The organism is Bacillus sp. V2I10 (assembly GCF_030817055.1).
Taxonomy (GTDB): Bacteria; Bacillota; Bacilli; order Bacillales; family Bacillaceae; genus Bacillus_P.
This window is the reverse complement of record NZ_JAUSYV010000001.1, coordinates 4,537,864-4,768,549: the sequence shown is the minus strand read 5'-3', so window position 1 is coordinate 4,768,549 and position 230,686 is coordinate 4,537,864. Positions and strand designations below refer to the sequence as shown.

Sequence of the window (230,686 nt, the reverse complement as noted above, 5' to 3'; positions counted from 1 at the left end):
ATAAGCAAAGTCTTCGCCGCCCATTTGCATTGGGCTTTCTTCGACAATTTGAACACCGGGCACTTTTGAAGCAAGATCTGCAAGCTGCTCTGTTTCCTCGCGGTGATTGACTACAGCGGGGTAGCCTCTCTCAAAATGATATTCGTAGTCAGCGTCATAAAGGGCGCAGGAAGCTTTGACCACACGTTCAATTTCTTCCTCAATCAAAGTTCGCACATCCTCCTCAAAAGTACGGACCGTTCCAATCAGCACCGCAGAATCTGCAATGACATTAAAAGGATTTTCAGCCACAAAGGATCCTACAGAGACGACCGCTGAATGAACTGGATCAACTTTTCTGCTCACAATCTGCTGCAGGTTCAGGACAAGCTGGGAGCCGATAACAACTGCATCTTTCGTTTTATGAGGCTGTGCGCCATGTCCGCCTTTTCCATTAATCGTAATCTGGAACCGATCGGCAGCAGCCATGATAGGGCCCACACGATATTGAATTTTCCCGGTTGGTTCTCCTGCCCATAAATGAGTTCCGAAGATGACATCAACCCCGTCTAAGCAGCCGTCTTCAATCATGGAAACCGCTCCGCCCGGTGCATATTCTTCAGCATGCTGATGAATAAATACTACGCTGCCTTCAAGAGTACTGCTGTGTTTATGTAATATCTTTGCTAGTATAAGTAATGCTGCAGTGTGGCCATCGTGGCCGCAGGCATGTGCTACACCCGGGACAGTCGATTTATAAGGAACATCTTTTTCATCCCCTATAGGAAGAGCGTCAAAATCGGCACGGAGAGCAATGGTCTTTCCAGGCAAATCACCTTTTATAACAGCAACGACTCCGTTTCCGCCTACACCTGTTCTGGCTTCAATGCCAAGCTTGTGATAAAACTCGGCGATGTAGGCTGCCGTTTTGAATTCCTGGAATGAAACCTCCGGATGCATATGAAGGTAGCGTCTGATCTCCACCATTTCTTCAAAACTCGCATCTAAATCTGAACATATGTCAGTGTACAAAAATCTCATCCTTTCTTTTTTAAGACTTATATTCATCAAATCCCTAATAAGATAAAATAAATACAGATATTACAATAAATTCTAGATAAATTGTTTGAAAATTACAAGAATAAAGTTCGGAAGGGGTAAAAGATGAAAAAAAGTTACTTGATTGCATATTTTCTTATTCTTACAGCCGGAATCCTTCTTTCGATGGATACTGCATTTACAAAGCAGGCAGATGCAGCTGCGCGTGAGGCCGTTTCATGGGTTCACAACTCAAATTTCCTGCTTTCTTTTTTAGATGGTATAGGATTCCTTGCTTCGAAAACAGGAATCATAAGCTTACTGGCTCTTGCCGCTATCTTACTAGCACTTTTATATAAGCATATTCTTCAGCCGCTAATGATTGTTTTGGCTGTTTATCTGGGAAACCTTCTGAACAAAGCACTAAAAAGCTTTTTTGGGCGTGAAAGGCCTCTTGAACCCCTGCATATTGAAGAAGGCTTCAGTTTTCCAAGCGGACATGCAATGGTCGGAGTTATTTTCTATGGGTTTTTAATCTATTTGCTTGCAGGGAAAATAGCGTCAGCAGCAGTAAGAAGGTGGCTTTACGCTGCTGTCGGCATTCTGATGCTGCTGATCGGCATGAGCAGAGTTGTCACGAATGCTCATTTTTTATCTGATGTGATTGGCGGATATTTCATTGGTCTGATTTGTTTAATTTTTGTGATTGCGGTCTATGACAAACTGAATGAATTTCTTTTTGCTGCAAGAAGCAAAAAGAGCGGTGTATCTGTTTGAAACAGTTCGGACGCAATTCAAAGAGGCACTCTTTCGGGAGTGCCTCTATTTATATGACGGTCTTTATCTCTGGATGCTGGTCATTTTAAGCTTTGGTGGATAAATTTCGTAAATTCGGTTGATAAAAGTCAATTATAGGTGGATAAATGAACTTGGGACGTTACTTTTTCTATTTATATAAGAAACATAGCCACAATCGTTGTCACAATCAACCCAATGGTCACAGGCAGAATATTTCGTCTTGCGAGTTCAAATGGATCGACTCCGCAAATGGCAGCAGCAGGAATCAGCGCCCATGGAATGAGTGTTCCGCCTCCCACCCAGATGGCTGTGACTTGGCCTAATGCGGTTAAAGTAGCAGCTCCCGTACCAATTGCTGAGGCAAACAAGCTGGCTATTGAGCCTGCAAGCGATATACCTGAAAACCCAGAGCCATCAAGACCTGTAAGCACGCCAACACCAGTCAGTGTAATAGCACCGATTTCTTTTGTTAATGGAACAACAGATGCGAGAGCAACCCCGAGGTCATTGACTATTCCCTGTGAAGTTTTTGGCAAAAAGTCGCCGACAATTTTTATAAATCCGGCATCTCCCAGATAAAAGAAAGCTGCAATTGGAATGACAGGACCAAACACCTTAAAGCCAAACTGAAACCCTTCAATCATGTATCCGGTTGTTTTTTCAAGACTTGCATTTTTATGGGCAAGCAAACAAACGGAAAGCAGAATCACAAGCGCTGTTCCTCCGATTAAAGCTGTTGCATCTCCGCCCTGCAAGTTAAGCTTAATCATTAGAAGAATATCAATCACAAACAATATAGGGATAAACAAGGCCATAAACAGTTTCATCCTGCCTGTCAGCAGCTGCGTTTTTTTCTCAGCAGAGATTGGCATTGTAAGAGAAGGGAAAGACTTTCCAAGCTTCATATCTCTCATTAAGAAGCAATAAGCTGTTAAGGTTGTAACTGTCCCCATCACAATAACGAGCGGAATTGACGCGCTGATTACATCAGTAATCGGAAGACCGGCTGCATCTGAAGTAAGTTTTGGAGCGGCTTGAATGACAAAGTCGCCTGAGAGAGCAATTCCATGGCCGAATAAGTTCATGGCCATTGCTGCCCCTAATGCCGGGAGCCCTGCTTTAATGGCAACAGGAAGCAGTACGGCGCCAATCAGGGCAACAGCGGGCGAAGGCCAGAAAAACCAAGAAATCGTCATCATTAATAGTCCAATTGTCCAGTAGGCAAGCGTTGGATTGCGAATGATTTTCGTAAATGGCGACACCATGGATTCATTGATTCCGGTTATTTCTAAAATCTTGCTCATTGAAACAATGATAGAGATAACAAGGATTGTAGGGAGCAGCTCAGTAATAGCATAAATGAAGCTGTTAAAGACACTTGTAATTGAATGACTCATAGAGTGGCTTGCAACAAAAGAAATGACAATGATTCCAATAATGCTGATCACTGTTGTATCTCTTCTAAAAAGCATAAAGCCTATGATGCTTATAATAAAAAACACATAAAACCAATGTATGAGCGTTAACTCAGCTCCCATAAGTAATCACTCCTGTATATGCCTAAATTCCTGTAATACAGGTTATGTCCGGCATAGCAGGGTGTGATTGTTATTTTATAAAGAATAGGGGGCAGTATTTTAGTAGAATGCTGTCATTTCCAAGGAAATATTGTCACAAGAAAAGCGGAGCCGTTATGACCAGGGAGTTAGGAGGCAGCGCTAGGACTGATGTGTTCAAAAATCTTATGTTTGAAATAAAAAACCCGCGCTAAATGCGAGGGGTTCAATTTTTTCATTTATTCAGATACAGCATGGTAGACTGTAACGTAAGAAGGTCTTGGGAAAATCGTTTTTTGGTCCACACCTTCGCTTGTCCCTCTTTTTTTATGAGCCTGTTCAAAGGATTTTGATTGCTGCCAGTTTTTGAATGAGGATTCATCTTCCCATAGAGTAAGAATGACATATGTATCATCTTTTACAGGTCTAAGGACGCGAATCGCGACGAATCCCGGCTCGCCTTCAATCATTCTGGCCCGTTCTTTGAAGCGCTGTTCAAAGAGAGGCTTTCCTTCATCAGATACAGGGATATTGTTCAGCACAGCATAGCTTCCTTTTTGGAAGTCACCCGCGCCATCAAGAACCTCGTATTTTTTAGGCTCCTTAAAAAGGGAAGGGGCATCGCTTTCATGTAATAGAATCCCTTTATCCTCATTTTGCATAAGAAGCATTTTTTCATTTTGATGTCCAGATGCCGTTTTAGCTAAATAGTCTGCAGTTCCAAATGTGACATAAAAATTCATTTTACATTCACCTCTTTTTGTTTCATTATAACAATGATTGCACAATTATTGCTATTTTCAGCCTCCGTTGTACATATTCATTCCTTTTTTTAACAATAATAAGCTTATCTAAATTAAACGAATTGTAGGTGATGGCATGCGGAAAAAAATCATCCTTTCAGCAACTGTTGCGCTTTCAACAGCTATTATTTCTTTTGCAGTCTACCTGCTTATTTTAGTGATCGGCGATTATTCAATTGATGAGAAAAAGCTAGTTATGGATTCGACAACTACTTTAGTGGATTTAAAAGGCAGCGAGGTCGCAGAGCTGTATTTGCAGAACCGCGAGCCTGTCACGATAAAAGAGATTCCGGCACATGTACGCAATGCATTTATTGCTGTAGAAGATAAACGGTTTTATGAACATAATGGAATTGATATGAAGGCTATAACGAGAGCTTTGTATAAAGATTTGATTGCAGGCCAGAAAGTAGAGGGCGGAAGCACAATTACTCAGCAGCTTGCAAAAAATACGTTTCTCTCTAATGAGAAGTCTCTTTTAAGAAAAACAAAAGAAGCTGCCATCGCCATGAGTCTTGAAAATAAATACAGTAAGAATAAACTGCTTGAAATGTATTTAAATCAGGTGTATTTCGGTCATGGTGCATACGGCATTCAAAGCGCTGCACTTTATTATTTCAATAAGGATGCAAAGGATCTGACGGTCGAAGAAGGAGCAATGCTTGCGGGTCTCCCAAAAGCACCTTCGAATTATTCCCCGATTCTTCATCCTGAAAAAAGCAAAGAGCGCCGTGATACGATTTTAAGTTTGATGGGCGATCAGAATTATCTGACACCTGAAGAAGTCGTCCGCTCACAAGGGAAGACGCTGGGTTTAAACATCTCGGAAGAATCCGAAACGCCGTGGCTTATAACATACATTGATATGGTCATGGACGAAGCAAAAGAAAGATATGCTTTATCTAATGAAGAGTTAATGCGGGGAGGCTATACGGTCACGGTTCCTATAAATACGGAAATGCAGGAAACAGCCTACGAGCTGTTCAAAAAAGAAGAATATTTTCCGGGAACAGATCAGCATGCAGAAGGAGCATTTGTCCTTCTTGATAATAAATCCGGAGGGGTTCTGGCTGCGATCGGAGGCAGAAATTATACACAAAAAGGGTTTAATCGCGTCAATACTAAAAGACAGCCGGGTTCAACTTTTAAGCCGCTTGCCGTATATGCCCCGGCAATGGAGGAAGACGAATTCGGCCCATATTCTCTTCTTGAGGACAAACCGGCTTCATATAACGGGTATCAGCCAAAAAATAATGATCAGCAATATGATGAAGAAGTAACCATGTATGACGCCATTGCTGCTTCTAAAAATGCTCCAGCTGTATGGGCATTAAATGAAATCGGCATTTCAAAAAGCAAGAAGTACCTCGAGAAGTCGGGTCTTTCAATAGAGGATAACGGTCTTTCGATTGCCCTCGGCGGATTAAAGGACGGGGTTTCACCCCTGCAGCTTGCAAATGCCTACAGATCTTTTGCTGAGTATGGAGTTTATAGTGAGCCGTTTGTTATCCAAAAGATAGAGGACCGTGAGTCAAAAAGAATTGGTGAAGTGAAACTAGAGAAAAAGCGTATCTTTTCTTCCCAGACTGCATGGAATATGACGAGGATGCTTCAAGAGGTTGTTGACGACGGAACAGGACAGACAGGTTCGTACGAAGGTGAGCTTGCCGGAAAAACAGGAACAACCTCTTATGTCGATAAAAAAGGCGCTGTGAAAGATGCATGGTTTGTAGGCTACACCCCGAAAGTCTCAGGTGCTCTCTGGATGGGCTACGATAAGACAAATCGGGAGCAGCATTTAACACATGGCAGTTCCTATCCAACGAGACTTTTTAAAGAAATCTTGATGAATACTTCGAAAGATCAGGATGTTGCGTTCAGCCTTCCAAAAGATGCAGAGGATTTGGAAGAACCAATCAGACTGAAAAACCTGGGTGCGGTTGACGCAAAATATACTTTCAAGCCGCTTGGTTTATTCACCGTCACACTGAACTGGGAAGCTCAGGAGGATGACCGTGTCGTCTACAGGATTTATGAAACAATAGGAAATGAGGACAAGCTTGTTGGTTATGTTAAAGGAAAAGATTCATATGAAATCCCTTATTCTAACCTTTTCTCAGAGGCTTCCTATAAAGTTGTTCCTTATAATGAGCAAACTGAACAAGAAGGCAAAGGCTCAAAACCTGTAAAACCAAAACTATTTACATCAGCTCCTTAATAGCAGGCAGTATTTCAGCTTTTATTAGATTTAATTTTGGCAGATGTCTGGTTTTGCGCTAAGCCCTTGAAGGATCTGGCAGTCAAGTCAAAACCGGACTTTTCTGCCGGATCCTTATCTGTCTGTCGGGTCTGACCAGCCGGCTCCGCTTTTCGGTGTTGTCTAGCTCCGCCGCCTAACTCCTCGGTCAGAACAATTCCCCGAAAAAGTCAAACCCGGACTTTTCCGGTGAATTTTTATCTGCCTGTCGGAGCTAAACAGCCGGCTCCGCTTTTCGGTGTTGTCTAGCTCCGCCGCCTAACTCCTCGGTCAGAACAATTCCCCGAAAAAGTCAAACCCGGACTTTTCCGGTGAATTTTTATCTGCCTGTCGGAGCTAAACAGCCGGCTCCGCTTTTCGGTGTTGTCTAGCTCCATCGCCCAGCTCCTCGGCCAGAACGGCTCCGCCAGTATAGGCAAAAAGCGCCTTTCCTGCCGGATCCTTATCTGTCTGCCTGCGCTAAACGGGCGATTCCGCTTTTCGGTGTTGTCTAGCTCCGCCTCCTAACTCCTCGGTCAGAACAAATTCACCGAAAAAGTCAAACCCGGACTTTTCCGGTGAATTTTTATCTGCCTGTCGGAGCTAAACAGTCGGCTCCGCTTTTCGGTTTTTACGTCAATTTTTTGACATTTAATTGTGAAATCTATACAAGCAAGATTGAAACAGTTATAGTGTAAGAAGCAAAAACTTAGGATAGCGTGTTTGTTTTACATAGAAAGGTGGATTTGAGGATTTATGACGGATACAAAGCAGTTTAATGATACATTCCTTAGGGCGTGCAGAGGTGAAAAAACAGATCATGTTCCTGTATGGTATATGAGGCAGGCAGGAAGATCGCAGCCTGAGTACCGTGCTATTAAAGAAAAATACAGTCTGTTTGAGATTACACATCAGCCCGAGCTTTGTGCATATGTCACGAGATTGCCGGTGGAGCAGTATGGTGTAGATGCGGCTATTTTATATAAGGATATCATGACACCGCTTCCATCGATTGGGGTAGATGTAGAAATCAAGTCAGGGATTGGTCCTGTAATAGATAATCCAATTAGATCACTGTCAGACGTTGAAAAGCTTGGCGAAATCGACCCTGAAAGCGACATTCCATATGTACTGGATACGATTAAATTGCTGACAACAGAGCAATTAAATGTTCCATTAATCGGGTTTGCGGGAGCTCCATTTACAATGGCAAGCTACATGATTGAAGGCGGACCGTCTAAAAGCTACAACAAAACAAAAGCATTTATGTACGCAGAGCCGAAAGCTTGGTTTGCGCTTATGGATAAGCTTGCAGACATGACCATCATTTACTTGAAGGCTCAAATTAAAGCAGGGGCAAAGGCGATTCAAATTTTTGATTCATGGGTCGGAGCATTAAATGAATCGGATTATCGTTACTTTATTAAACCTGTAATGGAACGCATTTTCACTTCAATGAAGGAGGAAAATGTTCCGATGATTATGTTTGGTGTGGGAGCAAGTCATCTTGCACATGAATGGCACGACCTGCCGCTTGATGTAGTCGGTCTTGATTGGAGACTGCAAGTAGATCAGGCCCGCTCTATTGGACTGACAAAAACGTTAATGGGAAATCTGGATCCTGCAATCCTTCTTGCGCCTTGGGAAGTGATTGAAGAACGTGCTAAAAACATTCTTGATCAGGGAATGAAGCAGGACGGTTATATTTTTAACCTTGGACATGGTGTTTTCCCTTCTGTCAGTCCGGATGTTCTCAGAAGATTAACAGGTTTTATTCATGATTATACAAAAACTGCCAAGCGCGCGGAGAGCATCTGATTTGGAATATTGCCCTGAGTAAGGCAAAATAAGACTAGATCTTATAACTAACCAAAGAGGAGTAGGAAAATGACAAAGAAAACAATGGGTCTGCTCGTTATGGCATACGGAACACCATATAAAGAGGAAGACATTGAACGCTATTACACACATATTAGACACGGCCGTCCGCCTGCTCCTGAAATGCTGCAGGATTTAAAGGACCGCTACGAGGCAATTGGCGGCATTTCTCCTCTTGCTAAAATTACATTGGATCAAGCCAAGTCCCTTGAAGAACATTTAAATGCTGTTCAGGATGAAGTGCAATTTAAAATGTACCTGGGACTTAAACATATTGAGCCTTTCGTTGAAGATGCTGTGAAGCAAATGAAAGAAGATGGCATTGAAGAAGCCGTCAGCATCGTGCTTGCGCCTCATTTCTCAACTTTCAGCATCAAATCATATAATGGGCGGGCAAAGCAGGAAGCAGAAAATCTGGGCGGACTAGAGATTACATCTGTTGAGAGCTGGTATAAAGAGCCTAAATTTATCGATTACTGGACGAAAAAAGTAAAAGAAACATATACATCAATGACCTCAAAAGAACGAGAAAAAGCTGTTTTAATTGTATCTGCACACAGCCTGCCTGAAAAGATTATTGCAGCCGGAGATCCATATCCTAATCAGCTTAAGGAAACAGCTGATCTGATTGCAGAAGCTGCAGGCATTGAAAACTATGAAGTCGGCTGGCAAAGTGCGGGAAATACACCTGAACCTTGGCTTGGACCAGATGTACAGGACTTAACAAGAGATCTATATGAACAAAAAGGATACCGCACGTTTGTCTATATACCAGTAGGTTTCGTTGCAGATCATCTAGAGGTTTTATTTGATAATGATTATGAATGTAAAGTTGTTGCAGACGAACTTGGCGCCAAGTATTACAGACCGGAAATGCCAAATGCCAAAGACGAATTCATCGACTGTCTGGCAACGGTTGTTTTAAAAGAACTATCTATGAAAAAGTAAGGCTCTTTCTGTGGAGAGTCCAAAAGTAAACAAAAAAGAAGGCGATAAACAATGACTGACAAGAAAAAGAAAGTTGTCATCATTGGCGGAGGGATAACTGGATTATCCGCGGCATTTTACTTGCAAAAAGAAATACAGGAAAACAACCTGCAGGCAGAGTCAATCATGATTGAAGCAAGTCCAAGACTTGGCGGTAAAATTCAGACAGTCCATAAAGATGGATTTATCATTGAACGCGGACCTGATTCGTTTCTAGAAAGAAAAGCAAGTGCACCGCAGTTTGTTAAAGATGTTGGACTCCAGTCAGAGCTTGTAAACAATGCAACAGGACGATCATATGTCCTTGCAGGAGATCGGCTGCATCCAATACCTGCAGGCGCCGTAATGGGAATCCCTACACAAATCCTTCCATTTGTTACGACAGGGTTATTTTCCATTCTGGGGAAAGCAAGAGCTGCCGGCGATTTTATCCTTCCTGCGAAACGGGAAACGGGTGATCAATCACTGGGTCATTTTTTTAGAAGACGTCTTGGGAATGAAGTTGTAGAAAATCTGATCGAACCTCTCCTTTCAGGGATATATGCAGGGGATATAGACAAGCTGAGTTTACTGTCAACTTTTCCGCAATTTCATAAAGTGGAGCAGGATCACCGCAGCTTGATACTTGGTATGAAAAAAGGACTGCCTGCATCGAACCAAAAACATGAACCAGCCCGAAAAAAAGGTATTTTTCAAACCGTAAAAGGCGGACTGCAGAGTTTGGTGGATGCCGCAGAAAGCAAGCTTACAGATACAAAGATTTTAAAAGGCGTTAAAGTAGAAAGCATTGCAAAAACTACCGCTGGATATATTCTCCGGTTAAGCAATGGGGAGATTATTGAAGCTGATTCCCTTATCATTACAACTCCTCATCACCAGACCGCGAACATGCTGCCTGATAAAGAAAATTATCAATATTTGCAGGAAATGCCCTCAACATCGGTCGCTACTGTTGCCATGGCTTTCCCTGAAGAAGACGTTGATATTGCAGGGAATGGCACAGGATTTGTTATTTCCAGAAATGGTGATTACACGATTACTGCATGTACATGGACTCACCGAAAATGGCCTCATACGGTACCGGAAGGCAAAGCGCTGATCCGGGCATATGTAGGAAAAGCTGGCGATCAGGCGATTGTGGAGCAGCCTGATCATGAAATTATTGCCGCTGTTTTAGAAGATTTAAACAAAATCATGAAGATTGATAAAAAACCGGATTTCACCGTCGTTTCAAGATGGAAAGAAGCGATGCCGCAATATAACGTCGGTCATCAGGAAGAAATTCTTGAGGTTTGAAAACCAAAATCATGAATTCATATCCAGGAATGTTTTTAGCCGGTGCTTCCTTTTCCGGTGTAGGAATCCCAGATTGTATTGATCAGGGAAAAATGGCTGTAGCTAATGCATTGGACTACCTTAAAAAGGCAACTCTTTAATAGAGAGTTGTTTTTTTGATGATTCATTTATTTAAATCTTGATTGTGGGGAAGTCATGTGATATATTTATTCCTGTACTAATTGACCAAAATTGTCATTTGGTCATTCTGGATGGAGGTTAGGCAGTTGAGCATTGATCGAAAACATTTGATTGTGGAGGCTGCAAAGAGGTCGTTTACACAATTTGGTTATAAGGCTACAACAATGGACTCTGTCGCAAAGCTTGCCAACGTGGGCAAAGGGACCATCTACACTTTTTTCAAAAACAAGGAAGAACTTTTTGATGAAATTGTTACTACGCTTCTTGCTGAAATGAAAATAGAAGCAGAAAAAGCAATGGATGATGATCTGCCTTTTTTCGAAAATGTACATCGTGCTCTTTACAGCCTGCTTGAATTTCGGAAAAAACATCAATTCACGATCAAGATCTTTCAAGAAAGTACAGATGTTGGTACTCCTGCCGTCCAGGAGGTTGTGCAGCGCCTTGAGAAAATGATTCTGCTATTTATTGCAACAAAGATAGAAGCTGCAATTGCAAAAGGCGAGCTCCGGGAATGCAATCCTGAAGTAACGGCATTCGTCATGGTAAAGCTTTACATTTCCCTTATATTCGATTGGGAAAAAAATCACGAACCGCTCGAAAAAGCGGAAATAGCAGATCTTTTTCAGCTTTACTTATTAAAGGGATTGTCAAAATAGATGGTCCTCATTTTTTTAAACAGAATTGACCAAATGAACAAATTGGTCAATTTGTATATTTATAGGAGGAGATTTTTGAATGAGCTTAATAGCGAAAGAATGGAAAGCCTTAGTTTCCAACAAAAAAGTTTTAATTCCTGTACTTGCTGTTTTATTTATTCCGCTGATGTACGCCGGAATGTTCCTTTGGGCTTTTTGGGATCCATATGAACAATTAGATCAGCTGCCGGTTGCAGTGGTAAATGAAGACACTGGGGCAGACTACGAAGGAACTGATTTGAAGATTGGGTCAGAGCTGGTTGATAATTTGAGGGACAATCCAAAGTTCAAATGGGATTTTGTCTCAAAGGATGAAGCAGTAAGAGGCCTTGAAAATGAACAATATTATATGATGATTGAAATTCCTGAGGACTTTTCTAAGAACGCAACAACTCTAATGGATGAAAACCCTCAGTCACTTGAATTAAAATACGTACCGAATGAAGGCTTTAACTTTTTATCAGGGCAGATTGGCGGAACAGCTGTTGCTCAAATAAAAGAAGAAGTCTCAAATACGATTACGAAAACCTATGCAGAGAGTATTTTTGAAAACATCGACAAGCTTGCAGATGGTATTGGTCAGGCTAGTGACGGTGCGAGCGAGATTAATAACGGTGTAGGCGAATTGAAAGACGGATCAGGCAAACTGAAGGAAAACCTTCAACTTTTGGCTGAGAAATCAATCAGCTTTAAAGATGGGCTGAATAGTGCATCAGCTGGATCAAAGGAATTGACAAATGGCATTAAAAGCTTGGACAGCGGACTTGGTCAGCTTCAGGACGGCGGAAAGCAGCTTCAGGGCGGCTCTGCTGAAGCTGAAGCAGGAACCGTTAAGCTGAACGAAGGATTAGGTACATCTCTCGCAGGCATGAAAAAGCTGCAGGAATCAGCTCCACAGTTAACAGACGGTTCAGCGAAGCTTAGCGCAGGTGCGGGAGAACTGTCTGGCGGTTTAAATCAGCTGGCTGACGGAGGCAAAGCATTATCAGCCGGTGCAGGAGATCTCTCAACCGGTTTAAATGAACTTTCGAGCGGAAATCAGGCTGCACATGCAGGAGCTGCTGAATTATCAGCCGGGTTATCTAGTTTGAATGATCAGTTAGCCGTTATGCTTCCTCAAATTGAAAAGCTTCCTTTGCCTGAAGCTGAAAAACAAAAATTAATTGAGGCAGCAAAGGGTGTAAATCAATTATCAGAAGGAAGCAAGCAGCTTGAGAGCAGTCTTGGACAGCTTTCAGCAGGAGCTCAAAAGGCTGAAGCAGGCGCATCAACACTTTCCGAAAAATCTATGGCTCTTTCAAAAGGTGCTTCTGATTTGAGCACCGGCGCCGCTGCCCTTTCAGAAAAATCCGGGCAGCTTGCAGCAGGGCAAAAACAGGTTGAAACTGCAATAGATAAGCTTGTTGCAGGTCAAGAAGCTTTATACGATGGTTCAGGCAAGCTTTTAACCGGCCAGCAAAAGCTTACAAACGGATTAGAAACATATAATCAGAAATTCGCCGAAGCAAAAGCAGGATCTGCCAAGCTTGCAGCAGGCAGCGGTGAACTCAACTCAGGAATTTCGAAACTTGCAGATGGATCATCCGCCCTTCAAGACGGTACGAATCAGCTTGCAGACGGTGCCGGCAAAGTAGATGAAGGTGTTGGCAAACTGTCAGAAGGAACAGGTGAGCTATCATCTAAACTTGGAGAAGCTGCAGAAGAGACAAAAGACACTGGCACTTCAGATAAGACGTACGACATGATTTCCGATCCTGTAAAAGTGAAAGATGAAAAAGTAAATGCGGTTCCTAACTATGGAACAGGCTTCGCACCTTACTTTTTGTCACTTGGTTTATTTGTTGGGGCATTGCTGCTTTCAATTGTATTCCCATTGAGACAGGCGGCTGGCGAACCTAAAAGTGCTATCGGCTGGTTTATGAGCAAGTTCGGCATTCTCGCAGTCATTGGCGTGATTCAGGCATTGCTTGCAGATGCGGTCTTATTATATGGATTAAACATTGAAGTACAAAGTGTTCCATATTTTATCCTGTTCAGTATTATTACGAGTCTGACATTTATTACACTTGTACAATTCTTAGTTACAACATTAGGTGATCCGGGAAGATTTGCTGCGATCATCATTCTGATTTTACAGCTTACAACAAGCGCAGGAACATTCCCGCTTGAACTGATTCCAAATGCGCTGCAGATTTTTAACGCATGGCTGCCGATGACCTACTCAGTCTCAGGCTTCAAAGCAGTCATCTCATCTGGTGACTTCGCCTTCATGTGGCAGCAGGCAGGAATCTTGGCTGTCTTTATCGGTGCTATGATGATAGGTACTATTGTTTATTTCTTCTTTGCTTTAAGAAAGAATAAAAGTGAAGAATTAGAAGAGGCCGCTTCCTAATGAAAAAACGTCTAAAGCGATATGCTTTAGGCGTTTTTTTCTGGAAATATTCAGAGGGATCTGCGAGCACAAATGCTTTTTGTATTGAAAAGTGCCGGTTAGAGGGCAGCATCTGTTTTTAAACAAATCATTTAAAAGGGTTAAGAAGAAGTCAATGAATAATTATTAAACGATAAGTGCAGAAACAATCAATCTTTTTATATATTGAAAGCCCTTACATTTTAAAATATAATGGGAGATGAGAACGATTTCATTTTTATAGGGACACCATTCGTTCGCGAGATGAGGGGGAAAGCAAGTGTCTACAATTGAGGATGTTGCCAGACTTGCAGGACTGTCAAGGACCACGGTATCACGAGTCATCAACAACCATCCGTATGTATCTGAATCTAAAAAAAGGGTTGTATTAGAAGCGATGGAAGAGCTTGGTTATGTGCCTAATTCTTCTGCCAGAAGTCTTCGCAATCAAAAAACTGAAATTATAGCTGTGTTTATTCCAAGAGTTCTTAATCCTTTTTTCAGCCAGTTCATTGAGTCATTGGAGATTGCTTCGTCTGAAAGAAACTATCAGCTGATTGTCTGCCAGACACAATATTCCAAAACTAAAGAACTTAAATATTTAAACCTGCTTAAAACAAAACAGGTTGATGGCGTCATCCTTGCATCCCTTGAAAATGACTGGAGTAAAATCGAACCGTATATGGAGTACGGCCCAATCGTATTATGCAATGAGTTTGAAGAGAATGCAAAAGTCCCTATGATCCGATTAGATCAGGCATTTGGAGGCTACATAGCGACAAAGCACTTGATTGATCAGGGACACAGACATATTGCTTATTGCTGCGGAGGCCACAGAAGCAATGTTGCAAAAGATCGGGAAAGAGGATTTAAACAAGCCTTAGCAGAAGCAGGACTGCCTTTTGACGAAAAAGCAGCGTTCAGGGACGCCTTTAATATTGAAGACGGGAAGAGGGTTTTCCATGAATTAAAAGAGCTGAAGGAGAAGCCTACAGCTGTTTTTACTGGTGCTGATGAAGTAGCAGCAGGAATCATTTCTGAAGCAAAGAAGAATGGATGGAACGTTCCGGAGGAGCTTGCCGTCGTAGGCTTTGATAACCAGGCGATTACTGAACTGCTTGATCCAATGATTACAACAGTTCAGCAGCCAGTTGGAGAAATGGCTAAAAAAGCAATGGATGTGATGATTGATAAAATCAACAGGAAAATCTATCATTCTCATGAAATTTATCAGTTTCCTCTGAAGCTTATCGTCAGGGATTCGACAGTGATCAAAAACTTGGCGAAAGTTTAGCTGGTAAATAACAATCTCGAATAGAGCACTTACAGGACACTGATTAAAGCAGTGTCTTTTTTGATGGATGGAGAATAACCTAAGGAGGGTTTCAATGTCGAAAATATGTGGTAATTCAATAGAGTAAATATAATAGAACGGAAGGAATGAATCCAATTGGACAAGCATTCTAAAAATAGCAAGGACGAACAGTTAGAAGCCTACCGGGTGGATGATACGGGGAAAAAGCTGACAACGAATCAGGGGCTGCGTGTTTCAGATGATGAGCATTCTTTGAAAGCGGGTGTCAGGGGCCCAACATTAATGGAAGATTTTCATTTCAGGGAAAAGATGACTCATTTCGATCATGAGCGCATTCCTGAACGAATTGTGCATGCTATGGGCTACGGGGCTCATGGTTATTTTCAGGTTTACGAGCCGATGAAAGAGTTCACAAAAGCTAAATTTCTTCAGGATCCATCTGTTAAAACCCCTGTATTTGTCCGTTTTTCAACGGTGGCGGGCTCCAGGGGTTCAGGTGATACAGTAAGGGATGTAAGGGGATTTGCAACGAAGTTTTATACGGAAGAAGGAAATTATGATCTAGTCGGAAATAACATTCCGGTTTTCTTCATTCAGGATGCGATTAAGTTTCCGGATTTGGTACACGCATTAAAACCTGAACCGCATAATGAAATGCCTCAGGCGTCTACTGCTCACGATACGTTCTGGGATTTCATTGCTAACAATCAGGAATCAGCACATATGATTATGTGGGCAATGTCAGACAGGGCAATCCCGCGAAGCTACCGGATGATGGAGGGATTTGGCGTACATACATTCAGATTTGTAAATGAGGAAGGAAAGGGACGTTTTGTTAAATTCCACTGGAAGCCGAAGCTTGGTGTTCATTCTCTTGTCTGGGATGAAGCTCAAAAGCTTGCAGGAAAAGACCCTGATTTTCATAGACGGGATCTCTATGAAGCTATCGAAAATGGTGACTATCCTGAGTACGAGCTTGGTGTTCAAATGATAGAAGAAGAGGATGAATTTAACTTCGACTTTGACATTCTCGATCCGACAAAACTATGGCCGGAGGAAATCATTCCGGTAAAATTGATTGGAAAAATGAAACTGGACCGCAATCAGGATAACGTGTTTGCCGAAACAGAGCAGGTTGCCTTCCATCCGGGCAGTGTAGTGCCGGGCATTGATTTTTCAAATGATCCTTTGCTTCAGGGGCGTTTATTTTCATATACAGATACACAGCTCTCAAGACTTGGAGGTCCAAACTTCCATGAGCTTCCGATTAATCGTCCCGTCTGTCCGTTCCATAACAACCAAAGAGACGGCATGCACCGTATGGCGATCAATCGCGGTCAGACAGCTTATCACAAAAATTCGCTTGCTCAAAATGACCCTCATCCCGCTGCAGAGGAAGAAGGCGGCTATGTCCATTATCAGGAAAAGGTAGAGGGAAGTAAAATCCGTCAGCGCAGTGAAAGCTTTAAGGATCATTTTTCACAGGCTAAGCTGTTCTGGAACAGCATGACAGAAATTGAAAAGCAGCACATGACTGCAGCCTTCCGCTTTGAGCTTGGAAAAGTGAAGAGCAAAGATGTTCAGCAGCAGGTTGTAGACATGATCAGTGCCATAGATAGGAGGCTTGCAGAAGAAGTCGCAGCCGGCATTGGGGCTGCCGTCAATAAGGATACTTCAGAGTCAGGTGTAACGAACTCATCCCCTGCACTCAGTCAGGAAAAAACAATAAAAGTTCCGGATACACGCAAAGTAGCTGTTCTAGTTGAGGACGGATACAATGCTTCTCAACTAAATCCATTCTTAAGTGCTTTGGAAGCAGCAGGTATGACGCCAGAAGTGGTCAGTCACACCCTGAGCCCGCTTAAAAGTGATGACGGTCACGAGCTTGAAGTGGATCATACTTTCCTAACCAGTGATTCCGTTTTATTTGACTCCATTTACGTTGCAGGAGGTGCTAAAAGCAGGGACCTCTTATTGCAGAAAAAAGAAGCGATTGCATTCTTGAAAGAAGGCTTCAGCCATTTCAAAGCGATTGGGGCAGCATATGAAGCTGCCGAGATTCTAGAGGCAGCAGGAATTGGCAATGGTTCAGGCGTAGTAGTAGCTGAAGATGCAGAAAAAGCTGCGACTTTCTCTGATGCATTTATTGCAGCTGCAGCCGAGCATCGCCACTGGGACAGAGAAGTTTAGAATAGCGGAGGAGACACTGAAAAATCAGTGTCTTTTTTTGCATAAAAAAAGAGAAAGAACGCAAGGTTCTTTCTATAAATATAGGTATTGTTAGGATGAACGAAGGTTAAATGTGATTAATTTTCATGCATTTATCGCATGTATTGCCATAACACTCATGCTGTTCTTCAATTTTATCCCCGCACTCCAAGCACTTCTTTGCAGGCAGGTTTTTGAAAAATTCAGTCATTTTAACTAACATTGGTATCCCCTCCAAGTTGTTGTTAATGTCATTGTATTATAACAGATGATGACATGTCAACATCTGTTTTGTAACAATATCATAAAACATGCAATTTTTTATAAAAATGGGTATATTGAGAGGTAGGAATATAAATAAAGGAGGATTGTAATGAAGGTAACAGTTGTTGGTTTTTGGGGCGGTTATCCTGCTGTTAATGAGGCGTCATCAGGATATCTTTTTGAATCTGACGGGTTTAGGCTGCTTGTAGACTGCGGAAGTGCTGTTTTATCAAAGCTGCAGAATTATGTGAAGCCTGAAGAGCTTGATGCTGTCATTCTTTCCCACTATCACCATGACCATATTTCAGATGTGGGACCTCTGCAATTTGCAAGGCTGATTGCTGCGTATTTAAAAAAGAGCAATAAAGCACTGCCGATCTATGGACATGCTGTCGATCAGAAGGAATTTGCAAGACTTACATATAAAGACGCAACAATAGGGAAGGCTTATAATCCTAATGAACAGATTCAAATCGGTCCTTTCACCATTCGTTTTTTAAAAACAAAGCATCCGGTTGACTGCTTTGCAATGAGGATTTCTGATGGTGTTTCAGAAGTCGTTTATACAGCTGATTCAAGCTTCACCCAGGAGTTTATTCCCTTTTCGGAAAATGCAGACCTGCTTCTTTGCGAGTGCAATTTTTACGGTGAGATGGATGGGTCAGGTGCAGGCCATATGAATAGCTTCGATGCAGCAAACCTGGCGAACCGTGCTTCCGTAAAGGAATTAATACTTACTCATTTGCCGCATTTCGGTAATCATTTGGACTTAGTTGCAGAAGCCAAGACCATTTATAAAGGCCCTGTCCGCCTTGCTGCTTCCGGCTTACAGTGGACTCAGGAAAATTAGGAGGAACAAAAAATGCTATTTATCGATAATCAAGGGATTACCGATCCAAGAATAAATCTGGCGATCGAAGAGTATTGCCTGAAAAATTTAGATCCTGAACAAACTTACCTGCTTTTCTATATTAATGAACCTTCGATCATCATTGGGAAGAATCAAAATACAATAGAAGAAATTAATACGAAATATGTAGAAGATCAAGGGCTGCATGTTGTCCGCAGATTATCGGGGGGCGGAGCGGTTTACCACGATCTTGGAAACTTGAATTTCAGCTTTATTACGAAAGACGATGGAGACAGCTTTCACAATTTCAAAAAATTCACTGAACCTGTGACCCGTGCATTAAAACGTCTTGGAGTAGATGCAGAGCTTAGCGGAAGGAATGATATTTTAGCTGAAGGCAGAAAAATATCCGGCAACGCTCAGTTCTTGGCGAGAGGCAGAATGTTCAGCCATGGCACACTCCTGTTAGATTCAGAGATGGAGAATGTTGTTTCCGCTTTAAAGGTGAAAAAAGACAAGATTGAATCCAAAGGCATAAAATCGATTCGCAGCAGGGTAGCAAACATCAGCGAATTTCTTGAAGAAAAAATCACGATTGAACAATTCAGAGAAATCATTCTCCGTTATATCTTTGATACAGATGGCGAAATTCCCCAGTATAAACTGACAGATTCTGATTGGGAAAAGATCAATGAACTCTCAAAAGAACGCTATCAAAACTGGAACTGGAATTACGGCAAATCGCCAGCCTTTAATCTTCAGCACTCAAACCGTTTTCCTATCGGCCAAATTGATATCCGTCTGGAAGTTCAAAAAGGCAGGATTGAAAACTGCAAAATTTTCGGGGATTTCTTTGGAGTCGGAGATATTGAAGAAATTGAAAACGGCTTAAAAGGTCTGCAATATGATCGTTCATCAATTGAAATGGCTCTCAAGGATGTTGATATCAAACACTATTTTGGAAACGTGGAAAAAGATCAATTTATCGAGCTGCTGTATTAATGCAAGTAAGGGATGTCCGAAAAATCGGGCATCTTTTTTTTGAAATAATTTAGGCGAGCAGTTTCTTGAGAATTTCTGTTCCATAAAATATAATAGACTTATAGTTTTAAATTTTTAGAAAATGAATGGTTATTCATTCATTTTTAAAGGGGTGGGAGAATGAATTTATTATCACAGTTGTCTTTATCCGCAAAAACGCATAGAGACAAGCCTGCGTTTATCTTTGAGGGGAAGGAAACATCCTATGGGGAACTGGATGTTTTAATCAGCAAATTTGCAGGTGGTCTGCAGAAGCTCGGAGTGAAAAAAGGGGATCACCTTGCTCTTGTGCTTGGAAATTCACCATATTTTGTTATATCACTATATGGAGCAATGAGGGCTGGTGCTACAGTCATTCCAATCAATCCAATCTACACACCAGATGAAATCGGGTATATTTTAAACAATGGTGATGTAAAAACAATTGTAACCCTTGATGTGCTGCTGCCTTTATTTGAAAAAATGAATGATGTTTTGCCAATGGCGGAACATATCATCTCTTGCGAAACTCCTCCATCTGATGCTAAATCAGGATTGGATGTTTCGGCTCTCTCAATCAGCACAAAATTGAAATCGTTTACAAGTTTAATTGCTTCATCTGTGTCTGAGCCGGAAGAAGTGATCCTGTCAGAAGAAGATGTTGCCGTCATCTTATATACATCAGGCACAACAGGTAAGCCTAAGGGTGCAATGCTTACACACAAGAATCTATACAGCAATGCGAAGGATGTAGGGTCTTATTTGAAAATGAATGATGGGGATAAGGTGGTAGCGACACTGCCAATGTTCCATGTTTTTTGTTTGACGGTTTCACTGAATGCGCCGCTGATCAGCGGAGCAACACTGTTAATCGTGCCGCGCTTCAGTCCTGCTGAAGTTTTTAAGCTGATTAAAACCTATGAAGCTACTGTTTTTGCGGGTGTGCCGACGATGTATAATTTCCTTTTGCAGCATGAGGCGGGAGATGCAAACGATTTACAGTCTCTTAGACTCTGCATTTCAGGGGGAGCATCCATGCCAGTTGCCCTATTAAAAGGATTTGAACAGAAGTTTAAGGTCGCGGTTTCAGAAGGCTACGGTTTATCTGAGGCTTCTCCTGTTACGTGCTTTAATCCGCTTGACCGTCCGCGCAAAGCAGGCTCAATCGGCACGAACATTCTAAATATCGAAAATAAAGTAGTAAATGAATTAGGCGAAGAAGTCCCTCCTGGACAAGTCGGCGAACTGATTGTAAAAGGGCCGAATGTCATGAAGGGGTATTATAAAATGCCTGAGGAAACAACCCATACAATCCGGGACGGCTGGCTTTATACAGGGGATCTGGCCACGATGGATGAGGAAGGCTACTTTACCATTGTTGACCGCAAAAAAGATATGGTGATTGTCGGCGGATACAATGTTTATCCGCGCGAAGTCGAGGAAGTGCTATACAATCATCCCGGAGTAGTGGAAGTGGCCGTTGTCGGCGTTCCGGATCCTAACCAGGGGGAAACTGTGAAATGCTTTGTTGTTTTAAATGATCAATCGCTGACAGAAGAAGGATTAAAAGCATATTGCCGCGAACACTTAGCTAAGTATAAAGTTCCAAGTTCCATTGAGTTTTTAGAAGAACTTCCTAAAAATACAACGGGGAAAATTTTACGCAGGGCGCTAAAAGATCAAGTCCTTCAAAAATAGTCGGGAGGAAATCTGTTTTGACCAACATTTTATACACAATAGAAAAAAACCTTGCCGTTGTGATGCTAAATCGTCCGGAGGTATTCAACTGCTTTAACTATGACACTTTGCTTGAGCTTGAGGAAGCAGTTGAAGATATTCGCACGAACTCTGATGTAAGGGCGGTCATTTTTACAGGGGCAGGGGAAAAAGCATTTTGTGCCGGCGCTGATCTGAAAGAGAGAAAGACTCTGACCGATCAGCAGGTAAAGCGGAACCTATATAAAATAGGAGAAGTATTCACTAAAATCGATGCTCTACCTCAGCCCACCATTGCAGCCATCAACGGTTATGCATTCGGCGGGGGCATGGAGCTTGCTTTGTCATGTGATTTCAGGCTGATAGCAGAAGGCACGTCTGTCGGGCTGACCGAAACAGGCCTTGGCATCATTCCTGGTGCAGGGGGAACGCAGCGTCTTCCGCGCATTATCGGTGAGGCTAAAGCGCTTGAGCTTATTTTAACTGCCCGCAAAATTACTTCCAAGCAAGCACTGGAGTATGGTCTTGTTTCAAAGACAGCTCCTGATGTCATGGCAGCTTCAGCAGAGCTTGCAGAAGAGATTCTTAGAAATGGGCCAATCGCTCTGCAGCAGGCTAAATTTGCAATCAAACAGGGGATGAATGCAGACCTTCAGACAGGCTTGCATATTGAGCGCAAGGCTTATGAAGTAACGATCCCAACCGAAGACCGTGTTGAAGCTTTAGCGGCTTTCAGCGAAAAACGAAAGCCTGTTTTTAAAGGGAAATAAAAAGGAAGCGGTCAAATGCCCGGCCGCTTTTTCTATCGTCTTTTTTCCCATGGCTCCAAGATGCCGATTACCATATCTTTAATATCCTCTTCAATACTTTTTATGACTCCTTCGCCAATTTCCTTATTTGTCAGCCATCTCGAATGATCTGCTTCTAAAACAAACCCAAGAAGGATCGAACGATATAAACAGTTTGGCATTACATCAACTGCTCTTTTCTCTAAGTGACTGCTGCTTCCTTGAATATGAAACAGCCGCCATCTAACTGCCGATTTTGAGACTTCTTCGGAAATGATGTCTAATGCTTCAGAAGCGTAAGAATGAAATTCAGCTGACAACAAGTGTGATTGGGCCATATCTTTCAATCGCTATTTAAATGTGCTGTCTTGGGTCTTCTTTGTCACCATAATCTTCATTCTTTCCTGCAGCTTTTTGTATTTATGCTGCTTTCTCCCTATAACCGATACTTTTTCTGCATACTGTTCAAGCCAGACGGATGCATCTGCAAGCATACATGTTCCGCCAACAACTAAAACATGAGAATGATTCATCTCCTTTATCCCCCCTCTTCTTAACAATAGACTGTATTCAGATTTAAAGAATCGAGAGATAGATGGAGATTTCCTTGAACTTTAGTCTTAAAAATCAGAATATTACTATTTCTATATTGTTCAAAATATAATACAAATGTATACTATATAAAACAAATTAAAAGGGAGAACTTATGAAATCACTGCAGGAACAAATTGGCATCAATTTAAAAAATGTCCGTAAAATGCGGCAGTACAGTCTTGATCAGCTTTCAGCTGTTACGGGAGTGAGCAAAGGCATGCTTGCCCAAATTGAAAAAGGCCAATCAAGTCCAACCGTTAATACGCTCTGGAAAATTGCGAACGGACTTGGCGTTTCTTTTTCGTCTCTGGTAGAAGAAAAACAGACCAGTGTTGCGGTTGTACGCAGGACAGATAAAACAGCAGTTCAGGATTTGAATGAATTATATAATGTCTTTTCCTATTTTCCTTATGATCAGCAGAAGAAATTTGAAATTTTTCTGCTTGAGCTGCTTCCGGGATGCAAGCATGTATCAGAGCAGCATCTAAGCGGAGTCGAAGAATATCTATTTGTAAGTGAAGGTAAAATGGCCGTTTCCATTGGAGAAGAGCATTATGAGCTGAAAAAAGGAGACTCCATCAAATTCACCGCTAATCGGGAGCATGTTTATGAAAACAAAGCGGATGTGGCCGCAAATTGTTTTCTGCTGATTTATTATCCGTAAAGAAGAGAGGGAGAAGGATGGCAACAACAGCATTTTTGAGAAAACAGTCACATTTTTCAGAAGGATTAACAGCCGGTCTCAGCATTGCAATTGGTTATATGCCTGTTGCTATAACATTTGGGCTTCTTGCAAGTGATACTGGACTCACTCTTTCAGAAACCGTCTTAATGAGTATTTTCGTTTTTGCAGGAGCTGCACAATACATATCGCTCAGTCTGATAGCAGCAGGAACCGGGGTCTTTGAAATTATTTTTACTACTTTTATTGTAAATATCCGGCATTTTTTGATGTCGGCCTCATTAAATGAAAAGGTCGAGGAAGACTGTTTGTGGAAAAAAGCGCTGTATTCATTTGGGATTACAGATGAAACATTTTCGGTTGCTTCTATGAAAGAGGGAAATGTATCAGCGGGTTATATGTTTGGGCTCATTTTCATTTCCTACTCGAGCTGGGCAGTGTTTTCAGGCGTTGGACATCTGATCGGCGCCAATTTGCCGGAAACACTGCAGGAAAGCATGTCTGTTGCGTTATATGCGATGTTTATCGGGCTTTTAGTTCCTTCTATGAAAAAACAGCGGAAAGTTGTATTTTTAGCATCAGCTGCTGGGGTCATTCATTCGTTTATTTACCTGACTGGCCTGCTTTCAACTGGATGGGCAATTGTTTTATCTACGCTTCTTTCAGCTATTTTAATCGAAATGATCTATCCGAAGGAGGAGAAGCGCAATGATCAGTAATGTCATGATGATGATCATCGGCATGGCAGTCGTCACTTATTTGCCAAGAATGATCCCTCTGGTGGCTCTAAGCGGTATTGAATTGCCTTCTTTTGTTCAAAATGTATTAAGAAATGTTCCGTATGCGACCCTTGGCGCATTGATTGTACCTGGTGTTTTTCTTATCCAGGAAGATATCTGGTTTGGAATCATTGGGGCCATATCGGCTTTTGCCGTTGCTTATCTGGGTGTCAATGTCATTGTCGTCGTGATGAGCTCAATCCTGACGCTGATTGTATACGGACTCTTGTTTTAACCTGAATTTTAGTTCTAACTCTCTTTGTTCTGAACTACACTTATACAAAGAGCTTGTTCGAGGGGGCATCATCATGCGCAAATGGCTGACTGTATCAGTCCTTATTTACTTCTTGTATGGCCTGTTTGTTTATTGGTATATCTATATGGGAGCAGATTCCGCCCTTCCAACTCAATTTAAGGGGGGCTCTGCTGACCCAAATACGTTTATGAACAGTCGTGAGCTGGAGCTGTCAGGCGAATATTCCAGTTTGAGGGATTTTCTCTATTTTGTCACTGCGCCATTTGAATGGTTTATCTTCTTCGTCATTCTTGTAATAGGATTTTCTAAAAAAATACAGTATTGGTCTGAAGGCATTTCACGCTTCTTTGTGATTCAGACAGCGGTATATGTGTTTTGGCTTTCTTTTATCGTGGCACTTTGTGCATTTCCAATTGAATGGCTGCGCTACAAGATCTCGCTTTCTTATCACATTACAACGCAAACCTTTACTGGGTGGATGAAAGATCAAATCATTGATTTCTGGGTCAATTATGCATTTATGATTTTAATTGTTGCTGTGCTGTATGGTCTTATCCGAAAGTTTTCCGGGAAGTGGTGGCTTTTTGCCTGGATTCTGTCGATTCCATTCAGTCTGTTCTTAATGTTTATACAGCCTGTTTTAATTGATCCGCTTTACAATGATTTTACCCCGTTAAAAAATAAAGAGCTTGAGACGAAAATCCTTGCTATAGCGGAAAAAGCGGATATCCCGGCAGAGCATGTGTTTGAAGTGAACATGTCTGAAAAAACAAATGCGCTAAACGCCTATGTGACCGGAATTGGAGACAATTCCCGAATTGTACTCTGGGATACAACGTTAAATAAGCTGAGTGAAGACGAAATCCTGTTTATCATGGCACACGAAATGGGACATTACGTCATGAAGCATATTTACGTCGGAATAGCCGGCTACCTTGTTCTAACCCTTATTGGGTTATATCTGATCAACCGGTTAATGAATTTTACGATCAGGCGGTTCGGGCATATTCTCAATATCACCGAAAAACAGCAGCTTGCTTCGTTGCCGTTATTTCTCATGCTCCTTGGGATGCTCACCTTCGCATCAGATCCATTTTCCAACATCATTTCACGCCATCAGGAAAAGGACGCGGATCTATACGCTATTGAAATGACTGAAAATCCGGAAGCAGCCGTCAATACGTTCCAGGAATTGACGAAAGCAGGCTTAAGCCAGGTGAATCCGCCTGGACTGGTGAAAATTTTCAGATACAGCCATCCAACGATTCTTGAGCGGATTACCTATCTTGAAGAGTGGGGAAGCAAAAATCCTGATAAGTAAAAATAGTAACAGCGCTGTCTCCCCGAGGAGAAGCGCTGTTTTTATTTTTCGCCGTAAAATGGGCTGTCTTTTCATCAGAAGACAACCAAAAAACTCCAAAATAGTAACCTTGGAAATCCCATTCTATTAATCATATAAACACCAAAAATAAAAAATTCAAAAAATTTAAAAGAAAATGATTCCATTTTCAATTAATCTGTTATATATTAATACTATAAAATCTTAACTGTATTATAACAAGCTAAACAAACTATTGGAGGGATCAGGAAATGACAAACGAAAGAGTGCAAAAATTAAAAGAGAATTGGGAAATGGATGCAAGATGGAACGGAGTAGAAAGACCATATACAGCGGAAGAAGTAATTCGTCTTCGCGGTTCGATTGATATTGAACATACACTTGCACGAAGAGGTGCTGAAAAGTTCTGGAACCTGCTGCAGACGGAAGATTATGTACATGCACTGGGCGCACTTACAGGAAATCAGGCAGTTCAGCAAGTAAAGGCAGGATTGAAAGCGATTTATTTAAGCGGCTGGCAGGTAGCGGCTGATGCAAACCTTTCAGGACACATGTACCCGGATCAAAGTTTATATCCGGCAAACAGTGTGCCGTCGGTTGTAAAACGAATCAATCAGGCCCTTCAGCGTGCCGATCAAATTCAGCATCTTGAGGGAAAAGGAAACATCGACTGGTTCGCTCCGATTATTGCTGATGCAGAAGCTGGTTTCGGCGGACAGCTGAATGTATTTGAATTAATGAAAGGAATGATTGAAGCTGGAGCAGCGGCGGTTCATTTCGAAGATCAACTATCATCTGAGAAAAAATGCGGTCACCTCGGCGGAAAGGTATTGCTGCCGACACAAACAGCTGTAAAGAATTTAGTTTCAGCACGTCTTGCAGCTGACGTTATGGGCGTTCCAACATTAATCATTGCAAGAACAGATGCAGATGCAGCTGACTTAATCACAAGTGATGTAGATCCTGAAGATCAGGCATTTATTACAGGTGAGCGCACACCGGAAGGCTTCTTCCGCACTGCTGCCGGCATTGATCAGGCAATTGCACGCGGACTCGCTTACGCTCCGTATGCAGACTTAGTCTGGTGCGAAACGTCAGAGCCGAACTTAGAGCAGGCGCAGAAGTTTGCTGATGCCATTCATGCGAAATTCCCAGGCAAGCTGCTTGCCTACAACTGTTCACCATCTTTCAACTGGAAGAAAAAATTAGATGAAAAGACAATTGCCCAGTACCAAAAAGAAATCGCTAAAATGGGCTACAAATTCCAGTTTGTCACTCTTGCCGGCTTCCATGCACTAAACTACGGCATGTTCGAGCTTGCCAGAAAATACCGAGATCATGGAATGGCTGCTTACTCTGAATTGCAGCAGGCAGAATTCGCAAGCGAGCAATACGGCTATACAGCAACAAGACATCAGCGTGAAGTCGGTACAGGCTACTTTGATGAAGTATCACAAACCATCACAGGCGGAACGTCTTCCACAACTGCATTAAAGGGTTCAACAGAAGAAGAGCAGTTCACGACTGCTAAATCTTAAGTAGGACAGAAAAGCTGCCGCATCATTTTGGTGCGGCAGCTTTTTTTGTCTTGATTGGGATTTTTAAGATTGAAGAACTTGTAGGATGGCTTGGAACCGAGGAAAGTAAAAATAAAGGCTCCCAAAGGAGCTGTATGATGCCCTAAAACAGAGAAAATCTGAATTAAAGGTACTCATAGGAGCTGTATGATGCCCCAAAACAGAGAAAATCTAAATTAAAGGTACTCAAAGGAGCTGTATGATGCCCCAAAACAGAGAAAATCTGAATTAAAGGTACTCATAGGAGCTGTATGATGCACCAAAACAGAGAAAATCTAAATTAAAGGTACTCATAGGAGCTGTATGATGCCCCAAAACAGAGAAAATCTAAATTAAAGGTACTCATAGGAGCTGTATGATGCCCCAAAACAGAGAAAATCTGAATTAGAGGTACTCAAAGGAGCTGTATGATGCCCCAAAACAGAGAAAATCTAAATTAGAGGCACTCATAGGAGCTGTATGCTGCCCCAAAACAGAGAAAATCTGAATTAAAGGTACTCATAGGAGCTGTATGATACCCCAAAACAGAGAAAATCTAATTTAAAGGTACTCATAGGAGCTGTATGATGCCCCAAAACCAAGAAAATTTTAAACTAAAGTACTCATAGGAGCTGTATGATGCCCCAAAACAGAGAAAATCTAAATTAAAGGTACTCAAAGGAGCTGTATGATGCCCCAAATCAGAGAAAATCTAAATTAAAGGTACTCAAAGGAGCTGTATGATGCCCCAAATCAGAGAAAATCTTAAACTAAGGTAATCAAGGAGCTTATTTAAAGGCACACCGCAAACAGCTTCTTGCAGGCCGCCTTCGCACTCTGCATGTTCTCAACAACATAAAAGCAAGCCCCGCTTCGGGGCTTGCTTTTAAATGATTAATCGCAGTTCTGCATATTCTTTGGCTAACTTTAAAAATAACGGTTTGTCATTGCGGTCCAAGGACTCATCGATCTTTTCCTGAAGGAGGGACAGCTTCCGGGTTAACACAGCTTCATCCAACACCATTTGAATGTAAATATCAAGTACGGTTTCCTGTTTCTTTTCCATCTTGAATGTGTTGCGGGACTTCATGATCTCGGTATACGTTTTCCTGTTTTTCACGAAAGATCACCCCTGATGCCTTTTTTTAATTATATGGATAAAAGGACCGGAAATCAACTAAATATTTATAATTTTTAGAAAACTTATTTTCTCCAAATTCTGCAGTCATTAAATGGAATGGAAACAGAAGCATGAATGAATATGTTTGTAATCTATAGTTGAAAAGATGATTCTCATGATGATGTTTTTGCAGAAATTTTAAGGCGAATGTATCGATTAACAATTAATTAAAAGAGTATGGACAGGTAACAGGCAGCCAAGCTTTGCTGCCTGTTTCATTTTGTTTTGATCGCTCAATAGGAGATATGGACTCTTGTGAACTTTTATTAGATATGGTGGAAAAACCTTATCATTTCTTATCGTTTCATTGACTCTACTTTTCAATCAAAATATTGTTAAGGTAATAAGTAAGAAACCGCTTACAATAATGAGGTGGAAAAAATGAAAAATAAAAGAACAGCACATATCATTTCCCACTCCCATTGGGATAGGGAATGGTATATGTCTTTTGAGAAACATCGATATTATTTAGTGAAATTAATGGACGAACTACTTGAATTGTTTCAAAAAGAACCAGATTTTAAAAGTTTCCATTTAGATGGACAAACGATTCTGTTAGAGGACTACCTTGAAATTCGCCCTGAAAAAAGGGAAGAATTAAAAAAAGCAATAAGTGAAAAAAAGCTTCACATTGGACCATGGTATGTTCTTCAAGATGCATTTTTAACAAGCTCTGAATCAAACATACGAAATCTTCTCTATGGCTTAAGGGATGCTAAAGAATTTGGATCGGTCTCAAAGCTAGGTTACTTCCCGGATACGTTCGGGATTTATGGTCAGGCTCCGCAGCTGTTAAAGCAAGCAAAAATCGAGACAGCTGCATTTGGAAGAGGTGTAAAACCTACTGGATTTAACAATACGGTGGAAGATGCAAAAAACTTCGAGTCACCTTTTTCAGAACTAAAATGGGAATCACCCGATGGTTCATCCATCCTTGGAATTCTTTTTGCGAATTGGTATTCAAATGGCAATGAAGTTCCAGAGGATGAAAAGGAGGCTCTTAGCTTTTGGAATATAAAAATTGAGCAGGCCATGAAGTATGCGGCAACTCCACACCTGCTTTTCATGAATGGGTGTGATCATCAGCCAGTTCAGCACAACCTTCCAGCAGCTATTTTAACTGCTAAAAAGCTTTTTCCTGACATCGATTTCGTTCATGCAAGCTTTGATGATTATCTAAAAAACCTTAAACCATCTTTACCTAATGAATTACAGACAATCACAGGGGAGCTGCGAAACCAGCGAACAGATGGATGGTCTACACTTGTGAATACAGCTTCCGCAAGAATCTATCTCAAGCAAATGAATCAGGAGTGTCAATCGTTACTTGAAAAAGCAGCCGAACCTCTTTCGGTAATGGCACATCTCGCTGGGTTTGAATATCCGGGTCACTTTTTAAACTATGCATGGAAAACATTAATGAAGAATCATCCGCATGATAGCATATGCGGATGCAGCGTAGATGAGGTACACCGCGAGATGGTAAGCCGGTTTGAAAAAGTTAAGCAGATAACTGAAATGATTGTACAAGAAAAAGGAAATGAAATTGCTTCACGTATTGATACAAGGATAGATAACGTTTCAAAAACATGCATACCTATTGTTGTTTTTAACGGATCTGGTTCGAAGCGTGAAGAAGTGATTACAAAAGAAGTTGAACTTGAGAAAATCTATTTTTCAGAAATGGATTTCCGGAAAATCCCAGTTTATTTTGCGGGAAAATCAATGCCAGAGCTTGAAGTGAGAGATTCAATGGGATCCGCAGTTCCAAGTGTCTATCAGAATAAAGGAATCCGTTTTGGCTATGACTTACCTTCTGACGGCTTTAGAAGACCCTATTTTGCCAGGATTGCAGAACTCACATTTTTAGCTGAGAATGTGCCCCAAATTGGTTATAAAACGTATTACGTAAACCAAAACGAAAATCCGGCTCAATTTAAAAAGAGTGACATAATGAAGCATGACCGTGAAATGGAAAATGATTTTGTTCGTATTAAAATCCATGAAGACGGCTCTTATACTCTTACAAATAAGAAAAGTGAAGAAACATATGAATGTTTAGGAGTATATGAAAATACGGGCGATATTGGCAATGAATATATGTTTAAAAATACTTTGGACTCAATCCCGCTGACTACAAAGGGCTTGAGGGCCCAAATTCAAGTGTTAGAAAACAATAGCCTAAGAGCAAGGGTTGAAATGATCCACAAATGGGTGATCCCAAAGAGCGCAGATCAAACATTTGAAAAGGAAAAAAGTATGTTAGTTTGGCACAAAAACAGAAAAGCGTTTCGTTCAACGAAGACCGCAACTATTCAGATAAGAACCATTATGACGCTAGATCAAACATCAAGAGGACCATCCTTTCAAGCTTTTATTGAAAATCAAGCAAAAGATCATCGAATAAGAGTGTTATTTCCAACAAATATTCAAACTGATTCTCACCATGCAGATAGTGTTTTTGAAATCGTTAATAGAAAAAATAGCCCTGAAATAGAATGGGAGAATCCTAGCTTTGACCATCATCAGCAAGGTTTTGTCAGTATGTCAGATGAACGGAACGGTTTGACCATTGCCAATAAAGGCTTACATGAGTATGAAATCTTAGAAGAAAACAAAACCATCGCCTTAACATTACTTCGTTCTGTCTCTGAATTAGGGGATTGGGGAGATTTCTCTACACCTGAAGCTCAATGTTTAGGGGAGAATGAAGCAGAATGGATGGTTATCCCTCATTCCGGTGATGTGATTACATCTGAATCTTATCATCTTGCCTATCAATTCCAAGCGCCGTTAACGATGATTCAAACGGATCTTCATCATGGGGACTTACCTAAGGATAACCATTTCCTCGAATGGAATGGTCCCTCGCTTGCAATGACGACTATCAAGATTGCAGAAGAGGGTGATCACGTGATCACTAGATGGTTCAATACTTCAGATGAAAAAGTTGATTTAAAAGTAAACATGCCTCTTGTTGAACAAGGATTTGCCAGCAATATCATTGAAGAGAAGCTAGAAGGTTTGCCAAGCAACAACATTGAAATAGCCTTAAAACCATTCGAGATTAAGACGGTAGCCTGGACCCGTTAAAAGGAGTAGAGAATGTGAACGCAACGATACCTGAGTCAATGAAAAAACTAATTTTAAAAGTGAACGAACATTTTCCGAATGATCAAAAACTTCAGGAGATGTTTGCACAATGTTTTATTAATACCTATACAACAACTTTAAAACCACAAAAAGATGGAACAACCTTTGTAATTACAGGTGATATACCGGCAATGTGGCTAAGAGATTCAGCAGCACAAGTGAGACCTTATCTCATCTTAGCTGAAGAAGACGCGCAAATCGCAGAAATGATTGAAGGTGTTGTTTCTAAACAATTTCAGTTCATTAACCATGATCCTTATGCAAATGCGTTTAATGAAACCCCAAGCGGTAAGGGTCACCAAGGCGATTTAACAGACATGACTCCTTATATTTGGGAAAGAAAATATGAAGTAGATTCCCTTTGCTATCCATTGCAGCTTGCCTATCTGCTTTGGAAATCAACGGGACGTACTTCTCATTTAAACGATTCTTACAAAGCGGGATTAAAAAGCATTTTGAACGTGTGGAAAGTAGAACAAAATCATGAGAATAAATCAGCATACCGTTTCGAACGTGAAAATGTTCGGCAATCAGACACACTCACGCGCAGTGGTATGGGATCAGAGGTAATAAAAACCGGCATGACTTGGAGTGCATTTCGTCCCAGTGATGATGCTTGCCACTATGGTTACCTTGTTCCAGCCAACATGTTTGCGGTTGTGGTTCTTAAATATTCTGCTGAAATTTGTCTTCAGGTCTTGCTTGATTCCGAACTTGCTAAAGAATGCATGCAATTGGCTTGTGAAATCGAGGAGGGAATAAAAAAATATAGTGTGATCAACCATCCTATCTATGAAGAAATGTACGTCTATGAGACAGATGGCAGGGGAGGTTATAACTTAATGGATGACGCGAATGTTCCTAGCCTTCTCTCGATTCCATATTTAGGTTATTGCGATTTTAACGATCAAACCTACCAAAATACGAGACATTTTTTGCTGAGCCGGGATAACCCTTATTATTATGAGGGGAAATTGGCAAGTGGAATTGGCAGTCCGCATACCCCAGATCATTATATATGGCATATCGCCTTAGCAATTCAAGGTATGACAGCACAAGAGGAATCTGAAAAACAAAGAATATTATCTGTTTTTAAAGAAACGGATGGAGATACAGGCTATATGCATGAAGGGTTTAACTCAGATGATCCAAAGGAGTACACAAGAGAGTGGTTTTCATGGGCAAACTCTATGTTCAGTGAATTTGTTTTAAGTCTTTGCGGATATACAGTCAAAGGAAGTCCGCTGAATCAATGGCTTCAAAATAAATAATGAAGAGGGGATGTAAGGCATGGTTCGGTCTAAAAAGGGGTTATGTTCCATTGTTGCTTTTCTAGCTGTTTGTTTTGTGATCTTTATGCCATCCGGCAGCTTTGCAGCACAGCCGGAATCATCTTATTGGTTTCCAGAACAACTCCTTAAATGGAGTCCTGAAAGTGATCCTGATGCTCCATTCAATCGGAGCACAATTCCTTTAGCAGATAGGGAGACGCTTTATAATGTTAACAGCAATGCTCAATCAGAAGCAAAGCTTGTTGCATTATCAGCGTTAAACAAAAACACTAGCGGTGTACCTTCTCAAGGAGGGAAAGAATTCTTTGCCAACACGTTCAGCTATTGGCAGTATGTCGATTTAATGGTGTATTGGGCAGGTTCATCCGGCGAAGGCATCATTGTTCCTCCAAGTGCAGATGTGATTGACTCTTCCCACAAAAATGGTGTTCCGATTTTAGGGAATGTTTTCTTCCCTCCTGCTGTTTATGGAGGGAAAATAGAGTGGTTGAATCAAATGCTTGAGCAACGTGCAGACGGTTCATTTCCTGCAGCAGATAAATTGCTGGAAGCAGCCGAATATTATCGATTTGATGGCTGGTTTATTAACCAGGAAACAGAAGGCGGAAGCCTAGAAACCGCTCAAAAAATGAAAGAGTTTCTCATGTACCTTCAAAAAAATAAAAAAGATGGCATGCACATTATGTGGTATGACTCGATGACAGAGGATGGCAGAATTAACTGGCAGAATGCCTTAACTGATAAAAATAACGCCTTTCTGCAAGATGGAAATAACCGGGTATCCGATAGTATGTTTTTGAACTTCTGGTGGAAAAACCAGGAAGCATCTAACTTAAAAGCTAAGGAAATCGGAAGATCCCCCTATGATTTATATACGGGCATTGACGTAGAAGCAAAAGGAACACAAACAAAAGTTCCATGGAATGGAATTTTCCCGGAAGGAAAAAGTCCAAATACTTCATTAGGAATTTATCGTCCGGATTGGACCTTTAACTCTTCTAAAACAATGAATGAATTTTATCAAAAAGAACAGGATTTCTGGTCTGGCCAAAAAGGGGATCCTTCCAGTACGGATGGAAATGGTGATTGGAAAGGAATGTCTCACTACTTTACAGATAAAACGGCAATTACTCATTTGCCATTTGTGACTAATTTCAATACTGGCAGCGGACAATTTTTTGCCGTAGAAGGAAATATGCTGAGTCATAAATCCTGGAACAACAGAAGTTTGCAGGATATCCTTCCAACTTGGAGATGGCTGATTGAAGGAACACCAATCTCTGTTCAATTTGATTGGAACCAAGCGTATACAGGTGGAAGTTCTCTAAAAGTGTCAGGTGAAATAAAGGGGAATGAATCATCCCATATTAAATTGTACAAGACAAAGCTTCCGGTTGAGAAGGATACGGAACTTTCGATTACCTATAAATCTGCAAAACCAAATATGAAGGTTGGCATTAGTTTCTTAGACAAACCGAATCACTTTGAATTTTTCGATGTGAAAAAAGAAGCCCAAGGAGAATGGGTGACTCAAAAGATTAAACTGAAAAGGTTTAAGGGAAAAGAAATCGCTGCCATCTCACTCAAATTTGACCGACAAGAAGCAATCGATATTAATATTGGTGAGATAAAAGTCACTAACAAAAAAGATGACATAAAAAAAGTTCAACCTGAAAATGTCATGATAAAAGAAACGGAATTCCAAAATGGGATTTATGCAAATGTTTCTCTGACCTGGGAACGAAACAAACAAGCAGATTACTATGAAATTTATCGGGTGTTGCCAAATGGTGATAAAGAATGGCTAGGCGGAACTCCAAACAACCACTTTTATCTCTCTGATTTAAAACGAGAGGGAAAAGAGACGAAGACCGAATTGGAAGTAAAAAGTGTTTATAAAGGAAATCAGCGCAGCAATTCTGCTGAAGATGTATTTGATTGGCCACCCTATCCAATGCCGAAAGCGAATTTCAGTTCAGATAAAACACTGGCAGCACCAGGTGAAGAGATTCAATTTATGAATCAATCATCAGAAGTGACGGAGGAGCTTGAATGGCGTTTTGAAGGAGGATCACCATCCAGCAGCACAGACGCAAAACCTGTTGTTACGTATGAAGCAGAAGGAACTTACTCTGTTACTTTAGTGGCAAAAAATAGTGAAGGGGAAGATATTGTCACTAAGGATGCCTATATTACGATCTCAAAAGAAGCAAATAATGTTACGAATGCAGCATTGAATAAGCAAGCTGCTGCTGATGGTCAATGTGCTTCATCTGAAGGTCCAGGATTTGCAATTGACGGTTCAACATCGAGTAAGTGGTGTGCTCTTGGGGATGCACCTCATTGGTTAAAGGTGGACCTTGGCAAAAATCACGTACTTTCTAAATTCGTCCTTCACCATGCTGGGGCTGGGGGAGAACCAAATGCCTTTAATACAAAAGCTTTTAGAATTGAAGGAAGTACGGATGGTGAAAATTGGTCTGAGGTTGTTAAAGCGGCAGATAACACAGCAGATGTTTCCGAACATAGTATACGATTGACTGAAGCAAGATATGTAAGGCTATGGATTGATCAGCCTACTCAAGGGGGAGACCAGGCAGCTAGAATCTATGAATTTGAAGTTTTTGGTTATCCTGCTCCATAGTCAAGAATTAAGGGGAATCCATCCAGGGTTCCCCTTAAAAGCCGAAGCACCGTGTGACATAGCGGGGGCGGCGCTTTAGATAAACATAAATGAATATCGGGAACTTATATCCTGGTATCCACCGAAAAAGGAGATGACAGTATCATGGGCAAATTTGTCCAGGAAGCAAGTGAGTGGATTTGGAGAATTCTTGTCGCAAACGTGCTATGGATAGGATTTACACTGCTGGGCATTGGAGTGTTTGGTCTTTTTCCATCCACAGTTGCCTTATTTACGGTTACAAGAAAATGGGTACAAAAGGATTTGGATTTTTCTATATGGAAAGTATTTAAAGACACATTTAAAAAAGAATTTATGCCTGCTAACAAATTGGGAATTTTCTTTTTAGGCATAGGATCGTTTTTGTATATTGATTTGAAATTTGCTTTTACCATGCAGGGAACGTGGTCTGTCATCCTCTATTTCTTTTTAATCTTTGTCTCCTTTTTATTTGTGTTAACACTTATTTACTTCTTTCCATTATATGTTCATTATCATTTATCATTTTTTCAATACATCAAACAACCGTTTATTCTCGCAATTCTGAGTCCTAAAACGACTATATTGATGGGAATCGGTCTGTTTTTTATTGGTTATTTGCTTAAGTCGATGCCAGGGCTGTTCCCTTTTATAGCAGGGGTATTTCCGGCGTATTGGATCATGCATGTTTGCTACAAAAGATTTATAGAGGTAAAAGCCGACATTGGAAAGGAGAATACCCTTGTTTTATACGGAAAATAAGCTTGAAGCTAGAATTAAGGAATTGTCAGAATATCGGTACCGGCATAAACAGGAGATATCAACATTCAGTTGTATGCAAGATACTGGGGAGATAGGAGCCTATCCGCCGGATAAAGCATCAGACAAGACAATTGGTATTGGGGACAAATGGAGAGGGCGAGATGTCTATTTATGGCTTCAGACAGATTTAGAGATTCCGGCAGAGTGGAAAGGAAAAAAGGCAGTTGGATTATTTGACTTTGGCCGGACAGGGGGAGGAAATAATTCCGGATTTGAGTCTCTCTTATTTTTAAATCAAAAGCCATTTCAGGGAGTGGATTCTAATCATAAAGAGGTCTTTTTTCCAGAAGAAGCTGCTGGTAAATCGATTCGGCTAGATTTTCGCTTATGGTCAGGACTTGAAGGAGGCGGACCGCAGAAAGAGCAGGAATATACAATTCGAACTGCTGAGATTGCATGGCTTGATGAACAAATAGATGATCTTTATTTCACCTCACAAGCTGTCTATGAAACTATCAAAGAATTAAGAGAAGAGGCGCCTGAAAAGCAGTTATTGTTAACGTCCCTGAACCAGAGCTACAAAGAAATTGATTGGACGGAACCTGGAAGCAGCTGCTTTTATAAGTCTTGTTATCAGGCTCGGGCCATACTTAATGATCGATTGGACCAAATTGAAAAACATCATTCTGTTACGATTCATGCCATCGGCCACACGCATATAGATGTCGCCTGGCTGTGGAGATTAAAGCATACACGAGAAAAGACGGCCCGATCTTTTTCTACAGTTTTAAGATTAATGGAACAATATCCTGATTATGTTTTTTTACAAACTCAGCCGCAGTTATACGAATATTTAAAAACAGATTACCCGGAGATCTATGAACAATTAAAAATGCGGATTAACGAAGGAATGTGGGAAGCTGAAGGGGCCATGTGGCTTGAGGCTGATTGCAATATTCCAAATGGAGAATCTCTAGTCAGACAAATTTTATACGGCAGTAAATTTTTGAAAGAGGAATTTGGGATCACATGTCGTTATTTATGGCTGCCAGATGTTTTCGGGTATAGCTGGGCTTTACCGCAAATCTTAAAAAAATCAGGTATATCCACGTTTATGACCACGAAAATCAGCTGGAATCAGTATAATCGGATGCCGCATGATACCTTCAGGTGGAGAGGGATAGACGGAAGTGAAATCTTGACACATTTTGTAACGACGCCAGAACCATGGAATTCAGATGACTCTTGGTTTTATACCTACAATGGTTTGATTACTGCTAAAACAGTTAACGGAGCTTGGAAATCCTATCGTGATAAAGATATAAATCAAGACTTGCTTCTATCATATGGTTATGGGGACGGCGGCGGCGGAGTCAACCGTGAAATGCTTGAATTTAGGAAAAGATATGACAAGATGCCCGGTTTGCCGCATGTAAAGCCTTCAAAAGCAGGTGATTATTTTACAAGACTTCATGAAAACATCCAAGCAGCAGAAGGCTATGTTCATGATTGGGATGGAGAGCTTTATTTAGAGTATCATCGAGGAACATATACAAGCCAAGCCTATAATAAAAAAATGAATAGAAAGCTAGAGCTTGCCTATAGAGAAACAGAGTGGCTGCAAGTATTGCATGCCCTTCAAAGTGAATGGAGCCACTATCCGAAGAAAGAACTGGACCAGGGCTGGAAGATCATCTTGAGAAATCAATTTCATGATATCATCCCAGGGTCATCTATTAAAGAAGTATATGAAGACTCGAAACTTGAGTATGATGAGGCGTGGAAAAAGCATAAAAAATTCACAGACCATGCAGCAGCTCAATTAACAAGTTCAAACACGGGGAAGCATTACACAGCCTGGAATTCCTCACATTGGCAATGTGTGGAGCTGGTATTCATACCTTTTGATGATGATAATCAAAAGGAAGGGAGCTGGCATGATGACAAGGGCAATGAATTAACGGGACAACAAACAAATGAGGGCTGGCTTGTTAAACTTACTAAAACCCCGTCATTTGGCGGAATAGCGCTAGAATTTAGTCCATCTTCCTTAAAAGAGAAAAAGATAGTAAAAGCACCATTTCAAATGAATCAGAATTCTTTAACTACACCTTTCTACGAAATTGCCTGGAATCATGCTGGCCAATTAACTCGAATATATGATGTGTCTGAAAAGAGAGAGGTGATAGCAGAAGGTTCAAAGGCGAATGTCCTGCAAATTTTTGAAGATAAGCCATTAGCACATGATGCATGGGATATTGATCTCTTTTACCAAGAAAAAATGCAGGAGGTAACAGAACTTATTTCAATAGAATTGATTGAATGTGGTTCTATTCGCACGATTGTACAGTTTATTTGGAGCTATAACCAAACAAAAATCAAACAGCAGATGATTGTTTATGGTCATTCTAAACGAATTGACTTCAAGACGCATATAAATTGGCAAGAACGCCGCAAGCTTCTAAAGGCTGCCTTTCCTGTAGATGTCAGAACGACAGAAGCGACTTATGATATTCAATATGGGAATGTATTGAGGCCGAATCATTGGAACACAAGCTGGGATATGGCCAGATTTGAAAGCGTTGGGCATCAATGGGCAGATTTATCTGAAACAGGATATGGTGTAAGCTTGCTTAATGATTGTAAGTATGGGTACGACATTAAGGGAAATGTTCTTCGTCTGTCTTTATTAAAGGGTGCAATGTACCCTGACCCAACTGCTGACTGTGGAGATCATGAATTCACTTATTCGATCCTTCCTCATAAAGGAGATTGGCGAGAAGGCGGGACAGTTCGTGAAGCTTGGTTTTTGAATAGTCCGCTCCTTGTACAGAAGGGTCAGTTATCGGATTATAGCCAATCATTTATTTCTCTGTCCTCTCAAAACTTGCATATTGATGCCATTAAAAAAGCTGAGGGAAATGACATGGTGATCGTTCGGTTACATGAATTTGAAGGAAGAAGAGGCGAGGTTACTCTTTCCTCTGATTGGAAAATAGAAGAATGGCACGAAGTGAATTTACTGGAAGAGCCCCTGTCAGAGACAAAAAGATGTTCAAGTGTCACATTTAAAATCAAGCCATATGAAATTAAAACCTTTGCTATCCGTTTCACATGCAGCCTATGAAAGCGTTTTATGTTTCTTTATAATAGACGTAGTGCCATTTACGGTACTGCGTCTGTTTTATCTTTAAGGCACTTTTCTATAACTTTGTTGCTTTTCAATCGTATTTAGTATGTTCAATCGTTATTTTAGGGAACGCTTAGAGCGATTTTATTAGAAAAAAGCACGATATCCTAATAATAGACGTGAATATGCCTAACTACGGAAAACAACAATCTTTGCGAACACAGCCATCTTTAAAGAAAGATCGATCAATGATAGAGGGTGTAACTGCTATGCTATTAAAAATAAGAGAATGGCGGAATAAGATTTTCCATCGCATTTTGTTCACATATTCTGTCATTATTTTATTGTGTATGTTTTTGCTGTTTTCGCTTTTATCTCAGTATTATACAGAAGTAGTTGTCCAAAGAGAATTGGATGCAAATACGAGAATACTAGAGAGAGTGGAAACTTATTTTAATCGCAAACATGATTATGTTGACAGTGTTTTTAAGGAACTCTATTTTAAAACAGATCTTATTGAAGATATCTCATTCGCTTTGCAGCACGATTATAATCAATATCTTTCTTATCGGCTTGACCGTTACAGTGAAAGCAGTTCTTTTGTACCGAGTGATCTCGAAACATTCATTGAGAATTACTTTAGTCAAGATTCAGATGTTAATGCGGTCAGCATCAACAGTGATGCTACCCTTAGTGAATATTTGTATATCTTTAATCACTACAGATGGTCGCAGTCAGTTAATCAAGTTAGTGAAATGAATTTAGATAAAGATTTCCTCATATCTGAAAGGAAATCCAGCGGACTTGTAAATGATATCAGTCAACGATCCATTCAAAACAGCTACCATGTCACGAAGAAATTAAATGACCCTGGCACATTAAAAAAACTTGGTGACATATCAATCTATTATAGCTTTGAAGGTTTAGAGAATCTCCTTAATTTACGTCAGCAGCAATTAAAAGGGACAGTTCTTATCTATAATAACTTAGGTGATCTTCTCTATCCCTCAAAGGGAACTTCGATACAAAAGGAAGGAAGTAAGCCTGATTTTCAAACCATTTTAAAAAAGACTAGACTTAAAGGGGAAACCTATTATGTCAACACATTAGCAGATGAACGCTCACAGCTTATGATTGTTGGTCTAATTCCTGAAAAAGAAATCCAAGGCGTTACTCTTGTTCACCGGACCATGCTGCTGATCACGATTTTGTTAACGGCTGTCGCCATTTCGCTTACCTATATTGCTATGCGAAAATACTCAAAACGCATTCAGGTCATCGAACATTCCATGTCTGAGGTACAAAAGGGAAACTTGGATGTGAGGATTCAAGATGTTCATCAAAAAGATGAATTGAGTATGATTTCAACCAGCTTTAATCAAATGGCAGAGGATTTAAATCGCTATATCGATCAAATGTTTATTTCAGAAATCAAACAAAAAGAAGCCGAAATGAAAGCCTTGCAATCTCAAATCAATCCCCATTTTTTATATAATACACTTGAAGCGATTCGTATGAAAGCAATCGCAGATGGGTCAAAAACAACAAGCACGATGATTTATTATTTAGCTCAATTATTCCGCTATTCTTTAAAAGATAGTGAAGCGGTCACCGTACAAGATGAAATAGAGCATGTGAAACAATATCTGCAATTATTTCAGGTGCGCTATCCAGAGCGTTTAAATGTACATTACGATATAGAGGAACAGGTACTAAACTATGAAATTCTTAAATTTATACTTCAGCCCATTGTCGAAAACTATGTCATTCATGGATTAAAAAAGCATGAAAGCACGAATCTTCTATACATTGGAGTTCATAGGAAGCAAACTCAATTAATCATCATGATTCGCGATAATGGGATAGGAATCGCACCTGATCGATTAGCTGACATTCAAAAGCGGTTAAAAGAAGAACATGATACATTTGAATCGATTGGATTATCCAACGTCCTGCAAAGGATAAGGCTGAGATTTGGAGATGAGTACGGATTAATCATCGACAGCGCAGTCGATGCAGGAGCAGAAGTCCAGATATCAATGCCAATAATAGGAGGAAATGAGCAGGATGTATAACGTTTTTCTTGTTGATGATGAACCATTTATTATTGAAGGAATGAAATCAATTATTAATTGGGAAGATATCGGGCTTCAAATAATCGGGCATGCCTATGACGGAGAAGAGGCTCTAAAAACACTTCAAACAAAGGAATGCAACATTCTTCTTACGGATATCATGATGCCTCAAATGAACGGTTTAGAATTGATCACAGCCTTAAAAGTCATAAAGCCTCATATGAAATATATTGTGCTGTCAGGCTACCAAGAATTTGAGTATGTTAAAAAGGGCATTTCACTTGGAATTGAAAACTATCTATTAAAACCGATTGATGAAGAAGAGCTGGCTGCAACATTACGTAATACAATCGAAAAGCTTCAGCAATTACAGCACGAGGATGAAGACTACTATGTGCTAAGAGACAATGCAATCTGGAGATGGTTAAACAGGGATATCAGCCACCAGGAATTAAAAAAACGTTTGGACATTTACGATCTTCATCTTCATGATTCAACGCTCGTATTTGCCATTGTCCAGCTGGAACTTGCAGCTCACCATAGGGGAGAACGATCAGGGATTCGTAAATGGATTGAAGAATGTTTGGGATGTCTATGTGTGCTAAATCCAGAGGAAGAGATGATATTAATTTGGTTAAGCAAACGGCCTGATGAGGTTGAAAGAGATTTACATCATTTACAAATGAATCTTGATCAAAAGCAGGAGGTTCACGATTATTTCATCGCTCTTGGAAAGGAAAATTGTTCATCAGATGATATTTTTCTAAGTTTTTATCGAACCAGGGATCTCCTGAAATATAGATTTGTCATTTCTGAGGGCACAAAGTTAATTCTTGAAAAGGACGCAGAAAAGTTCTCCGAGACCACAGAAATGATTCGGACATTTAACTTTCAGGAACTTTTGAAACAAGTGTTGACGGGGAATCACTGTGAAGTAGAGAAATGGATACATTCTGCTTTCGATCATTTTTCTGAACGGATATCTTTGGATACCTCACAATTAGCTAAAAGCTTTTCCATCGAATTAATGTCCACCATTCGCAGTTCACTCGATTTGCCAAATGATTTAATTAAGCTTGCAAAAGAGACATCAAGTGTTCTTCAAGCGGATACAATCACTGAATTACGAAATGTGGTGATCGCATTTTTAAAAAATCTTATGGAGCAAATAAAAAATCGAAATGACCAAATGAGCCCGATTATCCATAGTGTTCTTCAATATATTCAGACCTCATACCATGAAGAGCTCTCCCTGAAAACGTTAAGTCAAAAGTTTCATGTAAACACCATTTATTTAGGGCAGCTCTTTCAAAAAGAAGTCGGAAGTGTTTTCTCTGATTATATTAATCAGCTGAGAATTGAGAAAGCAAAGATGATGTTAAAGGAATCCCATTTGAAATCGGGGGAAATTGGAAAAAAGGTAGGGTATTCAGACTCCACTTACTTTTATAAGCAATTTAAAAAAAGCATGGGTGTAACTCCAACAGAATGGAGAGCACTGCATAGTTATGAGAGCCAGTCTTAAATGGGCTGGCTTTTTTTGTTTGGTTTGGACACAAACAGATTTGAATGTGACTAAATGGATACATGAAAGCTCCTCCGAGGTCACTTTAAAGACAAAACCGGACTTCTTGGCTCTATGCAGCTTGCCCTAGGGTTTAACAAGGTGTTTTCACTTTTCGAAGGAATCCTAAATTAGTCCATCAAATCTAAAAATTGTTAACTTTTATCCAGAAGCGTTCAAATTTACAATAAGAATAGGAGAAGAAAGGGAGGGCCTCTATGAAATGGATCAAGAATTTCTTTGTTAATGTGTACAAAAATCGTGTGTGGCTCCTCATGGTTTTGCCAGGGACGATTTGGTTTTTATTTTTCTCTTATTTACCGATGTTTGGAACAGTTATTGCTTTTAAGAATTTTCGCTACGATGCAGAAGGATTTTTGGCAAGTGTATTAAATAGCGAATGGGTTGGATTTCAGAACTTTGAATTTTTGTTCAGTACAAATGATGCCTTCGTAATTACTAGAAACACAATCTTATATAACGCAGTCTTCATTATTTTAGGATTAATCCTTTCTGTTTTTATTGCGATTGTGCTGAGTGAATTAGCGAATAAAAAACTTGCAAAAGTGTATCAGACCGGAATGTTATTTCCTCATTTTTTATCATGGGTTGTTATTAGTTATTTTGTTTTTACATTTTTAAGTGTAGATAGAGGATTGTTGAACAAAATTTTTGAGTGGTTTGGATTGGAAGCGGTTTCTTGGTATAGCGAAACGGAATATTGGCCTTTCATTCTTATCTTTATGTCAATGTGGAAAGGTGTAGGGTACGGAAGCATCGTCTATCTGGCAGCGATTGTTGGGATTGATCGAACATATTTTGAAGCTGCAATGATTGACGGGGCCAATAAGTGGCAGCAAATTCGCCATGTGACGATGCCGATGATTACACCGCTTATTGTCATTTTGACTATTTTAAACGTCGGGAAAATTTTCAACTCTGACTTTGGTTTGTTTTTTCAAGTGCCGAGAGATTCCGGTGCATTATATCCCGTTACAAATGTAATTGATACCTATGTCTATCGAGGATTAACGACTATGGGTGAAATAAGCATGAGCACGGCTGCAGGACTCTATCAATCGGTCGTTGGCTTTATCCTGGTTATGCTGACGAATTATCTTGTTAAGAAGATTGATAAGGAGTATGCCTTATTTTAATAAGAAAGGAGACAAAAGTGTGGGACCAGCAAATACTCAAGTAAAAGATCCGGCTGTAAAGATTGACGTACAGAAAAAAAAGAAGCGGCAAAGAAAATATAACCCGCATGAATTAAATGGCTTCCCAAATCTAATCATGAATGTGATCTTAGGCGGATTTGCCATGGTATGTGTGTTTCCTTTTATATATGTTATTATGATTTCTTTAACGGATGAAAAAACGCTTGCCGCTAATGGGTTCCAAATTATTCCGGAAAAATGGAGTCCCGCTGCCTATCAATATTTATGGGCTATGAAAGATCAATTGTTTCAATCCTATTTCATTACGATACTCGTTACAGTTTTAGGTACATTAATAAGTGTGATGACGATCTCTTTTTATGCTTACGCAATCTCAAGAAAACAGTTTTTGTATCGCAAATTTTTCACGTTTTTAGCTTTCTTTACAATGTTATTTGGCGGAGGGTTAGTTCCTTTTTATATCGTGGCCACTCAGGTTCTGCAATTGAAAAATACGATATGGGCTCTTATTCTGCCGCTTGTTGTAAACGCTTTCTACATTTTGATTATGCGAACTTTTTTCATCAGATCGGTACCTGAATCTGTATTAGAATCAGCACGCATTGACGGCGCAAGTGAATGGAGAATCTTTTTTCAAATCGTTTTGCCATTATCCTTGCCTGGTATTGCAACCATCGCATTATTCAGTACACTTGGTTACTGGAATGATTGGTTTAATGCCTTGTTATTTATTGATAATCCAACCCTGGTTCCATTGCAATCTCTTTTAATGAAGGTTGAGGGCAACTTGGAATTCATTCGCCAGAATGCATTAACAAATGGTCAGCAAGCCGGAATATTAACCACCATTCCGCAAGATGCAGCAAAAATGGCGATGGTAGTCATTTCAACCTTACCGATTGCGATTACTTATCCATTTTTCCAAAAATATTTTGTTAGCGGGCTGACAATCGGCAGTGTAAAAGAATGATTAGTTAAAAAGAAAACAAACAATAAGGGGGAAAAAGCATGCAAAAGAAATGGGTATCGATTTTTATGGCTGTGATTAGTTTAACCTTGATTTTATCAGGATGCATGGGGGGAGCTAAGGAGAGCAATTCAACTGAAAATGGGGAACTAAAACCGTATGAACTAACGTGGTATATGATCGGAACACCTCAAAAAGATGCCGATAAAGTCATGGAAAAAGTAAATGAATACACGAAAGAAAAAATAAATACTAAAATCAACCTGAAAATGATCGACTGGGGTGACTATGATAAAAAAATGCAAGTCGTGATTGCCTCGGGTGAGCCGTTTGATATTGCATTTACAAGTTCATGGGCAGCAAACTATGTGTTAAATGCCCGAAAAGGTGCTTTTGTTGAATTAGATAAATTACTGGATTCAGAAGGAAAAGAATTAAAAGAAGCATTAGACCCTGCCTTTTTAGAAGGGGCAAAAATTGACGGGAAATTGTATGCCGTTCCGGCTAATAAAGAAGTAGGACAGCAAAGTGTTTATGTTTTTAACAAGAGATTAGTTGAAAAACACAACCTGGACATTAAGAAAGTTGAGTCACTTGAAGACTTAGAGCCATTATTAAAAACCATTAAAGAAAATGAACCTGATTTCACCCCGATTTCTACGTTTAATCCATACCTGCCGTTTGATTATATTTTAGATGATAAAATGCCGTTTGCTGTTCATCTGGATACATTGGATCACAAAATTGTGAATGTGTATGAAACACCAGAGATGGAGCAAGCATTAAAAACGATGCACAGCTTCTATAAAGCCGGATATATTAAGTCAGATGCTGCAACCAGCAATGATCCTTGGCCGCTTGAAGTAGAAAACTGGTTCGTTCGTAAAGAAATGTATCAGCCATATGCTGAGCTTACATGGGCCCGTACTTCAGGATATGATTTAGCCGTTCAGCCAATTCATGAGCCGATCACTTTTAATGGTTCAGTTACGGGTTCGATGCAGGCTATCTCTGTGACATCAAAAAATCCGGAACGTGCGATGATGTTCTTAAATTTATTAAATACAGATCCATATTTACGGACTTTATTGGATAAAGGTATTGAAGATGTTCATTATGAAAAAGGAGAGAATGATAAAATTAAAGATTTACAAGCACGTATTGATAACTTTAATATGCCAAGCTTTGCCATTGGAAATCAATTTATCCTGCCTTTATATGACAATGATCCAGATGATAAGTGGGATGCCTTTGAGAAATTCAATAATGAATCTATACCTGCTCCAACGCTTGGGTTCTATTTTGATCCTAATCCAGTCCGTACGGAAATCGCTGCTATCTCTAATGTCTCAAGTGAGTTTTCAAAACCGCTCATGACAGGTTCAGTAGACCCGGAAGAGTACTTGCCAAAAGCAAACAAAAAGTTTAAAGAAGCTGGACTTGATAAAGTCATGGCTGAAATTCAAAAGCAATATGATGCTTGGAGAAAAACACAAGGTAAATAATCATACATGACACCAAGCTGGATTAAGCGGCTTGGTGTCCTTTTTAAGGAAGGGGTTTAAAAACTTGGAAAAACAAATGAATTATCTTTTTCCCAACGATTTTTGGTGGGGGTCTGCATCATCTGCAACACAAATGGAAGGACATGCAGAAGGAGACGGCAAAGGTCAAAATATTTGGGATTATTGGTTTGAGACAGAGCCGCACCGTTTTCATAATGGAGCAGGACCCAATCATACTTCAAAGTTTTATGAGAAATACAAAGAAGATATTCAATTAATGAAAGAAGCAGGACATAATAGCTTCCGATTTTCCATCTCATGGTCAAGGCTGTTTCCGGACGGAGAGGGAGAAGTAAATCAGCAAGCCATTCATTTCTATGAAGATGTCATTAATGAATTAATGATCCATAACATCGAACCTTTCATCAATCTCTATCATTTTGATATGCCGCTTGCTCTGCAAAAAAGGGGAGGATGGGAAAGCCGTGAGGTAGTTGATGCTTATGTGGAGTATGCCAGCACCTGCTTTAACCTTTTTGGTGATCGCGTGAAAAAGTGGTTTACCCATAACGAACCGATTGTGCCTGTCGAAGGCGGTTACTTATACGGATTTCATTACCCTGCTATTTGTGACTTTAAAAAAGCCGTACAAGTAGGTTTTCATACGATTTTAGCTAGTGCAAAAGCTATTGAAGCCTATCATGACAGCAGGAAAGACGGAAAGATCGGAATCATATTGAACTTGACGCCTTCCTATCCGCGCAGTCAGCATCCAGAAGATGTCAAAGCCGCTAGAATGGCGGACCTATTCTTTAACCGATCGTTTTTAGACCCTAGTGTAAAAGGAAAGTTTCCTGAAGAACTAGTTGCTCTTTTGAAAAAGGAAAACTTCCTGCCTGAAATGAAAGAGAAGGATTTAGAAACCATTCAACAAAACACTGTTGATTTATTGGGGATTAATTATTATCAGCCACGGAGAATAAAAGCAAAGGAAAACCTCCCGAACCTTCAGGCACCATTTTTACCGGAAAGATACTTTGATTATTACGAAATGCCTGGAAGGAAGATGAATCCTTATCGCGGATGGGAAATCTATGAGAAAGGCATCTATGATATTTTGATGAATGTCAAACAGGACTATGGAAACATTGAATGCTTTATTTCTGAAAATGGCATGGGTGTGGAAAATGAGGAGCGTTTCAGAGATGAAACAGGCAAGATTATTGACGATTACCGAATTGAGTTTATGCAAGCGCACCTTAAATGGATTCACCAAGCATTGAAAGAAGGCGTAAATGTCAAAGGATATCACCTCTGGACCTTTATGGATAATTGGTCTTGGCTGAATGCCTATAAAAATCGATATGGGCTTGTCTCTGTTCATTTAGATGATCATTATAAAAGATCAATAAAGAAAAGCGGTCAGTGGTTTGCTCAGCTTTCAAAAAATAATGGATTTTGAAATTTAGAAAGCGGAGGGAGATAGTTGGAACTAACAGCGGTATTTGATATTGGAGGAACATCTGTTAAATCAGCCGTCATGAATAGTGATGGGAATGTAATTGAATCAAACGTGCATCAAACACCACCACAAGGGAACAATGAAATTTTCACCATGCTTATTGATCAAACGGAAGAATATAAACAAAAATATCCTATTAAAGGGATCGCACTCAGCGTTCCTGGAGCTGTTGATGTTCACACAGGAAACGTCTTTTTTGCTGGGGCGGTAACTGATTTACAGAACAAAAGGGTTAAGGAAGAACTTAAAAGTTTGAAACTGCCTATAGAATTAGAAAATGATGCCAATTGTGCGGCGCTTGCAGAAAAATGGAAAGGTAACGCAATCGCTAACAATCATTTTGTCGTCTTAACAGTTGGAACTGGGATTGGCGGTTCTATTTTTATCAACAATGAGTTATATAGGGGAAGACAAGGTATGGCTGGAGAATTTGGTTTAATGTGTCTGCAAATAACGGAAAATCTTCCTTTACTAATGGAAACAGCTACACTTAGCAGATTAGGCTCTACCTGGAATCTGATCGACCGTGTGAATAATCGGCTTCATCAAGCTTATACAGGAGAAGAGATATTTGACCTTTATCAGAAAAAAAATCAAGTGATAACCGAAGAAGTGGAAGCATTTTTCACAGCCCTTGCAGTTGGGACTGTCAACATCATTCATTCTTTAGCTCCAGAAAAAATTCTATTTGGAGGAGGCGTAAGCTCACAGGAAGCTTTCATTTCTTTATTGAAGGATAAGATTGGACTGATACGGCCTGAAGCATTGGAACTAACGAATATCGATCATTGCCGGTACTTCAATCAATCAGGCTTGCTGGGTGCTTTATATCATTATCATAAACAAAGAAATATTGTATAGATCAAAGAGAAAAAGAGAGATATAACAATCTCTCTCTTTTTTTATGCTAGATAGTCTGTTTTATGGTGGTGGAATAGAAGCAGGTATTATTGGAAATTTGCAGAAAAAGGGGAAGAATATGCTAGATTTTGAAAATAGTAATTGAATAAAAAAAAAGAGTAAGCTAAAATGAATAGAGAAAGCGCTTACCTATTTTCTATCTTTAAATTTCTGAATATTTAGTTATTAAAATTGTCAGGAGTGATCAAAATGGCTAAAATCCGCTGGGGAATCATTAGTGCTGCAAATATTGCCTACAACGAACTAGTTCCGGCATTGCGGCGTTCAGACCGAGCAGATATAAGAGCTGTTGCATCTAAAAGCTTTGAAAAAGCGAAACGTTTTGAAACACCTATCATTTATGAACAATATGAACAGCTGCTTGATGATCCATCTATTGAAGCCGTTTACATTCCACTGCCAAATTCACTTCATGCCGAATGGGCGGTAAAGGCAATAGAAAAAGGAAAACATGTGCTTCTTGAAAAGCCAGCAGCGTTAACGGAAGCCGAAATGGAAGCTGTGAAGACAGCAGCAAAAGAAAATAACGCAGTCTTTATGGAAGCATTTATGTACCAATTTCACTGTCAGCACAAGCGAGTAAAGGAATTGCTCGGATCCGGCCTCATCGGGGAATACCGCCATGTGAAAGCCCATTTTTCCTGGATGCTTGAAGATGAAGAAGACATTCGCTTAAATCGCGAATTAGGCGGAGGCGCTATGCGTGATGTCGGATGTTACGGTTTGCATGCAGTCACACAAATTGTCGGTTTTAATCCTGTTCAACTTTCAATGAGCGGAAAAATTCACAACGGTGTAGATACAACGTCGACTTGCGTATTGATAGATAAATATAATCGGACAGCTGAAGTATCAGCTTCTATGGAACTTCCGTTTATTAATCGCTATGAAATCATTGGTCCTAAGGGCTCCATTTTAGTTGACTCCTCGTTTCGTCCAGATGTATCAGCTGATGGATACGGGAAAGTAACTGTGAGAGACGAAAATGGCAATGTGATTCTTTTTGAAAGGTTTAAAGACGATCAATATTTAAATCAGGTTGACCATTTTCATGACTGTATCCTTGAGGGGAAAAAAACGGTTTACAATGAGGAACATTCCCTTTTGATGGCCCGTTATCTTGAAAAAAGCTATCAATCACTTCACAGCAAGTCTGTGTTAACAGACGTTTAATAAAAGGAGATTAAATACTATGACAAAAAAAATTCGATCGGCTGTATTTGGATTAGGAAGGCTTGGATATTGGCATGCAGTAAACGTGGCTAAAATTCGAAACGCGGAACTTGTGGCTGTATGCGATATGAACATTGAGACGGCCAAACGGGTTGCAGAAGAACTTGAGGCGCCGGTTTTTACGGCAAATCCTGATGATATTTTTCAAGATGATACAATTGAAGCCGTAATCATTGCCTCTCCAACGAGCACTCATTTTGATTTATTGAAAAGAGCATCAGAATCAGGTAAAGCTATTTTTGTTGAAAAACCGCTGACAATTGATTTAAAAGAAGCAAATGAAATTAAAGCCATGATAGAAAAAAACAATTCAATCTGCCAGGTTGGTTTTATGCGCCGATTTGACCCTGCTTATGATGCAGCAAAAAAACGAATTGATGCAGGTGATATCGGTGAGCCGATATACTTCCGCGGAATTTCCCGTGATCCCCATGCGCCTCATGAGGCATTCATCAAGCATAGCGGCGGGATGTTTGTAGATGTGTCCATCCATGATTATGATATTGCCCGTTATTTGATGAAGTCTGAGGTCACTTCTGTTAGCGCTCAAGGCCGTGTTTTGAAATATCCTTTTTTGGAAAAGTATGGGGATGTAGATCAATCCCTTACTTATATAGATTTTGCTTCTGGTGCTGCAGGAGATGCAGAAGCAAGCCGGAACGCTTATTATGGCTACGATATACGGGCAGAGGTCATAGGGACAGAAGGCTCGATTTTTATTGGAAATCTTCGGGAGCATAACATTCAGATATTAACTAAAGCGGGTAACACGCACGATATATTACCGGATTTTCCATCTCGTTTTACGGATGCCTACAATTTGGAACTCTCAGACTTTTTCCGGGTTGTAACTGAGAACGGAACACCGCGTGTCACAGTAGACGATGGCGTAAAGGCACTCGAAATTGCTTTGGCAGCACGGGAATCCTATCAGACTGGTCAAAAGTTTGAGCTTTCGCAACTAGCAGTGAGTGTTAAGTAGAGTTGAAGAATTATATTTATTTGAAGGAGCATTGTTTTTTGAAAAAAAATAATATTCAAAAAAATGTTGAAATTAAGATATAAAGACATTATACTTCATGTTAGGAAAGCGCTTTCTTAAATTCATAAAATGATGGAATGAATAGAAAGGGGTCGTACATGGTTACTCATGCAGGAAGCCTCCTCGAAATAAAAGGAATTAAAAAGAGCTTTGGTCAAAACCATGTTTTAAAAGGGATTGATTTAGATGTAATAGCCGGTGAAGTTCATGTTTTACTTGGTGAAAACGGTGCAGGTAAATCGACTCTCATAAAAATTTTAACAGGCGCTTACGAAAAGGATGACGGAGAAATTTATTGGGAAGGTAAGCGGGTCGAACTTAATACACCTGTTGAGGCTATGAATCTAGGCATTGCTACCATTTATCAAGAATTAAATGTCATTCCCGAATTAAAGGTTTATGAAAATATTTTCCTTGGAAGAGAATTAAAGCGTGCCGGGAAGTTGTCACTTCTTAACCAAAAAGAAATGCGCAAGGAAGCAGAACGCTGTTTGGAGATGCTAGGCCAGAGCCCTGCACTAGCAGATAAGCAGCTTGGGGAGCTCGGAATTGGGCAGCAACAACTTGTTGAAATTGCGAAAGCGCTTGCCCTGGATGCTAAATTGATTATAATGGACGAGCCAACATCCAGCCTTAGTGGAACAGAAGTAGAACAGTTATATAACTGTGTTGAACAGCTTACGGAAAAAGGAATCGCGATTGTATTCATTTCCCACCGACTGGAAGAAATCAGAAGGATGGGCGATCGGTTAACCATTCTTCGAGACGGATTTAAAATAGATACACTGCAGGTTAAGACAACCGAAACGGATTACTGGATTGAGCTAATGGTTGGCCGTGCGCTTGATGAAAAGTATCCTAAGCAATCGTTTACGCTTGGAGACGAAGGATTTCGGGTGGAAAACATAATGGTAGCTGGAACTTCAGAACCAGTTGGATTTTCCATCCGTTATGGTGAAATTGTCGGCATTTCCGGACTAGTCGGCGCAGGCCGTACAGAACTGGCACGAGCCATTTTCAGCGCAGATTCACATGAAGGCGGAAAAGTCTTCATAAATGGTGAGGAAGTTCGAATTAAGTCACCTCGAGATGCAATTGATGCTGGCATTGCCTTTATTACAGAGGACAGGAAAAGTGAAGGTCTCTTGCTTGATCAGCCGCTCGATTTCAACATTGCTATGGCTAATATGAAAAAATTCACAAATAAATCCAGATTAGTTGATTTAAAAGGTATCCGTGAAGAAGCAAAAAATTATATTAAAGAATTGAAGGTGCGCCCTGATAACATTGACCTTCATGCCCGAAATTTAAGTGGAGGCAATCAGCAAAAGGTTGTTATTGCCAAATGGCTATGCACACAAGCAAAGGTATATATCTTTGATGAACCGACAAGAGGCATTGACGTTGGTGCAAAAGTTGAAGTATACCGCTTAATGAATCAGTTAGTTGAAAGCGGTGCCATTGTGTTGGTGATATCTTCAGACCTTCCAGAAATTCTTGGTATGTGCGATCGAGTCCTAGTGATGAGTGAAGGGAAAATAACCGCTGACCTGGAGATAGAAGAGGCTTCTCAAGAGAGAATTATGAAAGCGGCAACAGGAGGTTAATATAATGAGTGAAGCAGTTTTGAAAAAAACAGACAATGATACACCAAAACAAAGCAGGACGCTAAAGAGTTACTTAAGTAAATTTGGACCGCTTATCGGTCTTGTCCTTTTAACTACAGTGCTCACATTTTTATCGGACAAGTTTTTAACATTGAATAATATAATGAACATTGCCCGACAATCTTCTATCAATGCCATACTTGCAATGGGGATGCTTCTTCCAATATTAACAGCAGGTATTGACTTGTCTGTTGGATCCATTCTTGCAGTTTCCATTATGGTTATGGGAATTGTCTCAGTTAACATGGGCTTAAGTCCAATCCTGGGTATTATTGTATGTCTTGCCGTCGGTGCTGGATTTGGTTTAATAAATGGGTTGTTATTAACAAAATTACGTTTGCCGCATCCGTTTATTTCTACACTTGGTACTATGAACATCGCACGTGGGATTGCGCTAATTTTAACTGCTGCAGCTCCGATTGCTGGTTTCCCATATTTAATTCAATTTATAGGACGTGAATTTGTGGGTCCTATTCCAGTTAGTTTCCTTCTTGTTATAGTTGTATATATCATCTTTCATATTTTCCTAACGAGAACACAGACAGGGCGTTATATTTACGCCATTGGCGGCAACAAGGAAGCTGCTCGTCTGTCAGGTATTAATGTCGATCGCGTGTTAATTATTGTGTATACAATCAGTGGTTTAATGGCGGGGCTTGCAGGTCTTGTAACGGTTGGCCGAGTTAACTCTGCTTTTCCTCTTGCTGGACTTTCATACGAACTTGACGCAATTGCGGCAGTTATTATTGGCGGCGCCAGCTTCATGGGAGGTGTTGGGACTGTTTGGGGTACATTAATCGGAGCAATGATTATCGCTGTCCTGCGTAATGGCCTAAACCTTTTAAACGTTCCTGCTGATTTCCAAATGGCAGTAATCGGATTTGTTATTATCGCCGCCGTATATGTAGACGTTCTTCGTCAGCGCAATAGTAAGAAAGGGTAAACTTCTTCTTTGGTTAAGCGCTTTACTTTTAAAAAGGGGGAAATGAGATGAAAAAACTTAAATTGATTGGAACGGTATTGGCAGTATCATGTATAGCATTTGCTGCAGGCTGCAGCGGTGCAGATAAAGAAGCAAGCGGCAACGGGGAGGAAAGCGTTGCAGTCGTATTAAAAACGTTATCAAGCCCTTACTGGAAATATGTAGAGGCAGGAGCTAAAGCTGCCGGGAAAGATCTTGGCGTAGATGTAAAGGTAGTTGGGCCATCTGCTGAATCGGAAGTGATCCAGCAAGTAAATATGCTCGAAGATCAAATAAGTCAGTCACCTGGTGCTATTGTAGTCGCTCCATCTCAGCCAGAAACAGTTGTTCCAGTATTAGAAACTGCATCTCAATCGGATTTACCAGTTCTTCTAATAGATTCAGATGCCGAGTTTGCAGGAAAAACAAGCTTTATTGGTACAGAAAACCATACAGCAGGTATAGAAGGCGGAAAATTGCTCGCTTCTATGCTTCAAAAGGGAGATAAAGTGGTACTAATTTCAGGAGCGCTCGGTAATCCTGCTACAGATGCCCGAATTAAAGGTGCGAAAGAAGCACTTGAAGAAGCAGGTCTAGAAGTTGTCGCTGAACAGCCTGGAGATAGTGATAAAACAAAAGCTATGTCTGTTATGGAAAATATTCTTCAGAAAAATGGGGATGTAAAAGGTGTTTTTGCAGCAAATGATGATATGGCACTAGGTGTATTACGTGCAGTCGAAACAAAAGGAGACGATATTAAAGTAATCGGTACAGATGGAACAAAAGAAGCTGTTGAATCTATTTTAGATGGCAAGCTTGCTGGTACAATTGCACAAAGTCCTTACAACATGGGCTATCAAGGTGTCGAAAACGCATTGAAAGCAATTAATGGGGAAAAGGTCAAAGAGCGTATAGACAGCGGAATAGACATCATTACAAATGAAAACGCAGAAGAAAAATTAGAATTTTTAAAGAGTATTTCTAAATAAGGTCTAAATTTGGTACAGCAAATTTCCTTCATGCTAAACTAATGAAAAAGACAATTCGGAGGAGTTTGAAATTACATGAAGCTCACAATCTATGATGTAGCAGAAAAGGCGGGAGTCTCAATTGCCACTGTTTCCAAGGTGTTGAATAATACAGGACGGATCAGCAATAAAACAAGGAATAGAGTATTGGAAATCATGCAAGAACTTGAATACCAGCCAAGCACTGTAGCAGCAGCGCTGACAGGTAAGAAAACTTTTACAATCGGAGTGCTTGTTCCTGATATTGCCAACCCCTTTTTTGCTGAGGTAGCCCGGGCTTTGGAAAACAACGCACGGGAAACGGGCTATGCCATCATATTATGCAGCACAGATTATCAGCGAGAACGTGAACAAGATTATTTAGAGCTGCTTTTAAAAAAACAAGTTGATGGAATTATTATTGCAACAGAACCAAAGGATTGGAAGGTTTTTAAAAAACTCCAAAGCAAGAGTATCCCTCTCTTAATGTTTTCTATTGATCATCCATCTTTTGCTTCTCACGTTGTTACGACTGATGATGTTCGCGGCGGATATCTGGCAGGCCGTTACTTGCTGGATAAAGGTCACACGAATATTGCTGTGATTGCAGAATTAAACCGGGCGAGCGGACGGTTGCGTTTACAGGGCATTAAACATTCTCTTGCTGATGAGGGAATTCATTTAGATGAAAACTATGTTGTACATTCAAAATCAAAAATAGAGGAAGCGAAAGCGGCTGCCCGGCAAATATTGAAATCTGCGGTTAAACCCACTGCGGTATTTGCTTCTACGGATCTAATCGCAGCAATATTCATTAATGAAGCAAGAAAAGCGAAAGTGGCTATTCCAAATGATATATCAGTGATTGGTTTTGATAATACGATTCATGCGGAATTAGCAGATCCAGGTTTAACTACAATCGCACAGCCTATTGAGGAATTGGCACATTATGCTATTCAAAAGCTGCTGCAATCAATTAAAAATCCAGATATGCCTGGACACAGAATTATGCTTGCACCAGAACTGATTGAACGTCATTCTGTCAAAGATTTGAATTAAATTGCAGCTAAGAGATAAGGATTTAACTTGCCGGCTTGGGCCGGTATTTTTTCCAGTCAACAGGAAAGCGCTTAATCAAAAAAGCTTATAAAAATTTAAAATTAACGATTTAGGGGGAATCGGTCGATGACATTGACTGTGGGAATCATTGGAGCTGGACGTATCGGGAGATTGCATGTTGATAATTTGAGGTTAATTCCGCACATTCGGATTAAAAGTGTATCGGATGTTGCTGCCCAACATCTTGAAACATGGGCCGCCGATAAGCAGATTGAAGTATTAACAACTGATTATCATGAATTGCTGAATGATCCTGTTATACAAGCAATCTTTATTTGTTCGCCAACAAATACTCATGCAGACATTATTAAAGAAGCAGCAGCTGCCGGAAAACATATTTTCTGTGAAAAGCCAGTCAGCTTCTCGGTGGAAGAAACAGAGGAAGCACTTGCTGCTGTTGAAAAAGCCGGTGTAAAGCTGCAGGTTGGTTTTAACCGCCGCTTTGATCCGAACTTTCGAAAAATTCGTACACTTGTTCAACAGGGGGAAATCGGAACACCTCACATTTTGAGAATCACCTCACGCGATCCAGAGCCGCCAGGTGTTGATTATATTAAATCATCAGGCGGGCTGTTCATGGATATGACCATACATGACTTTGATATGGCGCGCTACGTAATGGACAGTGAAGTTGTGGAAGTTTTCGCGCAAGGTGCTGTGCTTGTAGATCCGTCGATTGGGGAGGCAGGCGATATTGATACAGCTATTATTACCTTGAAATTTGCAAATGGCGCACTTGGTGTAATCGATAATAGCCGCCGTGCAGTTTACGGTTATGACCAGCGTCTTGAAATCTTTGGTGATAAGGGAGCAGCGCAGGTAAACAACAATCAGGCAACAACAGTTGAAGTTTCAACCATTGATAATGTAACGAAAGAGAAGCCGCTTTACTTTTTCCTTGAACGTTACACTCAAGCATATATCGATGAAGTAACTGAGTTTGCTGCTGCAGTCCTTGAAAACCATGAAGTGAGCTGCAATGGCTTTGATGGGTTACAAGCTGAACGTATTGCCAGAGCAGCAAGACAATCACTTGAGACGGGGGCCCCAGTTCAATTAAAGCCGGCTGCCCAAACTGCAGCAAATTAATTGTACGGAAGGAAGGATCATATGAACCCGCTCAAATTTGTAAAGGATAGACCCCTTGATATTATTGCTGTCGGCAGGCTTTGTATTGACTTAAACTCCAATGAAACAAATCGTCCAATGGAAGAAACGAGCACATTTACCAAATATGTCGGCGGTTCCCCAGCCAATATTGCGATTGGTTCTGCTAGATTAGGTCAAAAAACGGGATTTATCGGCAAAGTTGCTGATGACCAAATGGGCCGTTTTATCACAAATTACTTAGAGAAAAACCACATCGATACAAAGGGCGTCACAGTTGATCAAACAGGTGCTGTCACAGGCCTTGCTTTTACTGAGATAAAAAGTCCGGCTGAATGCAGTATTTTGCTGTACCGTGACAATGTCGCAGACTTGAAGCTTCACCCTTCTGAAGTAGAAGAGGATTATATTAAACAATCAAAAGCTCTTTTAATTTCAGGAACAGCCCTAGCGAAAAGTCCATCTCGTGAAGCGGTATTTTTGGCGCTCGAATATGCGATTAAACATAAAGTAACGGTTTTCTTTGATCTTGATTACCGCCCGTATACATGGACGGACGAATCTGAAACAGCTGTTTATTATAACTTGGCTGCTGAAAAATGCGACGTCATTATCGGGACTCGTGAAGAGTTCGATATGATGGAAAAATTGTTGAATATCGATGAATCAGATGACCATTATACAGCGTCCCGCTGGTTCTCATACCGTGCAGATCTTGTTGTCATTAAACATGGCGGTGCAGGATCCATTGCCTATACAAAAGACAATGAATCACATAGAAGCGGAATTTTCAGGACGAATGTTCTGAAAACGTTCGGTGCAGGCGACTCTTATGCATCTGCTTTCATTTACGGCCTAATGAATGGAAAAGACGTATCGGAAGCGATGAAGATGGGCAGTGCCTCGGCATCAATTGTTATTTCCCGCCACAGCTGCTCAGATGCCATGCCGACAAAGGAAGAGCTGATCGATCAGATGGAAACAGCAGTTTACGAACCAGTTCAGGTAAAGAAAGGGAGAATATAAAATGACGCAAACAACAGTAAAAACGTTAAAAAACTATATTGGCGGAGAATGGGTAGAGTCAGCTTCTGAAAAAACAGAAATCGTCTATAACCCAGCAACAGGTGAAGAACTTGCTATAGTACCTCTTTCTACAAAAGAAGATGTGGACCGTGCTGTGCAAGCTGCAAATGAAACGTTTAAAACATGGTCCCAGACATCCGTTCCAAAACGCGCGCGTATTCTTTTTAAATATCAGCAGCTCCTTGTAGAGAAGTGGGATGAGCTTGCAAAGCTTATAACAATTGAAAACGGAAAAAGCTTTCAAGAAGCACACGGGGAGGTGCTTCGCGGCATTGAGTGTGTTGAATTTGCTGCAGGTGCACCTACATTAATGATGGGTAAACAGCTTCCTGATATTGCGACAAACATCGAATCTGGTATGTATCGCTATCCAATCGGGGTAGTCGGCGGAATCACACCATTCAACTTTCCAATGATGGTTCCTTGCTGGATGTTCCCGCTTGCAATTGCTTGCGGCAATACATTCGTTTTGAAGCCATCTGAACGAACGCCGCTTCTTGCAGTACGTCTTGCAGAATTATTTGAAGAAGCAGGCCTTCCTAAAGGTGTATTAAATATCGTGAATGGTGCACATGACGTAGTTAACGGCATTTTAGAGCACAAGCATGTAAAAGCTATTTCGTTTGTCGGTTCTCAGCCTGTTGCAGAATACGTCTATAAAACAGGTACTGCAAACTTAAAACGTGTTCAAGCATTGGCAGGAGCCAAAAACCATTCAATTGTATTAAAAGATGCAAACATTGATGCAGCAGTAACACAAATTACAAGTGCCGCTTTTGGTTCAGCAGGTGAACGCTGTATGGCAGCGGCTGTTGTAGCAGTCGAAGAGCCGATCGCTGATGAGCTGATCGAAAAGCTTAACAAAGCTGCTGATGAGATCACAATCGGAAATGGACTGGATGAAGGCGTATTCTTAGGACCGGTTATCCGTGAATCTCATAAAGAACGTACACTTGGCTATATCGAATCTGGTGTCAAGCAAGGAGCAACGCTTGTTCGTGATGGTCGAGGCGACGAAGCGGCAAACGGTAAAGGTTACTTTGTTGGACCTACAATTTTTGATCATGTCACACAAGAAATGAAAATTTGGCAGGATGAAGTATTTGCGCCGGTTCTTTCGATCGTACGCGTAAAAGATTTAACAGAAGCGATTGATGTAGCAAATGCTTCACCATTTGCAAATGGGGCATGCATTTATACAGACAGTGCATATGCCATCCGCCAGTTCCGTGAAACCATTGATGCAGGCATGCTAGGTGTGAATGTTGGTGTTCCAGCACCAATGGCATTCTTTCCATTCTCAGGCAATAAAGATTCATTCTACGGCGACCTTCATGCAAATGGTACGGATGGTGTCGAATTTTACACAAGAAAGAAAATGGTTACAGCTCGTTTCGTGAAGTAAGGATTAAAGGGAAGTGGTGGGACCGAGTGCCGCTTCCCTTTTTCATTTTGCACTAGGAAGGTTTCAGGAAATATTCTTTTTCAGACAAATCATGTGTGTTTCTTAATGAGAGAGGAGAGTTATCAGTGGATACGATACAATTGACAACTGCACAGGCACTCGTGAAATTTTTAAATGAACAGTATATAGAATTTGATGGAAAACAGGAACGTTTTATTAAAGGGATTTTTACTATTTTCGGCCACGGGAATGTGCTTGGACTTGGCCAGGCACTAGAAGAAAATCCAGGAGAATTGGAAGTATATCAGGGACGAAATGAACAGGGAATGGCTAATGCTGCGATGGCGTTTGCTAAACAGAAACATCGGAAACAGATCATGGCATGCACTTCATCTGTTGGACCTGGAGCAGCAAACATGGTCACTTCTGCCGCTGCTGCTACAGCGAATAATATTCCGGTTCTATTATTACCCGGTGATGTTTTCGCAACACGCCAGCCAGATCCAGTGCTTCAGCAGATCGAACAAACCCACGATTTATCCATTTCAACAAATGATGCATTCCGGACTGTAAGTAAATATTGGGATCGCGTCAGCCGGCCAGAACAGCTTATGTCTGCGATGCTGAATGCGATGCGTGTATTGACGAATGCAGCAGATACAGGCGCTGTCACGATTGCACTTCCGCAGGATGTACAGGGCGAGGCATGGGATTTCCCTCAAAGCTTTTTCAAAAAACGTATTCATCGGATTGACCGCAGGCTTCCATCTGCTGAAAGTGTGCAGGATGCCGTGAAACTTATTCAGTTAAAGAAAAAGCCATTGCTGATTTTGGGCGGAGGCGTCCGTTATTCTGAAGCAGCTGACACTTTAGTGAAATTTGCAGAAACGTTTCATATCCCATTTGGTGAAACCCAGGCTGGCAAAAGCGGTGTGGAAAGTAATCATCCGCTCAATTTGGGCGGACTCGGCGTAACTGGTAACTCGGCTGCTAACACACTGGCAAAAGAAGCAGACCTGATTATTGGGGTCGGTACGCGTTTTACTGATTTTACAACAGCGTCTAAGCAGTTGTTTGGAAAGGCTGACGTACTTACGATAAACGTTTCAGAATTCCATGCAGCAAAACTTGATGCAGTAAAAGTAGTCGCTGATGCAAAAGCCGGACTTGAAGCCATTGCAGCTAAACTAGGAGACTATCGTTCTGCTTATGAAAATGAAATTGAAGATGTGAAGCAAGGCTGGCAGATTGAATTGAACCGCTTATACGGTGTTGCTTATGGCGATCACTTCACACCGGAAATAGCTGGTCACCTCGATGAAAAGCTGCCTGAATATAAAGAAGCGCTTGGCACTGAATTGACACAGACAAGTGTGCTTGGAGCATTAAATGAAATGGTGGCTGATAATGCGATTGTGGTTGGGGCAGCCGGCAGTCTGCCAGGCGACATGCAGCGTATGTGGGTTTCCAGAACACGCAACACCTATCACATGGAATATGGCTACTCATGCATGGGCTACGAAATAGCTGGAGCTCTAGGAGTTAAGCTTGCCGAGCCGGACCGGGAAGTATACGCGATGACTGGTGATGGCAGCTATTTGATGCTTCATAGTGAGCTTGTCACATCCCTGCAGGAAGGGAAGAAAATAAATGTTGTCCTGTTTGATAATTCAGGTTTTGGCTGCATTAACAATTTGCAGATGGAAAACGGAATGGGCAGCTTTGGTACAGAATTTCGAAAAAGAAACCCTGAAACGGGAAAAATGGATGGTCCGGTCATGGCTATTGACTATGCAAAAGCCGCAGAAGGCTATGGTGTTAAAACATACTCCGTCAGAACTATGGATGAACTTCATGCAGCCGTCATTGACTCGAAAAAGCAAACAGTAAGTACACTGATCGACATTAAAGTGCTTCCAAAAACGATGACACACGGTTACGATTCATGGTGGCATGTTGGTTTAGCTCAAGTTTCTGAAAAAGAAAGCATCAAGACTGCATTTAAAAACAAGGAAACTAATCTTGAAAAAGCGCGTGCTTATTGACGGAGGGAACAGCAATGTTTAAAACCAATCAAGTGAAATTAGCTATTGCACCAATCGGCTGGACAAATGATGATATGCCTGAGCTTGGCAGTGAAGTGACATTCGAGCAATGTATTAGTGAAATGGCGCTATCCGGATTTACAGGAAGTGAAGTAGGAAATAAATATCCGCGTGACACAAAGGTACTAAAAAAGGCATTGTCTTTACGCGGTTTAGAAATTGCCAGCGCATGGTTCAGCTCCTTTTTAACATTAAAACCATTTGAAGAAACAGCGGATGCGTTTAAAGAACACCGTGACTTTTTATTTGAGATGGGTGCAAAAGTGATTGTGGTATCTGAACAAGGCAACAGCATCCAAGGACAAATGGATTCATCGCTGTTTGATCATAAGCCAGTCTTCACAGAAAACGAATGGACGCTGCTATTGGAAGGTTTGCATCATCTTGGAGATCTCGCAGCGGAAAAAGGAATGAAAATTGTCTACCATCATCACATGGGTACTGGTATTCAGACGACAGAAGAAATTGCCCGGTTAATGACTGGAACGGATCCTGAAAAGGTTTCGCTTCTTTATGATACAGGGCACCTTGTATTCTCAGGGGAAGACCATCTTACCGTTTTAAGCACCTATATGGATCGCATTCATCATGTTCACTTAAAAGATGTACGAGCCGATATTGTTAAAAAAGTGCGTGAAGAAAAGCTGAGCTTTTTACAGGCTGTCAAAGCAGGCGTATTTACAGTGCCGGGAGATGGTTTAATCGACTTCAAGCCAGTGTTTGAAGCGTTGAGTGCAGCTGAATATAAAGGATGGTTTGTCGTTGAGGCTGAGCAGGACCCAGCAGTTGCCAATCCTTTTGAGAATGCAGTGAAAGCACGCCAGTATATTCGTGAAATGAGCGGGATTTAAAGGAGGCCGAATATGACTTTAGTAAAGACCGTCTAGAGGAAATTAATCAGGAAGTGGATATTCCGCTAGTACTGCACGGCGGATCAGGCATTTCTGAGAAAGATTTCCGCACCTGTATTACCCGAGGAATCCGTAAAATCAATGTGGCCACATCAACGTTTAACCATGTGATTGACATGGTGAACGGGGAAGTACCCTTAGCACCTTTCCATAATTACTTTACTTATCATGAACGTATAATAGTGGCGGCTGCTGAGAATGTGAAGCGTCATATGCGCATGTTTCAAAGTGCAGGGCGTGCCCTAAATCGAAGGAGGAACTGTACATGTATGAAAAATTAGGTGAATTAACAGAAGGGTATACGGAAATGACAAAAGGCGACGGCAAACACAGCGATATGATGCAGGATATCGGTATTTATGCCATGCAGGCTGGTAAATCGAAAACGCTAAGCGACAGTATTCAAGAAACAGCGATACTGCTTCTTGAAGGTGCCGTTCAAATAGAATGGAGTGGGAAGACAAAGGAAATGAAGCGTGATAGCGTTTTTGAAGAAGATCCTTGGTGTCTTCATGTTCCTAAAGGTGTAGATGTAACGATTACGGCGCTTTCAGCAAGCGAAGTGCTAGTCCAAAAAACAGACAATGATCGTATATTTGAAGCGAAATTATACACGCCGAAGGATTGCAAGAGCGCGATCGCCGGAGAAGGCGTCTGGAACGGAACAGCAGAACGTGTCATCCGGACTATTTTTGATTATAATAGTGCTCCTTATTCGAATCTTGTTATAGGAGAAGTCATTTCCTATCCAGGCCGATGGTCTAGCTATCCGCCTCACCATCATGCTCAGCCAGAAGTGTACTATTACCGTTTTGATAAACCTCAAGGCTTTGGATGTGCAATGGTCGGACCGGAAGCATACCGCGTTGAGCACAACAGTTTTATTACGATTCCAGGTGACCTTGATCACCCTCAAGCGACTGCACCGGGATATGCTATGTATTTCTGCTGGATGATTCGCCATCTGGAAAACAGTCCATGGACAGAACGAATCATGGAAGAGGAACATAAATGGCTGCTTGCGCCCGATGCAAAAATCTGGCCGGAAAAATAAATACTCCTCGCCTGCATGCATTCGAAAAGCGTGCAGGTTTTTCTGACTTTTAACATTAAACAGATATATCAGCTTTAGCACATGGAATTTCCAAGGGATGGAATAGGGGAAGAAGGAAGGTGTTTTAGGGTGATCAAGGATAAAATGCGGCAGCCTCAGAATTTCCATATCGTTTTTCTCAGTATTGTTTTTTGCTTTTGGTTTTCGATGTATATTTATATCCCAACATTCAGTATTTATTTGGATGTATTAGATATGGGATATTATGCCTCAGGAATAATCATGGGCAGCTATGGGATCATGCAAATAATCATCAGATTCCCATTAGGCATCGCGGCGGATAAATATAAAATCAGCAGTAAGTTATTGGTGGCCTTCGGGTTTGCAGTTTCATTCATTAGCGCAATCCTGCTAGCCTTGACGAACGACTTTATGCCAATCTTTTTCGGACGGTTTCTTGCGGGTGTTACAGCTGCCATGTGGGTAGTCCTGACCATTTGGTATAGTTCTTCTTTTGATGAAAGCCGATCACTAAAAGCAATGGGCATTTTACAATCAATGACTGTAGCTTCTCAATTGATCAGCATGGCAATCAGCGGCTGGATTGCTGATGTTCTAGGCTTTACAAGCTTATTCTGGATCGGTGGGATTTTTGCTTTAATCGGACTCATCCTTGTCCTATCCCTGTCTAGTGCTGACTCGGTGGAGACAGACAATAAAACAGGGGAAGCTAAACAGGGTGACCAAATTGTCAGGCATGTGGTGAAAGAGCGGAAATTGTGGTCACTAAGTCTTTTATCCCTCTTGTCCCACGCGGTTCTCTTTACAACTATTTTTGGTTTTTCATCCGTCTATTTTAATGACCTGAATGATCACTCTGCAGCCATAATGCTGCTTGTCATCGCTTTTATGTTACCGCACGTCCTTGCTCCTGTTGTGCTTGCTTTGAAAAAAAGATCCTTCTCTAACCCCTTTTTAATAATGTTCATTTGCTTTGTTTTAGGAGCTTTATCCCTATTACTGATGGGAGGCACAAACAATTGGGCTGTTTACTGTTTTTTGCACACTTTATTAGGTTTGTCCCTTGGTTTTATCTTTCCTGTTCTCTTGGACCAAGTCAGCAAAACAAACCATAAAGCGGGATCCAAAACGGCAATGGGATTCTATCAATCCATCTATTCAATCGGAATTGTGGCAGGACCGATAGCAGCAGGCTATGTTGCCAGACAAGCGGACCTTAGGGCCGTCTTTATCATGTCGTCCATTTTGCTTTTCATTGGAGGTATGATATCTGCTGCAGAAAGCGCAGCTTACCAGAAATCAAGAAAACATAATAGGGAGCATCAAGTTTCAACATAACTTTGTTTCCCTCTATATTTATTTCCTCACCTTGTTAAAATATTGTAAAATTGTAGAAAAAAAGGGGTGAATATGCTAGATTAAAAATAGTTCTATAATCCTATATAATTGAAGAGGTGAAAACTTTTGGGAAATGAGCAAGAAGAGTATTTAGATAACTACATAGCAAACAGATTTACGATGGCGATCTTGCCTGAGGTGCACAGAGGAAGGCTGTATTCGAAAGTGATTGAGGTAGAGAAAGAGCTGTTTGTGAAGCTCAGTCCTCAGGATATTGTAAACCGCAGCTGCTCTTATTTCGGTTCCAGTTATGAAGGCCGCAAAGCCGGCACGAAAGATCTAATGGGGATTACACATAAACCTCCGATTGTCATTGATCCGGGGAATTATATGTTTTTCTTTCCAACGTCTTCTTCTTCAAGAAGACAATGCGCATGGATTTCGCATGCACACATTCTTCAATATGCAGCTGCTGATTTTGATAATACAGAAATCTTCTTTACAAATGGGAGCAGTGAGACGATTTCAGTATCTTCAACTTCTTTTGAAAATCAATTATACCGGACAGCACAGCTGCGCACGATCATTACAGCCCGTATCGAAGAAGAGCATCGTAAAATGAACCTGCTGCTGTTTCCAAAGGAAAAGCAGACAAACCTCATCTACGAACAAATCATTCGTGAGCTGAACAAGCACTAATTACTTTTTTATGACTTTAAATAAATAATCCTCCATCAGTTCGCATACTTTATTGCGTATTCGGGGATTAAAATAATTGTGCTGCTCCTCGTAGCCTTTAAAGATGAATGAATACATGGTAAATGCTTCATCTCTTTGTACCTGGCTGACTTTAATGCTGTTTTTTTTCAGTTCATGGCGTACGACTGTCAGATCCTTTTGTGCAAGCTTGAGTGATTCTTCCACGATGTTAAGATAGGGCTGTTTAAGCTTGAATGGACTTTGTTCAATGATAGATAAGTCCCGGTTGAATATGGAAATGGTCATCGGGAGGTAAATGGACATTTCAATTGCATCTCGAAGGTCTGAGGGAATTCTCGTCATCAAAAAAACCTCGCTTCAACATTATAAAAAGAACGTATGTTCGATTTTATTTTACTTTATCAGCTTATGAAATGCAAGACTGTTTTATGCATGCCTCGCACCGCAATATACCCCTCTATGTTTAAAGTCTTTACACAAACGTGTAAAATAATAGCATAGATAAAGATATAAGGAGCTTACCGCATGGAACTCGAGGCGTTTCTGGATTATTTTACAATGGAAAGAATGATGGAATTTTTCAAAGATTACCGTTCGTTTGGCCCGCTGCTCGGCATAGGCCTGCCTTTGCTTGAAGCATTTCTGCCGTTTTTGCCGTTAGTGGTTTTTGTTGTAGCCAATGCCAATTCGTTTGGTCTGTGGTTTGGTTTTATTTATTCTTGGATTGGCAGCTGTCTTGGGGCAATCATCTTGTTTTTGATCATACGTAAATACGGACAGGAGAGGTTCTTCAGGATTTTCAGCCGGAACGCGACTGTGCAGAGAATGATGGGGTGGCTTGAGAGGCACGGGTTTGGTCCTTTGTTTTTACTGCTTTGCTTCCCGTTTACGCCCTCTGCAGCAGTTAATATCGTAGCAGGACTGTCCAAGGTGAGTATTTGGCAATTCAGTTTGGCTGTGCTCTCCGGAAAGTTTGTGATGATCTTTTTGATCAGTTTCATCGGCTACGATTTGCGGGCTATGATAACGCAGCCTGAAAGAACGGTCATTGCCGTTGTTGTGATTTTTTTATTGTGGTTCATCGGCAAGCAGCTCGAAAAGCGCCTGAATGTAAAAATGCTTGAGAAGAAAAGAGATCATTAAATTTACGGGGGAGTTAAGATGAGAAAAAGATACTGGTTTTTTTCAACTGTCATCACTTTCTTGCTCATTATTACCATAAAAAATCTCGTTTTCGTTGATTACAAGGTAGAGGGTGTTTCCATGCAGCCCACTTTAACAGCCGGACATCTGCTGTCCATAAATAAGGTAAATCACCGCCTGTTTGATTTCAAGCGTTTTGATATCGTTGTGTTTAAAGCACCGGGCGGAGAAGATGCTTATATCAAAAGAGTGATCGGTTTGCCCGGGGATGAACTCGAATATAAAAACGATAAGCTGTTCGTCAATGGCAAAGCTATGGAAGAACCATATTTGAAGTCGCAGAAAAAAGGGACTCCTTTCGGCAAATTAACAGGGAACTTTACATTAAAAGAAATCACCGGAAGAAAAACAATTCCAGAAGGCTATCTTTTTGTTTTGGGGGATAATCGTCTCGTAAGCCGTGACAGCCGCCAATTCGGATTGATCAGCCAGGATGATGTGATCGGGAAAGTGAAAGAGTGAACCTATTTTCTGATTGTAAAAAGAACGGCTATGCTGTATAAGACTGAGAATATAAACAGAATTTCATGAAAAGAGAAGATGCCAGCAATTAAAGGGCCTAAGCTTGCACCGGCTAAAAGCAGAAATGAATAGAGGGATACGGCAGTTGCACTGTCACGGCCTCCGTATTCGCCGATAAGTGAAATGACCGCAGGTATACAAACAGAAAGCGATGCTGTGTATAAGACAGAAAGTCCAGCTGACATGTAAAGGTTCGTGCTTGAAAATGTAAAGATAAATGAAAGGATCATTCCAATCAATGCATACCTGACAATAGTCAGTTTCCCGTATTTTATAATCAACTTAACACTGATGAGCGAGAAGAATACCCCGGTTAATCCTGCTGCTTTGCTCCAAAACAAAGCCTCATTTGAAACAGTTCCGCCGTATTCTCTGTGAATCCCTTCATAGTAAGCGACAAAAGACATAAGCATTACGAATGTAAGGAGATAACATAACAGCAATTTTTTGTTTTGAAGAATAGAACCTAAAGAAGAGAAGAATTTTTTTTGTACAGTTCCCCTCTTTTTTTCCTCAATTAAAAATACCATCCCAACTGTAACAACAGCATACATGCCTGCAAAAAAATAAAACACCGCAGCCCAATTGAAAGCTGCTTCAAGGGCCGAACTGATCAGCTGCCCGATGATGCCAGACATCAAAAAACCCATATTGATAAGGGAAATCAGCCGGGTTCTTATCTGTCTGCCTGCGCTAAACGTGCATCAGCCCAGCGTGGTGTTCGCCTGCTGTTTCTGCAAAACTTGGCAAGTGTGCGGGAATGGTATTCCCATGTCTTTTCAAGTAAAATAGAGGGAGAGAATACGAGTGAAATAGATGAAAAAATAAAAAGGCATATTGGTATGCCTTTTTATTCTTTAAAGATAAGAAAAGAGAAAAGGATGAAGACCTGAGTAAGGTCAAAGCGCTTGCGCTTGTCATAGGAAAGGATAAAATTTTGATCATTGATGGCAAGCGGATCGCCTAACTCCCCGGCCAGATAAGGCTCCGCCAAAAAAAGTCCAACCAGGACTTTTCTGTCGGATCCTTATCTGCAAGCCGGAGCTAAACAAGGCGCTTGCGCTTTTCTAAGAGAGGGGTCCTGAATGTGGGAGTAAGATTTGTTTTAGGGAGATCTGGAAGCGGGAAATCACACCGGCTGTTAAATGAAATCCGCATGGATCTTTTTGATCAGCCGGGGGGAGACCCAATCGTTTATTTGGTGCCTGATCAAATGACGTTTGGCATTGAATATGAGCTGATCAAGACGCCTGATTTAGACGGGATGATGCGGGCTCAAACATTCAGCTTCAGCCGTCTGGCCTGGAGGATTCTGCAGGAAACCGGAGGAATCAGCCGTTATCATATTTCTGGAACAGGGATTCAAATGATGCTCCGGAAGCTTGTAGAACAGCATAAGCAGGAGTTTAAAATTTTTGCAAAAGCAAGCAGCAAAAGCGGATTTATCGAACATATTGAGTCGATGATTACAGAACTGAAGCGCTATTGCCTCACGCCGCAGGATATGGAAGAGAAGCTCGAAAGGATGTCAGTAAATGCTACCCGTCAGGAAAAGGCGCTTGCTGATAAGCTTCATGATGTTATCCTCCTTTATAAACAGCTTGAGATTGAACTCAGCGGAACATATGTTGATTCAGAGGATTATCTCAAGCTTTTGGCAGAGAAAATTGCCGAATCATCTTATATTCAAAGTGCTGATATTTATATAGATGGATTTCACAGCTTTACACCGCAGGAGTATGAAGTGATCACGGCATTTATGAATCATGCGAAAAGCGTAACCATAGCACTTACAGCGGACAAGCCGTTTCATGAGCATCTGCCGCATGAGCTGCATTTATTCAGAATGACGGGAATGACCTATCATAAGCTCTCAATGCTTGCTGAAGAATCAAAGATGGATGTGGATGAGGTGCTCGTATTAAACGAGATGCCGAGATTTATAGAACGTCCGTCTCTTGCCCATCTTGAACGATATCTTGAGTCAAGACCAGTAAAGCCGTACGAAGGGAAAACAAACGCGGTGATTGCCCAGGCCGCGTCACGCCGCTCAGAGATAGAAGGGATAGCCAGAAAAATCCGCGGTTTTGTTATGAATGAAAGTTACCGCTACAAAGATCTTGCCGTTTTAATTCGGAATATCGGAGACTATCAGGACTTAATTGAACAAGTGTTCAGAGATTATGAGATTCCATTTTTTATCGATCAAAAGCGTTCAATGCTGAATCACCCTGTCATTGAACTGATCAGATCCGCACTGGAAATCTTGAATGGCAACTGGCGCTATGAAGCGGTTTTCCGCTGCATTAAAACAGAACTCCTTCTTCCTCTTGAGGCCGACAAGCAGGAAATGCGGGAAAAAATGGATCAGTTTGAAAACTACGTGCTTTCATATGGGATTCAGGGCAGCAAATGGACGAAGGAAGAACGCTTTGTTTACCGCAGATACTATTCTCTGGACGATGAGTATGTCAGAACAGATGAAGAAAATGAAATGGAAGAAATGATCAATCAGCTAAGGGATCTGGTTGTCCGGCCGCTGCACGGACTCGCGCAAAGAATGAAAGGTGCTAAAAACGGCATCGGCATGGCTGAGGCTCTGTACCTGTTTCTTGAAGAGCTGGATATCCCGCTTAAGCTTGAGCAGCTGAGAGTGGAGGCTGAGGAAGCGGGAAGACTGATCGAGGCAAGAGAACATGCACAAGTATGGAGTGCTGTAACAGGAATGCTTGATGAGTTTGCTGAGATGATGAATGAGCATTCCCTTTCCCGCAAGCTATTTTCTGAAATGATTGAAACGGGTCTTGAAGCAATGAAGTTTGCGCTGGTTCCGCCAGCAATTGATCAGGTTGTCATCGCAAGCTTAGAACGATCAAGGCTGCTTAACGTAAAGATTTCATTTGTTGTTGGTGCGAATGATGGTGTCCTTCCTGCTAGACCGATGGAAAAAGGCGTGCTGACAGAGGAAGACCGGATGTCCCTCCATCATCAGGGGATTGAGCTTGCGCCAACTGCGCGCGAGCAGCTTTTAGATGAGAGTTTTATCATTTATTTAGCATTGGCTGGCGCATCCCATGAGCTGTATATCTCCTATCCTCTTGCAGATGAAGAGGGAAAAGCTTTGCTGCCTTCCATGATCATAAAAAGGTTAAGAGATTTATTTCCGGACATTCAAACGGAAATCTTTATAAATGAGCCTGAGGAGCTGCCTGAAGAGGAGCAGCTGTCCTTCATTGTGAATGAAGATGTTACGATATCTTATTTGACATCCCAGCTTCAAGCCTGGAAACGAAGCTATCCAATCAGCTCCATCTGGTGGGATACGTATACGTATTTTACCCAGCAGGAACAAAAAGAGACGTTATCAAAAGTCGTGGGAAGCCTGTTTTACCGAAACGAGGCAGAAACGCTGCAATCAGATATCAGCAGAGAGCTGTACGGCGAGCACATTCAAGGAAGTGTTTCGCGGATGGAAATGTTTAAGGCCTGCGCGTTTTCCCATTATGCAACGCACGGATTAAAGCTAAAGGAACGGCAATATTTCCGCTTGGAGGCACCGGATATCGGTCAGATGTTTCACTCTGCATTAAAGCTGATTTCAGATCGCATGCATCAATTAAAGCTTGATTGGAAGGATTTATCGAAAGACCAGTGTGCCCGTCTTTCCCATGATGCAGTTGAAACGCTGGCTCCAAGGCTTCAAAGGGAAATTCTATTAAGCTCAAACCGTCATCACTATTTAAAAAGAAAGCTTGTCAGCATTATAACGAGAGCATCGTCTATTTTAAGCGAGCATGCGAAGGCAAGCGGATTTGCGCCGGCCGGTCTTGAGCTCGGTTTTGGCAAAGGCGGTCCGCTGCCTCCTATCCGTTTTCAGCTTGATAATGGATGCACGATGGAATTGATCGGAAGGATTGACCGCGTGGATAAGGCGGAAAGCTCTAAAGGGGTTCTTCTCCGAATCGTTGATTTTAAATCAAGCGATAAAGCTCTGAATCTAGCAGAGGTGTATTACGGACTGGCCCTGCAAATGCTGACGTATTTAGATGTGATTATTACACATTCTAAAAGCTGGCTTGGAGTGGAAGCGACTCCTGCAGGCGTGCTTTATTTCCACGTGCATGATCCGATGATTCAGACTGCATCTCAGCTGCCTCAGGATAAAATTGAAGAGGAGATTTTCAAGAAGTTCAAAATGAAGGGGCTGCTCCTTGGAGATGAGGAAGCTGTACGGTTAATGGATCAGACATTAGACAGCGGTCTTTCGAAAATTGTATCTGCCGGCCTTAAAAAGGATGGCGGCTTCAGGTCTGACTCTGCGATTGCAAGCGAAGGCGAATTTGATTTGCTCCGCGGTCATGTGCGCTCCATTTTCCAAAGCATAGGAACCGATATTACAAACGGAGTTGTTGACATCGCTCCATACAAAATGAAGGAGAAAGTGCCATGCACGTTTTGCTCCTTTAAGTCAGTCTGTCAATTTGATCAATCATTGGCGGAAAATCAATACCGCATGCTGAAGGATGACAAAAATGATGTTATTCTCACTAGATTGCGGAACGAAGCAGGGGGGGAAGAGAATGATACCGAAACCAAGTGACAGCCAGTGGACAGATGATCAATGGAAAGCGATCGTCTCAGGCGGGCAGGATATTCTTGTGGCAGCAGCTGCAGGATCAGGAAAAACAGCGGTGCTCGTAGAGAGAATCATCCGCAAAATCATTTCAAAAGAAAATCCGGTCGATGTGGACCGGCTATTAGTCGCAACTTTCACGAATGCGTCTGCGGCAGAAATGAGAAACCGGATCGGCGAAGCGCTTGAAAAAGCATTAAAGGAAAACCCCTCTTCCCTTCATTTGAGAAGACAACTGTCCCTTTTAAATCGGGCAGCAATTTCTACGCTTCATTCCTTCTGCTTGAATGTGGTGAGGAAATACTATTACTTAATCGATTTGGATCCGGGCTTCCGGATTGCAGATGAAACAGAGGGACAGCTCCTGATTGATGAGGTGCTCGATGATATTTTTGAAGAACAATACAGCCTTGCAGATAATGAAGCTTTTTTTGATCTAGTAGACCGCTATACAACAGATAGAAGTGATTCAGACCTGCAGACGCTTATACGTGCACTCTATCAATTTTCGCGTTCACATCCGAATCCTTCAATGTGGCTTGACGAGCTTGCAAAGGTGTACGGCGAAGAAGAACGGCTTGAAAACTTGCCGTTTTTCCCATATCTTACTGCAGATATATCCATGCAGCTTACAAGCAGTCTCGAAAAACTGCAGCGGGCGCTTGCACTGACTGAAAAACCGGGCGGTCCCGCTCCGCGTGCGGAAAATCTGACCGATGATATCAGACAGGTTCAGGAACTGATTGAAGTAAAGGATTCTTGGCAGGAATTGGCGGGGAAAATGGCGCTGACGTCATTTTCACGGGCAAAGGCATGCAGGGGTTCTGAATACAGCAAGGAATTGCTGGAACAGACTACAGCGCTGCGAAATTCAGCAAAAAAACAGATTGAACAGCTGCAGGAAGAGCTGTTTGGACGTTCTTATGAAAGCCATTTGCAGGATTTACGGGAATTAAAACCTGTCATTGAAACACTTACAGGGCTTGTGAAGCTGTTTGGTGCACGTTTTGATGAAATGAAAAAGCAAAAAGGAATTGTTGATTTCTCAGATCTCGAGCACTACTGCCTTCAAATTCTTGGAACACCAGATGAGCTTGGTAATCTGCAAGCAAGTGAAGCCGCTCTTGATTATCAAAATCAGTTTGAAGAGGTTCTTGTTGATGAATATCAGGATACAAATCTTGTTCAGGAAACCATTCTCAAGCTAGTAACAAAAAGGGGTCCGGGAAACCTGTTTATGGTAGGGGATGTAAAACAATCAATCTACAGATTCCGTCTTGCTGAGCCGTTCTTATTTTTAAGCAAATATAAAACCTTCTCAAAAGAAGGACAGTACAGCGGCCTCCGCATCGATTTATCCAAAAACTTCAGAAGCCGTTCAGAAGTAATCGACGGCACAAACTTCCTTTTCAAACAGATGATGGGAGAGAAGGTTGGGGAAGTAGCCTACGACCTTGATGCTGAGCTGAAGCTTGGGGCGTCTTATCCGGATTCTGAGAAAATGCGGGCTGAACTTCTGCTTATAAACCGCGGCAAAGATGAGGAAGAGGACGATTCAGAGGATGATGCACAATTCCATCCTGAAGAACTTCAGACCGTTCAGCTTGAAGCAAGAGTCATGGCAAAGAAAATCCGCGGCATGATTCAGGATAAATTTCAGATTTATGACCGCAAAATCGGCGGAACCCGGAACATCACATACAGAGATGTTGTGATCCTGCTCCGCTCTATGCCATGGGCGCCCCAAATTATTGAGGAGTTTAAGCAGGAAGGCATTCCTGTGTATGCCAACCTCTCAGGCGGCTATTTTGAAGCAACTGAAGTCGCTATTATGATGTCACTGCTCAAAGTGATTGATAATCCATACCAGGACGTTCCGCTTGCATCCGTTTTAAGATCGCCTGTTGTTGGACTGAATACAAATGAACTGGCAATCATCCGGACGTATTCAAAAAAAGGCGCGTATTTTGAAGCATTAAAAATTTTCTTATCGGAAGCGTCCATGGAAGACGCTGCACTCAGCAGAAGACTGCAGTCATTTTATAATCAGCTGCAAACATGGAGGGAACTCGCTCGCATGGGCTCAGTTTCCGAATTAATCTGGCAGCTGTACCGGGATACGAAATTTTTTAATTATGTCGGAGGAATGCCGGGCGGTAAGCAGCGGCAGGCAAATTTGCGGGCGCTTTATGACAGAGCCCGCCAGTATGAAGCAACAACCTTCAGAGGACTTTTTCGTTTCCTTCGCTTTATCGAGCGCATGCAAGAACGCGGTGATGACCTTGGTGCTGCAAGAGCTCTTGGAGAACAGGAAGATGTGGTCAGGCTGATGACCATTCACAGCAGCAAAGGACTGGAGTTTCCGGTCGTATTCGTTGCAGGGCTTGCAAGACAGTTTAATATGATGGATATGAATAAAAAATATTTGCTCGATAAGGAACTTGGATTTGCTACGAAGCTGATTCAGCCGTCCCTTCGAATCAGCTATCCAACCTTGCCGCTCTCTGCCATGAAGAAAAAAATGAAAATTGAACTGCTGTCAGAAGAGCTCCGTGTTTTGTATGTAGCTTTAACACGTGCAAAAGAGAAACTTTTCTTAGTTGGCACTTTAAAAGATGCCGGAAAAACGCTGTCTGATTGGCAAAATTCAATGACTCAAGAAGAGTGGCTGCTCCCGGATTTTGAACGGGCACAGGCGAAATCGTATCTTGACTGGATCGGTCCTGCATTAGTCCGGCACGAGGATGCAGAAAGGCTCAGGGAGAATAGCGAAGAGACTAGTCCTTTCATTCTGGACCACCCATCAAGTTGGGAAATTACCATCATGGATGAAGAGGAACTGTATGACAGTCAAAAAGAGGAGAAAAAGTACGATCAGGAAATGCTAAGTGCTTTGAAGAACCTTGAACCTGTTGCACAGCAGTCAGATTATCAAGATCAAATAAAAGCCCGGTTATCATGGACGTATCAGCATCAGTTTGCCACCGTATTCCGTTCAAAGCAATCTGTATCGGAAGTGAAAAGGCAGCAGGAATTCAGAGATGAATACAGTGATGAAACCATTCTGCGGACTCAGAAAGACACCTTTATGTATGACCGTCCAAAATTCATGCAGAAAAAATCGCTCACGGCTGCAGAAAAAGGGACAGCTATGCATGCTGTCATGCAGCAGCTCAACCTGAGAGAACCGGTAACGTCCAAAAATACCGAACAAAAGATACAGGAGCTTATCACGAAAGAAATTCTGACGAAAGAACAGGCTGGCAGCATTGAAATTGACTCCATTGTTCATTTTTTCCAGACGGATATTGGAAAAAGACTTCAAAAAGCAGACCGAATTGAGAGGGAGGTTCCCTTCAGTTATGCATTGCCTGCGGAAGAACTATATGAAGAAGCAATGGGTGAACATGTCTTGATTCAAGGGGTAATTGACTGTTTATTTGAAGACAAAGATGGTGTTGTTTTGATCGATTACAAAACAGATGCCATTCAAGGAAAGTATCCGGGAGGATTTCAGCAGGCACGTCCTATTTTAGCGAAACGCTACAGGGTTCAGCTTGATCTTTACGGAAAAGCCATTGAAAAAATAACGAAGAAACCTCTTTCATCAAAAGTTCTTTACTTTTTTGATGGAGGACATGTACTTGAAATCTAGCAAATGAGGAAGAAAGGCTCTTCTTTTTTAGCTTGAAAAATTGATAGATTAGCAAGCGCAAGCGCCTGGCTCTCCGGTCAGAACGGCTCCTTCACAAATGGCTGAGCTGACCAGGGGCGCTTGCGCTTTTCTTAATAGATAAGAAAGTATAAATTTTTGCTGCATCGCCCAACTCACCGGCCAGAACAAATCCAGCATCTGTATGTCGGAGCTAAAAGGGCGCTTGCATTTAATAGAAAGGAAGGGAAATCTCTATGCGGATTCTGCACACAGCAGACTGGCATTTAGGCCGAACGCTTGAAGGGAGAAGCCGTCTGGGCGAGCAGGCCCAATTTTTAGACGAGCTATCGCAGATTGTCATTGATGAAAAAGCGGATGCGGTCGTTATGGCAGGAGATGCCTTTGATACCGTGAATCCTCCGGCAGCGGCGGAACAGCTCTTTTATGAAAGCATCTCGAGGCTTTCAGATAAAGGCCGCCGTCCTGTCGTTGTAATAGCGGGCAACCATGACAACCCTGAACGGCTGCAGGCAGCTTCACCGCTTGCAGACACACAGGGTATCCATCTGATTGGATACCCGGCCTCAGGCGTTATAACCGTGGATGTGCCAGCTGCCGATCAATCAATGATGATGGCGGCGCTTGCTTACCCTTCAGAAGCAAGATTAAAAGAGGTGCTCTCAGACAGTCATGATGAAATTCTTTTGCGAAATTCCTATGATGAACGAATACGGGATTTATTCGCATATATGGCAGGGCAATTCAGAAGTGATACAGTTAATCTGGCAATGAGTCATATCTATGTAGCCGGGGGAAGCTCCACTGATTCTGAACGTCCGATCGAAGTGGGAGGCGCATATACGGTAGCAGCTTCAAGCCTTCCTGAAAAAGCGCAGTATGTGGCGCTTGGGCATCTGCACCGCCCGCAGACTCTAAAGCGCGCGGGCACAATGGCAAGATACTCAGGTTCGCCTCTTGCCTACAGTTTTTCAGAATCAGGCTATGCCAAATCGGTCTCCATTATAGACATAGAGCCAGGAGGACAGGCTCAAGTTTCTGAAATCTTGCTGTCAAGCGGAAAACCATTAGTAAAATGGAGAGCTCAAGATGGCTTGCAGCAGGTGCATCAGTGGCTTGAGGACGGAAAAGATCAAAATGCCTGGATTGATTTAGAAGTCCATTTAAAAGATACGCTGTCACTTGAAGAGATTCATAGATTGCGAAATTCTCACCCCGGTTTTGTGCATATCCGTCCTGTCTTTGAAAAAAGCATAAATGAACAAAGCCGGGAAAGCAGAGCGAATCTCCCTATAGATGAGCTTTTCGCCAAGTTTTATGAGCAGCAGACAGGCGGGGCGAAGCCCGATCAGGAAACGATGAAGCTCTTTCTGGATATGATTCACGATGAGCCCGAAGAAGAGGAGGATAAGGAATGAAGCCAATATCTCTTACCATTTCAGGATTGCACAGTTTTAGAGAAAAGCAGGTTATTGACTTCAGTTCTCTTTGTGAAGGCGGCGTGTTTGGCATATTCGGCCCGACAGGAAGCGGAAAATCCTCTATTCTTGATGCGATGACACTTGCTTTGTACGGAAAAGTAGAGCGGGCAGCCAATAACACTCAGGGAATTTTAAATCATGCGGAGAATGCCCTTCACGTATCTTTTACATTTGAACTTGAGAATGCAAGCAGCTCCAGACGATATTCTGTTGAAAGAATGTTTAAGCGCACAGATGAGCAGCGCGTTAAAACTTCGCTTTGCCGCATCATGGAGCATACCGAAGAAAGCGTAGTTCTTGCTGATAAAGCGGCAGAAGTAAATGAAAAAGTGTATGATCTCCTTGGTCTGACAATTGATGATTTCACAAGAGCGGTCGTTCTTCCGCAAGGAAAATTTGCTGAATTCCTGTCCTTAAAGGGAGCGGAAAGAAGGCAGATGCTGCAGCGTTTGTTTCATTTAGAGCAGTATGGGGATGAGCTCGTTAAAAAGCTTAGAAAAAGATTGCTGCATGCCAAAGGGAAGCAAAACGAACTGACAGCTGAACAGGCGGGGCTTGGAGATGCTTCAAGTGAAGCCGTTAATCTTGCTGAACAAGAGCTGCAAGGGGCAAATATGCTTTTTGAAAAAAGACAAAAAGAATACGATCAAACAGTCAAACAATATGAAGAGTACGAAGAAGTGTGGCAGCTTCAGCTTGAAAAGGGAGAGTATGAAAGCATACAGTCAGGCCTTGAGCAGCAAAAAAATGACATTGCTGCACTTTCGGAACGTCTTGAAGCTGCGGAGAAAGCAGACTACGTCAAGCCATATGCAGAGGCGCTTCATTCAGCTGAACAAGAAAAGAACAACAGCAGCGCACAAATGAAAGAACTGCAGCAAGTCCTTTTGCAGCACAAGCACCGTTATGCTCAAATCGTGAACTCCTATGAGCAAGTACGTGAAAAGAAAGCTGCAGAAGAACCTGTTTTAGTGGCGAGAAAAGAACAGCTATTACAGCTTAGGGAATTGGAGAAAGACCTTAATAATGAGTTAACTGTCATTAAGGAATTGATGGAAAAGGCTAATGAGGCGTCGAAAGATCTAAAGCAGCGGGAAGAAGCAGTAGAGCGGGCAAATGAATTATTAAAAAAAGCGCTTGAAAAGCAAAAGACGCTAAAAGATCAAATGGATCAGAACACTGTTACTGTTCAAGAGAGAGAACAAATGCGGATGGCATCCGAGCAAAGGTTTCACCTCGCCAATATGGAGGCATCCTTAGCTGAGTGGAGGAAGAGAGCGGATAAAAAAGAGACTCTTGTAAAGCATGCAGAAGAACAGCTGAGGGACGCAAGACTGAAGCACGGGGCATACGGCAACAAAATCAAGGAATGCTACGGCGAAGTTCAGCAATTTTATCATAGAAGCTGTGAGCTTCTTAACGTGCATCAGCATCAGGCTGAAACACGCAAACGGCATCTTTTGGATGAAAAAAACAAAGCCGAAAAACAGCGTGATCAGAAAATGGCGGTACAGCTTGCAAAATATCTTTCACATGGTGATCCCTGTCCGGTATGCGGCGCGGCACATCATCCAGAGCCTGCCAAAGAGACAGATGTATTAGAGACATCAGGTTCACTAGTTGAGGAGCTTGAAAAGAAAACAGCTGAAGATGTAACAATCAGCGCTCATCTTCAGCACTTAAAAGAAAAATGGGAAGAACTCTCAAGAGAAATGATTTCTGCCTATCCCTTTTTATCGGAACTGGTTGTTTCATTAAATGATGAAGAGAACCAGGATATTGATCCCCGTACGGAGTATAAAGCACTAAACCAGGATTTTCTGCAAACGAAAGAACGGTTTCAAAAGCTTCAAAGCATCGAAAGAGAATGGCAGGAGAAAATCAATCGGTCCCTTTATACTCAAAAGAACAGTGAAGAAGAGTTAAAGGAAATGAATGAAAAGCATGGTCAAATTGACTCCGAATATCTTGCTGGACTTGAAAAATGGAACAAGCAGTTCAGCGGGATCTCCTTTGAACAGGCAGAAGAAAAGCAGAGGCAGATCAGTGAAAAGGATGCCGTTCTTGAAGACCTGAAAGCAAGAGTGAAAATAAGCGTTCAATTTATTGAAGAAAAAGAAAAGCAAATCAAACAGCTGGAGCACGAAGCCCAGCAAATCAAAAACAATCAGATTGAGCTTTCAGCTTCGATTCAAAATAAGCAGCAGGCAGCAGACGAAAAGCAGAAAAGGCTGAGTCAAGAGACAGTAAACAGTGACATTGCCTCCTTGCTGAAAGAAACGGAGCGTACATTAGAAGAGCTTGTTCAAAAGGAAAAAAATCTCTACAACGAATGGCAGACTGCTCTGCAGGATGTACAAAAGGCTGAAAGCAGCAGCCACGCTGCAGAGAAGGCATTTGAACATGCAGAGCTGCGTTCAACCCAGGCTAAAGCGAAATGGGAGCAGGTTAAGCAAGCGACTCCATTCGCAGATATTGAAGCTGCTGTGAAAGCACTGGTTTCATCTGCAGAGAAGCAGAATATGAAAGAAGAAATTGATTCCTATCAGGATAAAATGAAACAAGTGCTGGCAGACTTAAAACGTGTAGAAGCAAAATTGAATAATCGTTCTGTCAGCCTTGAAAAATGGACAGACATTAAGCAGCTCAAGTTGGAAAGCAAGGATCAGATTGATCTCGCAGCGGAAGAAAAAGGAGCTGCGGCAAAAGCATTGCAGCTGCTGAATGAAAAGCATAAACGCTTTATGGAAATTGAAGAAAAGCGCCTGGAACTTGACGGCCTGACTGCCCGGCTTGAAAAGCTTCAGACTGTCTTTAAGGGCAATGGTTTTGTGGAATTTTTAGCAGAAGAGCAGCTTCATATAGTCGCAGAGGATGCATCAGAACGTTTAGGCCAATTGACGAGGCAGCGTTATGCCATTGAAGTAGATTCAGGCGGCGGGTTTATTATGAGAGATGATGCAAATGGAGGAGTGAGACGTCCTGTCACAAGCTTATCCGGCGGAGAAACGTTCCTGACTTCCCTTGCATTAGCTTTATCATTATCCTCGCAAATTCAGCTGAGAGGGGAATATCCTCTGCAATTTTTCTTCCTTGATGAAGGGTTTGGGACGCTTGATGGAGAGCTTCTTGAAACAGTTATATCAGCTCTTGAAAAACTTCAGTCTGACAATCTTGCTGTAGGTGTGATCAGCCATGTTCAGGAGCTTCGGGCCAGACTGCCGAGAAAGCTTATTGTTGTGCCTGCTGCGCCAACTGGAAATGGGACGGTTGTTCAGCTTGAAGTGATGTAGTTTAAAGGATGGATGAATATGGCGAAAAAAGGGTTGGGCACTTGCGAGCTTTGCAGGCGCCAGGAAGCAGAAACGACGGAGCATCATTTAACTCCGAAAGAAAAAGGCGGAACCTTTTTGCCGATAGCGCAGCTCTGCATTCCTTGCCACAAGCAAATCCATGCACTGTATACAAATGATGAGCTTGCGATTCGCCTTAATACGATAACAGAACTAAGGGAATGATCCTAAACTTGCAAGCTATGTAAAATGGATCCGCAAGCAGCCTTCTTCAAGACTTGTCCGGACTAAAAAATCAAATGAACGGAAGAAAAGAAAATAAAATGAAAATGACGTGCTGTCTCACAGGCACGTCATTTTAATTATTTCCAACAATATTTTGATCATTTAAGTCAGGATCGATTGAATTCGTAGCACTTACGATATTGTTTATGATAATAAAGTCACCTGTATTTCCCCCGCCAGAACCAGATGCAGTCTTTGATGAACTCTTAGGAGAAAGATAAAACGAGTCACCGAAGTTTACAACACCGCCTCCGACAGAGTTAATGCAGATTGGACCAATAATAGCTGGCATGAACGAACATCCTTTGGCTTTCTGTCATATTCACAGTCTATGCATTAAGGCTGTTTACGTTCATTCCGGCTTAGTAATTGTCTGATGTGCTTCACACGTGTTTCTGCTGAGATCGTGTTTGTGGAACCGAATTGGACAACAGCAGATGAAGAAATAGATATTACTTTAACTGCCCCAACTTTAATGGTTGGATTTTCATGATAAAAAGAGGTCTGAATCTTTTCTGTGATCAGAGGTTTTGGCAATAGCTCTGAGTAAAAGCTGTATTGCCTTAAGTCACCCTCGTTTCCCAGTATGATTTCTGCCTCCCTTTGCACGGCGTAGACGTTAACGCGCGGAACGATATCTACACTGTCCCCGATCTGAAAAAGTGAACTGAACCCGACTGAGTTAACATACGCCTTGTTAACTATAGATAATCGATTGATCATTGCAGCTTATTGCGGTGCAAGAGGAACAAATGGACCTATAATCAATGATTCAGGCGGCGTATCAAAAACCGATGACAATGTAATACAGTTCGCATCGCCAATAAGGAAGACGCTGGAACTTGCAACAGCAGACACTTGGATTTCTCCAACTGAAAGCTCTTTATTTACAACATTAAAATTCATGAGTTGCTGTCGACTCCTTCTTTTGGCAGGCCTTGGATAAAGTACGTAATGGAGCGCTCCACATCCTGCTTTACTTGAGATGTAATATCTTCAATTAACGTGCTGACAGGCACGGATTCATCATATGTTCCCTGTTTTAAGTAGAACCTGATCCGGCTGTCAATTTGCTTGCGGATATCCTCAATGATAAATTCCTTATGCGCATGATCAAGCTCATATCTATATTGTTCAGCGAGCTGTTCAATATAGTTGACGCAGTCTTCGTTCAGAAAAGCAAGCAGCCTCGCCTGAACAGCTTCAAATATTTCTTCCTCGCGCTTCGTGTTATTTACTTGGTTAACTTGAAGTCCTTTTTGATCCACCTCAAAGTTTTCAATTTGATCAGGGACGGTTGGATTAAGTCCTATGTTTAATGTGCCTTCCAGCGTTTCTACTTTTAATTGATCAAATTTATATTCTATTTTTTCAATTGTTGTACTGGGGCGCTTTTTCAATTCTTCTATTTCGTCCATCATGGCGGAAACAGCGGATTCAAGTCTTTTGATTTTCTGATCCTGAGCCTGAACAATTCCGTATAAATGCTGTACACACTGCATCATTGATTGATCATAGTACAATTTCATTCACCCCGCTTAAAAAATCATGTACATTGTATCTAGATTTATTTATATGCACGGTACTAAAAATGGGTGAATGCCTAGATTATCTTGGGGTCAGCGGAACGAATGGGCCTTCTGTTTGAGTCGGCCCTCCCGGACCTACTGCAGGTGGAGCAGGTGCGGTAAATGCACCTGTATTATAAAGGTTTGACAGCGGTTTAATAATACCTGCGCTTCCAATTTGAAGGACAGAAGAGTTGTTCACCGCCTCCACCTTCAAGTGATTAATTTGGATCGTCTGGTTAATGTAAAAATTCATGTTTTCACCTCTTTTTATGCATTTCCCGCTATTGGCTGGTCAATGGCATCGTTGTCGTAAACATTCGTGACACTATTTTGGTTGTAAATATTCAAACCATCTCCCGTATTGAAAGATCCAGCCCCTGCAAAGGTTTTGACTTCGCTGTATGGCGAGATGGTAATGACATCCCCGATATGAACAATGCTGCTCGTACCAACGGCATTTACTTTAAATGCTCCTACAATGGCTGGCATATCCAACATCCTTTGCTTTTTGAGGTAAAGTACTGCACCTGTAAAATATCGTATGAAAGATAGGCAAACTTGTGATAAATGCGGATTCATTTAGAGGATTTTGTTTAGCAGGATAACTGCTGATATAGAAAAAAGGACCAGCACACAATAAGAATTCTTTTCATTCCCGTCTTTTGTTTGTGTTTAGTGCAAATTAGATTTTTCCTGCTGCCGGATCCAAAATCTTAGTGGGAAAATCTATTTTTAGAACCTGACTGTGCTGTGTTATGTATTTCTTTTTCACAGAAGATGTTTCATACTGGTAGATAGAATGAGAGGACAGAAGAGTCATAACTTCTCTCAATTAAATGTTTGAAAAGAGGTTCAAGAATTGTATGTCTAGAGTTTTAATACTGTTAAGTGGACAATAATGTTCAATTAACATTTAAAATAGAAAAGGAACTTTTAAAACCCTTGATTAGCAAAGGGAGGGAAACATATATATGTTCGACTTTCCAAAAGAAAAAGTCGAATAAAATAAAGGTGATCAGATGAAAAATGCTTGTCATGTTATTCCATTAAAGGGCCATTTAATGGAATATGGATTATGAACAAATAACTATATAAAGGAAAGGCAGCGTTTCGTAAACTTATAAAAGAGCCTGTGTTTGAAAATTTCGATCAAAACACGGCTCTCTTTAAGGGGAATAATCAATCTTTTGCAAAACAACTAGGCTTTACATGTTGGGATGAAGTCATAGAGAATACATTTGATATTTTTCAAACTCCTCCATGTACTTGATCTGTATCTTGGGTTTGCTGATCTTGTTTTTGTTCTTGTTGCAATTGTTGCTGTTGTTGTGCGTTAGCTTGATCCTCTACTTGGTTTTGAACTTGCTGAAGTTGTTGTTTATTCTGATTATTTTGTGTCATTTTAAAAGATCTCCTTTGCTATTTACAATTTTTGTTAAAGTATACATTTGCCTATAACCCTATTATGTATAAAACCTATGTTACAAGGGAGATCCTTTTTTCATTGCCTATAAAGGGGTAACGTCAGGGTACCGTCAGCAAAACGCGAATTTACAACGTTAAGGGGATCTGGATACAAAAATAGCCACTCCCTCCAAAAACTATTAATCTATGTCAAAAAGTATATCAACAATATGAAATGTTTCAAAATGAAAAAACACACTAAATGACACACGGAATATTACCTGTTTTCCAACATGTCATTAAGTATGCTTTTTGACAGTAGCCACAACATGAAAAATACCTTATATTACTGTTGTTTAAAATCGTTAGTGTAGGTTTTGAATAAAATTTGAGTAAAAGTATTGGACCAACCCTTATTTAGCAGCCAAAGAAAAGAAACCATTTTGAAAAAAGATTGATCAAAGTGGTTTCTTTTCTTATCAACGAGTTTGCTGTTTTGATAAAAAAGATTGGATATTTTATTTGATTTCCTCAGCCAGCTCCAAAATAATTCCTTCTGGCCCACGAACGTAGCATAATTTATAAGCGTTTTCGTAGTTTTGTATCTCACCAATAAGTCCTGCGCCTTTCTTTGTCAATTTGGTAACAAGGGCTTCAATATCTTCAACAGCAAAGGCAATATGCCGGATACCCAGAGTATTTGCTAAAGGACGCTGTATGCCATTTTCATCTGATGGCGTGTGAAATTTTACTAGTTCTATATTTGCGTCACCGTCTGGCGTTCGCAACATTACTATTTCTATATTTGCGTCACCGTCTGGCGTTCGCAACATTGCAACTTCCTCTTTAACGTCTTGAAGCCCTATTATCCGCTCCATCCGCTCCACCCACTCGCCTTCCACTTTTCCTTCCCCCAGCATTTCAAGGCCAAAGTCAAGAAAAAACGCTTTCGCGGCAGGAAGATCATTGACGATTATACCCACATGATCTATTCTATGGATTTTCATATCTCATACCTCCTTTTTCCTAATTTTATCACATATGTCTCCTAAAGATTTCTTCTCGATTGCTTAATAGCTTTTCCTCTTTATTCAACAAACTGTCCCTTTAACGGAACAATTTATTTTCAATTAACAATTCATTAATCCACCTTTTAATTCAGATGTTCTTTCCCTTTATTATAAAAATGCCCCTTTAGATAACCATATCCAAAGGGGGAAAACATCGCAACTTTTTTACAAACGTCGCGACTTTATTCAAAACATCGTATCTTTTTTATAAACATCGCGACTTTATTTCAAACCTACAGTTAGTCATTTTATTCAACAATAGGGCCATTTAATGGAATAAGACTTCCAAACAAAACAGGATATTTATGTTAATATTGGTGAGAGATTGTGAAGAAATGGTACCAAGTTGAGAAGAGAAAGGTTGAGTTGAGATGAGAATTGAAGTAGATCGATTAAAGGGTAAGGAGGCGACTTTGAGAGTTGTTCAAATGTGTATGGAAGTAAAGATTGGAGTAGGACAGGAATTGGAATCAAGTATATTAGGAATATTGGAGGGCTATTGAATGAGCAAAGTGATTTCCAGAGACGGCACGATTATCGAATATGATCGCACAGGGGACGGACCCCCGATTATTTTGGTGATGGGTGCATTTAATGATCGTTCGACCGGTGCGCCTCTCGCGGGGCAACTGGAACCGGATTTTACTGTAATCAATTATGACCGCAGGGGGAAGGGAGAGAGCGGAGATACTTTGCCTTACGCGATCGAACGGGAGATTGAAGACTTGAATGCGCTCATTGCAGAAGTTGGCGGATCGGCTTTCGTATTCGGCTACTCATCCGGCGCAGTTCTTGCACTGCATGCGGCAGTAAAAGGAGTGCCGATATCCGGACTTGTTCTATACGATCCGCCCGTTGAAGGTTACGACGGTCGTCTCGTCCATCAGCTAACCGAATTGATATCTGCCGGTCGTCGCGGCGATGCAGTCGAGTTCTTCCAATCCCAACTCGTCGGCATGCCGGAACAAGTCGTGGTTCAACTTCGAAATGCGCCCTTCAGGCCATATTTGGAAGCTATTGCGCACACGACAGTTTATGATACTAAGATTGTTTGTGAACCGCCGAAACAGGAGGAGTTGGCTGGTATTTCCGTCCCCGTCCTTGTTGTTGCCGCCGAGGAAATGCGCGATAAATTCAAGCAAGCTGCCGAGTTGTTAGTATCTGTTCTTCCCAAAGGGCAGCACCTATGTTTGGAGGGTCAAAGCCATCACATTGTAGCTCCTGTACTGGCTCCGGTTGTTAAAAAATTTCTTCTGTCCTGATTCATACAACGGAGAAGGGATCAGAAAAAACAAGCGGAATTGGGCAACAGCAAGGCAATCTCCGCTTGTTTTTTCGTCTCATCGGAAATACGATACGCTTCCCGACTCACTCCGGCTATCATTCCACCCTCCACCTTAATAGGAGTCACTGTACTTTTTGGGGTAAACTGTCATGCCCATCAAGCTAAAATTTTCGAAGACCCCCAAAACGAAAAAAAGCCATCCATTATTTACGAAAAGAATAGCTTTTTTCGTTTTGGGGGTATATTAATTTCTTAGCTTGATGGGCATGGGGTATCAGAAAAATGCGGATTTACAACGCTAAGGAAGTTTCAAGCCATTTAAAAAGCCGTTTTCCTAAATAACTAGGAAAACGGCTGTATTCTTAATGATAACAAGCTTCTGTTTTTATTTATACATCACATTTAAATTCTAAAATTAACCTTCTACTTAAAGATTTTCTTTATAGAAAGCTTCCAGTTTTTCAACAGCCTGATTAACAGGTTCTGGTTGATCGTATAAATCATAGTGACTTGCACCTTCAACAACAAGTAAATCTTTTTTCTCTGAAGCTGCTCTATTATAAAGTTCATGACCATCTTTATATGAACCGAATGCACCTTTTACGCTACCAACAATGATTTGTAAAGGTTGAGTTAGTAACTCCTCTATTAAATGAAAAGCATCAAAACCAATCACCGATCCCATGCTAGTGAAGTTTAGCTTATTTGGAGAGTTAGGGCTTTGACCTCTTGGTGTTGTGTAATAATCAACAGCTTCCGTAACGTCAATGTCAGTAATACCAGCTTGTTCTCTTTCTTCATGAGTTCTAGGAATCCAATTCGTAATCATTGGCTCAGCCCCACGAGCTTCAGCAGTACGTTGTTGACAAGCACTCCACAAAGATTTTACTTGAATCAACAGAAGCAGGAAGCTCTACCCAAATAAATAACCCGCCTTCCGGCTTGCTGTAGGAGATATTTTTAGGGGAAAATTATTATTCGGTGGATGCTTCATCAAATCATTAGATGCAAAAGATCTTGGCAATCTTTCTGATGCAAATGTAGAACAATGGGATGACTCCGTTAAAAAGGTAATCGAAAAATATCCACATGTAAAAACAGTTATACCTGGACATGGGAACTGGGGAGATAAGAGCTTACTCTTCCACACAATTGATCTGATTAAACAACATACCCATAATAAAAGCTAAACGAAAATATCTTAACTTATGTTTCAAAAGAAATTAGTGTTTCATTTGTTACTAAAATGGTAGCTAGAGACATTCAAGATCTCTCTTTAAGAAGCAAGAAGCTGCTGTGTGATGAGTAATACGGAAATCTCCTTCTTAACACAAACTTGAGAAGGAGATTTTTTTATCTAAAATAGTGTTTATGGTACCCAAATAATGCGAAGCGACGGCCGCAGGAAGAGTTCTATCTTACTTGCTCGTGGTCCGGCATGTCCACATGAAAATAGCACGCAATAGGTTTTGAAATTTACGGTATAGTAGGTGAAACAATGGGGGAATATGTATTATCAAAAACGATCGCCATTGTCTTAGGGACATTAACGATCATTGGTACGTTAGGATATGGCTTTCTTTTTTTACTTGGTACATCCTTAGGGCAAGCCCTCCAATCCGAAATTGATACATCAGCAACTGATAGGCTTACTTTATTGATTATTACTAGCCTTCTCATAGTCGGCGTAATAACCGGAGCAGGTTCTTTTGGATTAAACTGGAATGTATGGAGAATCGTTTATTTTGGATTCTGTTTGGTACTTGGAATTTGTCTTCTTGTTACCTTTTTTATTTCTATAGGAGCATTAGGAAGCACATATGAATTTATGATTTTATGTATTAGCATGATGTATTTTTTGATGGGCTATTTAGTAAAAAAGAAAAAATGAAAGTTATTATGTTGGTGATTTAGTAATGCTCTTAGGTTCTGAAAAATTAAATGCCATATTCAATAGAAACGATTTATTAAGTGTAAAAAATAAAAACTCCACCGTAATTTAATCTTTAGTGGGTTTTTATAGATTAGTTAATATAGATGTTCTTGGTGCAGTTGTGAAGAATGTACTAGATAAGTGGTAGTTGGTGGAACCCCCGCAAGAATTATTAAAAAGGTAGAAATATAACTTCATTCGAGGAGTGAAGCGAGATGAAAATAGAGCATGTGGCAATCTGGGTTAAAGATTTAGAAGCTATGAAGACGTTTTATGTAACGTACTTTAATGGGAATGCAAACTCAAAGTATCATAATAAAGATAAGGAATTTGAATCTTATTTTCTAACGTTTGACGGGGATGCACGTTTAGAGATTATGTGTAAGTCAGGCATCGATAAACCGGATCAGGACGATAGGGTTGGCTGGGCTCATATTGCAATTTCCCTGGGGAGCAGGGAGTCCGTCAATCAGATGACAGCTCGCTTACAAAATGATGGTTACCGCCTTGTTAATGGTCCTCGTGTCACTGGGGACGGCTATTATGAGAGTGTGATAGAAGATCCTGAAGGCAATCTCTTAGAATTGACTGTGTAATAAAAGTGGTTAAACACTGGCTATTAATTGAACAGCCAGATATATATTCTGGATGACCTTATAATACGAAAGGGCGCAATACACAAATAGTGGATCGTGTCCTTTATTCAACAATCGGGGGCTTTAGCTGAAGATTGGAGCTGCCTTTAAGGCAGCATTTTCTTTATGTAACTAGCTGGCAAGTTAGTTGAATAAAGATAAGTTATAATTAGGGTACGATACTTAGAGGGGATAACAGTGAACTATGTTTAGTTTTATATTTGAATTAATTGCAGGATTATTCGGCGGCATTGGATATAGTGACACTTTAAACACGAAAAAAATTGATCAGAATATTGAACGGTTAAATCAACACGATTGGTTTAAAAAGATATAAGAAGATGAAAAATATCATCGTTTGTTTTTTGTAAATAAACGCATCAGACGTTATTTGCAAAGTACAATTCGTGTTAGAAAAATTATTCGTAATAAAGAAGCACAAAGAAAGTTATTGCTCCTTATTGAGAAACAAATAAAATCGTAATTTCGATTTTGAACTACCGGGTGCGTGTGCGGCCGAGCCTAGGTCGTATCATATAGCGGGTGGGATTCCCGTCGAGTAAGAACTAGCCATTCGCTCGTAGCGAGTCTTGGAGGGCTAAAGGTAACTTTAGTCTTTAAGCGTAGACAGTTAGGTGGAGCAGCCGTCAAGGCTGAGAATCTTATGGAGTGAAAGTCTCCTGTCATCAATTGGCCGAATTCGGATGACTAGCATATCCAATGCGTGGGGAGGTAACAAACCACGTTCTGCTTGGAAGTAAAAGTCACGGCGGCCTATTCTACACTGAGAGAATAAGGTCGGAACAGTCTGTGTGGCGAGCAAACCTAGAGGCCAGAAGGATTTAACGAATACTGCAGTCCCGAAATCTACGCCCCTCTAAGAAACTGTTTCGAGGGATATATGCTTAGCGTCGACCTTTATCTAACGGGGGAAGACCGATGCCTTACGGGAAGAAACGGTCAAAAGCACCGTAAGGGCAGCCGGGGCACGGGTTCTAGCATCTAGGGAAAGATTCTCAGAGATAACGACGGGAAGGTCCTACTTCAAATTGGAATGGTTCAAACCAATAAAGACCTATCATATATGAGGCTAATAGAAGTTGATAGGAAGATTTAGGACTGGCGCATGAGGTCGTAGTAGCGATGAGAGAAGGGTAATGCCTTCTTAAGTGTAAGGAAATTACACTTCTATCAAGGTAACACCTATGATGGAGCGAAGGACCTCTGGGCACTTGGAATGTTTAAGCATAATAGACTCTGAGCTATAAAGTATGTTTAAACTAGCTTACAAGTAAACCTACAAATGATGGGGGAATATGTGTACCGACATTTAATCCTGCGGTTGTATGGGAAGGCCTGTAGGTGATTTAACCAAGGTCAGAACCGGACTCGGGAAATCCGACCGTCCGGGATCGTAGGGGGGCTACAGGAAACGTGATTTTATCATATGCGCGCGCCTGTTTTCTACCCGACGGCGGGCCGAAAGCCAAATGGTTGAAGGGATAGAGCTCCATAATGTTAGTAAATCGAGAGGGCTGATGCTTTACGCACTGCAGAAAGCTATATTTTATCCTTCGTTAAGGGCAAGATGGATAGAACCTCTCTGGAGTCAGAGACCTTGGCACGTTACACATCGATATGATACGGCAACTCGGGAGACCCTACCAGTCTTTTCTAGTTAGAAGAGTATGGTGTACAAGCGATAAAAAGCAAGGAAACCAAATGCTGGGTAGGGAGTCGGATAGCAGCGTAGTACCAATGAAGTTGGGTAATGCCAATGGAGGAAAGGCTAGCTACCAGTTATCAGCCTTACTAGGGAAACATTTACTACACTCAGAGGTAGGGATAAATGGAAACAAAACTACTAAGGATAGCAGAATTAGCAAAATCTGAATCTAAGAGATTAGCTACATTGTGTGAATGGTAACTAGGAGGAGCCGTGTGCGTAAATAGCGCAAGCACGGTTCTGTGAGGGGGGAGGAACACAATCTACCGCAAGGTAGAAAGGTTCCCTTCTACTCGACTAGTTAAAGAAAAATTGTGAGTTGAGTGAGCAATTTTAGGACCGAGGCCATATTGTAGTTATTCCATTAAAGGGGGCTTATCTGTAATAAGGTAAGTGTCCTTTTTAATGCAATAAAAGATTGAGTTAATCACCTAATTTTGAAATAATTGGTATTAAGCAATCGGGCAGGATTGTTGAAGAGTGGTTTCAAGAGTTTGATCAACAATCGGGCCAGATAATGGAATAAGCTAAAAGGACAGTTAGATATGGTTCCTTTATTACACAACCATACAGTTGCTTATATTCAAGGAGGTAAAACATGGATTACATTTCACCGAAAGAAGCGGCGTTAAAGGTGAAACGGTGGCCTAAAGATACCATAGCTGCGGGTTATCGTCATACCGTCGGGCTTAAATCGGACGGCACGGTGACAGCTGTGGGTGATAATAAATATGGCCAATGTGATGTAAGCGGCTGGCGCGATATTGTGGCGGTTGCGGCGGGTAATGCTCATACGGGTAATGCTCATACAATCGGTCTTAAACCGGACGGCACGGTGGCGGCTGTGGGTTGGAATAAGCATGACCAATGCGATGTAAGCGGCTGGCGCGATATTGTGGCGGTTGCGGCGGGTTGGCGTCGTACCGTCGGGCTTAAATCGGATGGCACGGTGGTGGCTGTGGGTCGAAATAATGAAGGCCAATGCAATGTAAGCGGCTGGCGTGATATGGTGGCGGCAGCGGCGGGTGACTGGCATACCGTCGGGCTTAAATCGGACGGCACGGTGACGATTGTGGGTAATAATCGGTATGGCCAATGCAATGTAAGCGGCTGGCGCGACATAGTGGCGGCAGCGGCGGGTTACCTTCATACCGTCGGGCTTAAATCGGACGGCACGGTGGCGGCTGTGGGTTTGAATAAGCATGACCAATGCGATGTAAGCGGCTGGCGCGGTATTGTGGCGATAGCGGCGGGTAGTAATCATACCATCGGCCTTAAATCGGACGGCACGGTGGCGGCTGTGGGTTTGAATAAGCATGGCCAATGCAATGTAAGTGGCTGGCGCGATATTGTGGCGGTTGCGGTGGGTTGCGCTCATACTCTCGGCCTTAAATCGGACGGCACGGTGGTTGCTGTGGGTGATAATGAATATGGCCAATGCGATGTAAGCGGCTGGCGCGGCATCCAACTGCCCGGCAATTAGTTTTTAATAACAACAAGCCAGAGAATCACTGAACGAGTTAATGAGCATTGCTTCAGAAATAAGGCTATTCCATTAAAGGGCGCTTTTCTTCGATAAGACAACATAAATGATCTTCAACAATCGGGGGCTTGCAGTACAGTGTGATCGCTCTTTGCTTATTGAGGACTTGGGCAGGATTGTTGAATAGTTGAAGCTGCAAATTAAGCAGCTTTATTTTTTTTATAGGGGTAGTACCAGCGAAGCTGTCACCACCCGCAATAAGGAAATGTTAAGATTACAAAAAGTATTTAATTTTAATACTTCAAACACACATACCCCCATCCTGTTTTAAATGGGGGTAAAATAAAGTTGTTATATTTTTTATAAAGGATGCTTTAACAATAAAGTCGTTTAAAAAGCTAAGTTTTATTCAACAATCGCGCCCTTTAATGGAGTTCCAATTGAGCAAGAAATGCATTTAGAGAATTCCTTAATTCGTTGGGTTTAATGAGCATAGGCAAATGACCTGTTTCAAGCATTTCGATTTTCTGTGGAGCAAGATTGCCTATCATTTTATCCTGTTGAGACAGACTCATTTCTTGATCTTTCGTTAATTTTATATAAAGCTTAGGTACATTGGTTGGAACGATTGCTTTTGTTCGATCTGTATAAATGTGAATAGACTCCGGTACAAAACCACGTACTACTTCGGTTGCCTGCTCAGGTGAAAGATCATTACATAGTCCCTTACGAATAGAAGATTCAGGTGGTTTCGTACCAAACACACGTAAAAGTACATTCATCAAAAAACGTTTTGCAAATGGAAAAGTTGAGAGGAATGATCCCCCATTTTTAGGAATAGTCGCCCCAATTGCAATAAAGCCAACCAGACTCTCCGACAGATCATTAGCAATTTTAAGTGCAAGGACACCACCCAAAGAATGTGCTACAATAATAAATTTTCTAACTTTCCAAGCTTCAATTTGTCGCTTTATATAAGCATTGTAATCTTGAAGAGTCAAACTTTGCCGCAATCCATTCTCTCCTTCTCGTTCAGGAAAATTAACTAGTAAAAAGGGACTTTTTATTTCTGATACAACTGGTTCCCAGATACGGCTTTCTAAGCCTGCACCTTGAATAAATACCAAACCTATCTGTTCATTTTCCTGCCCTTCAATCTCTATCATCTTTCTTCCTCCACATCTTTTCTATTCAGAAAAAAGAATTACTATTACATATGTAAGCAGTTACAAGTATTTATCTTTTAATTCTTGATCATTAAGGTAATATCCTTCTTCAGTAGAACCGTACGTGACAGATTCCCATCATACGGAGAGGTCATTAACAAAGAAATGCTACAAAAGAGACTTATCTTATGTTTATACGGTTTGGGAACAAATGCAGGATTAAAGCGCATACTTTGCGTAATGCCACGTTCCCTAAGGGCATTACAAACGAACCAATGTACAACACACGTTCAGGCTCCAATCCCTGTAATGAACTTATAGGTGATCCTTCATACCGAAACTATTATCTATATAAACACCATATGGAAGTGGTTCTTAAAAAGATAAATTTGTTGGTAATACGGCAGCAGACTTTCAAGGAAAAGGTTACGCAGTTTTCTCCTCAAGTAATGCGGAACAAGTCTCATATGGACATCCGGATAAACTGATTAGTATCTTTACAAGTTTTTTATGTGATGCATTTGAAAACAAATTGATTGTTAAAAAAGGTAGAGTTTCTTTAAATGATATACATAAATTGGTAAACCTTTATTTGGATGTTTGGAATAAAAGAAATCCTACATTGCAACAAAATCCAATTTTCAAAAGAAATATGGGGGGAACTATTTTCTTTAAGGTTGATGATTACAAACCTTTCCATACAGCGAAGATATATTTCGAAAGCGATCAATATATCATTTATGAAGTTGAACCAGTGCATACAGGGAATTGTAAAAGATATGGAGTAAAGGTCATTCTAAAAGAACCACTTTCCTTTGAAGAAATCTCTAAAGTATCCATTGAAATAACGGATAAAGTTAAAACGGCTGAAGTATATAAAAATCAACGAAGTTCCGGAAGGCGGAAAGGTAAATTAGCTAATATAGTGTGGATATATTTTGGCTTTGATGAAAGTGACATGAAAAGAGGTAATTTCATATGCCATACGACTTGGTGTGATGATAATCAGAACAAAGATTGGTGGTATAATGTAGATGGTTCAAACAAGTTTATGATAAAAGACACACATTTTATTGTGCATGCTTATTATGAAAGCCTCAAAACGATTAATCAGGATAACACAGGTAACAAATTAGAATTAATGTTAGCTGTAAAAGAAATAGCTAGAACAATGATAAAATCAGCTGAGGAAGTAATTAGTCTTTATAATGAATATATCAACGGATTAATTTCAGAAGCAAGTTTCGTTGAGCAAATAGAGCCTGCATTTTCTAAAATTGAAGAATCCTTCATGACAAGTACTGAATTAGAACTCGCCCCTGACGATTTATATGATTGGATGCAGGCTTACTCAAATATTTTTGCAACAATTCACGAATTCACATTTTATTACAACAAAAAATATCTAGCACAACGTACTTCTGAAAATAGAAAAGCCTGTATGGAAATAGCAATTAAAAATTACTATACGGAGTTAGAAGAAATAATAGAATTAGAAAGTTAGAAGATTTATTACATTTAAAACGAAGTAAAATTATAAAGCGTCAAATAATGTTCGCATTTCTAGGCGTGATATTATTTGACGCTTACTTGTTTGACTTATTAAAAAGGTCGAACAAGACTTATACCTTATAAAATATAGAATAAAGGAGATTGACCTATAAATGGGATGCGTATTAATCCTTGCAGAAAAACCTGATCAGGGGCGTAAACTCGCAGCTCCGTTTCCTTTTGTTAAAAGAGAAGGATATTTGGAGATTGGGTCATGCTCTGTTTTTCCAAATGGTGCGAAGGTCACGTGGGCAATCGGCCATTTAGTTGAGCTTAAAAATCCGGATGAATATAAGGATGAATGGAAAAAGTGGAGGCTTGAAACACTGCCGATTATTCCAGATCAGTTTTTGTATAAAGTAAGTAAAGGAAAAGCAAAGCAATTTAAGATTGTTAAAGACCTATTAAAAGAAGCCGACGAAATTATTATCGGAACAGATCCGGCACGTGAAGGTGAAAACATCGCACGCCTGCTGATCATGATGGCTGGAGCAAACCAAAAGCCGATAAAACGGCTCTGGACCTCTTCTTTGACGGAAAATGCGATATTAAAAGGCTTTAATGAACTGTATGACGGCAGCAAAACCATTCATTTGTTCCACGAAGCACAGGCCCGGCAAATATCGGACTGGCTTGTTGGGTTAAATGCAAGCAGGCTCTATACCCTTCATCTTCAAAAAAAGGGGGTCCGCGATGTGTTCAGTGTCGGCCGTGTGCAAACCCCTGTATTAAAATTAATTTATGACAGGCAAAAAGAAATCGAGAATTTTAAGCCAGAACCTTTCTTCGAGCTTCAGGCAGCCTTCAAGGTGGAGAACGGGGAGTACACAGGTAAGCTGAAAGGCCGTTTTAAAACATCTGAAGAGCTGTTTGCAGCAGCAGCACCCGATATTACGGAAAATCAGAAAACGTATGATGCAAAGGTTAAGAGCACCGAAGTTGCTGAAAAGCGTGTGCCTTCACCAAAGCTCCACAGTTTGTCCACCCTGCAGGCAAAGCTGAATAAACAAAGGAAAATGAGTCCGAGCCAGGTGCTGAAAACGGCTCAATCTTTGTATGAAAAAGGATATATTTCATATCCCCGGACGGATTCGCAATATATTACAGATGAAGAGTTCAGTTACATCAAGGCAAACATCAGCCAGTATCAGCAGGCACTTTCCCTGTCTTTTAACCCTGTGCGCCTTCATCCATCCAAAAGATACGTAGATTCTAAGCGTGTCAGCGATCACTATGCCATCGTGCCGACTGAAAAGAAAGTCAGTCCTGCCATTTTTAACTCTTTTAGCTATGAACAAAAATCCGTCTACGAAGAGGTAATGAAAACTGCACTTGGGATGTTCATGGATGACTATGTATTTGATGAAACAACCATTGTCACTTCTATTGGAAAAAATGATTTCATCAGTAAAGGAAAAACAATGAAAAATCCAGGATGGAAGTCGCTGTATCAAAAGGAACCCGTGGAAGCGGATGAGAAAAAAGAAGATCAAATGCTTCCGAAAGTAACCAATGGTGAAGCAGCCATTGCCTCTGTAAAAGTAAAGGATGGCATGACACAGCCGCCTAAACCATACACTCAGGGCCAGCTGATTACCCTTATGAAAACTGCAGGCAAACATGTTGAAGACAAGGAAATGAGAGAAGCGCTGAACAGCACCGAAGGCCTTGGAACAGAAGCAACACGCTCTGGAATTATTGATACCTTGCTGATGAGAAAATTTATTGAAGTCAAAAAGAACGAGGTATTTGTTACAGGCAAAGGGGAAATTCTCTGTGAAGCTGTTGAGGGGACACTGCTTTCCAAACCAGAAATGACGGCTAAATGGGAGGTTTATCTGAAAGGAATCGGCAGCGGTGAAAAGTCAAAGGATGTCTTCATTGATACAGCAAAAAAATTCTGTTTCACATTGCTGGATCAGGCAAGTGCCAGCATGGAAAAATTAGAAGTGACTGCACAGCCGGCTGCTGCAGACACAAGAGAAGCCATCTGTCTTTGTCCTGCATGTAAAACGGGCAGCATCATGGACCGCAAAACTTTTTATGGGTGCACAGATTACAAAACTGGCTGCAAACAGACGTTTCCGAAAAAGCTTTTGGGTAAAACTATTTCGGCGGCGCAAATTAAACAGCTTTGTCTTAAAGGAAAAACGAACAAGCTGAAAGGCTTTAAAGGGAAGAAACCATTTGATGCAAGCCTTGTCCTTAAGGAAGGGAAAATAGAATTTTCTTTTTCATAAAAGAGCTCTTTTGAAAAAATGCGAGTCTATGAATTGGAAAAATAGGTTAGATCGTGTCATTGCATTTAAAAACTTACGTTGCATTCATTTTTGCTATTCTAATCTTTATACTTACTGCTTGTCTTTCAGCTGATTTTTACGCTGGAGCAAAAAAAAGACCATTATTGGTCTTTTTTAATTTACATTAATTTAGGTTCTATTTAATATCTGAACTTGTAGCCTCAATATCAAGATGAAGAAACTTCAGCAGTTTCTGTTCTCAGTTTCTTTTTAGACTTTGTCGGTGAAAGGATTTTTTCAAGCCAGCCTAAGATTACATCTGCGAGAACAGCCATGAGAGCAGTTGGTATAGCTCCTGCCAAAATAATAGCTGTGCCATTCGTGGCATTCGTTCCGCGGACAATAATATCGCCCAAGCCTCCGGCGCCTACAAAGGTTCCGATTGCTGTTATACCGATAGCAATAACTAGTGCCGTTCTAAGGCCTGCCATGATGACAGAAAGAGCAAGCGGCAATTCAACCATTGTCAGAATCTGAAGCTTCGTCATTCCCATAGCTTTTCCTGATTCTAAATAGGCGTGTTCAATGCTTACAATACCAGTGTATGTGTTTCTGATAATAGGCAGAAGAGAATAAAGAAATAACGAAAGAATGACCGTATTTACTCCAAGGCCCATAACAAGCATTAAGACAGCGAGCATGGCAAGTGCAGGGATCGTTTGAATGACATTTGTTATAGAAAAAACCCACTTGCTGATCTTTCTATATCGTGCAATATATATACCAATTGGGATTCCTGCTATTGCTGCAAATAACACTCCGTAGGCTGACATTAGAAAGTGACGGTAAAATTCAGTGAGCACGTATTCTCCATTCTGGGAATAATACATCCAAAGCTGCTCGAGCGTATTCAAATCAAAGCACCTCCAATTCTACTCGAAATAATTGTTCTTTTTTAAATATTCTTCAGCTACAACTGACGGTTCTTTTAAGTTTCCGTCTACCTCATAATTTAGTTCCTGCATGGTTTGTGTGTCGATCTTGCCAATTAGTTTGCCTACTATACCTTCAATTTCAGGATGTTCTTTCAATACTTTTTCCGGTATGACAGGAGAGCAGTCATAAGGAGGAAAATATTTTTTATCATCCTCTAAAATTTTAAGGTCATAAGCCTTTATTCGTCCGTCAGTTGAAAAGGCTAGGACGATATCCATTTTTTCGTTTTTAACTGCGTCATAGACAAGGCCTATCTGCATTGGAAACGTTTTTCCGAATTCAATGCCATATGTATCGACAAATCCCTCGTAGCCGTCGCCTTTTCTTTTAAGCCAAGCATTATCTACACCGAGCTTATAATTTTGTGCACTTTGTTTTAAATCAGATACTTTTTCAAGATGGTTCACTTCTGCCAGTTTTTTTGTAACTGTAAACGCATAGGTATTATCAAATCCATAAGAGTCGAACCATTTGTACCCAAATTTCTTATCAAATTCGTCCTGAACGATTTTTAACGCTTTCTCTGGGTCTTTAACAGCCTCTCTGCCTAAAGTACTTGTGAGGTCCGTACCAGAATAACGTGTGGCAGAAATATCAATATCCCCTCCAAGCATAGCTTGATGCTGGACGTAGTTAGATCCGAGATTTTTAATCAGCTCTGTATTTAATTCGGTATTATGTTCGATTAATTGTGAAATCATATTTGCAAGAATCTCGGACTCAGTCAAGTTTTGAGCACCTATTTTTATAGTGGATTCTGATGCTCCGCTTAATCCGGGCAGGGAGCATCCGCTTATGATGATTGAGAACAGTAAACCCATTGCTATGATCAATTTATGTTTGTTTTTTTTCAAGACAGCCAACTCCTTATGAAACTTCCTTCATCCCTCTTATTCCGTTCGGCGTTACTTTCTCTTCAGTTAAAGAAAGACCGTAATCAATAATTACAGCTAGTATTGTAACAGGCACTGCTCCGCCAATAATGAATTCTGGCTGATATAAATTCAGTCCAATGAAGATGTAATCTCCCAGACCTCCTCCGCCAATAAAGGAAGCAAGTGTAGCCCAGCCGATAAGATAAACGGTAGATGTGCGGATTCCAGCCATGATGATCGGAATCGACAATGGAATTTCAACAAGCCGGATTTGTTCCCATACAGTCATACCGACCCCTTTTCCTGACTCCAGTAGATTCTTATTTACACCTCTTACCCCTGTATAGGTGTTTCTTAAGATCGGTAGGACTGAATAGAAAAATAGTGCGACAATAGCTGGAACCTTCCCTACTCCAAGCAGCGGAATAAAAAAGGCTAAAATAGCGAGACTCGGCAATGTCTGAATGATGCTCACAACGCCAATAATCACACCCGCTCCCTTTTTCATTCTTGTTAACGCAACGCCAAGCGGAACTGCGACAAGAATGCCTAAAATAACGGCAATTAATGAAATATATAAATGCTCCCATGTTTTGTAAAGCATTTCTCCGCCATTTGTTTGCAGGAAATCAATTATTTGATTCATTTGGACGCCTCCTCACATTAGGTTGTCGTAACGCTGATTTCATCTTCGCCCCAAATGGAGTCATACACTATATCAACAAGACTTGCTCTTGTTACAATTCCAACGAGACGTCCGTTTTCATCGACGACAGGAACATACTTCATTCCTCTTTTTAAGATTTTTCTTACGGCATCACGGACAAGAGTATTTTTAAGTACCGTATATAATTCAGTTTGTAATACATCTCCGACTAAATTAGCTTTTTTACGATTAAGGTCAATCGATTCAACATCTATGTAGCCTTTTAAAACGTGGTTTTCATCTACAACCAGCAAGGAATCAACACGATGCTGCCTCATAATCTGAATGGCATCAGAAAGTGATTTATCGCTTGTCACTGTAATCGGATTAGGATTCATCATCTGCTCAACTCGTTCCAAGTTCGGTCTAGCCTGCAGCAGTCGCTCTTTTCCAATGAATTCCTCAACAAATTCGTTAGCCGGGTTTTTTAAAATTTCATCTGGTGTACCAACTTGAACAATTTCGCCATCGCGAAGGATCACAATTCGGTCTGCAAGCTTTATTGCCTCATCCATATCATGTGTGACAAAGACGATTGTTTTGTCCAGAGTTCTTTGAAGATTTTTAAATTCTTCTTGCAGCGAATCACGTGTGATTGGATCGAGGGCACCGAAAGGCTCGTCCATTAGGATTAACGGGGGATCAGCTGCCAGCGCACGCAAAACACCAATTCTTTGCTGCTGGCCTCCACTTAACTCATATGGATACCGGTTTAAATATTCAGGGCCCATATCGACAAGCTTAAGAAGTTCCTCGGCGCGGGCTCTTTTTTTATCTTCTGGCCATTTTAATAACCTTGGTACAAGTGTAATATTCTGCTGGATGGTCATATGCGGAAACAAGCCAATTTGCTGGATAACATAGCCTATTTCACGTCTGAGTTCCACTGGATCTTTATCGAGAATATTTTCCCCCTCGATAAAAATGCTCCCTTTTGATGGTTCAATCATGCGATTAATCATTTTCATTGTTGTTGTTTTACCGCATCCGCTCGGTCCGATAAAACATATAAATTCACCTTTATCAATATGTAAGGTAATTTCTTTTACTGCACGCTTTCCTCCCTTATAGATCTTAGAAACCTTGTCTAATTTAAGCAAATGTAAACACCTCCGTGTAATAAATCGTTCTCTTATTTAAAAAGAACTCGATACTATAAAGTGCAAAAGTTTTTAAAGTATAATAAAATTATAAAGTAAAGTTTATAAAATATAAAGTTTATAAACTATATAAACAATATTGAAAATATATATATTACATTGTTTATTAGTACTAAGCCTGTGATTCTTCTTAAATGCTTCTTATTTCGGCCATTTCCTATCCTATTTAGTATTATTAAATTAACGAAAAATATGTTATTTTAACAATGAAATTTGTGATTGAAGGGAAGAAAACCTATGAACGATAGTGCTCTGAATACGATAAAACACGTTGAGGATCAATTCGTTGAGAGAATCGCTGAGAATATGACTGCCTTTGGGGTATCCGGAACAGTCGGAAGAGTGTTAGGCATTATTTATATGAACAGGCAGCCAATGACATTAGATGAATTATCCCGGGCAACGGGGATGAGCAAAACACGTATGAGTCAAGTTGTGCGGGAGATGCTTGATTTAAACATTGCTGAGAAAGTATTTGAAAAGGGCGTTCGTAGGGATCTATACAATGTAGAGCAAGATTACTACCAGACATTTATCTCCTTATTTGCTGCCAATTGGAGTAAGGTTGTAAGCAGAAATAAAATGACAGAAAAAAAAATGAGCAGAGAATTGCTTGAAGCTCTAGAAAGTGAAGGACTCTCGGAAGAAATAGAAAAGAAGCTGAATTCATTGCTTGCTGAGACAAAGCAATGGCTTGAATATTATCAATGGATGGACAATCTCATTGAATTTTTTGAAAGTGAAGAAATCTTTAAATATGTCCCAAAACCAAAACATGAAAATAGCTGAAAAAGAGAAACTAATAAAAATAACATAGATATATTCTGGATAATAGGAAGAGAAGCCGATTTTAAGAATCGGCTTCTCTCAGCTTGTAGACAAAGTCTAAGAAAATGACCCTGTCTACCCTTAAGACTATGCTGCCATGAACTTAAAAAAAATGGCAAACTGAACATGGCGAAAGCCATGTTCAGCCTAATAAATAGAGCACTTATCAATAAAAATCAAAAAACCCCTCTTCAAACAGAAAGTTTGAAGAGGGGTTTGTCGACGGTCTGAAACGCTTAGGAATCGTTCCTAAGCGTTTTTTCATTCAGGTTCAAATCCTTATTCGTCTGATTCTTCACCAGAACGACTTTTTTGAGTCGGAAGTGTATCCCAAAAGCTCACATCCGCATTCTCGATAGATCCGTCTGCGATGGCTCTGACTGTAGAGTCAAGCGTTGTGATCGTTTGTTTAATCAGGTAGCCATTGCTTTTTTGTCCGAGCGCATAGGATTCAATATAGTGATCAGACATTCCGCGCATTTCAAACAGAAGAGTAGAAATGCCATAACGGACAGCTGCCCCATTGCGTCCGATATTTTGACCGCTGCCGCCATCGTATTTGCCAATATGGCCCCAGCCTGTGTTTTCAATTGAATGATAGACAACTGACCCCAGTTTTTTAGAACGCTCAAGAACATCAGCATCGACATCAGAATTAGTCGGATGCAGGATTGAACCTGACACAAGCTCTCCCTCTGTTTCACTTAGAGTTCCCTGATGGTGAAGGTCTATCATGTAATCAATCTTGTACTTTTCAAATACATTTTCATATAAAGCTTTAACTTCTGCCTGCATGCTGCCAATCGGTTTATCATGCTCCCGGTTTAAATCAATCTCATTTGCATTATACCGAGTTAAATGGCGGCCGCCATCAGCAAGATAGTTATCCAGTGAAAAATTCACATCACCCATGGCGCCATCGGCATTTAACATTGGAATGACCAGGATATTCACGTTCTCTAGAACACCTTTTGATTTATTGGTGCCTAAGTGTTTGATGAATTCAAGTGCTCCTTCTGTTGTCAGCTGCTCGTTGCCGTGCTGCTGCGTTAAGAATAAAATAGTGGGGTTGTCCGGGTTTGTTATGTATTTTGTTAAGTAAATATCCCGGCCTTTTACCGTTTGACCGATGATTTCAAGCTGCATGCCCTCCTGCTTGGCATCTTGTGTTTTTAAATAGTCCACCATGCTGTCATAAGTATGAAGAATGGATGTTTGGATTGATCCATTACCGGCGCCTGGTCCATTGCCGACGGCACTAACTGGTGAAGAAACTGCGGAAAAAGCGCTTATTGCTACAAGACTGGATAGAGAAACAGACAATACTTTCTTTTTAAGGTTCATTGACATCCTCCAAATGGGTTGATTGATAAATAATTCGTTATGCGAAATATTTATACTTATATGCTATCTTCTTAAGTTTTCTTTGTTAATAAAAGGATAGACCTATTGTTTTGACATTTTAATCTGGGTATTAAGGCGATAAAATCAGATTTATTGGCATTTCATATGAAAATAGCAACTGATATCGCGTTTTTTATACGGGAGGAAATTCCTATAAATATTCTTTCATCCAATCCCGTAAAAAAAATGTCGAAAGGAAATAGTCATGAAGACATTTAAAAAGAAAAAAGGGTGTGGAATAGAGTTGTAAAGCAATGTGATATGATATTTTGTAACTAGAAGAAATTGGAGGCTACGATGGATTCATTATACGCAATACATAAAAAAGACCGGCTTCACGTACTTGACATCTTGAGAGGGTTTTCGCTGCTGGGGATATTATTGGTGAATATGAAATCGTTCCATGAGCCTGCTTTGTACGACAGCAGCCCTGTAAGCAGCACGACTGCACTGGAAAGGCTTATAGAGCAATTTATTAATTTGTTTGCACAAGCGAGTTTTTATCCGCTTTTCTCGTTTCTTTTCGGTGCAGGCACTGTCATTTTTTATGAGAGGGCAAAAGAAAAAGGACATTCGTTTGGCCGATATTATTCAAAGAGGCTTATCGGACTTTTCATCATCGGAATGCTTCATGCAGCTTTGATTTGGCATGGGGACATCCTGATCAATTATGCAATCATCGGGTTTATCTTTATGATTTTTCTTAAATGGAGTGCTGAGCGCCTCATGAAGTGGGCACTGTGGATTCTAATCCTGCCGAATGTCCTGATGTCGCTTGCTCTGCTGACTGCATATATGGGGGAACCAAGAAGTCTTGACCCCGGAAAATATGGATCACAGGAAGCGATACAGCAATCATTGGAGGTTTATCAAACAGGAAATTTTATTGAAATCACGCAGCAGCGGCTGACGGATTGGGCGTATGTAAACAATGCGGAGAATGCTATTTTTCTTATCTTATCGATTCTTCCGCTGTTTATGCTTGGTGCGGCTGCTTATAAGAGGGGCTGGTTTCATCAGTCCATGATAAAAGAATGGAAACGGACGGCGATCATTACAGGTGCTGCAGCTGCCGTTTTTAAAGGCATGCCATATTATTGGGATGAAAATATCCTTGCTCAGCATCTGCAATTATCACTTGGAGGGCCTGCTTTAACCCTCTGTTATGTATCGCTTGCCTTGCTGTTTTTATATAAATTCAAATTCAGGCTTGAGCCAATAAGAGCTGCAGGCAGAGGATCACTCAGCAATTATCTGCTGCAATCGATCATATGCACGTTTATCTTTTATTCTTACGGTCTTGGGTTCTATGGTGAAATTTCTGAATGGACTGGTTTCATCCTTGTTCTCTTCATTTACGGGATACAGGTGTTTTTAAGTCACCTTTGGTTTAAGCGTTTTGCATTTGGACCTGTTGAATGGCTGCTGCGAAAATGGATTTACTTTTCACATCGGGCTTAATTGACAGCAGACTGAAGGGGCATCCGATTTTTAAGCTGCTGTTTAATTTGTTCGATAATCAATAAATCCAGTTCCTGGCTGCAGCGCACGGTTTCTGAGGAGTTCATGCCATAGTCTTTTGCAGCTTCGAATAGTTTTTGTCTGTAGTTTTCAATTTCGTTCAGTGCCATGATCTATTCTCCAACTTTCATGGTTTAATGTGTCTTGTTTTTCAGGCGTGAAGTGTATTGAATTGGTGAAATTGATTCCTGAAAAAACATGTCTGTACAGGTAATAAACTTATTATACACAGGGTTGTACAAAATGGTTTACATTCGATAAAATAACAAAAAACATTACAGATTTCTACAAAAACCCGCTGTTTTACGGATTGGGAAGAGTGATTGATTCACATTTTTCAGAAGGGAAGCTTGTGATTTTGCAGCTGCAGATTTTCAAGTGAAAAGTTAACGGGGTTTGAAACTTCACCCGTTTTTTTAGAGGAAATGTGTCATTGTTTAGCGAATATTTTACTTTAGAGAAGGCAAGGTATAAGCAAATGTTCCATCAAAGGCAAAATGGGGGAAAACTATGAGACTAGCTACTGCACAACTTCACGGTCGAACATTCATCGGACTGATTATGGAAGAAAATAAAATTCTCGATATTCAAAGAGCAGAGAAAAAATTGTTTGATTTGTCTTCAGCCCCGCAGACGGTTATTGAATGCATTGAAATGGGAGAAAAATTTATCAATCATTTAAAACAGCTTGAACTTTGGGTGAAAAAATCAAATGAAACCGAATCTTATTTATATTCATTTTCAGATGTCAAATGGCTCGCACCTATCCTGAATCCCCGCAAGAATATTTTTTGCGTCGGAAAGAATTACCGGGAACATGCGATTGAACTTGGAAGCGAAGCGGATATTCCTGAACATGTTATGCTTTTTTCAAAAGCGCCCACGACAGTGATTGGGCATGAAGAACCGATTGATCCGCATTTGCATCTTACAAAAGAACTTGATTATGAAGGGGAACTTGCGGTCATTATCGGAAAAAAAGGAAAACTCATTTCTGAAGAGGAAGCCATGGATTATGTGTATGGCTATACCATTATTAATGATATTACGGCGAGAGACCTGCAATCTAGACATAAACAATTTTTGCTCGGTAAAAGCCTCGATACATCATGTCCGATGGGTCCTTACATTGTACATAAATCTGCTGTGCCGGATCCATATGCACTGAATCTGATGACAAAGGTGAACGGGGAAGTAAGGCAGAATGGACATACGAAAGATATGATCTTTCCAATTGAAAAGGTGATCTCCACGATCTCACAGGGAACAACACTTGAGCCGGGAGATATCATTGCTACGGGAACACCAGCAGGCGTCGGCAAAGGGTTTAAGCCCCCTAAATATTTAATGCCGGGTGATGTTGTAGAAATTACGGTTGACGATATAGGAACACTCCGCAATACGATTGGAGAATAAATGAAACACGCCAGTGGAATTGCTGGTGTGTTTTTAATAGGGGGAATTAGCAGTATGTGCGGGATTTGAATGGAATCTGAAAGCAAGAGACGAAGGTATTCCTGAGAAGCGGCAGAAGTTATTGGCTGCTATTGAAAAGGACTGTCACCAGCAGGGTAAAACTTCCTATTTTTTTTAATTCCTGAATTGACAGTGAAAGCAAACAGAGCGTGAGAGACTGTCTTTGGCTTATTCATTAAAACAGGCGAGTGAAGGTAGCTCCTAGTCCGCAGACTGCATCGTTTATTCCTTATTTGAGAAATTGTTTTAAAAGATTAATAGAGCATTTTATTTTTTAACTTTGCTCCTTAAACAAAAACCGTGTTAATCCAAGGAGGATTAACACGGTTTAAAGAACTATTATGCGAGAACCTTTTTCACTTTTTCAATCGCCCAGTCAAGATCTTCTTTTGAGATGACAAGCGGCGGTGCAAAGCGGATCACTGTTTCATGCGTTTCTTTGCAGAGAAGTCCTTCTTCTTTAAGCTTTTCGCAGTACGGGCGTGCTGATTCAGTCAGTTCTAAGCCGATGAATAAGCCTTTGCCCCGTACTTCTTTAATAATCGGATTTTCGATTTCGCGCAGGCGGTCCTGCATGTAGCTTCCAAGCTCCAAAGAGCGCTTAGAAAGTTTTTCATCAACAAGCACATCCAAGGCTGCAATGGAAACAGCACATGCCAGCGGATTCCCGCCGAATGTTGAACCATGTGAACCTGGCTCAAAAACGCCTAGTACATCTTTATTAGCGGCTACACATGAAATCGGGAAAACACCTCCGCCGAGTGCTTTTCCAAGAATGTACATATCCGGTTTTACATCTTCCCAGTCACAGGCAAATAATTTTCCCGAGCGGCCAAGTCCTGCCTGGATTTCGTCTGCCACATAAAGGACGCTGTTTTCTTTACAGATGTCATATGCAGCCTTCAGGAAGCCTTCTTCAGGAATGTGAATGCCTGCTTCGCCCTGAATCGGTTCAAAGATGAAAGCGGCTGTATTTGGCGTAATTGCCTCTCTGAGCGCTTCCAAATTACCGAATGGAATCACTTTAATGCCAGGCAGCATAGGGCCGAAGCCTCGTTTGTATTCTTCGCTTGAGCTCATTGATACCGCTGTCATTGTACGTCCGTGGAAATTCTCCTCGCATACAATAATCTCTGCTTGATCTGACGGAACACCCTTTACATCGTAAGCCCAGCGGCGAACAGTTTTAACGGCTGTTTCGACTGCCTCTGCGCCTGTGTTCATTGGAAGAACCATTTCTTTTCCTGTAAGATTAGAAACCTTTTCATACCATGGACCAAGCTGATCATTGTGGAAGGCTCTTGATGTTAAAGTGATTTTATCTGCCTGCTCCTTTAGAGCAGCAATAATTTTTGGATGGCGGTGCCCTTGGTTTACAGCAGAATAGGCGCTGAGCATATCCATATATTTGTTGCCTTCAGGATCTTCTACCCAAACTCCTTCTGCCTTTGAAATAACGATTGGCAGCGGATGATAATTTTTTGCTCCATATTTTTCAGTCAGGTCGATGATTTGTACTGATTTTGACACAATATCTCCTCCGAATACGATTAAGTCTGAAAATACATAAATCTAGCATTCCCTCACGTACTACAATATCCTACCTTTTTTAAGAAAACAATAGACAAGTCAATGCGCTTACATTTCATTTTTTATAGGCATTCATGATACTATATGGATGGGAAGTTATGAAAAAGAGGAGGATTTACCAATGACTACACACTTACATATTACGACATGGGTTGTCGCACTTATTCTATTTTTTGTCGCGAACTCCCTCTTTAAGTCGGGAAAAGAAAAACCTTTCAAAATTGTGCACATGACTTTAAGACTTTTCTATTTATTGATCATCGCTTCAGGCCTGCAGCTTTTACTCAGTTTGGCAGTTATCAGCGGCGAATATATCGGAAAAGCAATTCTTGGCATCTACGTTATTGGGATGATGGAAATGATCCTTGTCCGAGCTAAAAAGAGAAAGCCGACTCGCGTTTTCTGGATTCAGTTTGTGATCGTTCTGATTGTCGTGATTCTGCTGGGATTGCGTTTGCCAATCGGTTTAAGATTATTTTAATGGGAAAGAACCTCTGCCGGGTGCAGAGGTTCTTTTTATAGCTTGAATTTGTTTTCGGATAAGCAAAGATGAAAAAAAAGCAAACCGTATTCCGCGGCTATTGCTCCATCTGTGTTAAAAGCGCTCTTTTTCCCGTGCAAGTTGTAAATTCGAAACGATCTTCATTCTTGCTGCCCCTTGAAAAGTGATGCTGTACTCCGCAAATGGCCTCTTCGTTGTCAAATTGAAAGAAAGAAACCCCTTTTTTATCCGTTTTCCCGTCCTGAAATACCATATGATTATAGCTGTATATACAATCATGGATAGAGAATGACAATGCATTCAGCTTAGCTGTAAAAGCAAGAAAAGAATCATCACTGGATTCCTTCAGCATATATTCTAATGCGAAAGGCACCTTTTTTTGAATGCGCAGCGTATCATTTGTTTTCAATTGATGTATGCCCATCGGAATAGAAAGCTGTCCATCTTTTAAATAGTTGCCCGTATACCAGCTGTCATTCAGCAATATCTCCAATGATTCATCCGGTTTAAATTGCAGAATGGATACTTCTTCATGCACATCATCATAAAATAATAATTCCTGATCTTCGCCAATTTCAATTGAACCTGTGACGTGAGCACGTTCCTGCCGCTCAAGCAGGCGATGTTTTTGTTTAGAAAGCACCCAAATGAACCTCCCTTAAAATAGATTCTTTATCGTTCGTTTTTTCCATTTAGAGGGAAATTTATTCAAAACACCTTTTTTAAGGCAAGGCAATTTTGATCGATTATTCACAGACATTCGGGCTAATCTTGCCAAAAACACCCCTATACAAATAAAAACGTGATACGGACAAATCAACTCTTCATAAGTTAAGCATAGGATAGGTACATCTTTTACTGTCTGAGTAAAACTCAGGCTGTTCAAATGGGGGAGATGATAGGCAGATGTGTGGAATAACAGGCTGGGTTCATTACCAGAAAGATCTGCAGCAGCATGAAAATGTCATAACAAATATGTCAGAATGCTTATCAAAGAGGGGACCAGATGATACGAATGTGTGGGGAGAGCAGCACATTCTTTTTGGCCATAAACGTCTTGTAGTTGTTGATCCTGCAGGAGGAAGACAGCCGATGTCCCGCAAAAAAGGAGAAAATACATTTACAATTTGCTACAATGGCGAGCTTTATAATACAGAAGATATCCGCCAGGAATTACTAAAGCGCGGGTATACATTTGCAGGCCATTCCGACACAGAAGTTCTGCTTTCAGCGTACATGGAGTGGAAAGAAGAATGTGTACATCATTTAAATGGTATTTTTGCCTTTGCGGTCTGGGACTCAGGTAATGAAAAACTCTTCATTGCAAGAGATCGATTAGGGGTAAAGCCGCTTTTTTATTCTGAGCAGAAGGCATCTCTTATATTTGGCTCAGAACTGAAGGCGATTCTTTCACATCCTGATCAAAAGGCCGTTCTTGACAGGGAAGGATTAAGTGAGATATTTGGACTTGGACCTTCCAGAACGCCTGGAGTAGGCGTTTTTAAAGGAGTAAAGGAGCTCCGTCCTGCTCATGCAATGACGTTTTCAAAAGAAGGACTGAAGGTTTGGAGATATTGGAACGTGCAAAGCAGAAATCATCTTGATTCTTTTGATGAAACAGTCAGCCGCGTTGGATTTTTAGTCAATGATGCAGTGACACGCCAGCTAGTCTCGGATGTTCCAGTGTGCACTTTTCTTTCTGGAGGTCTTGATTCTAGTGCGATCACCGCAATTGCTGCAAAAGCGTTTGAAAGAGAAGGCAAGGGTCCCCTTCACACGTTTTCCATTGATTACGAAGATAATGATAAGTTTTTTAAAGCAAATGAATTTCAGCCAAACTCAGACGCTCCGTGGATTGATAAAATGACGGATGCTTTTCAAACGGTTCACCACCGGTCAATCATCACACAGCAGCAGCTTGCTGATTACTTAACGGAAGCCGTTGAAGTCAGAGATCTTCCTGGTATGGCGGATATTGATTCTTCTCTTCTATGGTTCTGCAAAGAAATAAAAAAAGATTTTGTCGTAGGACTATCAGGGGAATGTGCAGATGAAATATTCGGCGGATATCCGTGGTTTCACCGGCCGCAGGATTTATCCGAAGACGCATTTCCGTGGATGAGATCAACGGATGCAAGGATGAATCTGCTTCGTACAGATTGGCAAAGCAAGCTGAATTTAAAAGAGTACGTGAAAACAAGATACCAGGAAACATTGAAAGAGACACCTCTTCTTGATGGTGAGTCTGAAACAGAATCTAAACGCAGGCAGCTGTTTTATCTCAATATTCTTTGGTTCATGACGACCTTGCTCGACCGGAAAGACCGCATGAGCATGGGAGCGAGTCTCGAAGTCCGTGTTCCGTTTGCGGACCATCGCCTCGTAGAATATGTTTGGAACATACCGTGGGATATGAAAATGCACGGGAACCGGGAAAAAGGCATTCTCCGCAAAGCATTAGAAGGAGTGCTTCCGGATGAAGTCCTTTACCGTAAAAAAAGCCCGTATCCAAAAACACATAATCCTCACTATACAAAAGCCGTCAAAATTTGGCTTCAGTCATTGACGAAAAACCAGGATTCTGCCCTTCACGTCTTTTTTGATAAAAAAGCGCTGAACGATATTATTGAGTCAGAAGGCAATGCTTTTCAGGCGCCTTGGTACGGACAGCTGATGACAGGTCCACAGCTGCTCGCCCACCTTGCACAGATTCATGTCTGGTTTGAAAAGTACAGAATCAATATTGAGGAATCTTAAAGAGTCAGCTGAAGTAAGCTGGCTTTTTGATTTGACTGGGCAGCATAGGGAGGTTTTTTGCAGCACGAATTAAGGAGGTTATTGGCTGAACGAGCAGAAATAGAGTGGGTGAGGGCGCAGAAAAACAGGTGGAGCTCGCATAAATTTCGCTGAGCGCACAGAAGCATAGCTGGACTCTCTTAACTAGTAAGAAGATCTCTATAAAATGGATGAAGCTTGAAGTTTGTTCGCAGACTTAACACCGTCAGCAAGAGAGCTGTTTTTGTCTGGCAAAAAGTGCGGCTAATAAAAGGGCATGTTAGCTTAATGAAATGAGAAATCACTAAATACTGAGTTTTTCAGCAGAATCAAATAAGTGCACGGCTAAACCAGCTTCTTTATTAATAAATCCTTCTCTGTCTATATCTCACTTTTTTGATTATTCTAAAATAATGATTGACAGAATGAAGCTGTGAGTATAATATACAGGTATTCGAATTTAATAGCTTGCTTATCAAGAGAGACTGAGGGAACAGGCCCTGCGAAGTCCGGCAACCTCCTTAAATGGAACGGTGCTAAATCCTGCAGAATGATTATTCATTCTGGAAGATAAGTCGTCATACATACGATTCCTCTTTCTGAATGAAAGGGGAATTTTTTGTGTAAAAAAAGGAGGAGAACAAATGAAAAAAACAGTTTTAGCACTTATTGTACTTGTAATGGGAGTATTATCTGCATGCGGAGCAGAAGGATCAAATGGAGAAAAGAAAAGCATCAAAATTGGAGCATCGGCAGGTCCTTATACGGATATGGTTGAACTGGCAATCAAACCGGGACTTGAGGAAAAAGGATATAAGGTTGAAGTTGTCCAATTTAATGATTACATTCAGCCAAATCAGGCGCTCGGCAATGATGAGCTTGATGCCAATCTGTTTCAGCATAAAATCTATATGGAAACCTTCGCAAAACAAAGCAAATTGGATTTATCTGAAGTGATTACTGTCCCTACTGCTCCAATGGGGATCTATTCTGACAAAGTCAAATCACTCAGTGAAGTGAAAGAGGGCGCGACTGTCGCCATTCCGAATGATCCAACGAACGCAGCGCGTGCGCTTCAAATTTTGAAAGATGGAGGATTAGTTGAGCTGAATGAAGCTGTGAGTCCTATCCAAGTATCTGAAAAAGATGTAACCGAAAATCCTAAAAAATTAACCTTCGTACCTGTAGAAGCTGCCCAATTGCCAAGAGCGGTGGAAGACACAGACTTGTCTGCAGTACCGGGCAATTTCGCTTTAGCCGCGAAAATGAATCTTGCAGATGCAGTCCAGCTTGAGGATATGAATGATGTGCATCGCAATCGTGTAGTGATGAATACGAAAGATGCAGATTCAGAGCTCGCGAAGGATATTAAAGAAGTAGTCGAATCTGCAGGATTTGAAAAAGCAATTGATAAAAACTTTCAAGGATTCGGAAAACCTGATTGGATGGAACAGAAGAAATAAAGAGAAAAACCACTTCAAAGGAAGTGGTTTTCTTTATAAGAGCTGTTCAATATCTTTTTGTAAATGCCTCTCAATATATATGCCGCATAATGTAACCATTGGCCGCAAGATCTTTCGTCCTGTCGCAGGAGCGGATAAAATGATCCCCGCAGCAATTAAAAATATAATGATCCTTATCTGTCTGTGCTAATCAGGCGGTTCCGCTTTTTCGTGGTGTCCAGCTCCAACTCCTAGTCCCTCGACCAGAACAAATTCCCTCAGGAAAGTCAAAACCGGACTTTTCGGGGGAATTCTTATCTGTCTGTCGGGCCTGACCAGTCGGTTCCGCTTTTCTTTCAAGCTGTAGTTTTTTTACCTGAATTGCTTTCTTCAACAGCTGCAAATGATTCAGGATAGCCGTAGCTGCCATGTTCACTGATATCAAGTCCGATCATTTCTTCTTCTTCTGTTACGCGGATAGTGCCCATAACTTGTTTCATCACTTTTAAAATGACGTAGGAGATGACAAACGCGTAAGCAGCGCATGATACGATTCCAATCGCTTGAACACCAAGCTGAGTGAAGCCTCCGCCGTAGAATAATCCTGCTAAACCGCCGTTTCGTTCTGCAAGTTCCGGAGTTGCAAAGAAGCCGGTAGACAAAGTTCCCCAGATTCCGGCAGCACCATGAACAGACAGGGCGAAAATCGGATCATCAATTTTAGCTTTATCAAATAGCTTCATGCTGAAATAGACAATGACCCCGCCGATTAATCCAATTACAACAGCTGCCCAAGGAGCAACAAATGCACAGGACGCTGTAATAGCTACAAGACCTGCAAGTGCGCCATTCAAGGTTGTTGGAATATCCGCTTTTCCTGTCATCATTCGAACGACAATCATTGCAGCAACTGCACCTGCAGCAGCGGCAAGCTGGGTGTTTAATGCTACATAGCCAAAAAATCCGTCTGACACGCCGAATGTGCTTCCTGCGTTAAAACCAAACCATCCAACCCAAAGGATCAGAACTCCTAATGCTGTATACACTTGATTGTGACCGGATAATTGATTCATTGTTCCGTCTTTCCCGTATTTTCCAAGCCTTGGTTTAAGGACAATTGTAGCTGCAAGAGCTGCCATTGCGCCAGTTAAATGAACAACAGTAGAGCCTGCAAAGTCCTGTTTGCCTAAATCCTTCAGCCAGCCTGCTCCCCAAATCCAGTGTGCGACAACAGGATAAACTAGAGCTGAAAATAGAACTGCGAAGATTACGTAAGCTGATAATTTAGCACGCTCTGCAAAGCCTCCGAAGGCAATTGTCAAAGCAATTGCTGCGAATGTCAGCTGGAAAAAGAAATCAACCGAAGTTGTTAATCCGTCCTGCGCAGGTGCTGCATCTCCATAAAAGAAACTAGATAGACCGATGAATTTATTGCCATCCCCATAAATAAATCCATAGCCGACTGCCCAGAAGACAAGAGATGCAATTCCGATTGTAAAAATTGTTTTGCCGGCAATGTGGCCTGCATTTTTCATTCGGGTAGAACCCGCTTCTAGTAAAATGAAACCGCCTTGCATAAGCAGAACCAATATTCCTGCAAAAATTACCCACAAATTGTCCATTAACACTAAAGCATCCATAAAAACACGCTCCTTCTTTCAAAATGGTGAACAAGAAATAAATAAGACCAAAGACAGAGAGATATTGATGTTAGGAAATATAACATTTATTGTTATGTTTATTATCATATGGCATGAATATGCAGAAATCAAGTATTTTTCTGAAAATTTAAATAAAAATTTAGGGAGAAAAGACTATTAATTAATGAAGCGATTTCATTATCTGTTAATTTTTCTTACATAAAAAACCTGACTGATTAAGTCAGGTTCCAGATACTGCTTTTGATTGTAAAATAAATCCTTTATTCACCCATACTTTTGATCTCCATCGAATTAACATCAGGATGCCTCGTAGCCATTCATCAGCTATAAAAGCCACCCATATACCTGCAAGGCCTAATTCAAAATGTATTCCCAAAAGGTATGCGAGCGGAACGCTTATTCCCCACATTGACAGAATTCCCATATAGACAGGAAATTTGACATCTCCTGTTGCCCTTAAAGCGCTGATAATCACAAGATTAAATGCTCTGCCTGGCTCAAGAATAATCGTCAGCAGCAGAATGGTCGCGCCAATTTGCAGAATTTCCTGATTGCTTGTAAAGATTCCGAATAAGAAATCAGTGGAAATACTGAATACAACAGCAATGACAGTGGACATTCCAATCGCCCAATAAAGCGTACTGATACATCGTTTATATGCTCTGTCATACTCCCGAGCACCTGCCATTTGACCGATAAGGATCTGATTTCCCTGACTGATGGCTAAACTGAAAAGAAAAATGAACATCATTAAATTTTGGGCGTAAACCTTTGTTGTTAACGCCTCAGCTCCAAGCATTGTAATAAAAATGGTTATAACAATCTGGGATCCATTGTATGACAAATGTTCACCTGCTGAAGGAACGCCGATTTTAAGCAGGTTTTTAAGATGTGATACAGGCAGATAAAAAACTTGGCGAAATTTTTGTTCAAATGAAATTCGTTTTACAAGAAGATAAGAAATGACGATCAGTCCGATGAATCTGGAAGCAACAGTCGAAAATGCAACACCTTCAACACCAAGAACCGGCAGTCCGAAAGGTCCGTAGATAAAAATATAATTTCCGAAGATATGCAGGATATTCATGCCGATTGTAATGTACATCGTATCTTTTGTGAAGCCGTAGCTTTTTAAAACGGCCCCGATCGTCATAATCAAGGCCTGAATGAAGCATAACCCGCCTACTAAGCGAAGATAATAATTTGCTTCTGGCAGCAATTCGACAGGAAGGTTCATCATTTTCAGCATGGATTCGCTGAAAACAATCACAATCAGTCCTATCGCAATGCCGAGAATCAGATTGGCTGCAATTGAAACTTGAGAAATCTCAAGCGCACTTTTATTGTTATTTGCACCTATATTTTGAGTGATTAGAACAATGGTGCCAGTTGCAATAAAACCAAACATGACAATCAGTACATTCAAGATCTGATTTGCAACTCCGACAGCTGCAACGGAACTATCTGAGTATTGACTTAGCATGATGGTATCGGCGCTTCCCATCAGCATATGTAAAAATAATTCAATGAATATAGGCCAAGTAAGAGCGAATAATGTCAATTTTCGATCTTTTATTTTTTGAGGCAAGCTAGACACTCCCTTCTGAAAAACACTTATAAAATCATTACTAGTTTACATAGGATCATATATAATAAAAAGAGATGATTTCGATCATTTTAGGAAAAATACGACCTGAAAAAAGGGAGAACAGCATGACTTACATTGGTTTTGATATTCCTCCGTTTCCTACTTTTATTACTGGAGGAGATGCCATATTTAAAAAAGGAACGAAACATTTTAAACGAGTATTTACCGTCTTTGATATGCTTTACGTTCAGTCAGGAGAACTTTATATCACTGAAAATGAACAGCCATTTATAATAAAAGAGGGACAATACCTTATATTGATACCCGGGTATGAGCATTATGGCCATAAAGCCTGCAGCGAGGATACTAGAGTTTTCTGGACTCATTTCAAAATGGAGGTTCCATTTTCTCTTTATGATAAAGGAAATGAAAACTGGGCAGAGGTGCAAACTGTCGACGGGGATTTCGTGGAACCATCTAAATTTCATTTTAAGATTCCTGCTTTTGGGGAATGCATACATAATGACTTTGTAGAAAAGCTGTTTGATAATTTGGTCAGCATGAATCATCAGACCCCTGATTATCCTTTAAGACAGCAGATCTACTTTGAAGAATTGATTCTTCATTTGCAAAAGGAGTCTCTGCAAATACCGAGTGCTGCCGAAAAAGTAGTGGAGGAAACTCTCAGGTTTCTAAGAAAGAATTATCAGGAAGAGATCAAAATGGAGGATTTTGCGAGAGAGCTGCATTTTCATCCGGATTACATCACCCGGTGCATGCAGAAAACGATGGGGGTGACGCCAGTTCAATACTTGAACCACTACCGGATGGAGCAGGCTAAGCGGCTGCTGTCGACTGCGGATCACAAAATTTCATCGATTGCAAAAGAAGTGGGAATCCCTGACGCTGCTTATTTCACTAAAATATTCAAACGTCTGGAAGGTGTATCCCCGCTTGAGTTCCGCAAAATCGTTTCAAGAAAGAAATGAAATTTTGATTAAATTGACCGATAATAGGTGAGGATGGTACTACTTCAAAAATGGAGGAGATACAATGCCGACAATACATGTTCCTGGGAAAGGCTCGTTTGAGACAGAAATGGGAAGAAAGCTCGTTTTAGCCCTTGAGGATAACGGAATTGACATTCTTCACCGCTGTGGCGGGAAAGCAAAATGCACGTCCTGCCGAGTCGAAATTCTTGAAGGTGATTTTGAGGATTTAACGAATGTAGAAAAAAACGCCTTTGCAGAAAAAGGCGTTGAGGACCATTTGCGTTTATCGTGTCAAATCCGTGTGAATGGCGATGTAACCTGCAGGCCGATTATGACCGTTGAAAGCAGAGGCATTGATGCCGGGCCACGCCCCGAAGAGTGATTGATTGGTTAGAAAGAAGGCAGGCTGATTAACAGCCTGCCTTCTTTTTGAACAGTTAACTAATTTTGTGATTGGAATATGTTTTATCGTTTTTCTTATGAAACCCTTTGCCGTAATAAATCCCTACAAGAAGCAGGATCCAGGCAGGTCCTACAATTAAGGCAATTCTCGTATCAGGGAAAAATGCCATAAGCCCAACCACCAATACAAGAAATGCAAGTGAAAGATATGATGTGAAAGGATATAGCGGCAGTTTGTATTTTAACTTCTTCCCTTCACCTGGTTTCAGTGATTTACGGAACTTCAGCTGAGAAAGCAGAATCATTGACCATGTCCAAATTGCACCGAATGTTGAGATGCTTGTTACATACATAAAGACTTTCTCAGGAACAAGATAGTTTAATACAACACCAATCAGTAATGCTCCTCCAGTTGCCATAATAGCAAAACCAGGAACGCCGCCTTTTGTGAGTTTTTCAAAAGATTTTGGAGCCTCGCCCTGTTCGGCTAGATTAAACAGCATCCGTCCTGTACTGAAGATTCCTCCATTACATGATGATAATGCAGCAGTTAAAACAACGAAATTAATAATGCCTGCTGCTGCAGGTATCCCGATTTTTTCAAAGGTTAAAACGAATGGACTTCCCTGTGTTCCAATTTGATCCCAAGGATAAATGGACATAATGACAAACAGTGCGCCTACGTAGAAAATGAGAATTCTCCAAAAAACAGTATCGATTGCTTTTGTTAACGTTTTTTCTGGATTTTTTACTTCTCCTGCTGTAACTCCAATGAGTTCAATGCCAAGATAAGCAAACATAACCATTTGGAGTGACATCAGGACACCTGTAAAGCCGTTAGGGAAGAATCCTCCATTTTCCCATAAGTTGCTGATGCCTGTCGCGACACCGCCGTTTCCGAATCCGAACAAAATCATTCCAAATCCAACAATGATCATAAAAATGATTGCAACTATTTTAATCATAGCAAACCAGAATTCGAGTTCACCGAAAAACTTTACAGCGAGAAAATTGACCGTTGTCATAATGGCAAGAGCGGCCAGAGCCCAGATCCATCTTGGCACATCAGGATACCAGAATTCCATATAGATGCCGACAGCAGTGATTTCAGCCATACATGTAATCACCCATAAGAACCAGTAGTTCCACCCGGTAATGTATCCTGCGAGCGGTCCCAGATAGTTTCTCGCATATCTGCTGAATGAACCAGCTACAGGATTATGTACAGCCATCTCGCCTAGTGCTCTCATAATAAAGAACATGATCATTCCGCTAAATGCATAGGCAAGCAGAATTCCTGGGCCTGCCATTTGAATCGCCTTTGCAGAACCGTAAAACAGACCTACTCCGATAGCAGCTCCCAAAGACATTAGTGAGATATGTCTTGGTTCAAGACCACGCTGAAGTTCTTGGTTGTGTTTACTCATTTTTTAATCCTCCTATTGTTAAAACTGCAGATGAATGTGAACGCTTTCAAAAATTATTGAAAAAATAAAACCTAATGGATATTGAAAAGCATTACTACATAAAGCTGATGATTGATAAAATCATAGCAAAAGAATCGGTGAAAATCAAATATATTAATATAGTAAAATCTGCTTAATAAAGGCCAGTAATTCTATAGGGAAAGAAAAACTGGTAAAAATCATGATGATTTTTACCAGTTATCCATTAAACTTCAATTAAGAAAAATGCCATTTCGTAAGGCTGAACGTCAACAGTCAGTTTTTTTGTGTGTGCGGCATATTCTTTGCCTGTCATTAAGTCGATTAATTTTTTATCCTTTAAGTCAAAAGGAAGAGCTGCCGTTAACTCTGTTTCTGAATTATTAAGGACTGAAATCATTTTTTGTGCTTCGTTTTGTTTTGTGAAAATGACATGATTGGTTTCATCGTTTGCTTCAACAAACGTAATATCTCCGCCGTTTCCGAATACAGGATATTTCTTGCGGAGGCCAATCAGCTTTTTCACATAATTGAAAAGCTCCCTGTCCTGCTTCTCCACATCCCAGATCATGCATTTGCGGCAGCCCGGATCCTGTTCCCCGTCCATGCCGATTTCGTCACCGTAATAAATACAAGGAGAGCCGATAAAGCTTAACTGATAGGCAAAAAGCAGCTTAAGCTTCGTTTTGGACTGGTTTGCTGTATTTAAGATGCGCGGAGTATCATGGCTGCCAAGTAAATTGAAGGCCACTTCATTGACGTTTTTCGGATAAGAGTGGAGCACGCCTTCCATAATATTTACGAATTCCTGAGCCCGTACTTTATCATTGGCAATAAAGTTCATTGTGCCCGTAGTAAACGGATAATTCATTACAGCATCAAACTGATCGCCTAAAAGCCATGGCATCGAATCGTGCCAGATTTCTCCTAAGATATAAACATCTTCTTTTTCAGCGCGTACAGCCTGTCTGAATTCACGCCAGAACTGATGATCCACTTCATTTGCAACATCAAGTCTCCAGCCGTCAATGTCAAATTCGCGAACCCAGTAACGGCCAACCTCAAGCAAGTATTCCTTCACTTCAGGATGTTCAGTATTCAGTTTGGGCATGCTCTCTACAAAAGCAAATGCATCATAGTTTAATGTATTATCTTCATTTTTCAGCGGGAACTGATGAATATGGAACCAATCCTTATACTTGGAATCCTTTCCATGTTCGAGCACATCCTGAAATTGAGGGAAGTAATAGCCGCTGTGATTGAAAACCGCATCAAGCATAATTTTAATTCCGTTTTCATGACATGTTTGAACGAGTCGTTTAAACGTCTCTTTATCTCCAAATTGGGGATCGAGTTCCATGTAGTCGATTGTGTCATATTTATGATTGGAGTACGCTTTAAAAACAGGTGTGAAATAAAGCCCGCTTACGCCCAATTCTTTCAGATAACTGATATTTTTGATAACGCCTTCAAAATCTCCGCCAAAGAAATTGCCGCTCGTCGGCTCCGTGCTGCCCCAGTCTAATGTCCCTTCTGGATTAATAGAAGGATCTCCATTTGCAAATCTTTCAGGGAATATTTGATACCAGACTGTATCCTTTACCCATTCTGGTGCTTTAAAGACATCAGCCTTGTTCAAAAAAGGAAACGCAAAATAGGGAGCAGTGTCATCTGTTGTTATTTCATTCATAAACCCTTTTTCTGTATAAATAAGCTTTTCTTCTCCGGAAGACAGCTGAAATCCGTACCGCATCCGGCGGTATTTAGGCCGAACTGCGGCAAACCAGTAATCAAACAGCTCGTCCGAACCGCTTTTATGCATCGTATCCAGTTTGAATTGCCAGCCTTTTTCGCTCCATTCATATGGATCGCCATGAATCAGACTGACAGCGTCAGCGTCATTCTTTTTTGTGCGGAGTCTGAGATGCATTGTTTTTTCATCATAAGCATAAGCAAACTGATTTTTAGGGCGGTGGTAGATGGCTTCTTTTAACAAGATGTTCACTCTCTTTTCTTTATAAAAATGATGGATTAAGGCGAATTCAGCAGAGACACGCAAAAAATAGTAAACATGACTTTCATCCTATTCTATTGATCATCTGCATTAGCCAAAATTTAGAATATGTACCCATTATAAAACATTGGGAAAACGTTTGCATATATTTAGAAAAATATATTGACTTTTAATTCTGGCAATCTTAAAATAAAAATTAGCTAGTAGGGAAAACGTTTGCACAACCGTTTGCAGGCTGTGCTCACATATTGATTTCAGTTTTTTTTTGAGAATGATAGGAAGCGTTTTCACTATTGGACTATGAGACTTTGGTTTCAGTTGTGCGCACTGCCTTCGGGCACTAAGTGCAATGAAATAGATTACAACAAAATAAAAGGTGGGGAAATTATGAGAAAGATTTTATCTTTATCTCTCATTGCTTTGTTGATGTTTGTTATGGTTGCATGCAGCAAGCCTAGCAGCCAAGAGCCGGCAAAAACAGAAGGCGGCGACAAAGAGGGCGGCAACAAGACAGAAGAAAAAGTAGATTTAACACCTGAAGAAGGTGCAGAATTAGTCCTTTGGGATAACGCGGATTCAGAAGCTGAATGGGCATCTTATGTAGCAGAAGAATTCACAAAGAAATACGATATCCCTGTTGAAGTACAAGAAGTAAACCACGTTGACGCTGCTGGAAAGCTTGAAGTTGACGGACCTGCTGGCCTTGGTGCTGACGTATTCCACGCACCTCATGACCACGTAGGAAACATGGTAAAAGCTGGTCTTATTTATGAAAATGTTTTAGCAGATGAGTACAAAGAAAGCTTCCTGCCTGCTGCAATCAGCGGTACTTCTTACACTGAAGAAGGCGGCGAATCTACTCTTTACGGATTCCCGATGGCAATTGAAACTTATGCACTTTACTACAACAAAGATTTAGTAGACAAGCCTGCAGAAACTTTTGACGAAATTTTCGAGCAATCTAAAGGCTTTGCTGGAGACGGCAAATACGGCTTCATGATGGAGCCTGCAAACTTCTACTTTGCACATGCATTCTTCGCTGGATACGGCGGATACATCTTCGGAAACGACAACACAGATGCAGCTGATCTGGGTATTAACAATGAAGGCGCTGTTGCTTCAGGTGAATTCATGCAGCGCATGAATAAAGAACTTCTTCCATTGAAAAAAGAAGATATTACTGGTGACTTAATCAGTTCTTTCTTTAACGATAATAAATTAATGTACCGCATCTCAGGTCCATGGGATATTAAAAACCATGAAGAAGCAGGCATCAACTTCGGTATTGCTCCGCTTCCTAAATTAGACAACGGCGAAACTCCAAAAAGTTTCTCTGGAATTAAAGCTTACTATGTAAACTCTTACTCTAAATATCCAAAAGCTGCTACTTTGTTAGCACAATTTGCAACAAGCAAAGAAATGCTTGAAAAACGCTTTGAAATGACAGGACAGCTTCCTCCTCAAACTGAATTGATTGAAAGCGATGCCATCCAAAACAACGAAATTGCTTCTGCATTCTTAGAGCAGGCTGAATCAGCATTGCCTATGCCTAACATTCCTGAAATGCAATCTGTATGGGGTCCAATGGAGACAGCTTACACAACAATATGGAACGATGGCACAGAACCTAAAAAGGCACTTGACGCAGCACTTCAGCAAATTGAAGATGCTATCTCTTCACAAACGAAGTAATAGTCAGTTTGAGCCGATACCTATGGTATTGGCTCAAATTTTATACAGAAATAAGAAAATATAAAGTTTTTTGCTTTGATGTCTAGCTCCATCGCCCAACTCCTCGGCCAGAACGGCTCCGCCAGTAAAGGCAAAAAGCGCCTTTTCTGTCGGATCCTTATCTGTCTGTCGGAGCTAAACGAGAGCTTGCGCTTTTCTTAATTATCCTTTATTGGCAGGCAGCAGCCTCTACCTCTATGCGGATGGGATGCATGGAAAAGAGGTGCAGGCTAACTGCCCGTAAATGGGGACAGCAAAGGGACAATGGGGTAATAAACAAAATCAATTTTCTCAGCAGACACTACTTTCAAACAACGTGAGGAGGCCTGACATAATGCGCGGACCAGCTAGAATAGGTGCATTACTATCATTTTTATTAATGGGGCTTGGACAAATCTACCACCGTCAATATCTTAAAGGAATTTTATTTATTCTTTTAGAAGTTTACCTTCTGGTATTCTGGTCTTTGCCTTTCAGATATGCAATGTGGGGCTTAACAACACTTGGCGACACCCCGCAATCAAGAAATGGATTTACAGTCATACAAGGTGATCACTCCATTTTCTTAATGATCGAAGGAATTATTTTCTTAATATCCTTCCTGCTTTTCTTATGGGTTTACTACTTAAACATTCGTGATGCATATAAAGTAGGAAAAATGCGCGAGCGCGGCATTAAGCCAAACACAGCAAAAGAAACCCTTACTAATGTATGGGAAAATGGTTTTCCTTACATCCTTTTAACACCATCGATTCTATTCACAATGTTTTTAACGATTCTTCCTCTGTTATTTGGAGTCATGATCGCATTCACAAACTATTCCGGTCCAAATCATTTGCCGCCAAAGGCTTTGGTTGACTGGGTAGGATTTGATACTTTCTTAAACCTTTTCCAATTAAAAACATGGAGCACAACGTTCTACGGAGTTTTTGGCTGGACAGTTGTATGGGCGATTTTATCAACAGCGACTACATTCTTCCTGGGATTGATCTTTGCTGTACTGATCAATCATAAAGGCATTAAGCTTAAGCGCTTATGGCGCAGCATCTATATTCTGCCATGGGCTATTCCTCAATTTGTCAGTATTTTAATCATGAGAAATATCTTCAACGGTGAATTTGGACCGCTGAATCAATATTTAAAAGCACTTGGACTTGAGGCTATTCCATGGCTGTCTGATCCGATGTGGGCAAAAGTAACGCTTGTAACAGTTAACATGTGGTTTGGATTCCCGTTCTGGATGGTTCTTATGAGCGGTGTTATGACTACGATTGATAAAGAAATGTTTGAAGCGGCAGATGTTGACGGGGCAACGCCTTGGAGCAAGTTCTGGAAGATTACAATGCCGATCGTTATGTTCTCAACAGCTCCGCTCCTAATCATGAGCTTTGCCGGGAACTTCAATAACTTCAACATTATTTACCTATTAACTCAAGGTAATCCTGTTAACGTGAATTACAGCTATGCCGGATCAACGGATATCCTTATCAGCTGGATTTACAAAATGACGCTTGAACAAAGTCAATTTGCTACAGCTTCTGTTGTATCGATCTTGATCTTTATCGTAGTAGCAACTCTTTCTATCTGGAATTTCAGAAAAACAAAAGCATTTAAGGAAGAGGATATGATGTCATGATGAATAAAAAATTAACTGATAAACTCGTCGTTGGCTTTATATACGCCATTTTAATCATAACAGCGATTCTTGTTCTTTATCCTGTCTATTTCATCCTGATCGGATCATTAAATCCAGGAGATTCATTGTTTGCAACTAAACTGATTCCTGAAGCATTAACTCTTGATCACTATCGTTATTTGTTTGAAGAAACAAAATATCTGACATGGTATCAAAATACGTTCAAAATTGCCTTTTTTAACATGCTGATTTCAACATTTCTTGTAGTAACTGCAGCATATGCTTTTTCGCGCTTCCGTTTTCCGGGCCGCAAACAGGGATTGATGGCGATGCTTGTTCTGCAAATGTTCCCAAGCTTCATGGGGATGATTGCGATTTACATTTTACTTCTTCAAATCGGCTTATTAGACAATCACTGGGGCCTTATCTTAGTGTATGCAGGCGGATCGATTCCTTTTGGAGCATGGCTTGTGAAAGGATACTTTGACGGCCTTCCAAGAAGCTTGGAAGAAGCAGCTAAAATAGACGGTGCCAGTCATACTACGATTTTCTTTAAAATCATGATGCCATTGTCAAAACCTATCTTAGTATTTATTGCTGTTAATAACTTTATCGGACCTTGGATGGACTTCATTTTTGCCCGTCTGATCCTCCGTTCAAACGAAAACAAAACACTTGCAGTTGGTCTGTTTGAATTCGTTACAGGCAGAACGAGCACTCAATTTACAACGTTCGCAGCCGGAGCGGTTTTAGTAGCTGTTCCAATTACGATCCTATTCTTGATCTTCCAAAAGTATATTGTTGAAGGATTGACAGCCGGAGCGAATAAAGGGTAAAATTCGGAAATCGATTTCATATTGAAATAAAAGACATAGTTTTATAGTCTTATACGTAAAGCTGTCTGGATTCCGCCCTTAAGGAATACGGGGCAGCTATTACGCAGTAAGGGGGGCAGAGGGATGGATAAGCGTATATTTCAAGTACTGATCATCCCTTTTTTCCTTCTCTCAGTTTTTTCAGTAAACACTGTTCGGGCACAAGAGAAGGAAGAACGATCGTGGCAAGATGAAAGTATGTATTTTATTATGATTGACCGTTTCAATAATGGAGATACAAGCAACGATTTTGAAGCAAATCCTAAAAATCCGAAGGCATATCATGGCGGTGATCTTCAGGGAATTATCGATAAACTGGATTACATTCAGGAAATGGGGTTCACATCTATTTGGCTGACTCCTGTCTTTGATAATGAAGAAGGCGGATATCACGGATATTGGATTCGTGATTTTAAAAACGTGGATGAAAACTTTGGAACACTTGACGATTTTAAGACGCTTGTAAAAGAAGCGCATAAACGTGATATGAAGGTCATGCTTGATTTTGTAGTCAATCATACTGGCTATAAGCATCCATGGCTGGATGATCCGGAAAAGAAAGACTGGTTCCATGAAAAAAAGGATATTGCCAACTGGCAAAATCAAGAGGAAGTAGAAAATGGCTGGCTGTTTGGATTGCCTGATTTAAACACAGAAAATCCTGAAACGAAAGCCTATTTAATGGATGCTGCCAAATGGTGGATTACGGAGACAGACATCGACGGATATCGCCTGGATACTGTTCGTCATGTACCTAAAGTCTTTTGGGAGGAATTTTCAAAAGAAGTAAAATCAGTGAAGAAAGATTTCTTTCTGATGGGCGAAGTATGGGATAAAGATCCGCGCTACGTATCGGAATATACGGAATCCGGACTTGATTCTGTGGTTGATTATCCTTTTTTTGAAGATGCTTCCAATGTGTTTTCAAAAGCAGGAGGCTCACCAGGCATGCTTGCCAACGTGTTTAAACGCAATCAAGTTCTTTATGAGGATCCTTATCTATTAGGGAATTTTATTGATAATCATGATAATGAACGATTTACAAGGAAAGCTATTACAAATAATCAAAACCCAGTTACCCGGCTGAAAATGGCATTGACGTACATGTATGCTGCTCCTGGAATGCCGATTGTGTATTATGGGACAGAGATTGCGATGGATGGCGGCAATGATCCGGACAATCGCCGGATGATGAACTTCCGTGCCAATGATGATCTCATCAAGTATGTGTCAAAGCTTGGGAAAATCCGTTCTGAATTTCCTTCTTTAAGACGCGGTGACCTGGATGTTTTATATGATGACAAGGGAATGACCATTCTTAAAAGATCCTATAAGAACGAGGTAACCGTTATTGCCCTGAATAACTCCGCTGAATCAAGAAATGCCATTGTTCCTGCTAAAGCTCTTGATGAAAAGAAAGAATTGCGCGGATTGCTCACAGGCGATATAACGGAAGAAAAGAACGGAGAGTATGAATTTATTCTCGACCGTGAAACAGCTGAGATCTTTGAGGTTGGGGAAAAAACAGGCCCAAACTTTCCGTTGATCAGTGTATTTGTGGCAGTTCCAGCAATATTTGCGGGATTCTTATATATGAACAGGAGAAAGAAGCAAGCATAAGGCAAGTGTTCCAAAGGGAATGATCTGATTTCTCTTTGGAAGTCTTTAAAGTGAATACGTTTACAGAATTGGTTATTTTAATAAAATATGTTAAATTAGACTTTTCAATTTGGAGAAAAAACGGCTCCAAACATGTTGAAAGTAAGAGAGGGATGGGATTGTGGCAACAATAAAAGATGTCGCAAGGTTAGCAAATGTAGCTCCATCAACCGTTTCGAGAGTGATTGCTAATAACCCGCGTATAAGTGAGAAAACTAAAGAACGAGTAAGAGAAGCGATGACTGAGCTTGGATATCATCCTAATTTCATTGCCAGAAGCCTTGCCAATCAATCGACTCAGGCAATTGGAATTGTGATTCCGGGTTCTGCTGACAAAGCGTTTTTAAATCCCTTTTTCCCTGAAGTCATTCGCGGCATCAGTAAAGGAGCCCACCAAAAACATTATGCCCTGCATATGTCCACTGGTGAAACAGATGCAGAAATTATGGAAGGTGTCGTGCAGATGGTGGAAGGAAAACGGGTCGACGGCATTGTTCTCTTATATTCACAAGTAGATGATAAGCTGACAAAATATCTTCTTATGAAAAACTTTCCGTTTGTGATCGTTGGGAAACCGTTTAAGGACGTTGAGTTAATTACACACGTAGACAACGATAATTACCGGGCTGCAAAAGAAGTAACAGAACATCTGATAGAACTTGGACACGAACGAGTTGCATTTATTGGAGGCAATCTCAAGCTAGTGGTAACCGTTGAACGTCTTTTAGGGTATGAAAAGGCCATACGCAATGCAGGTTTGGAATACCGCGATGACTATATTGTGCATGCTCAATTTCTTAAAGAAGGCGGACAGGCTGCGGTTCAGGAATTGTTTAAATTGAATGAGCCACCAACTGCACTTGTCGTAGCTGATGATCTGATGGCTCTCGGTGTGCTGAATATGCTTGATGACATGGGGATCAATGTTCCTAATGATGTCTCTGTTGTATCGTTTAATAACGTGATGCTGTCAGAAGTTTCAAGACCGCCGCTTACTACTGTGGATATTAATATTTTTCAATTAGGCTATGAAGCGGCTAAGCATGTGATCCAGCTGGTTGAAGATCCAATGGACCCGATAAAACGGATTATCATTCCTCATAAATTGATGAAGCGTCAATCCTGTAAAGAATATCACTCAAAGAAAAAGCTGCACAGGAATAATGGTTAGAGGCTGCCCGGAAAATTCAAGGCGGCTTTTTTTCTTTTAGCGGATGCCGGGAACTACTTTCAATAATTTAGCCGAAAGTGAATTTTTATTAGCCGAAATGTTGAATTATTTAGCCAAAAACCGCAATTTTTTATCCAAGCCACATTTTCATTTTATCGAAAAAGAAGATATTACTGCTTTTTAAACATTTTGTATCTTAAAATGAAACATTTAGCAGGAAATGAAGTTTATTTGTCAACCGCCGCCATAAAATATCTTCAAAGCTATGATCCTGCATAAAAACAGACAGCATGCAAAGGTATGCTGTCTGTTCCTTCCAATCATTTCTCCGGCAATAATATCAATTTCTCTCCCGCATGCGCAGGCTTTATATCCGTCACATGATAAGTACCGTTTATCCAATCCTGTAGCTGATCTTGATACCAGTTGCTTCTGACATGTCCTGACTGGCCCGGCCCGACAATGTGATGTCCTTGAGTGAGGTTTGCTGCATCAATGACAAACCTCCAAGAAGCCCCGTGGTTTACAATTCCCTCTTCATTGTAATTTGCTGCGCCCACCGTAATTTGGCTGCCGCCGACAGGCACAGGTTTCTCATGATTAAACAGCCATTTTAAAACAGGGGAGGCAGAAGAGAGAGGGTGGCCGAAATAAAGCTGATGGTAGTCACCCCATTTCCATGACTCCGGGTTATCGCCGTATTCTTCATTAAGAGAAGCTACGACATTCTCAAATGAAGTGAGCAATACTTGATCAAGACCGCCCTTATCTGAGAACCACTCCGATTCATCGCCGTTAAAAGCGCGTCTAAGGAGTTCATCAACGATTCCCTGTTTTCCCTCAAATAAGTCATCCATTTCTTTTGGTACAGCATCATTAAAAAGGGTGAGCGGAATTTCTTTCATCAGCATGTGAAATAGAAGAGGTGCTGCCAAGTCTTTATCATCCGCCATATTCCATTTTGAAAGCAAATTCACAGAAGCTTTTTCGGCCTTATTCAGATCAGCCGAGCTTATTCTTTCAAGAATAGAGGGCAAAAATTCCTCGGCATATAAATTCCGCTGATCCATCTGCAGTTTTTTCATATCATTTAAAGTGAGCTTATCTTTTTTCTCTAAAACCTCTTTTATCCTCATATACCGATAAGGCTGCGCCCAATGATGACTGATATGGTAGGGGTAAGAATCATCAATCACCTTATTGTTTGCCGTAGCAACAAACCCTTCTTCAGGATTGACCGTACGAGGAAGCTCGTCATAAGGGATGAAACCTTCCCATTCATATTCATCTGTCCAGCCAGGTACAGGAATCATGCCGTCTCCTTTTTTCCTGATTGGAATTTTCCCGTTGGCTTTATAGGCAATCGTTCCGTCTGACCCGGCAAAAACAAAATTTTGCGTTGGCACGTGAAAATCTTCAAGTGCCTGTTCGAATTCGTTCCAGTCTTTAGCTTTGTTCATTGAGAGCACTGCCTGGAATTCTGTTGACGGCATAAGGGCTGTCCATTTCATTGAGAGTGCTGTATCCTGTTTTTTATCAAATGCAAATTCAGACATAATCGGACCGTGTCTTGTTTCAACAACCTCATAATCGAGTGTCTTTTCATCCTTAACCGCAATGGGCTCTTTAAACACTTTCGCATCTTCCCATTTATCGTTATATAAAAATTGGTGCGGATTAACCGGATTTCGTTTTTCAATATATAAATCCTGTACATCAGGTCCTGTATTTGTCACCCCCCAGGCAATATGTTCATTGTGTCCAAGAATAATTCCCGGGACCCCTGCAAAGATAACGCCGCTGACATTCATGCTGTCACTTTGCAGATGCATCTGATACCAAATCGACGGCGTGGCGAGGGAAAGATGTGGATCATCTGCAAGCAGCGGCTTTCCGCTTTCGCTTTTTTCACCGCTTACAGCCCAGTTGTTGCTTCCGTTAAATTCAGGTGGAATGACGGCACTTGCAAAGCTTTTTTCCAGGTTCATATCCACTTCCTTATAAGCGGACAGAATTTCAGGTGCATCCTTTGGATAGGAAGGAAATATGTCATATGCTTTTTCTTTTGGAAACGTACCTAGAGCCCAGTAGCGAAACGCCTGCCCGGACCAGTGACCGCCTAAATCAAAAGCCATGTATTTGCCGATTGTAAGCGAATCAATTGGTGTCCATTCTGCCGGCTCGTACTTCAGAAGTTTAAATTCAAGAGGCAGCCTACCTTCTGCTTTTGCTTCTTTCATAAAAGCATTTACACCGTCTGCAAACCACTGCATGGCATCTCTGGAGGGTTGATTATACTCAGGATATGAAGCTTCAGCTGCCCTTCTTAAGCCCAGCGTTCTGAAAAACTTGTCCTTTTCAATAGTGGCCGCGCCTACCACTTCACTCAGCATTCCGGATGCCTGTCTTCTGCTTAAATCCATCTGGAAGAGGCGATCTTGAGCCTGTACATAGCCTTGTGCGATGTATAAATCTTTTTCAGATTGCGCGGTAATATGGGGAACTCCGTTTTTATCCCTGGTTACTTCAACTGCATTGGTCATTCCGCTTACAATTACTTCTCCCTTTAATTGGGGAAGACTTTTCTCAATGAAAAGGTTTACAAAAATAATGGCACCGATTAAAAGAAAGAGAAATGCACCAAGTCCAATCCATAAACCCCTTCGTCGCTTAGGTTCAAATCTGCGTTCAGCCTTTGCCTCCATGATTCTCACACTCCAAATATCAGTTAAATGAATATATTACACTCTGTTCGTGAAAATCCTGTATGCTAAAAAAATTTGATCGAATACCCTTTTTTCGGAGGAAGACGTATCATTCAATCTTTTCTAAATCCATATATATAACCAACCGACAATAGAAAATAGGTAGAATTAGAATGAAAAAGATTTTACTGTTTGCAGATCCCGGAATTGATGATTCTTTGGCTATTATCTACGCTTTATTAAACCCCGAGATTGAGTTATTTGGTATTGTTACAAGTTATGGAAATGTGACGAAACAGCAGGCAACGGAAAATGCAGCATATCTGCTTAAGCTTGCAGGAAGAGAAGACATTCCTGTAATAGAGGGGGCAACCTTTCCTTTGAGTGGCGAGGTTTCGGTCTATTATCCTGAAATACATGGGGAAGAAGGACTGGGCCCGATTAGACCTCCAAAAGGCTTGAATGTAGTTGTGAAGGATTTTAGTTGTATTTTCGATATCATTAAACAAAACAAAGATATCACCATTGTTGATATAGGCAGGACTACCTCTCTGTCTAATGCATTTAATTTAAATCTTGACCTGATGAAAGGGATCAATGAAATCTATTTAATGGGAGGTGCTTTTTTTGTACCGGGAAATGTAACTCCGCTTGCAGAAGCAAATTTTTATGGAGATCCAATTGCAGTTAATGTTGTCTTAGACTATGCAAACGAAGTCTATATCACACCTTTAAACGTCACCAACCGTGCTATTGTTACGAGAGAAATTGCCAATTATATTTATTCAATAGCCTCAAATCCTTTCAAAGAGCTTATTCCGTCCATAACAAACTATTATTCAGATGCTTATGCTAAACTGAGGCCTGGAGTGAGCGGGGCCTCTATACATGACGTGTTTACGCTTTACTATATGCTGAATAAAGACAAGATTTATTCTGTTACTAAAGATGTAGAGGTATCTGTCTTAGAAACGGCAAGAGGACTCAGCTATGCTGATTTTCGCAAAAATCAGATGCAGCCAGGTGCAAGGCACACCATTGCCCTTAATTTTCAGTATCAGGACTTCCTGGCTGATTTTATTAAAGTTATGTCTTCGCCGCTCAGGTAAGCAAATTGGATGATCTGAAAACCTGCATGCTGTACAGGGTGTGCAGGTTTTCTATTAGAAAAAAATGGCTTACAAACTATATAAAACAAAGTATATTTAAAGAGAAGAAGTTTATATTCTGAATAATCTGGCGAGGGGTAAAGATGAACATTTCATACATAGAAGAAATGCTGAAAAAACATGACTATTCTGCTGCAATCCGTCACTTTCAAGCAGAGTACAGGGAAATCACGGAGGAGAAAAAGCTTTCACGCTTTCGCAGTTTTATCCGTTCATGCACGGATGAAAGCAAGCTAAAATATTTGCTTCAAGTTTTAGATGCATCTTTAATGGACCAGCTTAGCGGAATCATCATAAGAGACAGCTGCCGCAGATTAAAATCTCCCCAAACAGCACTCTGGTATTGTGAACAGCTGATTGATGAGAACAAGCTGATTGAGGCAGAAGAACATTTAAAGGAAATAGAAGAGCAGGAGCTCTCTGATGAATGGAAGGAAAAGCTTTATTTCACCATGGCAAGTGCACTTATTGAGATGCGGCGCTTAAAGGCTGCTAAAGCTTATATGAAGAAATGCGAAGCGGCTGCCAGCGATCCGATGGATACACGCTGGGCTTACTTCTATTTGCAGGCCGGAGAGTGGGACAAGGCTATCTCATACTTAGAGGCAGGTAAAAAAGATAAAAAAGATGGCGTGATCGCTTATTTGCTGCTTGTTAAACATTATGCCATTCAAGGGGAAGCCGGAAAGTCACAGACTCTATTGGAAGAAGGATTATTACTTTATCCAAACTATCCAAAACTGATCCTTGAAAAAATTAGACTTTGCTATAAACAGAAGCGCTGGACGGAGATGGAGAAAGCAATCTCAGACTTAAATCAGCTGACTCCTTTTCATGAATATAAAAGAATGGCAGAGTATTACACGGCTGATTCTTTATATGATCAGAAAGAATTTGTGAAGCTTCAAGCATTTTTGGCAGAGCATAGTGAATTTAAAAAAGAATCGCATTATAAAAATTTTATTGGCAGAGCGGACCATGCTGCTAAAATGCTTAACTTTAAGCCGGTTGTACAAAAATATAATTATTGTGTCCCGGCATGTGCCGAAATGATTTTCAGCATGTACCGCAAATCATATAAACAGGATGAAATTGCAGATTTTGTTTATGCAGTTTCAGGTTCAAAACTCTCCAAAATGATCGAGTATTTTGAGGGAAAAGAGTTTACAAGCAAATACTTTTTTGGAAATTCCGACGTTTTCAAAACACTGATTGACCAAAATACGGCTGTTATGATTTATATCGACTTTCCAACGACATCTCATGTTCAATTACTTGCGGGCTACGATGACAATTTACAAGTCTTCCACGTTCAGGATCCTAATCTCAGAAACACGCATGAAGTGATGTATGAGGACCTTGAACGGGAATATGGGAACAACGGAGCCTTGTCATTAGCTATTCTTCCTGAAAATGAAGCTGGAAAATTGGAGTTTTTGTCTAGAGATGAACACGAATTAGCAATAAAACTCTTTTCATTGACCGAGATCTCCCACGGGAAGCTGAGTGATTTTGAACAAACCTTTTTAAAAGAAAATCTGCACCATATGGCTGTCTCTGCCTATATCATTAAATATCTGCCTGATTTAGTAGCAGAAGAGATTTTGGATGCAGCTGCAAAGCATGTTTATGAACATTCGAAGGAGTCAGAATACCGCAGCCTCTCTGCAGCCATGGCGTATTTCAGCGTAAAAAACAATGATCGCGCAGTGGAATACTTGGAACAAATTCCTTTTAGGCATAACCTCGCTGCTTATTGGTATACAAAAGGCAGATTAAGCTATAACAAGGATGATTATGACGGTGCTTTTACGGCATTTACTGAAGCTTTAAAATCGGAACCGGATGACCATATTCTTTGGGGCTATCTTGCTCTGACTGAACTAAATAGAGATCGTGTAAAGGAAGCTTTGAGATATTCGGAGATTGCGATGGATATTAATGAGGAAGATGGTTTTTCACAAATCAACCATGGAATTATTCTAATGGATATGAACGAGCATGAAAAAGCGAGAAATCTCTTCCACACTTTCTTGAAAAGAGAAAAGCAGGACGGGTATGTATGGTATCAGCGGGCGTTGTGCGATAAAGAATTAGGCAAATACCATCTTGCATGGAGAGGATTTCAGACTGCTATAGCACTGGAACCGGAAACACCGCTTGGATATAAAGAGCTTGCAGGGCTTTATGAGTTTGTTTTTGAAGAAGTTCAAAAAGCGAAAGAGATTCTTGAACTGGGGATTAAAGCTGCTACAGATAAACAGATGCTCCTCCATGAAGCGGGAGATTTATCTGAACGCAACGGAGAATATGGAATAGCAAGGCAATTCTATCAAGAGGCTGCTGACCTGGACCAAAAAGATGTGTATGCACGTATTTCCCTTGCAGCACTTTATAAAGAGGAAGGTAAAACAGATCAATTTTTCAAGACAATTCACCATGATTTTGAACAATTTCAAAAGGACAGTGAATTTCTAATCAATGCTGGAAAGCTGATGTTTGCTGCAAGTGATGAAATGGAAGAAAAGGATTCACATAGGGACCTCGCACTTTCTTATGTAGAAAAAGGAATTCTATATGCAGATGCAAATATTGAGGAAGCCATTGAGATCTATGTGGATCTCGTATCTGAAACTCCATATTCACGACGCGGACTGGAATTTTTAGAAAGCTTGAGAGAAGGAAAAACAGACAAATTTCTTCTGATCAGCTATATCGGCTGTTTATATGAGTCTCAGGGACTTTTGGAAAAGGCAAAGCAGTATTTAAGACAGGCCATTGACTTAAAAAATGATGATGTTCTTCCTTTTTACCGTCTTGGAGAGATCGCCTTCAAACAGGGAAATTTTGATGAGGCAGAAAAACAGTACAAACGAGTGCTGGAGCTTGATCCTGCACATGAGCAGGCTATGCTTGACCTGGCTGGCGTTGCAAATGCAAAAGAGGACAGAGAAGCGGAAAAAGAATACCTGCTTTCGGCATTTAAACTCGATCCCTATTGCGTTTCTGTGGAAGCAGTGATTGAAGTATTGGAGTCTGAGCGGGAAATTGAAGCGTTTAAAGCTCTTCTGATGAGCGTGAAAGTTGAGAAAGCTTTCCTCTATAATGCCCTTGCCCAAATACACGGAAAGCTTGGAAATCTCAAAGAAGAAGAAGAAAATTTGAATAAGGCATTTGAACTTGCGCCAACACAGTTCCAAATCCTTCATCATCAAGTCAAGCTCTGGATGAGGCAGGGAAAAACGAAACAAGCAAAATCCCAGCTTCACACGCTCATCATGGAAAATCAAGAGAACAAAATGCTTTACGATACTTGGATTGAACTGATGCTGAGCACGAAGTCCATGAATAAAATGGAAAGTGAAATAAAAAAAATGAAGCTTTCCAATGAAAAAAAAAGCATTGTCTTTATGAATGCAGCTGCTGCATATGAACGTCAAATGCAATCCATGCGTGATGCATACGAAGAAATGGAGGAACAAAAAGGATGGCTGAAGCGCATCACAAATTTTTCAAAGATGAGCCTGAAATTCGGAACGTTAATTGGACTATATGAGGAGGCGATCAAGCATGACCGAAAGAATGTAACAGCCGTTATGTGGTACGTCGAGTTTCATTTAGATGCAGGATTAGCTGATGATGCCATTAAAATTCTTGAACAGTCGCTCCGCCATCAGTGGGAGCCAGACATTGCATACAGACTTGCTGTTCTTTATGTAAATGAATTTGGAAGTGTTCCTGAGAAAAAAGCTGTGAAGTACTTATCGGAAGCATGCAGCCTTATCGAAACGCTGCTTGAAGAAAAAGAGGATCCCGAGTATCTCATTGTCCTGGGACTCGCTTTAAATGAACTTGGCGAATATGGAGAATCAGAACAAGTTCTTTTGCGTGCTTTAGAGATTGAGCCAGCTGTTGAAAAAGGATATTTTCACCTTGCGAGAGTCTATGAAGCTGCAGAAAAATACAAAAAGGCAGAAGAGGCAATCAGACATGCAATCGCTGCTGATCCCGATGATCATGACAATTTTAATCAGCTTGGACTGATCTATAGAAAACAAAATAAAGTAGAACCGGCACTTAAAGCAGTTGAAAAAGCCATTTCAATGGAGCCTGAGGATTTAATCAGTTTATATAACAGGGCCTGTTATCTGTCTATTTTGGGAAGATACAAAGAATCTGCCGTACAGCTGGAAGCTCTTTATAATCTTGATGAAGAATTTGTCTTTACTGAGATGGCAGAAGATGACGAAGATTTAGAGCCTTTGAAGGAAGCGGGATATTTTCCGACTAATCCGCTGATTAAGCGATGATCATGACAGCATTAGACAACACTCGGGTAATAATCGGTGAAGGATCAACAGCGATTACTTATGCATTTGGAGAAAATAAAGCATTAAAAGTTTACAAAAACCATTCAGCTGATATTAATTACGAATTTCAAGTGAACAGATACTTGACTAAGAGCGGTATCAGCGTTCCGGTAGCTTATGAGATTGTGACTATTAATGGGAAAAAAGGTATTGTCTTTGATAGGGCTGAAGGTAATCCGTTAACATCTGAAATATTGAAAAGCCCTTCAGCTGCCCTTCAAAGTTTAAAAATGATGGCAAGGCTGCAGGCGAGTATTCATAAAAAACCGGCTGAATCTCTTAAATTGCATAAGCGCTCTCTGGAGCTTCAAATCCATGCTTCATGTCTTTCTGAAACAGAGAAAACAGCGATACTAGACCATTTAGCAGACCTTCCCTCAGACAAACAGCTTTGCCACGGGGACTTTCATCCTGATAATGTCCTGATCTGTGCCGGTACTCCTATTATAATTGATTGGGCGGATGCGGCTTCTGGACATCCAATGGCTGACCTTGCGCGAACCATCCTTATTTTGAGGTTTGGAGGATTGAAGAAAGACCTGGCATTTTGGGGGTTAATTCGTAAATGGATGTGCTGGTTTTACATTAGAGAGTATAAAAAACATCGTTCATTCTCAGATGAAGAGTGCAGAAAGTGGGAGCTGCCATTAGCTGCCGCCAGACTTTCGGAATCAATTCCGCTCCATGAAAAGGAAAAGCTGCTTGTAATCATAAGGTCACACTTGAAAAAGTAATCAAAACGGTTAATAATAAGGTGTATCTTCAAATAAACTTTAAAAATTAGACAGTGAACTGCACAATTTTCTGTTATAAATAAGAAAATATACGCCCCTTGATGCGGCGAAAAATCTATAGTATATACAGCAAAGGAGTTTTTTAGATGGAAAAAGTTTTAATCTTTGGTCATAAAAATCCCGATACAGATACAATTTGCTCTGCCATTGCGTATGCTGATCTTAAAACAAAGCTAGGATTAAATGCTGAACCGGTGCGCTTAGGTGAAATCAACGGTGAAACTCAATTCGCATTAACTGCATTTGGAATCGAAACTCCCCGTTTTGTAGAAACGGTGGCAAATGAAGTAAGCGGGGTTATTTTAGTAGATCATAACGAGCGTCAGCAAAGTGTAAGTGACATTGACGATGTTCGAGTACTTGAAGTTATTGACCATCATCGCATTGCCAATTTTGAGACAAGCGATCCATTGTACTATCGTGCAGAGCCAGTTGGCTGCACAGCTACCATTTTAAACAAAATGTACAAAGAAAATGGCGTAAGCATTTCTAAAGAAATTGCTGGATTAATGCTTTCTGCCATTATTTCAGATTCTTTATTATTTAAATCTCCTACATGTACAGAGCAAGACATTGCAGCAGCCCGCGAATTAGCTGAAATTGCAGGAGTTGATCCGGAGGTCTACGGCCTTGATATGCTTAAAGCAGGTGCAGACTTAAGCGACAAAACAGTAGCTGAGCTGATTTCACTTGATGCAAAGGAATTTTCTATGGGTGACTATAAAGTAGAAATTGCGCAAGTAAACGCTGTAGATCCAAACGATGTACTAATTCATAAAGAAGAAATTGAAGCATTGATTTCCGCTGTTATCGCTGAAAAAGAATTGGATTTATTCATCTTCGTTGTAACAGACATTTTAATTAATGATTCCGTAGCATTGGCCCTTGGACGCGAAACACGTGCTGTAGAACAGGCATATGATGTAAAGCTTGTGGATAACACAGCTGTTTTAAAAGGTGTAGTTTCCCGCAAAAAACAAATCGTGCCAGTCATTACAGACATTTTAACAAGTACACAAGTTTAATAGGAAACGCATGGATTCTAATCAATTCATGCGTTTTTTTTATATAAAAAATCAGAAACGGCTTACCAATAAGGCAAGCCGTTCATTTGTCATTAGCAGTAGCCGTGGCCGCCGTAGTCAGCTCCGCCGACAAAAGAAGCACCGATGATGATCAATAAAATAAACAATACGATAATTAACGCGAAACCGTTATTGAAGCCGCCGCAACTTCCTTCATTACCCATTAAAAATTCCTCCTAATTTAAAATCGAGTTGATGAGCATTTTCATGTCTCAAATTTAAGGTATGCCGGATAAGGAATTATGTTAGCCTATTTATGGTTTTGTCAAAAGCTTCAATTCAATATGTACTTTCAAAAAAAGGCCGGCAATCTAATTGCCGGCCAAAAAACATGACTACTTATTAAATAAGCTTTTAACGCCGTTAAAGATTAGAACAAAAGAAAAAACTAAAATTGCTAAAACGCCCACGACAGTTGTGAAAGGCTCTATGCTTGCCAAGAATGTACCTTCTAACGGCATTTTAACTAAAGCAAAGCCGGCAAGAATAGAAGCTAAGAATAAGAAGATTAATCGATCCATGATTTTCCCCCCTTCCTAGTACATTATATGTAAACGCTCCCAAAAAAGTATTGGTCATTCGCACATTTTAGAGAGGGGAAAAATAAAATTGCATACAAAAGACGCCTGAATCTTCAAACTCAGGCGTCTTGAAACTAGGTTTATCCGTTAATAATCTTTCCGCCATTTACATGAATCATCTGACCCGTTATATAAGTAGAATCGTTGCTTGCAAGGAAAACGTAGCTTGGTGCAAGTTCGTCAGGCTGGCCGGGACGCCCCATAGGAGTGTCAGCCCCAAATTCCGAAACTTTATTTGCATCAAAAGTAGATGGAATGAGAGGGGTCCAAATTGGGCCAGGAGCCACACCGTTAACCCTTATTCCTTTTTTTACAAGTGACATGGAAAGGGATCTTGTAAAGGTTGTAATTGCTCCTTTCGTTGATGAATAATCGATCAGCTGCTCATTGCCTGCATATGCAGTAATGGAGGACGTATTGATTATGCTGCTTCCTTGTTTCAAATGAGGAAGTGCTGCTTTCACCATATAAAAAAAGGAGAAAATATTCGTTTTAAACGTCCGTTCGAGCTGTTCTTTTGAGATCTCTTCAATTCCTGCCTGAGGATGCTGCTCAGCGGCATTATTTACAAGGATATCGATTTTTCCAAGCTGATTGATGGTTTCTGAAATAATTTGTCCGCAAAAAGATTCTTCGCCTATATCTCCCGGCATTAGAATACATCTGCGGCCTTCTTGTTCAACAAGCCGTTTCGTTTCATTAGCATCCTCATGCTCGTCTAAGTAAGAAATGACGACATCTGCGCCTTCCTTTGCGTAATGGACTGCAACTGCCCGTCCAATTCCTGAATCTCCGCCTGTAATAATAGCCACTTTATCAAGCAGCTTCTCACTGCCCTTATATTGAAGTGCATCAAACTCAGGCTGAGGATTCATTAAGTTCTCATGACCCGGCTGTACATCCTGATGCTGTGCGGGCATCGTTTTTTTGCTTTGACTATCTTGACTCATCCAAATCCCTCCATGGTTTAATCATGTTTAGTATGGTGAAAAGTATGTTGAATATGTAGCTGTTCTTTAGAATATATTCCCTGAATGAATGAGATGAAACGTAAAAATTCCCCAAAAAAAAGAACTAAAACCTAAGTTTTAGTTCAATACATTGAAATATCTAGCTTCAGGATGGGCGACAACGATTGCCGTTACTGACGCTTCCGGCTCCATCATAAAGCCTTCCGTCAAGTTCACGCCAATATCTTCCGGAGCTATGAGGTCAAATAATTTCGCCTGATCATCCAGATTCGGACAGGCTGGGTATCCGAAAGAAAAACGCTGACCCTGATATTTGGCAGAAAAGCGCTGATCCATTGTGAAATCCGGAGGATCAGGAAAGCCCCATTGGTCACGGATCAGCTGGTGAGTCCGTTCTGCAAGGCCTTCGGCAAGCTCGAGTGCCAGCGCCTGTACAACATGGCTTTTTAAATAATCTCCCTGCTCTTTAAAACGGTTGGCAATTTCCCTTACTTTTTTTCCAGCGGTTACCGCAAAGAAGGAGACATAATCTCTTTGTTTGTTCTCATCTTTTGGGCGGATATAATCGGATATGCAGCGGTGCGGCAGCTTTGATTGCCTTGGGAATTCAAATGTCTGCACGGTTTTTTCCGTTTCAGGATCCAGAATATGCAGCATATTGCCATCTGATTCTGCAGGGAAAAATTGATAGACGGCTGCAGGCTGAAACCATTTTTCCTCGTAGCCCTGTTTAAGAAGCTCATCTATTGTTTCTTTTAAGGCAACAGCTTTTGGATCTTTATTTTTAAGCATTTCCTTTACTTTTCCTTTTAGGCCAAGATGATGGCCAATCAGCATCTGCATGTTAATGTAAGGAATCAGATGCGGCAGTTCGATATCTTTAATAATATGCCGCCTGCAATCCTCCGGCTCAAAATAAGGTGAGGGAGTGAGCGCAGCCCTTTTTTCCAGCAATTCTGTTACGGCTGGAGTTGCTTTCTTTTCAGCAGTTCTTTCAGGAACGGCTTCTTTTTTCTTAAATTGTGTTGGATCTATTCTGATTCTGTTTGCAAGGGACAGTCCATCCATTGCGTCCTTGGCGTAAATTACAGGTCCGCTGTACTGCGGTGCAATTTTTCCGTCAGCAAATTTTCTGGATAAAGCAGCACCGCCAACCATGATTGGCACTGAGATTTCAGCTTCTTTTAAATCCTGTGCAGTCAAAACCATTTGCTGCGCGGATTTTACAAGAAGACCTGAGAGTCCGACGATATCGGGATTTTCTTTTTTGACAGCCAGAATCAAGTCCTGAGGTGTCACTTTTATGCCTAAGTCTACTACCTTGTAGCCATTGTTGCTCAAGATGATATCGACTAGATTTTTACCGATATCATGAACATCTCCTTTTACCGTAGCAAGCAGAATTTTGCCTTTTCCGCTGTCATCCTTTTTTTCCATGTGAGGCTCTAAAAAGGAGACGGATGCTTTCATGACCTCTGCGCTTTGCAGCACTTCAGCAACAATCAGCTGGTTTGTATTAAACAGCTCTCCTACCTCAGCCATGCCTTTCATAAGAGGACCATTTATTATATCCAGCGGTGTTGCGTACTCTTTTAAGGCAATCTCAAGATCTGCAAGGAGTCCTTCTTTCGTACCCTCGACGACATATTGAGCAAGGCGTTCTTCTAAAGGAAGAGACTGAACCGGTTTTTTTGCGGTTTTCTTTTTGCCTCTGTAGTGATTTGTAAAGGCAGCCAATGTCTTGTCATTCGTATTGAAAAGAAGAGTTTCTGACATTTCAATTTCGTCTTTTGGAATCGATGCAAATCGTTCAAGCTTTTCCGTATTAACAATTGCATAATCAAGTCCTGCCTGAGTGCAATGATACAAATAGACGGCGTTCAGTACTTCTCGTCCAACAGGAGGAAGGCCGAAGGATACATTGCTGACTCCAAGGATTGTCAGGCATTGCGGCAATCGTTCTTTAATTAAGCGGATGCCCTTTATCGTTTCTTCAGCTGAGCCGATATATTGCGCGTCTCCTGTTCCGACAGGGAATACAAGCGGATCAAAGATGATATCTGATGGATTTAACCCGTGTTTTTGAGTCAGCAGCTCATATGAACGGACAGCAACATCAAGCTTTTGCTCAGCAGTCAGCGCCATTCCTTTTTCATCAATCGTTCCTACTACAACAGCTGCACCGTATTTGTGAATGAGAGGAACGACTGCTTCAAATCTCTCTTCACCGTCTTCTAAGTTGATGGAATTGATGATCACTTTCCCTTGAGAATAGGAAAGTGCCTTTTCAATGACTAACTCATCCGTTGAATCAATGACAAGAGGTGCTTTTACTTTTTTCGTAATCTCCTTTATGAAGGCTTCCATGTCTTCTAATTCTTCGCGGTCAGGATCAGCCAGACAGATATCGATTACATGTGCGCCATTCTTAACTTGAGCTCGGGCAATTTCAGCTGCTTCTTCAAATTTCCCCTCCGCTATTAGTCGTTTAAACTTTCTGGAGCCAATCACATTTGTCCGTTCTCCGACGAATAGAGGACGCATGGAATCATCATAAATAAGCGGCTCGATGCCAGAAACAGTATGAGCCGGATCGCGTTCCGGAACGGAGCGGGGCTCAAGTTCGCCTACAGCATCAGCAATGGCGGTAATATGTGCAGGTGTAGTCCCGCAGCAGCCTCCGACAATGTTCAGCCAGCCCTGTTCTGCAAATCCTTTTACTTTCTGAGCAAGAGAACGGGGAGATTCATGATAATTTCCTTCCTCATCAGGCAGGCCGGCATTAGGATAGCAGCTGACAGCTGTATGAGCCATGCCTGATAGAGTCCGGATGTGGTCGGTCATGAATTCAGGTCCTGTAGCACAGTTTAGACCTACAGATAAAGGCTTCATGTGCTCAAGTGAAATGAAAAAGGCTTCAATATCCTGGCCGGCAAGCGTCGTTCCCATAGGTTCAATTGTCCCTGAAATCATCAGCGGAATTTCTTTGCCTGCTTGTTCAAATGCGCGTTTAATGCCAAGAAAGCCTGCTTTTACATTTAATAAGTCCTGGCTCGTTTCAAGAAGAAGCAAATCAGCACCGCCTGCAATCAGGCCGAGTGTCTGTTCCTCGTAGTTTTGAATAAGCTCCTCAAACGTTGCTCCGCCTGTAACAGACAGCGTTTTTGTCGTAGGGCCCATTGAGCCTGCAACATAACGCGGCCAGTCAGGAGTTGAATATTTTTCAGCAGCCTTTTTTGCGATCTCCGCTGCTTTTTTATTTAACTCAAAAGCGAGGTGACCGAGATTATATTCATCAAGAACAATCTTAGTAGCGCCAAATGTATTGGTTTCAATAATATCTGCTTTAGCGATCAGGTAAGCATCATGAATGGATTCGATGACTTCTGGTGCAGTAATCGTTAAATATTCATTGCAGCCCTCGTATTCTTCTCCGCCGAAATCAGCTGCAGAAAGATTTGCATCCTGTATCATGGTGCCCATCGCTCCGTCCAGAACGAGGATTTTTTTCTCAAGCTGCTTTTTTATATCAGACATGCGTAATCTTCCTTTCATTAACCTCAATTTGTTTCTTGTGAATGTAATTTGTCAGTTCAACGGTTAATTCATAGTTTAAAAACGGTGTAATTAAGTAGATTCCATTAAATAAATCAAAGGCAGCATCAATCAGTCTTTTAGAGATGGCCAATCCTTCCTGATAGGCTTTCTCCCGATTATCACCTGCCTGTGCCATTCTTTCACGAATACTGTCAGAAAGAGTAATGCCCGGAATTTCGTTATGAATAAATTCTGCGTTGCGGCTGCTTGTGAGCGGCATAATGCCGATATAAATCGGAACGGTTAAGTGCTTCGTTTCCTCATAAACATCAATCAGCTGTTTTTCTGAGTAAATTGGCTGAGAAATGAAATAATCTGCACCGCAGGCAATTTTCTTCTCCAGTCTTTTTACTGCTTTATCGAGATATTTAACATTGGGATTAAACGCAGCAGCAACTGAAAAATTGGTTTTTTCCCCAAGAGGTTTTCCTGAATAAGAAAGACCATCATTAAATTGTTTGATTAAGCTGATCAAATCAAAAGAAGAAAGATCATAAACGGAAGTAGCTCCCGGAAAATCCCCGATTTTTGATGGATCGCCTGTAACCGCAAGCACATCCGTAAGTCCCAGCGTATGAAGACCCATTAAATGAGATTGAAGGCCAATTAAGTTGCGGTCGCGGCATGTAATATGAATTAAGGACCTGAGTCCAAGTGTTTGCTGAACGATGGATCCTACAGCAACATTGCTTATTCTCGGCGACGCAAGCGAGTTGTCTGCAAGTGTTAAGGCATCGATTCCAGCAGCTTGCAGTGCTTTTGCACCTTTTAAAAATTTGTCCAGTCCAAGTTTTTTAGGAGGATCGAGTTCTACAATCAGAGAGCGCTTCTTATTAACTATTTCCTGCAGGGGAGGGTACTTTCTTTCCGCTGCAGACGTGACAGAAATCTCTTTCTTCCGTATTTTTACTTTCTTTTCTGTAACTGGAGCGAGCCCTTTAAGCGCTGCTGCCATTGCTTCAATGTGTACAGGGGTTGTGCCGCAGCAGCCTCCGATTAGTCTTGCTCCCTGATTTCTGAAGGCGAGTGCGCTTTCTGCAAAATATTTTTCTCCAGAGCCATAGACAAGTCTTCCTTCCTCAAGAGTCGGCAAGCTGCTGTTTGGATAAACAGATAAGAACGCTTTTTCAGGAAGCGGAATTTCTTCAAGAGATGAAAGCATATGGTAAGGACCCAGTCTGCAATTCAGACCGACAACGTCAGCACCAAGTGCCTCAAGCTGAGAAAGGCCTTCATTCAGGGGTGTTCCGTCCTGCAAGACTCCGATATCGTGAAGGGAGATGTTTGTAATAATCGGGATATTCGTTTCTTTTCTTGCGATCTCTAATACTGTTTTTATTTCTTCAAGATCATAATAGGTTTCAAGCAGCAGACCGCTTACCTCTTCACTGAGCAAAAGGTAAAGCTGTTCTCTGAAATTGCGTTTAATGTCCTCAAGAGAATAGGCATTTTTCTTGAAAGCACGGATGCCGCCAATCGTTCCAAGAATATAGGTGTTATTGCCGGCTGATGCTTTTTTAGCAATCTGAACAGCAGTACGGTTAATCGCCCTCACTTCATCTTCAAGTCCATATCTTGATAGCTTAATATAGTTTGCGCCGTAAGTATTTGTCTGAATGACATCTGCACCGGCTGCAATATACGCCTTATGAACATTTAATATTTCATCAGGCTTCGATAAATTCAATTCTTCGAAACACCTGTCAACTCCGTGAGAGTAAAGCAGTGTTCCCATTGCTCCGTCGCCAATCAGGATCTTCTTCTGTAAATCGTTTAAAAGTGTCAAACTCCAAACCTCCTTAGTGCTGTAGAAAAAAACAAAAAAAGCCTTCCAAGAAGAAGACTTTGAACGATCAGGACTTCTTCTTATCGTTCGATGGATGCATCGCTGGAATTAGCACCTTGGATTGAAATCCCTGATGAATACAGATGATTTCATTATGCCAGGTTGCTGAAGCTTCAAAGGGCCAGTCCCTCAGCTTCTCTAGATAAGAATGGTGAAATATGAAATTTACAAAAAGATATTATATCTAATTTACATGTTTTTTCGGATAGATTCAATACAAAAGTAAAAGTTTTCTGAATAGACGCGGAATTTATTGGTGGAAAATCGAAGCAGAAACTTGCGGAACAACGAAACAAACACCCAGCAGAGAAGAGCTCGAGTGTTTGGTTCACTTTATCTGAAATTAATAAATTGAACATCTATCGGCAAGTCGGTTCCGCGAACGGCTGCAATCACCTGCTGTAGGTCGTCCTTATTTTTGCCGGTCACACGGACCTGATCGTCCTGAACCTGAGTTTTTACTTTTAATCCGGAATTTTTAATAATGGCATTAATCTTTTTTGCATTATCCTTATCAATACCCTGAATCAGCTTAGCGCGCTGGCGAATCGTTCCGCCCGATGCACCTTCGATTTTTCCGTAATCAATATTTCGTGTCGCTACATTGCGTTTAATCAATTTAGAAATAAAAACATCCTTTAACTGATCCATTTTAAACTCATCATCTGAAACTAAAACAATCTCTTCTTTTTCAAGTGAAATGCTGCTTTTGCTCCCTTTAAAATCATAGCGGGTGCCGATTTCCTTCATCGTCATCGTAATTGCATTTGTCACCTCAGGCATATCCACCTTTGAAACAATATCAAAAGAACTGTCCTTCGCCATAAGAATCCTCCCAAAAGTTTATATTATCTATAGATTATAGTAGAATGAACAGGGGATAACAACATTTGAAGTGCGGAATCGCCCGTTTAGCTCCGACAGACAGATAAGGCTCCGCCAGAAAAGGCGCTTTTTGCCTTTACTGGCGGAGCCGTTCTGGCCGAGGAGCTGGGCGATGGAGCCGGACAATACGAAGTGCGGAATCGCCTGTTTAGCTCCGAAAGACAGATAAGGATCTCCCAGAAAAGGCGCTTTTTGCCTTTACTGGCGGATCCGTTCTGGCCGAGGAGTTAGGCGATGGAGCCGGACAAGACAAAGTACAAAAACGCTAAGGTTGGAGTAGTCTACAGCATTGAGAATGAAGTCCGATTTTGACTTTTTCGCCGAATCCGTTCTGACCGAGGAGTTAGGCGATGGAGCCGGACAATACGAAGTGCGGAATCGCCTGTTTAGCCCAGGAATTGGCCATTAAACTGCAAATACATACATAAATGTCCGCTTCAATTTGAAAACTAACAGCAGATGCATCCTGCATAAGAAAGGAACGAAATACATTTGATGAATCCAGGAACGTTTATGACGCTTTCAATAGATGAAAAATTAGATTATGGCTATTATTTAACAGACGGAGAAAGCCGTGTGCTGCTCCACAAAACCGAAATCACGGAGCCGATTGATGACAAAGAAGAAATTGAGGTTTATTTAATTGTCGATCATGAAGACCGTCTTGCCGCAACTATGAAGAAACCGAAAATTACCGAGGATCATTACGACTGGGTTGAGGTTGTAAGCGTAAGAGAAGACATGGGAGCGTTTGTTGATATTGGTTTATCCAAGGATGCGCTAGTAGCAAACGATATTCTTCCAGCGTTTATCGAGGTTTGGCCAGAAGAGGGGGACATGCTTTATTGTTCTTTGAAGGTAACGAAAAATGGCAGGTTTTTCACGAAGCTTGCAACGGAAGATGTCATGCAGGAGAAGATCGTATCAGCAGAAGGTACAGCCAACAATAAAACTGTGACAGGCAGAGTTTACAGAATGATTATTGCCGGCTCATATATTATTACAGAAGAAGGCTACAAAGGATTTATTCACTCTTCGCAGCGTAAAAGGGAGCCTCGTTTAGGCGAGCTTGTAACAGGGCGCGTAATTGATGTAAAGGAAGATGGAACAATCAACGTATCTCTTCTTCCAAGAAAGCATGAAGCATTGGATGAGGATGCACAGCAGCTTTATGATTACATGGAATCAAGAGGCGGAGCGATGCCATTTTTCGATAAGAGCGACCCAGAAGACATTAAAGAACGCTTTAACATGAGCAAAGGCGCGTTCAAGCGTGCAATCGGCTCATTGATGAAAGCCGGGAAAGTTTATCAGGAAGACGGCTGGACATATTTCAAAAAGGAACAGTAAGCGAGTTGATCGCTTGCTAGTGCATTTGAAGATATCGATCTTAAAGTAAAAGGGATCTCATCAGAATTAAATGATTTAAAATCAGGAATATTGAATTCCAAAAAACTCGGAGAGCAAGTTCTGCAAAATGTAGAGAGCATCAGTGCCGTTGTAGAAGAGACGGCAGCAGGAAGCGAGCAAATATCTGCTTCGACAACTGAACAGCTGCTCGCATTCGAAAAAATGGTGGAAAAAGTGATTGAACTCAGACAGCTGACAGATGATTTAAATCAGACACTTTCGAAGTTTAAGCTACAATAAAACAAAAACAGCAGCGGAAAATCGCTGCTGTTTTTTCAAAGATATAAGAAATTTTGCGCATTTAAGTCCAGCTTCAGCGACTAACTCCTCGGTCAGAACGGATCCGCCGCAAAAAAGTCAAACCCGGACTTTTCCGGCGAATCGTTATCTGCCATTCAGAGCTGACCAGGGCTTCCGCTTCTCTTATAAATGGTCGGTCTTTTTAGAATATTGTAATTCGCCTTTTTGGCGGTTTTTCTCGCGCATCATGTTTCGTTCATGTTCTTTGGCATTATTGTCTTTTGCTTTTTTGTCGTTATCGCTTGTATGCGGCATCATAAAAACTCCCTTACTGAAAAGATACGTTTATGTTGCCCTGTAAGTATAATATTATGAGATCGGTTTATTTGAAAAGAAAATGGCAATCGTACCAGGTCCAGAATGCGCTCCAACTGAACAGCCGACTGTGTTTATATATACTTCATTCGGATGAAATTCAATTTCAATCATTGCTTTTATTTCCTTGGCGGAGTCCTCATCATCCCCGTGACTGATGGCGATGGTCTGACTTTCAAGATTAACGCCCCGCTCTTTCATCAGCTCGATGACCCTTCTGAAAACTTTTTTCCGGCCTCTAAGTTTTTCAAGCGGAATCAGCTTGCCGCCTTCAACATGAAGAAGCGGTTTGATGTTGAGAAGACCGCCTACAAATGCAGATGCTTTGCTGATTCTTCCGCCTCTTGCTAAATATTCTAAGTTATCGACGGTAAAAATGTGCTCTGTATGTTCACAAAAGTCCTTTACAGAAGCTTCAATTTCATGTAGAGTGTTTCCTTTACTGGCTAGGTCAACTGCATATTTAACGGCAAGTCCAAGGCCAAGGGAAGCGCATTTAGAATCCACAATGGAAAGCTCAAAATCAGGATATTCCTCTTTGACTTCGTTTCCAATCATGACAGCAGTCTGATAGGTTCCGGAAAGCTCCGATGAAAAAGCAACATACAATACCGGCACTTGTTTCTTTGCAAATTCAGTGAATGCCTCTTTTACATCAAGAGGAGAGATTTGAGTCGTTTTAGCTATTTTCCCTTCACGCATCGCGTCGTATACTTCTTTAGGGGAAATCGTGACTAGATCGCGATAGTCATTTTCCTCAATATGTACACCAAGAGGGAGAAGTGTAACGCCGTGTTTCTCATAAAATTCAAGCGGCAGATCGCATGCACTGTCTGCGACGATATGTACCATCATTTTGACACCTCATTTCATCTGGATTTACCCGCAAAACGGGATAATAGCCTCATATATAGTTTTAAATTAGCACTTAGCCAAAAAGAAGTAAAGAATGTTACGCTGCCCTAAAACACAATATTTGTATTGATCTGCAAGAAATTGGGGTAAATCAGAAATACTATCATTATCTTATAGCCCGGGAGGATTTTCTGCAAATGGTTTATGAAGAAGTAAAAAAAGCGGTTGTCGTTATTTTTGGAGCGCTGCTGAATGCTGTCGGCCTGAATTTATTCATGATTCCTGCTGATGTTTATGCGAGCGGATTTACCGGCATCGCCCAGCTCTTATCAAGTGTAATTAAAGAATACACCCCCCTTTACATATCGACAGGGGTGCTTCTGCTCCTTCTTAACATACCAGTAGCCATTCTCGGATGGCAAAAAGTCGGGAAATCGTTCACTCTGTACAGTGTACTTAGTGTAGCAGCCACCACACTATTTTTATCGATTGTCCCCTTATATCCTTTGTCGGAGGATATTTTGCTTAACGCAGTATTTGGAGGCGTCATTGTTGCGATCGGCGTAGGCATTACGCTTAAATATGGTGCTTCAACGGGCGGACTGGATATTGTGGCAATGATCCTTTCTAGAATGAAGGATAAACCGGTCGGCACTTATTTCTTTATCTTAAATGGAATTATCATTTTTACAGCGGGATTGCTTTATGGATGGGAAAAAGCGCTCTACACTCTTGTTACGCTTTATGCATCAACAAGAGTCATTGATGCGATTCATACAAGACATGAAAAATTGACAGCCATGATCATTACAAAACAAGCGGATGATCTAAAAAAGGCCATTCATGCTAAAATGGTAAGAGGGATTACAATGGTTCCTGCTAAAGGAGCATTTACAAACGAGCCAAAGGATATGCTGATGATTGTGATCACGCGCTATGAGCTTTATAATTTAGAAAAAATCATTAAGGAAGTTGATCCAAAGGCATTTACAAATATCATTCAAACAACAGGAATCTTTGGTTTCTTCCGTAAAGAATAGGAGACGTGCACGATATGAAAAAGCTTGTATTTATTATGCTTGGCTTATTATTTCTTGTCGGCTGCGGTCAAACTGCTGAAAATAAGGATGAAGCGGAAGAGGTGTCCGGTGACGTGGAGATGAAAGAAGTTCAATTAGCTGTTGAGACGAAGGAAAGCCCTGAAAGTGTGCAAATCAATATCAGCCTTAAAAACAATACAGATGAAGAAAAGAATTTCGAGTTCTCATCAGGACAGAAATATGAAATTATCATTACAGATTCAAACGGAGCGGAAGTGTACAAATATTCAAAGGGAAGAATGTTCACTCAAGCTCTGCAGTATCTAAAGCTGCCTCCAGGAGAAAGCAAAACCTGGCAGGAAACATGGGACAAGAAAAGTGCAGGAAATAAAATTGAAGCGGGTGATTACACAGTAACGGTTTTATTAACTGGAAAAGCTGAAGGTGTAAAAGCCTTAGAAGCAAAGGATAAATTCACGGTAACTGAATAAAATGAAAAGCTGCGGAAAATTCCGCAGCTTTTGTTTAATATGGGTTAATCATAGGTGCCCTGCTTCATGCGGGCTCTGCTTAGTAAAACGGCTATTTCTGACACCGTCTTACTACATATTCTTCAATTCGTTTTGAAGCTCGCTTAGCTGTTTTTGTTCTGCAGGAGAAGCATTTGCAAATGCAGACATCAATGCGCCTTCTGCTTTTGCTTTTGTATCCGCATCAGCATGTGCATGCTGGCCGGAAAACTGATTTTGCTCGTTGTCATCATGCTGGCTGTATTGGTTCTGCTGATGATTATGATCGTCATTCATCTTGCCGCTTAAAACCTCGCCAGCTTTTTCAACTGCTTTTCTTGCTGCCTGAAATAGTTGATTGCCCATATTAAAAGCCTCCTAAAGAGGATTTTTCTGCCATTTGAGCTTTGCGCTCTTCTGACTCAGCCATTGTTGTGTGATAAGGGAAACGTTCATCATGTTTCGAAACGGAATCTTTACCTTGCTGTACAAAGCGTTTAGATTTATTACTGCTCATGCGAAATTCCCCCTAAAAGAATGTTTGCTGACGCTGCTGATGCGTCTCCTTTATTTTGTCTCAATGGGGTTTGTTCTATGGATGGTAATCTTCACTAAAAAAGGATGCCCTTATAGCGACAAGGCGTCCTTTAAGTAAATGGCAATGCCATCCTCTTCATTTGTTTTCGTTTCTCTGTTTGCAACCTTCTTGAGTTCAGGAATGGCATTACCCATCGCAACACCCTGACCGGCATATTTCAGCATTTCAAGATCATTGTCTTCATCACCGAATGCAATGATTCTTTCTGCGGGAATGTTGTACGAATCAGCAATTTTCTTTAATCCCACGGCTTTATTCATTCCGTGCTTGATGATTTCTATGACGTGCCATGGGGCAGCCCAGCGTCTGTGATCGACAAGCTCAGCATGAACATCTGATAAGTAGTTGCGGATATTGTCCACTTCTTCCTCAGAGGCATGGATAAGAATACTTGTTACATCATCCCCAAGATTTTTACGCAGGTCTCCAACGGTGATGTCTGAAGTATTCATTGTGAAAATATCAAGAAGCTTTTCGTCGTGATAATGGAAATACACATGATCCATTACTTCGGCAAGTATATTATTGACGTTGTGCTTTTCGCACACTTCAACGATTTGCTTGACAACTTCTAGAGAAAGAGCCGTGTGAAACGATCCCCACTGATCATCTTTTGGATGATGGATGAATGCTCCGTTAAAGTTGACGATTGGCGTATCCAACTGAAGCTCCTCGTAATACATTGAACTGGCACGATACGGCCGTCCTGTTGAGATGCAGACAATATGTCCTGCTTCTTTTGCTTTTTTAATGATTTCTTTTGAATAAGCAGAAATCGTTTTATCATCTTTTAATAAAGTACCATCTAAATCAAGTGCAATTAAATAAGGTTTTGTCGTCATAGAAGCTCCTTTATTCTTTGAATTAAAAAACAAGTCCTACTAACAGTGTATCTTTTTTCCAAGATTATTGTCTACATGTTACACTTATGATAAAGAAAAAGAGGGAGGCATAAAACATGATCGCTGTTGAAAAAATGAATGCAGCCGGTATTCCATTACTTCATGTGGTAAAGGATTCTGCCAAAAATGAAAAAACACCGTTTGTCATTTTTGTCCACGGTTTTACAAGCGCGAAGGAACATAACCTGCACTATGCCTACCTCCTTGCTGAAAAAGGAATTCGTGTTGTACTGCCGGATGCCCTGCATCACGGAGAAAGAAATGAAAATCTTTCTGGACTAGAGTTAAATATGCAATTTTGGAGCATTGTAATAAATGAAATCAATGAATTGCAGACAATTAAGGACTATTTTGAAAAAGAAGAACTGATCGATCCCGGTCAGATCGGTGTTGCAGGAACTTCCATGGGCGGGATTGTGACTCTTGGAGCTTTGACGCAATATGAATGGATCAAGGCAGCTGCAAGCTTAATGGGAAGTCCTTATTATGAACAGTTTTCCCGACAGCAAATACAATATATACAAAAAATGGGCATTAAAGTTCCGCTCACTGATGAAGAGCTTGAGCAGCACTTCTTAAGTCTGCAGGCCTATGATTTAAGTATACATACTGAAAAGCTCGCAGCGCGTCCATTATTATTCTGGCACGGTAAAAAGGATCAGGTCGTTCCTTTTGATCCGACCTACACGTTTTTCCAGGAAATCAAATCTTCCTATGAGGAAAGACCTGAATATCTGAAATTTATCGCGGATACCAATGCAGATCATAAAGTTTCAAGAGAAGGACTTATTGCAACCGTCGACTGGTTTGCCGATTTTTTACTTGAAAGCAGATAATTTCAGATTGCTGCATGGTTTCGATATACTTTGCTATGAGGAGTGATTGCTATGGATGAAGCATTAAAAGAAAATATATATGGAGCGCTAGAACTTGTCGTTGACCCGGAGCTTGGTGTTGACATTGTGAATCTTGGACTTGTTTATGATGTAGATCTTGACGAGAACGGTACGGCGCTTGTTACGATGACCTTAACTTCAATGGGCTGTCCGCTTGCCGGGACAATCATTGATCAAGTAAAAACAGCCTTGCGTGATATTCCTGAAATTAAAGAAACAGAAGTAAATATCGTCTGGAATCCGCCTTGGACTAAAGACAGAATGAGCCGAATCGCCAAAATAGCATTAGGCGTGCAGTGAAAAAAGTGATATCCCGGTTCTGAACCGGGATTTTTTGTCGGAAAATAGGAAGAAGTACTCAAAGTGGATGAAGTCCTTGAGACATCGAAAACTTATCATAAATGTTTACCATAGAAAGCGAATGACACCCTGAAACCGCTCAAATCCATCAAATCAGGTAACCATAGAAAGCAAATGACACCCTGAAACCGCTCAAACCCATCAAATCGGGTAGCCATAAAAAGATAATCCCACAAAAAACCTCTAAAATTCAAAAATCAAGTACTCGAATGAAGCAAATCCAACCCCTAAACAGCAAAATCCAGAAAAGTATTTCAAGCAATGCCGGCTCAGTCCCCTATCCAAACACTCCTTTCAAATAATATGTGAAAAGTTTGCCTCCTTTTTCTTCCGCAAGGAAAATGCAATCAATCTATAAAACTTAAAAAATATTTAAATATACAATTGATTTTATTTTTATGCAGTATTATAATGGGTACTAATTCAAACAGCAGAACGATATAAATTAAAGGGTGATACATTTGAATGTAGGTATTATAGGTGCAACGGGCTATGGAGGCAATGAGTTATACCGGCTTCTCACAAAACATCCGAAAGTTGACAAATGTATTCTATATACATCTTCTGAGGAAGGAAAGCCATATAGGGAATCTTATCCTCATTTAACCGGCATTAGTGATGAATTACTGGTCAGCATAGACTGTAACAGGATTGAGAAAGAGGTTGATACCCTTTTTATGGCCTCTCCGCCTGGAGCTGCGGCTGAGATTTTGCCTCAAATCAACCTGGATCAGGTAAAGGTAATCGATTTATCCGGAGATTTAAGATTAAAAGATTCTGCTTTATACGAGAAATGGTATAAACGAAAGGCTGCAGACCAGAGGATTGTTGATGAAGCGGTATATGGTCTTTCTGAGCTGAATAAACCATCCATTATGAACGCATCCATTCTGTCAAATCCAGGCTGCTTTCCGACAGCGTCCATCCTGGGACTTGCGCCGGCTGTATCTAATGGGATGATCAATGAATCTTCCATTATTATAGATGCGAAAACAGGTGTTTCAGGTGCAGGTCGAAAAGCAGTCGCGGGTGTTCATTATTCAGAAGTAAATGAAAACTTGAAAATCTACAAAGTGAATGGACACCAGCATATACCTGAGATTGAACAAGCGCTTCAGCGTATGAATGAAAACATTTCAGCCATTACCTTTCAGACGCATTTGGTTCCAATGACAAGGGGAATTATGGCAACCATCTACGCGAATACAAAAGGTGAAATGAGTTCAGAGGAATTACTCGAATGCTATCAAGCTTTTTATAGAGATTCCTATTTTGTCAGAGTGAGGCCGCTTGGTGAATTTCCATCGACAAAAGAGGTATACGGTTCAAATTTTTGTGACATCGGCCTTTCTTATGATGAGCGGACAGAAAGAATCACGATCGTTTCAGTGATTGATAACTTAATGAAGGGCGCTGCAGGCCAAGCAGTGCAAAACTTTAATATTATGAATGGATATGAAGAAACAATGGGTCTTGAGCTCACACCGCTATATCCATAGGAGGTTGTATTATGCTGAAAGTAAAAGAGTCAATCGGGCTCCGGAAAATAGATGAAGGATCGGTTACAACGCCTGCTGGATTTACGGCAGATGGCGTACATACCGGATTGCGGTATTCTAAAAAAGATTTAGGCGTATTGATAAGCGAAGTTCCTGCAAGCTGTGCTGCAGTTTACACGCAAAGTCATTTTCAGGCAGCTCCGCTGAAAATAACACAAGAAAGCATTGAAATAGATCACAAGCTGCAGGCACTTATAGTGAACAGTGCGATTGCCAATGCATGTACAGGAGAGCAGGGATTAAAAGATGCATATGAAATGAGAGCTCTGTGCGCGAATACTTTTGCTTTGAAAGAAGAGCATGTGGCTGTAGCTTCAACAGGTGTTATCGGCGAATACTTGAAAATGGACTGCATTCGAAATGGTGTGGAGGATATTTCTCCTTCAAAAGATGGGTCACCGGCTTTTCAAGAGGCGATTTTAACGACCGATACAGTGACGAAGAAATCATGCTATGAGATGACGATTGACGGAAGAAAAGTCACAATTGGCGGATGTGCAAAAGGCTCCGGGATGATCCATCCAAACATGGCGACAATGCTTGCATTTGTTACAACTGATGCCGCCATAGAAAGCAATATTCTGCAGCAGGCCCTCGCTGAATTAACGAATGTATCTTTCAATCAAATTACGGTCGATGGCGAAACTTCAACGAACGATATGGTGCTTGTGATGGCCAATGGCTTAGCAAATAATGAACCTCTGTCCCCTGAGCATGATGATTGGGATACTTTCAAACAAGGGCTTAAACTTGTATGCGAAGATCTTGCAAAGAGTATAGCAAGAGACGGTGAAGGCGCTACGAAGCTGATTGAAGTGACAGTAGAAGGAGCAGCAACTGATGCGGAAGCAAGAATTACAGCAAAAAAAGTGGTAGGTTCAAGCCTTGTTAAAACAGCCGTTTATGGTTCTGATGCCAACTGGGGAAGAATTATCGGTGCAATCGGCCACAGCAGAGCAGAGGTGAATCCTGATAAAATCGGCATCTTTTTAGGTGATCAATGCCTGTATCATAATGGCCAGCCTCAGAATTTTTCAGAAGATAAGGCAAAAGAGGTGCTGGAAAAAAGCACAGTGAATATCCATATTGACCTCCGAATCGGAAACGGAGAGGGAAGAGCCTGGGGCTGTGACCTGACATACGATTATATCAAAATTAACGCCAGCTACAGAACGTAAGGAGAGAATCATGAGCAAAGTTGTCGTGTTGAAGTGTGGAGGAAGTATTGTTGATGAACTGTCAGAGGCATTTTTTGGAAGCCTGCACGAGCTGAAAAAACAAGGCTATAAAGTAGTCATTGTCCACGGCGGCGGACCTGCAATCAACAGCGTTCTAAAAAGCATGAACGTTAAGACTCAATTCATTAACGGGCAGAGAAAAACAACAAAGCAGGTTCTTGATATCGCGGAAATGGTGCTTGCAGGCCAAATCAATAAGCAGATTGTGAGAGCTTTGGAACAAAATAATCTTATGTCAGCAGGAATTGCAGGGTCTGATGGCGGAATGCTGACAGCAGAGTTTTTGAATGAAACAGAGCTTGGGTACGTCGGGAAAATTTCAAACGTCCAAACTCATCTGATCAAAACGCTGATTGAAGGCGACTATGTACCTGTCATCGCCCCGATTGCAAGAACAAAAAATCATCAAACTCTTAATGTCAACGCTGATACAGCAGCTGCAGCTATAGCAAGTGCACTTGGTGCCAAAAAACTGCTGTTTGTTACAGATGTGCCAGGTATTTTGAAGGAAAAACAAGTAATTAACCATACAACTCCAGATGAAATCGAAGAAATGATAGGTGCTGGCATTATTAACGGCGGGATGATTCCTAAAGTTCAGGCTGCGATGAAGTCATTATCTCATTCTTTAAAAGAAGTGATGATTGTCAGCGGTCAATCAATGTTTGTTGCAGAACAATCCATCTTGGGAACAAAAATTACCTTAAAAAAGGAGGCTGCATTAAAATGAGTTTTGTATTTCCGACATATGCGCGCTGGGATTTGGAAATAAAGGAAGCGAACGGCTCAGTCGCCACCGATCAAAATGGCAAAACCTATCTTGATTTTATCTCTGGAATTGGTGTTTGTAATTTAGGCCATGGAGACAAAGACGTGAAGCAGGCTGTTCAAGATCAGCTTGATAAAGTCTGGCACGTTTCGAACCTTTTTCAGCATTCATTGCAAGAGGAAGTTGCGGAAATCCTTACAGCGAACAGCTGCGGAGATGCCGTATTTTTTTGCAACAGCGGGGCTGAAGCGAATGAAGCTGCAATAAAGCTTGCCAGAAAGCACACAGGCAAATCAAAAATTGTTACCTTTAAACAATCGTTTCATGGAAGAACATTTGCAACAATGTCTGCAACAGGACAGGCCAAAATTCATGATGGCTATGGACCATTATTGCCGGAATTTGAATACCTGCCTTTTAATGATACAGAATCTCTTCAGCAATTAGATGGAGATGGCTATGCTGCTATTATGCTTGAAGTTATTCAGGGAGAGGGCGGAGTCGTACCGGCAGAAGCTTCTTTTATAGAAGAAGTAAAGCATACATGCGAACGTCTTTCCGCCCTGCTGATTATTGACGAAGTGCAGACAGGTATTGGACGGACAGGTCTGCCGTTTGCTTATCAGCATTATCAGGCAGAACCTGATATTATTACAGCAGCCAAAGGACTTGGCAGCGGATTTCCTGTTGGAGCCATGATCGGGAAAAAAGAACTGATTGCATCCTTTCAGCCTGGCTCACATGGGACGACGTTTGGGGGAAATCCACTGGCTATGGCTGCAGCTAAAGCAACGCTCACAAAAATTTTTCAGCCCCCATTCTTGGATGAAGTCGTGAAAAAATCGGAGAAAATGTCAGGTTTGCTTAAAGATGCATTGCTTCATACTCCTTCTGTAACTGAGATTAGAGGAAAAGGCCTAATGATTGGTATTCAATTAAATCAGGAATCGGCTCCTATTATTTCTGAATTGCGAAGCAATGGTTTATTAGCACTCCCGGCAGGTCCAGATGTAATCCGTCTCCTTCCTCCGCTTACTGTAACAGCTGATGAGATAGATGAAGCGATTGATATCATCGGAAAAACGATCAAACACACAGCACTGACAGTAAACCAATAACATAAATTTTTTTACAACGAATTGCATAATTATGCTTGTATATAAATAAAAATTCATTACGAGGTGAATGAAAATGAGCGGTTACCTGCTTCTAGAGGATGGCACAAGCTACAAAGGAAATCTGAACGGTGGCGACAGTGAGGGCGAGATCGTATTTTACACAGGCATGACAGGCTATCAAGAGGTGCTGACAGACCCCTCCTATCAAAATCAAATCATCGTATTTACTTATCCTTTGATCGGCAATTACGGCATAAATGCAGTTGACTTTGAAAGTGAGAGACCGCAAGTAAAAGGTGCCGTTTTTTACGAATGCTGTGAACATTTCTCTCATTATGAGGCCGCTTATAGTGTCAAAGAATACTTAAGCAAATGGAAGGTTCCATATATCAGTCATGTTGATACTAGATCCATCGTCAAACAGATCCGCAAAAACGGGACGATGAAAGCACAGCTCTCGGCAGATTGTTCAAAAATAATACAGAGTCAGCCGTTACCAAAGAAATTGCCTGAAATCGAACAGGGAATCACTACTCTTGGAGAAGGATCCATCCACGTTGCATTACTTGATTTCGGATTCAAAAAATCAATTCTGCAATCTTTTCTGAAGAGAAACTGCAAAGTAACGATTATTCCTTATACAGAGCTGAAGGAACTGGAACATATTCAGCCTGATGCAGTTGTTCTTTCAAATGGGCCTGGAGATCCGAAAGAACTTGAAGCCTATTTGCCTGCAATTAATAAGATTGCCGGCAGCTATCCAACACTCGGCATTTGTCTTGGGCATCAGCTCATTGCTCTAGCTTATGGAGGAGACACGATGAAGCTGCCGTTTGGGCATAGAGGAGCAAATCACCCTGTCATGGACCGGAAAAAAGGAAAAGTCTTTATGACATCTCAAAATCACAGCTATGTGGTAACGTCGAATCATCATAAAGAGTTCGGAGTCAGGTTTGTGAATGTGAATGATCAGTCGGTTGAGGGCATGTTTCATCAGACACTTCCGATTCTATCTGTTCAATTTCATCCAGAAGCACATCCCGGACCTGCCGAAAGTGAATATATCTTTGATGAATTTCTGGAAATGGTTCTAAACACAAGGAGAGAAATGGTATATGCCTAAACGTCATGATATAAATAGCATCTTAGTAATCGGCTCTGGCCCAATTATCATTGGCCAGGCTGCAGAGTTTGATTATTCCGGGACCCAGGGCTGCATTGCCTTGAAAGAAGAAGGCTACAAGGTCATTCTTGTGAACAACAATCCGGCAACAATTATGACGGATCATCAATACGCGGATGAGGTCTACTTTGAACCATTAACGGTAAAGAGTCTCACGAAAATTATTGAAAAAGAAAAACCGGATGGCCTGCTTGCAACTCTTGGAGGTCAAACGGGACTCAATTTGGCTGTAAAGCTCCATGAAGCCCGTGTCCTGCAAAAACATAACGTGCAAGTTCTGGGTACATCCGTCCAGTCGATCCAAATGGGAGAAGACAGAGAAAAATTCAGAAAACTGATGTATGATCTGAAACAGCCTGTACCTGCGAGCGAAATTGTAACTGGTGCAGAAGAAGCATTGGCCTTTGCAAAGGAAATTGGCTACCCGATTATCGTCCGCCCGGCATACACACTTGGTGGTAAGGGAGGCGGAATTGCGGATAACGAGCAGGAATTGATTGAATTGATGAAAAGCGGGTTAAGTGCAAGTCCGATTCATCAATGTCTAGTTGAAAAAAGCATCGCAGGATTTAAAGAGATTGAATATGAAGTCATGAGGGATGCAGCCAATACGTGTATAACTGTATGCAATATGGAAAATATCGATCCTGTCGGGATTCACACAGGGGATTCAATTGTAGTCGCTCCTTCACAAACTTTGACTGATCATGAATATCAAATGCTCCGGAGTGCTTCGTTAACCATCATTTCAGCTTTGAATGTAGTTGGGGGCTGCAACATACAATTTGCCCTTGATCCGGTAAGCAAGCAATATTACGTCATAGAGGTAAATCCGCGTGTCAGCCGTTCATCAGCTCTTGCCTCAAAAGCGACTGGCTATCCGATCGCAAAACTTGCGGCAAAACTTGCTGTTGGCTATACATTAAGCGAGCTTAAAAATCCATTGACACAGTCTACATTTGCAAGCTTTGAGCCTGCTCTTGATTATGTGGTCGTGAAATTCCCAAGATGGCCTTTTGATAAATTTAAAGACGCCGACCGCACTCTTGGTACAAAGATGAAAGCAACCGGTGAAGTGATGGCGATTGAGAGAAATCTCGAAGCGGCTATTCAAAAAGCAGTATCATCACTTGAACTCGGAAATATCGGAATATACTTTGAAGAGATATCACTGCTGTCGGATCTTCATCTTCTAAACATCATTAAAAAGGCAACAGATCAGCGTTTCTTTGCCATTATAGAGCTGTTAAGAAGAGGTGAAAGCTTAAACGTCATTCATAAGGAAACAGGAATTGATTATTATTTTCTAAACAGCTTTCTCTCACTTGTCACATTGGAAAAACAGCTTAAATCAGAAACATTGCATCAGTTAACAAAAGACCTCCTTTCATATGCAAAGGAAAAAGGCTGTTCAGATGAGTACCTCGCACATTGTTTAAATGAAGATGAATCTGCTGTAAGAACTCTGAGAAAATCACAAGGCATCACAGCTAAATTTAAGCTGGTTGATACATGTGCAGCGGAATTTGAAGCAAGAACTAATTATTATTATTCAACATATTTCGGAGAATGCGAGCTTGAAAAAACGGCAAACCCAAGAAAAAAAGTACTGGTCCTTGGATCAGGTCCTATCCGCATCGGACAGGGAGTTGAGTTCGATTACAGCGCTGTGCAAGGAATCCAAGCCTTGCAGAAGCTTGGTTATGAAGCGATTATGATCAACAATAATCCTGAAACAGTCAGCACAGATTTTGAAACTGGAGACCGTCTGTACTTTGAGCCGCTGACAGTCGAACACGTACTGAATGTGATTGAAGCTGAACAGATAGACGCAACGATCGTGCAATTTGGAGGACAAACCGCCATCAATCTTGCAGCTGGACTTGAGGAAAGCGGCGCAGTCCTTCTCGGAACAGATTCAGAAACACTTGATATTCTTGAAGAACGGGAGAAATTTTATCACCTATTAGATGAATTAGAGATTGCTCATCTGCCAGGGACAACTGCCCATAACGCAGAAGAAGCCATCATGGAAGCAGAAATAATCGGCTATCCTGTGTTAATCAGACCTTCTTACGTCATCGGGGGGAAAGGCATGATTGTGCTTGAGAATAAAGAGCTGCTTAAGAAGCAGGTTGAAAAAGCCGGCAATCAATCTTTTCCCATCTTAATTGACCGCTATGTCATAGGCCAGGAAGCAGAAATTGATCTCGTTGCAGACGGGGAAAGCATCCTTATTCCAGCAGTTATGGAGCATATTGAACCAGCTGGTGTGCATTCAGGAGACAGTATGGCGATTATCCCTTCCAAGAATATAAGTGATAAGCTGAAGCAAGACATGCATCTATCAGCTAAGAAAATTGTGAAGCAGCTTGGCTTTAAAGGAATCATGAATATCCAGTTCCTGATTCAAAACGAAAAGCTGTATGTCCTGGAAGTCAATCCAAGAGCAAGCCGGACAGCACCGATTGTCAGCAAGGTGATGGATGTCCCTATGATTGAACTTGCAGCAGGGATGCTGAATGGCGAAAAGCTGACACATGTTTATATAGAAGAAGAAAGACCTTATACGGCTGTTAAATATCCTGTTTTTTCCAGTCACGCCCTGCAAAATGTAGATCTTAAGCTAAGTCCTGAAATGAGATCAACGGGAGAAGGCTTGTGCCTTGCACCTACATTGAAGGAAGCGCTCGGAAAAGTGTTTGATGAAGATCGTGATAAGAGCGGCATCAGTATTTTTATGGATGAAATCGATTATACCCTGCTTCAAAAAGCAGAAGCCGCTGGATTGAAAACAGAAACTGAATCCTTTGAAAAATGGGCTGACACTGCTGAAAACGGCGTGTTTGTCAGTCTGAAAAATGAAGAATCCAGAGAAAAACGCCTGCTTGCAGCTGAAAAAGGAATAAAGGTGTTTTCAGATGCTTCATCCTTTATGGCTTACTTGAAAGCGGCACCTGACTATGAGGTTTATTCAATCAGAGAATTAACAAGAACGGGAGTGAACATGAAATGAGTTCTATAAAATTGGCACAAACGAAATCATCTGCACTATTGGGAAAAGATTGTTTGACCCTGCTTGATTATACGACTGAGGAAATCCTGCATCTGGTTGAAGAAGGCATACAAATGAAGAAATTTCCCATTCAATCGGTTCTGTCCGGAAAAATATTGGCCATGATTTTTGAAAAATCGTCAACTCGGACACGGGTTTCGTTTGAAGCTGGAATGCAGCAGCTAGGAGGCAGCGCGCTCTTTTTAAGCAGTCAGGATCTTCAATTGGGCCGGGGAGAAAGCATAGCTGATACAGCAAAAGTCCTTTCAGGTTATGTAGATGCCATTATGATCCGCACGTTTGAGCATGAAAAAGTAGAGGAGCTTGCCCTGCATGCTTCGATTCCCGTGATTAATGGACTGACAGATACTTTCCATCCATGTCAGGCCCTTGCAGATTTAATGACGATTCTGCAGCTGAAAAAATCGTTTAAAGGAACAAAGGTAGCTTACGTAGGTGATGGAAATAATGTGGCGCACTCCTTATTAATTGCATGTGCGAAGGTTGGAATGGATGCAGTCATCGCTCATCCAGAGGGTTATGGGCCAAATCCGCATGTGATGGAGAAAATAGCTGAGATCTGCAAACAGACAGGTGCTGTGATCACAGCCGTAACGAATCCCAAAGAGGCTGTTCACCAAGCAGATATCGTGTATTCAGATGTATGGACGAGTATGGGGCAGGAAAAAGAAAATGAAATCCGCCTCTCGGCTTTTAACGCCTATCAAATTAACGAAGAGCTAATGAGCTTCGCCAAAAAAGACAGTCATTTTCTTCACTGCCTGCCGGCTCATCGAGGTGAAGAGGTAACAGCGGAAATTATTGACGGAAACCAATCTGCCGTCTTTCAGCAGGCCGAAAACCGTCTGCATGTTCAAAAAGCGTTGCTGAAAGCGCTGCTGAACGGGTAGTTACTTCTAAGCTGTCATTGATCCGTTATAGATACTCCTTGAAATAGCAGCCAGATAATAAAAAGCGGATGGATCAGCGGTCTGATCCATCCGTTTTTTCATGCGAAAACAGTACAAGCAGCCTTGCAGGTAAATTTCTATTTCACATTACATGAATCATAAATGAATTGCCATACTAGTTAAAGAAGGAACCTTAAGGAGGGATCTTATTTTGGGGCAGCAGCATCGCTTTAGATCAGGTCAAAAAGCACCTAATAACGGCATCTACGTAGAAGTTGGAGAAACAGGCTCAATGGTCAAAAATCCGCAAAAAATTAAGCTTCAGGCAGGAGATCGTTTCCCTGAAACGTCAAATGATGACCGTCACTGGACGTATCAAAGAAAACCATAATAGTGAAACCCGAAAAAAAACCCTACTATCTATAGTAGGGTTTTTTGTGTGCAGAGTCGAAAATTAGGTATTAATGATGTCCATCTGCAGATCGGTCCGGCACAACTTCCCCGAGGATCAGGATGAGAACGGTTGCAACAACAGCAAGAATAGAAGCAGTAACAAAGTTATATGCAACACCTGTCATTGAAGAAACGACGTAAGCCATCATTTGCATTAATAAAAACGTCCAAAAAAATGTCCAAAAATAGCGCAATCTGTTCACCTCATTCTTCAAACAATTCTATGTCCATATTATCATACATAGATTGTGGAATAAAAGCTTTATTTACCCTTAAAGTTGACTATTTCTTGAACGTTCATTGCTGAATGATTAGGTATATATCCATTCGCTTTCACATGACCGAACATATCTTATATAAAGTGCTAAAAGTACGAAAGAAAGGTGGTGGGCAAACGATGGGAATTACAAAGCGGTTTTTTCAGCTGGAATCAGAATGGAACGTCATCCATTACCCTTATAAACCAAATGGATTCGCTGTCTTTATCATAGGCGACAAAACGCATTTCGTGGATGGTGATACGAGCTTTTGGCTGCAGCATTACGGCAGAAATCAGCTCCTTTCAATCTTGCTTGACGCAGGCTACACAGTTTTCACATCTAATCTTTACGGTGCGAATTGGGGCAGTCCAAAAGCGCTGAATCTTACAATGAAGATTTATCATATAATCATGAAAAAAGAAATTTTAAATGAGCGGGTTCATATTCTTTGTGAAGGAATGGGAGCTCTGATAGCGAAAGAATTTATGAAGATTTCTAACGAAAAAATTCGTTCTGTCGCAATGTTTAATCCATGTTTAAATCTGCAGGCCCACCTTGAAAAAGAAAGAGAAAACATGTTTTTTTATAAGAGACTGACGAAAGAAATAGCGAATGCATATGAAATAGACTCAAAAAAGATTAAAGACTTCAGTTTTGAATCAAGCTTTGACAGCACAAACCTCCCCGTTCATATATGGCAGAGAATGAATAGCATCACATACCCTTACCATGATCACAGCAAAATTTATGAAGACTTCAGAAGCAAGCAGGGCTCCCCGATCGACCTGACCTTTCATCTGGCTGATAATCAATACAGGCTAAATCATTCCGTAGTGAAATTTTTTAAAGAAAATGAAAAAAATTTATAAACAGATCGTTCCTGATGATACTGGGGACGATTCTTTTGTGCTGAAATTTTGCATACGATACTATAACGCTTCCTAAAAGGAGGAAAGGGATTATGAGAAAAGCATTAATTGCAGGATTCGGGCAATTTGTAGGTTTTGCTCTATGCAGCCGTCTGCTCGAAGAGGGCATCGGGGTTGATGGGTATATGAATAAGTATCAAGATGATCAAGAACAAAAAATAGCTGAAGAAAAAATGATGCTGATTGGCAGAAACGCGTTGTTTGAAAATATATCCTCAATCACAGAAGCGAAAGAAAATGATGTGATATTTTATTGCATTCAGGATCCAACAGATCAGGAGAATAGACACGATTCGAATTTATTAAAGGCTTGTGCTGATCTTTCAATTAAACAAAAAATCCCATTTATTCTCATTTCATCTGCTGAAGTATTCGGCGAGATGCAAAAGGAGATTGAAAAGGACACAGTTCCCGTTCCTTCAACCGAAAATGGCAAGGCTCATCTGAAGCAGGAGTCAGAAATCAGGTCGCTCTTTGGAGAATCTGAGCTATTTAAGATTGTCAGGTTTCCAGGAATTTATGGACCATGGCAGCCGCAATCAAGCTTTATTCACCAGTGCATCATTTCAAAGTTAACTGGAACAAAATCTGCAGCTGCTGTAAACGAAGAAAAAAGAGATATTCTTTATATCGATGATGCTGTCAGCACTCTATTGGATATTGCAATCGCATATCCTTTTAAGGAACCTGTTGTTCATCTCTCATCCATGAAAGAGGGCCAGTGGAGTGAAATAGTTGAATTATTTTCTGAAAAGGCCGATAGAAACCCTTCTTATAAGTTATCTAAGGATATCATCCACCCAGTTAATAATAGTGTTTCATTAGAAAGAGGGATACAGATACAAGCAGAATGGGTCAAGCAAAACCTGTATATTTACCAATAATTTTAGATAAAATTCAAGTTTTAATCGTTATTGGGAAATATATCCTTGTGCGATGAATTGTTTACAGTCTAAAATATAGGTGTAATCATGACTTGCACAAGCCAAAAGGAGTTGCTTGTAATGCTGAAGAAAAGTATTCTTTTCGCCATATGCTTTTTTTTTCTGACAGGATGCGGACAACCAAGGCAGAATGAACTTGAAAAAGTAGGCTTGCTTGTCCCGGATACAATCAGCGATCAAGTATGGGGCACGAAGGGATACAAAGGATTATTAAAAATACAATCAAGTTACGGTATCGAAGTTTTTTATAAAGAAGGGATGAATAACCAAGAAGTAGTTAGAGAAGCGGTAAAAGAGTTTTCGGGAAAAGGCGTCAATCTCATTTTCGGTCATGGCAGTGAATATGAAACTTTTTTTGCAGAATTGAATGAAGAATTTGATGATATTCATTTTGTCTTTTTCAATGGAGAGGCAAAGGGAGATAATATGACAAGCCTTAATTTTGACTCAAATGCTATGGGCTTTTTCGGGGGGATGATTGCCGGTGAAATGACAAAGACAAATAAAGTCGGTATACTGGCAGCTTATGAATGGCAGCCTGAAATTGATGGTTTTTATGAGGGTGCGAACTATCAGAATCCTGATGTTCAGGTTGAAATCCAGTATGTGCAAAGCTGGGATGATGTAAAAAGCGCCCTTAATCATACAGATGAAATGCTTTCAGAAGGCATAGATGTTGTATATCCTGCAGGCGATGGGTATAATGTACCTGTCATTGAGCGGATTAAAGAGAAAGGTTTGTATGCAATTGGTTTTGTTTCCGACCAGTCAGATCTTGGAGAAGCAACTGTCCTTACAAGCACGATCCAGCATGTAGACCGTTTATATGAGCTTGTTGCTGAAAAATATTTGAATGGTGAGCTTGAAAGCGGAAATTTGTATTTTGATTTTCAGGATGATGTCATTGAACTCGGCAAGTACAGTCCAAATGTGGACAAGGCCTTTCAAAATAAAATCCAAGAGCATATTGAAATATACAGGCAGACAGATAAGCTGCCTAATCAATTTTGAAAAGGAGAATCCATATGAACAACGAACCTAAAACATTAGAATTTATGCAAATCGCCATGAAATATCTTCCTGAAGCCAAAGCAAAGCTTGATGAAGCAGGCATAGAAATTACTGCTGACCATCTTCAGCCGATGATGGAACTGCTCACAAAAGTGATGAATGATGCTTACGAATTAGGGAAAAATGAAGCAGGCAAATAATGATAGAACCGCAGCAGAACATGCTGCGGTTTTATTATGTAAAAAAACCGGATATGATATCCGGTTTCATGGATTATTTCCTATTTGCTTTTTTTCGCTCTTTTTTCTCTATATAGGCTAGTTCTCTTTGCAGCTTGCGATAGCTTTGAAGTCGGGAGGCAGTTAAACGCCCTTCTTCTATTGCCTGGTTAATGGCGCATTTAGGTTCGTTCTGATGGCCGCAGTCTCTGAAAAAACAGGCTGGTGCAAGTGACTCAATGTCTTCAAAGCTATGTTGAAGTGATTCTGAATCCCAAAGCTGCAATTCTCTCATACCAGGTGTGTCAATCAGAAGTCCTTTTTGCGGAACGGCTATTAATTCGCGATACGTTGTTGTATGCCGGCCGCGGCTATCGTCTGCCCGCACTTCGCCGGTCGTCTGCCTTTCTGTTCCTATTAAGGCGTTTATCAATGTTGATTTACCTGCACCTGAGGAACCAACAAAAGCAGAGGTAGTACCTTCAGTAAAATAAGTTGAAAGCTGTTCAATACCGCTCTTTTCAAGCGCGCTTACAGGATGTACAGGGACTCCGAACGCTATGCTTTCCGCGGAACTTACAAATTCGTCCAATTCGCTGCAAAGATCTGATTTAGTTAATAAGATAACAGGGTTTGCCCCGCTTTCCCACGCCATGACAAGGTAACGCTCAAGTCTTCTTAGGTTAAAATCATGATTTAAAGCCATAACAATGAAGAGATTATTTATATTAGCGGCTATTAATTGCTCCGTCCCGCTTGTTCCTGCAGCTTTTCTCGATAGCTTGCTGAATCTGGGCAGCACGTGATGTATCGTAGCCTTCATTTCTTCTCTCATTGTGAGGGCAACCCAATCCCCGACTGCCGGATAATCCTCCTCCGAATAAGCTTCAAACCTGAACTTACCGGATAAAGACGCTAAAACCTCACCATGAGCAGTCATTACTCGATATAAGTGTTTATGCTCTAATGAGATCCGCCCGAATATAAGCGGCAGATAAGAAACACTTACTTCCTCTAAATAATCGTTCCAGCCTAAATGCTTTTTTCTATTGAATACATTCATTTTGGTCCTCCTGAACTGTTTCCTGAGTATGCAAAAAAACCATGAGCAGACACAGCCCATGGTTCCTTGATCAATCAATTCAGGTGAAAATGATCGTCATTCCGGAAGATGAACAACGGGCTGTGTATATGAAATTAACGGCATCCGTGCAATTGACTTTTTCATAAAACATCCCTCGCTCTCTCTTGGTTAATAATTCCATAATATGAAAATAATTTGGATTTGTAAACGTTTATTTTAATTTTTGTTTGAAATAATCCAAAATGGGGGAAAATTCCTTCATCACTGGCTTTAATTCTTTTAAAGAGTCCATAATATCATCAATTTGCATAAAAAGCTGAAAATAATCAGTCCCTGACTGAGGTTCCTGCTCATCTAGAGCGGGGCTTTCTTCAGCTTCCTCCTGTTTTATGCTCCGCTCTCTTTTTTCTCCAAACATAAAGGATGAGAAGAAATCTCCGGACTCTTCAGATCGTCTTTTTTCGCTCAACATAAACACCTCGCTTATTCTTGCTTATTAATACTGTATGTTTTGTTTAATAACTTGTACGGGGCAGGTGCGCAGATTTTTGATTGAAATTTTAAAAAAGATAGGATAAAATTAGTACCAGGTAATAATAATTGATTCTAAATACAAGATAAAAGGAGCTGCGTAAATGAGTGCAGGGATAATTGGAATCGGACGGTATAATCCAGAACGCGTTGTAACAAATGCAGATTTGGAGAAAATAATGGATACGTCAGATGAATGGATACGCACACGGACTGGTATTGAAGAGCGAAGACTTGCAAATGATGAAACAGATACTTCTGATATGGCCTATTATGCCGCAAAAAAAGCAATTGAGAATGCGGGAATAACAGCTGAAGATATAGATATGATTTTGGTGGCTACTGTCACACCTGATCAGCCCTTCCCATCTGTAGCATGTATGCTTCAGGAAAAATTGGGAGCAAAAAAAGTGGCTGCGATGGATTTGAGCGCAGCATGCGCGGGCTTTATGTACGGATTAATTACGGCCCAGCAATTTATTGAAACAGGTGCTTATCAAAATGTACTTGTAGTAGGAGTAGAAAAACTTTCAAAAATCACAGACTGGAATGACCGGAATACAGCTGTTCTTTTTGGAGATGGCGCCGGAGCGGCAGTCGTCAGTAACGTTACACCGGGCAAAGGTTTCCTTGCATTTGAGCTTGGATCAGACGGTTCTGGCGGAAAGCATCTCTATCAGGATGAAAAGCTTATTATGAATGGACGCGAGGTGTTTAAATTTGCGGTCAGACAAATGGGTGAATCCAGCGTAAATGTTATTGAAAAGGCAGGCCTTAAAAAGGAAGATGTCGATTACTTGATTCCGCATCAGGCAAACATCCGAATTATGGAAGCTGCCAGAGAACGTTTAGAACTGCCTGTGGAAAAAATGTCAAAAACGGTTCACAAGTATGGGAATACTTCTGCAGCATCTATTCCGATTTCTCTTGTTGAAGAATTGGAAGCAGGAACGATAAAAGACGGAGACGTCCTTGTTATGGTTGGTTTTGGCGGAGGTTTAACATGGGGAGCCATTGCCATGAGATGGGGCAAATAATAAATATTACAGCTAAGAAAGGTATGGTGTTTTTATATGAGTAAGAGGCGAGTTGTCATTACGGGTATGGGAGCAATTACTCCGATTGGAAATGATGTTGCATCAACATGGGAAAGCGCGGTAAATGGAAAGTCAGGCGTCGGTCCGCTTACCCGCATTGATTCAAATGACTATCCGGCTAAAGTAGCTGCGGAAATAAAAGATTTTGATGTTGAGAAATTTATCGATAAGAAGGAAGCCAGAAAAATGGACCGCTTCACTCAGTATGCGGTCGCAGCATCTTTCATGGCCGTACGTGATGCCAATCTTGAAATTACAGAAGAAATCGCTCCGCGCGTTGGCGTTTGGATCGGTTCTGGAATCGGCGGTATGGAAACCTTTGAAAATCAGTTTGAAACTCTTCTTACTAAAGGCGCTAGACGCGTTAGTCCATTTTTCGTTCCAATGATGATTCCGGATATGGCAGCAGGACAGGTTTCAATTGCTTTAGGTGCAAAAGGCTTTAATTCCTGTACAGTGACAGCATGTGCTACTGGCACAAATTCCATTGGCGATGCTTTTAAAGTTATTGAACGGGGAGATGCTGATGTCATGATTTCCGGAGGAACAGAGGCGCCAATTACCAGAATGGCATTTGCAGGTTTCTGTGCAAGCAAAGCTCTTTCAACAAATCCGGATCCTGCAACAGCAAGCAGACCATTCGATGCAAATCGCGATGGATTTGTCATGGGTGAAGGAGCAGGGATTTTAGTCCTGGAAGAACTTGAACACGCCCTTGCCCGCGGAGCAGAAATTTATGCAGAAATCGTCGGCTATGGCGCAACAGGAGATGCCCACCACATTACAGCTCCTGCTCCGGGCGGGGAAGGCGGCGTCCGTGCAATGAGAATGGCCATAGAAAACGGCGGACTTTCACCTGAAGACGTTGATTATGTGAATGCTCATGGAACAAGCACATCCTACAATGACAAGTTTGAGACGCTTGCCATTAAAGAGGTTTTTGGAGAGCATGCTTATAAGCTTGCTGTTTCATCAACTAAATCAATGACAGGCCACTTGCTTGGAGCAGCAGGCGGAGTTGAAGCGATTCTTTCTATTCTTGCAATCAAAGAAGGCATCATCCCTCCTACTATAAATTACAGCGAAAAAGATCCTGAGTGCGACCTGGATTATGTGCCGAATGAAGCGAGAAAAGCAGAAGTGAATGTGGCTCTCAGCAATTCACTTGGATTTGGCGGACATAACGCAACGATTATTTTCAAAAAATACGAGCAGTAAAACGGAAAAGTCAGCTTAGCTGGCTTTTTTTGTTTTGACGGAATGATAGATCGCAGGGGATGCTCATCCATTCACTTCCTCAAACACACCTTCATAAGATACGGCAGGAGGGAGTGGGGTTCCGTGACGGTCGTCAAAACAAACGAATGGCTGGAACAATCTGCAGATCATATGATAATTTGCGAGAGGCTGAAACCGTACTTTCATAAAAATAATCCTGAGGACATCAGCAAATATCTTCATGCATTTGGAATGTTCAGAGAAGAGCAGACTGGTCAAAGCTTGTATTCAGATTTAAAAAAGAACAAAGTTTGGGAGTTTGTAAAATCAGATGAATCTGCTTTGAAAAAAGAGTGGGGCGGCCCAGATGTGCCGATTTTTATTTTGCCGGCAGATGCAGGAAACCGGAAGATGAGAAATGAATATGGAGGGAAATCAGGCCTGGCTTTTCATGATAAGCTTTTTTTATTTTTATCCGATAACAGCAAAAAAGAGATCCAGAGCATCCTCACGCATGAGTACCATCATGTATGCAGACTTGCAAAGGACCCTAAAAAAGAAAAGGACTATACGCTGATTGATGCTGTCATTCTTGAAGGTCTTGCTGAGAATGCTGTTCGGGAGAGAATGGGGGAAGAGTTTACCGGTTCATGGACAAAACGTTATTCAAAAGAGCAAGTTTCTCAATTCTATCAAACAATCATTGAACCTAATCAGGATTTAAAAAGAGACTCGCGCAAGTTCTCTCAATTGATGTTTGGAACTGGCTTTTATCCAAAAATGCTTGGGTATGCAGCAGGTTATCATATCGTCAAATGTTACATGGAGATGACAAAAACGAATATTAAAGATTTATTCGCCATTTCTTCAGAGGAAATAGTGAAAAAGTCATTGATTAAACCCAATTAAGGGTTTTTTTATTGGCATTTTTTCCTAGTAATGATGGAATTATTAATATAAAATTACATTTTTTTAAATATTAGCTTGATTTTGTAAAACTTTTGTAATACTATACAAATATATATTTTTCTGACTATTCTATTAATACAAAAGGTTATGATGATTTGTAAAATTAAGTTTTTCGAGCGATTTATCTTTTACATCATAGGGCGGTGAAGGGTATTGTCAGTACTGTTGGAAGTTAAAAATCTAAAAACCTATTTCTACAAAAAGAAACAAGCAGTCCCGGCTGTGGACGGTGTTGACTTAAAGATACATAAAGGCGAGACGGTTGCACTAGTAGGAGAATCTGGTTCAGGTAAAAGCATCACTTCTTTATCGATTATGGGACTTGTTCCAAGCCCTGGCGGCAAAATTGTTGATGGAGAGATCTTATTAAATGGCAAAGACTTGGTGAAGTTACCTGAAAAAGATTTGTGTAAAGTCCGCGGAAATGATATATCGATGATCTTTCAGGAGCCGATGACCTCTTTGAATCCGGTGCTTACAATCGGAGATCAGATTACAGAAGTGCTTATGTATCATCAAAAACTTCCAAAAAATCAAGCTGTTAAAAAAGCAATTGAGTTACTTAGATTAGTAGGTTTCTCTCGTGCGGATGAAATCATCAATGATTATCCCCACAGATTATCAGGCGGTATGCGCCAGCGTGTCATGATCGCCATTGCCATGAGCTGCAATCCGAAGCTGCTTATAGCAGACGAGCCAACAACAGCACTGGATGTAACCATTCAGGCGCAAATTCTTGATTTGATGAAGGACGTCAGTCAAAAATTTGATACTAGTATTCTATTAATCACTCATGACCTGGGGGTTGTATCTGAAATTGCAGAGCGGGTAGTTGTTATGTATTGCGGTCAGGTGGTAGAAGAAGCTTCTGTGGATGACTTGTTCAATGAGCCTCTCCATCCGTATACACAAGGATTAATGGAGTCCATTCCTTCCATCGATGGAGATATAGAAAAGCTTAATTCGATTCCGGGAAACGTTCCGACTCCCGATAATCTGCCAGCGGGCTGCAGATTTGCTCCAAGATGCCCGAAAGCATTTGACAAATGCTTCAGTGCACTTCCCGCGTTAACGGAAAAATCAGCTCATCGCTCTGTCCGCTGCTTTTTATACGATGATGAGGAGGCCGCTGTTCAATGAAAGTAGTAGACGCAGAAAAAAAAATACCGCTTCTGAAACCGGATGAAACCATCCTTCAGCTGATAGATGTTCAAAAGCACTTTCCGATCAAAGCAGGGATTCTCCAGAGGACAGCAGGACATGTAAAAGCTGTTGACGGCATTAATTTAACAGTAAAAAAAGGTGAAACAATTGGAATTGTAGGAGAATCAGGCTGCGGAAAGTCTACAGCAGGACGCACCATTATCCGCCTGTATGAACCGACAGGCGGCAAAATTATTTTTGACGGCCAGGATATTTCACATTTACCCGAAAGTGAACTCCGCAAAACCGTCCGCAAAAATATTCAAATGGTGTTTCAGGATCCATTCGCTTCTTTGAATCCAAGAAAAACACTCGGTTCCATCATTAAAGAACCAATGGATACACATGGTTTATATAAAGGAAGAGAGCGATTAGAGAGAGTGGAAGAGCTGCTTGAAAAAGTAGGTTTAAACGCCTCTTTCATTAACCGCTATCCGCATGAATTTTCCGGGGGACAGAGGCAGAGAATTGGCATTGCAAGAGCCATCGCCCTGAATCCGCAAATGGTTATTGCTGATGAAGCAGTTTCAGCGCTTGATGTTTCCATTCAGGCTCAAATTATTAACCTGCTAGAAGATCTTCAGGATGAGTTTAACTTAACATATATGTTCATCTCGCATGATTTAAGTGTAGTCCGCCATATCAGTGACCGTGTGGGCGTTATGTACCTTGGTAAAATGATGGAGCTTGCAGACAAGCACAGTCTCTATTCAGAGCCTCTCCATCCTTATACTCAAGCCCTTTTGTCCGCTGTGCCAGTTCCGAGAAAAGCAGGTCAGGCCAGACGTGAGCGCATCGTTTTAAAAGGAGAGCTTCCAAGCCCGGCCAATCCGCCGCAAGGCTGTGTTTTCCATACAAGATGTCCTGCTGCTACAAGCGCATGCCGCGAAGCGGTACCTCAATTTAAAGAAGTAAAGAAAAATCATTTTGTTGCCTGCCACCTATACTGATGGCAGGATCAGCATATAATCACCTTCTTGAAGGGAGGAGATGGACCAACAATAATATGCATGTTAAGAAAACTAAAAATTCAAATTTTCGAGGGGGAAATACGAAGTGAAACAACGTAAAAGTTTATTAACATTACTCAGCTTATTGTTAGTTTTCTCTTTGTTCTTAGCTGCTTGTAATAGTGGCGCAGGCGAAAAAACACCTGCTTCAGGATCAGGCGGAAAAGAAGATAAACCGGCTGAAGATGCAGGCGAACCGCAAATGGGCGGAGATTTAGTCGTTGGTTCAATTGGAGGACCAACATTGTTCAACCCTATGTATTCTACAGATGCTTCAAGCTCTGATATCGAAGGCTTCATTTTTGACGGTCTTGTAAGCTCAGACACTGAGTTTAACCCGACTTTGCACTTGGCTGAAAAAATTGATACGTCTGAAGATGGATTAACATACACTGTAAAAATCAGAGAAGATGTTAAATTCCATGACGGCGAACAGCTTACTGCTGATGACGTAGTATTTACATACGGCATCCCTAAGAGCCCTGACTATGTTGGTGAGCGCGGTTCTTCTTTTGAATCTTTAGAGTCTGTAACGAAAAAAGGCGACTATGAAGTTGAGTTTAAGCTTTCTAAGAAAGATGCTTCTTTCTATCCTGTAGCACTTAGCTACGGAATCCTTCCTGAGCACATCCTTGGAAAAGTTCCGGTTGGTGAGCTTGGTGAAAACGAATTCAACACAAAATCTCCAATCGGTACTGGACCATTCAAATTCGTTGAGTGGAAAGACGGAGAATATGTAAAAGTGGAGAAAAACCCTGAGTATTTCTTGGGCGAGCCATACTTAGATTCAATCACATACAAAATTGTTCCTGACCAGGATGCATTATTAGCACAGCTTCAAGCTGGCGATGTGGATTTCACTGAAGTTCCAGGCACTGATATTGAAACAGTTAAAAGCACGTTCAGCGGCGTGAAAGTTGAGTCTGGCCTTGGTCTTTCTTACACTTATATCGGCTGGAACCAAAAGAACGACCTCTTCAAAGACGTGAAAGTGCGTCAAGCTTTAACAATGGCACTTGACAGAGAATCAATGGTTGCTTCTGTTATGAACGGTGACGGAGAAGTTGCACACGTTCCTGAAAGCCCGCTTTCTTTTGCTTACAGCGACGATGTAGCAAAATTCTCTTTTGACCAGGAGAAAGCTAAATCATTATTAAAAGAAGCTGGCTGGGAAGATACTGACGGCGACAAAATCTTAGACAAAGACGGCAAAAAATTCTCATTCTCTTTAAAAACGAACCAAGGCAACAAAATCCGTGAAGACATCGCTGTAGTTGTTCAGCAGCAATTAAAAGAAATCGGCATTGAAGTAAAGCCTGAGATCATTGAATTCTCTGCTTTCATCGAGCAAGTTTCTGCACCAAACTGGGATTTTGATGCAATGATCTTAGGATGGAGCTTGTCAACATTCCCTGATCAATATGACATTTTCCACTCAAGCCAAATTGCTGAAGGCTTAAACATGATTGATTACAAAAACGAAGAAGCAGATAAGTTAATGGAAGAAGCGAAACAAATTCTTGACCAAGATGAGTATGCTGCAAAACATGCTGACATCTACAAATTAATCACAGAAGATCAGCCATACACATTCTTGTACTATCCTAACGTTCACCGCGTAATGCCTGAAAACTTACAAGGCTATGAGTTCAACGCTAAGAGCGAATACTACAACATCCACAAATGGTGGTTAAAACAGTAATCATTCATTGATTGCTGCAGCACTTCGGGGAAACTTGCAGAGGGAAGGGAATACTCCCTTCCCTCGTTTTTTATGAATTTGAAAATTGAACGGGTCTGCTGAGTATTTTGGACATTGTTTTTATTTATAGAAAAATGAGAAGGAAAGGGGAGAACTAGCTGTGCTTACTTATATCATCCGCCGTACATTAATGGCTATTCCCTTATTATTAGGCATCACCATTATCTCTTTTGCGATCATACGACTAGCTCCAGGAGATCCTACAACCTTATTAATGGATCCATCAATAAGTCCTGCCGATAAAGCAAAATTTATGGAGAAATACGGATTAAATGATCCTGTGCACATCCAATATTTAAAATGGCTTGGAAGCATGGTGCAAGGAGATTTTGGCACATCATTGATCCGTAAAGGTGTACCTGTAAGTGAAATGATTATGAACCGTTTGCCAAACACTTTGCTGTTAATGGTTGTATCTACAGTACTGGCATTAGTGATTGCCATCCCGTTTGGAATCATTTCAGCAGCAAGACCATACACAAAAGTTGATTATACTGTTTCTGTCACTTCCTTTTTGGGACTTGCCACACCGAATTTCTGGCTCGGTTTAATCTTGATTATGGTATTTTCCGTTCAGCTTAATTGGTTCCCGACAGGAGGGACCTCCACCTTGAATGCCGAATTCAGCGTGTGGGACAGAATCCACCATCTCATGCTGCCTGCATTTGTATTAGCCTCCGCCGATATGGCTGGACTAACCAGGTATTCAAGGTCAAGTATGTTTGATGTCCTTAAGCAGGATTACATGAGAACCGCACGTGCAAAGGGCTTCAGAGAATCAAAGGTCATCATCAAGCATGGTGTCCGCAACGGGTTAATTCCGATTATCACGATTTTTGGATTAATGATCCCTTCTTTCATCGGCGGAGCCGTAGTCGTTGAGAAAATCTTCTCATGGCCTGGCATTGGTCTATTATTTATTGATTCAGCTTTCCAGCGTGATTATCCTGTCATTATGGCTTTAACTGTTATCTCTGCTGTATTTGTAGTCATCGGAAACTTAATTGCGGATATTCTTTACGCAATTTTTGATCCGAGAATTGAGTATTAGGAAGGGGGAGCAAAATGGCACAAACAAACCTAACACCGGAAACTTCTAATCAGCTGGCGGTTCATGGGAATTTAAAGGCGAACCCTGATACACTAACGAAAATATTTTTCAGGAAATTTTATAAAAATAAACTGGCCGTATTTGGAGCGATATTTCTTTTTCTTGTCATTTCCGCTGCAATTTTTGCACCAGTCCTTGCCCCATATTCTCCTGAAAGTCAGGATCTTATGAAAAAATTAGTCCCTCCAGGAGGAGAAAATATTCTTGGAACTGACCGTTTTGGCCGGGATTTGCTTACACGCTTGCTATATGGAGCACAAGTCTCGCTGCTGGTTGGATTTGCATCTGTTCTTGGTTCCATTACTATTGGAACTGTCATCGGTGCGATTGCCGGATATTTCGGGGGAATCGTTGATTCGATTTTAATGAGATTTGTAGATATCGTATTATCTATTCCGCAGATTTTCTTGCTTATTACACTAGTAACGATTTTTAATCCTGGTGTAGACAAGCTGATTATCATTTTTGCTGTACTGGGCTGGACAACAACAGCACGCCTTGTCCGAGGGGAGTTTTTATCTCTTCGTACCCGTGAGTTCGTGCTGGCATCTAAAACAATCGGAACCAAAAGCTTTAAAATTATTTTCTCGCATATCCTGCCAAATGCGATTGGACCGATCATAGTTTCAGCGACGTTATCTGTAGGCGGGGTTATCCTTGCTGAATCAACATTAAGCTATCTTGGACTTGGCATTCAGCCGCCTGTTCCAAGCTGGGGGAACATGCTTCAGGATGCGCAGAACTTTACAATTTTGCTGACAGCTCCGTGGTACCCGTTATTCCCGGGCTTATTGATCCTCTTTACAGTCCTTGCCTTTAACTTTGTAGGAGACGGGCTGCGGGATGCACTCGATCCAAAAGTGAATGAATAAGGCAGTGTAGTCAAGAATTTATTCTTGACTCAGGCTGTCGACAAAGTCGGCAGCTATTTTCTTTATCTAGATGAGGTTCAAGATATAGTATGATTTTTTTGAATAGATATCAATATATGCAAAATTCAAGAAACAAAAACCCCTTTTTCTTCAATAATTTCTCTGGAAAAGGGGTTTGTCTACACTCTGAGTCAAGAATTTATTCTTGACTATTTTTTATGGCTTGGTTCAGATCAAAGTATTGAGCGATTTTACTGCTTCAAGGATAAAAACGTATTTTTTGCTGATAGAAATGCATTTTACTGTATTACCCGAATTTTCGTTTAGACTAATAGAACATAAATTTTCACTGATACAATTTCATTATTACTGAGAAAACGAAAATACATAGGAAAACTCTAAGTGCAATTGACTATTAACAGGACTTGCTCAAAAATTGTCGAAAGAAAACATCCATAAAATGAATGGAATGGAATATATTTTCTTCTCCCTGCCTATACTGAAAGACAAAAGCATCGGAAGTGAGGGGTAATAAATGTTGTTTCTTCATGATGTATGGGTGAACTGGTTTGAAGGAGAAGAAAACGGGTACAATGTGTGCCATTTTCATGAATGGAGAAAAGATGACAGTGTTGAGCTTTTGGACCAGGTTCCTCTATTTAAAGTAAACTCGGTCTTATACCATTATATTGAGAATGATCTGTCGGAGCTGCCGCAGGGACTGTTAAAAGATGCCTTTCAAAAAGCGTATATTCGCAAAAATCATGAGCGCAATCAGCTGGATTACTGTTTCGTCGTAACTGACGGACAGGGGATACTTGCAGTCGATACGATCGGCTACAGCATACCAGTCCGCAAAAGCCGGTTAATTCCGCGCCAGGAACAGCTTGTCTATGAAATGATTAAAGATGTTGAGGCAGAGGAATATTTGTTTGAGGCGGAATCGATGGAAAAGGAATTTCATATCCTGTCGCCAAGTCCGTCACATATGAGCGGTCTAACAAGAAAAGAACGCCAGTTAAAACAGCTGCTGTTTATGGCCCTGGATCAGCTGCAGTCAACAAAAAATGCTGCTGAGGTTAAATACTGGTACACAGAGTGGAATCCGACAATGTATGAAACGATTCAAGACCTGAGCTTTGAGGACGTATGGAGAAAGCTTTACGATGAAACGGTAAGCGGCTGGAGTCCCAAGCATATGACGCTATGTGAACATCTGATAAAAGGACAGCCTTTCTTTGAGAAGCTGTGGGAAATGGAACATGAATCAAAAGTGAATTAGGACAAGCATTAATGAAAGAAACCAATTCTATATACAGAATATGGTTTCTTTTTTAATGTAAAAAAACGGTATGAACCGAAAAGGAATGGAAAAATAAACAGTATGCGACTATTAACGATTAGCGAGGGTTCATATATGAGCAGTGAAAAAGAACAAATTGCAGATTTACAGGCGGAAATTCTTGAACTTAAAAAGCAATTAGAAGCAAGTGCTGAGATTATAAATGAGATCTCTGTTCCGATTATCCCGTCCATTATTCCCGACACTATACTGGTGCCGATAACAGGAAGGCTTTCTTCTGAAAGGTTTGATCAGATTATCTCAAAAGTATTAGAGGTTTCCCATTCTGATGAAATCTCTACTGTTATTGTCGATTTTTCAGCGATCTCAGAAAAAGAAATATGGGAGCTTGATCTGTTTGGATCCTATATCCATAATATGAAGTCAGCAATCAAGCTGATGTAGGCTTTGGACCGGCTTTAACACAGCTGCTTGTCACTTCTGGATTAACGAACAACAATGATATTCAGTCATTTTTGACGTTCAGGACAGCCCTTGTTAAAAAGGATTGGAATTTGAACAGCAAATATAAAAAGAGCATCGGCACGATGCTCTTTTATATTTGCTATCTTTTTCTGCCAAGTCCCATTGCGTTTTCCATTTTTTTAATCATTTTATTCGCTGCAGCATTTGCTCTTTCTGCACCGCGGTCTAAAATTTGATCCAATTCTTCTGACTCTAATAAAGCATGGTACTTTTCTTGAATTGGCTTCAGCACTTCAATCACAGCAGCTGCTGTATCGTTCTTGAAATCCCCGTAGCCTTTGCCTTCATATTTTTTCTCTAAATCAGCAATTGATTCTCCAGAGAGAATAGAATAGATAGATAGAAGATTCGAAACACCCGGCTTGTTTTCTTTATCGTATTTTACAATTCCTTCTGAATCAGTTACTGCGCTCTTGATTTTCTTTTCAATTATCTTAGGTTCGTCTAAGAGAGTAATAAACGATTTTAAGTTCGAATCTGATTTGCTCATCTTTTTCAGAGGATCTGCAAGCGACATGACTCTAGCGCCGACTTTTGGAATTCGGACCTCAGGGATTGTAAAGATGTCGTTATACTTCTTGTTAAAGCGCTCTGCCAGATCACGTGTAAGCTCTAAATGCTGTTTTTGATCTTCTCCGACAGGAACGATGTCCGTTTTATATAGTAGAATGTCGGCAGCCATTAGTGGAGGATAGGTTAATAATCCAGCAGTAACAGCTTCTTTTCCCGTAGATTTATCCTTAAATTGCGTCATTCTCTCAAGCTCCCCGATATATGCAACACATTGAAGCATCCATCCTGCCTGAGCGTGCGCCGGAACTTCAGACTGAACAAATAATGTTGCTTTTTCAGGATCGATGCCGATCGCGAGGTAAAGTGCTGCAAGACTGCGGATATTTTTGCGCAGCTGGAGGCGATCCTGAGGGACAGTTATAGCATGCTGATCGACGATGCAAAAGTAGCAATCGTAATCATGCTGCAGATCAATAAATTGCTTCAGTGCCCCGATATAATTTCCTAATGTAACGTGTCCTGAGGGCTGAATGCCCGAAAAAATGGTTTTCATTTTATCACTCCTATATTGGTTTACATACAAAAAAGCCCATTCGTATCCTGCTGAACAGGGACGAATGGACCGCGGTGCCACCCTAATTATTTCTAAAAGAAATCACTTAACGTCTTTTAACGCAAGACGAAACGGCTGATCCTACTAAATTTCAGTCAGCTGCTCAAAAGTCCATTCCACAGTTTTCATTACCCGCATCCCAGCAGCAGCAGGCTCTCTATAAATGAATTCACTATGTACTACTCTTTATCATCGCTTCTTTAAATAAAGATTTTATTAAGATATAGGAAAGTTTAGTGTTTTGCACATTGATGTCTAGCTGCAGCGCCTAAATCCCCGGTCAGAACGGATCCGCCTTACGGAGCTGTCAAAGGCGCTTCCGCTTTTCTTATTATAAAAGCTTACAGCAAGATAATCAACTGCATTAGAGGTAATAGAACACCAACCCTGTAAACATAGTGGCGGCAAGAAGAAGTCCTGCTAATAGGAATGGCATATATTCAACGCTGAGCAGCTCAGAAAACAGCCTCATTTCCTCCACTTCTTCCTTTTTTAAATCTCTGCCTTTCGATTGAAAGGTTCTTCTGAAGCCTTGGGTAATTCCATCAAAAAATCCACCTTCAGCTACAAGCAGGAACATCGAAATGAAGAGCAGGATTCCAGATAGATAAAAAGAAATATTGATATAGTGAAGAAGCGTAATTTCTCCATATAATAGAAGGGAAAGCATAAAGACTAGAACAAACGACACGGAAAACGTTGATAAAAATAAATTGCGTTTCATAAATACCCTCTTTTTTTAACTAATTATACTAAAGTGCAATACGTTCAAATAGTAATTCTGTATAGAAATATACGAAAGATATTATAGCACGAAAAATAAAACTAATTAGAATCTTTTCATTATGCCCGCAAAATAGTTTATTAGCTATTGCTGTATATTGTATACATTTTATATTTTACACACTATTTAAATTCTTTACAAAGACTAAGCATTTGGTATTTACTATGTCATTAAAATGAAATATCAGGACTAATTCTGACGCTTTATTTAGGTGTAAAGAACTATTTTTGATTCAAAATAGTCTTAATTTTATTGCATTTGTGTAAATTTTATTAAAAAAATGAATGTACAAAAATTTTAAAGCTTGTATAATAGTGTTTGTAAGAATTTTTTAAAAATAAAAGGGAGGGTTATTAATGAAAAAGTCAAAATTTTCATTGCTTTTAGTTCTTTCGCTTGTTTTAAGCGTTTTCTTAACGGCTTGCTACGGCGGAGGCAATCAAGGTTCTTCTGACGGAGGAGACAAAGATAAAGACTCTAAAGAAGAATCAAATGTAGCACAGGAGCTTAAAGTTTTAGAATCATCTGAGATTCCATCTATGGACTCTGTACTAGCTGAAGATACAATCAGTTTATCTCAATTAAACAATACGAACGAGGGTTTATACCGTATTGATGAAAACCAAGAGCCAGTGCCTGGTATGGCTGACGGCGAGCCTGAAGCTAATGAAGACGGCACAGAATATACAATTAAATTAAGAGAAGATGCTAAATGGTCTAACGGTGACCCTGTTACAGCAAACGACTTCGTATTTGCTTGGCAGCGTTCTCTTAATCCTGAAACAGGATCTGCATATGGTCCATACATGATGATGGGTAAAATTAAAAATGCTGAAGCATTATATAATGGAAAAGCGAAACCAGAAGATTTAGGCGTTAAAGCTACTGATGAAAAAACATTGGTTATAACTCTCGAAAAACCAATTCCTTTCTTTAAATCATTAATGGCTTTCCCGACATTCTATCCTCAAAACCAAAAGTTTGTTGAAGAACAGGCTGCAAATTTCGGTAAAAAATCAGAAAATTTAGTGTTCAACGGACCTTTCACGATTCAAGGATGGGAAGGACCTGCTGATACTGAGTGGACTTTAGAGAAAAATGCTGAATACTGGGATGCAAAAAATGTAAGCCTTGAAAAAATTCAATTCAACGTTTCAAAAGATCCTCAAGCTGCAGCAAACGCATTTGAAGCTGGAGAAGCAGATGTGACTCCTAAACTTTCAACACCAGCAGTTATCGCACAATATGAAGGTGATGACCGCCTGTTAAGATGGTTAGAGCCTACAATTTTCTGGCTTAAATTAAATCAAAAGAACGAAGCTCTTGCAAACGTTAACATCCGTAAAGCAATTGCAATGGCTTTCAACAAAGAAGATTTAACAAATGAAATCTTAAACAATGGTTCTATTCCAGCAAACTATGCTGTACCTAAAGAATTCGTTACACACCCGGAAAGCGGTGAAGACTTCCGTGAAAGTAATGGAGACTTACTTACTTATAACCCAGAAGAAGCTAAAAAACTTTGGGCAAAAGGCTTAGAAGAGATTGGCCAAAAAGAAGTGACATTAGTCTACCTTGGCGGAGATACTGAAACGTCTAAAACAGTTGACTCTTACATGAAAGACCAGCTTCAAAACACTCTTGAAGGATTAAAGATTGATGTACAAAGTGTTCCTTTCAGTGTTCGTTTAGATCGTGACAAAACAATGGATTATGATATCCAGGCTGCAGGCTGGGGTCCTGACTATCTAGATCCAATTTCATTCTCAGATCTATGGATAACTGATGGCGGAAATAACAGAATGGCATACTCTAACGAAAAGTATGACAAATTATTAAAAGATGCTCAAACAACTTTAGCTAACGATCCAGCTAAACGTTTCGAAGCACTTCAAGAAGCTGAAAAAGTTGTATTAGAAGAAGATGCAGGTATCGCTCCGATGTATCAGCGTGCTTCTAACCTTCTTATCAACAAAAACGTTGAAGGTTTCACTTACCACCTTGTAGGACCTGAATACAGCTACAAGTGGATTAAAATCACTGACGCTGAGTAATAAATATTTACGAAATTAAGGCGAATGATTATAATCAAAAAGAATAAAAAGAGAGTATATGCTATATACTCTCTTTTTACCTGCTAAAGAATTGTCGAATTATGTAGATGATTCTGAATTTTTCATATAGTTCTAGGAGGTGCACACATGGTTAAATATTTGGGCCAACGTATGATTTACATGCTTATTACTCTTATATTAATTGCTTCATTTACATTTTTCCTTATGAAACTGATCCCCGGTACTCCATTTAATAACGGTAAGTTGTCAGATGCACAGGTGGAAATCATGAAAGACAAGTATGGGCTCGACCAGCCTGTACCCGTGCAGTATTTTACTTACATGACAAACTTGGCTAAAGGTGATCTTGGAGTATCATTCCAATTTGACAACACTCCGGTATCAGAGCTGCTTGCTGCTCGCATAGCCCCATCTGCTATCCTCGGATTTCAGGCAATGTTTGTAGGAACGTTATTCGGAATATTTCTTGGTATTGTCGGAGCACTGCGCCAAAACACTTGGGTAGATTACGGTGCAACATTCTTTGCTGTTATCGGTAAATCCATTCCCTCATTTGTTTTTGCCGGTTTATTGCAATATTACGTCGGAGTAAAATTAGGATGGCTGCCTGTTGCATTCTGGCGCGGACCTGAATACAGCATTTTGCCTACAATAGCTCTTGCTATGTTCCCAATTGCGATTGCTGCACGTTTTATGAGAACGGAAATGATCGATGTATTAAATTCTGATTACATTACACTTGCAAAAGCAAAAGGTGCAAGCTACTTTGAAATTGCTTTTAAACATGCCCTGCGAAATGCATTAATTCCAGTTGTAACGGTTTTAGGACCGCTGGCAGTAGGACTCATGACAGGATCACTTGTTATTGAGAAAATTTTCTCCGTTCCTGGACTTGGAGAACAATTTGTTAAGTCAATTACAGTGAACGACTACCCAGTCATCATGGGTACAACCCTTTTATTTGCTTTCCTATTTGTCTTAATTATTCTTGTTGTCGATATTTTATACGGCATCATTGACCCACGAATTCGTTTAGCGGGAGGTAAAAAATAATGGCACAAAAAGAAATCAACAAAGAATTATTTCAACCCGCTAAAATTGATTCTTCAAAGAGTGAAGAAATAAATAAGCCGAGTCTCAATTATTGGCAGGATGCATGGCTTCGAGTAAGAAAGAATAAAGCTGCCGTTTTCAGTTTAATTGTCATTGTGCTCTTAACTCTTTTAGCATTTATCGGGCCGGCTGTAAGCGGATACGACTCAGCCCGTCAAAAAGCAACACATGCTAATTTGCCTCCTCGTATTCAAGGTCTTGAAAACATCAGCTGGCTGCCTTTTGATGGTACAAGAACTCTTAATAATGGTGAAGAAATAAAGATTTATGAACAGAAACAAATTAAAGAATATTACTGGCTTGGAACAGATAACCTGGGCCGTGATCAGTTTACCCGCATCTGGAAAGGGACACAAATCTCTCTATATATTGCCTTTTTAGCTGCATTCATCGATATGATCATCGGTGTAGCTTACGGTGCAATCTCCGGTTACTTTGGAGGACGCATTGATAACGTCATGCAGCGTATCATCGAAGTTCTGATGGGGATACCGAACCTTGTTGTCGTTATACTCATGATTTTAATTTTAAAACCTGGTATTATCTCCATCACAGTTGCGTTAACCATAACTGGCTGGGTTGGAATGGCCAGGGTCGTTCGTGCACAAGTTCTTAAACTTAAGAATCAGGAATTCGTACTGGCATCAAGAACACTTGGTGCAAGTCACGGAAAAATTATCTTTAAACATCTCATTCCGAACTTAGTTGGGGTTATAATCATCAATACAATGTTTACCATACCGAATGCTATTTTCTTCGAGGCGTTCTTAAGCTTCATCGGACTTGGATTACAGGATCCTCTTGCCTCTCTAGGAACGTTAATTGATGAAGGGTTTAAATCAATGAGAGCATTCCCTTATCAAATGATTTACCCGGCGATCGTAATCAGTGTCATTATGATTGCATTTAACATGATTGCAGATGGACTGCGCGATGCGCTGGATCCTAAGATGAGAGACTAGAAAAAGGCAGGTGACCCAAAGATGGAAAAAATATTAGAAGTAAAAGATTTGCATATTTCGTTCCACACGTTTGCAGGAGAAGTACAAGCCATTCGCGGTGTGGACTTTGACTTAAAAAAAGGGGAAACTCTGGCGATTGTAGGAGAATCAGGCTCTGGTAAATCGGTTACAACAAAGTCCATCATGCGATTATTGCCTGAGAGCAACTCTGAAATCAAAAAAGGGGAAATCCTCTTTAATGGAAAGAACTTAGCTTCATTAACGGATAAGCAAATGCAGAAGATCCGCGGCAAAGATATTTCGATGATCTTCCAGGATCCTATGACATCTTTAAATCCGACAATGATTGTTGGAAAGCAAATCATGGAACCGATTGTAAAGCACCAGAATATGAGCAAAGCACAGGCAAAGGAAAGAGCGATTGACCTTCTGCGCCTTGTTGGAATTCCAAAGCCTGAACTACGCTTCAAACAATATCCCCATCAGTTCTCGGGCGGTATGAGACAGAGGGTTGTTATTGCCATCGCGCTTGCATGTAATCCGAAAGTTTTAATTGCGGACGAGCCTACTACCGCTCTTGATGTTACGATTCAGGCGCAGATTCTTGAGCTAATGAAGGATCTGCAAAAGAAAATAGACACATCGATCATTTTCATTACCCACGATCTTGGAGTAGTTGCAAATGTAGCTGATCGTGTAGCGGTTATGTACGGAGGGAAAATTATCGAGATTGGAACAGTAGATGAGATTTTCTACAATCCGCAGCATCCGTATACTTGGGGCCTAATCAGTTCAATGCCGAGCCTTGATTCACAAGATCAGGAGCTGTATGCGATACCTGGAACGCCTCCAAACTTATTGCATCCTCCAAAAGGCGACGCTTTTGCACCGCGTAACGAATATGCTATGGAAATTGATTTAGAAGAACAGCCGCCAATGTTTAAAGTATCTGATACACATTATGCTGCAACTTGGCTGCTTCATCCTGATGCACCAAAGGTTGAACCGCCTGCAGCGGTAAAACTTCGTCAGCGCAAGTTCCCTGAAATGAAGGAGGGAAAGTAAGAGATGAAAAGAGAAAAACTTCTTGAGGTTAAAAACCTAAAACAGCACTTTAATGTAGGGAAAGTAAATGAAGTAAAAGCAGTTGATAATATTTCATTTGATATCTATAAAGGTGAGACACTTGGCCTTGTTGGTGAATCAGGCTGCGGAAAGTCTACGACGGGCCGTTCGATTATCCGTTTATACGACGCGACAGACGGTGAAGTAAAGTTTAATGGCGTAAATGTTCACGGAAAAAAATCCAAAAGCGAGCTGAAAACTTTTAATCGCAAAATGCAGATGATTTTCCAAGATCCATACGCTTCCTTAAACCCGCGCATGAAAGTATCTGACGTTATTGCCGAGGGAATAGATATCCATGGTCTGGCAAAGTCCGATAAAGAGCGGATGGAAAGAGTGTACGAGCTTCTTGAAACAGTAGGTCTGAACCGTGAGCATGCAAACCGTTTTCCTCATGAATTCAGCGGCGGACAGCGCCAGCGTATCGGAATCGCGCGTGCACTTGCAGTAGATCCGGACTTCATTATTGCAGATGAGCCAATCTCTGCTTTAGATGTATCGATTCAGGCACAAGTAGTAAACTTAATGAAGAATCTGCAAAAAGAAAAAGGACTTACGTATCTATTTATTGCGCATGACCTTTCAATGGTAAAATACATCAGCGACCGCATCGGTGTAATGTATTTCGGCAAGCTGGTTGAGCTTGCAGACGCAGAAGAGCTTTATAACAATCCGATTCATCCGTATACTCAAGCTTTGCTTTCTGCTATACCGCTTCCGGACCCTGATTATGAGCGCACTCGTGTAAGAAAGAAATACGACCCGGCTCAGCATCAGTATACAGAAGGAGATGAGCCGCAGTTCCGCGAAGTAAAACCAGGCCATTTCGTGATGTGTTCAGAAGCTGAATTCAAGCAGTACAAAACTTTATATGCAAAATAAAGAAAAGTGATCTCATGAACTGAGATCACTTTTTGTGTAAAAAACATGAGGAATGGCAGCAGAAAACTGTTGAAAATTGTCAAAATAAGTCCCAATACATGTATGAACATCCTGATTTTTCATTTATAATGAGGACAGATCAGCAAATGGAGGGTGTTAATCGTGGCTTTTTTACAAAAGATTGTACCTGTATTCGTACTTGCAGGCTCTATAGCAGCAGCAGGAGCAGGCAATCAGACACAGGCAGAAACAGGCTTAGTTGCAGCTGCACACGATAGTAAAGAACTTGTGTATCAAAAGAAAGAACTCCCGGCATTGATGCCCCGTTTTGTTTTTGACTCGGGACTGAACTTTGAATATCCAGATGCAATCAGAGGAATCTACGTAACGGGCCATTCCGCCGGCGGCAGTAAATTTGCACAGCTGACAAAGCTAATGGATTCAACCGATCTAAACGCAATGGTTATTGATGTGAAAGATGATTATGGAAATTTAACTTACCGCCCTGATCCATCTTCACCTTATTACGACATTAGTCATCAATACATAAAAGATCCGCGGGCGATGCTTACAGAGCTTGAGAAAAAGAAAATCTATCCGATAGCGAGAGTTGTTGTATTTAAGGACTCGGTTCTCGCAAACAAAAAGCCGGAATGGTCTTTTAAAGATGGAAACAGCGTCTGGAAGAACGGGCGAGGAGAGTCTTTTGTAAACCCATTTGTAAAAGAAGTATGGGATTACAATGTTCAGATTGCAATTGAAGCAGCAAAGCTCGGTTTTCAGGAGATACAATTTGATTACGTCCGTTTTCCTGAAGGATTTGAGAATAAAGATGCCACGCTAAAATACAGACACGGTGATTATACAGATACAAAACAAGATAATGTTCAAAAGCGTGTAACAGCGGTAACCGACTTTGTTGAATACACGAGGGAAAAATTGAAACCTTATGGCGTTAAAACCTCAGTTGATATCTTTGGATATACAGCTACATTGCCCGAAGCACCGGGTATTGGCCAAAACTTTACAAAGATCTCAAATCATGTTGATGTTATATCATCGATGATTTATCCAAGTCACTGGACGGCCTATTTTGGAATTGAGAAGCCCGACTTAAAACCATACGAACTCATTACAGAATATGCGAAGCTTGAAAATAAAAAGCTTGATGAGCTGAAAACAAGACCAGTGTCGCGGCCATGGCTTCAGGATTTTACGGCTTCATGGCTCGGCAGCGGAAACTACAAAAAGTATGGAAAAGAAGATATAGAAGCTCAAATCATGGCATTGAATGATCAGGGTATAAAAGAGTACCTTCTGTGGAATGCCGGAAATAACTATACAAAAGGCGTAGATTACACACCTTGATTATATATAACTGGTTTCTTTTTGAGGGTGAAAACAGCAAAATACAGAAGTAAACGGATACTAAATTGCACTGCAATTTGTATCCGTTTTTTGTTGTTCGGGGTATCAAACGTACGCATTTACATTGGCTACCCAAAACCCTGATTTTGCCTGTTTCAGGGTACCATACGCGCTCTTTGAGTACCCAAAAAACAGATTTTGTCTGTTTCAGGGTACCATACACGCTCTATGAGTACCCAAAACCAGGATTTTTCCTTTTTCAGGGTACTATACACGCTCTATGAGTACTCAAAACCAAGATTTTGCCTTTTTCAGGGTACCATACACGCTCTATGAGTACCCAAAACCAAGATTTTACCTGTTTCAGGGTACCATACACGCTCTATGAGTACCCAAAACCAAGATGTTGCCTTTTTCAGGGTACCATACACGCTCTATGAGTACCCAAAACCAAGATGTTGCCTTTTTCAGGGTACTATACACGCTCTATGAGTACCCAAAACCAAGATTTTGCCTGTTTCAGGGTACCATACACGCTCTATGAGTACTCAAAACCAAGATTTTGCCTTTTTCAGGGTACCATACACGCCCTATGAGTACCCAAAACCAAGATTTTGCCTTTTTCAGGGTACTATACACGCTCTATGAGTACTCAAAACCAAGATTTTGCCTTTTTCAGGGTATCATACACGCTCTATGAGTACCCAAAACCAAGATTATTCATGTCTCAGGGTACCATACACGCTCTATGAGTACCCAAAACACCATGATATTGCCTTTTTCAGGGTACTTATACGCACTCTATGAGACCCAAAACACTGAGTTTACCTATTTCAGGGCAACCCAAAACGATTATAAAAAGTTGGGTACAGTTCAGACTGCACGTTTTCTTATGTTTTATCCTGAACAATTTCTACTACTGTAATACTACCTTTATTTTTACTGAATTTTATGGTGTTCTCCTCTTAAACAGATCCTGTTAGCATATATAGGGATTTTTTACTTAAATTTGAAACAAAAAAACCGGTCACGACCGGTTTTCTTCCTTAAATATTATCTTCGTCTGCCGCCGACTTTTCGCCATCCTGCCTGGGTTTTTAAAGTATGTTCAACGTTTTCATTTTTCTTTTTTCCGCTGAAGATGGTTTCTCCGATTCCATTCGTTATGACTCCCATTAAAGCTGTTATTCCAATAACCAATACAGCAACAAGCAGAAAATCGAACGCATATTCAAACAAAATCCTCACCATCCCATTATTTACTTATAATTTTATAGTAGCTCATGTTTAACACTAAGGAAAGAGGGTATATATAATTTAGGAAGAAATGAACGTTAAAACATGTAAGGAGCGGATCAATGAACTGGTATGAGAAATTAAATCAATACTTTCCTATTGAGGAAATGAAATCTAAAGAACATATTGAAACTCTCTTGAAAGAGCGGGGCGATATTTATCATAAAGATGAAGGAGAATATCATGTTCTTATGTATGCTGAATTAGAAGATTTCATCTTTATTGACTACTTGTTTGTATCGAAAAAAGCAAGAGGACAGGGTCTTGGACATAAGCTGATTTCAAATTTAAAAGTATTAGGAAAACCAATTATTCTAGAGGTGGAACCCGTGGACGAAGATATTCTTGATACGGGCAAGCGCTTAAAGTTTTATCAGCGAGAAGGATTTCAGCATGCAAAATCAATCGGATACAGAAGAAAGTCGCTTGCTACAAACGAAGTGAATGCAATGGAAATTCTTTATTGGTCCCCTGAAGATGCTTCTGAAGAATTAATATATGAAGCAATGAAAAAGACATACTTAATGATTCATACTTATAAAGATAAAGAATTTTACGGAAAAGAATATCAGGATGTACAGGAAGTTTTATCCATGCAGGAGCAGGATAATCAGAAAGATATTTTCGATGGACTGGATTAATTGAGAATCAGATGACAGCATTCAGAGGGATGAATGCTGCTGAAAATACAGGATTTAGAGTGAATTTGATAAAAGCAGTAAATATAATCCCTCAATTTTTACGGAATTGTAACTGATTTGTCAAACATTTGTATTTAAAAAGTGTATACTTACTTACTTTTCTATAGTATAATTCGTTATAGATATTACTTAATTGTAGTAATTTCAATTTGCATACAAAGTAATACTTATTACTATTATAAGCAGTCTGCTCATTTTACACAAAAAGGAGTGAAAGGTTTATGGTAACGTTATATACATCACCAAGCTGTACTTCTTGTCGTAAAGCGAAAGCATGGTTAGAAGAGCATGAAATCGCATATACAGAGCGCAACATTTTTTCAGAGCCGCTTTCAGTTGACGAGATTAAAGAAATCTTGCGCATGACTGAAGATGGAACAGATGAAATCATTTCTACTCGTTCAAAGATCTTTCAAAAATTGAACGTAAATGTTGAAACAATGCCTCTTCAAGATCTTTATGATCTGATTCAGGAGCACCCAGGCCTATTAAGACGCCCAATCATCATTGATGAAAAGCGATTGCAGGTCGGATACAATGAAGATGAGATCAGACGCTTCTTGCCTAGAAAGGTACGCACATATCAGCTGCGTGAAGCACAGCGTTTAGTGAATTTCAGTTAAAGAATCATAACCCATAGAAAACCTTCCTTAGCTGTTAAGGAAGGTTTTCGTTTTTTTCGATGCGCTGATAAATGAAGCTAGATAAAATCAAGAACAAAATGAGCAAATAAGGGAGCATGACCCCCATGCTTGGATGTGTATGGAATATTGGCGCAAGCTTGTGTTCATGGATAATCATTTTGCCTGCAGTATAAGCAAGCATTCCTCCTCCGATATAAATGAGAGCAGGATATTTGTCTAAAATTTTAAGAATGAGATTGCTGCCCCAAATCATGATCGGGATCGAGATTAACAGGCCGATTATGACAAGGAATGTCTGGCCGTTAGCTGCTCCGGCAACCGCAATGACATTATCCATTCCCATCAGCATATCAGCCAGTACAATCGTCTGAACCGCTTTTCTCAAGGATTGATAACTTTTTATTTCTCCTTCTTTTTCCTCAGTTCCTACAATTAAATGATAAGCGATATAGAGGAGCAGAATCCCGCCAATCAGCTGCACAAAAGGAATTTGGAATAAATAGACTGCTACTGAAGTAAGCAGGATGCGAACCCCAATTGCGAAGACCGTTCCTAAAATGACTGCTTTTTTTCGCTGTTTTGGGGGCAGATTTCGGCTTGCCATTGCAATAACGATCGCGTTATCTCCTCCAAGGAGCAAATCAATGCCGATAATCATAATCAAAGACATGAGAAATTCCTGTTCCATTTAAGTACCTCTTTCCCTGTTATTGACTGCTCGTACCATATATATGAAGCGAACTTTGAATTATGAGCCATTCTATATAGGTGAATAACTGTTTTTGTAAATTCAAGGTTTTTTTATTTCATTCGGAGCTGTTTTATCATAAAATAGGAGTACAAGAATCTTGAAAGGCAAGTCTCATTTTCAAGACAAGTTTTATAAGCTAATGATGCGTTGCGCTGACGATTAAATAGCTGCTGATTTGGGTAAAGTGTAGAAAAGTGCAACTTATTTAGGGGTTTAGTTGTCCCTTCAACATCATATATAGAAGGGAAGGTTGTAAAGATGGAGATAGAACGTATTAATGAATATACCGTAAAGTTTTATATTTCATATCTTGATATAGAGGAACGCGGTTTTGACAGAGATGAAATCTGGTACAACCGCGAAAGAAGTGAAGAGTTATTTTGGGAAATGATGGATGAAGTTCACGACGAGGAAGACTTCATGGTGGAAGGGCCGCTATGGATTCAGGTGCAGGCTCTCGATAAAGGTTTAGAAGTTATTGTAACAAGAGCTCAGCTGTCAAAAGACGGCCAGAAAATTGAACTTCCTTTATCTGAGGATAAAGTGAAGGAATTACCGGTCGATGAGAACATTGAATCAATTCTAGATCAGCACTTTAATGATGATCTTGATGATAAATCAGACGGTTCGGCGGAGGAAGAAGAGCAGCAGCTGCAATTCCTGATAAAATTTAATGATTTTGAACATATTATTGCTTTAGCAAAAGTTCCTGTGAGCGGCTTTGTCAATTCACTTTACTCACTGGATAAAAACTACTACCTGTATGTAGAGTTTGATGAGCAGCATTCAGATGAAGACATTGAGAATATGCTGAGTATTATTCTCGAGTATGGACAAGAATCGCGCATGACCATTCACCGCGTCGCGGAATACGGCAAGGAAATTATTGCGAATGAAGCTCTTGACGTTGTTAAGAAACATTTTAGCTAAAACAAAGAAGTGCCGATTTCATGAAGTTTGAAGTCGGCTTTTTTTAGCATTAAATTTCATACAGGCTGTTTTCGGACAAGTTTTTTGTTTAAGCATCCGCAGTTATCGATAAAACTAAAGAACCTTTATAAAAGTCAGGGGTAAAACATGAAAAATACGGTTCGAGTGCTTTTGTTTGCAATTATTATTGGTTTTTTTATCTATATCATTCAAAATTTTACGGGCAGTATTTCAAGTGAATGGATGATTACAGCTGCCACTGTTCTCTTTGCATTTTCAGTTATCTTTATTGGATTTGTCATTTTCCTTGAAAACCGCAAACCCTCTCAAACGATTACATGGCTTGTCGTGCTTGGAAGTTTTCCGCTGATCGGCTTTTTATTTTACCTGGTATTTGGCCGCAATGTGAGAAAGAAGAAGTTATTTGACCGAAAAGCGCTGGTTGATGAAAAAATCATGTTTGAAATTGAAGGTAATCAATCGTCTTATGAGGAAAAGATTGATTTAATGGGCGACCATCAGCAAATGCTCTTTAATTTAGCGCACCGCCTTGGACATACTCCAATTTCATTTTCTACAAGAACGAAAGCCTTGACGAATGGCAATGAGACATTTAATCATATTTTCGGGGAAATTGAGAAGGCTGAGCATCACATCCACCTTGAATATTATATTGTCAGGCACGATGAAGTCGGCAACAAATTAAAAGATGCTTTGATTAAGAAAGCGAAAGAAGGCGTAGAGGTTCGCTTTTTATATGATTCAGTCGGAAGCTGGAAATTATCAAAGGCGTACATTAAAGAAATGCAGCAGGCAGGCATTGATGTTGTTTCATTCTTACCTGTAAAAATGCCCTTTTTGAACAACAAAGTCAATTTCCGCAATCACAGAAAAATCATAGTCATCGATGGAACTGTCGGGTTTGTCGGCGGCTTGAATGTCGGTGATGAATACTTGGGCAAGAATAAGTTTTTCGGATTTTGGCGTGATACCCATTTAATGGTGTGGGGCGAAGCCGTCCGCACGCTGCAAATGATCTTTCTTCAGGATTGGTATTACATGACGGGAGAAAATATTGTGAAGAAGGAATATATGACTCCTTCTGTTCAGCTTGAAGAGCATGAAGGGGGCGTACAGATAATTGCTGGCGGACCTGATAACAAATGGGAAATCATTAAGAATCTGTTCTTCTCTATGATTACATCTGCCAAAGACTCCATCTGGATCGCATCTCCTTACTTTGTGCCGGATGAAGATATTCTTTCAGCCTTAAAGGTAGCTTCATTAAGCGGTGTAGACGTAAGGCTGCTTGTGCCGAAGCGTCCAGATAAAAAAATCGTCTTCTATGCTTCAAGGTCCTATTTCCTGGAATTGCTTGAAGCTGGTGTGAAAATTTACGAATATGAAGAAGGCTTTATGCACAGCAAGATTGTCATTGTTGATTATGAGCTTGCTTCTATAGGAACAGCAAATATGGATATGAGAAGCTTCCATTTGAATTTTGAAGTGAATGCCTTTCTTTACCGGACAAGAAGCACGCAAAAGCTTGTCGATGAGTATGAGCGTGATCTCAAAGTATCCCATGAAATTATCATGGATGAATTCAACGAGCGTCCTTTCAAACAGAAGCTTTATGAATCAATGTCCAGACTGCTTTCCCCCTTGTTATAATTTGAGGAGACATGCCGTTTATGGTATGTCTTTTTTTTGACGGAAGTATGAAATTTACACGCTTTGATGTCTAGCGCAGAATCCTCGGTCAGAATGGCTCCGCAAAAAAAGTCAAACCTTATCTGCTTTTTGAATTTGACCATGACGCTTTTTTCTTATAGAAACAGATTCCTTAATAAGGAAACTTTTTATATAATGAAGATGATCATAAGATAGGAGCTGATGCAAAGTTATGCTAGTTGCCAAAACAGGCAAAGGAACCATAATTAATCTTTCGGACAAGCGATGGGAAGCAAAGATCCTTATGCAATTAAGAAGGGAGGAGGCCTTCTACTGTCCAGTGTGTGAAAATCCGCTTGATTTAAAGATTGGCAGCATCAAAGTCCATCATTTTGCACACCAAAAAAATAAAACGTGCACTATAGAAACCGAGCCTGAAAGCGAGTACCACCTGAATGGGAAGCTCCAGCTTTATAAGTGGCTTAAGGGACAAGGAGTCCAAAGTGCAAAGCTCGAACAATATCTGCCAAGAATTTCTCAGCGCCCTGATGTGCTTTTTAAAAACAGAAATAAATACACTGCTGTAGAATATCAATGCTCAGTCATTCCAGCTTCTCTTTTTTCAAAAAGAACCAGTCAATATAAAAAAATTGGCATTGATGAGATGTGGATATTAGGCGGTAAAAATACTGCAAGGTTAAGCAGTCATACCTTTCGCATTTCCCCTTTTCAGTGGCTGTTTGCAAGAGCAGGTGAAGAGCCTCTTGATCCGCCTTTTATACTTACGTATTGTTCTCAAGTGCAGGCATTCCTCCTGATTGAACACCTCATTCCTTTTTCAAAACAAGTCTTCTTCTCCATTCCAAGATATTTGCCTCTAAATCAAACCGCCATTTCTGATCTTCAAAGTCCAAAACCGCATTCTATTAAGTCTCATCTTTCAAAGTGGATTCACCTCATCAAATCACATCGTTTAAAACCGGCTGTACATCTTCCGAGGGAAATGATCCTGCTGCAGAAAGAACTTTATGAAAAGAAGCAGACTCCGCTTTCCCGCCTTCCTGCAGAAGCCTTTCTTCCAATCCAAACCAGCTATCTGTTTGATTCCCGCATCTACCTTTGGCAAACCAAAATTCTCTTGTTCATAGATCAGATCCAAGCAAACACAATTTTTACTCTTGAAGAGGTTACAAGGGAAATAAGGACAGATCCATCAACTAAAGTCCGTGATCTTTCACATTTAAAGCATCTTACAATTGGGGCTCCAATCCGTGAATATTTAGAGACATTATCGTTCATGGGCATGCTTCAGCGTGTAAATAAAAACAAATATGTGAAACAGAGAGAAATTACATGGCAGAATAAACCTGCTGATTTATTAAAGAGAGATGAGCTTGTTATGAAGTTATTTACTCAATATAAATGATTTGCATGAACAGGGTAAGGACGAAGCAACCTATGAAAGAGAGAATATGAATGGAGGAATGATGATGTTTTATAAAAAAAGACGGAAAAGCAATCTGTTTGATTACACCTTAACAGCTGTCAGCACAGGAGCCATTGCATACCTGATGACGAAGTCAATGCGCGAAAATGGAGAGAAGGATGTCGACAGCCGTCAGGACTTGTCTGATATGCAGGGAAAATAGCAAGACTCTTAGATTGATTTGCAAGAAAATATAGAATATTATTGGGTTAATCATGTTTAAAGGGGGATTTAGATAAATATGGCAGAACAAACAGCCGTTAAAACATTGCCGAAACGAACGGATATCGCTGTCGAAGATACATGGAAACTTGAGGATATTTTTGAAAATGATGAAGCTTGGGACGCAGAGTTTAAAGAAGTGAAAGCTGCCTTGCCTAAAATCGGAGAATTCAAGGGCAAACTCGGAGATTCAGCTGATGCTTTTCTAGAAGCACTTACATATCAGGATACTGTGATGGAGAGATTAGGAAAGCTTTATACATATGCCCACATGAGATACGATCAGGACACAGGGGATTCACACTATCAGGGCTTAAATGACCGAGCATCAAACCTTTACACACAGGCGAGCAGTGTTTCGTCCTACATTATTCCTGAAATTTTATCAATGGATGAAGCGAAAATGAAAAGCTTCTTAACTGAAAAAGAAGAGCTGAAGGTGTACGGGCATACGTTAGATGAAATTAACCGCCAGCGTCCGCATGTATTATCTGCAGAGCAGGAAGCCCTGTTAGCGCAGGCTTCAGATGTATTGGGATCTTCAAGCAATACATTTGGCATGCTGAATAATGCGGACCTTGAATTTCCTTCAATAAAAGATGAGGACGGCGAAGAGGTAGAAGTAACCCACGGCCGCTACATCCGCTTTTTAGAAAGTGAAGACCGCAGAGTTAGGCAAGATGCCTTTAAAGCGGTATACAGCACATATGATAAATACAAGAACACATTTGCAAGCACGCTTTCCGGAGCGGTTAAAAAAGATAACTTCTACGCAACAGTAAGAAATTATCAGTCAGCACGCGAAGCAGCCCTCAGCAATAATAATATTCCTGAAGAAGTGTATGAGAATCTCGTTAAAACGGTAAACGATAATCTCCACCTGCTTCATAAATACATCGAGCTCCGCAAAAAAGTGCTCGGTCTTGATGAGCTTCATATGTATGACCTTTTCACACCGCTTGTGAAAGACGTTAAGATGAAAATTCCTTATGCTGAAGCAAAGGACTTTTTGCTGAAAGGTCTTGCTCCGCTTGGAGAGGATTACCTGGCCATCTTGAATGAAGGCTTTGAAAACCGCTGGGTTGATGTGCACGAAAACAAAGGGAAAAGAAGCGGTGCCTACTCTTCTGGAACGTACGGCACAAACCCATATATCCTGATGAACTGGCAGGATAATGTGAACAATCTCTTTACATTGGCCCATGAATTCGGTCACTCCGTGCACAGTTATTACACAAGAAAATCTCAGCCGTATCAATATGGACATTATTCAATCTTCGTAGCAGAGGTTGCTTCTACATGCAACGAAGCGTTATTGAATGATTATCTGTTAAAAACCATTGATGATAAGAAAAAACAGCTTTATCTCTTAAATCATTATTTAGAAGGATTCAGAGGTACAGTATTCCGTCAAACGATGTTTGCTGAGTATGAACATACGATTCATAAAAAAGCGCAGGAAGGCGAACCGCTGACGCCAGATCTATTAACGAAGCTATATTATGATCTGAACAAAAAATACTTTGGTGAACACTTGGCAGTGGACGAGGAAATAGGCCTGGAATGGGCAAGAATTCCACACTTCTACTACAATTACTATGTTTACCAGTATGCAACTGGATTCAGTGCAGCAACCGCACTCAGTAAGCAGATCCTTGAAGAGGGAGAGCCTGCGGTCGGGCGCTACCTCGAGTTCCTTAAATCCGGAAGCTCGGATTATCCGATTGAAGTGCTGAAAAAAGCAGGCGTGGATATGACATCGCCCCAGCCAATTGAAGAAGCATTGAAGGTATTTGAAGAGAAGCTGAATGAGATGGAACAGCTTTTGTCAGAGTAAAATAAGAAGAATGCAGCTTATGGGCTGCATTCTTTTTTAGTTTCTGCAGAAGGCGGGAAGGCGATTAAAAGCTTAATATGGCTAATAAAAGCGAGAAGAGGATAAAAAAGCCGTAAAAGCGCTATAAACGGCTTTTCTCATTCTGTTTAAAAAAAATGATTCGGCTAAATGTTTCTTAATTTAAGCTAGAAAAAGCGGATAATCGGCTAATAAGTTAGCTAATTCCGCTTGAAAAACTATAAAAATGGCTAGAAAAAGCTTGTCAAAATACTGTTATTGATTGAATTTAAATCATATTCAGATTTGCGGCTAAAACCCCTTAAAAGTTTTCCGATGATTCACTAAATATAGTGTCACAAAGATGGAAATAAACAAAAGCGGGGAAGATATCAGCAATGGAAACATCTCCATTAATCCAAGTATATTTAGAAAGAAACTTATAATAAGCAGAATTATACTGATAATCACGGGAAGGCTGCTGTTCAATTTGAAATCCTCCTTGTTTGTTCTTTATAAAAAATATGAAAGACACGCTGTATTTATGTTTGTGACAAATTTGTGAAATGAGTATCTATGGGTTGTCATAACTCGACAATTTCTGATATATTATAGATGTGAAATCAATCACAAACAAACATTTACCCCTTTGTTTGACCGTGAAAAATTTCTCCCATCCCCTTTGTTGTCGTTAAGACATACAGAAGACTCCGTATTACCCGTGCGGAGTCTTTTTAAGAATAAGAAAGTAAACGTTTTCAGGTTAATAAAGAAAGAAATCCGGTACAGGAAATTGTACCGGATTTCTTTCTTTTCTATCCAATGTATCTCCAGAACGTACCGTGCTTCACTGGCACGCGCTCAACCTTTTGAGCAAGCAAATACTTTTTCATTTCCTTTTCCGCGTCTTCTGCCGTCATATTGTAAACTGCCGCAATCTCTGCTGTAGCGACAAATTGAAAATAGCTTAAAAAGATTTCAAGCGGCGGAGCTTGAGATGGCTTCGGTACATCCCCAAGCATTTCCGATAAGATGCCAACATACATTTCATAAGAATAATACCCGCTGATTTTCAGCCCTTCCTGATCGACATTCTGATTAAAGAAAGTGAGTGTAGGGTTTTCCTGAACGTCCATTTCCGCAGATATTTTTAAATCGCATTGCAGTGCTTTGGCGGCACAGGCTGAATGAAGATCTTTTACAAACTCATCAGCGTCAAGGCCGACTTCCTGTGCAATTTGTACAAGAACTTTTTCTTCTGCAATATTCTTTGTTTGAAGAAATAAGACTTCCTGAAGTTTCCGCAAATAACGGATACCTGCTTTTCGGCCCTGAAGCTCTGCTGATTTTATCGCAAGCGAAGCTGAAAATGGAGATGAAATCGAACTTTCAGATCTTAGTATCCCATCACAGGACATCCCTGTTAAACTGGCTGTTTTTTCCCATGCTTGCGCAAGATTTGCCGGATTTTTCCGTTTCATCTGGTTAAGCGTTTTGATGCGTCCGCTGATGATATGTTTTAATGTAAAGAATCTTCCATATTCAATCAGCAGTTTTTTTATGATCGGTTCAAGTGCCCAGCAGTCAGGGCATAGTGGATCGATGAACATATAGATTTCGAGCGGTTTTTTTGAATTGCCCTGACAGTGAGAGAAAAATGGAGCTGATTTTTGATTCTCACCGTGCTGAATCATCATTGCGGAGAACCCTTCGGCTGCTGTTTTTCATCTGGAGTGTTCACCATGTGCTGGGCTGTCAGTTCCAGCCGTTCAAAAAACCATTCCCGAAATCGTTCATCAAGTTCTAATTCATCCATAGCTTCTTCCATACAGGAAAGCCACGCCCCGGCTCTTGCAGGAGTAATTTGAAAGGGCAAATGTCTTGCCCGCAGCATGGGATGTCCATGTTCTTCTGTATATAAAGACGGTCCGCCTAAGTATTGCGTCAAAAATTGCTTTTGTTTTCTAGCTGTTTCCGACAAATCATCTGGAAAAATCGGAGAGAGCAGAGGGTGCTTGTGCACTCTATGATAGAAGGCATCAACCAGCTGCGAAAGTGCATCTTCCCCAATCGCTTCATATGGTGTTGAAAATTGATCAGCCATGCCTGTGATCTCCTTTATTAATAAGATAAGCTTATTGTAACAATTGACCTACCATTGCTCAAACAAACTGCCTTGAAAAGTCATGTTATGTTCTAATTATATAATCCAGATGGAAAATGGCGATAGCCTTTTTTAGTCTCAATATTGATTTAGCCCTCCAGGAGTCTATGTCCAGTTCGATAGTTAGATCCAAGGGCAGGAGGGATTTGACGGTGCTTCCGCTTTTCTTAGTATATGTGAAGGGCTTCGTTCTATGAAATGAAAAAGGGAGCTGATTTAAAGCCGCTTTCGCTTTTAAAATCAGCTCCTTTTTTAAGCAAAATAGGAAGCAGTAATTTTTTGTACGTAATTTTGTGTTTCTTTAAACGGGGGAATGCCGCCGTACTTATCGACATTTCCAGGCCCGGCGTTATATGCTGCAAGAGCAAGCGGGATTTCACCATTATATTTCGTAAGCATCTGCTTTAAATACTTCGTACCGCCTTCAATGTTTTGAGCGGGGTCAAAAGAATTCATGACGCCAAGTGACTGTGCCGTTTTTGGCATAAGCTGCATAAGTCCTGCAGCCCCTGCAGCACTCTTGGCATTAGGGTTGAAGCCCGACTCTTGAGAAATGACAGCTCTGATCAGTTTCTCATCCATGCTGTATTTGGCTGCCATTTGAGAAATGATGCTGTCAATTTCCTTGCTGCCCGGTTCAGAAGATGTCATACGGACAGGCGGCATTGTCAAAGGGACGGCAGCTTGCTTAAATTGAGGCGGGACCTCTTCTGTCTGTCCGTCAATAAAAGACTGAAAGATATCCTTGAACATGGCCGCAGAGGAGGACTCGGAAGCTTCATCTGTTTCCGTTTGGGACAGGCTGCGTAAAGCCTGAAGCTGCATCATTGCCTTCATATGGTTAATTTCCACTATTAAGCTCCTTCTCATTAGCGATCTGACGTTTATGATTATAAAAACGTTTAATTTTGTTTGGCGTTGTGCGCAGAGGAATCTGGAGGGAGGCGAGCAGCTCGTGAAAAGCAAGCAGTCCTTCATCTGCATCCAAGACCTCATATTCAACCTCATAATCCTCTTTATTTATATATCGGCTGTGATCAAGAACAATTAAGCCATTTTTATAGGTTTTCTCTGCCCGATTTGTGGATAAAGTTCCAAAGAAGGAAATGCTTTCAGAATGAATGCCGAGTGAGAGTATTCGTTCTAAAACCTGGCCTTTTGGAAGGGCTGAAGCGGATGAAAGAAGCTCTGCCGCTTTTTTTCCTGTGATTTCCTGGTGAGTTTCAAGCAGGCCGACAGGTGCAGGTTCTTTTAATGTCAGTATGTACCTGCCGTTTTTAAAGCGAATACGAAGCGCCGCACCGTGCTCTTTAAGATGGAATTCCGGCGTATCAAAATAATGGTTTTCCTGATGTCTGAAGTCATCATCAGAGATTTGAAAAAAATCAGCCAGGCGGGAAAATTCATTTTCAGTAAGCAGATTTTTATATTCAATTTCAATTTCCTGGGTCATGGTTAAAGTCCTTTCGGTTATCAGATATTAAAGCGCTGCTTATTGATGGTAAGCAAAATTGTCGGCTCCGCTTTTCGGTGATGTCCAGCTCCATCGCCCAGCTCCTCGGCCAGAACGGCTCCGCCAGTAAAGGCAAAAAGCGCCTTTTCTGTCGGATCCTTATCTGTCTGTCGGAGCTAAACAGGGCGATTCCGCTTTTCGGTGATGTCCAGCTCCATCGCCCAGCTCCTCGGCCAGAACGGCTCCGCCAGTAAAGGCAAAAAGCGCCTTTTCTGTCGGATCCTTATCTGTCTGCCTACGCTAAACGGGCGATTCCGCTTTTCTCTTTATTATGGCAATTTAAAAAACGGTTTTCAATGTTTATCATGCACAGGGTGAATATGATAAAATAGACGTGGAATTGATTTGGAAGGAGATTTTTATGAAACGAAGAATTGAAGTGAATGAAGCCGTACTTGATCAAGGAAGAATGATACTTAAAGCGATGCCTTTTGAAGAGGACGATTTAAATGGTTTGACTGCAAAGGGACAGATGCTGGTCGACTCCGATCAATTGGCGTTTATTTACATAATGGATAATAATGAAGACTTTATTTACACAAACCTGCCAGCTGCGGTTTGGCCGCAGCTGAAAACGGCATTAGACAGCGGGATCCCAGTAGATCTGAATGTAAACGGATTGACGATTGAGCTGACAGATATCCATGATGAATTTTCCTATTTGCTTGAAAATATTAAAGGTAACGCAAACTACGGGGAAGAAATGGAAAAGAAAGTCGTTGAGACATTTGGCTTAAATGATTAATACATAAAAGCAAGTTTATTTATAATTTAGATAAAGTTTGCGCATTGACGGCAAGCGGAGTCGCCCAACTCTCGGCCAGAACAAATCCGGCAAAAAATCTAACCCGGACTTTTCTGCCGGATTCTTCTGCCATGTCTGAGCTAAACGGGCGCTTGCGCTTTTCTAAATGACGAGGGGGAAGGCTATGATCGGCAGAAAATGGGAAGTATTTTTAGCACCGTATCATCAGGCGGTTGATGAGTTGAAAGTAAAGCTTAGAGGGACAAGAGCGCAATATGAACTAGAAAGCAGCCATTCTCCGATTGAATTTGTTACTGGAAGAGTTAAGCCCATTGCAAGTATTCTTGATAAAGCAAGACGCAAAAATATTTCTCTTGATGCGCTTGAGACTGAAATGCAGGATATAGCTGGCATTCGCATGATGTGCCAGTTTGTAGATGATATAAAGCTTGTCGTCGAAATGCTCAGACAGCGGAATGATTTTGAAATCATTGAAGAACGTGATTATATTTCGCAAAAAAAAGCAAGCGGATACCGCTCCTACCATGTAGTGGCCAAATATCCTGTTCAAACTGTTTCAGGTGAAAAAAGCATTTTGGTGGAAATTCAAATCAGAACGCTTGCGATGAATTTTTGGGCAACTGTTGAACACTCTCTTAATTACAAGTACAGCGGGAATTTCCCCGAAGACATTAAAATCAGGCTGAAAAGATCAGCGGAAGCAGCTTTTCTTTTAGATGAAGAGATGTCAAAGATACGCGGAGAAATAAGAGATGCACAAGTCATTTTTTCAAGGAAAACAGAAACGAAAGATAAATGATGAATAAAGGGGCATACTGTTATGAAATTTGCGGTCACATCTAAAGGAGATACCGTTTCAAATACATTAATGCATAAGATGAAAGCCTATTTAATGGATTTTCATCTCGAATATGATGAGGATAAGCCTGATATTGTGATTTCAGTAGGAGGAGACGGGACACTTTTATATGCCTTTCACCGCTACCGCAGCAGGCTTGATAAAACGGCATTTGTAGGAGTACATACTGGTCATCTGGGTTTTTATGCCGACTGGGTTCCGGATGAAATTGAGAAGCTTGTGATTGCGATTGCGAAGACACCATATCAGGTTGTTGAATATCCGCTGCTTGAAGTCATCATCAGACATAATGACGGAGGACGGGAAGCCCGCTATCTTGCCTTAAATGAATGTACCGTGAAAGCGATTGAAGGCTCTCTTGTCATGGATGTTGAAATCAAAGGCCAGATTTTTGAAACCTTCCGCGGCGACGGTCTCTGCATGTCTACACCATCAGGAAGTACAGCTTATAACAAGGCTCTTGGAGGAGCTATTTTGCATCCGTCAATTCCTGCGATCCAGGTTGCGGAGATGGCATCAATCAATAACCGGGTATTCAGAACAGTAGGCTCGCCTCTTGTTTTGCCGGATCATCATACTTGTTTATTAAAGCCGGTTAATGATGTTGATTTCCAAATCACCATCGATCATTTAACGCTTCTGCATAAAGACGTAAAATCGATTCAATGCCGCGTTGCCAATGAAAAAATCAGGTTTGCGAGATTCAGGCCATTTCCATTCTGGAAAAGAGTCCGCGACTCATTTATTTCCGAATAGGATCCTGAGAGGAAGATAGTTGTGAACGCGTTTCAATTAACATGGACAATCCCTGCTGCAAAAGAAGGCATGCTCATAAGGGATTATCTTAAGGAAAAGAATATATCAAAGCGCGCTTTAACAGATATCAAGTTCGGAGGCGGATGCATTTTAGTGAATGGTGAACATGCAACCGTCCGCTTCGAGCTTAAGTCAGGGGATGTGCTCAAAGTCATCTTTCCTGTTGAAAAACCAAGTTCAGGTATGCTTCCTGAAAAAGTAAACTTTGGTATTGTGTATGAAGATGAATGGTGTCTTGTCATTAATAAGCCGCCTTATCTTCCGACAATTCCCTCGCGTGAACATCCAGGGGGGACGCTTGCAAATGGTCTGCTCTTTTATTACAGGGAAAAAGGGATCGCTGCAACCATTCATGTTGTCAACCGTCTGGATAAGGATACATCTGGACTAATGCTTGTCGCTAAGCACCGTTTCGCACACTCCTTGTTTTCCTCCCTTCAAAAGCAGGGCGGAATCAAACGGACTTACCTTGCTTTGGTTGAAGGGAAGGTTTTGGTGAGGCAGGGGACAATTTCTGCGCCGATCGGCAGGAAAGAGGACAGCATTATAGAACGGACCGTCAGAGATGATGGCAAGCTTGCTGTTACCCATTACAATACTATCGCGTATTCAGAATGCAATACACTCGTTTCCCTGAAGCTTGAAACAGGAAGAACGCATCAAATAAGAGTCCATATGTCCCACATCGGCCATCCGCTATGCGGCGACAGTTTATATGGAGGCAGTCATCGACTTCTATCAAGGCAGGCGCTGCACAGTGCTGAACTGTCATTTTTTCATCCGTTTCTGGAAAAAGAAATGAACTTCAAGATTGATTTGCCGGATGATATCCGATCGGGGATAAATAAGAAAGACTCATGCTGAGCACGGCATGAGTCTTTTTCGATAAATTAAAAGTGGGTTTTCGAAAATAAAAAGGATCTTTTTATCATATTTTATTTTTCGCAGCTAAATCTGATGATTTCGAAAATAGATTTACTCTCACACTAATATCAGGCTCTTCAATCCATCTCCCGGAACCTTGATTCGTCATACGGCAAAGATGATTTGACTGTGACAATCTCTTTTTCAGGATATCTGAGCGCTGTTAAATAGCCTCCAAATACTGCTCCAGTATCAATGTTCACCGTATTGCCGACAAACCGTGCTTCGCGTACAGGTGTATGCCCATAGACAATGAACGGTTTACCCTTGTAAAGCTTTGCCCAGTCTCTTCTGACAGGAGTTCCGTCAGGGTTAGTCTGGCCGGTTATGTCCCCGTAAAGCACAAATTCTTTTACTTTTTTGTGCGTTTTTCCTATGTAGTCAGCCCTGATTCCTGCATGGGCAATGACCAGTCTGCCCTCATCCAGAACCTGATAGAGAGGAGATTGATCGTAGAGCTTCATAAAACTCTGATAGACATCCTTTCGCTTTTCTTCTTCCAATGCTTCGAGTTCTGCAGCTGTCGTTTCTAAACCGTGTGCAACCTGGACTTTGTTTCCGAGCATGTAGCGGTAAAGTTTGTTGCAGTGGTTGCCTGGCACATAATATCCTGCTTGGTTCGAAGTGATTTTTATAACGGTCTCAATTACTTTTATAGAATGAGGTCCCCTGTCAGCCAGATCTCCTACAAAAGCGAGTTTTCTGCTGCTGTGAACAGGATACCCATTATTCCAATCATAGCCAAGCTTTTCCGTAAGCTCGCAAAACTCGTCAAAACAGCCATGAATATCACCGATAATATCAATTTTCATCTAAACCCGTCCTCATTTGTCTCTTTTTCTAAGATGATAGCAGATATCTTTAAAGAATCAAAAATATCATATACCTTCATCGTTCCAATAAAGAAAGAAAAGAATTCAGGATAAAAGAAAAAACCCGTTATGAAAACGGATTTCATTAGTCAAACATATACTTTCTGGTTCGTGATCTGACATTTAAAACAATGCCGATGGCAATCATATAGGTTGCAAGTGAACTTCCCCCGTAGCTGATAAAAGGAAGCGGGAGTCCTGTAATTGGCAGGAGGCCGACGGTCATGCCGACGTTTTGGAAAACCTGAAACGTGATCATACCGATGACTCCTGTGCATAAAAAGCTTCCGAATGGATCGTTGCTCTCAAGTGCAATATGAATCATCCGGTAGATTAGAAGGAAGAAAAGGGAAATCACGATACTGCCGCCGATAAATCCGAATTGTTCAGAGATAATGGCGAAAATAAAGTCTGTATGTCCCTCAGGCAAGTAAACCTCAAGCTGCTGATAGCCTTTTCCGTAAAGCTCACCCGATCCAATTGCAAGAAGAGATTTGATAAGCTGAAATCCGATATCGCTGGAATATTCATAAGGATTAAGCCAGCCATAAACACGATCAAGTTTATAAGAATTGGTGTCTAAAATGTACTTGTTGAAGAAATCCGGAAATGTGAAAAAAATAAATACGCCTATAGCGGCAATTCCGGCACCTGATAAGATAAAGCTGAAGATGATTTTCCATTTAACTCCCGAGACAATAATTAATGAGCCGATTATGGCGCAAAAGACCATTGTCATCCCTGTATCCGGCTGTCTCATCAGCAGGAGTATGGGAGGTGCGGCTGCGGCAAATACTTTACCTAACAGGAGCAGGTCATCTCTGACTGTATTTGTGGCGTATTTTTCCCGGTGGTCTGTAATGATTTTACTAAGGACAATAATCATAAAAATTTTCATCAGTTCCGATGGCTGGAAATTACCGATTCCAGGAAGGGTATACCAGCTTTTTGCACCTTTAATCGGCTCTACAATAGGCGACGGCAGGACTTCAAGCCCCAATAGCAAAACCATCCCAAATCCATATAAATACCATGAGAGCTGTTTGAAGCGGTCAAAATCAATGACCATTGTTCCGATGACTGCGATAATACCGATGATGTACCATCTAAGCTGAAGAAAGGCAAAGTTTATATTCTGCAATTTTTCGGGTAGAGTAGGTTGGGCACTGCTTATCGCAATGGCACTGGTCAGCGCCATTAAAAACATGATAAAAATAAGTGTGTAGTCTAACTGCTGCTGTGGGGATTTATCTGTGTTCATTATGGATCCCTTTCTATTAAAAAACTAATAATGCAATGAATCATATTTTTATTCTCAACCACCAAACAGTGGGGAATAAGCTCCCTGTGAATGAAGTTTCACTTTATCAATCTTAGCGAAAATTGATGAATTTGCAAAGGATTCATTTGTAAAACATCGCAAAACATGCTACCTTATCACAAGGAAAAAACGGCTGTACAGAGCGCAAACGCTAGTGCTGTGCATGTTTTCTGCATATATATATATAATGTATCACAATTTGATGACATTTTGATGTCTTGGCTTTAATATAGGAACGGATTGGGGAAGGAGGAGACTCTGGATGTCAGATGAAAGAGAAAAATTAGAGATTGAAGCTGCGGAACTAGTAACAGCTTTGGAAAACGAAGATCTAGACGGGTTTCGCTCCATGTTTTTGGAGCAGCATCCATATGATCAGGCGAAAATCTTTGTAAAGCTTGAGCAAGAGGAGCGATTGAAGCTTTATCATTATTTGTCTCCTGAAGAAATGGCTGCTCTTTTTGAGAATATTGAAGATGAAGAGTATAATTACGAAATGTATTTATCCGAAATGGATCCGCGTTTTGCATCACAAATGCTTGAGCACATGTACGCGGATGATGCGGTAGACGTGCTTAACGAATTAAACAAAGATCAGGTAGCGAGCTATCTGACCATCATGGATGATGAAGCTGCACAGGAAATTCGTGAACTCCTGCACTACGAAGAATTCACGGCAGGAAGTATCATGACCACGGAATTCATTGCCATCATTGCAAATCAAACAGTCAAATCGGCCATGCATATTTTGAAGCATGAAGCTCCTGACGCTGAAACCATTTACTATCTTTATGTAATCGATGAAGATAAGCATCTAGTGGGCGTTATCTCGCTTCGTGATTTAATAGTCAGCGATGATGATCTCATGATTGGCGAAATTATGAGTGAACGGGTATTTTCCGTATCTGTGGGCGAAGATCAGGAAGATGTAGCAAGAAAAATGAGAGACTATAATTTCCTCGCTCTGCCAGTAGTTGATTTTCAGAATCATCTTTTAGGAATCATAACGGTTGATGATATTGTTGATGTTATCGACGAGGAAGCATCTGATGACTATTCGAAGCTTGCAGCTGTATCTGATGTGGATTCCATAGACAGGGGTCCTCTGTCAGCCGCTAAAAAAAGATTGCCATGGCTTGTGATTCTTTTATTTCTCGGAATGTTAACGGCAAATTTAATAGGACAGTTTGAAGAAACGCTTAATAAAGTGGCCATTCTTGCTGTTTTTATCCCGCTGATTGCCGGTATGGCAGGGAACACTGGTACTCAGGCACTTGCGGTAGCCGTCAGAAGAATAGCGATGGGTGACCTTGAAGAAGGCGGTAATTTTAAAATTATTGCCAGAGAAGCTGGTACAGGGATTATCAATGGTGCCGTGTGCGGAGTTCTAGTAACAGCCGTCGTCTATTTCTGGCAGCATGATTTCTTCCTGGGTCTTTTAGTTGGCATTTCCATTCTTGCAACCCTGATTGTTTCGACAATCGCCGGCGCTTTTGTTCCGCTTGTGATGCATCGGCTGAAAGTTGACCCAGCTGTTGCATCAGGTCCATTTATTACAACGATTAATGATATTATTTCCATTCTTATTTATTTTGGTATGGCTACATTGTTCATGCAATATTTAATCTAGATTCAGTTAGGAGGGAAATACTGTGCATGGAGCTTCCTTTTCATCACTAGTTATCGTACTGTTAGCCGCTTTTGTAACCCCTCTCCTGCTGCATCGCTTTAAAATTAAAGTCATGCCTGTCGTAGTGGCCGAGATTATTATGGGGATCATTATAGGGAAAAGCGGATTCAATCTTGTTCAGGAGGATATGTGGCTTGAAACGCTATCTATGCTCGGTTTTATTTTTCTTATGTTTTTGAGCGGTCTTGAAATTGATTTCACTGCTTTTATCGGTGGACGGAAGAAAGAAAAACTGCCGAGCGGGAAGGAAGCGCCAAATACGTTTGCCGTTTCTTTTCTTGTCTTTGTTGGCATCTTTATCTTGTCTCTGCTCTTATCGTATCTGTTTGTTTTCCTTGGTTTTATTGAAAATGCCTTCTTGATGACGCTGATCATTTCCACCATATCACTCGGAGTGGTGGTCCCTACACTGAAGGATGCAGGCATTATGAAATCGAATATCGGTCAGATTATCTTGCTCGTTGCTGTTATAGCTGACTTAGTGACGATGATTCTGCTTGCCGTGTTTGCATCGATATATGGAGGAGAAAATACAAATACATGGCTGCTTCTGCTGTTATTTGGTGCTGGAATTGCTTTATATTTTCTCGGCAAAACCTTTCAGAGCAGATCATTCATAGAAACGATGTCTAAGGGCACGATTCAAATTGGGACAAGAGCTATTTTCACTCTGATCATTGTCCTTGTTGCCTTATCAGAAACAATCGGGGCAGAAAACATATTAGGAGCGTTTTTAGCGGGTGTTCTAGTCTCACTGCTTTCCCCAAATAAAGAAATGGTTCAGAAAATGGATTCCTTCGGGTACGGATTTTTGATACCGATCTTCTTTGTTATGGTTGGTGTCGATCTTGATGTATGGTCGCTGTTTAAGGATCCAAAAATTTTAATGCTGATCCCATTGCTGTTTATTGCGCTGCTGATCTCTAAAATTGTGCCGATTTATTTACTGAAGAGATGGTATGACACAAAAACAACGCTTGCTTCAGGATTTTTGCTGACATCAACATTATCCCTTGTTATTGCGGCAGCTACCATTGGAGAAAGAGTAAATGTGATTGATGCTCAAATGTCGGGTGCGCTCATTTTAACGGCTGTTCTGACGAGTATTTTTACTCCGATTGGGTTTAAGAAGCTATTCCCTGAACAGCTGTCTTCGCAAAAGAAGCTGAAGGTAGCTTTTATAGGAGCCAATCAAATGACACTTCCAGTGACGCGCGAGTTAAATCCGAAAATGTACGATACAACGGTGTATCATACTCATGTCGATAAAAATGATCAGCAGATCGCTGAATCATTGTTTCAAATTGAGGAGCTTGAAGATTACTCAATCGAGACCCTGCAGTCCCAGGGAGTATTTGAAGCTGATATCCTTATTGCTGCTGCTGGTGATGAGGATACGAATGCTGAAATCGCTCTATTTGCAAAAGAGGTTGAAGTTGGGCGGGTGATTGCCAGCATCTCATCACCGTTATTAGACGAGCAGCTAAGAGCGAAAGACATTGATGTCTTCTCTGTTCTGCTGTCTACTAAAACCCTGCTAAGGGCTCTTATTGAAGCACCTGGCATCATGAAGATTTTGACCAATAACGATTCAGCGCTTTATCAGATAAAAATGAACAACAGACGCTACGATGGCATGGTGCTCCGCAGCTTTCCATTTACAGGCGACGTCATTTTTGTCCGTATTTTCAGGGAAAATGAATCGATTGTGCCGCATGGGGATACAGAGCTGAAACGCGGAGATTTACTGATTCTGACTGGATCTGCTGAATATGTGGATGAGCTCAGACAGGAGCTTGAGTTCCATAAAAGTTGATTATTATGACTTGAAAGTTTCTTTGAACATGGTATGATGTACATGTGAATATTTCTAAAATAATATATGAACGACCGCTAGGGGAGCCCTTTTAGAAGGGCTGAGATTGAAGTTTGCCTTCAAGACCCTCCGAACCTGATCTGGCTAAACCCAGCGTAGGGAAGTGGTGTAAAGGTCTATTTATACACCACTTTTCTATGCGAAAAGTGGTTTTTTGCCGTTTTTATACTAAAAATGAGGAGGAACAAAACATGTCATTTTCAAAAGAATGCCGGGAGTATGCAAATAAATGGTGGGAAGGAAGCTTTGAACATCCTTTTGTAAAAGGGATTGGCGAAGGCAGCCTTTCAAAAGAGAAATTTAAATATTATGTGATGCAGGACTCTTATTACTTAACCCATTTTGCAAAAGTCCAGGCTTTTGCAGGGGCGATGGCCCCTGACTTGCATACAACGTACCGGATGTCCGTTCATTCACAGGGTACCTATGAGGCAGAGCTATCTTTGCATCAGCAATTTTCTGTCCTGCTTGGGATCACGGACACCGAACGGAAGGAATTTAAACCATCGCCGACTGCGTATGCTTACACCTCCCATATGTACCGTTCAGTTGCCACAGGAAATCTTGGTGAAATCATTGCAGCTCTGCTTCCATGCTACTGGCTCTATTATGAAGTCGGGGAGCACCTGAAAGATTGCAAGCCTGGTGATGAAGTTTATGAGAAATGGATTGCGACTTATCACGGTGATTGGTTTAAAGAGCTTGTCCTCGAGCAGGTTGCAAGATTTGACGAGCTTGCTCTGCGTGCAAGCGATCATGAGAGACAAATGATGAAGGAAAACTTCCTCATCAGCTCGATGTATGAATATCGTTTTTGGGATATGGCGGAAAAGATGGAAGCGTGGGATGATACACAAACCATGCTGATGCAAAAGTGAAATTGCATCTTGTCACAGATGGACGGCACACTGCTGCAGAGCTCGTGAAAATCATCTCAGATATACATACAGCTGCAGATGCCATTCATATTAGAGAAAAGAATAAATCGGCTGGAGAACTGATCGACTTGATTGAAGCGCTCCATCAAAATGGGGTGCCAAAATCAAAGCTTGTTATGAATGACCGTGTGGATGCAGCTGTTCTTTCTGGTTTGCACCAGATTCAGCTCCCATCGCACAGCTTCAATGTGAAACTGGTGAAACAGCGCTTCCCGCATCTTTCGGTAGGCTGTTCCGTCCACACTGCTGCTGAAGCAGTATATTGTGCTGAAAATGGGGCAGATCGCCTCCTTTTCGGGCATGTGTTTCAAACATCATCAAAAAATGGTCTAGAAGCAAGAGGGATAAGCAAGCTTACGGAAATAGCGGAATCTGTCAGCATTCCAGTCATTGCAATTGGAGGGATCACTCCTGCTGTCATTCCTGATCTAATAGATTTAAAGATTGAGGGAGCAGCCGTGATGTCCTATGTTTTTTCAGCGGATCAGCCAAATCATGCGGCACTTGAACTTGCTGATCATTTAAAAAGGGGGATGGGCCATTGAAGCCTTTATTTGATGCTGGCATTATCGGCGGAGGAGTCATTGGGCTTGCCTCTGCCTATTATTTAGCGAAATCCGGTCTTCGAGTTGCGGTATTTGAAAGCGGAAAAACAGGCAGCGGAGCATCCAGTGCTGCGGCGGGTATGCTTGGAGCCCATACTGAAACTGAAAAGGATGATGCTTTTTTCAGGTTTGCTAAAGAAAGCCAGGCGCTTTATCCAAAATTAGCTCATGATTTGCTGCTGGAAAGCGGAATTGATATACAGCTTCAATACAATGGAATGTACAAACTGGCAATGTCGGCCGAGGAAGCCGATTCTTTGAAAAAAAGAGCAGAAATAGAAAAGGATGTAGAATGGCATTCCAAAGAAAAAGTCCTAGAATATGAAAAAGACTTAACAGATGCGATTTACGGGGCTCTGAAAATTGAAAAAGATGGAAAGCTTACTCCAGCTGCACTGTGCAAAGCCTTTACAAAAGCCATTCAGCTGATGAGCGGAAAAATCTTTGAAAACACACCAGTATACAAAGTCAGCAGATTTGAAGGCTCACACTATGAAATTGAAACGCCTCAAGATACATTTTTTTGCGAAGCTCTTATACTTGCAAATGGCACATGGAGCAGCCGGCTGATAAAGGATTTCACACGTAATATATCTGTTCATCCTGTTAAGGGAGAATGTTTGTCTGTGACACTGAAAGATAGAAAACTATCGTCTACTGTTTTTCATGAAAGCTGTTATCTTGTGCCAAAGCTTGACGGAACTATAGTTATTGGGGCAACGATGAAAGAAGGAACCTGGAATACTGAGCCTTCCGTACAAGGAATCGCTGCTCTCATGAAAAAAGCAGTTACAATTATGCCGGCAATTGAAAATGCCTGTTTTCATCGTGCATGGGCCGGATTAAGGCCGGGAACAGCCGACGGCAAGCCATTTATTTTCAAGCATCAGGGCATACCGAATCTCTTTGTGGCAACAGGGCATTTCCGAAATGGCATCCTCCTCGCTCCCAAAACAGGTGAAATGATCAGAGATTTATTTTTTAATAGACCGGCAGCTGATGAATACGTTCATGCTTTTAGAATGGACCGTGCAGATGGGGTGAAACTATGAACATCAAAGTGAATGGCAGCATGATCGATATGCAGTCTTCTGTGCGGACCGTTCAAGATTTGCTTGCTTTTTATGAGGTGAGCAAAAGAATCGTCATTGTGGAACATAATTCAGAAATAATAGACAAAAAAGAATACGCGAAAACAGTTATTAATGATGGGGATGTTTTTGAAATTGTTCATTTTGTAGGAGGAGGATAATTTATGTTAACGATTGCGGGAAAAACCTTTCAATCAAGACTGCTGCTTGGAACGGGAAAGTATCCCTCTTTTGACATTCAAAAAGAAGCGGTAAAAGCGGCTGAAGCTGATATTTTAACATTTGCGGTGAGAAGAATGAATATTTTTGAACCGTCTCAGCCTAATTTTCTGGAGCAGCTTGATCTTTCGCGCTACACGCTGCTGCCGAACACAGCTGGTGCGAAAACGGCTGAAGAAGCTGTCAGAATCGCAAAACTCGCTAAGGCTTCAGGGTTATGTGATATGATTAAGGTAGAAGTTATCGGGTGCGCGAAAACATTGCTTCCCGATCCTGTTGAAACCTTAAAAGCAAGTGAGGAGCTTGTCAAGGAAGGATTTATTGTACTTCCTTATACGTCTGATGATGTCGTGCTTGCGAGGAGACTTGAAGAAGCAGGCGTTCATGCGATTATGCCAGGCGCGTCTCCAATCGGTTCAGGACAGGGCATTATCAATCCTTTGAATCTATCATTTATTATCGAACAAACGAATCTGCCGGTTATTGTGGATGCAGGGATTGGATCAGCTGCAGATGCTGCAAAAGCGATGGAGCTTGGAGCGGATGGTGTGCTGTTAAACACTGCTGTTTCAGCTGCAGGCAATCCGGTCAAAATGGCAACGGCGATGAAGCTTGCCATTGAAGCAGGAAGATTAAGCTTTGAGGCAGGCAGAATACCAGTAAAAACCTATGCATCTGCAAGCAGCCCGGAAGAAGGAATGATTACATCCTAAATGGAACGGTACTCTAGGCAAATCTTATTCTCTCCAATAGGAGAAACAGGACAGCAGAACATTCGAAATGGTCATGTGTTAATCATCGGCGCTGGAGCTCTTGGGACAGCAAATGCAGAAATGCTTGTTCGTGCGGGTGTCGGCACACTAACGATTGTGGACCGTGATTACGTCGAATGGAGCAATTTGCAGCGCCAGCAGCTTTACACTGAAGAAGATGCGGTTTTGCGTCTTCCTAAAGCTGCTGCTGCAAAACAAAGACTTTCAAAGATTAATCATGAAGTGGAAGTCCATGCGGTCATTGAAGATGTAACAGCTGATAATATTTTTGCATTCAGTCAGCATGCAGACGTTATTGTAGATGCAACGGATAACTTTGAAACTCGTCTTGTTATAAATGATGCAGCGCTTAAGCAGGGCATTCCGTGGATCTACGGGGCATGTGTCGGAAGCTACGGCCTCACTTATACAATCATACCGGGGCTCTCGCCATGTTTGAATTGCCTTTTAAAGCAAATTCCAATGGAAGGCCAGACATGCGATACAGTTGGCATTATTAGTCCGGCGGTCCAAATGGTTGCCTCTTATCAAACAGGGGAAGTACTGAAATTGTTAACCGGGGCCTCGGATCAGGTAAGAAAAGAATTGCTTTCTTTTGATGTTTGGAGAAATCAATTTTCACAAATAAAAGTGCATGCACTAAAAGATGAAGCCTGTCCATCATGCGGGGACTCTGCCGTTTATCCATTTTTATCACGCAGCAACAGTGTGAAAATGTCGGTTCTCTGCGGCAGAGATACGGTTCAAATCAGGCCGGCAGTCTCTAAAGAAATGAACTTTAAGGAGCTTGCAAAAGCACTTGGAAGAGCGGTAACAGAAATCACTGCAAATCCGTATTTACTTTCATTTCAGACAGAACATCAGAGGATTGTCGTATTCCGTGACGGCCGTGCCCTGATTCATGGAACAAAAGACATGGCTGAAGCCAAGAAGATTTATCAGCGATATTTGGGGTAACAAGCCTGTAAGAATACAAGAAAAGAAACTGGCCATGCTTTGGCCAGTTTTTTCTGTAAAAGGACATAGATTTATTGGATTTCTTTCTAATTTTAGACTAGCATGGATTTAACCATTATTTTAAATAGATTGAAGGTAGATTATGTGTCTAATAAATCAAAGAACTTAGCCGGAATATCACTTGCTGTTATGGGAGCAGGGTTTGCTGCATCGATCCCTTTTCAGGGAACTGTCGCTGGTGAATTTATGCAGGGAGGATTTGAAGCAGGGCTTGTCGGCGGATTAGCAGACTGGTTTGCTGTTACAGCTTTGTTCAGACACCCATTCGGCTTGCCTATCCCTCACACCGCGTTACTGCCTAAAAATCGAAACAGGATGATTAGGGCACTTGTTAACACAATCGAAAATGACTGGCTGTCAAAAGAAAGCATTCAAACGAAATTATCACAAATAAATCTGACAGAAAAGCTGCTGCCTATTCTTGAAAAAGAGGTACATTCCAATTCTTTCAAAAAAACAATGAAATCGTTCATTATCCAAATGATTGAAAGTGCTGATTTGGGAAAGCTTGCTCCCCTTGTTCAGAAGCAGCTGAAAGGTTATTTAACGTCAGATGAAGTATTAAAGATGCTTAAAGCTCTCATTCATCAGGTTCTTGAACGGAAATATGATGAAAAGAGCCTGGATTATTTCCTTTTAAAATTAGAGGAATGGGCATCAAGACGTGATCAACGGGAGGAGTTTGGCAGATTTGCGATGAAGGCCATTGATAATGGACAAGCTGATGGTTTTTTGCAATTTGCCATAAAATCCTTCCGGAATATTGTAAATGAAGAAAAACTCGGAAAGATTCTTCAGGATATTATCCTGAATGTTATTTTCGGTTTGAGGAATCCTGAGAGTGAATATCGTAAGGCCATCCTTGGTCGCGTTCGAAAAGAATTGCTCGGCATTCAGGAAAATCATGCTTTATTAGAGGAAATAGACCGTTTGATTTTAGAGTGGGACCCTTCAGAAAATCTGATGATAATCTTAAAGAAAACGCAAGTAAAAGCTTTAGAGATCATTGAAGAAGGTTCATTTATGGACGATTATCTTATGCCTTTTGCTGATCAATTAATCGGAAAAATAAGTGCTGATAAAGAAAAAACAGATGCAATCGAGAACAAAATACAGGAACAAATTACTCTTTTTATTGAAAAAAATCATTCGAAAATCGGTAAACTGGTCGAAGAGAATTTAAACAAACTTGATGATGAGAAATTAATTGATATGATAGAAAATAATGTAGGGAAAGATTTACAGTGGATCCGTGTGAACGGTGCAGTGTGCGGATTTTTCATCGGAATCGTTTTGACGGGACTTAAAATGCTCTTTTAATTTGCTGAAATGATCCAGGTTCATTCATGAAATCCAGCAGCGGTCTAGAAAAACAGCAAATAGCATGCTATACTTATAACCAGGTACTAATAACATGTATTAATTAGGAGGATTCCAAATGAATTTATCATTAGCTGGACGCAATGTAGTCGTAATGGGCGTCGCAAACAAACGAAGCATTGCCTGGGGAATTGCCCGTTCTCTTCATACGGCAGGAGCGCGTCTTATTTTTACATATGCAGGTGAACGCCTTGAAAAATCAGTGCGTGATTTAGTTGAAACACTTGACCGCAATGATTCGATTGTCCTTCCTTGTGATGTAACAAATGATGCTGAAATTGACACTTGTTTTGAAGCGATTAAAAATGAAGTAGGTGTTATTCATGGAATTGCACATTGCATCGCGTTTGCACATAAGGAAGAATTGAGCGGAGAATACATGAATACAACCCGCGACGGATTTTTGCTTGCTCACAATATCAGCTCTTATTCACTGACAGCTGTGGCAAAAGCTGCAAGAGGCTTGATGACAGAGGGCGGAAGCATTGTGACACTCACATATCTTGGCGGAGAAAGAGTCCTTCCTAACTACAACGTTATGGGAGTTGCGAAGGCATCACTTGATGCAAGTGTGAGATACTTGGCAAGCGATTTAGGAAAAGACGGCATTCGCGTGAATTCAATTTCTGCCGGCCCAATCCGTACGCTTTCTGCTAAAGGAATCAGCGATTTTAACTCCATTCTGAAAGATATCGAAGAACGCGCACCGCTGCGCCGTACAACAACTCCTGAAGAAGTAGGGGATACAGCACTTTTCTTGTTCAGCGACCTTGCAAGAGGGATGACTGGAGAAAATCTTCATGTAGACTCCGGATATCATATTTTAGGTTAATCAAAGCAAGCCCCCTCTTATAACATGTTCCGGTTTGAGGGAGAAACAGCAAAATACAGAAGAAAACGGGTACAAAATTGCACAGCAATTTGTATCCGTTTTTTTGTTGTTTCAGGATATCATCCGCATTCTATGAGTACCCAAAACTAGTTTTATCCTTAACCATTTCCACTGACATACTACCTTCAATTTAAAGAGAATTTACTGTTTTTCTCCTCCTAAACGGGACCTTTTAGTCCTTTTAAATGAGGCGGTTTTTTTATTCCTGAAACAAATAAGTTTTTGCTTGTCGATGCTGCGTCTTCTAGTCTGATAAAATATCGATAAGGAATAAATCCTAATCATAAGGAGGATTGATTATTGCATGAGTGAATTTCAAGATCAAGTCACTGTAAATGCACCGCTTGACAAAGTATTCAAATTTGCCGCTGACGTTGAAAATGCCCCTCTGTTTATGCAAAATGTGACGAAAGTAGAGAAGCTGACGGATGGACCTGTTCAAGCAGGCACGAAATACAGAGAAACCCGTGAAATAAGGGGAAGAGAGGCTTCAGCGGTTATTGAATTTATTGAGTATGTTCAGAGCGCAAAGTACTCAGTTAAAAGTGAAATGAAAGGGATGGAAGCCATCTATCATTACACGTTTTCTGCATCAGGAAATCAGACGACAATCCGTTTTGTATGTGAAATCAATGCGAAAAAATTCACAATGAAACTCATTAAGCCGGTATTTGTGAAGATTATGAAAAAAGAAGATGGAGATCATCTTCAGCATTTAAAAAAAGCATTGGAAGCTCAGGCTGCAGATGATAAAAAAGGACAGTGACCAATTATGGGGTTAACATTTAAACTGGCAGCTTCAGACGAATTAGAAGAAATTTACGAATTAGCAGGAGAAAACCGCAGGGAAGCAACCAATCACGTTTCAGACGATAATAAGGAAAAAATGATTGAAGCCTATGAACATTCCGCAAAATATCAAGCTTATTTTGTTTGCTTGATGGACGGCAGCACAATGCTTGGCTGGATTATGATTGATAAAGCATTCGATTTCTTGACGGGAGATGAAATTGGCTGGATTAATGATCTATATGTAAAAGTGCCATACAGAGGCAAGGGATACTCCAAGTTATTGATGGAGGAAGCAATAAAAGAATTCAAAAAAAACGGGTACAGCGATGTTAGGCTGAATGTGTATGCACATAACCTAAAAGCGATGAAACTATATGAACAAATGGGATTCAAAGACGTCAGCAAATTTATGAAAGTATCACTTTAACACACTCATCATAAAACGGATCTCCCCGCATATACTTCTTTGTAGAGCATGAACATGAGGAGGGACGTCTGTGAAAAAGCATCAATCTGTTAAAAATCCTCCGCTGCTGTATATCGTTCAGCCGGAATTGGAACCTGTTTTAACTTCTATGCAAAAAACATATGTCTTAAGAAAAGATCTGCCGGCAGAAACAGCAGCGGTACATGAAGAGCCAGTATTGAGCGAGGAAGTGAAAGCTGAGTCTGCAGTGCTGAAAGAAAAAAGGCTGACAAAGCCTCTGCATTCGTTTAACGATCTTACAAATAAAGAGAAAATTGAACTGCTTCTAAATTTACCTGAGAGACTCTCCAGTTTAAATTGCAGCATCAGTACAAATGTAAAGACTCATATTGGAAAAGTAACAGAATATAAAGATGAGTGTGTTTTGATTAATGGTGAGAAGATTCCGTTATACGAGATTCAGGCTATCACTTTAAAAGATTTATAAAAGAACCCCGGTTTTCCGGGGTTCTTTTTTGTTCTCAAAAGATCTTTTTTCTGTCTCTTTCTTCTTTTAAAATTTCTACTGCTTCTCTAAACCTCTGAGAATGCACGATTTCCCGTTCCCTTAGAAATCTGAGAGAATCATTTAAATCAGGATCATCAGACATATCAATAATCCATTGATAGGTAGCACGGGCTTTTTCTTCTGCTGCAATATCTTCGTATAAATCAGCAATAGGATCTCCTTTTGCCTGTATATATGAAGCAGTAAAAGGAACTCCAGCAGCATTTTGGTAAAACAATGCGCTGTCATGATTTACGTAATGATCTCCAATACCTGCTTCTTTCAATTGCTGGGGGGTTGCATCTTTTGTTAATTTATAAATCATTGTCGCAATCATTTCAAGATGGGCGAATTCCTCCGTTCCAATATCTGTAAGAAGCCCGACGACTTTATCAGGAATGGTATAGCGCTGATTCAAATAACGCAATGCAGCAGCAAGCTCACCGTCCGCTCCTCCATATTGTTCAATTAAAAATTTGGCCAAAGTAGGGTTGCATGTACTGACTCTTACAGGGTATTGCAGCTTTTTATCATATGTCCACATTCTGATCCTCTCCTTTCGTCATACTTGCCATGGCCATGGACCGCTTTTCCATGTCCAGTATTCACCTGAAGGATTAGGACTTCCTTGACTGAGAGGTCCAAATTGAGATTCGAACGTACGTTTGATTTGTCTGCAATATTGTGCATACTGGTTATATTGGGAGATAGCCTGAGCATCATCAGGATGCGTGTCTAAATATAAGGTTAGTTCGACAAGAACAAAATCAACCGCCTGGATTTCCTCTAACTTCTGATAGTATTCTGGCGGAAGTGTTTTAGCCATCTTTAGCTTCCTCCTTTTTTATATGGATTTTCATAATAATCATAAAAAACAGGCCATAATGTACCTTTTTTTAAGGCTTCATATGGGGAGAATTGAGGAAGATTGGGCGGCTGAAATCCCAGATATAAGTTTGGGGGAGTCGAGTAGTATTTTTTGCCGATCGGCGGACAGGGATCGAATTGGCTGTGAAAAGGAATATAGGTTTTAACAGCGGAGAAAGATTCCTGATTATTCATTTTCAAACACCTCACATTATTTTTTAGTCTCTTACGAATGTATTCATTTAGAATTAAAATAATGAATAACTTGAATGATATGGATTTGTACCAAGAATGATGGTTTAACTCAACATGATACGGTCTTTTTCAAAAAAAAAAGATGACAGCAGCCAGCAGCTGAAATCATCTTTTGATTGGCTTTATGAATTAATTAAGCTGTTTAAATGTGCTTCTTTGATTCTTTCATACTGGAAAGCCTGAGCAAGCTCTTCTGGGAACATATCTGTTTTTCTGACGAACTTTTCCCGAGCAATATCATACATTTCATAAGGGAAAAGCATATCGATATACATCACTTCTTTTTGTTCAGACGTTAAAGGATTGACACTTTCATAAGCATTCATCATTAATTGGAATCTTGATTCATCCCACACTCCTGTAGTATCAAGTAAAGGTATAATCATTTTTCGCAGGTCGCGGATAGGAAGATCATAAGAGACCGTATCTAAGTCGATGACCCAAATCTTGCCGTCATTCCCAAGCACAGTATTTCCTGCGCCATAATCCTGATGGCAAAGGGTTGGATTTGCAGACTGTTCTTCAATCCAAGGGACATACTTTGAATTCATCAGGCGGTCAAGGGTTTGGCGCCCCTGTTCGATGAAATAGTCAATTTCCTGCAGATACAATTGAGAGAACGGGTTATCTGGAGTATTTTGGGCGATAACTTTCCATGACTCCATTTGCTGACATCTTTTAATATAGTGATTTGGCCAGCGTCCGAGCTTTTTAAACACAGGAATGCCTTCTGGCGGATGATAACCTTCAGACCAAAGATGGAATTCCGCCAGGCCTTTCATAACCACTTCCAGATCCGGATCCACTGCTAAATCAAATACGCCGCCTTCAATCCAGTCATAAAGAACGAATAAAAAAGGACCTTGTTTTGTAAAGAGATCGTTTTGTTTATTGCGGATGATTCCCGGTACTCTGCCGCCTTTTTCGGCTAAGTAATTCTGTGCATTAATGGAGAATAATGCTTTCTTCTCAGGACGGTGTATCCGCTTTAAACAGACCGGTCCATTGCTCGTGTGAATTTTCCATACGAGTGCCATTTGACCGCCTTGAATGACTTCAATCCGGTCAACCTGAACGTCCCAGCTCCCAATAATGTATTCCGCAAGCTTAACAAGTTTGGCTTCTTCTTCAGGAGAGAGAACGTATACTTCTTCTTCTTTCTCTTCCTTACGATCCTCTTTTTTCATTTTAGCTTCTTTAAGGATTTTTTCAGTAAATGGATCAAGTGCTGCGATAAAATCATCAGTTGTTTTTTGTTTTTCTTTTCTTGCTTTTGCCTCAGGTGACATCGGTTTCTTTTTCTTTTTTTCCTTCTTTGCTTTTGGCGCATTAAGCTCAGCAGAGACAGTGTTTTCTTTCTCTGCTGCTGTTTCTTTTTCTATTCTTTTTGCTGATGATTCTTCAAATGCTTTTTTGACCAGCTTTTGTTCGGTCGCCGCTTCAGATAAAAATTTGACCGAAGCCTTTTTTTTCTTTGATTTGTTCTTGTTTTTTTGGGGCTTTTTTGAGCTTAGCACGACTTGTTCAGCTGAATCTGTTTCTATTGTTTGCTTTGGTGCTTCTATTGTTTGATTAGGTGCATTGTCTGCAGCTTTTTTTTGATCAATAAGTGAAAAAATATTTACCGTATCCTTTGCTGAATCATGAAAGGATCCTGTGTTTGCGTTTTCTTCCAATATGGTCACCATCCCATCCTTTTACTTCATAGATTATGAGAAAAGGTTGTTTTTTGTCCTAGGATAATTGCAGCCGTCTGAAAAAAGATTAAAAAATAATCAAATCGCCTTTTTTGAAAATGTTACATGAAGAAAAGCACATACTCCCTGTTTTTTCGTATTTTAAGATAAGGGCTTACTAGACGAATGGAGGTAACGTATGAAGATTGCATTAATAGCGACTGAAAAACTTCCTGTTCCCGCAATAAAAGGAGGAGCAATCCAGATCTACCTGGATTCCATTGCCCCTCTTATTGCACAAAAACATGAAGTGACAATCCTTTCAATTCAGCATCCAGATCTACCAGAAAAAGAAACGAGAAATGGTGTTCATTATATACGTTTTGCACAAAGCGAATATCTGTCTTTTCTAGGGGAGCATTTAAAAAACACAAAGTACGATGTGGTTCACCTGTGCAACAGACCAGCCTGGATTCCAGCACTGCATGCCCAGTCCCCGAATACGAAATGGATTTTAAGTGTTCACAATGAGATGTTCGCCGTTGAAAAAATGACGGATGAAGAGGGCAGAGCCTGTATTACAGCTGTCGCTCAAATCGTAACGGTCAGCGATTATATTGGCCGTACCATTACAGACAGATTCCCTGAGGCAAAAGGGAAGGTAAGAACCGTTTATTCTGGTGTAGACCTGCAGACTTATTTTCCGGACTGGACGCAGGAAGGCAGAAGGCTCAAAGAAAGAGTGCGTTCTGAATTAAATCTGAAGAATCAGAAAATCATTTTATTTGTAGGACGTTTAAGTAAAGTAAAGGGACCTCATATCCTCTTGCAGGCAATGCCTAAGATCCTTGAAAAACATCCTGATACTGTCATGGTTTTCATCGGCTCAAAATGGTTTGGCGACAATGAAGTCAACAACTATGTCAGACATTTATATACACTCGGGGCCATGTATCCTGAAAATGTTCAATTCATTCAGTTTGTTCAGCCGAAAAACATACCAACTCTATATGCCATGTCAGACATTTTTGTATGTTCATCGCAATGGCAGGAACCGCTGGCACGCGTTCATTACGAAGCTATGGCCTGCGGTCTTCCAATCATTACAAGCAACCGCGGAGGAAATCCGGAAGTCATTGATGAAGGCAGAAACGGTAAGGTTGTCAATAATTTTGAAGAACCTCTTGCTTATGCTGAAGCCATAAACTCCCTGCTTGACAGCTCTGGAAAACGTAATGAAATGGGAAGATACGGAAGATCAAAAGCAGAGCGTGAATTCAGCTGGAACACAGTAGCCGGGAATTTACTTAGAGTTTATGAAAATGGAAGATAGAGAGGGTGAAACATCTTGGATACAGAACTAAACAATCATGAGCTCCAAATGAATATCCTAAACTTGTACCCTTTTGATATACAGTCGATAACCCTTTTAACCAACAAAAGCGGGCGTACGACTTGGAAAGTAGAGACGGGTCAGGGTGTGAAAATTTTAAAGAGAGTTGTCATGAAGCCTGCAAGGATGCTGCTGATTGCAGAAGGGCATGAGCATCTGCAGGACAATGGTCTGCCAATTGCAGGCATACATCGTACAAAAGCAGGGGCAATCTGTGTCGGAGCTGATAATTCAGCATATGTCCTGTATGATCTGCAAGAAGGAAAAGAAGTTCTCTATTATGATAAAAGACAAATGCTCCAAATCATGGAGTTCATTGGAAAATTCCATCAAACCTCAGCTGGCTATATGCCGGATGAAATGAGCAAAAAAAGAAGCCGCCTCGGCAAATGGCATAAATTATTCAGATGGAAGCTGCAGGAACTTGAAGGAAATAAAATGCTCGCTTTAAAATCGGATAAAGAAAACAATCTTCCAGCTCCGGCTGTCATCGAACCTGATGCAGAACAAACGTGGCTGCAGGATCCCTTCGCAAAAATGGTGATTGAATCAATTGATGAAATGATTCTCCGCGGCAAGCAGGCTCTTGCGGAACTCGATGAAGGCCATTATGAGAAATGGTCTCTTGAATGCCTAGAATCGGGAATGTTTTGCCAGCAGGACTTTACGCTTGCCCGTTTTATTGAGACGGAAGATGGCCTTGCAATGAAAGAACTGCATTCCATTACATCTGATTTGCCATCCAGGGATTTGAGAGTGATTTTAAATAAGGTTTTGAAAAAAATGTCAGTCTGGGATTCTGAGCTGGTCATTGAGTTATTAAGAACGTATGACAAGACGAATCCTCTTACGAAAGATCAGTACAGGGTTTTATGGACAGATTTGAAGTTTCCTCATTTATACTGTTCGATCGTTCATAAGTATTTCCTCGGTCAAAAAACATCCTGGTCAGATGAGAAATATATATGGGCCCTGCAGAACATTATTTCTGTTGAGCAGTCAAAGCATGAATTCTTAACTGATTTCGATGGGTTATATTCGAAAATTAAAGCATAAAGGAGGGTGAGCAAGATGAGTACGAATCACTCAGAATTCAGTGAAATTCCAAAAGTGGAACTAGTGAACTTTTCATTTTCTCCTCCTGGTCCGATGGGATGGAGCTCAGCTGAATATGAAACGATGCTTGAAGATCCAGAGACTTTCTTGTCAAAGTATAAAATACGGCATGCAGAGCCTGCAAATGGAAATGTAGAGCTGATTGAATTGCCATTAAAAAAACGGAAGCCTCAAGAAGCAATTATGAGTGTTGAGCCAATAAACGAAGTGATGCAAGAGACCGTTCAATCTTTAAGCCAAGAGGCTGCAGCTGAGATGACGAAAACAGAGGAACAGGAGACTGCTGTTAAGGCTGAAGATTTGCTCCCTGCAGCTAGCCATGTGACTGAATATGCGCAGGAGTCTGCTGTTAAAGCTGAAGATATGTTACCAGCAGTTAGTCATGTGACTGAACAAGGACAGGAGCCAGCTGTTAAAGCTGAAGATATGTTCCCAGCAGCTGGCCTTGTAACTGAACAAGCGCAGGAGCCTGCTGCTTCAGACCAATCATTAAGCGACTCAGTGAAGTTTACGGGAAGCAGAGCAAAACAAGTATACAGCTACGATAAATTAATCGATTTATTTAATCAAAGTGATCAGGGTTCAAATCAATCAAGCAAAAACCAAGAACAATCGGGTCTTCGCTTTACCTCATCAAGAAGAAAATCAAAATCAGGGCCTTCAGCGCGAAAAAACAAAGTTTTGTTTTTAGGTTGAAGGTTAGTAGTTCGGATATCAGCTTGCTGATATCTCAGAGTGTAGACAAACCCCTTTTCCAGAGAAATTATTGAAGAAGAAAGGGGTTTTTGTTTCTTAAATTTTGCATATATTGATATCTATTCAAAAAAATCATACTATATCTTGAACCTCATCTAGATAAAGAAAATAGCTGCCGACTTTGTCGACAGCCTGGGATATCAGCTTGCTGATATCTTTTTTTATTATAGGCCGAATCAGGATGCCGAAAATTAAAAGAACCAGCCATTCAGCCGGTTCTTTTAAGCGTTAATATAAATTTGTTCCAGTTTTCTTGCTGTCTTTATAAATGAAAAATTCTTTTCAGCATAGCGCCGTCCATTTGTCCCTAGAGATGCAGAAAGAGTGCTGTTCGTAAGGAAGTATGAGATGCGTGCTGCAAATGCCTCCGGCTGATCATACTCTTTGATCACATAGCCATTCATATCATTGATGATTACTTCTGCATTTCCCCCGCGATCAGTGGTGATAATCGGCAGACCGGCTGCCATGGCCTCGTAATGAATTCTCGCCAAAGGTTCATGCCACTGCGAGCTGCATACGAGCATATCTCCCATCAGAAGTACTTTTGGTATTTCTTCAGAAGGTATATATTTTGTAAAAAGGATATGTTTTTTTAAAGGCTCTGATTCATCGTATAAGTACTGAACATATTCATTTATTCCATTTTCACTGAACCATTTTCCTCCGACAATGACTAAAACGGCGTCAGGGTGCTCTTTAATGACTTCCTCCATTGCTCTTATTAAAAGGTGGGGCCCTTTAGTCCGGCTTAATCTGCCGATAAAAAGGATCACTTTTTTATTTTGCAGTCCGTACTTATTCCTCCATAAATCCTTAATTTTGATGCCTTTAGGAGACCCGCTGGGATAAAACTTTGAAAAATCAACGCCAGAGTATACAACATGAGTTTTTTCTTCTGCCTCCGGATAGCGGACGGTGACAGTGCGTTTAATGTATTCACTCACTGTTGTGATTGCATCGCAGTCTTGAATGGCTGTCAATGCCTGATTGGGTTTTAGTTTTCTCGTTGAGAACATATCGTTATGCAGGCTGAGAATCAGTTTGCTGTCAGGGGAAGCCTGTTTATATCTCCAAATTTCGTTCGGGCGATTAAAAACATGAATATGTGTAAAAGATTTTCCCTTTAGATCACGTGCTGTCTCCTCATGAAAGGATGACCTTGGAAAACGAATATACACAATGCCGTTCTCCGTATTTTCAGCAGGGAGAAGAGGGTCTGTAATCGAATAAATTGTGACGCTGTACTTTTGGCTGAAATAAGGGGAGATGCCGTCCAGCATAAGCTGAATGGCACCTCCTTTCACAGCTGGTGCGGGCAGTTTTTCCGTGCAGATAAAAGCGAGATTCATGGCGATTCTCCTTTTAAAATGACCTTCATATAGTCAAATTCTTTTATAAGCCCTTCGCGAAGGGAAATATCAGGTGAATAGCCTAATACCTTCGCTGCGTGAGAGATATCTGCATGAGTGTGCTTCGGTTCGCCGGTAGCTGCATCTAAATACCGTATGACAGCTTTCTTGCCTGCAATTTTTTCAATTTCACTTATGATTTCATGAATGGCTGCTCTTTCCTTTCCGCCGATGTTAAAAATTTTTCCGATGGTATTCTCTGCGTTCATGACAGCAGCTGTTCCCTTAACGCAATCATCAATGTACGTAAAATCACGGGATTGAGTGCCGTCTCCAAATAAAGTGAGCGGCTGATCCGTTAGAATTTGATTAAAGAAGCGGTGAAATGCCATGTCTGGCCGCTGTCTTGGACCATACACGGTAAAATAACGCAAAATCGTAACAGGAACTTCAAAGTTCTGATGATAAACGGAGCATAAATGCTCACCTGCAAGCTTTGTTACCCCATAAGGCGAGAGCGGATCGGGCATCGCATCCTCAGGCACCATTCCATGTTTGTATCCATAAATAGACGAGGTGGAAGCATAGATGAACTTTTTGAGACTTACTACAGACTTAGCAGCTTCCAATAAACGCTGTGTAGCAAGGATATTATTTTCAGTATAAGGAAAAAAGTCCTTTCCCCAGCTTGCTCTTACTCCTGGAATACCTGCAAGGTGATAGACGATATCTGCTTTTTGCAGAAGGTCGGCACAGTCAATATTCATGATTGATTTTTTAATAAGCTTAAAGCGAGGATGCGGGAGCAGTTTAGATATGTTTAAATCTTTCAAAGAGCCTGGTGTGGGACCGATAAAACAATCAATCCCGATAACCGTATTTTCTTCCTGTTCCAGCAGCTTTTCGCATAAGTGAGAGCCAATAAATCCAGCGCATCCTGTTACAACGATTCTCATAGACGGCCAACTCCAATATAATCTAAATCAGCTTCCCTGATGAGAACAGGATTAAGACAATTTCTTGCATCGATCACTGCTCTGCCTTTCATATTACGCCGTATCTGCTTCCAGTCGAGGCCGATGATTTGCTTCCAATCCGTTGCGACAACAATTAGATCTGCATCCAGTATAGCTTCATCAGGAGTCTCAGTCTGCTCAACCATACTGAGCTCTTTTGGCAAAGCAGCTTTGGGATCATAAGCAGACACTGTACATCCATATTCATGCAGTTTTTTAATGAATGCAACAGCTGGGGATTCCCGGATATCATCTGTATTTGGTTTAAAAGCAATACCGAGTACGGCAATTTTCATAGAGGACAGAGCCGGAAACATGGCTTTTATTTTTTCAAAATAGACGTTGATTTGTGTGGCATTTACAGATTGAACAGCATCCAGTATGAGCGGCTGCAGCCCGTTATCTTTAGCAGTAAAGCTTAACGCTTTTAAGTCTTTTGGAAAACAGGAGCCTCCGTACCCAATACCTGCCTGCAAAAAAGAATGGCCAATTCGCGCATCTAGACCGATCCCTTTAGCAACATGTGTTACATCCGCGCCAAATAGTTCACAAACTCGGGCGATTTCATTGATAAAACTGATTTTAGCAGCTAAAAATGCATTAGAAGCATATTTAATCAATTCTGCTCCAGCATAATTTGTTACGATGATGGGTGCTTCAATTCCTTTATATAGTTCATTTAATTTACCAAGTAAATCCTCGTTTTCTTCCGCTAAGCCATAAACAATCCGATCAGGAAACCTCATATCATGAAGAGCTGATCCTTCCCTCAAAAATTCCGGATTTGATACAAGGTCAAATAGGGAAGGCTGATATCCTTTTTCTTTCAGCAATTCCAGGATTGAGGCATTTGTACCCGGAGGAACTGTACTTTTTATCATGATTATTTTATAGGAAGCGAGATGGTCCATCACATCAATCATCGCTTTATAAAGAAAGCTTAAATTAGAGCTGCCATCCGGTAAGGACGGTGTTCCTACTGCCATAATAATGATTTCTGTATTGCTTATACCTGATGAAAGATCGTCAGTAAAGCGGAGCCTGCTTTTATTTTTCTGGACGCAATCTTCTAAATCAGGTTCAAAAATTGGAATAGAGCCGTTTTGCAACGATGCAATCTTATTAGTGTCTTGATCGATGCATGTAACGTGATGACCAAGATCTGAGAGAACTGCTGCAGTTGTTAAGCCAACATAGCCAGCGCCAATCACGCAAACATTCATAGTAGAAACCCCTTTCTAAACACCACCTCTCATAGCCTATTATGAAACAAGCATGAAAGGTTACAGCAGATGAGAAAAAACTCATATAAGGGCCTTTTTACAAGGACAAAATACCTTCGGGGCATCTTGTGAATAGGCTACAACATAAAAAATGAAGAGCGAGTGAGGTAGAAGAATTCTTATCTTTACATTGAGCAGAGGAGTGAATCTTCTCAGATGGAAACAATTGCGCATTATCTAATGGAAGATGTGAAAATCAATCAGCGCTTTATATACAATCAAATGGTTTATCAGGGGCTGTACCGCTCTATTGTAATCGGTCCCTTTCAGAGGAAGCAGGACACGGATTTCCCATTGGATTCTTTTTATAATATAAATGAGATTCCGGATCTAACTGCCTTTTTTAAAGAACAGAAGGTAGCCGCCATTCATGTACATCATGGCAAGCATGCCGTTGATGTCTTTCCGCTTGCCATGCAGCATAACCTTCCTTTTATAGTCAGCATCCGAGGTTCTGACGGTTCAGCACAAAGCGAAGCGCTGTATAATAGAAATTTTTCGCGTTACCGTTCAATTGTCAATCATGACAGTCTATTCGTGCCTGTTTGTGAATATCTTGGAAATGAGCTTCTGAAGCTTGGGGTTCCAAGCTGCAAAATAAATGTTCTTTATGGAGGAATTGACCTGGATGTGTTTCCATTTCAAGAACGCCATAAACCTGCTGATGGGGAGTTTGTCATCATTTCAGTCGGCAGACTAGTTCAAAAAAAGGGGCATGACACACTGATACGAGCTTTTAAGTCGGTCCATGAAACATATCCGAATATTAAGCTTAAAATCATTGGAGGCGGCAAGGAGAGAGCTAATCTCGAAGCGCTGATCAGGGAACTGCATATAACGGATGCTGTGTTTTTATTAGGGAAAATGAGCTTGTTTGATATAGCAGAAGAACTGAAAAAAGCGCACCTTTTTTGTTTGCCGAGTGAAATAGCCCAAAACGGAGATGTGGAAGGCATTCCAAATGCTATTAAAGAAGCGATGGCGATTGGTCTCCCCGTGATATCAACCAGGCATGCAGGAATACCTGAGCTGATTTCTCATCTTCGCACAGGCTATTTAATTGAAGAAAGAAATGTTCAGCAGCTCTCGGACGGAATTGAATCATTCCTCCTTTCACAAGAAACATGGAGTGACTATACCCGTGCTGCAAGACATATAATTGAAGAACGATTCGACTTGAAAAAACAGCTGATCAAGCAGCATGAGATGTATGATAAATTTCTTAAGAAGAATTGTAAATAAACGCAGAATGAAATCTGCGTTTTCTTTCTGCTGCAATTAAGAAAAGCTCAAGTGCCTTGATCAGCGCAGACATGGCGGATCCGTTCTGTCTGAGGGGTTAAGCGCTCGAGCTTGACACGAGTGCGGCAATACTTTCTTATCCAATAAAAAAACACTTGACTAGGTGCCAAAGTATTTGCTGTTTGCATCCATGATAAGCTGAGGAAGCTCATGCAATCCCTCTCTTTTTAAAAAGGCAAGC

General features: G+C 40.8%; 200 protein-coding genes, 4 pseudogenes, 3 riboswitches and 1 other annotated feature (2 of these 208 running past the window's edge). Of the genes and pseudogenes, 139 read left to right on the top strand and 65 right to left on the bottom strand.

Features of this window, described 5'->3' with window-relative positions:
• Nucleotides 1-1,020, bottom strand: partial view of an amidohydrolase gene (locus QFZ72_RS24100; RefSeq protein ID WP_373464715.1) — the 5' portion only. It extends 189 nt beyond the left edge of the window; the window shows 1,020 of its 1,209 coding nt (coding positions 1-1,020); it begins with the start codon at nucleotides 1,018-1,020; the stop codon falls past the left edge of the window.
• A 123-nt stretch (nucleotides 1,021-1,143) separates the two neighbouring features.
• Between QFZ72_RS24100 and QFZ72_RS24095 the strand changes: the two genes are divergently transcribed.
• A complete protein-coding gene (locus tag QFZ72_RS24095; protein WP_307438509.1) occupies nucleotides 1,144-1,794 on the top strand; it encodes a phosphatase PAP2 family protein in 651 nt (216 codons plus the stop codon).
• A 173-nt stretch (nucleotides 1,795-1,967) separates the two neighbouring features.
• On the opposite strand, the gene QFZ72_RS24090 is transcribed toward QFZ72_RS24095, so the two are convergent.
• Complete coding sequence (locus tag QFZ72_RS24090; RefSeq protein WP_307438507.1) at nucleotides 1,968-3,353, bottom strand: hypothetical protein; 1,386 nt, start codon at nucleotides 3,351-3,353, stop codon at nucleotides 1,968-1,970.
• Nucleotides 3,354-3,610: 257 nt separating this feature from the next.
• On the bottom strand, nucleotides 3,611-4,114 hold the full coding sequence (locus tag QFZ72_RS24085) for an antibiotic biosynthesis monooxygenase family protein (RefSeq protein WP_307438505.1): 504 nt from the start codon (nucleotides 4,112-4,114) through the stop codon (nucleotides 3,611-3,613).
• Between the two features lie 136 nt (nucleotides 4,115-4,250).
• On the opposite strand from QFZ72_RS24085, the gene QFZ72_RS24080 reads away from it, so the two are divergent.
• The 8 genes and pseudogenes from QFZ72_RS24080 to QFZ72_RS24045 all read left to right on the top strand — a co-directional run bounded on the left by QFZ72_RS24080 (nucleotide 4,251) and on the right by QFZ72_RS24045 (nucleotide 17,364).
• Nucleotides 4,251-6,392, top strand: a complete 2,142-nt coding sequence (locus QFZ72_RS24080; protein WP_307438503.1) for a transglycosylase domain-containing protein — start codon at nucleotides 4,251-4,253, stop codon at nucleotides 6,390-6,392.
• A gap of 774 nt (nucleotides 6,393-7,166) precedes the next feature.
• A complete protein-coding gene (gene hemE / locus QFZ72_RS24075) occupies nucleotides 7,167-8,228 on the top strand; it encodes a uroporphyrinogen decarboxylase (protein ID WP_307438500.1) in 1,062 nt (353 codons plus the stop codon).
• Nucleotides 8,229-8,297: 69 nt separating this feature from the next.
• A complete protein-coding gene (gene hemH, locus QFZ72_RS24070) occupies nucleotides 8,298-9,236 on the top strand; it encodes a ferrochelatase (protein ID WP_307438498.1) in 939 nt (312 codons plus the stop codon).
• 51 nt (nucleotides 9,237-9,287) lie between these two features.
• Nucleotides 9,288-10,711, top strand: a pseudogene (gene hemY / locus QFZ72_RS24065) (protoporphyrinogen oxidase).
• Between the two features lie 126 nt (nucleotides 10,712-10,837).
• On the top strand, nucleotides 10,838-11,410 hold the full coding sequence (locus QFZ72_RS24060; RefSeq protein WP_307438495.1) for a TetR/AcrR family transcriptional regulator: 573 nt from the start codon (nucleotides 10,838-10,840) through the stop codon (nucleotides 11,408-11,410).
• Nucleotides 11,411-11,489: 79 nt separating this feature from the next.
• The gene (locus QFZ72_RS24055; RefSeq protein ID WP_307438493.1) at nucleotides 11,490-13,841 is read left to right on the top strand and encodes a YhgE/Pip domain-containing protein; all 2,352 of its coding nucleotides are present in this window, start codon (nucleotides 11,490-11,492) and stop codon (nucleotides 13,839-13,841) included.
• Between the two features lie 298 nt (nucleotides 13,842-14,139).
• Nucleotides 14,140-15,153: a LacI family DNA-binding transcriptional regulator gene (locus QFZ72_RS24050; RefSeq protein WP_307438490.1), complete on the top strand. Its 1,014-nt coding sequence runs from the start codon at nucleotides 14,140-14,142 to the stop codon at nucleotides 15,151-15,153.
• A gap of 156 nt (nucleotides 15,154-15,309) precedes the next feature.
• The gene (locus QFZ72_RS24045) at nucleotides 15,310-17,364 is read left to right on the top strand and encodes a catalase (protein WP_373464628.1); all 2,055 of its coding nucleotides are present in this window, start codon (nucleotides 15,310-15,312) and stop codon (nucleotides 17,362-17,364) included.
• 106 nt (nucleotides 17,365-17,470) lie between these two features.
• On the opposite strand, the gene yhfH is transcribed toward QFZ72_RS24045, so the two are convergent.
• Nucleotides 17,471-17,605, bottom strand: coding sequence for a protein YhfH (gene yhfH / locus QFZ72_RS24040; protein WP_070879296.1), 135 nt, complete (start codon nucleotides 17,603-17,605; stop codon nucleotides 17,471-17,473).
• 150 nt (nucleotides 17,606-17,755) lie between these two features.
• Here yhfH and QFZ72_RS24035 point away from each other — a divergent pair, with 150 nt between their 5' ends.
• The 4 genes from QFZ72_RS24035 (at nucleotide 17,756) to QFZ72_RS24020 (ending at nucleotide 22,002) form a co-directional block, all read left to right on the top strand.
• A complete protein-coding gene (locus QFZ72_RS24035; protein WP_307438485.1) occupies nucleotides 17,756-18,496 on the top strand; it encodes an MBL fold metallo-hydrolase in 741 nt (246 codons plus the stop codon).
• Between the two features lie 12 nt (nucleotides 18,497-18,508).
• Nucleotides 18,509-19,498: a lipoate--protein ligase gene (gene lplA / locus QFZ72_RS24030; protein WP_307438482.1), complete on the top strand. Its 990-nt coding sequence runs from the start codon at nucleotides 18,509-18,511 to the stop codon at nucleotides 19,496-19,498.
• A gap of 159 nt (nucleotides 19,499-19,657) precedes the next feature.
• Nucleotides 19,658-21,214 carry a fatty acid--CoA ligase family protein gene (locus QFZ72_RS24025; protein ID WP_307438480.1) on the top strand — a complete coding sequence of 519 codons (1,557 nt, stop codon included), beginning with the start codon at nucleotides 19,658-19,660 and terminating at the stop codon, nucleotides 21,212-21,214.
• 17 nt (nucleotides 21,215-21,231) lie between these two features.
• The gene (locus QFZ72_RS24020) at nucleotides 21,232-22,002 is read left to right on the top strand and encodes an enoyl-CoA hydratase-related protein (protein ID WP_307438478.1); all 771 of its coding nucleotides are present in this window, start codon (nucleotides 21,232-21,234) and stop codon (nucleotides 22,000-22,002) included.
• A 32-nt stretch (nucleotides 22,003-22,034) separates the two neighbouring features.
• Here QFZ72_RS24020 and QFZ72_RS24015 read toward each other — a convergent pair whose 3' ends face one another.
• Together QFZ72_RS24015 and QFZ72_RS24010 are read right to left on the bottom strand one after the other, a co-directional pair.
• The gene (locus tag QFZ72_RS24015) at nucleotides 22,035-22,358 is read right to left on the bottom strand and encodes a Rossmann-fold NAD(P)-binding domain-containing protein (RefSeq protein ID WP_307438476.1); all 324 of its coding nucleotides are present in this window, start codon (nucleotides 22,356-22,358) and stop codon (nucleotides 22,035-22,037) included.
• 12 nt (nucleotides 22,359-22,370) lie between these two features.
• A complete protein-coding gene (locus tag QFZ72_RS24010; RefSeq protein ID WP_307438474.1) occupies nucleotides 22,371-22,553 on the bottom strand; it encodes a Rossmann-fold NAD(P)-binding domain-containing protein in 183 nt (60 codons plus the stop codon).
• Between the two features lie 173 nt (nucleotides 22,554-22,726).
• On the opposite strand from QFZ72_RS24010, the gene QFZ72_RS24005 reads away from it, so the two are divergent.
• The 5 genes from QFZ72_RS24005 (at nucleotide 22,727) to aceA (ending at nucleotide 27,208) form a co-directional block, all read left to right on the top strand.
• Nucleotides 22,727-23,278, top strand: coding sequence for a helix-turn-helix domain-containing protein (locus QFZ72_RS24005; RefSeq protein ID WP_307438472.1), 552 nt, complete (start codon nucleotides 22,727-22,729; stop codon nucleotides 23,276-23,278).
• A 17-nt stretch (nucleotides 23,279-23,295) separates the two neighbouring features.
• The gene (locus tag QFZ72_RS24000; protein ID WP_307438470.1) at nucleotides 23,296-24,015 is read left to right on the top strand and encodes an AzlC family ABC transporter permease; all 720 of its coding nucleotides are present in this window, start codon (nucleotides 23,296-23,298) and stop codon (nucleotides 24,013-24,015) included.
• Nucleotides 24,005-24,310, top strand: a complete 306-nt coding sequence (locus QFZ72_RS23995) for an AzlD domain-containing protein (protein WP_307438468.1) — start codon at nucleotides 24,005-24,007, stop codon at nucleotides 24,308-24,310. The genes QFZ72_RS24000 and QFZ72_RS23995 overlap by 11 nt, the downstream gene beginning before the upstream one ends.
• Nucleotides 24,311-24,383: 73 nt before the next feature.
• A complete protein-coding gene (locus tag QFZ72_RS23990) occupies nucleotides 24,384-25,652 on the top strand; it encodes a M48 family metallopeptidase (protein ID WP_307438465.1) in 1,269 nt (422 codons plus the stop codon).
• 269 nt (nucleotides 25,653-25,921) lie between these two features.
• On the top strand, nucleotides 25,922-27,208 hold the full coding sequence (gene aceA, locus QFZ72_RS23985; RefSeq protein ID WP_307438463.1) for an isocitrate lyase: 1,287 nt from the start codon (nucleotides 25,922-25,924) through the stop codon (nucleotides 27,206-27,208).
• A gap of 904 nt (nucleotides 27,209-28,112) precedes the next feature.
• On the opposite strand, the gene QFZ72_RS23980 is transcribed toward aceA, so the two are convergent.
• Complete coding sequence (locus QFZ72_RS23980; protein WP_101567527.1) at nucleotides 28,113-28,346, bottom strand: IDEAL domain-containing protein; 234 nt, start codon at nucleotides 28,344-28,346, stop codon at nucleotides 28,113-28,115.
• Nucleotides 28,347-28,787: 441 nt separating this feature from the next.
• On the opposite strand from QFZ72_RS23980, the gene QFZ72_RS23975 reads away from it, so the two are divergent.
• The 27 genes and pseudogenes from QFZ72_RS23975 to QFZ72_RS23845 all read left to right on the top strand — a co-directional run bounded on the left by QFZ72_RS23975 (nucleotide 28,788) and on the right by QFZ72_RS23845 (nucleotide 65,892).
• On the top strand, nucleotides 28,788-31,499 hold the full coding sequence (locus QFZ72_RS23975; RefSeq protein ID WP_307438461.1) for an alpha-mannosidase: 2,712 nt from the start codon (nucleotides 28,788-28,790) through the stop codon (nucleotides 31,497-31,499).
• Nucleotides 31,500-31,513: 14 nt separating this feature from the next.
• On the top strand, nucleotides 31,514-32,830 hold the full coding sequence (locus QFZ72_RS23970) for a glycoside hydrolase family 125 protein (RefSeq protein WP_373464627.1): 1,317 nt from the start codon (nucleotides 31,514-31,516) through the stop codon (nucleotides 32,828-32,830).
• Nucleotides 32,831-32,849: 19 nt separating this feature from the next.
• Nucleotides 32,850-35,495: an endo-beta-N-acetylglucosaminidase gene (locus tag QFZ72_RS23965; protein WP_307438459.1), complete on the top strand. Its 2,646-nt coding sequence runs from the start codon at nucleotides 32,850-32,852 to the stop codon at nucleotides 35,493-35,495.
• A 144-nt stretch (nucleotides 35,496-35,639) separates the two neighbouring features.
• Nucleotides 35,640-36,275, top strand: a complete 636-nt coding sequence (locus QFZ72_RS23960) for a YesL family protein (RefSeq protein ID WP_307438457.1) — start codon at nucleotides 35,640-35,642, stop codon at nucleotides 36,273-36,275.
• Nucleotides 36,256-39,402 (top strand): alpha-mannosidase, encoded by a 3,147-nt coding sequence (locus QFZ72_RS23955; RefSeq protein ID WP_307438455.1) that lies wholly within the window; start codon nucleotides 36,256-36,258, stop codon nucleotides 39,400-39,402. The genes QFZ72_RS23960 and QFZ72_RS23955 overlap by 20 nt, the downstream gene beginning before the upstream one ends.
• Before the next feature lie 272 nt (nucleotides 39,403-39,674).
• Nucleotides 39,675-41,480, top strand: coding sequence for a sensor histidine kinase (locus QFZ72_RS23950; protein WP_307438453.1), 1,806 nt, complete (start codon nucleotides 39,675-39,677; stop codon nucleotides 41,478-41,480).
• Complete coding sequence (locus QFZ72_RS23945; RefSeq protein WP_307438452.1) at nucleotides 41,473-43,005, top strand: response regulator transcription factor; 1,533 nt, start codon at nucleotides 41,473-41,475, stop codon at nucleotides 43,003-43,005. The genes QFZ72_RS23950 and QFZ72_RS23945 overlap by 8 nt, the downstream gene beginning before the upstream one ends.
• A 257-nt stretch (nucleotides 43,006-43,262) precedes the next feature.
• Nucleotides 43,263-44,201 (top strand): ABC transporter permease, encoded by a 939-nt coding sequence (locus QFZ72_RS23940; protein ID WP_223440222.1) that lies wholly within the window; start codon nucleotides 43,263-43,265, stop codon nucleotides 44,199-44,201.
• Nucleotides 44,202-44,337: 136 nt separating this feature from the next.
• Nucleotides 44,338-45,192, top strand: a complete 855-nt coding sequence (locus QFZ72_RS23935; RefSeq protein WP_307439972.1) for a carbohydrate ABC transporter permease — start codon at nucleotides 44,338-44,340, stop codon at nucleotides 45,190-45,192.
• 38 nt (nucleotides 45,193-45,230) lie between these two features.
• Nucleotides 45,231-46,694, top strand: coding sequence for an ABC transporter substrate-binding protein (locus tag QFZ72_RS23930; protein WP_307438447.1), 1,464 nt, complete (start codon nucleotides 45,231-45,233; stop codon nucleotides 46,692-46,694).
• A gap of 76 nt (nucleotides 46,695-46,770) precedes the next feature.
• Nucleotides 46,771-48,156, top strand: a complete 1,386-nt coding sequence (locus QFZ72_RS23925; protein ID WP_307439970.1) for a glycoside hydrolase family 1 protein — start codon at nucleotides 46,771-46,773, stop codon at nucleotides 48,154-48,156.
• Between the two features lie 24 nt (nucleotides 48,157-48,180).
• Complete coding sequence (locus tag QFZ72_RS23920; protein WP_307438445.1) at nucleotides 48,181-49,077, top strand: ROK family protein; 897 nt, start codon at nucleotides 48,181-48,183, stop codon at nucleotides 49,075-49,077.
• Between the two features lie 249 nt (nucleotides 49,078-49,326).
• Nucleotides 49,327-50,310, top strand: coding sequence for a Gfo/Idh/MocA family protein (locus QFZ72_RS23915; RefSeq protein ID WP_307438443.1), 984 nt, complete (start codon nucleotides 49,327-49,329; stop codon nucleotides 50,308-50,310).
• A 19-nt stretch (nucleotides 50,311-50,329) separates the two neighbouring features.
• Nucleotides 50,330-51,352, top strand: coding sequence for a Gfo/Idh/MocA family oxidoreductase (locus tag QFZ72_RS23910; protein ID WP_307438441.1), 1,023 nt, complete (start codon nucleotides 50,330-50,332; stop codon nucleotides 51,350-51,352).
• 158 nt (nucleotides 51,353-51,510) lie between these two features.
• Entirely contained in the window at nucleotides 51,511-53,019 is a 1,509-nt protein-coding gene (locus QFZ72_RS23905; RefSeq protein ID WP_307438439.1) for a sugar ABC transporter ATP-binding protein, read from the top strand.
• A gap of 4 nt (nucleotides 53,020-53,023) precedes the next feature.
• Complete coding sequence (locus QFZ72_RS23900; protein WP_307438437.1) at nucleotides 53,024-54,022, top strand: ABC transporter permease; 999 nt, start codon at nucleotides 53,024-53,026, stop codon at nucleotides 54,020-54,022.
• A gap of 47 nt (nucleotides 54,023-54,069) precedes the next feature.
• Nucleotides 54,070-55,029 (top strand): sugar ABC transporter substrate-binding protein, encoded by a 960-nt coding sequence (locus tag QFZ72_RS23895; protein WP_307438435.1) that lies wholly within the window; start codon nucleotides 54,070-54,072, stop codon nucleotides 55,027-55,029.
• A gap of 75 nt (nucleotides 55,030-55,104) precedes the next feature.
• A complete protein-coding gene (locus tag QFZ72_RS23890; RefSeq protein ID WP_307438432.1) occupies nucleotides 55,105-56,106 on the top strand; it encodes a LacI family DNA-binding transcriptional regulator in 1,002 nt (333 codons plus the stop codon).
• Between the two features lie 126 nt (nucleotides 56,107-56,232).
• Nucleotides 56,233-57,255 carry an inositol 2-dehydrogenase gene (gene iolG / locus QFZ72_RS23885; protein ID WP_307438430.1) on the top strand — a complete coding sequence of 341 codons (1,023 nt, stop codon included), beginning with the start codon at nucleotides 56,233-56,235 and terminating at the stop codon, nucleotides 57,253-57,255.
• Nucleotides 57,256-57,276: 21 nt separating this feature from the next.
• A complete protein-coding gene (gene iolC / locus QFZ72_RS23880; RefSeq protein WP_307438428.1) occupies nucleotides 57,277-58,299 on the top strand; it encodes a 5-dehydro-2-deoxygluconokinase in 1,023 nt (340 codons plus the stop codon).
• A gap of 1 nt (nucleotide 58,300) precedes the next feature.
• Nucleotides 58,301-59,764 carry a CoA-acylating methylmalonate-semialdehyde dehydrogenase gene (locus QFZ72_RS23875; protein WP_307438426.1) on the top strand — a complete coding sequence of 488 codons (1,464 nt, stop codon included), beginning with the start codon at nucleotides 58,301-58,303 and terminating at the stop codon, nucleotides 59,762-59,764.
• Nucleotides 59,765-59,889: 125 nt separating this feature from the next.
• Nucleotides 59,890-61,809, top strand: a complete 1,920-nt coding sequence (gene iolD, locus QFZ72_RS23870) for a 3D-(3,5/4)-trihydroxycyclohexane-1,2-dione acylhydrolase (decyclizing) (protein ID WP_307438424.1) — start codon at nucleotides 59,890-59,892, stop codon at nucleotides 61,807-61,809.
• Between the two features lie 14 nt (nucleotides 61,810-61,823).
• Nucleotides 61,824-62,720, top strand: a complete 897-nt coding sequence (iolE, locus tag QFZ72_RS23865) for a myo-inosose-2 dehydratase (protein ID WP_307438422.1) — start codon at nucleotides 61,824-61,826, stop codon at nucleotides 62,718-62,720.
• A 29-nt stretch (nucleotides 62,721-62,749) separates the two neighbouring features.
• Nucleotides 62,750-63,061 (top strand): annotated as a pseudogene (locus QFZ72_RS23860) (class II fructose-bisphosphate aldolase); the annotation flags it as partial.
• Nucleotides 63,046-63,834, top strand: coding sequence for a 5-deoxy-glucuronate isomerase (locus QFZ72_RS23855; RefSeq protein ID WP_307438421.1), 789 nt, complete (start codon nucleotides 63,046-63,048; stop codon nucleotides 63,832-63,834). The pseudogene QFZ72_RS23860 and the gene QFZ72_RS23855, both read left to right, overlap by 16 nt.
• Before the next feature lie 81 nt (nucleotides 63,835-63,915).
• On the top strand, nucleotides 63,916-65,193 hold the full coding sequence (locus tag QFZ72_RS23850; protein ID WP_307438419.1) for an MFS transporter: 1,278 nt from the start codon (nucleotides 63,916-63,918) through the stop codon (nucleotides 65,191-65,193).
• Between the two features lie 126 nt (nucleotides 65,194-65,319).
• On the top strand, nucleotides 65,320-65,892 hold the full coding sequence (locus tag QFZ72_RS23845) for a competence protein ComK (RefSeq protein WP_307438417.1): 573 nt from the start codon (nucleotides 65,320-65,322) through the stop codon (nucleotides 65,890-65,892).
• Here QFZ72_RS23845 and QFZ72_RS23840 read toward each other — a convergent pair whose 3' ends face one another.
• Entirely contained in the window at nucleotides 65,893-66,255 is a 363-nt protein-coding gene (locus tag QFZ72_RS23840) for a YhjD family protein (protein WP_223440245.1), read from the bottom strand.
• Between the two features lie 183 nt (nucleotides 66,256-66,438).
• Here QFZ72_RS23840 and QFZ72_RS23835 point away from each other — a divergent pair, with 183 nt between their 5' ends.
• Nucleotides 66,439-67,056, top strand: a complete 618-nt coding sequence (locus QFZ72_RS23835; RefSeq protein WP_307438414.1) for a TVP38/TMEM64 family protein — start codon at nucleotides 66,439-66,441, stop codon at nucleotides 67,054-67,056.
• 18 nt (nucleotides 67,057-67,074) lie between these two features.
• Nucleotides 67,075-67,578 (top strand): signal peptidase I, encoded by a 504-nt coding sequence (gene lepB, locus QFZ72_RS23830; protein ID WP_307438412.1) that lies wholly within the window; start codon nucleotides 67,075-67,077, stop codon nucleotides 67,576-67,578.
• A 2-nt stretch (nucleotides 67,579-67,580) separates the two neighbouring features.
• Here lepB and QFZ72_RS23825 read toward each other — a convergent pair whose 3' ends face one another.
• Complete coding sequence (locus QFZ72_RS23825) at nucleotides 67,581-68,318, bottom strand: MFS transporter (protein WP_307439969.1); 738 nt, start codon at nucleotides 68,316-68,318, stop codon at nucleotides 67,581-67,583.
• A gap of 407 nt (nucleotides 68,319-68,725) precedes the next feature.
• Here QFZ72_RS23825 and addB point away from each other — a divergent pair, with 407 nt between their 5' ends.
• From addB to QFZ72_RS23800, 5 genes and pseudogenes are all read left to right on the top strand, one after another.
• Nucleotides 68,726-72,238 (top strand): helicase-exonuclease AddAB subunit AddB, encoded by a 3,513-nt coding sequence (gene addB / locus QFZ72_RS23820; protein ID WP_307438410.1) that lies wholly within the window; start codon nucleotides 68,726-68,728, stop codon nucleotides 72,236-72,238.
• Complete coding sequence (addA, locus tag QFZ72_RS23815) at nucleotides 72,219-75,926, top strand: helicase-exonuclease AddAB subunit AddA (protein ID WP_307438408.1); 3,708 nt, start codon at nucleotides 72,219-72,221, stop codon at nucleotides 75,924-75,926. The genes addB and addA overlap by 20 nt, the downstream gene beginning before the upstream one ends.
• Before the next feature lie 254 nt (nucleotides 75,927-76,180).
• Nucleotides 76,181-77,362 carry an exonuclease SbcCD subunit D gene (locus QFZ72_RS23810; RefSeq protein WP_307438406.1) on the top strand — a complete coding sequence of 394 codons (1,182 nt, stop codon included), beginning with the start codon at nucleotides 76,181-76,183 and terminating at the stop codon, nucleotides 77,360-77,362.
• The gene (locus QFZ72_RS23805) at nucleotides 77,359-80,718 is read left to right on the top strand and encodes an SbcC/MukB-like Walker B domain-containing protein (protein ID WP_307438404.1); all 3,360 of its coding nucleotides are present in this window, start codon (nucleotides 77,359-77,361) and stop codon (nucleotides 80,716-80,718) included. Before QFZ72_RS23810 ends, QFZ72_RS23805 begins: the two co-directional genes overlap by 4 nt.
• Nucleotides 80,719-80,736: 18 nt before the next feature.
• Nucleotides 80,737-81,040 (top strand): annotated as a pseudogene (locus QFZ72_RS23800) (HNH endonuclease).
• Between the two features lie 36 nt (nucleotides 81,041-81,076).
• Here QFZ72_RS23800 and QFZ72_RS23795 read toward each other — a convergent pair.
• From QFZ72_RS23795 to QFZ72_RS23760, 8 genes are all read right to left on the bottom strand, one after another.
• Nucleotides 81,077-81,295: a spore germination protein gene (locus QFZ72_RS23795; RefSeq protein WP_307438401.1), complete on the bottom strand. Its 219-nt coding sequence runs from the start codon at nucleotides 81,293-81,295 to the stop codon at nucleotides 81,077-81,079.
• Between the two features lie 44 nt (nucleotides 81,296-81,339).
• Nucleotides 81,340-81,726 (bottom strand): spore germination protein GerPE, encoded by a 387-nt coding sequence (locus QFZ72_RS23790; protein ID WP_307438399.1) that lies wholly within the window; start codon nucleotides 81,724-81,726, stop codon nucleotides 81,340-81,342.
• Nucleotides 81,727-81,732: 6 nt separating this feature from the next.
• Complete coding sequence (locus tag QFZ72_RS23785; protein ID WP_307438397.1) at nucleotides 81,733-81,909, bottom strand: spore gernimation protein GerPD; 177 nt, start codon at nucleotides 81,907-81,909, stop codon at nucleotides 81,733-81,735.
• A complete protein-coding gene (gene gerPC, locus QFZ72_RS23780) occupies nucleotides 81,906-82,532 on the bottom strand; it encodes a spore germination protein GerPC (RefSeq protein ID WP_307438395.1) in 627 nt (208 codons plus the stop codon). The genes QFZ72_RS23785 and gerPC overlap by 4 nt, the downstream gene beginning before the upstream one ends.
• Before the next feature lie 79 nt (nucleotides 82,533-82,611).
• Nucleotides 82,612-82,827 (bottom strand): spore germination protein GerPB, encoded by a 216-nt coding sequence (locus tag QFZ72_RS23775; RefSeq protein ID WP_307438393.1) that lies wholly within the window; start codon nucleotides 82,825-82,827, stop codon nucleotides 82,612-82,614.
• Between the two features lie 14 nt (nucleotides 82,828-82,841).
• Nucleotides 82,842-83,063, bottom strand: a complete 222-nt coding sequence (locus QFZ72_RS23770) for a spore germination protein (protein WP_252203992.1) — start codon at nucleotides 83,061-83,063, stop codon at nucleotides 82,842-82,844.
• A 759-nt stretch (nucleotides 83,064-83,822) separates the two neighbouring features.
• On the bottom strand, nucleotides 83,823-83,975 hold the full coding sequence (locus QFZ72_RS23765; RefSeq protein WP_307438390.1) for a hypothetical protein: 153 nt from the start codon (nucleotides 83,973-83,975) through the stop codon (nucleotides 83,823-83,825).
• 521 nt (nucleotides 83,976-84,496) lie between these two features.
• Entirely contained in the window at nucleotides 84,497-84,985 is a 489-nt protein-coding gene (locus QFZ72_RS23760; RefSeq protein WP_307438387.1) for a VOC family protein, read from the bottom strand.
• A 434-nt stretch (nucleotides 84,986-85,419) separates the two neighbouring features.
• On the opposite strand from QFZ72_RS23760, the gene QFZ72_RS23755 reads away from it, so the two are divergent.
• Both QFZ72_RS23755 and QFZ72_RS23750 read left to right on the top strand, forming a co-directional pair.
• A complete protein-coding gene (locus QFZ72_RS23755; protein ID WP_307438385.1) occupies nucleotides 85,420-85,551 on the top strand; it encodes a hypothetical protein in 132 nt (43 codons plus the stop codon).
• Nucleotides 85,552-86,310, top strand: coding sequence for an alpha/beta fold hydrolase (locus QFZ72_RS23750; RefSeq protein WP_307438383.1), 759 nt, complete (start codon nucleotides 85,552-85,554; stop codon nucleotides 86,308-86,310).
• 450 nt (nucleotides 86,311-86,760) lie between these two features.
• On the opposite strand, the pseudogene QFZ72_RS23745 reads toward QFZ72_RS23750, so the two are convergent.
• Nucleotides 86,761-87,198, bottom strand: a pseudogene (locus QFZ72_RS23745) (alpha/beta hydrolase); the annotation flags it as partial.
• 633 nt (nucleotides 87,199-87,831) lie between these two features.
• Between QFZ72_RS23745 and QFZ72_RS23740 the strand changes: the two are divergent.
• The 4 genes from QFZ72_RS23740 (at nucleotide 87,832) to QFZ72_RS23725 (ending at nucleotide 92,110) form a co-directional block, all read left to right on the top strand.
• On the top strand, nucleotides 87,832-88,224 hold the full coding sequence (locus QFZ72_RS23740) for a hypothetical protein (protein WP_307438381.1): 393 nt from the start codon (nucleotides 87,832-87,834) through the stop codon (nucleotides 88,222-88,224).
• A 257-nt stretch (nucleotides 88,225-88,481) separates the two neighbouring features.
• Nucleotides 88,482-88,862: a VOC family protein gene (locus QFZ72_RS23735; protein WP_307438379.1), complete on the top strand. Its 381-nt coding sequence runs from the start codon at nucleotides 88,482-88,484 to the stop codon at nucleotides 88,860-88,862.
• Nucleotides 88,863-89,106: 244 nt separating this feature from the next.
• Nucleotides 89,107-89,238 carry a hypothetical protein gene (locus tag QFZ72_RS23730; RefSeq protein ID WP_307438378.1) on the top strand — a complete coding sequence of 44 codons (132 nt, stop codon included), beginning with the start codon at nucleotides 89,107-89,109 and terminating at the stop codon, nucleotides 89,236-89,238.
• A gap of 1,987 nt (nucleotides 89,239-91,225) precedes the next feature.
• Nucleotides 91,226-92,110 (top strand): RCC1 domain-containing protein, encoded by an 885-nt coding sequence (locus tag QFZ72_RS23725; protein WP_307438376.1) that lies wholly within the window; start codon nucleotides 91,226-91,228, stop codon nucleotides 92,108-92,110.
• Between the two features lie 425 nt (nucleotides 92,111-92,535).
• On the opposite strand, the gene QFZ72_RS23720 is transcribed toward QFZ72_RS23725, so the two are convergent.
• Nucleotides 92,536-93,276, bottom strand: a complete 741-nt coding sequence (locus QFZ72_RS23720; RefSeq protein ID WP_307438374.1) for an alpha/beta fold hydrolase — start codon at nucleotides 93,274-93,276, stop codon at nucleotides 92,536-92,538.
• 532 nt (nucleotides 93,277-93,808) lie between these two features.
• On the opposite strand from QFZ72_RS23720, the gene QFZ72_RS23715 reads away from it, so the two are divergent.
• Both QFZ72_RS23715 and QFZ72_RS23710 read left to right on the top strand, forming a co-directional pair.
• On the top strand, nucleotides 93,809-94,780 hold the full coding sequence (locus QFZ72_RS23715; protein WP_307438372.1) for a caspase family protein: 972 nt from the start codon (nucleotides 93,809-93,811) through the stop codon (nucleotides 94,778-94,780).
• Nucleotides 94,781-94,940: 160 nt separating this feature from the next.
• Nucleotides 94,941-97,067, top strand: a complete 2,127-nt coding sequence (locus tag QFZ72_RS23710) for a type IA DNA topoisomerase (protein WP_307438369.1) — start codon at nucleotides 94,941-94,943, stop codon at nucleotides 97,065-97,067.
• A 227-nt stretch (nucleotides 97,068-97,294) separates the two neighbouring features.
• On the opposite strand, the gene QFZ72_RS23705 is transcribed toward QFZ72_RS23710, so the two are convergent.
• From QFZ72_RS23705 to QFZ72_RS23690, 4 genes are read right to left on the bottom strand one after another with little or no spacing between them, the layout of a single operon-like run.
• The gene (locus QFZ72_RS23705; protein WP_307438367.1) at nucleotides 97,295-97,981 is read right to left on the bottom strand and encodes an ABC transporter permease; all 687 of its coding nucleotides are present in this window, start codon (nucleotides 97,979-97,981) and stop codon (nucleotides 97,295-97,297) included.
• Between the two features lie 18 nt (nucleotides 97,982-97,999).
• Nucleotides 98,000-98,884, bottom strand: coding sequence for an osmoprotectant ABC transporter substrate-binding protein (locus QFZ72_RS23700; RefSeq protein ID WP_307439967.1), 885 nt, complete (start codon nucleotides 98,882-98,884; stop codon nucleotides 98,000-98,002).
• Nucleotides 98,885-98,930: 46 nt separating this feature from the next.
• A complete protein-coding gene (locus QFZ72_RS23695) occupies nucleotides 98,931-99,584 on the bottom strand; it encodes an ABC transporter permease (protein ID WP_307438365.1) in 654 nt (217 codons plus the stop codon).
• A gap of 17 nt (nucleotides 99,585-99,601) precedes the next feature.
• A complete protein-coding gene (locus QFZ72_RS23690) occupies nucleotides 99,602-100,744 on the bottom strand; it encodes a betaine/proline/choline family ABC transporter ATP-binding protein (protein WP_307438364.1) in 1,143 nt (380 codons plus the stop codon).
• 297 nt (nucleotides 100,745-101,041) lie between these two features.
• Here QFZ72_RS23690 and QFZ72_RS23685 point away from each other — a divergent pair, with 297 nt between their 5' ends.
• Nucleotides 101,042-101,593 carry a GbsR/MarR family transcriptional regulator gene (locus QFZ72_RS23685; RefSeq protein ID WP_307438362.1) on the top strand — a complete coding sequence of 184 codons (552 nt, stop codon included), beginning with the start codon at nucleotides 101,042-101,044 and terminating at the stop codon, nucleotides 101,591-101,593.
• Between the two features lie 318 nt (nucleotides 101,594-101,911).
• Here QFZ72_RS23685 and QFZ72_RS23680 read toward each other — a convergent pair whose 3' ends face one another.
• Nucleotides 101,912-102,976, bottom strand: a complete 1,065-nt coding sequence (locus QFZ72_RS23680) for a M14 family zinc carboxypeptidase (RefSeq protein ID WP_307438360.1) — start codon at nucleotides 102,974-102,976, stop codon at nucleotides 101,912-101,914.
• A gap of 357 nt (nucleotides 102,977-103,333) precedes the next feature.
• Here QFZ72_RS23680 and QFZ72_RS23675 point away from each other — a divergent pair, with 357 nt between their 5' ends.
• A complete protein-coding gene (locus QFZ72_RS23675; RefSeq protein WP_307438355.1) occupies nucleotides 103,334-104,497 on the top strand; it encodes a DUF418 domain-containing protein in 1,164 nt (387 codons plus the stop codon).
• Here the strand turns inward: QFZ72_RS23675 and QFZ72_RS23670 are convergent.
• On the bottom strand, nucleotides 104,494-104,667 hold the full coding sequence (locus tag QFZ72_RS23670) for an aspartyl-phosphate phosphatase Spo0E family protein (RefSeq protein WP_307438354.1): 174 nt from the start codon (nucleotides 104,665-104,667) through the stop codon (nucleotides 104,494-104,496). The two genes, QFZ72_RS23675 and QFZ72_RS23670, sit on opposite strands and share 4 nt — an antisense overlap.
• Before the next feature lie 400 nt (nucleotides 104,668-105,067).
• On the opposite strand from QFZ72_RS23670, the gene QFZ72_RS23665 reads away from it, so the two are divergent.
• A complete protein-coding gene (locus QFZ72_RS23665; RefSeq protein ID WP_307438353.1) occupies nucleotides 105,068-105,973 on the top strand; it encodes a fumarylacetoacetate hydrolase family protein in 906 nt (301 codons plus the stop codon).
• Between the two features lie 399 nt (nucleotides 105,974-106,372).
• On the opposite strand, the gene QFZ72_RS23660 is transcribed toward QFZ72_RS23665, so the two are convergent.
• Nucleotides 106,373-107,563 (bottom strand): ornithine--oxo-acid transaminase, encoded by a 1,191-nt coding sequence (locus QFZ72_RS23660; protein WP_307438352.1) that lies wholly within the window; start codon nucleotides 107,561-107,563, stop codon nucleotides 106,373-106,375.
• Between the two features lie 181 nt (nucleotides 107,564-107,744).
• On the opposite strand from QFZ72_RS23660, the gene QFZ72_RS23655 reads away from it, so the two are divergent.
• Nucleotides 107,745-108,104, top strand: coding sequence for a YisL family protein (locus QFZ72_RS23655; protein WP_307438350.1), 360 nt, complete (start codon nucleotides 107,745-107,747; stop codon nucleotides 108,102-108,104).
• Nucleotides 108,105-108,201: 97 nt separating this feature from the next.
• Here QFZ72_RS23655 and QFZ72_RS23650 read toward each other — a convergent pair whose 3' ends face one another.
• Nucleotides 108,202-108,768, bottom strand: a complete 567-nt coding sequence (locus QFZ72_RS23650; protein WP_307438348.1) for a DUF2777 family protein — start codon at nucleotides 108,766-108,768, stop codon at nucleotides 108,202-108,204.
• 263 nt (nucleotides 108,769-109,031) lie between these two features.
• On the opposite strand from QFZ72_RS23650, the gene asnB reads away from it, so the two are divergent.
• Together asnB and QFZ72_RS23640 are read left to right on the top strand one after the other, a co-directional pair.
• Nucleotides 109,032-110,882: an asparagine synthase (glutamine-hydrolyzing) gene (gene asnB / locus QFZ72_RS23645; protein ID WP_307438346.1), complete on the top strand. Its 1,851-nt coding sequence runs from the start codon at nucleotides 109,032-109,034 to the stop codon at nucleotides 110,880-110,882.
• A gap of 487 nt (nucleotides 110,883-111,369) precedes the next feature.
• Nucleotides 111,370-111,477: riboswitch (SAM riboswitch) on the top strand.
• A gap of 67 nt (nucleotides 111,478-111,544) precedes the next feature.
• A complete protein-coding gene (locus QFZ72_RS23640; RefSeq protein WP_307438345.1) occupies nucleotides 111,545-112,363 on the top strand; it encodes a MetQ/NlpA family ABC transporter substrate-binding protein in 819 nt (272 codons plus the stop codon).
• A 335-nt stretch (nucleotides 112,364-112,698) separates the two neighbouring features.
• On the opposite strand, the gene QFZ72_RS23635 is transcribed toward QFZ72_RS23640, so the two are convergent.
• Both QFZ72_RS23635 and QFZ72_RS23630 read right to left on the bottom strand, forming a co-directional pair.
• Nucleotides 112,699-113,982 (bottom strand): ammonium transporter, encoded by a 1,284-nt coding sequence (locus QFZ72_RS23635; protein ID WP_307438343.1) that lies wholly within the window; start codon nucleotides 113,980-113,982, stop codon nucleotides 112,699-112,701.
• Between the two features lie 241 nt (nucleotides 113,983-114,223).
• The gene (locus QFZ72_RS23630) at nucleotides 114,224-115,591 is read right to left on the bottom strand and encodes an MATE family efflux transporter (protein ID WP_307438340.1); all 1,368 of its coding nucleotides are present in this window, start codon (nucleotides 115,589-115,591) and stop codon (nucleotides 114,224-114,226) included.
• Nucleotides 115,592-115,716: 125 nt separating this feature from the next.
• Here QFZ72_RS23630 and QFZ72_RS23625 point away from each other — a divergent pair, with 125 nt between their 5' ends.
• Together QFZ72_RS23625 and QFZ72_RS23620 are read left to right on the top strand one after the other, a co-directional pair.
• Nucleotides 115,717-116,580 (top strand): helix-turn-helix transcriptional regulator, encoded by an 864-nt coding sequence (locus QFZ72_RS23625; RefSeq protein WP_307438339.1) that lies wholly within the window; start codon nucleotides 115,717-115,719, stop codon nucleotides 116,578-116,580.
• A gap of 64 nt (nucleotides 116,581-116,644) precedes the next feature.
• Nucleotides 116,645-116,965, top strand: coding sequence for a 2Fe-2S iron-sulfur cluster-binding protein (locus QFZ72_RS23620; RefSeq protein WP_252204006.1), 321 nt, complete (start codon nucleotides 116,645-116,647; stop codon nucleotides 116,963-116,965).
• Between the two features lie 55 nt (nucleotides 116,966-117,020).
• On the opposite strand, the gene QFZ72_RS23615 is transcribed toward QFZ72_RS23620, so the two are convergent.
• Nucleotides 117,021-118,412: an amino acid permease gene (locus QFZ72_RS23615; protein ID WP_307438335.1), complete on the bottom strand. Its 1,392-nt coding sequence runs from the start codon at nucleotides 118,410-118,412 to the stop codon at nucleotides 117,021-117,023.
• A gap of 244 nt (nucleotides 118,413-118,656) precedes the next feature.
• The gene (locus tag QFZ72_RS23610) at nucleotides 118,657-120,426 is read right to left on the bottom strand and encodes a glycoside hydrolase family 13 protein (RefSeq protein WP_307438333.1); all 1,770 of its coding nucleotides are present in this window, start codon (nucleotides 120,424-120,426) and stop codon (nucleotides 118,657-118,659) included.
• A gap of 405 nt (nucleotides 120,427-120,831) precedes the next feature.
• Between QFZ72_RS23610 and QFZ72_RS23605 the strand changes: the two genes are divergently transcribed.
• The 5 genes from QFZ72_RS23605 (at nucleotide 120,832) to QFZ72_RS23585 (ending at nucleotide 127,516) form a co-directional block, all read left to right on the top strand.
• Nucleotides 120,832-122,136 (top strand): sugar ABC transporter substrate-binding protein, encoded by a 1,305-nt coding sequence (locus QFZ72_RS23605; protein ID WP_307438331.1) that lies wholly within the window; start codon nucleotides 120,832-120,834, stop codon nucleotides 122,134-122,136.
• Between the two features lie 373 nt (nucleotides 122,137-122,509).
• Entirely contained in the window at nucleotides 122,510-123,811 is a 1,302-nt protein-coding gene (locus tag QFZ72_RS23600) for a carbohydrate ABC transporter permease (protein ID WP_307438330.1), read from the top strand.
• Nucleotides 123,811-124,647, top strand: a complete 837-nt coding sequence (locus tag QFZ72_RS23595; RefSeq protein ID WP_307439965.1) for a sugar ABC transporter permease — start codon at nucleotides 123,811-123,813, stop codon at nucleotides 124,645-124,647. The genes QFZ72_RS23600 and QFZ72_RS23595 overlap by 1 nt, the downstream gene beginning before the upstream one ends.
• A gap of 123 nt (nucleotides 124,648-124,770) precedes the next feature.
• A complete protein-coding gene (locus QFZ72_RS23590; protein ID WP_307438328.1) occupies nucleotides 124,771-126,306 on the top strand; it encodes an alpha-amylase family glycosyl hydrolase in 1,536 nt (511 codons plus the stop codon).
• Between the two features lie 157 nt (nucleotides 126,307-126,463).
• Complete coding sequence (locus tag QFZ72_RS23585; protein WP_307439964.1) at nucleotides 126,464-127,516, top strand: LacI family DNA-binding transcriptional regulator; 1,053 nt, start codon at nucleotides 126,464-126,466, stop codon at nucleotides 127,514-127,516.
• A gap of 320 nt (nucleotides 127,517-127,836) precedes the next feature.
• Here QFZ72_RS23585 and QFZ72_RS23580 read toward each other — a convergent pair whose 3' ends face one another.
• Complete coding sequence (locus QFZ72_RS23580) at nucleotides 127,837-130,221, bottom strand: penicillin acylase family protein (protein ID WP_307438326.1); 2,385 nt, start codon at nucleotides 130,219-130,221, stop codon at nucleotides 127,837-127,839.
• A gap of 173 nt (nucleotides 130,222-130,394) precedes the next feature.
• Here QFZ72_RS23580 and QFZ72_RS23575 point away from each other — a divergent pair, with 173 nt between their 5' ends.
• From QFZ72_RS23575 to QFZ72_RS23560, 4 genes are all read left to right on the top strand, one after another.
• Nucleotides 130,395-131,330: a nucleoside hydrolase gene (locus tag QFZ72_RS23575; protein ID WP_307438325.1), complete on the top strand. Its 936-nt coding sequence runs from the start codon at nucleotides 130,395-130,397 to the stop codon at nucleotides 131,328-131,330.
• A gap of 143 nt (nucleotides 131,331-131,473) precedes the next feature.
• Entirely contained in the window at nucleotides 131,474-135,700 is a 4,227-nt protein-coding gene (locus QFZ72_RS23570) for a tetratricopeptide repeat protein (RefSeq protein ID WP_307438323.1), read from the top strand.
• 2 nt (nucleotides 135,701-135,702) lie between these two features.
• Nucleotides 135,703-136,494 carry a phosphotransferase family protein gene (locus QFZ72_RS23565; RefSeq protein ID WP_307438321.1) on the top strand — a complete coding sequence of 264 codons (792 nt, stop codon included), beginning with the start codon at nucleotides 135,703-135,705 and terminating at the stop codon, nucleotides 136,492-136,494.
• Nucleotides 136,495-136,640: 146 nt separating this feature from the next.
• Entirely contained in the window at nucleotides 136,641-137,579 is a 939-nt protein-coding gene (locus tag QFZ72_RS23560; protein WP_307438319.1) for a manganese-dependent inorganic pyrophosphatase, read from the top strand.
• 92 nt (nucleotides 137,580-137,671) lie between these two features.
• On the opposite strand, the gene QFZ72_RS23555 is transcribed toward QFZ72_RS23560, so the two are convergent.
• From QFZ72_RS23555 to QFZ72_RS23530, 6 genes are all read right to left on the bottom strand, one after another.
• On the bottom strand, nucleotides 137,672-137,803 hold the full coding sequence (locus tag QFZ72_RS23555; protein ID WP_307438317.1) for a YjcZ family sporulation protein: 132 nt from the start codon (nucleotides 137,801-137,803) through the stop codon (nucleotides 137,672-137,674).
• Between the two features lie 171 nt (nucleotides 137,804-137,974).
• Nucleotides 137,975-138,160 (bottom strand): hypothetical protein, encoded by a 186-nt coding sequence (locus QFZ72_RS23550; RefSeq protein ID WP_307438316.1) that lies wholly within the window; start codon nucleotides 138,158-138,160, stop codon nucleotides 137,975-137,977.
• Between the two features lie 140 nt (nucleotides 138,161-138,300).
• Nucleotides 138,301-139,170, bottom strand: coding sequence for an SDR family oxidoreductase (locus QFZ72_RS23545; protein WP_307438314.1), 870 nt, complete (start codon nucleotides 139,168-139,170; stop codon nucleotides 138,301-138,303).
• 138 nt (nucleotides 139,171-139,308) lie between these two features.
• Nucleotides 139,309-142,728, bottom strand: coding sequence for a methionine synthase (metH, locus tag QFZ72_RS23540; RefSeq protein WP_307438312.1), 3,420 nt, complete (start codon nucleotides 142,726-142,728; stop codon nucleotides 139,309-139,311).
• A complete protein-coding gene (locus QFZ72_RS23535; RefSeq protein WP_307438310.1) occupies nucleotides 142,721-144,574 on the bottom strand; it encodes a bifunctional homocysteine S-methyltransferase/methylenetetrahydrofolate reductase in 1,854 nt (617 codons plus the stop codon). Before QFZ72_RS23535 ends, metH begins: the two co-directional genes overlap by 8 nt.
• A gap of 77 nt (nucleotides 144,575-144,651) precedes the next feature.
• Nucleotides 144,652-144,783: riboswitch (SAM riboswitch) on the bottom strand.
• 184 nt (nucleotides 144,784-144,967) lie between these two features.
• Nucleotides 144,968-145,459 carry a YajQ family cyclic di-GMP-binding protein gene (locus QFZ72_RS23530; protein WP_307438308.1) on the bottom strand — a complete coding sequence of 164 codons (492 nt, stop codon included), beginning with the start codon at nucleotides 145,457-145,459 and terminating at the stop codon, nucleotides 144,968-144,970.
• A 555-nt stretch (nucleotides 145,460-146,014) separates the two neighbouring features.
• On the opposite strand from QFZ72_RS23530, the gene QFZ72_RS23525 reads away from it, so the two are divergent.
• Nucleotides 146,015-146,869, top strand: coding sequence for a CvfB family protein (locus QFZ72_RS23525; RefSeq protein WP_307439962.1), 855 nt, complete (start codon nucleotides 146,015-146,017; stop codon nucleotides 146,867-146,869).
• 90 nt (nucleotides 146,870-146,959) lie between these two features.
• Nucleotides 146,960-147,169 carry a hypothetical protein gene (locus QFZ72_RS23520; RefSeq protein ID WP_307438306.1) on the top strand — a complete coding sequence of 70 codons (210 nt, stop codon included), beginning with the start codon at nucleotides 146,960-146,962 and terminating at the stop codon, nucleotides 147,167-147,169.
• 183 nt (nucleotides 147,170-147,352) lie between these two features.
• Here the strand turns inward: QFZ72_RS23520 and QFZ72_RS23515 are convergent, their stop codons facing one another.
• Both QFZ72_RS23515 and QFZ72_RS23510 read right to left on the bottom strand, forming a co-directional pair.
• Complete coding sequence (locus QFZ72_RS23515) at nucleotides 147,353-147,484, bottom strand: DUF3941 domain-containing protein (protein WP_307438305.1); 132 nt, start codon at nucleotides 147,482-147,484, stop codon at nucleotides 147,353-147,355.
• 54 nt (nucleotides 147,485-147,538) lie between these two features.
• Complete coding sequence (locus QFZ72_RS23510) at nucleotides 147,539-148,399, bottom strand: DegV family protein (RefSeq protein WP_307438304.1); 861 nt, start codon at nucleotides 148,397-148,399, stop codon at nucleotides 147,539-147,541.
• Nucleotides 148,400-148,596: 197 nt separating this feature from the next.
• On the opposite strand from QFZ72_RS23510, the gene QFZ72_RS23505 reads away from it, so the two are divergent.
• Together QFZ72_RS23505 and QFZ72_RS23500 are read left to right on the top strand one after the other, a co-directional pair.
• Nucleotides 148,597-149,439, top strand: a complete 843-nt coding sequence (locus tag QFZ72_RS23505) for a YitT family protein (protein WP_307438303.1) — start codon at nucleotides 148,597-148,599, stop codon at nucleotides 149,437-149,439.
• A 14-nt stretch (nucleotides 149,440-149,453) separates the two neighbouring features.
• Nucleotides 149,454-149,930 (top strand): BsuPI-related putative proteinase inhibitor, encoded by a 477-nt coding sequence (locus tag QFZ72_RS23500; protein ID WP_307438301.1) that lies wholly within the window; start codon nucleotides 149,454-149,456, stop codon nucleotides 149,928-149,930.
• 111 nt (nucleotides 149,931-150,041) lie between these two features.
• Here QFZ72_RS23500 and QFZ72_RS23495 read toward each other — a convergent pair whose 3' ends face one another.
• From QFZ72_RS23495 to QFZ72_RS23485, 3 genes are all read right to left on the bottom strand, one after another.
• Nucleotides 150,042-150,314, bottom strand: a complete 273-nt coding sequence (locus QFZ72_RS23495) for a DUF3813 family protein (RefSeq protein WP_307438299.1) — start codon at nucleotides 150,312-150,314, stop codon at nucleotides 150,042-150,044.
• A gap of 1 nt (nucleotide 150,315) precedes the next feature.
• Complete coding sequence (locus QFZ72_RS23490; RefSeq protein WP_168713755.1) at nucleotides 150,316-150,465, bottom strand: hypothetical protein; 150 nt, start codon at nucleotides 150,463-150,465, stop codon at nucleotides 150,316-150,318.
• Between the two features lie 110 nt (nucleotides 150,466-150,575).
• Nucleotides 150,576-151,388 carry a Cof-type HAD-IIB family hydrolase gene (locus tag QFZ72_RS23485; RefSeq protein ID WP_307438296.1) on the bottom strand — a complete coding sequence of 271 codons (813 nt, stop codon included), beginning with the start codon at nucleotides 151,386-151,388 and terminating at the stop codon, nucleotides 150,576-150,578.
• Between the two features lie 116 nt (nucleotides 151,389-151,504).
• Between QFZ72_RS23485 and QFZ72_RS23480 the strand changes: the two genes are divergently transcribed.
• The 10 genes from QFZ72_RS23480 (at nucleotide 151,505) to QFZ72_RS23435 (ending at nucleotide 162,928) form a co-directional block, all read left to right on the top strand.
• Nucleotides 151,505-152,284 carry an alpha/beta fold hydrolase gene (locus QFZ72_RS23480; protein ID WP_307438294.1) on the top strand — a complete coding sequence of 260 codons (780 nt, stop codon included), beginning with the start codon at nucleotides 151,505-151,507 and terminating at the stop codon, nucleotides 152,282-152,284.
• 51 nt (nucleotides 152,285-152,335) lie between these two features.
• Complete coding sequence (locus QFZ72_RS23475) at nucleotides 152,336-152,644, top strand: metal-sulfur cluster assembly factor (protein ID WP_029565125.1); 309 nt, start codon at nucleotides 152,336-152,338, stop codon at nucleotides 152,642-152,644.
• 521 nt (nucleotides 152,645-153,165) lie between these two features.
• Nucleotides 153,166-154,203 (top strand): N-acetyl-gamma-glutamyl-phosphate reductase, encoded by a 1,038-nt coding sequence (gene argC / locus QFZ72_RS23470; protein WP_307438290.1) that lies wholly within the window; start codon nucleotides 153,166-153,168, stop codon nucleotides 154,201-154,203.
• A gap of 11 nt (nucleotides 154,204-154,214) precedes the next feature.
• Nucleotides 154,215-155,441, top strand: coding sequence for a bifunctional ornithine acetyltransferase/N-acetylglutamate synthase (argJ, locus tag QFZ72_RS23465; RefSeq protein ID WP_307438288.1), 1,227 nt, complete (start codon nucleotides 154,215-154,217; stop codon nucleotides 155,439-155,441).
• Nucleotides 155,442-155,451: 10 nt separating this feature from the next.
• Nucleotides 155,452-156,231 carry an acetylglutamate kinase gene (gene argB, locus QFZ72_RS23460; RefSeq protein ID WP_307438286.1) on the top strand — a complete coding sequence of 260 codons (780 nt, stop codon included), beginning with the start codon at nucleotides 155,452-155,454 and terminating at the stop codon, nucleotides 156,229-156,231.
• Nucleotides 156,228-157,388, top strand: coding sequence for an acetylornithine transaminase (locus tag QFZ72_RS23455; RefSeq protein ID WP_307438284.1), 1,161 nt, complete (start codon nucleotides 156,228-156,230; stop codon nucleotides 157,386-157,388). The genes argB and QFZ72_RS23455 overlap by 4 nt, the downstream gene beginning before the upstream one ends.
• Nucleotides 157,389-157,461: 73 nt before the next feature.
• The gene (locus QFZ72_RS23450; RefSeq protein WP_307438283.1) at nucleotides 157,462-158,511 is read left to right on the top strand and encodes a carbamoyl phosphate synthase small subunit; all 1,050 of its coding nucleotides are present in this window, start codon (nucleotides 157,462-157,464) and stop codon (nucleotides 158,509-158,511) included.
• Nucleotides 158,504-161,587 (top strand): carbamoyl-phosphate synthase (glutamine-hydrolyzing) large subunit, encoded by a 3,084-nt coding sequence (locus tag QFZ72_RS23445; RefSeq protein ID WP_307438281.1) that lies wholly within the window; start codon nucleotides 158,504-158,506, stop codon nucleotides 161,585-161,587. The genes QFZ72_RS23450 and QFZ72_RS23445 overlap by 8 nt, the downstream gene beginning before the upstream one ends.
• Complete coding sequence (argF, locus tag QFZ72_RS23440) at nucleotides 161,584-162,537, top strand: ornithine carbamoyltransferase (protein WP_307438279.1); 954 nt, start codon at nucleotides 161,584-161,586, stop codon at nucleotides 162,535-162,537. The genes QFZ72_RS23445 and argF overlap by 4 nt, the downstream gene beginning before the upstream one ends.
• A gap of 211 nt (nucleotides 162,538-162,748) precedes the next feature.
• A complete protein-coding gene (locus QFZ72_RS23435) occupies nucleotides 162,749-162,928 on the top strand; it encodes a YjzC family protein (protein WP_223440358.1) in 180 nt (59 codons plus the stop codon).
• A gap of 70 nt (nucleotides 162,929-162,998) precedes the next feature.
• On the opposite strand, the gene QFZ72_RS23430 is transcribed toward QFZ72_RS23435, so the two are convergent.
• Nucleotides 162,999-163,184 (bottom strand): YjzD family protein, encoded by a 186-nt coding sequence (locus tag QFZ72_RS23430; RefSeq protein WP_307438276.1) that lies wholly within the window; start codon nucleotides 163,182-163,184, stop codon nucleotides 162,999-163,001.
• A 203-nt stretch (nucleotides 163,185-163,387) separates the two neighbouring features.
• Here QFZ72_RS23430 and QFZ72_RS23425 point away from each other — a divergent pair, with 203 nt between their 5' ends.
• From QFZ72_RS23425 to QFZ72_RS23410, 4 genes are all read left to right on the top strand, one after another.
• Nucleotides 163,388-164,119, top strand: coding sequence for a hypothetical protein (locus QFZ72_RS23425; protein WP_307438274.1), 732 nt, complete (start codon nucleotides 163,388-163,390; stop codon nucleotides 164,117-164,119).
• A gap of 92 nt (nucleotides 164,120-164,211) precedes the next feature.
• Nucleotides 164,212-165,063 carry an NAD-dependent epimerase/dehydratase family protein gene (locus QFZ72_RS23420; protein WP_307438272.1) on the top strand — a complete coding sequence of 284 codons (852 nt, stop codon included), beginning with the start codon at nucleotides 164,212-164,214 and terminating at the stop codon, nucleotides 165,061-165,063.
• Between the two features lie 120 nt (nucleotides 165,064-165,183).
• Nucleotides 165,184-166,134, top strand: coding sequence for a BMP family ABC transporter substrate-binding protein (locus QFZ72_RS23415; RefSeq protein WP_307438270.1), 951 nt, complete (start codon nucleotides 165,184-165,186; stop codon nucleotides 166,132-166,134).
• 14 nt (nucleotides 166,135-166,148) lie between these two features.
• Nucleotides 166,149-166,334 carry a ComZ family protein gene (locus QFZ72_RS23410; RefSeq protein WP_223440367.1) on the top strand — a complete coding sequence of 62 codons (186 nt, stop codon included), beginning with the start codon at nucleotides 166,149-166,151 and terminating at the stop codon, nucleotides 166,332-166,334.
• 73 nt (nucleotides 166,335-166,407) lie between these two features.
• Here the strand turns inward: QFZ72_RS23410 and rsgA are convergent, their stop codons facing one another.
• Together rsgA and QFZ72_RS23400 are read right to left on the bottom strand one after the other, a co-directional pair.
• The gene (gene rsgA, locus QFZ72_RS23405) at nucleotides 166,408-167,415 is read right to left on the bottom strand and encodes a ribosome small subunit-dependent GTPase A (protein ID WP_307438267.1); all 1,008 of its coding nucleotides are present in this window, start codon (nucleotides 167,413-167,415) and stop codon (nucleotides 166,408-166,410) included.
• A gap of 232 nt (nucleotides 167,416-167,647) precedes the next feature.
• The gene (locus QFZ72_RS23400; RefSeq protein WP_307438265.1) at nucleotides 167,648-167,905 is read right to left on the bottom strand and encodes a hypothetical protein; all 258 of its coding nucleotides are present in this window, start codon (nucleotides 167,903-167,905) and stop codon (nucleotides 167,648-167,650) included.
• A 166-nt stretch (nucleotides 167,906-168,071) separates the two neighbouring features.
• On the opposite strand from QFZ72_RS23400, the gene QFZ72_RS23395 reads away from it, so the two are divergent.
• The 10 genes from QFZ72_RS23395 (at nucleotide 168,072) to QFZ72_RS23350 (ending at nucleotide 178,956) form a co-directional block, all read left to right on the top strand.
• Entirely contained in the window at nucleotides 168,072-169,004 is a 933-nt protein-coding gene (locus tag QFZ72_RS23395) for a beta-ketoacyl-ACP synthase III (protein ID WP_307438263.1), read from the top strand.
• A 36-nt stretch (nucleotides 169,005-169,040) separates the two neighbouring features.
• On the top strand, nucleotides 169,041-170,282 hold the full coding sequence (fabF, locus tag QFZ72_RS23390) for a beta-ketoacyl-ACP synthase II (protein WP_307438261.1): 1,242 nt from the start codon (nucleotides 169,041-169,043) through the stop codon (nucleotides 170,280-170,282).
• Between the two features lie 123 nt (nucleotides 170,283-170,405).
• A complete protein-coding gene (locus QFZ72_RS23385; protein ID WP_307438259.1) occupies nucleotides 170,406-171,191 on the top strand; it encodes a DUF2268 domain-containing putative Zn-dependent protease in 786 nt (261 codons plus the stop codon).
• A 213-nt stretch (nucleotides 171,192-171,404) separates the two neighbouring features.
• Entirely contained in the window at nucleotides 171,405-172,391 is a 987-nt protein-coding gene (locus QFZ72_RS23380; protein ID WP_307438257.1) for an ABC transporter ATP-binding protein, read from the top strand.
• Nucleotides 172,388-173,404 (top strand): ABC transporter ATP-binding protein, encoded by a 1,017-nt coding sequence (locus QFZ72_RS23375; RefSeq protein ID WP_307438255.1) that lies wholly within the window; start codon nucleotides 172,388-172,390, stop codon nucleotides 173,402-173,404. The genes QFZ72_RS23380 and QFZ72_RS23375 overlap by 4 nt, the downstream gene beginning before the upstream one ends.
• Nucleotides 173,405-173,510: 106 nt before the next feature.
• Entirely contained in the window at nucleotides 173,511-175,166 is a 1,656-nt protein-coding gene (locus QFZ72_RS23370) for a peptide-binding protein (RefSeq protein WP_307438253.1), read from the top strand.
• Between the two features lie 160 nt (nucleotides 175,167-175,326).
• A complete protein-coding gene (locus tag QFZ72_RS23365) occupies nucleotides 175,327-176,277 on the top strand; it encodes an ABC transporter permease (RefSeq protein WP_307438251.1) in 951 nt (316 codons plus the stop codon).
• Nucleotides 176,278-176,291: 14 nt separating this feature from the next.
• Nucleotides 176,292-177,209 carry an oligopeptide ABC transporter permease gene (gene opp4C / locus QFZ72_RS23360; RefSeq protein WP_307438249.1) on the top strand — a complete coding sequence of 306 codons (918 nt, stop codon included), beginning with the start codon at nucleotides 176,292-176,294 and terminating at the stop codon, nucleotides 177,207-177,209.
• Between the two features lie 535 nt (nucleotides 177,210-177,744).
• On the top strand, nucleotides 177,745-178,491 hold the full coding sequence (locus QFZ72_RS23355) for a YjbA family protein (RefSeq protein WP_307438247.1): 747 nt from the start codon (nucleotides 177,745-177,747) through the stop codon (nucleotides 178,489-178,491).
• A 135-nt stretch (nucleotides 178,492-178,626) separates the two neighbouring features.
• A complete protein-coding gene (locus QFZ72_RS23350; RefSeq protein WP_307438245.1) occupies nucleotides 178,627-178,956 on the top strand; it encodes an STAS domain-containing protein in 330 nt (109 codons plus the stop codon).
• Nucleotides 178,957-179,116: 160 nt separating this feature from the next.
• On the opposite strand, the gene trpS is transcribed toward QFZ72_RS23350, so the two are convergent.
• The gene (gene trpS, locus QFZ72_RS23345; protein WP_307438243.1) at nucleotides 179,117-180,103 is read right to left on the bottom strand and encodes a tryptophan--tRNA ligase; all 987 of its coding nucleotides are present in this window, start codon (nucleotides 180,101-180,103) and stop codon (nucleotides 179,117-179,119) included.
• Nucleotides 180,104-180,156: 53 nt separating this feature from the next.
• Nucleotides 180,157-180,365, bottom strand: a binding site (T-box leader).
• A 162-nt stretch (nucleotides 180,366-180,527) separates the two neighbouring features.
• Entirely contained in the window at nucleotides 180,528-180,887 is a 360-nt protein-coding gene (locus QFZ72_RS23340; protein ID WP_307438242.1) for a DUF3899 domain-containing protein, read from the bottom strand.
• A 416-nt stretch (nucleotides 180,888-181,303) separates the two neighbouring features.
• Between QFZ72_RS23340 and QFZ72_RS23335 the strand changes: the two genes are divergently transcribed.
• The 6 genes from QFZ72_RS23335 to QFZ72_RS23310 all read left to right on the top strand — a co-directional run bounded on the left by QFZ72_RS23335 (nucleotide 181,304) and on the right by QFZ72_RS23310 (nucleotide 188,472).
• Nucleotides 181,304-183,001 carry a peptide ABC transporter substrate-binding protein gene (locus QFZ72_RS23335; protein ID WP_307438240.1) on the top strand — a complete coding sequence of 566 codons (1,698 nt, stop codon included), beginning with the start codon at nucleotides 181,304-181,306 and terminating at the stop codon, nucleotides 182,999-183,001.
• 147 nt (nucleotides 183,002-183,148) lie between these two features.
• A complete protein-coding gene (opp3b, locus tag QFZ72_RS23330; protein WP_252204056.1) occupies nucleotides 183,149-184,075 on the top strand; it encodes an oligopeptide ABC transporter permease in 927 nt (308 codons plus the stop codon).
• A complete protein-coding gene (gene opp3C, locus QFZ72_RS23325; protein ID WP_223440392.1) occupies nucleotides 184,075-185,097 on the top strand; it encodes an oligopeptide ABC transporter permease in 1,023 nt (340 codons plus the stop codon). The genes opp3b and opp3C overlap by 1 nt, the downstream gene beginning before the upstream one ends.
• 21 nt (nucleotides 185,098-185,118) lie before the next feature.
• Entirely contained in the window at nucleotides 185,119-186,162 is a 1,044-nt protein-coding gene (locus tag QFZ72_RS23320; protein ID WP_307438238.1) for an ABC transporter ATP-binding protein, read from the top strand.
• Nucleotides 186,163-186,165: 3 nt separating this feature from the next.
• Nucleotides 186,166-187,104 (top strand): ABC transporter ATP-binding protein, encoded by a 939-nt coding sequence (locus tag QFZ72_RS23315; RefSeq protein WP_307438236.1) that lies wholly within the window; start codon nucleotides 186,166-186,168, stop codon nucleotides 187,102-187,104.
• 162 nt (nucleotides 187,105-187,266) lie between these two features.
• Nucleotides 187,267-188,472, top strand: a complete 1,206-nt coding sequence (locus QFZ72_RS23310) for a putative glycoside hydrolase (RefSeq protein WP_307438233.1) — start codon at nucleotides 187,267-187,269, stop codon at nucleotides 188,470-188,472.
• Between the two features lie 1,053 nt (nucleotides 188,473-189,525).
• On the opposite strand, the gene QFZ72_RS23305 is transcribed toward QFZ72_RS23310, so the two are convergent.
• Nucleotides 189,526-189,711, bottom strand: a complete 186-nt coding sequence (locus tag QFZ72_RS23305; protein ID WP_373464626.1) for a hypothetical protein — start codon at nucleotides 189,709-189,711, stop codon at nucleotides 189,526-189,528.
• Nucleotides 189,712-189,830: 119 nt separating this feature from the next.
• Between QFZ72_RS23305 and QFZ72_RS23300 the strand changes: the two genes are divergently transcribed.
• Together QFZ72_RS23300 and spxA are read left to right on the top strand one after the other, a co-directional pair.
• On the top strand, nucleotides 189,831-190,409 hold the full coding sequence (locus QFZ72_RS23300) for a GNAT family N-acetyltransferase (protein ID WP_307438231.1): 579 nt from the start codon (nucleotides 189,831-189,833) through the stop codon (nucleotides 190,407-190,409).
• A gap of 281 nt (nucleotides 190,410-190,690) precedes the next feature.
• Nucleotides 190,691-191,092 carry a transcriptional regulator SpxA gene (gene spxA, locus QFZ72_RS23295; RefSeq protein ID WP_070879181.1) on the top strand — a complete coding sequence of 134 codons (402 nt, stop codon included), beginning with the start codon at nucleotides 190,691-190,693 and terminating at the stop codon, nucleotides 191,090-191,092.
• A 34-nt stretch (nucleotides 191,093-191,126) separates the two neighbouring features.
• Here spxA and QFZ72_RS23290 read toward each other — a convergent pair whose 3' ends face one another.
• Nucleotides 191,127-191,801, bottom strand: a complete 675-nt coding sequence (locus QFZ72_RS23290; protein WP_307438227.1) for a TerC family protein — start codon at nucleotides 191,799-191,801, stop codon at nucleotides 191,127-191,129.
• A 321-nt stretch (nucleotides 191,802-192,122) separates the two neighbouring features.
• On the opposite strand from QFZ72_RS23290, the gene mecA reads away from it, so the two are divergent.
• The 5 genes from mecA to pepF all read left to right on the top strand — a co-directional run bounded on the left by mecA (nucleotide 192,123) and on the right by pepF (nucleotide 198,010).
• Complete coding sequence (gene mecA, locus QFZ72_RS23285; RefSeq protein ID WP_307438225.1) at nucleotides 192,123-192,794, top strand: adaptor protein MecA; 672 nt, start codon at nucleotides 192,123-192,125, stop codon at nucleotides 192,792-192,794.
• A 147-nt stretch (nucleotides 192,795-192,941) separates the two neighbouring features.
• On the top strand, nucleotides 192,942-194,465 hold the full coding sequence (gene cls, locus QFZ72_RS23280; protein WP_307438223.1) for a cardiolipin synthase: 1,524 nt from the start codon (nucleotides 192,942-192,944) through the stop codon (nucleotides 194,463-194,465).
• A 232-nt stretch (nucleotides 194,466-194,697) separates the two neighbouring features.
• A complete protein-coding gene (locus QFZ72_RS23275; RefSeq protein WP_307438221.1) occupies nucleotides 194,698-195,891 on the top strand; it encodes a competence protein CoiA in 1,194 nt (397 codons plus the stop codon).
• A gap of 64 nt (nucleotides 195,892-195,955) precedes the next feature.
• Nucleotides 195,956-196,114, top strand: coding sequence for a hypothetical protein (locus tag QFZ72_RS23270; protein ID WP_223440406.1), 159 nt, complete (start codon nucleotides 195,956-195,958; stop codon nucleotides 196,112-196,114).
• A 78-nt stretch (nucleotides 196,115-196,192) separates the two neighbouring features.
• Complete coding sequence (gene pepF, locus QFZ72_RS23265) at nucleotides 196,193-198,010, top strand: oligoendopeptidase F (RefSeq protein ID WP_307438217.1); 1,818 nt, start codon at nucleotides 196,193-196,195, stop codon at nucleotides 198,008-198,010.
• A gap of 309 nt (nucleotides 198,011-198,319) precedes the next feature.
• Here the strand turns inward: pepF and QFZ72_RS23260 are convergent, their stop codons facing one another.
• The 5 genes from QFZ72_RS23260 to QFZ72_RS23240 form a co-directional block, all read right to left on the bottom strand.
• A complete protein-coding gene (locus QFZ72_RS23260) occupies nucleotides 198,320-198,478 on the bottom strand; it encodes a hypothetical protein (RefSeq protein WP_307439958.1) in 159 nt (52 codons plus the stop codon).
• 344 nt (nucleotides 198,479-198,822) lie between these two features.
• Nucleotides 198,823-199,704, bottom strand: a complete 882-nt coding sequence (locus tag QFZ72_RS23255) for a ClpXP adapter SpxH family protein (RefSeq protein ID WP_307438215.1) — start codon at nucleotides 199,702-199,704, stop codon at nucleotides 198,823-198,825.
• Nucleotides 199,701-200,111 carry a globin domain-containing protein gene (locus QFZ72_RS23250; protein ID WP_307438213.1) on the bottom strand — a complete coding sequence of 137 codons (411 nt, stop codon included), beginning with the start codon at nucleotides 200,109-200,111 and terminating at the stop codon, nucleotides 199,701-199,703. Before QFZ72_RS23250 ends, QFZ72_RS23255 begins: the two co-directional genes overlap by 4 nt.
• A 312-nt stretch (nucleotides 200,112-200,423) precedes the next feature.
• Nucleotides 200,424-201,023 carry a lytic transglycosylase domain-containing protein gene (locus QFZ72_RS23245; RefSeq protein WP_307438211.1) on the bottom strand — a complete coding sequence of 200 codons (600 nt, stop codon included), beginning with the start codon at nucleotides 201,021-201,023 and terminating at the stop codon, nucleotides 200,424-200,426.
• Nucleotides 201,013-201,624, bottom strand: a complete 612-nt coding sequence (locus QFZ72_RS23240; protein WP_307438209.1) for a CYTH domain-containing protein — start codon at nucleotides 201,622-201,624, stop codon at nucleotides 201,013-201,015. Before QFZ72_RS23240 ends, QFZ72_RS23245 begins: the two co-directional genes overlap by 11 nt.
• Nucleotides 201,625-202,045: 421 nt before the next feature.
• Here QFZ72_RS23240 and QFZ72_RS23235 point away from each other — a divergent pair, with 421 nt between their 5' ends.
• The 4 genes from QFZ72_RS23235 to QFZ72_RS23220 all read left to right on the top strand — a co-directional run bounded on the left by QFZ72_RS23235 (nucleotide 202,046) and on the right by QFZ72_RS23220 (nucleotide 204,989).
• On the top strand, nucleotides 202,046-202,429 hold the full coding sequence (locus QFZ72_RS23235) for a UPF0738 family protein (RefSeq protein WP_307438207.1): 384 nt from the start codon (nucleotides 202,046-202,048) through the stop codon (nucleotides 202,427-202,429).
• A 184-nt stretch (nucleotides 202,430-202,613) separates the two neighbouring features.
• A complete protein-coding gene (yjbM, locus tag QFZ72_RS23230; RefSeq protein ID WP_307438205.1) occupies nucleotides 202,614-203,249 on the top strand; it encodes a GTP diphosphokinase in 636 nt (211 codons plus the stop codon).
• Between the two features lie 21 nt (nucleotides 203,250-203,270).
• Nucleotides 203,271-204,065: an NAD kinase gene (locus tag QFZ72_RS23225; RefSeq protein WP_307438203.1), complete on the top strand. Its 795-nt coding sequence runs from the start codon at nucleotides 203,271-203,273 to the stop codon at nucleotides 204,063-204,065.
• Nucleotides 204,066-204,086: 21 nt separating this feature from the next.
• A complete protein-coding gene (locus QFZ72_RS23220) occupies nucleotides 204,087-204,989 on the top strand; it encodes an RluA family pseudouridine synthase (protein ID WP_307438201.1) in 903 nt (300 codons plus the stop codon).
• Between the two features lie 137 nt (nucleotides 204,990-205,126).
• Here the strand turns inward: QFZ72_RS23220 and prpE are convergent, their stop codons facing one another.
• Complete coding sequence (gene prpE, locus QFZ72_RS23215) at nucleotides 205,127-205,861, bottom strand: bis(5'-nucleosyl)-tetraphosphatase PrpE (RefSeq protein WP_307438200.1); 735 nt, start codon at nucleotides 205,859-205,861, stop codon at nucleotides 205,127-205,129.
• Between the two features lie 145 nt (nucleotides 205,862-206,006).
• Nucleotides 206,007-207,182, bottom strand: a complete 1,176-nt coding sequence (locus QFZ72_RS23210; RefSeq protein WP_307438199.1) for an FtsW/RodA/SpoVE family cell cycle protein — start codon at nucleotides 207,180-207,182, stop codon at nucleotides 206,007-206,009.
• 322 nt (nucleotides 207,183-207,504) lie between these two features.
• Between QFZ72_RS23210 and mgtE the strand changes: the two genes are divergently transcribed.
• From mgtE to QFZ72_RS23145, 13 genes are all read left to right on the top strand, one after another.
• Entirely contained in the window at nucleotides 207,505-208,872 is a 1,368-nt protein-coding gene (gene mgtE, locus QFZ72_RS23205; RefSeq protein ID WP_307438197.1) for a magnesium transporter, read from the top strand.
• 22 nt (nucleotides 208,873-208,894) lie between these two features.
• On the top strand, nucleotides 208,895-210,748 hold the full coding sequence (locus QFZ72_RS23200) for a monovalent cation:proton antiporter family protein (protein WP_307438194.1): 1,854 nt from the start codon (nucleotides 208,895-208,897) through the stop codon (nucleotides 210,746-210,748).
• 69 nt (nucleotides 210,749-210,817) lie between these two features.
• Nucleotides 210,818-210,927, top strand: a riboswitch (TPP riboswitch).
• A 72-nt stretch (nucleotides 210,928-210,999) separates the two neighbouring features.
• Nucleotides 211,000-211,686: a thiaminase II gene (tenA, locus tag QFZ72_RS23195; RefSeq protein ID WP_307438192.1), complete on the top strand. Its 687-nt coding sequence runs from the start codon at nucleotides 211,000-211,002 to the stop codon at nucleotides 211,684-211,686.
• Nucleotides 211,683-212,291: a thiazole tautomerase TenI gene (gene tenI / locus QFZ72_RS23190; RefSeq protein WP_307438190.1), complete on the top strand. Its 609-nt coding sequence runs from the start codon at nucleotides 211,683-211,685 to the stop codon at nucleotides 212,289-212,291. The genes tenA and tenI overlap by 4 nt, the downstream gene beginning before the upstream one ends.
• Nucleotides 212,288-213,403: a glycine oxidase ThiO gene (gene thiO, locus QFZ72_RS23185; RefSeq protein ID WP_307438187.1), complete on the top strand. Its 1,116-nt coding sequence runs from the start codon at nucleotides 212,288-212,290 to the stop codon at nucleotides 213,401-213,403. Before tenI ends, thiO begins: the two co-directional genes overlap by 4 nt.
• Entirely contained in the window at nucleotides 213,400-213,603 is a 204-nt protein-coding gene (gene thiS, locus QFZ72_RS23180) for a sulfur carrier protein ThiS (protein WP_307438185.1), read from the top strand. The genes thiO and thiS overlap by 4 nt, the downstream gene beginning before the upstream one ends.
• A 3-nt stretch (nucleotides 213,604-213,606) precedes the next feature.
• Nucleotides 213,607-214,374 carry a thiazole synthase gene (locus QFZ72_RS23175; protein ID WP_307438183.1) on the top strand — a complete coding sequence of 256 codons (768 nt, stop codon included), beginning with the start codon at nucleotides 213,607-213,609 and terminating at the stop codon, nucleotides 214,372-214,374.
• Nucleotides 214,375-215,391 carry a thiazole biosynthesis adenylyltransferase ThiF gene (locus QFZ72_RS23170; RefSeq protein WP_307438181.1) on the top strand — a complete coding sequence of 339 codons (1,017 nt, stop codon included), beginning with the start codon at nucleotides 214,375-214,377 and terminating at the stop codon, nucleotides 215,389-215,391.
• Nucleotides 215,392-215,535: 144 nt separating this feature from the next.
• Entirely contained in the window at nucleotides 215,536-216,771 is a 1,236-nt protein-coding gene (locus QFZ72_RS23165; RefSeq protein ID WP_307438179.1) for a DUF445 domain-containing protein, read from the top strand.
• 118 nt (nucleotides 216,772-216,889) lie between these two features.
• Nucleotides 216,890-217,663 (top strand): enoyl-ACP reductase FabI, encoded by a 774-nt coding sequence (gene fabI / locus QFZ72_RS23160; protein WP_252204084.1) that lies wholly within the window; start codon nucleotides 216,890-216,892, stop codon nucleotides 217,661-217,663.
• Nucleotides 217,664-218,027: 364 nt separating this feature from the next.
• Complete coding sequence (locus QFZ72_RS23155) at nucleotides 218,028-218,489, top strand: SRPBCC family protein (RefSeq protein ID WP_307438176.1); 462 nt, start codon at nucleotides 218,028-218,030, stop codon at nucleotides 218,487-218,489.
• A 6-nt stretch (nucleotides 218,490-218,495) separates the two neighbouring features.
• A complete protein-coding gene (locus QFZ72_RS23150; RefSeq protein WP_307438175.1) occupies nucleotides 218,496-218,942 on the top strand; it encodes a GNAT family N-acetyltransferase in 447 nt (148 codons plus the stop codon).
• Between the two features lie 70 nt (nucleotides 218,943-219,012).
• The gene (locus QFZ72_RS23145) at nucleotides 219,013-219,429 is read left to right on the top strand and encodes a CotO family spore coat protein (protein WP_307438173.1); all 417 of its coding nucleotides are present in this window, start codon (nucleotides 219,013-219,015) and stop codon (nucleotides 219,427-219,429) included.
• A 34-nt stretch (nucleotides 219,430-219,463) separates the two neighbouring features.
• Here the strand turns inward: QFZ72_RS23145 and cotJC are convergent, their stop codons facing one another.
• The 4 genes from cotJC to QFZ72_RS23125 all read right to left on the bottom strand — a co-directional run bounded on the left by cotJC (nucleotide 219,464) and on the right by QFZ72_RS23125 (nucleotide 221,798).
• Entirely contained in the window at nucleotides 219,464-220,033 is a 570-nt protein-coding gene (cotJC, locus tag QFZ72_RS23140; RefSeq protein ID WP_307438171.1) for a spore coat protein CotJC, read from the bottom strand.
• 18 nt (nucleotides 220,034-220,051) lie between these two features.
• Entirely contained in the window at nucleotides 220,052-220,315 is a 264-nt protein-coding gene (locus QFZ72_RS23135) for a spore coat protein CotJB (RefSeq protein ID WP_307438168.1), read from the bottom strand.
• Between the two features lie 2 nt (nucleotides 220,316-220,317).
• On the bottom strand, nucleotides 220,318-220,551 hold the full coding sequence (locus QFZ72_RS23130) for a spore coat associated protein CotJA (protein ID WP_307438166.1): 234 nt from the start codon (nucleotides 220,549-220,551) through the stop codon (nucleotides 220,318-220,320).
• Between the two features lie 182 nt (nucleotides 220,552-220,733).
• The gene (locus QFZ72_RS23125) at nucleotides 220,734-221,798 is read right to left on the bottom strand and encodes a spore coat kinase CotI (RefSeq protein WP_307439955.1); all 1,065 of its coding nucleotides are present in this window, start codon (nucleotides 221,796-221,798) and stop codon (nucleotides 220,734-220,736) included.
• A gap of 688 nt (nucleotides 221,799-222,486) precedes the next feature.
• On the opposite strand from QFZ72_RS23125, the gene QFZ72_RS23120 reads away from it, so the two are divergent.
• The 3 genes from QFZ72_RS23120 to QFZ72_RS23110 are packed head-to-tail and all read left to right on the top strand — an operon-like array spanning nucleotide 222,487 to nucleotide 225,492.
• Nucleotides 222,487-223,620 carry a glycosyltransferase family 4 protein gene (locus QFZ72_RS23120; RefSeq protein ID WP_307438164.1) on the top strand — a complete coding sequence of 378 codons (1,134 nt, stop codon included), beginning with the start codon at nucleotides 222,487-222,489 and terminating at the stop codon, nucleotides 223,618-223,620.
• 48 nt (nucleotides 223,621-223,668) lie between these two features.
• On the top strand, nucleotides 223,669-224,736 hold the full coding sequence (locus tag QFZ72_RS23115; RefSeq protein ID WP_307439954.1) for a CotS family spore coat protein: 1,068 nt from the start codon (nucleotides 223,669-223,671) through the stop codon (nucleotides 224,734-224,736).
• A 15-nt stretch (nucleotides 224,737-224,751) separates the two neighbouring features.
• Nucleotides 224,752-225,492, top strand: coding sequence for a hypothetical protein (locus QFZ72_RS23110; protein ID WP_307438162.1), 741 nt, complete (start codon nucleotides 224,752-224,754; stop codon nucleotides 225,490-225,492).
• Nucleotides 225,493-225,773: 281 nt separating this feature from the next.
• Here QFZ72_RS23110 and QFZ72_RS23105 read toward each other — a convergent pair whose 3' ends face one another.
• Genes QFZ72_RS23105 through QFZ72_RS23095 form a run of 3 tightly spaced genes read right to left on the bottom strand, consistent with a single transcriptional unit; the run spans nucleotide 225,774 to nucleotide 229,143 of the window.
• Complete coding sequence (locus QFZ72_RS23105; RefSeq protein WP_307438161.1) at nucleotides 225,774-226,904, bottom strand: glycosyltransferase family 4 protein; 1,131 nt, start codon at nucleotides 226,902-226,904, stop codon at nucleotides 225,774-225,776.
• Nucleotides 226,901-227,860 (bottom strand): NAD-dependent epimerase/dehydratase family protein, encoded by a 960-nt coding sequence (locus QFZ72_RS23100; RefSeq protein WP_307438159.1) that lies wholly within the window; start codon nucleotides 227,858-227,860, stop codon nucleotides 226,901-226,903. Before QFZ72_RS23100 ends, QFZ72_RS23105 begins: the two co-directional genes overlap by 4 nt.
• Nucleotides 227,857-229,143 carry a UDP-glucose dehydrogenase family protein gene (locus QFZ72_RS23095; RefSeq protein ID WP_483862258.1) on the bottom strand — a complete coding sequence of 429 codons (1,287 nt, stop codon included), beginning with the start codon at nucleotides 229,141-229,143 and terminating at the stop codon, nucleotides 227,857-227,859. Before QFZ72_RS23095 ends, QFZ72_RS23100 begins: the two co-directional genes overlap by 4 nt.
• Nucleotides 229,144-229,359: 216 nt before the next feature.
• Here QFZ72_RS23095 and QFZ72_RS23090 point away from each other — a divergent pair, with 216 nt between their 5' ends.
• Nucleotides 229,360-230,445, top strand: a complete 1,086-nt coding sequence (locus QFZ72_RS23090) for a glycosyltransferase (protein WP_307438157.1) — start codon at nucleotides 229,360-229,362, stop codon at nucleotides 230,443-230,445.
• Nucleotides 230,446-230,604: 159 nt separating this feature from the next.
• Here the strand turns inward: QFZ72_RS23090 and QFZ72_RS23085 are convergent, their stop codons facing one another.
• A protein-coding gene (locus QFZ72_RS23085) for a HipA family kinase (protein WP_307438156.1) crosses the window boundary here: on the bottom strand, nucleotides 230,605-230,686 show its end. Its footprint extends 707 nt past the window's final position; only the last 82 of its 789 coding nucleotides appear in the window; its start codon lies beyond the right edge, outside the window; it ends in the stop codon at nucleotides 230,605-230,607.

What these genes read in the sequence shown, in the direction of transcription:
- QFZ72_RS24095 (WP_307438509.1), top strand. Translation starts at nt 1,144, where the DNA reads ATGAAAAAAAGTTACTTGATTGCATATTTTCTTATTCTTACAGCCGGA.
- QFZ72_RS24090 (WP_307438507.1), bottom strand. Translation starts at nt 3,353, where the DNA reads ATGGGAGCTGAGTTAACGCTCATACATTGGTTTTATGTGTTTTTTATT.
- QFZ72_RS24085 (WP_307438505.1), bottom strand. Translation starts at nt 4,114, where the DNA reads ATGAATTTTTATGTCACATTTGGAACTGCAGACTATTTAGCTAAAACG.
- QFZ72_RS24080 (WP_307438503.1), top strand. Translation starts at nt 4,251, where the DNA reads ATGCGGAAAAAAATCATCCTTTCAGCAACTGTTGCGCTTTCAACAGCT.
- hemE (WP_307438500.1), top strand. Translation starts at nt 7,167, where the DNA reads ATGACGGATACAAAGCAGTTTAATGATACATTCCTTAGGGCGTGCAGA.
- hemH (WP_307438498.1), top strand. Translation starts at nt 8,298, where the DNA reads ATGACAAAGAAAACAATGGGTCTGCTCGTTATGGCATACGGAACACCA.
- QFZ72_RS24055 (WP_307438493.1), top strand. Translation starts at nt 11,490, where the DNA reads ATGAGCTTAATAGCGAAAGAATGGAAAGCCTTAGTTTCCAACAAAAAA.
- yhfH (WP_070879296.1), bottom strand. Translation starts at nt 17,605, where the DNA reads ATGTTAGTTAAAATGACTGAATTTTTCAAAAACCTGCCTGCAAAGAAG.
- QFZ72_RS24035 (WP_307438485.1), top strand. Translation starts at nt 17,756, where the DNA reads ATGAAGGTAACAGTTGTTGGTTTTTGGGGCGGTTATCCTGCTGTTAAT.
- lplA (WP_307438482.1), top strand. Translation starts at nt 18,509, where the DNA reads ATGCTATTTATCGATAATCAAGGGATTACCGATCCAAGAATAAATCTG.
- QFZ72_RS24025 (WP_307438480.1), top strand. Translation starts at nt 19,658, where the DNA reads ATGAATTTATTATCACAGTTGTCTTTATCCGCAAAAACGCATAGAGAC.
- QFZ72_RS24015 (WP_307438476.1), bottom strand. Translation starts at nt 22,358, where the DNA reads ATGGCCCAATCACACTTGTTGTCAGCTGAATTTCATTCTTACGCTTCT.
- QFZ72_RS24010 (WP_307438474.1), bottom strand. Translation starts at nt 22,553, where the DNA reads ATGAATCATTCTCATGTTTTAGTTGTTGGCGGAACATGTATGCTTGCA.
- QFZ72_RS24005 (WP_307438472.1), top strand. Translation starts at nt 22,727, where the DNA reads ATGAAATCACTGCAGGAACAAATTGGCATCAATTTAAAAAATGTCCGT.
- QFZ72_RS24000 (WP_307438470.1), top strand. Translation starts at nt 23,296, where the DNA reads ATGGCAACAACAGCATTTTTGAGAAAACAGTCACATTTTTCAGAAGGA.
- QFZ72_RS23995 (WP_307438468.1), top strand. Translation starts at nt 24,005, where the DNA reads ATGATCAGTAATGTCATGATGATGATCATCGGCATGGCAGTCGTCACT.
- QFZ72_RS23990 (WP_307438465.1), top strand. Translation starts at nt 24,384, where the DNA reads ATGCGCAAATGGCTGACTGTATCAGTCCTTATTTACTTCTTGTATGGC.
- aceA (WP_307438463.1), top strand. Translation starts at nt 25,922, where the DNA reads ATGACAAACGAAAGAGTGCAAAAATTAAAAGAGAATTGGGAAATGGAT.
- QFZ72_RS23975 (WP_307438461.1), top strand. Translation starts at nt 28,788, where the DNA reads ATGAAAAATAAAAGAACAGCACATATCATTTCCCACTCCCATTGGGAT.
- QFZ72_RS23965 (WP_307438459.1), top strand. Translation starts at nt 32,850, where the DNA reads ATGGTTCGGTCTAAAAAGGGGTTATGTTCCATTGTTGCTTTTCTAGCT.
- QFZ72_RS23960 (WP_307438457.1), top strand. Translation starts at nt 35,640, where the DNA reads ATGGGCAAATTTGTCCAGGAAGCAAGTGAGTGGATTTGGAGAATTCTT.
- QFZ72_RS23950 (WP_307438453.1), top strand. Translation starts at nt 39,675, where the DNA reads ATGCTATTAAAAATAAGAGAATGGCGGAATAAGATTTTCCATCGCATT.
- QFZ72_RS23945 (WP_307438452.1), top strand. Translation starts at nt 41,473, where the DNA reads ATGTATAACGTTTTTCTTGTTGATGATGAACCATTTATTATTGAAGGA.
- QFZ72_RS23940 (WP_223440222.1), top strand. Translation starts at nt 43,263, where the DNA reads ATGAAATGGATCAAGAATTTCTTTGTTAATGTGTACAAAAATCGTGTG.
- QFZ72_RS23935 (WP_307439972.1), top strand. Translation starts at nt 44,338, where the DNA reads ATGAATGTGATCTTAGGCGGATTTGCCATGGTATGTGTGTTTCCTTTT.
- QFZ72_RS23930 (WP_307438447.1), top strand. Translation starts at nt 45,231, where the DNA reads ATGCAAAAGAAATGGGTATCGATTTTTATGGCTGTGATTAGTTTAACC.
- QFZ72_RS23925 (WP_307439970.1), top strand. Translation starts at nt 46,771, where the DNA reads ATGAATTATCTTTTTCCCAACGATTTTTGGTGGGGGTCTGCATCATCT.
- QFZ72_RS23915 (WP_307438443.1), top strand. Translation starts at nt 49,327, where the DNA reads ATGGCTAAAATCCGCTGGGGAATCATTAGTGCTGCAAATATTGCCTAC.
- QFZ72_RS23910 (WP_307438441.1), top strand. Translation starts at nt 50,330, where the DNA reads ATGACAAAAAAAATTCGATCGGCTGTATTTGGATTAGGAAGGCTTGGA.
- QFZ72_RS23905 (WP_307438439.1), top strand. Translation starts at nt 51,511, where the DNA reads ATGGTTACTCATGCAGGAAGCCTCCTCGAAATAAAAGGAATTAAAAAG.
- QFZ72_RS23900 (WP_307438437.1), top strand. Translation starts at nt 53,024, where the DNA reads ATGAGTGAAGCAGTTTTGAAAAAAACAGACAATGATACACCAAAACAA.
- QFZ72_RS23895 (WP_307438435.1), top strand. Translation starts at nt 54,070, where the DNA reads ATGAAAAAACTTAAATTGATTGGAACGGTATTGGCAGTATCATGTATA.
- QFZ72_RS23890 (WP_307438432.1), top strand. Translation starts at nt 55,105, where the DNA reads ATGAAGCTCACAATCTATGATGTAGCAGAAAAGGCGGGAGTCTCAATT.
- iolG (WP_307438430.1), top strand. Translation starts at nt 56,233, where the DNA reads ATGACATTGACTGTGGGAATCATTGGAGCTGGACGTATCGGGAGATTG.
- iolC (WP_307438428.1), top strand. Translation starts at nt 57,277, where the DNA reads ATGAACCCGCTCAAATTTGTAAAGGATAGACCCCTTGATATTATTGCT.
- QFZ72_RS23875 (WP_307438426.1), top strand. Translation starts at nt 58,301, where the DNA reads ATGACGCAAACAACAGTAAAAACGTTAAAAAACTATATTGGCGGAGAA.
- iolE (WP_307438422.1), top strand. Translation starts at nt 61,824, where the DNA reads ATGTTTAAAACCAATCAAGTGAAATTAGCTATTGCACCAATCGGCTGG.
- QFZ72_RS23855 (WP_307438421.1), top strand. Translation starts at nt 63,046, where the DNA reads ATGTATGAAAAATTAGGTGAATTAACAGAAGGGTATACGGAAATGACA.
- QFZ72_RS23850 (WP_307438419.1), top strand. Translation starts at nt 63,916, where the DNA reads ATGGAATTTCCAAGGGATGGAATAGGGGAAGAAGGAAGGTGTTTTAGG.
- QFZ72_RS23840 (WP_223440245.1), bottom strand. Translation starts at nt 66,255, where the DNA reads ATGACGAGAATTCCCTCAGACCTTCGAGATGCAATTGAAATGTCCATT.
- QFZ72_RS23835 (WP_307438414.1), top strand. Translation starts at nt 66,439, where the DNA reads ATGGAACTCGAGGCGTTTCTGGATTATTTTACAATGGAAAGAATGATG.
- lepB (WP_307438412.1), top strand. Translation starts at nt 67,075, where the DNA reads ATGAGAAAAAGATACTGGTTTTTTTCAACTGTCATCACTTTCTTGCTC.
- addA (WP_307438408.1), top strand. Translation starts at nt 72,219, where the DNA reads ATGATACCGAAACCAAGTGACAGCCAGTGGACAGATGATCAATGGAAA.
- QFZ72_RS23810 (WP_307438406.1), top strand. Translation starts at nt 76,181, where the DNA reads ATGCGGATTCTGCACACAGCAGACTGGCATTTAGGCCGAACGCTTGAA.
- QFZ72_RS23805 (WP_307438404.1), top strand. Translation starts at nt 77,359, where the DNA reads ATGAAGCCAATATCTCTTACCATTTCAGGATTGCACAGTTTTAGAGAA.
- QFZ72_RS23795 (WP_307438401.1), bottom strand. Translation starts at nt 81,295, where the DNA reads ATGCCAGCTATTATTGGTCCAATCTGCATTAACTCTGTCGGAGGCGGT.
- QFZ72_RS23790 (WP_307438399.1), bottom strand. Translation starts at nt 81,726, where the DNA reads ATGATCAATCGATTATCTATAGTTAACAAGGCGTATGTTAACTCAGTC.
- QFZ72_RS23785 (WP_307438397.1), bottom strand. Translation starts at nt 81,909, where the DNA reads ATGAATTTTAATGTTGTAAATAAAGAGCTTTCAGTTGGAGAAATCCAA.
- gerPC (WP_307438395.1), bottom strand. Translation starts at nt 82,532, where the DNA reads ATGAAATTGTACTATGATCAATCAATGATGCAGTGTGTACAGCATTTA.
- QFZ72_RS23775 (WP_307438393.1), bottom strand. Translation starts at nt 82,827, where the DNA reads ATGAATTTTTACATTAACCAGACGATCCAAATTAATCACTTGAAGGTG.
- QFZ72_RS23770 (WP_252203992.1), bottom strand. Translation starts at nt 83,063, where the DNA reads ATGCCAGCCATTGTAGGAGCATTTAAAGTAAATGCCGTTGGTACGAGC.
- QFZ72_RS23765 (WP_307438390.1), bottom strand. Translation starts at nt 83,975, where the DNA reads ATGACACAAAATAATCAGAATAAACAACAACTTCAGCAAGTTCAAAAC.
- QFZ72_RS23760 (WP_307438387.1), bottom strand. Translation starts at nt 84,985, where the DNA reads ATGAAAATCCATAGAATAGATCATGTGGGTATAATCGTCAATGATCTT.
- QFZ72_RS23755 (WP_307438385.1), top strand. Translation starts at nt 85,420, where the DNA reads ATGAGAATTGAAGTAGATCGATTAAAGGGTAAGGAGGCGACTTTGAGA.
- QFZ72_RS23750 (WP_307438383.1), top strand. Translation starts at nt 85,552, where the DNA reads ATGAGCAAAGTGATTTCCAGAGACGGCACGATTATCGAATATGATCGC.
- QFZ72_RS23740 (WP_307438381.1), top strand. Translation starts at nt 87,832, where the DNA reads ATGGGGGAATATGTATTATCAAAAACGATCGCCATTGTCTTAGGGACA.
- QFZ72_RS23735 (WP_307438379.1), top strand. Translation starts at nt 88,482, where the DNA reads ATGAAAATAGAGCATGTGGCAATCTGGGTTAAAGATTTAGAAGCTATG.
- QFZ72_RS23730 (WP_307438378.1), top strand. Translation starts at nt 89,107, where the DNA reads ATGTTTAGTTTTATATTTGAATTAATTGCAGGATTATTCGGCGGCATT.
- QFZ72_RS23725 (WP_307438376.1), top strand. Translation starts at nt 91,226, where the DNA reads ATGGATTACATTTCACCGAAAGAAGCGGCGTTAAAGGTGAAACGGTGG.
- QFZ72_RS23720 (WP_307438374.1), bottom strand. Translation starts at nt 93,276, where the DNA reads ATGATAGAGATTGAAGGGCAGGAAAATGAACAGATAGGTTTGGTATTT.
- QFZ72_RS23710 (WP_307438369.1), top strand. Translation starts at nt 94,941, where the DNA reads ATGGGATGCGTATTAATCCTTGCAGAAAAACCTGATCAGGGGCGTAAA.
- QFZ72_RS23700 (WP_307439967.1), bottom strand. Translation starts at nt 98,884, where the DNA reads ATGGGTTTACTGTTCTCAATCATCATAAGCGGATGCTCCCTGCCCGGA.
- QFZ72_RS23695 (WP_307438365.1), bottom strand. Translation starts at nt 99,584, where the DNA reads ATGAATCAAATAATTGATTTCCTGCAAACAAATGGCGGAGAAATGCTT.
- QFZ72_RS23685 (WP_307438362.1), top strand. Translation starts at nt 101,042, where the DNA reads ATGAACGATAGTGCTCTGAATACGATAAAACACGTTGAGGATCAATTC.
- QFZ72_RS23680 (WP_307438360.1), bottom strand. Translation starts at nt 102,976, where the DNA reads ATGAACCTTAAAAAGAAAGTATTGTCTGTTTCTCTATCCAGTCTTGTA.
- QFZ72_RS23675 (WP_307438355.1), top strand. Translation starts at nt 103,334, where the DNA reads ATGGATTCATTATACGCAATACATAAAAAAGACCGGCTTCACGTACTT.
- QFZ72_RS23670 (WP_307438354.1), bottom strand. Translation starts at nt 104,667, where the DNA reads ATGGCACTGAACGAAATTGAAAACTACAGACAAAAACTATTCGAAGCT.
- QFZ72_RS23665 (WP_307438353.1), top strand. Translation starts at nt 105,068, where the DNA reads ATGAGACTAGCTACTGCACAACTTCACGGTCGAACATTCATCGGACTG.
- QFZ72_RS23655 (WP_307438350.1), top strand. Translation starts at nt 107,745, where the DNA reads ATGACTACACACTTACATATTACGACATGGGTTGTCGCACTTATTCTA.
- asnB (WP_307438346.1), top strand. Translation starts at nt 109,032, where the DNA reads ATGTGTGGAATAACAGGCTGGGTTCATTACCAGAAAGATCTGCAGCAG.
- QFZ72_RS23640 (WP_307438345.1), top strand. Translation starts at nt 111,545, where the DNA reads ATGAAAAAAACAGTTTTAGCACTTATTGTACTTGTAATGGGAGTATTA.
- QFZ72_RS23635 (WP_307438343.1), bottom strand. Translation starts at nt 113,982, where the DNA reads ATGGATGCTTTAGTGTTAATGGACAATTTGTGGGTAATTTTTGCAGGA.
- QFZ72_RS23625 (WP_307438339.1), top strand. Translation starts at nt 115,717, where the DNA reads ATGACTTACATTGGTTTTGATATTCCTCCGTTTCCTACTTTTATTACT.
- QFZ72_RS23620 (WP_252204006.1), top strand. Translation starts at nt 116,645, where the DNA reads ATGCCGACAATACATGTTCCTGGGAAAGGCTCGTTTGAGACAGAAATG.
- QFZ72_RS23615 (WP_307438335.1), bottom strand. Translation starts at nt 118,412, where the DNA reads ATGAGTAAACACAACCAAGAACTTCAGCGTGGTCTTGAACCAAGACAT.
- QFZ72_RS23605 (WP_307438331.1), top strand. Translation starts at nt 120,832, where the DNA reads ATGAGAAAGATTTTATCTTTATCTCTCATTGCTTTGTTGATGTTTGTT.
- QFZ72_RS23600 (WP_307438330.1), top strand. Translation starts at nt 122,510, where the DNA reads ATGCGCGGACCAGCTAGAATAGGTGCATTACTATCATTTTTATTAATG.
- QFZ72_RS23595 (WP_307439965.1), top strand. Translation starts at nt 123,811, where the DNA reads ATGAATAAAAAATTAACTGATAAACTCGTCGTTGGCTTTATATACGCC.
- QFZ72_RS23590 (WP_307438328.1), top strand. Translation starts at nt 124,771, where the DNA reads ATGGATAAGCGTATATTTCAAGTACTGATCATCCCTTTTTTCCTTCTC.
- QFZ72_RS23580 (WP_307438326.1), bottom strand. Translation starts at nt 130,221, where the DNA reads ATGGAGGCAAAGGCTGAACGCAGATTTGAACCTAAGCGACGAAGGGGT.
- QFZ72_RS23575 (WP_307438325.1), top strand. Translation starts at nt 130,395, where the DNA reads ATGAAAAAGATTTTACTGTTTGCAGATCCCGGAATTGATGATTCTTTG.
- QFZ72_RS23570 (WP_307438323.1), top strand. Translation starts at nt 131,474, where the DNA reads ATGAACATTTCATACATAGAAGAAATGCTGAAAAAACATGACTATTCT.
- QFZ72_RS23565 (WP_307438321.1), top strand. Translation starts at nt 135,703, where the DNA reads ATGACAGCATTAGACAACACTCGGGTAATAATCGGTGAAGGATCAACA.
- QFZ72_RS23560 (WP_307438319.1), top strand. Translation starts at nt 136,641, where the DNA reads ATGGAAAAAGTTTTAATCTTTGGTCATAAAAATCCCGATACAGATACA.
- QFZ72_RS23555 (WP_307438317.1), bottom strand. Translation starts at nt 137,803, where the DNA reads ATGGGTAATGAAGGAAGTTGCGGCGGCTTCAATAACGGTTTCGCGTTA.
- QFZ72_RS23550 (WP_307438316.1), bottom strand. Translation starts at nt 138,160, where the DNA reads ATGGATCGATTAATCTTCTTATTCTTAGCTTCTATTCTTGCCGGCTTT.
- QFZ72_RS23545 (WP_307438314.1), bottom strand. Translation starts at nt 139,170, where the DNA reads ATGAGTCAAGATAGTCAAAGCAAAAAAACGATGCCCGCACAGCATCAG.
- metH (WP_307438312.1), bottom strand. Translation starts at nt 142,728, where the DNA reads ATGTCTGATATAAAAAAGCAGCTTGAGAAAAAAATCCTCGTTCTGGAC.
- QFZ72_RS23530 (WP_307438308.1), bottom strand. Translation starts at nt 145,459, where the DNA reads ATGGCGAAGGACAGTTCTTTTGATATTGTTTCAAAGGTGGATATGCCT.
- QFZ72_RS23525 (WP_307439962.1), top strand. Translation starts at nt 146,015, where the DNA reads ATGAATCCAGGAACGTTTATGACGCTTTCAATAGATGAAAAATTAGAT.
- QFZ72_RS23515 (WP_307438305.1), bottom strand. Translation starts at nt 147,484, where the DNA reads ATGCCGCATACAAGCGATAACGACAAAAAAGCAAAAGACAATAATGCC.
- QFZ72_RS23510 (WP_307438304.1), bottom strand. Translation starts at nt 148,399, where the DNA reads ATGATGGTACATATCGTCGCAGACAGTGCATGCGATCTGCCGCTTGAA.
- QFZ72_RS23505 (WP_307438303.1), top strand. Translation starts at nt 148,597, where the DNA reads ATGGTTTATGAAGAAGTAAAAAAAGCGGTTGTCGTTATTTTTGGAGCG.
- QFZ72_RS23500 (WP_307438301.1), top strand. Translation starts at nt 149,454, where the DNA reads ATGAAAAAGCTTGTATTTATTATGCTTGGCTTATTATTTCTTGTCGGC.
- QFZ72_RS23495 (WP_307438299.1), bottom strand. Translation starts at nt 150,314, where the DNA reads ATGGGCAATCAACTATTTCAGGCAGCAAGAAAAGCAGTTGAAAAAGCT.
- QFZ72_RS23490 (WP_168713755.1), bottom strand. Translation starts at nt 150,465, where the DNA reads ATGAGCAGTAATAAATCTAAACGCTTTGTACAGCAAGGTAAAGATTCC.
- QFZ72_RS23485 (WP_307438296.1), bottom strand. Translation starts at nt 151,388, where the DNA reads ATGACGACAAAACCTTATTTAATTGCACTTGATTTAGATGGTACTTTA.
- QFZ72_RS23480 (WP_307438294.1), top strand. Translation starts at nt 151,505, where the DNA reads ATGATCGCTGTTGAAAAAATGAATGCAGCCGGTATTCCATTACTTCAT.
- QFZ72_RS23475 (WP_029565125.1), top strand. Translation starts at nt 152,336, where the DNA reads ATGGATGAAGCATTAAAAGAAAATATATATGGAGCGCTAGAACTTGTC.
- argJ (WP_307438288.1), top strand. Translation starts at nt 154,215, where the DNA reads ATGCTGAAAGTAAAAGAGTCAATCGGGCTCCGGAAAATAGATGAAGGA.
- argB (WP_307438286.1), top strand. Translation starts at nt 155,452, where the DNA reads ATGAGCAAAGTTGTCGTGTTGAAGTGTGGAGGAAGTATTGTTGATGAA.
- QFZ72_RS23455 (WP_307438284.1), top strand. Translation starts at nt 156,228, where the DNA reads ATGAGTTTTGTATTTCCGACATATGCGCGCTGGGATTTGGAAATAAAG.
- QFZ72_RS23450 (WP_307438283.1), top strand. Translation starts at nt 157,462, where the DNA reads ATGAGCGGTTACCTGCTTCTAGAGGATGGCACAAGCTACAAAGGAAAT.
- QFZ72_RS23445 (WP_307438281.1), top strand. Translation starts at nt 158,504, where the DNA reads ATGCCTAAACGTCATGATATAAATAGCATCTTAGTAATCGGCTCTGGC.
- argF (WP_307438279.1), top strand. Translation starts at nt 161,584, where the DNA reads ATGAGTTCTATAAAATTGGCACAAACGAAATCATCTGCACTATTGGGA.
- QFZ72_RS23425 (WP_307438274.1), top strand. Translation starts at nt 163,388, where the DNA reads ATGGGAATTACAAAGCGGTTTTTTCAGCTGGAATCAGAATGGAACGTC.
- QFZ72_RS23420 (WP_307438272.1), top strand. Translation starts at nt 164,212, where the DNA reads ATGAGAAAAGCATTAATTGCAGGATTCGGGCAATTTGTAGGTTTTGCT.
- QFZ72_RS23415 (WP_307438270.1), top strand. Translation starts at nt 165,184, where the DNA reads ATGCTGAAGAAAAGTATTCTTTTCGCCATATGCTTTTTTTTTCTGACA.
- QFZ72_RS23410 (WP_223440367.1), top strand. Translation starts at nt 166,149, where the DNA reads ATGAACAACGAACCTAAAACATTAGAATTTATGCAAATCGCCATGAAA.
- rsgA (WP_307438267.1), bottom strand. Translation starts at nt 167,415, where the DNA reads ATGAATGTATTCAATAGAAAAAAGCATTTAGGCTGGAACGATTATTTA.
- QFZ72_RS23395 (WP_307438263.1), top strand. Translation starts at nt 168,072, where the DNA reads ATGAGTGCAGGGATAATTGGAATCGGACGGTATAATCCAGAACGCGTT.
- fabF (WP_307438261.1), top strand. Translation starts at nt 169,041, where the DNA reads ATGAGTAAGAGGCGAGTTGTCATTACGGGTATGGGAGCAATTACTCCG.
- QFZ72_RS23375 (WP_307438255.1), top strand. Translation starts at nt 172,388, where the DNA reads ATGAAAGTAGTAGACGCAGAAAAAAAAATACCGCTTCTGAAACCGGAT.
- opp4C (WP_307438249.1), top strand. Translation starts at nt 176,292, where the DNA reads ATGGCACAAACAAACCTAACACCGGAAACTTCTAATCAGCTGGCGGTT.
- QFZ72_RS23355 (WP_307438247.1), top strand. Translation starts at nt 177,745, where the DNA reads ATGTTGTTTCTTCATGATGTATGGGTGAACTGGTTTGAAGGAGAAGAA.
- QFZ72_RS23350 (WP_307438245.1), top strand. Translation starts at nt 178,627, where the DNA reads ATGAGCAGTGAAAAAGAACAAATTGCAGATTTACAGGCGGAAATTCTT.
- trpS (WP_307438243.1), bottom strand. Translation starts at nt 180,103, where the DNA reads ATGAAAACCATTTTTTCGGGCATTCAGCCCTCAGGACACGTTACATTA.
- QFZ72_RS23340 (WP_307438242.1), bottom strand. Translation starts at nt 180,887, where the DNA reads ATGAAACGCAATTTATTTTTATCAACGTTTTCCGTGTCGTTTGTTCTA.
- QFZ72_RS23335 (WP_307438240.1), top strand. Translation starts at nt 181,304, where the DNA reads ATGAAAAAGTCAAAATTTTCATTGCTTTTAGTTCTTTCGCTTGTTTTA.
- opp3b (WP_252204056.1), top strand. Translation starts at nt 183,149, where the DNA reads ATGGTTAAATATTTGGGCCAACGTATGATTTACATGCTTATTACTCTT.
- opp3C (WP_223440392.1), top strand. Translation starts at nt 184,075, where the DNA reads ATGGCACAAAAAGAAATCAACAAAGAATTATTTCAACCCGCTAAAATT.
- QFZ72_RS23320 (WP_307438238.1), top strand. Translation starts at nt 185,119, where the DNA reads ATGGAAAAAATATTAGAAGTAAAAGATTTGCATATTTCGTTCCACACG.
- QFZ72_RS23315 (WP_307438236.1), top strand. Translation starts at nt 186,166, where the DNA reads ATGAAAAGAGAAAAACTTCTTGAGGTTAAAAACCTAAAACAGCACTTT.
- QFZ72_RS23300 (WP_307438231.1), top strand. Translation starts at nt 189,831, where the DNA reads ATGAACTGGTATGAGAAATTAAATCAATACTTTCCTATTGAGGAAATG.
- spxA (WP_070879181.1), top strand. Translation starts at nt 190,691, where the DNA reads ATGGTAACGTTATATACATCACCAAGCTGTACTTCTTGTCGTAAAGCG.
- QFZ72_RS23290 (WP_307438227.1), bottom strand. Translation starts at nt 191,801, where the DNA reads ATGGAACAGGAATTTCTCATGTCTTTGATTATGATTATCGGCATTGAT.
- mecA (WP_307438225.1), top strand. Translation starts at nt 192,123, where the DNA reads ATGGAGATAGAACGTATTAATGAATATACCGTAAAGTTTTATATTTCA.
- cls (WP_307438223.1), top strand. Translation starts at nt 192,942, where the DNA reads ATGAAAAATACGGTTCGAGTGCTTTTGTTTGCAATTATTATTGGTTTT.
- QFZ72_RS23275 (WP_307438221.1), top strand. Translation starts at nt 194,698, where the DNA reads ATGCTAGTTGCCAAAACAGGCAAAGGAACCATAATTAATCTTTCGGAC.
- QFZ72_RS23270 (WP_223440406.1), top strand. Translation starts at nt 195,956, where the DNA reads ATGTTTTATAAAAAAAGACGGAAAAGCAATCTGTTTGATTACACCTTA.
- pepF (WP_307438217.1), top strand. Translation starts at nt 196,193, where the DNA reads ATGGCAGAACAAACAGCCGTTAAAACATTGCCGAAACGAACGGATATC.
- QFZ72_RS23255 (WP_307438215.1), bottom strand. Translation starts at nt 199,704, where the DNA reads ATGATGATTCAGCACGGTGAGAATCAAAAATCAGCTCCATTTTTCTCT.
- QFZ72_RS23250 (WP_307438213.1), bottom strand. Translation starts at nt 200,111, where the DNA reads ATGGCTGATCAATTTTCAACACCATATGAAGCGATTGGGGAAGATGCA.
- QFZ72_RS23240 (WP_307438209.1), bottom strand. Translation starts at nt 201,624, where the DNA reads ATGACCCAGGAAATTGAAATTGAATATAAAAATCTGCTTACTGAAAAT.
- QFZ72_RS23235 (WP_307438207.1), top strand. Translation starts at nt 202,046, where the DNA reads ATGAAACGAAGAATTGAAGTGAATGAAGCCGTACTTGATCAAGGAAGA.
- yjbM (WP_307438205.1), top strand. Translation starts at nt 202,614, where the DNA reads ATGATCGGCAGAAAATGGGAAGTATTTTTAGCACCGTATCATCAGGCG.
- QFZ72_RS23225 (WP_307438203.1), top strand. Translation starts at nt 203,271, where the DNA reads ATGAAATTTGCGGTCACATCTAAAGGAGATACCGTTTCAAATACATTA.
- prpE (WP_307438200.1), bottom strand. Translation starts at nt 205,861, where the DNA reads ATGAAAATTGATATTATCGGTGATATTCATGGCTGTTTTGACGAGTTT.
- QFZ72_RS23210 (WP_307438199.1), bottom strand. Translation starts at nt 207,182, where the DNA reads ATGAACACAGATAAATCCCCACAGCAGCAGTTAGACTACACACTTATT.
- mgtE (WP_307438197.1), top strand. Translation starts at nt 207,505, where the DNA reads ATGTCAGATGAAAGAGAAAAATTAGAGATTGAAGCTGCGGAACTAGTA.
- tenA (WP_307438192.1), top strand. Translation starts at nt 211,000, where the DNA reads ATGTCATTTTCAAAAGAATGCCGGGAGTATGCAAATAAATGGTGGGAA.
- thiS (WP_307438185.1), top strand. Translation starts at nt 213,400, where the DNA reads ATGAACATCAAAGTGAATGGCAGCATGATCGATATGCAGTCTTCTGTG.
- QFZ72_RS23175 (WP_307438183.1), top strand. Translation starts at nt 213,607, where the DNA reads ATGTTAACGATTGCGGGAAAAACCTTTCAATCAAGACTGCTGCTTGGA.
- QFZ72_RS23170 (WP_307438181.1), top strand. Translation starts at nt 214,375, where the DNA reads ATGGAACGGTACTCTAGGCAAATCTTATTCTCTCCAATAGGAGAAACA.
- fabI (WP_252204084.1), top strand. Translation starts at nt 216,890, where the DNA reads ATGAATTTATCATTAGCTGGACGCAATGTAGTCGTAATGGGCGTCGCA.
- QFZ72_RS23155 (WP_307438176.1), top strand. Translation starts at nt 218,028, where the DNA reads ATGAGTGAATTTCAAGATCAAGTCACTGTAAATGCACCGCTTGACAAA.
- QFZ72_RS23150 (WP_307438175.1), top strand. Translation starts at nt 218,496, where the DNA reads ATGGGGTTAACATTTAAACTGGCAGCTTCAGACGAATTAGAAGAAATT.
- cotJC (WP_307438171.1), bottom strand. Translation starts at nt 220,033, where the DNA reads ATGTGGACATATGATAAAAAGCTGCAATACCCTGTAAGAGTCAGTACA.
- QFZ72_RS23135 (WP_307438168.1), bottom strand. Translation starts at nt 220,315, where the DNA reads ATGGCTAAAACACTTCCGCCAGAATACTATCAGAAGTTAGAGGAAATC.
- QFZ72_RS23130 (WP_307438166.1), bottom strand. Translation starts at nt 220,551, where the DNA reads ATGAATAATCAGGAATCTTTCTCCGCTGTTAAAACCTATATTCCTTTT.
- QFZ72_RS23125 (WP_307439955.1), bottom strand. Translation starts at nt 221,798, where the DNA reads ATGAAAAAAGAGGATCGTAAGGAAGAGAAAGAAGAAGAAGTATACGTT.
- QFZ72_RS23120 (WP_307438164.1), top strand. Translation starts at nt 222,487, where the DNA reads ATGAAGATTGCATTAATAGCGACTGAAAAACTTCCTGTTCCCGCAATA.
- QFZ72_RS23115 (WP_307439954.1), top strand. Translation starts at nt 223,669, where the DNA reads ATGAATATCCTAAACTTGTACCCTTTTGATATACAGTCGATAACCCTT.
- QFZ72_RS23110 (WP_307438162.1), top strand. Translation starts at nt 224,752, where the DNA reads ATGAGTACGAATCACTCAGAATTCAGTGAAATTCCAAAAGTGGAACTA.
- QFZ72_RS23105 (WP_307438161.1), bottom strand. Translation starts at nt 226,904, where the DNA reads ATGAATCTCGCTTTTATCTGCACGGAAAAACTGCCCGCACCAGCTGTG.
- QFZ72_RS23100 (WP_307438159.1), bottom strand. Translation starts at nt 227,860, where the DNA reads ATGAGAATCGTTGTAACAGGATGCGCTGGATTTATTGGCTCTCACTTA.
- QFZ72_RS23095 (WP_483862258.1), bottom strand. Translation starts at nt 229,143, where the DNA reads ATGAATGTTTGCGTGATTGGCGCTGGCTATGTTGGCTTAACAACTGCA.
- QFZ72_RS23090 (WP_307438157.1), top strand. Translation starts at nt 229,360, where the DNA reads ATGGAAACAATTGCGCATTATCTAATGGAAGATGTGAAAATCAATCAG.